At 57.5% G+C, this 226,045-nt stretch carries 217 protein-coding genes, 5 tRNA genes, 1 other RNA gene and 1 pseudogene (2 of these 224 only partly in view); 104 read left to right on the top strand and 120 right to left on the bottom strand.

What is annotated here, in order from left to right; genetic code table 11:
* The 3 genes in view from ACR0BT_RS09925 to selD are tightly spaced (at most 7 nt apart) and all read left to right on the top strand, a layout consistent with a single transcriptional unit that may run on beyond the window.
* Window positions 1-203, top strand: the 3' portion of a protein-coding gene (locus ACR0BT_RS09925; protein WP_170563653.1) for a K+/H+ antiporter subunit F. It extends 67 nt beyond the left edge of the window; the window shows 203 of its 270 coding nt (coding positions 68-270); its start codon lies beyond the left edge, outside the window; it ends in the stop codon at window positions 201-203.
* A 7-nt stretch (window positions 204-210) separates the two neighbouring features.
* Complete coding sequence (locus tag ACR0BT_RS09930; protein ID WP_170401276.1) at window positions 211-597, top strand: Na+/H+ antiporter subunit G; 387 nt, start codon at window positions 211-213, stop codon at window positions 595-597.
* Between the two features lie 5 nt (window positions 598-602).
* Window positions 603-2,762 (top strand): selenide, water dikinase SelD, encoded by a 2,160-nt coding sequence (selD, locus tag ACR0BT_RS09935; RefSeq protein WP_480763058.1) that lies wholly within the window; start codon window positions 603-605, stop codon window positions 2,760-2,762.
* Here the strand turns inward: selD and mnmH are convergent.
* Window positions 2,753-3,805: a tRNA 2-selenouridine(34) synthase MnmH gene (gene mnmH / locus ACR0BT_RS09940; protein ID WP_170420915.1), complete on the bottom strand. Its 1,053-nt coding sequence runs from the start codon at window positions 3,803-3,805 to the stop codon at window positions 2,753-2,755. The two genes, selD and mnmH, sit on opposite strands and share 10 nt — an antisense overlap.
* Before the next feature lie 151 nt (window positions 3,806-3,956).
* On the opposite strand from mnmH, the gene ACR0BT_RS09945 reads away from it, so the two are divergent.
* Window positions 3,957-5,609 (top strand): tetratricopeptide repeat-containing sulfotransferase family protein, encoded by a 1,653-nt coding sequence (locus tag ACR0BT_RS09945; RefSeq protein ID WP_480763059.1) that lies wholly within the window; start codon window positions 3,957-3,959, stop codon window positions 5,607-5,609.
* Window positions 5,610-5,662: 53 nt separating this feature from the next.
* Here ACR0BT_RS09945 and ACR0BT_RS09950 read toward each other — a convergent pair whose 3' ends face one another.
* On the bottom strand, window positions 5,663-7,240 hold the full coding sequence (locus ACR0BT_RS09950; protein WP_170625323.1) for a bifunctional metallophosphatase/5'-nucleotidase: 1,578 nt from the start codon (window positions 7,238-7,240) through the stop codon (window positions 5,663-5,665).
* Between the two features lie 108 nt (window positions 7,241-7,348).
* Here ACR0BT_RS09950 and ACR0BT_RS09955 point away from each other — a divergent pair, with 108 nt between their 5' ends.
* From ACR0BT_RS09955 to arsC, 4 genes are read left to right on the top strand one after another with little or no spacing between them, the layout of a single operon-like run.
* Window positions 7,349-7,687, top strand: a complete 339-nt coding sequence (locus ACR0BT_RS09955) for a DUF952 domain-containing protein (RefSeq protein ID WP_480763060.1) — start codon at window positions 7,349-7,351, stop codon at window positions 7,685-7,687.
* A complete protein-coding gene (locus tag ACR0BT_RS09960) occupies window positions 7,684-8,115 on the top strand; it encodes a DUF1330 domain-containing protein (protein ID WP_480734524.1) in 432 nt (143 codons plus the stop codon). The genes ACR0BT_RS09955 and ACR0BT_RS09960 overlap by 4 nt, the downstream gene beginning before the upstream one ends.
* The gene (locus tag ACR0BT_RS09965; RefSeq protein WP_480761099.1) at window positions 8,112-9,170 is read left to right on the top strand and encodes a quinone-dependent dihydroorotate dehydrogenase; all 1,059 of its coding nucleotides are present in this window, start codon (window positions 8,112-8,114) and stop codon (window positions 9,168-9,170) included. The genes ACR0BT_RS09960 and ACR0BT_RS09965 overlap by 4 nt, the downstream gene beginning before the upstream one ends.
* Window positions 9,167-9,508 (top strand): arsenate reductase (glutaredoxin), encoded by a 342-nt coding sequence (arsC, locus tag ACR0BT_RS09970; protein ID WP_170662049.1) that lies wholly within the window; start codon window positions 9,167-9,169, stop codon window positions 9,506-9,508. Before ACR0BT_RS09965 ends, arsC begins: the two co-directional genes overlap by 4 nt.
* Here the strand turns inward: arsC and ACR0BT_RS09975 are convergent.
* From ACR0BT_RS09975 to ACR0BT_RS09985, 3 genes are read right to left on the bottom strand one after another with little or no spacing between them, the layout of a single operon-like run.
* The gene (locus ACR0BT_RS09975; protein WP_480763061.1) at window positions 9,505-10,821 is read right to left on the bottom strand and encodes an MATE family efflux transporter; all 1,317 of its coding nucleotides are present in this window, start codon (window positions 10,819-10,821) and stop codon (window positions 9,505-9,507) included. The genes arsC and ACR0BT_RS09975 overlap by 4 nt on opposite strands.
* A gap of 2 nt (window positions 10,822-10,823) precedes the next feature.
* On the bottom strand, window positions 10,824-11,342 hold the full coding sequence (locus ACR0BT_RS09980; protein WP_170625319.1) for a PaaI family thioesterase: 519 nt from the start codon (window positions 11,340-11,342) through the stop codon (window positions 10,824-10,826).
* A gap of 1 nt (window position 11,343) precedes the next feature.
* Window positions 11,344-11,763 (bottom strand): PaaI family thioesterase, encoded by a 420-nt coding sequence (locus ACR0BT_RS09985; protein ID WP_010438901.1) that lies wholly within the window; start codon window positions 11,761-11,763, stop codon window positions 11,344-11,346.
* A 117-nt stretch (window positions 11,764-11,880) separates the two neighbouring features.
* Here ACR0BT_RS09985 and ACR0BT_RS09990 point away from each other — a divergent pair, with 117 nt between their 5' ends.
* The 8 genes from ACR0BT_RS09990 (at window position 11,881) to ACR0BT_RS10025 (ending at window position 19,485) form a co-directional block, all read left to right on the top strand.
* Window positions 11,881-12,249, top strand: coding sequence for a MerR family transcriptional regulator (locus tag ACR0BT_RS09990; protein WP_170391912.1), 369 nt, complete (start codon window positions 11,881-11,883; stop codon window positions 12,247-12,249).
* Between the two features lie 172 nt (window positions 12,250-12,421).
* Window positions 12,422-12,823, top strand: coding sequence for a MerR family transcriptional regulator (locus ACR0BT_RS09995; protein WP_039536426.1), 402 nt, complete (start codon window positions 12,422-12,424; stop codon window positions 12,821-12,823).
* A 38-nt stretch (window positions 12,824-12,861) separates the two neighbouring features.
* The gene (locus tag ACR0BT_RS10000; RefSeq protein ID WP_480763062.1) at window positions 12,862-14,643 is read left to right on the top strand and encodes an acyl-CoA dehydrogenase C-terminal domain-containing protein; all 1,782 of its coding nucleotides are present in this window, start codon (window positions 12,862-12,864) and stop codon (window positions 14,641-14,643) included.
* A 53-nt stretch (window positions 14,644-14,696) separates the two neighbouring features.
* Complete coding sequence (locus tag ACR0BT_RS10005; RefSeq protein WP_170391916.1) at window positions 14,697-14,909, top strand: hypothetical protein; 213 nt, start codon at window positions 14,697-14,699, stop codon at window positions 14,907-14,909.
* A gap of 31 nt (window positions 14,910-14,940) precedes the next feature.
* Window positions 14,941-15,579, top strand: a complete 639-nt coding sequence (locus tag ACR0BT_RS10010; RefSeq protein ID WP_480734532.1) for a glutathione S-transferase family protein — start codon at window positions 14,941-14,943, stop codon at window positions 15,577-15,579.
* A 12-nt stretch (window positions 15,580-15,591) separates the two neighbouring features.
* Window positions 15,592-16,803, top strand: a complete 1,212-nt coding sequence (locus tag ACR0BT_RS10015) for an acetyl-CoA C-acetyltransferase (RefSeq protein ID WP_480763063.1) — start codon at window positions 15,592-15,594, stop codon at window positions 16,801-16,803.
* Window positions 16,803-17,291, top strand: coding sequence for a cupin domain-containing protein (locus ACR0BT_RS10020; protein ID WP_480763064.1), 489 nt, complete (start codon window positions 16,803-16,805; stop codon window positions 17,289-17,291). Before ACR0BT_RS10015 ends, ACR0BT_RS10020 begins: the two co-directional genes overlap by 1 nt.
* Window positions 17,284-19,485, top strand: a complete 2,202-nt coding sequence (locus ACR0BT_RS10025; protein WP_480763065.1) for a 3-hydroxyacyl-CoA dehydrogenase NAD-binding domain-containing protein — start codon at window positions 17,284-17,286, stop codon at window positions 19,483-19,485. The genes ACR0BT_RS10020 and ACR0BT_RS10025 overlap by 8 nt, the downstream gene beginning before the upstream one ends.
* A 53-nt stretch (window positions 19,486-19,538) precedes the next feature.
* Here ACR0BT_RS10025 and ACR0BT_RS10030 read toward each other — a convergent pair whose 3' ends face one another.
* Window positions 19,539-20,315, bottom strand: coding sequence for a Hint domain-containing protein (locus ACR0BT_RS10030; RefSeq protein ID WP_480763066.1), 777 nt, complete (start codon window positions 20,313-20,315; stop codon window positions 19,539-19,541).
* Between the two features lie 209 nt (window positions 20,316-20,524).
* Entirely contained in the window at window positions 20,525-21,463 is a 939-nt protein-coding gene (locus tag ACR0BT_RS10035) for a DMT family transporter (RefSeq protein ID WP_480763067.1), read from the bottom strand.
* A gap of 147 nt (window positions 21,464-21,610) precedes the next feature.
* On the opposite strand from ACR0BT_RS10035, the gene ACR0BT_RS10040 reads away from it, so the two are divergent.
* A complete protein-coding gene (locus ACR0BT_RS10040) occupies window positions 21,611-22,624 on the top strand; it encodes a hypothetical protein (protein ID WP_170401308.1) in 1,014 nt (337 codons plus the stop codon).
* 3 nt (window positions 22,625-22,627) lie between these two features.
* Here the strand turns inward: ACR0BT_RS10040 and upp are convergent, their stop codons facing one another.
* The 7 genes from upp to ACR0BT_RS10075 all read right to left on the bottom strand — a co-directional run bounded on the left by upp (window position 22,628) and on the right by ACR0BT_RS10075 (window position 29,027).
* Complete coding sequence (gene upp, locus ACR0BT_RS10045) at window positions 22,628-23,260, bottom strand: uracil phosphoribosyltransferase (protein ID WP_170391930.1); 633 nt, start codon at window positions 23,258-23,260, stop codon at window positions 22,628-22,630.
* Complete coding sequence (locus ACR0BT_RS10050) at window positions 23,257-24,243, bottom strand: adenosine deaminase (RefSeq protein ID WP_480763068.1); 987 nt, start codon at window positions 24,241-24,243, stop codon at window positions 23,257-23,259. The genes upp and ACR0BT_RS10050 overlap by 4 nt, the downstream gene beginning before the upstream one ends.
* A complete protein-coding gene (locus tag ACR0BT_RS10055; protein WP_480763069.1) occupies window positions 24,240-25,451 on the bottom strand; it encodes a phosphopentomutase in 1,212 nt (403 codons plus the stop codon). Before ACR0BT_RS10055 ends, ACR0BT_RS10050 begins: the two co-directional genes overlap by 4 nt.
* Entirely contained in the window at window positions 25,448-26,755 is a 1,308-nt protein-coding gene (locus ACR0BT_RS10060; protein WP_480763239.1) for a thymidine phosphorylase, read from the bottom strand. The genes ACR0BT_RS10055 and ACR0BT_RS10060 overlap by 4 nt, the downstream gene beginning before the upstream one ends.
* Window positions 26,756-26,759: 4 nt before the next feature.
* On the bottom strand, window positions 26,760-27,152 hold the full coding sequence (locus ACR0BT_RS10065; protein ID WP_170391936.1) for a cytidine deaminase: 393 nt from the start codon (window positions 27,150-27,152) through the stop codon (window positions 26,760-26,762).
* Window positions 27,153-27,256: 104 nt separating this feature from the next.
* A complete protein-coding gene (locus ACR0BT_RS10070; protein WP_480763070.1) occupies window positions 27,257-28,360 on the bottom strand; it encodes a cupin domain-containing protein in 1,104 nt (367 codons plus the stop codon).
* Complete coding sequence (locus ACR0BT_RS10075) at window positions 28,323-29,027, bottom strand: hypothetical protein (RefSeq protein WP_480763071.1); 705 nt, start codon at window positions 29,025-29,027, stop codon at window positions 28,323-28,325. The genes ACR0BT_RS10070 and ACR0BT_RS10075 overlap by 38 nt, the downstream gene beginning before the upstream one ends.
* 196 nt (window positions 29,028-29,223) lie before the next feature.
* Here ACR0BT_RS10075 and ACR0BT_RS10080 point away from each other — a divergent pair, with 196 nt between their 5' ends.
* The 3 genes from ACR0BT_RS10080 (at window position 29,224) to ACR0BT_RS10090 (ending at window position 35,294) form a co-directional block, all read left to right on the top strand.
* Window positions 29,224-31,497, top strand: a complete 2,274-nt coding sequence (locus tag ACR0BT_RS10080) for an NADP-dependent malic enzyme (RefSeq protein ID WP_170401318.1) — start codon at window positions 29,224-29,226, stop codon at window positions 31,495-31,497.
* 287 nt (window positions 31,498-31,784) lie between these two features.
* Window positions 31,785-33,674 (top strand): propionate-CoA ligase PrpE, encoded by a 1,890-nt coding sequence (gene prpE / locus ACR0BT_RS10085; protein ID WP_170391944.1) that lies wholly within the window; start codon window positions 31,785-31,787, stop codon window positions 33,672-33,674.
* A gap of 180 nt (window positions 33,675-33,854) precedes the next feature.
* Entirely contained in the window at window positions 33,855-35,294 is a 1,440-nt protein-coding gene (locus ACR0BT_RS10090; protein ID WP_480763072.1) for an amidase family protein, read from the top strand.
* 271 nt (window positions 35,295-35,565) lie between these two features.
* Here the strand turns inward: ACR0BT_RS10090 and ACR0BT_RS10095 are convergent, their stop codons facing one another.
* Window positions 35,566-36,327, bottom strand: a complete 762-nt coding sequence (locus ACR0BT_RS10095) for an NAD kinase (protein ID WP_170391948.1) — start codon at window positions 36,325-36,327, stop codon at window positions 35,566-35,568.
* 168 nt (window positions 36,328-36,495) lie between these two features.
* On the opposite strand from ACR0BT_RS10095, the gene glyA reads away from it, so the two are divergent.
* Entirely contained in the window at window positions 36,496-37,791 is a 1,296-nt protein-coding gene (gene glyA, locus ACR0BT_RS10100; RefSeq protein ID WP_170594798.1) for a serine hydroxymethyltransferase, read from the top strand.
* A gap of 69 nt (window positions 37,792-37,860) precedes the next feature.
* Here glyA and ACR0BT_RS10105 read toward each other — a convergent pair whose 3' ends face one another.
* Complete coding sequence (locus tag ACR0BT_RS10105; RefSeq protein WP_170391953.1) at window positions 37,861-38,235, bottom strand: hypothetical protein; 375 nt, start codon at window positions 38,233-38,235, stop codon at window positions 37,861-37,863.
* Between the two features lie 89 nt (window positions 38,236-38,324).
* Between ACR0BT_RS10105 and ACR0BT_RS10110 the strand changes: the two genes are divergently transcribed.
* On the top strand, window positions 38,325-39,083 hold the full coding sequence (locus tag ACR0BT_RS10110; RefSeq protein WP_170732899.1) for an alpha/beta fold hydrolase: 759 nt from the start codon (window positions 38,325-38,327) through the stop codon (window positions 39,081-39,083).
* Here the strand turns inward: ACR0BT_RS10110 and ACR0BT_RS10115 are convergent, their stop codons facing one another.
* The 6 genes from ACR0BT_RS10115 to ACR0BT_RS10140 all read right to left on the bottom strand — a co-directional run bounded on the left by ACR0BT_RS10115 (window position 39,084) and on the right by ACR0BT_RS10140 (window position 48,027).
* Window positions 39,084-39,269, bottom strand: coding sequence for a hypothetical protein (locus tag ACR0BT_RS10115; RefSeq protein ID WP_170391965.1), 186 nt, complete (start codon window positions 39,267-39,269; stop codon window positions 39,084-39,086).
* A gap of 83 nt (window positions 39,270-39,352) precedes the next feature.
* The gene (locus ACR0BT_RS10120) at window positions 39,353-39,745 is read right to left on the bottom strand and encodes a rhodanese-like domain-containing protein (protein WP_170420870.1); all 393 of its coding nucleotides are present in this window, start codon (window positions 39,743-39,745) and stop codon (window positions 39,353-39,355) included.
* Window positions 39,746-39,817: 72 nt separating this feature from the next.
* Window positions 39,818-41,158 (bottom strand): HlyD family type I secretion periplasmic adaptor subunit, encoded by a 1,341-nt coding sequence (locus tag ACR0BT_RS10125; protein WP_170391969.1) that lies wholly within the window; start codon window positions 41,156-41,158, stop codon window positions 39,818-39,820.
* 3 nt (window positions 41,159-41,161) lie between these two features.
* Entirely contained in the window at window positions 41,162-43,468 is a 2,307-nt protein-coding gene (locus tag ACR0BT_RS10130) for a type I secretion system permease/ATPase (RefSeq protein WP_480614725.1), read from the bottom strand.
* Window positions 43,469-43,504: 36 nt separating this feature from the next.
* Window positions 43,505-45,451 carry a type I secretion protein gene (locus ACR0BT_RS10135; RefSeq protein ID WP_480763073.1) on the bottom strand — a complete coding sequence of 649 codons (1,947 nt, stop codon included), beginning with the start codon at window positions 45,449-45,451 and terminating at the stop codon, window positions 43,505-43,507.
* 128 nt (window positions 45,452-45,579) lie between these two features.
* A complete protein-coding gene (locus ACR0BT_RS10140; RefSeq protein ID WP_480763074.1) occupies window positions 45,580-48,027 on the bottom strand; it encodes a beta strand repeat-containing protein in 2,448 nt (815 codons plus the stop codon).
* 613 nt (window positions 48,028-48,640) lie between these two features.
* Between ACR0BT_RS10140 and ACR0BT_RS10145 the strand changes: the two genes are divergently transcribed.
* The 4 genes and pseudogenes from ACR0BT_RS10145 to ACR0BT_RS10160 all read left to right on the top strand — a co-directional run bounded on the left by ACR0BT_RS10145 (window position 48,641) and on the right by ACR0BT_RS10160 (window position 51,207).
* On the top strand, window positions 48,641-49,402 hold the full coding sequence (locus ACR0BT_RS10145; RefSeq protein WP_170420864.1) for a response regulator transcription factor: 762 nt from the start codon (window positions 48,641-48,643) through the stop codon (window positions 49,400-49,402).
* Window positions 49,395-49,892: a hypothetical protein gene (locus ACR0BT_RS10150; RefSeq protein ID WP_170391988.1), complete on the top strand. Its 498-nt coding sequence runs from the start codon at window positions 49,395-49,397 to the stop codon at window positions 49,890-49,892. The genes ACR0BT_RS10145 and ACR0BT_RS10150 overlap by 8 nt, the downstream gene beginning before the upstream one ends.
* A gap of 217 nt (window positions 49,893-50,109) precedes the next feature.
* Window positions 50,110-50,253, top strand: a pseudogene (locus ACR0BT_RS10155) (Arm DNA-binding domain-containing protein); the annotation flags it as partial.
* An 18-nt stretch (window positions 50,254-50,271) separates the two neighbouring features.
* Complete coding sequence (locus ACR0BT_RS10160; RefSeq protein ID WP_480763240.1) at window positions 50,272-51,207, top strand: tyrosine-type recombinase/integrase; 936 nt, start codon at window positions 50,272-50,274, stop codon at window positions 51,205-51,207.
* Between the two features lie 48 nt (window positions 51,208-51,255).
* Here the strand turns inward: ACR0BT_RS10160 and ACR0BT_RS10165 are convergent, their stop codons facing one another.
* Window positions 51,256-51,531, bottom strand: coding sequence for a hypothetical protein (locus ACR0BT_RS10165; RefSeq protein WP_480763075.1), 276 nt, complete (start codon window positions 51,529-51,531; stop codon window positions 51,256-51,258).
* Between the two features lie 246 nt (window positions 51,532-51,777).
* On the opposite strand from ACR0BT_RS10165, the gene ACR0BT_RS10170 reads away from it, so the two are divergent.
* Together ACR0BT_RS10170 and wecB are read left to right on the top strand one after the other, a co-directional pair.
* Complete coding sequence (locus tag ACR0BT_RS10170) at window positions 51,778-52,809, top strand: glycosyltransferase family protein (RefSeq protein WP_170625304.1); 1,032 nt, start codon at window positions 51,778-51,780, stop codon at window positions 52,807-52,809.
* A gap of 63 nt (window positions 52,810-52,872) precedes the next feature.
* Entirely contained in the window at window positions 52,873-53,943 is a 1,071-nt protein-coding gene (wecB, locus tag ACR0BT_RS10175) for a non-hydrolyzing UDP-N-acetylglucosamine 2-epimerase (RefSeq protein WP_480763076.1), read from the top strand.
* A 165-nt stretch (window positions 53,944-54,108) separates the two neighbouring features.
* Here the strand turns inward: wecB and ACR0BT_RS10180 are convergent, their stop codons facing one another.
* From ACR0BT_RS10180 to ACR0BT_RS10190, 3 genes are read right to left on the bottom strand one after another with little or no spacing between them, the layout of a single operon-like run.
* Window positions 54,109-54,384, bottom strand: coding sequence for a phage fiber-tail adaptor protein (locus ACR0BT_RS10180; protein WP_170625302.1), 276 nt, complete (start codon window positions 54,382-54,384; stop codon window positions 54,109-54,111).
* Between the two features lie 14 nt (window positions 54,385-54,398).
* Window positions 54,399-55,679 carry a DUF4082 domain-containing protein gene (locus tag ACR0BT_RS10185; protein WP_480763077.1) on the bottom strand — a complete coding sequence of 427 codons (1,281 nt, stop codon included), beginning with the start codon at window positions 55,677-55,679 and terminating at the stop codon, window positions 54,399-54,401.
* Between the two features lie 39 nt (window positions 55,680-55,718).
* Complete coding sequence (locus tag ACR0BT_RS10190) at window positions 55,719-56,228, bottom strand: hypothetical protein (protein WP_480763078.1); 510 nt, start codon at window positions 56,226-56,228, stop codon at window positions 55,719-55,721.
* On the opposite strand from ACR0BT_RS10190, the gene ACR0BT_RS10195 reads away from it, so the two are divergent.
* A complete protein-coding gene (locus ACR0BT_RS10195; RefSeq protein WP_170625299.1) occupies window positions 56,227-56,469 on the top strand; it encodes a hypothetical protein in 243 nt (80 codons plus the stop codon). The genes ACR0BT_RS10190 and ACR0BT_RS10195 overlap by 2 nt on opposite strands.
* A 49-nt stretch (window positions 56,470-56,518) precedes the next feature.
* On the top strand, window positions 56,519-57,025 hold the full coding sequence (locus tag ACR0BT_RS10200; protein ID WP_480763079.1) for a hypothetical protein: 507 nt from the start codon (window positions 56,519-56,521) through the stop codon (window positions 57,023-57,025).
* Between the two features lie 22 nt (window positions 57,026-57,047).
* On the opposite strand, the gene ACR0BT_RS10205 is transcribed toward ACR0BT_RS10200, so the two are convergent.
* Window positions 57,048-57,133 (bottom strand) — tRNA-Leu (locus tag ACR0BT_RS10205).
* A gap of 455 nt (window positions 57,134-57,588) precedes the next feature.
* Between ACR0BT_RS10205 and ACR0BT_RS10210 the strand changes: the two genes are divergently transcribed.
* The 8 genes from ACR0BT_RS10210 to ACR0BT_RS10245 all read left to right on the top strand — a co-directional run bounded on the left by ACR0BT_RS10210 (window position 57,589) and on the right by ACR0BT_RS10245 (window position 66,853).
* Complete coding sequence (locus ACR0BT_RS10210) at window positions 57,589-58,632, top strand: pyridoxal-phosphate dependent enzyme (RefSeq protein WP_480763080.1); 1,044 nt, start codon at window positions 57,589-57,591, stop codon at window positions 58,630-58,632.
* Window positions 58,629-59,774, top strand: coding sequence for a M24 family metallopeptidase (locus ACR0BT_RS10215; protein WP_480763081.1), 1,146 nt, complete (start codon window positions 58,629-58,631; stop codon window positions 59,772-59,774). Before ACR0BT_RS10210 ends, ACR0BT_RS10215 begins: the two co-directional genes overlap by 4 nt.
* Complete coding sequence (locus ACR0BT_RS10220) at window positions 59,771-60,484, top strand: aspartate racemase/maleate isomerase family protein (RefSeq protein ID WP_170512240.1); 714 nt, start codon at window positions 59,771-59,773, stop codon at window positions 60,482-60,484. The genes ACR0BT_RS10215 and ACR0BT_RS10220 overlap by 4 nt, the downstream gene beginning before the upstream one ends.
* Before the next feature lie 132 nt (window positions 60,485-60,616).
* On the top strand, window positions 60,617-61,717 hold the full coding sequence (locus ACR0BT_RS10225) for an ABC transporter ATP-binding protein (protein ID WP_170401347.1): 1,101 nt from the start codon (window positions 60,617-60,619) through the stop codon (window positions 61,715-61,717).
* Window positions 61,718-61,818: 101 nt separating this feature from the next.
* The gene (locus ACR0BT_RS10230; RefSeq protein ID WP_170391999.1) at window positions 61,819-62,910 is read left to right on the top strand and encodes an extracellular solute-binding protein; all 1,092 of its coding nucleotides are present in this window, start codon (window positions 61,819-61,821) and stop codon (window positions 62,908-62,910) included.
* Window positions 62,911-62,980: 70 nt separating this feature from the next.
* Window positions 62,981-64,255: an ABC transporter permease gene (locus ACR0BT_RS10235; RefSeq protein WP_170512242.1), complete on the top strand. Its 1,275-nt coding sequence runs from the start codon at window positions 62,981-62,983 to the stop codon at window positions 64,253-64,255.
* A 5-nt stretch (window positions 64,256-64,260) separates the two neighbouring features.
* Window positions 64,261-65,472: an ABC transporter permease gene (locus tag ACR0BT_RS10240; protein WP_170662011.1), complete on the top strand. Its 1,212-nt coding sequence runs from the start codon at window positions 64,261-64,263 to the stop codon at window positions 65,470-65,472.
* 160 nt (window positions 65,473-65,632) lie between these two features.
* On the top strand, window positions 65,633-66,853 hold the full coding sequence (locus ACR0BT_RS10245) for an aminopeptidase P family protein (RefSeq protein WP_170692788.1): 1,221 nt from the start codon (window positions 65,633-65,635) through the stop codon (window positions 66,851-66,853).
* A gap of 30 nt (window positions 66,854-66,883) precedes the next feature.
* Here ACR0BT_RS10245 and speB read toward each other — a convergent pair whose 3' ends face one another.
* Window positions 66,884-67,855, bottom strand: a complete 972-nt coding sequence (speB, locus tag ACR0BT_RS10250; protein WP_480763083.1) for an agmatinase — start codon at window positions 67,853-67,855, stop codon at window positions 66,884-66,886.
* 190 nt (window positions 67,856-68,045) lie between these two features.
* Here speB and ACR0BT_RS10255 point away from each other — a divergent pair, with 190 nt between their 5' ends.
* Window positions 68,046-69,416, top strand: a complete 1,371-nt coding sequence (locus ACR0BT_RS10255) for a DUF3179 domain-containing protein (protein WP_170420850.1) — start codon at window positions 68,046-68,048, stop codon at window positions 69,414-69,416.
* On the opposite strand, the gene ACR0BT_RS10260 is transcribed toward ACR0BT_RS10255, so the two are convergent.
* The 18 genes from ACR0BT_RS10260 to ACR0BT_RS10345 form a co-directional block, all read right to left on the bottom strand.
* Window positions 69,417-71,102: a chloride channel protein gene (locus tag ACR0BT_RS10260; protein ID WP_170392011.1), complete on the bottom strand. Its 1,686-nt coding sequence runs from the start codon at window positions 71,100-71,102 to the stop codon at window positions 69,417-69,419.
* A gap of 92 nt (window positions 71,103-71,194) precedes the next feature.
* A complete protein-coding gene (gene recN / locus ACR0BT_RS10265; RefSeq protein WP_480763084.1) occupies window positions 71,195-72,844 on the bottom strand; it encodes a DNA repair protein RecN in 1,650 nt (549 codons plus the stop codon).
* A 36-nt stretch (window positions 72,845-72,880) separates the two neighbouring features.
* Entirely contained in the window at window positions 72,881-73,744 is an 864-nt protein-coding gene (locus tag ACR0BT_RS10270) for an outer membrane protein assembly factor BamD (RefSeq protein ID WP_170392015.1), read from the bottom strand.
* Between the two features lie 126 nt (window positions 73,745-73,870).
* Window positions 73,871-74,791, bottom strand: coding sequence for a UDP-3-O-acyl-N-acetylglucosamine deacetylase (lpxC, locus tag ACR0BT_RS10275; RefSeq protein WP_170392017.1), 921 nt, complete (start codon window positions 74,789-74,791; stop codon window positions 73,871-73,873).
* 214 nt (window positions 74,792-75,005) lie between these two features.
* Window positions 75,006-76,607: a cell division protein FtsZ gene (ftsZ, locus tag ACR0BT_RS10280; RefSeq protein ID WP_170635976.1), complete on the bottom strand. Its 1,602-nt coding sequence runs from the start codon at window positions 76,605-76,607 to the stop codon at window positions 75,006-75,008.
* A gap of 348 nt (window positions 76,608-76,955) precedes the next feature.
* Window positions 76,956-77,375, bottom strand: a complete 420-nt coding sequence (locus tag ACR0BT_RS10285) for a hypothetical protein (protein ID WP_480763085.1) — start codon at window positions 77,373-77,375, stop codon at window positions 76,956-76,958.
* Window positions 77,362-78,696, bottom strand: a complete 1,335-nt coding sequence (ftsA, locus tag ACR0BT_RS10290) for a cell division protein FtsA (RefSeq protein WP_170392023.1) — start codon at window positions 78,694-78,696, stop codon at window positions 77,362-77,364. Before ftsA ends, ACR0BT_RS10285 begins: the two co-directional genes overlap by 14 nt.
* An 8-nt stretch (window positions 78,697-78,704) precedes the next feature.
* Complete coding sequence (locus ACR0BT_RS10295; protein ID WP_480763086.1) at window positions 78,705-79,709, bottom strand: cell division protein FtsQ/DivIB; 1,005 nt, start codon at window positions 79,707-79,709, stop codon at window positions 78,705-78,707.
* Window positions 79,697-80,614 (bottom strand): D-alanine--D-alanine ligase, encoded by a 918-nt coding sequence (locus tag ACR0BT_RS10300; RefSeq protein WP_170392026.1) that lies wholly within the window; start codon window positions 80,612-80,614, stop codon window positions 79,697-79,699. Before ACR0BT_RS10300 ends, ACR0BT_RS10295 begins: the two co-directional genes overlap by 13 nt.
* Window positions 80,615-80,722: 108 nt before the next feature.
* Window positions 80,723-81,649 (bottom strand): UDP-N-acetylmuramate dehydrogenase, encoded by a 927-nt coding sequence (gene murB / locus ACR0BT_RS10305; RefSeq protein WP_170392028.1) that lies wholly within the window; start codon window positions 81,647-81,649, stop codon window positions 80,723-80,725.
* The gene (locus ACR0BT_RS10310; protein WP_170401372.1) at window positions 81,646-81,939 is read right to left on the bottom strand and encodes a hypothetical protein; all 294 of its coding nucleotides are present in this window, start codon (window positions 81,937-81,939) and stop codon (window positions 81,646-81,648) included. Before ACR0BT_RS10310 ends, murB begins: the two co-directional genes overlap by 4 nt.
* A 23-nt stretch (window positions 81,940-81,962) precedes the next feature.
* Window positions 81,963-82,229: a DUF2484 family protein gene (locus ACR0BT_RS10315; protein WP_170392032.1), complete on the bottom strand. Its 267-nt coding sequence runs from the start codon at window positions 82,227-82,229 to the stop codon at window positions 81,963-81,965.
* Window positions 82,226-82,474 (bottom strand): DUF2484 family protein, encoded by a 249-nt coding sequence (locus ACR0BT_RS10320; RefSeq protein ID WP_170661993.1) that lies wholly within the window; start codon window positions 82,472-82,474, stop codon window positions 82,226-82,228. Before ACR0BT_RS10320 ends, ACR0BT_RS10315 begins: the two co-directional genes overlap by 4 nt.
* 83 nt (window positions 82,475-82,557) lie before the next feature.
* Window positions 82,558-82,809, bottom strand: a complete 252-nt coding sequence (locus tag ACR0BT_RS10325; RefSeq protein WP_480763087.1) for a hypothetical protein — start codon at window positions 82,807-82,809, stop codon at window positions 82,558-82,560.
* On the bottom strand, window positions 82,806-84,206 hold the full coding sequence (gene murC, locus ACR0BT_RS10330) for a UDP-N-acetylmuramate--L-alanine ligase (RefSeq protein ID WP_170661991.1): 1,401 nt from the start codon (window positions 84,204-84,206) through the stop codon (window positions 82,806-82,808). Before murC ends, ACR0BT_RS10325 begins: the two co-directional genes overlap by 4 nt.
* Complete coding sequence (locus ACR0BT_RS10335; RefSeq protein ID WP_480763088.1) at window positions 84,203-85,300, bottom strand: UDP-N-acetylglucosamine--N-acetylmuramyl-(pentapeptide) pyrophosphoryl-undecaprenol N-acetylglucosamine transferase; 1,098 nt, start codon at window positions 85,298-85,300, stop codon at window positions 84,203-84,205. The genes murC and ACR0BT_RS10335 overlap by 4 nt, the downstream gene beginning before the upstream one ends.
* The gene (gene ftsW, locus ACR0BT_RS10340) at window positions 85,300-86,463 is read right to left on the bottom strand and encodes a putative lipid II flippase FtsW (protein WP_170392040.1); all 1,164 of its coding nucleotides are present in this window, start codon (window positions 86,461-86,463) and stop codon (window positions 85,300-85,302) included. The genes ACR0BT_RS10335 and ftsW overlap by 1 nt, the downstream gene beginning before the upstream one ends.
* 252 nt (window positions 86,464-86,715) lie before the next feature.
* Window positions 86,716-87,051 carry a cupin domain-containing protein gene (locus tag ACR0BT_RS10345; protein WP_170392042.1) on the bottom strand — a complete coding sequence of 112 codons (336 nt, stop codon included), beginning with the start codon at window positions 87,049-87,051 and terminating at the stop codon, window positions 86,716-86,718.
* A 194-nt stretch (window positions 87,052-87,245) separates the two neighbouring features.
* On the opposite strand from ACR0BT_RS10345, the gene ACR0BT_RS10350 reads away from it, so the two are divergent.
* The gene (locus ACR0BT_RS10350) at window positions 87,246-88,424 is read left to right on the top strand and encodes a BaiN/RdsA family NAD(P)/FAD-dependent oxidoreductase (RefSeq protein ID WP_170563769.1); all 1,179 of its coding nucleotides are present in this window, start codon (window positions 87,246-87,248) and stop codon (window positions 88,422-88,424) included.
* Here ACR0BT_RS10350 and ACR0BT_RS10355 read toward each other — a convergent pair.
* From ACR0BT_RS10355 to mraZ, 10 genes are all read right to left on the bottom strand, one after another.
* Window positions 88,421-88,801: a glycine zipper family protein gene (locus ACR0BT_RS10355; protein ID WP_170392045.1), complete on the bottom strand. Its 381-nt coding sequence runs from the start codon at window positions 88,799-88,801 to the stop codon at window positions 88,421-88,423. The two genes, ACR0BT_RS10350 and ACR0BT_RS10355, sit on opposite strands and share 4 nt — an antisense overlap.
* A 106-nt stretch (window positions 88,802-88,907) precedes the next feature.
* The gene (gene murD, locus ACR0BT_RS10360; protein WP_170610004.1) at window positions 88,908-90,302 is read right to left on the bottom strand and encodes a UDP-N-acetylmuramoyl-L-alanine--D-glutamate ligase; all 1,395 of its coding nucleotides are present in this window, start codon (window positions 90,300-90,302) and stop codon (window positions 88,908-88,910) included.
* A 13-nt stretch (window positions 90,303-90,315) separates the two neighbouring features.
* A complete protein-coding gene (locus ACR0BT_RS10365; protein WP_480763089.1) occupies window positions 90,316-90,846 on the bottom strand; it encodes an AAA family ATPase in 531 nt (176 codons plus the stop codon).
* Window positions 90,843-91,925: a phospho-N-acetylmuramoyl-pentapeptide-transferase gene (gene mraY, locus ACR0BT_RS10370; protein WP_480614766.1), complete on the bottom strand. Its 1,083-nt coding sequence runs from the start codon at window positions 91,923-91,925 to the stop codon at window positions 90,843-90,845. The genes ACR0BT_RS10365 and mraY overlap by 4 nt, the downstream gene beginning before the upstream one ends.
* A complete protein-coding gene (locus ACR0BT_RS10375) occupies window positions 91,925-93,343 on the bottom strand; it encodes a UDP-N-acetylmuramoyl-tripeptide--D-alanyl-D-alanine ligase (protein WP_480763090.1) in 1,419 nt (472 codons plus the stop codon). The genes mraY and ACR0BT_RS10375 overlap by 1 nt, the downstream gene beginning before the upstream one ends.
* Window positions 93,340-94,821: a UDP-N-acetylmuramoyl-L-alanyl-D-glutamate--2,6-diaminopimelate ligase gene (locus tag ACR0BT_RS10380; protein ID WP_480763091.1), complete on the bottom strand. Its 1,482-nt coding sequence runs from the start codon at window positions 94,819-94,821 to the stop codon at window positions 93,340-93,342. Before ACR0BT_RS10380 ends, ACR0BT_RS10375 begins: the two co-directional genes overlap by 4 nt.
* 22 nt (window positions 94,822-94,843) lie before the next feature.
* Window positions 94,844-96,631, bottom strand: coding sequence for a peptidoglycan D,D-transpeptidase FtsI family protein (locus ACR0BT_RS10385; RefSeq protein ID WP_170392055.1), 1,788 nt, complete (start codon window positions 96,629-96,631; stop codon window positions 94,844-94,846).
* Entirely contained in the window at window positions 96,628-96,996 is a 369-nt protein-coding gene (gene ftsL, locus ACR0BT_RS10390) for a cell division protein FtsL (RefSeq protein ID WP_170392057.1), read from the bottom strand. Before ftsL ends, ACR0BT_RS10385 begins: the two co-directional genes overlap by 4 nt.
* Complete coding sequence (rsmH, locus tag ACR0BT_RS10395) at window positions 96,993-97,985, bottom strand: 16S rRNA (cytosine(1402)-N(4))-methyltransferase RsmH (RefSeq protein ID WP_480615123.1); 993 nt, start codon at window positions 97,983-97,985, stop codon at window positions 96,993-96,995. The genes ftsL and rsmH overlap by 4 nt, the downstream gene beginning before the upstream one ends.
* A 4-nt stretch (window positions 97,986-97,989) precedes the next feature.
* Window positions 97,990-98,457: a division/cell wall cluster transcriptional repressor MraZ gene (gene mraZ / locus ACR0BT_RS10400; RefSeq protein WP_480439182.1), complete on the bottom strand. Its 468-nt coding sequence runs from the start codon at window positions 98,455-98,457 to the stop codon at window positions 97,990-97,992.
* Window positions 98,458-99,393: 936 nt separating this feature from the next.
* Between mraZ and ACR0BT_RS10405 the strand changes: the two genes are divergently transcribed.
* Window positions 99,394-99,618 (top strand): DUF1127 domain-containing protein, encoded by a 225-nt coding sequence (locus ACR0BT_RS10405; RefSeq protein ID WP_170392061.1) that lies wholly within the window; start codon window positions 99,394-99,396, stop codon window positions 99,616-99,618.
* Window positions 99,619-99,992: 374 nt separating this feature from the next.
* Window positions 99,993-100,283, top strand: a complete 291-nt coding sequence (locus ACR0BT_RS10410) for a DUF1330 domain-containing protein (protein ID WP_170392063.1) — start codon at window positions 99,993-99,995, stop codon at window positions 100,281-100,283.
* A gap of 3 nt (window positions 100,284-100,286) precedes the next feature.
* Here ACR0BT_RS10410 and ACR0BT_RS10415 read toward each other — a convergent pair whose 3' ends face one another.
* Window positions 100,287-102,683: an ATP-dependent helicase gene (locus ACR0BT_RS10415; protein WP_480763092.1), complete on the bottom strand. Its 2,397-nt coding sequence runs from the start codon at window positions 102,681-102,683 to the stop codon at window positions 100,287-100,289.
* Window positions 102,684-102,976: 293 nt separating this feature from the next.
* Here ACR0BT_RS10415 and ACR0BT_RS10420 point away from each other — a divergent pair, with 293 nt between their 5' ends.
* Window positions 102,977-106,414, top strand: coding sequence for a pyruvate carboxylase (locus ACR0BT_RS10420; protein ID WP_480763093.1), 3,438 nt, complete (start codon window positions 102,977-102,979; stop codon window positions 106,412-106,414).
* A gap of 71 nt (window positions 106,415-106,485) precedes the next feature.
* Window positions 106,486-106,869 (top strand): MAPEG family protein, encoded by a 384-nt coding sequence (locus ACR0BT_RS10425; protein ID WP_170625277.1) that lies wholly within the window; start codon window positions 106,486-106,488, stop codon window positions 106,867-106,869.
* A gap of 9 nt (window positions 106,870-106,878) precedes the next feature.
* Here the strand turns inward: ACR0BT_RS10425 and ACR0BT_RS10430 are convergent, their stop codons facing one another.
* A complete protein-coding gene (locus ACR0BT_RS10430; RefSeq protein ID WP_170625276.1) occupies window positions 106,879-107,031 on the bottom strand; it encodes a hypothetical protein in 153 nt (50 codons plus the stop codon).
* Window positions 107,032-107,180: 149 nt separating this feature from the next.
* Between ACR0BT_RS10430 and ACR0BT_RS10435 the strand changes: the two genes are divergently transcribed.
* The 3 genes from ACR0BT_RS10435 to ACR0BT_RS10445 all read left to right on the top strand — a co-directional run bounded on the left by ACR0BT_RS10435 (window position 107,181) and on the right by ACR0BT_RS10445 (window position 108,315).
* Window positions 107,181-107,255: transfer RNA gene (locus ACR0BT_RS10435), tRNA-Gly, on the top strand.
* Between the two features lie 33 nt (window positions 107,256-107,288).
* Window positions 107,289-107,363, top strand: a tRNA-Gly gene (locus ACR0BT_RS10440).
* A gap of 85 nt (window positions 107,364-107,448) precedes the next feature.
* Window positions 107,449-108,315 (top strand): GNAT family N-acetyltransferase, encoded by an 867-nt coding sequence (locus ACR0BT_RS10445; RefSeq protein ID WP_480763094.1) that lies wholly within the window; start codon window positions 107,449-107,451, stop codon window positions 108,313-108,315.
* Here the strand turns inward: ACR0BT_RS10445 and ACR0BT_RS10450 are convergent.
* Window positions 108,312-108,551, bottom strand: coding sequence for an Lrp/AsnC family transcriptional regulator (locus ACR0BT_RS10450; protein WP_170325761.1), 240 nt, complete (start codon window positions 108,549-108,551; stop codon window positions 108,312-108,314). The genes ACR0BT_RS10445 and ACR0BT_RS10450 overlap by 4 nt on opposite strands.
* Before the next feature lie 153 nt (window positions 108,552-108,704).
* Between ACR0BT_RS10450 and hisB the strand changes: the two genes are divergently transcribed.
* Both hisB and hisH read left to right on the top strand, forming a co-directional pair.
* Window positions 108,705-109,292, top strand: coding sequence for an imidazoleglycerol-phosphate dehydratase HisB (gene hisB, locus ACR0BT_RS10455; RefSeq protein ID WP_480763096.1), 588 nt, complete (start codon window positions 108,705-108,707; stop codon window positions 109,290-109,292).
* A complete protein-coding gene (gene hisH / locus ACR0BT_RS10460) occupies window positions 109,293-109,931 on the top strand; it encodes an imidazole glycerol phosphate synthase subunit HisH (protein ID WP_170401427.1) in 639 nt (212 codons plus the stop codon). It abuts the gene before it with no gap.
* 3 nt (window positions 109,932-109,934) lie between these two features.
* On the opposite strand, the gene ACR0BT_RS10465 is transcribed toward hisH, so the two are convergent.
* Window positions 109,935-110,336: a DUF2147 domain-containing protein gene (locus ACR0BT_RS10465; protein WP_170563813.1), complete on the bottom strand. Its 402-nt coding sequence runs from the start codon at window positions 110,334-110,336 to the stop codon at window positions 109,935-109,937.
* Between the two features lie 134 nt (window positions 110,337-110,470).
* Between ACR0BT_RS10465 and hisA the strand changes: the two genes are divergently transcribed.
* Window positions 110,471-111,190 (top strand): 1-(5-phosphoribosyl)-5-[(5-phosphoribosylamino)methylideneamino]imidazole-4-carboxamide isomerase, encoded by a 720-nt coding sequence (gene hisA / locus ACR0BT_RS10470; RefSeq protein WP_170401433.1) that lies wholly within the window; start codon window positions 110,471-110,473, stop codon window positions 111,188-111,190.
* Between the two features lies 1 nt (window position 111,191).
* On the opposite strand, the gene ACR0BT_RS10475 is transcribed toward hisA, so the two are convergent.
* Window positions 111,192-111,638, bottom strand: a complete 447-nt coding sequence (locus ACR0BT_RS10475) for a DUF302 domain-containing protein (protein WP_480763097.1) — start codon at window positions 111,636-111,638, stop codon at window positions 111,192-111,194.
* Between the two features lie 120 nt (window positions 111,639-111,758).
* Between ACR0BT_RS10475 and hisF the strand changes: the two genes are divergently transcribed.
* The 3 genes from hisF to ACR0BT_RS10490 all read left to right on the top strand — a co-directional run bounded on the left by hisF (window position 111,759) and on the right by ACR0BT_RS10490 (window position 113,452).
* On the top strand, window positions 111,759-112,520 hold the full coding sequence (hisF, locus tag ACR0BT_RS10480; protein WP_170420800.1) for an imidazole glycerol phosphate synthase subunit HisF: 762 nt from the start codon (window positions 111,759-111,761) through the stop codon (window positions 112,518-112,520).
* Entirely contained in the window at window positions 112,517-112,834 is a 318-nt protein-coding gene (locus tag ACR0BT_RS10485; RefSeq protein ID WP_223116789.1) for a phosphoribosyl-ATP diphosphatase, read from the top strand. Before hisF ends, ACR0BT_RS10485 begins: the two co-directional genes overlap by 4 nt.
* A gap of 69 nt (window positions 112,835-112,903) precedes the next feature.
* A complete protein-coding gene (locus tag ACR0BT_RS10490) occupies window positions 112,904-113,452 on the top strand; it encodes a hypothetical protein (RefSeq protein ID WP_480586685.1) in 549 nt (182 codons plus the stop codon).
* Window positions 113,453-113,505: 53 nt separating this feature from the next.
* On the opposite strand, the gene ACR0BT_RS10495 is transcribed toward ACR0BT_RS10490, so the two are convergent.
* From ACR0BT_RS10495 to rlmB, 5 genes are all read right to left on the bottom strand, one after another.
* The gene (locus ACR0BT_RS10495) at window positions 113,506-113,922 is read right to left on the bottom strand and encodes a VOC family protein (RefSeq protein WP_170392087.1); all 417 of its coding nucleotides are present in this window, start codon (window positions 113,920-113,922) and stop codon (window positions 113,506-113,508) included.
* 120 nt (window positions 113,923-114,042) lie between these two features.
* Window positions 114,043-114,513 carry a CoA-binding protein gene (locus ACR0BT_RS10500; RefSeq protein WP_480763098.1) on the bottom strand — a complete coding sequence of 157 codons (471 nt, stop codon included), beginning with the start codon at window positions 114,511-114,513 and terminating at the stop codon, window positions 114,043-114,045.
* 291 nt (window positions 114,514-114,804) lie between these two features.
* Complete coding sequence (locus ACR0BT_RS10505; RefSeq protein WP_170735482.1) at window positions 114,805-115,176, bottom strand: YHS domain-containing (seleno)protein; 372 nt, start codon at window positions 115,174-115,176, stop codon at window positions 114,805-114,807.
* Window positions 115,177-115,351: 175 nt separating this feature from the next.
* On the bottom strand, window positions 115,352-115,627 hold the full coding sequence (locus ACR0BT_RS10510) for a hypothetical protein (protein WP_255612144.1): 276 nt from the start codon (window positions 115,625-115,627) through the stop codon (window positions 115,352-115,354).
* A 12-nt stretch (window positions 115,628-115,639) separates the two neighbouring features.
* Window positions 115,640-116,413 carry a 23S rRNA (guanosine(2251)-2'-O)-methyltransferase RlmB gene (gene rlmB / locus ACR0BT_RS10515; RefSeq protein ID WP_170392093.1) on the bottom strand — a complete coding sequence of 258 codons (774 nt, stop codon included), beginning with the start codon at window positions 116,411-116,413 and terminating at the stop codon, window positions 115,640-115,642.
* A 116-nt stretch (window positions 116,414-116,529) separates the two neighbouring features.
* On the opposite strand from rlmB, the gene ACR0BT_RS10520 reads away from it, so the two are divergent.
* Window positions 116,530-116,613, top strand: a tRNA-Tyr gene (locus ACR0BT_RS10520).
* An 86-nt stretch (window positions 116,614-116,699) separates the two neighbouring features.
* Here ACR0BT_RS10520 and ACR0BT_RS10525 read toward each other — a convergent pair.
* The 6 genes from ACR0BT_RS10525 to ACR0BT_RS10550 all read right to left on the bottom strand — a co-directional run bounded on the left by ACR0BT_RS10525 (window position 116,700) and on the right by ACR0BT_RS10550 (window position 123,781).
* Complete coding sequence (locus tag ACR0BT_RS10525) at window positions 116,700-118,172, bottom strand: ArnT family glycosyltransferase (protein WP_480763099.1); 1,473 nt, start codon at window positions 118,170-118,172, stop codon at window positions 116,700-116,702.
* 158 nt (window positions 118,173-118,330) lie between these two features.
* A complete protein-coding gene (locus tag ACR0BT_RS10530; RefSeq protein ID WP_170735506.1) occupies window positions 118,331-118,867 on the bottom strand; it encodes a DUF2478 domain-containing protein in 537 nt (178 codons plus the stop codon).
* Window positions 118,868-118,939: 72 nt separating this feature from the next.
* Window positions 118,940-119,605 (bottom strand): NnrU family protein, encoded by a 666-nt coding sequence (locus tag ACR0BT_RS10535; protein WP_480763100.1) that lies wholly within the window; start codon window positions 119,603-119,605, stop codon window positions 118,940-118,942.
* Between the two features lie 105 nt (window positions 119,606-119,710).
* On the bottom strand, window positions 119,711-121,774 hold the full coding sequence (locus ACR0BT_RS10540) for an ABC transporter permease (RefSeq protein ID WP_480763101.1): 2,064 nt from the start codon (window positions 121,772-121,774) through the stop codon (window positions 119,711-119,713).
* Complete coding sequence (locus ACR0BT_RS10545) at window positions 121,771-122,820, bottom strand: betaine/proline/choline family ABC transporter ATP-binding protein (protein WP_170401466.1); 1,050 nt, start codon at window positions 122,818-122,820, stop codon at window positions 121,771-121,773. The genes ACR0BT_RS10540 and ACR0BT_RS10545 overlap by 4 nt, the downstream gene beginning before the upstream one ends.
* Window positions 122,821-122,830: 10 nt before the next feature.
* Window positions 122,831-123,781 (bottom strand): ABC transporter substrate-binding protein, encoded by a 951-nt coding sequence (locus ACR0BT_RS10550; protein ID WP_170392106.1) that lies wholly within the window; start codon window positions 123,779-123,781, stop codon window positions 122,831-122,833.
* Window positions 123,782-124,115: 334 nt separating this feature from the next.
* On the opposite strand from ACR0BT_RS10550, the gene ACR0BT_RS10555 reads away from it, so the two are divergent.
* A complete protein-coding gene (locus tag ACR0BT_RS10555) occupies window positions 124,116-124,778 on the top strand; it encodes a DNA-3-methyladenine glycosylase I (protein ID WP_170512305.1) in 663 nt (220 codons plus the stop codon).
* Between the two features lie 42 nt (window positions 124,779-124,820).
* A complete protein-coding gene (locus ACR0BT_RS10560) occupies window positions 124,821-125,507 on the top strand; it encodes a hypothetical protein (RefSeq protein ID WP_480763103.1) in 687 nt (228 codons plus the stop codon).
* A 5-nt stretch (window positions 125,508-125,512) separates the two neighbouring features.
* Here ACR0BT_RS10560 and ACR0BT_RS10565 read toward each other — a convergent pair whose 3' ends face one another.
* Window positions 125,513-125,920, bottom strand: coding sequence for a c-type cytochrome (locus ACR0BT_RS10565; RefSeq protein ID WP_170392112.1), 408 nt, complete (start codon window positions 125,918-125,920; stop codon window positions 125,513-125,515).
* 97 nt (window positions 125,921-126,017) lie between these two features.
* Between ACR0BT_RS10565 and ACR0BT_RS10570 the strand changes: the two genes are divergently transcribed.
* Window positions 126,018-126,455, top strand: a complete 438-nt coding sequence (locus ACR0BT_RS10570; protein WP_170609410.1) for a DMT family transporter — start codon at window positions 126,018-126,020, stop codon at window positions 126,453-126,455.
* Here ACR0BT_RS10570 and ACR0BT_RS10575 read toward each other — a convergent pair.
* Both ACR0BT_RS10575 and ACR0BT_RS10580 read right to left on the bottom strand, forming a co-directional pair.
* Window positions 126,439-127,125, bottom strand: coding sequence for an ABC transporter ATP-binding protein (locus ACR0BT_RS10575; protein WP_480763104.1), 687 nt, complete (start codon window positions 127,123-127,125; stop codon window positions 126,439-126,441). The genes ACR0BT_RS10570 and ACR0BT_RS10575 overlap by 17 nt on opposite strands.
* Window positions 127,118-128,404, bottom strand: coding sequence for a lipoprotein-releasing ABC transporter permease subunit (locus ACR0BT_RS10580; RefSeq protein WP_480763105.1), 1,287 nt, complete (start codon window positions 128,402-128,404; stop codon window positions 127,118-127,120). Before ACR0BT_RS10580 ends, ACR0BT_RS10575 begins: the two co-directional genes overlap by 8 nt.
* 392 nt (window positions 128,405-128,796) lie before the next feature.
* On the opposite strand from ACR0BT_RS10580, the gene ACR0BT_RS10585 reads away from it, so the two are divergent.
* On the top strand, window positions 128,797-129,153 hold the full coding sequence (locus tag ACR0BT_RS10585) for a hypothetical protein (RefSeq protein ID WP_170563856.1): 357 nt from the start codon (window positions 128,797-128,799) through the stop codon (window positions 129,151-129,153).
* 30 nt (window positions 129,154-129,183) lie between these two features.
* Here ACR0BT_RS10585 and proS read toward each other — a convergent pair whose 3' ends face one another.
* Window positions 129,184-130,524, bottom strand: coding sequence for a proline--tRNA ligase (gene proS / locus ACR0BT_RS10590; protein ID WP_170818770.1), 1,341 nt, complete (start codon window positions 130,522-130,524; stop codon window positions 129,184-129,186).
* Window positions 130,525-130,656: 132 nt separating this feature from the next.
* On the opposite strand from proS, the gene ACR0BT_RS10595 reads away from it, so the two are divergent.
* From ACR0BT_RS10595 to ACR0BT_RS10615, 5 genes are all read left to right on the top strand, one after another.
* On the top strand, window positions 130,657-132,054 hold the full coding sequence (locus tag ACR0BT_RS10595; protein ID WP_480763106.1) for an FAD-dependent oxidoreductase: 1,398 nt from the start codon (window positions 130,657-130,659) through the stop codon (window positions 132,052-132,054).
* On the top strand, window positions 132,054-133,028 hold the full coding sequence (locus ACR0BT_RS10600) for an isopenicillin N synthase family dioxygenase (protein WP_480763107.1): 975 nt from the start codon (window positions 132,054-132,056) through the stop codon (window positions 133,026-133,028). The genes ACR0BT_RS10595 and ACR0BT_RS10600 overlap by 1 nt, the downstream gene beginning before the upstream one ends.
* A gap of 90 nt (window positions 133,029-133,118) precedes the next feature.
* Window positions 133,119-134,192, top strand: coding sequence for an AI-2E family transporter (locus ACR0BT_RS10605; protein WP_170392915.1), 1,074 nt, complete (start codon window positions 133,119-133,121; stop codon window positions 134,190-134,192).
* Window positions 134,193-134,882: an HdaA/DnaA family protein gene (locus ACR0BT_RS10610; RefSeq protein WP_170392125.1), complete on the top strand. Its 690-nt coding sequence runs from the start codon at window positions 134,193-134,195 to the stop codon at window positions 134,880-134,882. It abuts the gene before it with no gap.
* A 50-nt stretch (window positions 134,883-134,932) separates the two neighbouring features.
* Window positions 134,933-136,477, top strand: coding sequence for a Ppx/GppA family phosphatase (locus ACR0BT_RS10615; RefSeq protein WP_170401504.1), 1,545 nt, complete (start codon window positions 134,933-134,935; stop codon window positions 136,475-136,477).
* On the opposite strand, the gene ACR0BT_RS10620 is transcribed toward ACR0BT_RS10615, so the two are convergent.
* The 7 genes from ACR0BT_RS10620 to ACR0BT_RS10650 form a co-directional block, all read right to left on the bottom strand.
* The gene (locus tag ACR0BT_RS10620; RefSeq protein WP_170512319.1) at window positions 136,478-136,849 is read right to left on the bottom strand and encodes a hypothetical protein; all 372 of its coding nucleotides are present in this window, start codon (window positions 136,847-136,849) and stop codon (window positions 136,478-136,480) included.
* 37 nt (window positions 136,850-136,886) lie between these two features.
* Complete coding sequence (locus ACR0BT_RS10625) at window positions 136,887-137,879, bottom strand: endonuclease/exonuclease/phosphatase family protein (protein ID WP_480763108.1); 993 nt, start codon at window positions 137,877-137,879, stop codon at window positions 136,887-136,889.
* Between the two features lie 3 nt (window positions 137,880-137,882).
* Window positions 137,883-138,563, bottom strand: a complete 681-nt coding sequence (locus ACR0BT_RS10630; RefSeq protein WP_170392133.1) for a molecular chaperone DjiA — start codon at window positions 138,561-138,563, stop codon at window positions 137,883-137,885.
* Between the two features lie 9 nt (window positions 138,564-138,572).
* Complete coding sequence (locus tag ACR0BT_RS10635; RefSeq protein ID WP_170647971.1) at window positions 138,573-139,097, bottom strand: GNAT family N-acetyltransferase; 525 nt, start codon at window positions 139,095-139,097, stop codon at window positions 138,573-138,575.
* A complete protein-coding gene (locus tag ACR0BT_RS10640; protein WP_170401518.1) occupies window positions 139,094-139,696 on the bottom strand; it encodes a VOC family protein in 603 nt (200 codons plus the stop codon). Before ACR0BT_RS10640 ends, ACR0BT_RS10635 begins: the two co-directional genes overlap by 4 nt.
* Window positions 139,697-139,805: 109 nt before the next feature.
* The gene (scpA, locus tag ACR0BT_RS10645; protein WP_170392139.1) at window positions 139,806-141,932 is read right to left on the bottom strand and encodes a methylmalonyl-CoA mutase; all 2,127 of its coding nucleotides are present in this window, start codon (window positions 141,930-141,932) and stop codon (window positions 139,806-139,808) included.
* Window positions 141,929-142,744, bottom strand: coding sequence for a hypothetical protein (locus ACR0BT_RS10650; protein ID WP_170392141.1), 816 nt, complete (start codon window positions 142,742-142,744; stop codon window positions 141,929-141,931). Before ACR0BT_RS10650 ends, scpA begins: the two co-directional genes overlap by 4 nt.
* A 170-nt stretch (window positions 142,745-142,914) precedes the next feature.
* Here ACR0BT_RS10650 and ACR0BT_RS10655 point away from each other — a divergent pair, with 170 nt between their 5' ends.
* Window positions 142,915-143,361, top strand: coding sequence for a DUF4174 domain-containing protein (locus ACR0BT_RS10655; protein WP_170392143.1), 447 nt, complete (start codon window positions 142,915-142,917; stop codon window positions 143,359-143,361).
* 76 nt (window positions 143,362-143,437) lie between these two features.
* Here ACR0BT_RS10655 and ACR0BT_RS10660 read toward each other — a convergent pair whose 3' ends face one another.
* Together ACR0BT_RS10660 and ACR0BT_RS10665 are read right to left on the bottom strand one after the other, a co-directional pair.
* Window positions 143,438-145,483 carry an ATP-binding protein gene (locus ACR0BT_RS10660; protein ID WP_480763109.1) on the bottom strand — a complete coding sequence of 682 codons (2,046 nt, stop codon included), beginning with the start codon at window positions 145,481-145,483 and terminating at the stop codon, window positions 143,438-143,440.
* 117 nt (window positions 145,484-145,600) lie between these two features.
* Window positions 145,601-145,804 carry a hypothetical protein gene (locus ACR0BT_RS10665; protein WP_170392147.1) on the bottom strand — a complete coding sequence of 68 codons (204 nt, stop codon included), beginning with the start codon at window positions 145,802-145,804 and terminating at the stop codon, window positions 145,601-145,603.
* A gap of 650 nt (window positions 145,805-146,454) precedes the next feature.
* On the opposite strand from ACR0BT_RS10665, the gene ACR0BT_RS10670 reads away from it, so the two are divergent.
* Window positions 146,455-147,606 (top strand): DcaP family trimeric outer membrane transporter, encoded by a 1,152-nt coding sequence (locus tag ACR0BT_RS10670; protein WP_480763110.1) that lies wholly within the window; start codon window positions 146,455-146,457, stop codon window positions 147,604-147,606.
* 86 nt (window positions 147,607-147,692) lie between these two features.
* Here the strand turns inward: ACR0BT_RS10670 and ACR0BT_RS10675 are convergent, their stop codons facing one another.
* The 3 genes from ACR0BT_RS10675 to ACR0BT_RS10685 form a co-directional block, all read right to left on the bottom strand.
* Entirely contained in the window at window positions 147,693-148,046 is a 354-nt protein-coding gene (locus ACR0BT_RS10675) for a hypothetical protein (RefSeq protein ID WP_170392151.1), read from the bottom strand.
* Window positions 148,047-148,182: 136 nt separating this feature from the next.
* On the bottom strand, window positions 148,183-148,662 hold the full coding sequence (locus ACR0BT_RS10680) for a DUF6497 family protein (RefSeq protein WP_480763111.1): 480 nt from the start codon (window positions 148,660-148,662) through the stop codon (window positions 148,183-148,185).
* A 28-nt stretch (window positions 148,663-148,690) separates the two neighbouring features.
* On the bottom strand, window positions 148,691-150,223 hold the full coding sequence (locus ACR0BT_RS10685; RefSeq protein ID WP_170563888.1) for an acyl-CoA carboxylase subunit beta: 1,533 nt from the start codon (window positions 150,221-150,223) through the stop codon (window positions 148,691-148,693).
* A 181-nt stretch (window positions 150,224-150,404) separates the two neighbouring features.
* On the opposite strand from ACR0BT_RS10685, the gene ACR0BT_RS10690 reads away from it, so the two are divergent.
* Window positions 150,405-151,610, top strand: coding sequence for a multidrug effflux MFS transporter (locus tag ACR0BT_RS10690; protein ID WP_170563891.1), 1,206 nt, complete (start codon window positions 150,405-150,407; stop codon window positions 151,608-151,610).
* A gap of 64 nt (window positions 151,611-151,674) precedes the next feature.
* Window positions 151,675-153,075, top strand: a complete 1,401-nt coding sequence (locus ACR0BT_RS10695; RefSeq protein WP_170392156.1) for a helix-turn-helix transcriptional regulator — start codon at window positions 151,675-151,677, stop codon at window positions 153,073-153,075.
* Between the two features lie 56 nt (window positions 153,076-153,131).
* Here the strand turns inward: ACR0BT_RS10695 and ACR0BT_RS10700 are convergent, their stop codons facing one another.
* The 6 genes from ACR0BT_RS10700 to ACR0BT_RS10725 all read right to left on the bottom strand — a co-directional run bounded on the left by ACR0BT_RS10700 (window position 153,132) and on the right by ACR0BT_RS10725 (window position 158,959).
* Window positions 153,132-153,371 carry an HP1242/YdcH family protein gene (locus ACR0BT_RS10700; protein WP_170392158.1) on the bottom strand — a complete coding sequence of 80 codons (240 nt, stop codon included), beginning with the start codon at window positions 153,369-153,371 and terminating at the stop codon, window positions 153,132-153,134.
* Window positions 153,372-153,504: 133 nt separating this feature from the next.
* Window positions 153,505-155,163: a choline dehydrogenase gene (gene betA, locus ACR0BT_RS10705; RefSeq protein WP_170647960.1), complete on the bottom strand. Its 1,659-nt coding sequence runs from the start codon at window positions 155,161-155,163 to the stop codon at window positions 153,505-153,507.
* A gap of 88 nt (window positions 155,164-155,251) precedes the next feature.
* Window positions 155,252-156,760: a choline-sulfatase gene (betC, locus tag ACR0BT_RS10710; RefSeq protein ID WP_480763112.1), complete on the bottom strand. Its 1,509-nt coding sequence runs from the start codon at window positions 156,758-156,760 to the stop codon at window positions 155,252-155,254.
* Window positions 156,757-157,329: a choline-binding transcriptional repressor BetI gene (betI, locus tag ACR0BT_RS10715; protein WP_170392164.1), complete on the bottom strand. Its 573-nt coding sequence runs from the start codon at window positions 157,327-157,329 to the stop codon at window positions 156,757-156,759. The genes betC and betI overlap by 4 nt, the downstream gene beginning before the upstream one ends.
* 57 nt (window positions 157,330-157,386) lie before the next feature.
* Window positions 157,387-158,319: a DMT family transporter gene (locus tag ACR0BT_RS10720; RefSeq protein WP_170392166.1), complete on the bottom strand. Its 933-nt coding sequence runs from the start codon at window positions 158,317-158,319 to the stop codon at window positions 157,387-157,389.
* 40 nt (window positions 158,320-158,359) lie between these two features.
* Complete coding sequence (locus tag ACR0BT_RS10725; RefSeq protein WP_170512381.1) at window positions 158,360-158,959, bottom strand: LysE/ArgO family amino acid transporter; 600 nt, start codon at window positions 158,957-158,959, stop codon at window positions 158,360-158,362.
* An 84-nt stretch (window positions 158,960-159,043) separates the two neighbouring features.
* Here ACR0BT_RS10725 and ACR0BT_RS10730 point away from each other — a divergent pair, with 84 nt between their 5' ends.
* Window positions 159,044-159,937: a LysR family transcriptional regulator ArgP gene (locus ACR0BT_RS10730; protein WP_170563906.1), complete on the top strand. Its 894-nt coding sequence runs from the start codon at window positions 159,044-159,046 to the stop codon at window positions 159,935-159,937.
* On the opposite strand, the gene ACR0BT_RS10735 is transcribed toward ACR0BT_RS10730, so the two are convergent.
* Window positions 159,934-161,208: an MFS transporter gene (locus tag ACR0BT_RS10735; RefSeq protein ID WP_170563908.1), complete on the bottom strand. Its 1,275-nt coding sequence runs from the start codon at window positions 161,206-161,208 to the stop codon at window positions 159,934-159,936. The two genes, ACR0BT_RS10730 and ACR0BT_RS10735, sit on opposite strands and share 4 nt — an antisense overlap.
* Before the next feature lie 172 nt (window positions 161,209-161,380).
* Window positions 161,381-162,121: a YebC/PmpR family DNA-binding transcriptional regulator gene (locus tag ACR0BT_RS10740; RefSeq protein WP_170392173.1), complete on the bottom strand. Its 741-nt coding sequence runs from the start codon at window positions 162,119-162,121 to the stop codon at window positions 161,381-161,383.
* Between the two features lie 110 nt (window positions 162,122-162,231).
* On the opposite strand from ACR0BT_RS10740, the gene ACR0BT_RS10745 reads away from it, so the two are divergent.
* The 4 genes from ACR0BT_RS10745 to ACR0BT_RS10760 all read left to right on the top strand — a co-directional run bounded on the left by ACR0BT_RS10745 (window position 162,232) and on the right by ACR0BT_RS10760 (window position 167,358).
* Window positions 162,232-164,004: an SLC13 family permease gene (locus ACR0BT_RS10745; protein ID WP_170401548.1), complete on the top strand. Its 1,773-nt coding sequence runs from the start codon at window positions 162,232-162,234 to the stop codon at window positions 164,002-164,004.
* Window positions 164,005-164,020: 16 nt separating this feature from the next.
* The gene (locus ACR0BT_RS10750; RefSeq protein ID WP_170636012.1) at window positions 164,021-164,755 is read left to right on the top strand and encodes a glutamine amidotransferase; all 735 of its coding nucleotides are present in this window, start codon (window positions 164,021-164,023) and stop codon (window positions 164,753-164,755) included.
* A 72-nt stretch (window positions 164,756-164,827) separates the two neighbouring features.
* Window positions 164,828-165,685: a bile acid:sodium symporter family protein gene (locus ACR0BT_RS10755; RefSeq protein WP_170512356.1), complete on the top strand. Its 858-nt coding sequence runs from the start codon at window positions 164,828-164,830 to the stop codon at window positions 165,683-165,685.
* 11 nt (window positions 165,686-165,696) lie between these two features.
* The gene (locus tag ACR0BT_RS10760) at window positions 165,697-167,358 is read left to right on the top strand and encodes an FAD-binding dehydrogenase (RefSeq protein ID WP_480761205.1); all 1,662 of its coding nucleotides are present in this window, start codon (window positions 165,697-165,699) and stop codon (window positions 167,356-167,358) included.
* Here ACR0BT_RS10760 and ACR0BT_RS10765 read toward each other — a convergent pair whose 3' ends face one another.
* The 5 genes from ACR0BT_RS10765 to mgtE form a co-directional block, all read right to left on the bottom strand.
* On the bottom strand, window positions 167,359-168,105 hold the full coding sequence (locus ACR0BT_RS10765) for a YbaY family lipoprotein (RefSeq protein ID WP_480763114.1): 747 nt from the start codon (window positions 168,103-168,105) through the stop codon (window positions 167,359-167,361).
* A 96-nt stretch (window positions 168,106-168,201) separates the two neighbouring features.
* Window positions 168,202-169,980 (bottom strand): SLC13 family permease, encoded by a 1,779-nt coding sequence (locus tag ACR0BT_RS10770; RefSeq protein WP_480763115.1) that lies wholly within the window; start codon window positions 169,978-169,980, stop codon window positions 168,202-168,204.
* Between the two features lie 91 nt (window positions 169,981-170,071).
* Window positions 170,072-170,884 carry a TIGR00282 family metallophosphoesterase gene (locus ACR0BT_RS10775; protein ID WP_170594671.1) on the bottom strand — a complete coding sequence of 271 codons (813 nt, stop codon included), beginning with the start codon at window positions 170,882-170,884 and terminating at the stop codon, window positions 170,072-170,074.
* Window positions 170,885-170,996: 112 nt separating this feature from the next.
* On the bottom strand, window positions 170,997-171,563 hold the full coding sequence (locus ACR0BT_RS10780; RefSeq protein WP_480752410.1) for a 5-formyltetrahydrofolate cyclo-ligase: 567 nt from the start codon (window positions 171,561-171,563) through the stop codon (window positions 170,997-170,999).
* Window positions 171,560-172,954, bottom strand: a complete 1,395-nt coding sequence (gene mgtE, locus ACR0BT_RS10785; RefSeq protein ID WP_170401569.1) for a magnesium transporter — start codon at window positions 172,952-172,954, stop codon at window positions 171,560-171,562. The genes ACR0BT_RS10780 and mgtE overlap by 4 nt, the downstream gene beginning before the upstream one ends.
* A gap of 138 nt (window positions 172,955-173,092) precedes the next feature.
* Here mgtE and guaD point away from each other — a divergent pair, with 138 nt between their 5' ends.
* Window positions 173,093-174,385: a guanine deaminase gene (guaD, locus tag ACR0BT_RS10790; RefSeq protein WP_480763116.1), complete on the top strand. Its 1,293-nt coding sequence runs from the start codon at window positions 173,093-173,095 to the stop codon at window positions 174,383-174,385.
* Between the two features lie 62 nt (window positions 174,386-174,447).
* Here the strand turns inward: guaD and ACR0BT_RS10795 are convergent, their stop codons facing one another.
* The 3 genes from ACR0BT_RS10795 to ACR0BT_RS10805 all read right to left on the bottom strand — a co-directional run bounded on the left by ACR0BT_RS10795 (window position 174,448) and on the right by ACR0BT_RS10805 (window position 177,104).
* On the bottom strand, window positions 174,448-175,782 hold the full coding sequence (locus ACR0BT_RS10795; protein ID WP_480763117.1) for an 8-oxoguanine deaminase: 1,335 nt from the start codon (window positions 175,780-175,782) through the stop codon (window positions 174,448-174,450).
* 114 nt (window positions 175,783-175,896) lie between these two features.
* Window positions 175,897-176,688 (bottom strand): histidinol-phosphatase, encoded by a 792-nt coding sequence (gene hisN, locus ACR0BT_RS10800; RefSeq protein WP_170401576.1) that lies wholly within the window; start codon window positions 176,686-176,688, stop codon window positions 175,897-175,899.
* A gap of 44 nt (window positions 176,689-176,732) precedes the next feature.
* Entirely contained in the window at window positions 176,733-177,104 is a 372-nt protein-coding gene (locus tag ACR0BT_RS10805; protein ID WP_480763118.1) for a helix-turn-helix domain-containing protein, read from the bottom strand.
* A 338-nt stretch (window positions 177,105-177,442) separates the two neighbouring features.
* Between ACR0BT_RS10805 and ACR0BT_RS10810 the strand changes: the two genes are divergently transcribed.
* Complete coding sequence (locus tag ACR0BT_RS10810) at window positions 177,443-178,411, top strand: NADPH:quinone oxidoreductase family protein (protein WP_480763119.1); 969 nt, start codon at window positions 177,443-177,445, stop codon at window positions 178,409-178,411.
* Here ACR0BT_RS10810 and ACR0BT_RS10815 read toward each other — a convergent pair.
* Window positions 178,395-179,273, bottom strand: a complete 879-nt coding sequence (locus tag ACR0BT_RS10815) for a LysR family transcriptional regulator (protein ID WP_170392200.1) — start codon at window positions 179,271-179,273, stop codon at window positions 178,395-178,397. The genes ACR0BT_RS10810 and ACR0BT_RS10815 overlap by 17 nt on opposite strands.
* A 127-nt stretch (window positions 179,274-179,400) precedes the next feature.
* On the opposite strand from ACR0BT_RS10815, the gene ACR0BT_RS10820 reads away from it, so the two are divergent.
* The 8 genes from ACR0BT_RS10820 (at window position 179,401) to ACR0BT_RS10855 (ending at window position 188,310) form a co-directional block, all read left to right on the top strand.
* The gene (locus ACR0BT_RS10820) at window positions 179,401-179,619 is read left to right on the top strand and encodes a DUF1127 domain-containing protein (protein ID WP_480763120.1); all 219 of its coding nucleotides are present in this window, start codon (window positions 179,401-179,403) and stop codon (window positions 179,617-179,619) included.
* Between the two features lie 195 nt (window positions 179,620-179,814).
* Window positions 179,815-180,552 carry a Bax inhibitor-1/YccA family protein gene (locus ACR0BT_RS10825; protein WP_010441904.1) on the top strand — a complete coding sequence of 246 codons (738 nt, stop codon included), beginning with the start codon at window positions 179,815-179,817 and terminating at the stop codon, window positions 180,550-180,552.
* Between the two features lie 442 nt (window positions 180,553-180,994).
* A complete protein-coding gene (locus tag ACR0BT_RS10830) occupies window positions 180,995-182,152 on the top strand; it encodes a LacI family DNA-binding transcriptional regulator (RefSeq protein WP_480763241.1) in 1,158 nt (385 codons plus the stop codon).
* On the top strand, window positions 182,149-183,504 hold the full coding sequence (locus ACR0BT_RS10835) for an extracellular solute-binding protein (protein WP_170392204.1): 1,356 nt from the start codon (window positions 182,149-182,151) through the stop codon (window positions 183,502-183,504). Before ACR0BT_RS10830 ends, ACR0BT_RS10835 begins: the two co-directional genes overlap by 4 nt.
* Before the next feature lie 57 nt (window positions 183,505-183,561).
* Window positions 183,562-184,794 (top strand): carbohydrate ABC transporter permease, encoded by a 1,233-nt coding sequence (locus ACR0BT_RS10840; RefSeq protein WP_480436218.1) that lies wholly within the window; start codon window positions 183,562-183,564, stop codon window positions 184,792-184,794.
* Window positions 184,794-186,002, top strand: coding sequence for a carbohydrate ABC transporter permease (locus ACR0BT_RS10845; protein WP_170512414.1), 1,209 nt, complete (start codon window positions 184,794-184,796; stop codon window positions 186,000-186,002). Before ACR0BT_RS10840 ends, ACR0BT_RS10845 begins: the two co-directional genes overlap by 1 nt.
* A 5-nt stretch (window positions 186,003-186,007) precedes the next feature.
* The gene (locus tag ACR0BT_RS10850) at window positions 186,008-187,255 is read left to right on the top strand and encodes an MGH1-like glycoside hydrolase domain-containing protein (RefSeq protein WP_480763121.1); all 1,248 of its coding nucleotides are present in this window, start codon (window positions 186,008-186,010) and stop codon (window positions 187,253-187,255) included.
* Entirely contained in the window at window positions 187,255-188,310 is a 1,056-nt protein-coding gene (locus ACR0BT_RS10855) for an ABC transporter ATP-binding protein (protein WP_170392212.1), read from the top strand. The genes ACR0BT_RS10850 and ACR0BT_RS10855 overlap by 1 nt, the downstream gene beginning before the upstream one ends.
* 294 nt (window positions 188,311-188,604) lie before the next feature.
* Here ACR0BT_RS10855 and ACR0BT_RS10860 read toward each other — a convergent pair whose 3' ends face one another.
* Together ACR0BT_RS10860 and rpmG are read right to left on the bottom strand one after the other, a co-directional pair.
* Window positions 188,605-189,096: a hypothetical protein gene (locus ACR0BT_RS10860; RefSeq protein ID WP_480537015.1), complete on the bottom strand. Its 492-nt coding sequence runs from the start codon at window positions 189,094-189,096 to the stop codon at window positions 188,605-188,607.
* A gap of 222 nt (window positions 189,097-189,318) precedes the next feature.
* On the bottom strand, window positions 189,319-189,486 hold the full coding sequence (gene rpmG, locus ACR0BT_RS10865) for a 50S ribosomal protein L33 (RefSeq protein WP_010441901.1): 168 nt from the start codon (window positions 189,484-189,486) through the stop codon (window positions 189,319-189,321).
* 380 nt (window positions 189,487-189,866) lie between these two features.
* Here rpmG and ACR0BT_RS10870 point away from each other — a divergent pair, with 380 nt between their 5' ends.
* Window positions 189,867-190,199 (top strand): GYD domain-containing protein, encoded by a 333-nt coding sequence (locus ACR0BT_RS10870; protein WP_170392216.1) that lies wholly within the window; start codon window positions 189,867-189,869, stop codon window positions 190,197-190,199.
* A gap of 6 nt (window positions 190,200-190,205) precedes the next feature.
* On the opposite strand, the gene rnpB is transcribed toward ACR0BT_RS10870, so the two are convergent.
* The 5 genes from rnpB to gatC form a co-directional block, all read right to left on the bottom strand.
* An RNA gene (gene rnpB / locus ACR0BT_RS10875) (RNase P RNA component class A) lies at window positions 190,206-190,599 on the bottom strand.
* A 124-nt stretch (window positions 190,600-190,723) separates the two neighbouring features.
* Window positions 190,724-191,395 carry an N-acetylmuramoyl-L-alanine amidase gene (locus ACR0BT_RS10880; RefSeq protein WP_480763122.1) on the bottom strand — a complete coding sequence of 224 codons (672 nt, stop codon included), beginning with the start codon at window positions 191,393-191,395 and terminating at the stop codon, window positions 190,724-190,726.
* Window positions 191,379-192,083: an excalibur calcium-binding domain-containing protein gene (locus ACR0BT_RS10885; protein ID WP_170512388.1), complete on the bottom strand. Its 705-nt coding sequence runs from the start codon at window positions 192,081-192,083 to the stop codon at window positions 191,379-191,381. Before ACR0BT_RS10885 ends, ACR0BT_RS10880 begins: the two co-directional genes overlap by 17 nt.
* Before the next feature lie 41 nt (window positions 192,084-192,124).
* Entirely contained in the window at window positions 192,125-193,612 is a 1,488-nt protein-coding gene (gene gatA, locus ACR0BT_RS10890; protein WP_480567266.1) for an Asp-tRNA(Asn)/Glu-tRNA(Gln) amidotransferase subunit GatA, read from the bottom strand.
* A gap of 3 nt (window positions 193,613-193,615) precedes the next feature.
* The gene (gene gatC / locus ACR0BT_RS10895; RefSeq protein WP_170392224.1) at window positions 193,616-193,903 is read right to left on the bottom strand and encodes an Asp-tRNA(Asn)/Glu-tRNA(Gln) amidotransferase subunit GatC; all 288 of its coding nucleotides are present in this window, start codon (window positions 193,901-193,903) and stop codon (window positions 193,616-193,618) included.
* A 224-nt stretch (window positions 193,904-194,127) separates the two neighbouring features.
* Between gatC and ACR0BT_RS10900 the strand changes: the two genes are divergently transcribed.
* Both ACR0BT_RS10900 and ACR0BT_RS10905 read left to right on the top strand, forming a co-directional pair.
* Window positions 194,128-194,286 carry a hypothetical protein gene (locus tag ACR0BT_RS10900; protein ID WP_170401611.1) on the top strand — a complete coding sequence of 53 codons (159 nt, stop codon included), beginning with the start codon at window positions 194,128-194,130 and terminating at the stop codon, window positions 194,284-194,286.
* A 154-nt stretch (window positions 194,287-194,440) separates the two neighbouring features.
* The gene (locus ACR0BT_RS10905; protein WP_170732966.1) at window positions 194,441-195,004 is read left to right on the top strand and encodes a DUF4202 domain-containing protein; all 564 of its coding nucleotides are present in this window, start codon (window positions 194,441-194,443) and stop codon (window positions 195,002-195,004) included.
* A 30-nt stretch (window positions 195,005-195,034) separates the two neighbouring features.
* Here the strand turns inward: ACR0BT_RS10905 and ACR0BT_RS10910 are convergent, their stop codons facing one another.
* Window positions 195,035-195,718, bottom strand: coding sequence for a ceramidase domain-containing protein (locus ACR0BT_RS10910; RefSeq protein WP_223116813.1), 684 nt, complete (start codon window positions 195,716-195,718; stop codon window positions 195,035-195,037).
* A gap of 57 nt (window positions 195,719-195,775) precedes the next feature.
* Between ACR0BT_RS10910 and ACR0BT_RS10915 the strand changes: the two genes are divergently transcribed.
* Together ACR0BT_RS10915 and ACR0BT_RS10920 are read left to right on the top strand one after the other, a co-directional pair.
* Window positions 195,776-196,468, top strand: a complete 693-nt coding sequence (locus tag ACR0BT_RS10915; protein ID WP_170392232.1) for a metal-dependent hydrolase — start codon at window positions 195,776-195,778, stop codon at window positions 196,466-196,468.
* Complete coding sequence (locus ACR0BT_RS10920; RefSeq protein WP_170563974.1) at window positions 196,468-197,634, top strand: M24 family metallopeptidase; 1,167 nt, start codon at window positions 196,468-196,470, stop codon at window positions 197,632-197,634. Before ACR0BT_RS10915 ends, ACR0BT_RS10920 begins: the two co-directional genes overlap by 1 nt.
* Here the strand turns inward: ACR0BT_RS10920 and ACR0BT_RS10925 are convergent.
* A complete protein-coding gene (locus ACR0BT_RS10925; RefSeq protein ID WP_170594657.1) occupies window positions 197,631-198,083 on the bottom strand; it encodes a nucleoside deaminase in 453 nt (150 codons plus the stop codon). The two genes, ACR0BT_RS10920 and ACR0BT_RS10925, sit on opposite strands and share 4 nt — an antisense overlap.
* Before the next feature lie 61 nt (window positions 198,084-198,144).
* On the opposite strand from ACR0BT_RS10925, the gene ACR0BT_RS10930 reads away from it, so the two are divergent.
* The 14 genes from ACR0BT_RS10930 (at window position 198,145) to ACR0BT_RS10995 (ending at window position 213,175) form a co-directional block, all read left to right on the top strand.
* On the top strand, window positions 198,145-198,960 hold the full coding sequence (locus ACR0BT_RS10930; protein WP_480763123.1) for a pseudouridine synthase: 816 nt from the start codon (window positions 198,145-198,147) through the stop codon (window positions 198,958-198,960).
* Between the two features lie 175 nt (window positions 198,961-199,135).
* Window positions 199,136-200,050 carry a 5-bromo-4-chloroindolyl phosphate hydrolysis family protein gene (locus ACR0BT_RS10935; RefSeq protein WP_480763124.1) on the top strand — a complete coding sequence of 305 codons (915 nt, stop codon included), beginning with the start codon at window positions 199,136-199,138 and terminating at the stop codon, window positions 200,048-200,050.
* A 29-nt stretch (window positions 200,051-200,079) separates the two neighbouring features.
* A complete protein-coding gene (locus ACR0BT_RS10940) occupies window positions 200,080-201,270 on the top strand; it encodes a toxic anion resistance protein (protein ID WP_170420695.1) in 1,191 nt (396 codons plus the stop codon).
* Entirely contained in the window at window positions 201,270-202,241 is a 972-nt protein-coding gene (locus tag ACR0BT_RS10945; protein ID WP_480763125.1) for a DUF2927 domain-containing protein, read from the top strand. Before ACR0BT_RS10940 ends, ACR0BT_RS10945 begins: the two co-directional genes overlap by 1 nt.
* Window positions 202,242-202,263: 22 nt before the next feature.
* Complete coding sequence (locus ACR0BT_RS10950) at window positions 202,264-203,412, top strand: SPFH domain-containing protein (protein WP_480763126.1); 1,149 nt, start codon at window positions 202,264-202,266, stop codon at window positions 203,410-203,412.
* Window positions 203,413-203,447: 35 nt separating this feature from the next.
* Entirely contained in the window at window positions 203,448-204,539 is a 1,092-nt protein-coding gene (locus tag ACR0BT_RS10955) for a TFIIB-type zinc finger domain-containing protein (RefSeq protein WP_170392249.1), read from the top strand.
* A 63-nt stretch (window positions 204,540-204,602) separates the two neighbouring features.
* Window positions 204,603-205,271: a nitroreductase gene (locus ACR0BT_RS10960; RefSeq protein WP_480763127.1), complete on the top strand. Its 669-nt coding sequence runs from the start codon at window positions 204,603-204,605 to the stop codon at window positions 205,269-205,271.
* Between the two features lie 22 nt (window positions 205,272-205,293).
* Complete coding sequence (dtd, locus tag ACR0BT_RS10965) at window positions 205,294-205,731, top strand: D-aminoacyl-tRNA deacylase (protein ID WP_170512407.1); 438 nt, start codon at window positions 205,294-205,296, stop codon at window positions 205,729-205,731.
* Window positions 205,731-206,834 (top strand): glycerate kinase type-2 family protein, encoded by a 1,104-nt coding sequence (locus tag ACR0BT_RS10970; protein ID WP_480763128.1) that lies wholly within the window; start codon window positions 205,731-205,733, stop codon window positions 206,832-206,834. Before dtd ends, ACR0BT_RS10970 begins: the two co-directional genes overlap by 1 nt.
* Window positions 206,835-207,168: 334 nt before the next feature.
* Complete coding sequence (locus tag ACR0BT_RS10975) at window positions 207,169-208,755, top strand: ABC transporter substrate-binding protein (protein WP_170392257.1); 1,587 nt, start codon at window positions 207,169-207,171, stop codon at window positions 208,753-208,755.
* Window positions 208,756-208,770: 15 nt separating this feature from the next.
* Window positions 208,771-209,727, top strand: a complete 957-nt coding sequence (locus ACR0BT_RS10980; protein ID WP_170392259.1) for an ABC transporter permease — start codon at window positions 208,771-208,773, stop codon at window positions 209,725-209,727.
* Window positions 209,727-210,542 (top strand): ABC transporter permease, encoded by an 816-nt coding sequence (locus tag ACR0BT_RS10985; protein ID WP_480763242.1) that lies wholly within the window; start codon window positions 209,727-209,729, stop codon window positions 210,540-210,542. The genes ACR0BT_RS10980 and ACR0BT_RS10985 overlap by 1 nt, the downstream gene beginning before the upstream one ends.
* Complete coding sequence (locus ACR0BT_RS10990) at window positions 210,539-212,176, top strand: ABC transporter ATP-binding protein (protein WP_480763129.1); 1,638 nt, start codon at window positions 210,539-210,541, stop codon at window positions 212,174-212,176. The genes ACR0BT_RS10985 and ACR0BT_RS10990 overlap by 4 nt, the downstream gene beginning before the upstream one ends.
* A gap of 162 nt (window positions 212,177-212,338) precedes the next feature.
* Window positions 212,339-213,175: an alkaline phosphatase family protein gene (locus tag ACR0BT_RS10995; RefSeq protein ID WP_480763130.1), complete on the top strand. Its 837-nt coding sequence runs from the start codon at window positions 212,339-212,341 to the stop codon at window positions 213,173-213,175.
* A 10-nt stretch (window positions 213,176-213,185) separates the two neighbouring features.
* Here ACR0BT_RS10995 and ACR0BT_RS11000 read toward each other — a convergent pair whose 3' ends face one another.
* From ACR0BT_RS11000 to ACR0BT_RS11015, 4 genes are all read right to left on the bottom strand, one after another.
* Window positions 213,186-214,109 (bottom strand): alpha/beta hydrolase, encoded by a 924-nt coding sequence (locus ACR0BT_RS11000; protein ID WP_480763131.1) that lies wholly within the window; start codon window positions 214,107-214,109, stop codon window positions 213,186-213,188.
* A gap of 12 nt (window positions 214,110-214,121) precedes the next feature.
* Window positions 214,122-216,011, bottom strand: coding sequence for an acyl-CoA synthetase (locus ACR0BT_RS11005; RefSeq protein WP_480562409.1), 1,890 nt, complete (start codon window positions 216,009-216,011; stop codon window positions 214,122-214,124).
* A gap of 160 nt (window positions 216,012-216,171) precedes the next feature.
* A complete protein-coding gene (locus tag ACR0BT_RS11010; RefSeq protein ID WP_170392269.1) occupies window positions 216,172-217,992 on the bottom strand; it encodes an ABC transporter transmembrane domain-containing protein in 1,821 nt (606 codons plus the stop codon).
* Between the two features lie 156 nt (window positions 217,993-218,148).
* A tRNA-Gly gene (locus ACR0BT_RS11015) sits at window positions 218,149-218,222 on the bottom strand.
* Window positions 218,223-218,357: 135 nt separating this feature from the next.
* On the opposite strand from ACR0BT_RS11015, the gene ACR0BT_RS11020 reads away from it, so the two are divergent.
* Together ACR0BT_RS11020 and ACR0BT_RS11025 are read left to right on the top strand one after the other, a co-directional pair.
* On the top strand, window positions 218,358-219,890 hold the full coding sequence (locus tag ACR0BT_RS11020) for a hypothetical protein (RefSeq protein WP_170818802.1): 1,533 nt from the start codon (window positions 218,358-218,360) through the stop codon (window positions 219,888-219,890).
* A 142-nt stretch (window positions 219,891-220,032) separates the two neighbouring features.
* Complete coding sequence (locus ACR0BT_RS11025) at window positions 220,033-221,922, top strand: PhoX family protein (protein ID WP_480763132.1); 1,890 nt, start codon at window positions 220,033-220,035, stop codon at window positions 221,920-221,922.
* Between the two features lie 61 nt (window positions 221,923-221,983).
* Here the strand turns inward: ACR0BT_RS11025 and ACR0BT_RS11030 are convergent, their stop codons facing one another.
* Window positions 221,984-222,544 carry a tetratricopeptide repeat protein gene (locus ACR0BT_RS11030; RefSeq protein ID WP_170401669.1) on the bottom strand — a complete coding sequence of 187 codons (561 nt, stop codon included), beginning with the start codon at window positions 222,542-222,544 and terminating at the stop codon, window positions 221,984-221,986.
* A gap of 40 nt (window positions 222,545-222,584) precedes the next feature.
* On the bottom strand, window positions 222,585-223,061 hold the full coding sequence (locus ACR0BT_RS11035; RefSeq protein WP_170392279.1) for an Lrp/AsnC family transcriptional regulator: 477 nt from the start codon (window positions 223,059-223,061) through the stop codon (window positions 222,585-222,587).
* Between the two features lie 103 nt (window positions 223,062-223,164).
* On the opposite strand from ACR0BT_RS11035, the gene putA reads away from it, so the two are divergent.
* Window positions 223,165-226,045 carry the 5' portion of a bifunctional proline dehydrogenase/L-glutamate gamma-semialdehyde dehydrogenase PutA gene (putA, locus tag ACR0BT_RS11040; RefSeq protein WP_480763133.1) on the top strand. The gene runs 518 nt beyond the window's last position, so the window shows 2,881 of its 3,399 coding nt (coding positions 1-2,881); it begins with the start codon at window positions 223,165-223,167; its stop codon lies beyond the right edge, outside the window.

Below are 226,045 nucleotides of genomic sequence, written 5' to 3' on the forward strand. Positions count from 1 at the left end.
GTATCATTACAGCCGACGGTGTCAGTACCCGTGTTCTGGCCCTAGATACAATGGTGATCAACACCATCGCTCTGCTTATCCTTTACGGCTTGAGTATCGAGACCGAAATCTTCTTTGAATCCGCCATGATCATCGCCATGCTCGGCTTTGTCTCAACCGTGGCTTATGCGCGCTTTATGCTGCGTGGCAATATCATCGAATGAGCGTGGCATGACCTTTATCTTCGAACTGCTCATCGCATTCTTCCTGATCGTATCGGGCATTTTCGGCTTTGTCGGATCATTCGGCATGATCAAGCTGAAAGACCCCATGTCCCGCCTACACGCACCCACCAAGGCAACTACGCTGGGCGTGGGCGGCGTCCTGCTAGCCTCGATCGCGCATTCGGTTTTGCTTGAGGGCAAACTGTCGATGCACGAGTTGTTGATCACGCTCTTTCTGTTCCTGACGGCTCCGATCACGGCCCTTTTCATTGCCAAATGGCACATTCATCGCCATGAAAAGCCCAGCGATCTGCCAGACGCAGGCGAGGATGAGCTTTGGGCCACCCACGCGGTCGAACAGGTCGAGGACGTCCCGGACCACAGTACGAACTGAGACCCATGCACACACCTCTGCTGCCCCTAACCCGCGATCTGGTTCTGATAGGCGGAGGACACACGCACGCGCTGCTACTGCGGAAATGGGGCATGAAACCGCTGTCCGGCGCGCGGGTTACGGTGATAAACCCCGGTCCTACCGCACCCTATTCGGGCATGTTGCCAGGATTTGTCGCGGGTCACTATCAGCGGTGGGAGCTTGATATTGATTTGGTGCGTCTGGCCCGCTTTGCCGGTGCGCGGGTGATACTGGGCGCAGTTGAAGGTATCGACCCGGACACACGCCAAATCCATGTGCCCGGACGCCCGCCGGTGGCGTTTGATGTGGCCTCGGTCAATGTCGGGATCACCTCGGATATGCCAGCATTGCCGGGATTCGCCGAGCATGCCGTTCCGGCCAAGCCGCTCGGCCTCTTCGCCGCGCAGTGGCAAAGCTATCTTTCAGGGACGGGCCGCGCCTCGGTCGCCGTGATCGGTGGTGGCGTTGCGGGAGTAGAGCTAGTCATGGCGATGGCCCATGCACTGCGTTCCAAAGGACGTGAAGCGCAGGTTACGTTGATCGACAGTGCAACAGCCCTGACAGCGACTGTCCCGAAGGCATCCGCTACCATCCGGCAGGCGATGGCGCACCTGGGGATCGAAGTTCTGGAAAACGCATCAATCCAGAAGATTTCTGCGGGCGAAATCGAGCTAACGGACGGTCGCCAGATACCGGCCGATTTCATCACCGGTGCTGCAGGCGCGCGGCCCTATGAGTGGATATCCAATACCGGCCTCGCGCTGCATGACGGTTTCATCAAAGTGAACGCGTCCCTGCAATCCAGCGATCCGGCGATTTTCGCCGCGGGAGATTGCGCCCATCTGTCCGAGAACCCGCGCCCCAAGGCAGGGGTCTACGCAGTGCGCGAGGCACCAATATTGTATGACAATTTGCGCGCCGCGCTAGGGTCTGGGAATATGCGGCGTTACGTGCCGCAGAAGGATTACCTGAAACTCATCTCTCTGGGTGGAAAATCCGCACTGGCCGAGCGATTGGGAACATCATTCAGCGGGCCGCTCATGTGGCAATGGAAAAACCATATCGATCAGAAGTTCATGTACCGGTTCCGTGAACTGCCCCAAATGCCCACCACCGCATTGCCCCGTCATCACGCAGCAGGGCTGCAAGAGGCGTTGGGAGAAAAACCAATGTGCGGCGGGTGTGGTGCAAAGGTGGGTCGAGGCGCTTTGCAGGCCGCATTGCAGGAGTTGCCGCAACTCGACAGGCCCGACATTACACCCCTGCCCGGTGACGATGCGGCGGTGCTGCTAACCGGTGGCACGCGACAGGCTATGACATCGGATCACTTACGCAGCTTCACCAACGATCCCGCCTTGATGACGCGTATCGCCGCTGTCCACGCGCTTGGTGATATCTGGGCAATGGGCGCTCGTCCGCAGGCTGCGACAGCAACGATCATCCTGCCGCGCATGTCAGCTGAGTTGCAGCAGCGCACAATGGCTGAGATCATGCATATTGCCAGCGACGTCATGCGCCAAGCCGGGGCTGAGATCGTCGGCGGCCATAGCTCAATGGGTGACGAAATGACCATCGGGTTCACTCTGACCGGGCTCTGTGATGCTGAACCGATCACGCTGGGTGGCGCAAAACCTAATGACGCTTTGATCCTGACAAAGCCGTTGGGCAGCGGTGTTTTGATGGCGGCCGAAATGGCGGGCAAGGCGGAAGGCGCCTGGGTCGCGGCAGCTTTCGCGCAAATGATACAGCCGCAGGGTGAGGCGTCCCGCATCCTGAAAAATGCCCATGCGATGACGGATGTCACCGGTTTTGGTCTGGCGGGTCACCTGCAAGGGGTATGCGAAGCATCTGGCTGCGGGGCAACCCTGTCTTTGGACGCGATTCCAGCTCTGGAAGGTGCGGCAGAGCTCAGTGATCAGGGCATTCGATCTACAATCTACACCGACAACCGTGCCATCGCCCCAGGCCTTCCGACCGGCGGCAAGGCGGATTTATTATTCGATCCTCAGACTGCGGGAGGTCTCTTGGCGGCCGTCGATGCCAACGAAGCCGAGCAAGTATGCTCGGAACTACGCGCCGCCGGTTACCCTGCCGCCCTGATTGGTCACATCGACGCTACATCGGGCCTGCGTGTTCAAAGCTGATCCAGAACATTCTTGATCCGAGCCACCGTCGCCGACAGCCCGGTATCATCAAGTGACGGTGCCTCAATCTGCGCGATCACTTCGGCACGCTGCGCCTTACGCGATTTGGCATAGGCCGGGTCGTAATGCTGTTCCATCAATGCCTGTGTCAGTCCACGCTTGTCGCCGGCATTGATCAATTCCAGCCAACCATCCACAACCTCATGACCGCGATGAATGCGCAGTGGAGACAATCGATCACGTAGCCGTTCGCTATCCGACAGGATGTCATCGTAGGCAGACACCAGATACGCGGTGCGCGCAGCAATCGGTGCTGTGATCTGGATGCGAGGTGCAGAACACAAGGCCGACCACAGGCTGGGCGGGAGGATCAGGTTTCCGATCTTGGATGATTCTGCTTCAACAACCACCGGACGCGCTGCATCCAGCTCGCCCAAGGAAGCGGCGAGCGCGGATTCGAAGGCTTTCTGACTGGGTTGCCCACCCGGCATTTCGCCCAACAATGAGCCTCGGTGATTGGCCAACCCTTCAAGGTCCAGCACTTGCGCGCCTTGCGCCTTTAGATGGCCCAACAGGTCTGTCTTGGCCGTCCCGGTATAACCATCCAGCGCGACTAATCGATATGGCAACACTTCATCATAGAGGAACTGCTTTACCAGTCGGCGATAGCTGCGATAGCCGCCTTCAACCACCTCGGCGCGCCAGCCGATTTGTTGCAACATCCAGGTAAATGATCCTGATCGCTGCCCGCCACGCCAGCAATAGACCAGCGGTTTCCAGTCGCCCTCATGATGGCTCAGGTGATCCTCGATATGGCCTGCCGCGTTGCGAAACACCAGCGCAGCACCCAGCTTGCGGGCCAGAAACGGGCTTTGCTGGACGTAGATAGTACCGACCCGTGCCCGTTCTTCATTGTTCAGAACCGGCAGATTGATAGCGCCCGGCATATGGTCTTCGGCGAACTCAGCCGGGCTACGCACGTCGATAATCGTATCAAACGTGTGGTTGTAGAATTGCTGCAGGCTGGAGACTTTCAAAACCATATCAACGGTCTATCCCGCATGGTGCCGGAAGAAAACCCAAGCCGCTTTTGAAGGTACCAGACCATAATACGGAACAGCCATTGCAAACCATCTTCGCTTGGGTAATGAACCATCGATACTGGTTTCTTATTGGCATGGGACGTGCGCACAAATGGCACAGCAGACCGCAAATTCCCTCAAGAGCAAAGCATTGGCCGATCTGGAGACAGGGAAGTTGCCGCAGGCCTTGAAAAAAGCGCAGCTTGGCATCAAGAAACACCCCAAGGATGCCGACTACCAAGCAATCGCAGGCTTTGTCCTGACCGAGATGAAGCGGTACAAGCAATCCATTCCACACTTTGCTGAAGCATCGCGAATGAAACCGGACGATGCTCAATTTGTCGAAAACCTCGCCAACGCGTTAATGCAGACAGGTCAAATTCCGCGTGCGCTGTCTTATGCCGAGCAGAAGCTTGAACGCTTCCCGAATAACAAAGAACTGGTCCGCGTCATTGATGAAATTCAACTCAAGGGACAGAATTGGCGCCTGATCATCGACCATACGACGAAAAAACTGGAAAAAGACCCTGACAATGCAGATTTGCTTTGGTTGCGGGCCCGCGCCTACGGAGAGGTCGGGTTCTCCGATCACAGCTCTCAGGACATTGCCCGCGCTTATGGGATCGCACCTGAAAATGAAAAAATCGCATTGTCAAAAGCCGTAGACTTGTATCAATCGGGCGACAAAGAGTGCTCAAAAACCATTTTGCGCGCTGTACTCGAGAGAAACAAGTTTTGCGCGGCGGCGCTCTACCAAATGTCTCTAATGGTGGACAATGACCATGCCGAGAGCCTTGCGCGTGCTGTCGACACCGCAATTTCAGAAAGTGATCACGCCAACTCGGTGCTTGAATTCGCAAAGGCGCACTTGATCTCCAAACGTGATGGGCTGTTTTCGGCGCTCCCCCACTTTGCGCGGGCCAATGCCATTCAACACAACGTGAATCCGTATGACTGCACGCAAGAAGAGAAACGGTTCAAAGAAATCAGCACTTTTTTTCCCCTGAATGTACCCCCTGCGACTGCAGGCGTAAGCGATGGACCCAAGCCGATATTCGTGGTCGGACAGCCACGATCAGGCACGACACTGATGGAAATGATGCTTAGTTCGGCACCGGATATCGCCGGCTGCGGAGAGCTGACGATTGCAGGTGAATTATCCCAGAAGGTCAGAGAGAGCGGCAAACCATTTGACGCAGACGCAGCTGCTGAATGTGCAGCAGAGTTTCGCAGGCTGATGCCACCCTTACCCGAAAGTTCGACTGCATTCGTTGACAAGATGCCACATAACTATCAGCGGCTCGGCTTCATAATGTCAGCGTTCCCGAATGCCCGCGTGATCAACATGTTGCGCGATCCAAGGGATGTGGGGCTATCAAAATGGATCAGGCGTTTTCACTCACCGGGTATGCGCTATGCATCCAATCTTGAATCGATTGCCCACTCGGCCAACCTGTACCGGTGCTATCTTTCTCATTGGGAAAAGCTGTTCGGTGATCGTATTCTGACGGTTCGATATGAGGACCTGGTAGTCGACCCCAAAACCTGTATCCAGCAAGTCGCCGCCTTCTGCGGAATCGACTGGGATGAGCGGATGATGACCCCTGAGAAAAATACCCGGAAAGTCCGCACCGCCAGCACCGATCAGGTGCGCAAGAAAATCTCAACCGGGTCAATTGGTGGCTGGCAAGAGGTTGCGGATCAAATTCAGCCGATGTTGGATGGGCTGGATCAGGCGTTGTGGCCCGAATACAGGTTCGATTGACCAAAAAAAGGCCACCCCGAGAGACGGCCTTTTTTTTTGCTTCTCCGGTCACATCACTTCTGTTTGATGCGCCCGTCCAGATAAGGCTGATACGGGGCGTTCTCGGCTAGATATTCCGCCGTAACATCCGCCAGATCAGGCCCGAAATCATAGGCGTTCTTGTCATCACCTGAGAACACAGAGTAACCATCGCCGCCATTGCGGACATAGTTGTTTGTCACCACCAGATATGTCGCAGCTGGATCAATAGCTTCGAAACCGCCATCCTTGGCGACCATGACCTCAACAATCCGGCCCTCATTCGGGGCAACCGATGGATCCCAGGTAAATGTCATTCCTGCAACCTGAGGGAAGCGGCCTTTGACCTCTTCAACTTGGCTCACCCCATTTTCAAGCGCATCGATCACACCCTGACCGCTGATCTCGAAGGTCGAGAGCGTGTTCTGGAACGGCAGAACTGTCAGCACCTCACCCATGGTCACCTCACCCGGATCGATCGAGGCGCGCAGCCCACCCGAGTTCGCAATCGCAATCTGGGCGCCCTGATCGGCAACCCGCGCCAGCATGGCATCCGCAACAAGATTGCCCATCTCACATTCCTGCACGCGACAAACGGACCGGTCGCCTTCAATCGAAGCTGACGCTTCCGCGACAACCTTGTTGCGAATTTCATCCAGCGGTACGGCCAGCTCGGCGATGCGGTCCAGCGCGGCCTGATCCTCGGTCACCGCATTATCCATGATCAGCGGCTCACCCTCTGCGGATACAACATTTCCGTCATCATCGAATGTCACATTCAATTCACCCAGAAACTTGCCATAGGCATAGGCCTGAACGATCTGCACCCCGTTTACGACGGTCGGGTACGGCCCGGCGGCCTTGTCGGATGTGTTCGAAAGATATGTGTTCGAATGCCCACCCACGATCACGTCAACGCCCGTGGTCTCCTGCGCCACGCGCTGATCTACGCCATAGCCTGAGTGGCTGAGAACGATGATCTTGTTCACACCTTCGCCGGTCAGCTTGTCGACCTCAGCCTGAACGGCAGGAACTGGATCAGAGAAGGTGATGTTTGGACCGGGTGACGCGATATCGTGCGTGTCTTCCGGCGTCAGTCCGATCAGACCGATCTTTTCGCCGCCCACTTCGATCACAGCCGATTTCTTGATCTTGTCGGTCAGCAGTTCCTCATCCGCATAATCGGCGTTGGACATCAGCACCGGGAAATCGACCGAGTCGATGAAGCCGCGCAGCACCTCAGGGCCATCGTCGAATTCATGGTTGCCCACAGTCATGGCGTCATAGCCCAGCTTGTTCATGAACTCAGCCGCAACCTTACCCTTGTAGTAGGTATAGAACAGCGAGCCCTGGAACTGGTCGCCCCCATCAACGAGGATCGAGTTATCGGCCCGTCCGCGGGCCTCTTCGACTGCCGTCACAAGGCGTGCCGATCCACCAAAGCACTTGCCTTCGGCATTGTCTTCGTCGCCACAGGCGCTGTCGTACTTGTTGATCGGTTCAAAGCGCGAGTGGAAATCGTTTGTATGCAGAATCGTAAGCTTGTATTCGGCAGCCGCCATACCGGCGCTGAGTGCCAATACCGCAGCCGAAGCCAGAAAACGGGTGAACATCGTGAAACTCCCTATGATTGTTTTGCGCGATGGTGCGCGTTGCGTGGCGAAGAGTCAAAGGGGGAAATCCGGCTTGATTCTACCCGTCGTGCGGGGCATCAGGACTTCATGCTGATTTACAAGATCTTCCGCGCCGATGAATGGGCAAACCTGCAAGCACAAGGGGCTTCGGATGGTGCACCGATTGATGTTTCGGATGGATATGTTCATTTCTCAACCGCAGAACAGGCCGCTGAAACCGCTGCCAAGCATTTTGCCGGGGTCGAGGGCCTGACCCTCTTGGCCTGTGATAGCCAAGCAATGGGCGATAATCTGAAATGGGAGGTTTCGCGTGGTGGCGCATTGTTCCCCCATCTCTACCGCCAGATTCGAATGTCGGATGTGGTCTGGTCGCGCGATCTGCCCTTTGATGGTCAAACCCACCGGTTCCCGGAGGGGATGGAATGACCCGCTTCATCGACCCGGATCGGGAACAGTTTGAGGCATTCAAAGACCTCAACCGTGACCATCCGATCGAGATGCTCAACCTGGTGAAGTTCCGCGACACAGCACAGTATCCGTCGGATCATCCGCTGGCCAATGCTGGGTTGACCGGAGCGCAAGCCTACCGCAAATACGGGGCAGAGACTGCCCCAATCATCGCCCGCATAGGCGCAACGATCCTTTGGCGCGGTACGTTTCAGACTACGCTTATCGGGCCGCAGGTTGAAGAATGGGACGAAGTGTTTATCGCCCGCTATCCCACCGCCCATGCGTTTCTTGAGATGGTAACCGACCCAGCTTATCGCGCTGCCGTGATGCACCGGCAAGCCGCCGTTGAAACCTCGCGCCTGATCCGCTGCGCACCGACAGAGGGTGGAGATTCCTTCGGATGAAACTGACCGAAAAACTTGGGCTCGCTGCGCTGCACCGTCTTGACCCGGAAACCGCGCATGGGCTTTCGATCAAGGCCCTGACCTCGGGGCTTGCACCGACGCCTGGGCCGGTCACATCGGACCGGCTGAAGACCCGAGTCGCGGGTCTGGATTTGCCCAACCCCGTCGGACTGGCCGCAGGGTTTGACAAAAATGGCGAAGCACTGTTGCCGCTTTCACGCGCCGGGTTCGGGTTTATCGAAGTCGGGGCGGTGACACCCCGTCCGCAGCCCGGCAATCCTAAACCGCGCTTGTTCCGCCTGACCGAAGATCGCGCCGCCATCAACCGCTTTGGCTTCAACAACGAGGGAATGGAGGTCATGGCCGCGCGTCTGGCGCAGCGTCCAAAGGACGCGGTGATCGGTTTGAACCTTGGGGCCAACAAAGACAGTGATGATCGGCCCGGAGACTTCGCAAAAGTGCTTGCCCATTGCGCTGCGCATTTGGACTTTGCCACCGTCAACGTGTCCTCGCCCAATACCGAAAAGCTGCGAGATTTGCAGGGCAAAGCGGCGCTAACTGCGTTGCTGAGCGGTGTGATCGAAACCCGAAACGCCCTGCCCCGCCCGATCCCGATCTTCCTGAAGATCGCCCCGGATCTAACTGAGCACGAATTGCAGGATATCGCCGCTGTCGCCCGTGAAACCGGCGTGGACGCGGTGATCGCCACCAACACCACGCTGTCGCGCGATGGCCTGCGCAGTGCGCACAAGGATCAGGCCGGAGGCCTGTCCGGCGCGCCGTTATTCGAGAAATCGACGCGGGTGCTGGCGCAGCTCAGCCAGTTGACGGGCGCAGATATCCCGCTGATCGGGGTCGGCGGCATCAGTACGGCAGAACAGGCCTATGCCAAGATCTGCGCCGGAGCGTCCGCAGTGCAGTTCTACACGGCGATGGTCTATGGCGGGATTTCCCTGGCCGCTGACATCGCACAGGGGTTGGACACGCTGCTGGAGAGGGACGGCTTCGATTCGGTCGCGCAAGCGGTGGGCAGCAAACGAGAGGACTGGCTATGATCAAATACTGGCACAATCCGCGCTGTTCCAAGTCCCGCGCGGGGTTGGCGTTGCTGCAGGAAAACGGCGCAGATCCTGAGGTGCGCAAATACCTCGAAGACGCGCCCTCGGCCGATGAAATCCGGACGGTTCTGGCCAAGCTGAATATCCCGGCGATCAGCATGATGCGCACCGGAGAGAAAACGTTCAAAGAGCTTGGTCTGGCCAAGACCTCGCCCGATGAGGAGCTTGTTCAGGCCATGGCCGAACACCCGATCCTGATCGAACGTCCGCTGGCCATCGCGGGCGACAAAGCCGCTATCGGACGCCCGCCCGAGAACCTGCTGGACTTGCTTTAGGCGATCTGTGCCTCAAGTCGTGGATAGCGCCAACCAAGCGTAAGGCCCCGTGCGATGTTCAACACCATCAGCGCGACCCAAAGCCCATGATTGCCCATCGTTGGCACCAGCACGAACAACGCAACCACGTACAGCGCGACTGACTGGATCATCGCGTTGCGCATATCGCGGGTCCAGGTGGCGCCGATATAGATACCGTCGAACATCCAGCTTGCCACTCCGATGATCGGTGCCAGAGCAGCCCAGAGCAGATACTCGCGTGCCGTCATACGAACTTCAGGCGATGTCGACATCAGATCGATCAGCGCGGGCCCTGCCAGGTAAAACACCAGCCCAAGCCCGATGGCCCCGCCAACGCCCCATTGAGACGCCATAACCGACGCGCGCCGGACCTTCCGGCGGTCGCGAGCACCGACGGCTCCTCCGACAAGAGCTTCAGCCGAGAAAGCAAATCCGTCCAAAGCGAACGCGGTGATTTCGAGAAACTGCAATAACACCTGATTGGCCGCCAAATTCACGTCGCCCAGATCGGAACCGACAAACAAAAACGTGGTGAAAGCCCCGGTCAATAGAACCGAGCGCACCATGATATCGCCATTCACCTGCATCATCCGGCGCAGCCGTGCGGCATCAAAAATACGCGGCCAATCCCGCCACTGCTTGCCGCCAAACGCATCACCACAAAGCCACAAACCCAGGGCAAGACCCGTCCACTCGGCAATCAATGTCGCGATGGCAACGCCCTCGACACCCCAGCCCAGGCCAAGCACAAACCATAGATCCAGCGCTATATTCAGCCCATTCATCCATATCTGCAGGATGAATACACCTCGCGTGCGTTCGACTGCGATCAGCCAGCCTGTCACCGCATAAAGGGCAATCGTGGCCGGAGCGCCCCAGATGCGAATCTCCAGATAGGCGCGCGTCAGAGACTCGACTTCGGCGCTGGCGGGCGACAGTGCAAAAGCTCCAAGGAATACCCAAACCTGCGCGGCAATGAAAACCAATCCTGCTGTTCCGCCCAGCAGCAAGCCTCGCATGAGCAACGCTCCGGTTTCTGCAGTGTCACCTGCACCGCGCGCCTGTGCCGCCAGCCCGGTGGTGCCCATCCGCAGAAAGCCGAATATCCAGTAGATCGCCGACAGGATCACCGCACCCATACCCACAGCCCCGATGGGGGCGGCCTGCCCCATCTGACCGACAACGCCGGTATCCACTGCCCCGAGGATCGGTACGGTCGCGTTCGACAGCACGATCGGCAACGCGATTTTCAAAACGCGCCGATGGGTAATGGGCGCTGAGGCGTCCTCCATCCTTAGTCTTTCGATGTCGGAGATTGCGGCATCAGGAAGTGCCCCGTACCTTGCGCAAAGAGTTTGGTGTGATTGTCTTGCCAGGCTTCGACCCGGACAGACGCATAACGTCGACCCGAGCGGTTGATGAAAGCGCGCGCATAGGCGTCTCGCGGCAGGCCCGACCGCAGGTAGTCGACCGTGAAGTCGATGGTTTTGGGAAAGCGGATATTCACGTCAGTCAAGATATCTTCCGCATCGATCTCACCGCTTTCAATCCTGGGAAACATATGTTCCCAACTCAGCGTGATTACGGCAGTGACTTCCAGAAACGCCGCTGTCACCCCACCGTGGATAGCGGGTAGAAAAGGATTACCGATCAACTTCTCATCGAAATTAAGAACGCCTGTCAGTTCGTCCCCCCGCCGGTCGAATGTTATATTGAGGAACTGTACATACGGCACACCTTCGACCAGCGCGGTCAGAGCGGCATCACGGCGTTGCTTGACCACCTGCATGGGTTCGGGGCGAGGTCTTGCCATCTTAGCGACCCTCCACGGTGAAGGCACCTGAAGCGGTGGCAACGGGACGGTCGCTGTCATCATCCGTCGCCGTAGCCCGCACAAAAGCCACGTTGCGCGTGATGTGATAGCAGGTCGCGCGGGTCCGGATACTTTGACCCGGCGTTGCGGCCCGCATGTAATCAATACGCAGATCTATGGTGGCGGTTCCTCCCGGGGCCGAGGGGTGGCTCATCACTGCGGCACCGCAACAGGTATCCAGCATGGCCGAAACAGCCCCGCCATGGATCACGCCAGTCCGAGGATCGCCGATCAGTTGCTCGTTATAGGGCATCGAGATTTCAGCCTCACCCTCTCCGATATGGGTCAGATCAAGCCCCAAGGCCTTGGCGTGCGGAATCGCCTCGATGAACTGGCGCGCTAAAACTGTCTTATCGACCATGGGGTTGGGTCCTGTCCTTGTACCTGCCCCTTTATGGGCCTGCGTTTACACCAAGGGCAAGCCCACCTGTTGCGCTTGCCGCAACGACGCCCTAGGTTGCTGCCAAGGAGACCCGGAATGTCCGACACCCGTTTGTCATTCAAAGAAATGTGCGCCGAGTTCGACGTGACCCCACGCACCCTGCGCTATTACGAATACATCGAATTGCTGCAGCCTGACCGTGAAGGCAGGTCGCGGTTTTACGGGCCTCGTGAATGCGCCCGGATGAAACTGATCATGCGTGGTCGAAAGTTTGGATTTCCTTTGGAAGAGATTCGTCAGTGGCTGCTGATCTACGAAGATCAGGGCAATCAGGCGCAGATGGCGACCTTTATCGAGATGGCCGATCGTCAAATGGAAGAGCTGCGCCAGCAGCGCGCGCAGTTGGATGAAGCAATGGATGCGCTTCAGCAATTGCGCGATCAGACCGTCGGCCTGCTGAAATAGCCCCTTCCCCTACGGCAAGAAAATTGCCGAAACCCCTGCTTACGCGACTGGATGTTACGTCAACTATTTTGTGACGCAGCGTCCGCATTACGTAAACGTCACTTGTGTGTTGTAAAACGCTCATCGACTGCGCAACTCAGATTGCATGACGCCAGTGATGAGAGTTTGAACCATGACCGAAGATCTGCTGACCATCCGCGAAATGTGCGAGACATATGATGTCACGCCCCGCACATTGCGGTTCTACGAGGCCAAAGAGCTTTTGTTTCCGATCCGCGAGGGCCAAAAGCGCTTGTTCACCAAACGGGATCGTGCACGCCTAAAACTGATCCTGCGCGGCAAGCGCTTTGGCTTCAGCCTCGAAGAGATCCGCCAGCTTCTGGACCTGTACCACGTGGGTGACCAGCAGCTGACCCAGATGTCCCGCACTTATGAAATCGCGTGCGAGCGCCTTGCTGACATGGAATCGCGCCGCGAAGAGCTGACGCAGGCCATTGACGAACTAAAAGAGCAGTTGCGCTGGGGCGAAAAGGTTATCGCCTCGATGAAACAGGAAAAGAAGGCCGCCGAATAAGCCCGGCCTTTCGGACATATGAATTAAGGGAGCTTCACATGCCCGTCTATAACGCGCCAACCAAAGATACGCAGTTCATCCTGCACGATGTTCTGAAAGTCTCGCAGTCGGATATCCCCGGCTATGATGAACTGGAGGCCGAGTTTACCGGCGCGGTTCTGGAAGAAGCGGGCAAAGTTGCCACCAATGTGTTGCACCCACTGAACGTGGTTGGTGACATCGAAGGGTGCCGGTTGGAAAACGGGATTGTGTACACCCCTACTGGTTTCAAAGACGCCTTCGAGCAGATGAAGGAAGGTGGCTGGACAGGTCTCGACATGCCGGAAGAGTATGGCGGCCAGAACATGCCCTATGTGATGGGCACTGCGGTGGGTGAGATGTTCTCGGGCGCGAACCAGGCGTTTGTGATGTATCAGGGCCTGACCCACGGCGCGGCCTCGGCGATCCTCGCTCATGGTTCGGATGAGCAAAAGAACACGTACCTGCCCAACATGGTCAGCTGCGAATGGACCGGCACCATGAACCTGACCGAACCGCATTGCGGTACCGATCTGGGCCTGATGCGCACCAAGGCGGAACCTCGGGGCGACGGCAGCTACAAGATTTCCGGTCAGAAAATCTTTATCTCGGCGGGCGATCACGACATGGCCGACAACATCATTCACCTGGTGCTGGCCAAAATTCCAGGCGGACCCGAGGGCATCAAAGGTGTGTCGCTGTTTATTGTCCCGAAGTTTATCGTGAACGAAGACGGTACTCCGGGCGAGCGTAATGGTGTTTCGGTCGGCAAGATCGAAGAAAAGATGGGCATCCACGGCAATTCAACCTGCGTCATGAACTATGACGAGGCCACCGGCTGGCTGCTGGGCGACGAGCACAAAGGCATGCGCGCCATGTTTACGATGATGAACGAAGCGCGTCTGGGTGTGGGCATGCAAGGCCTGTCCCAGGCCGAGGCAGCGTATCAAAACGCCGTCGAATACGCCAAAGACCGCCTGCAGGGCCGCGACGTAACAGGTGTGAAGAACCCGGATGGCCCGGCCGATCCGCTGATCGTGCACCCTGACATCCGTCGCAACCTGATGGATCAGAAAAGCTTCACCGAGGGCGCACGTGCGTTCATCCTGTGGGGCGCGACCATGATCGACAAGGCGCACCGCTCGGGTGACAAGGATGCCGACGGGCTGATCTCGCTGCTGACACCGGTCATCAAGGGCTTCCTGACGGATGAAGGTTACGACATGACCGTTCAGGCGCAGCAGGTCTATGGCGGCCATGGCTACATCGAAGAATGGGGCATGTCGCAATACACCCGCGACGCCCGCATCGCGATGATCTACGAAGGGGCAAACGGCGTTCAGGCGTTGGATCTTGTTGGCCGGAAGCTGGCGCAGGATGGCGGCAAGCATGTCATGGCGTTCTTTGAGATGGTTAAAACCTTCTGCAAGGAAAATGCCGGCAAGGATGAAGCTTATGACAAAGCGTTCATCGAACCGCTGAAGGCCGCGTCCAAGGACCTGCAGGCCGCTGGCATGTATTTCATGCAGGAAGGCATGAAGAACCCTAACAACGCGCTGTCCGGTTCGTATGACTTTATGCACATGTTTGGTCATGTTTGCCTGGGCCTGATGTGGGCTCAGATGGCGAAAGCCGCTCGCGAAGCGCTGGATGGTGGCGCCTCGGACAAAGAGTTCTACGAGACCAAGATCAATACCGGTCGCTTCTACATGGCCCGTCGCCTGCCCGCGACAGCCATGCATTTGGCGCGCATCCAAACCGGAGCGGACACGGTAATGGCGCTGGACGCAGCGAACTTCTGATCTCAGTGTGGGCTCGGGCGTCGTAGCCCGAACCCACCCTCGGAGGAGACAAGATGCCAAAACGCTTTCGCCTGACCCGCCGCTTTCCCGTCGCCATGACCGAGGATGGCTATCGCAAACTCCGCGGTTTCGCGCGAGAGGCGGGATTGGATGAAGGTGAGGCTTTGTCGTTCCTGTTCGAGAATTTCAATAGCGTGATTGATCACGAGAACCTGACGCACAGATTGCGCATCTTCAACTCCGAGCTGGACGCAAGAAAGCGCTGAACGCGCAATACGCCTTGGGAGGGGCGCCCAAATGACCATCAAACTGCATTGCTTCGGTGAAAGCGGAAACAGCTACAAAGCCGCTCTGGCGCTTGAGATGTCAGGTCTGGAGTGGGAAGCGGTCTTTGTCGACTTTTTCAACGGCGCAACGCGCACCCCTGAATTCCGGGCCGAAGTGAACGAAATGGGCGAAGCACCCGTACTGGTCGATGGCGATTTTCGCACCAGTCAGTCTGGGGCAATCCAGGCCTATGTCACCGAGAAGTCCGGCAAATTCGGCGGCAAGGATCGTGATGAGAACTACGAGATTTTCCGATGGGTTCTGTGGGACAATCACAAGCTTAGCTCAATGGCTGGGCTGACCCGTTTCCTGATTAACTTCCTGCCCGAAAAGCACCGCAACCCGGATGTGATCGCGTTCAATCAGGGTCGCCTCAAGGCTGCTTATCAGACACTGAACGCCCATCTTGAAGGCCGCGACTGGATCGTTGGTGACGGCGTGACCAATGCTGATATCAGCTGCTGCGGCTACCTCTATTATCCCGAACCATTTGGCTTTGATCGCGCCGACTGGCCCAACATCGATGCCTGGCTGACGCGCCTTTGCGAACAGCCCGGTTGGAAACACCCCTACGACCTGATGCCCGGCAACCCGTCGGATCGAGCTTAAGGAGAAGACCCCATGACCGAAGCCTATATCTATGACGCCCTGCGCACTCCGCGCGGCAAGGGCCGCAAGGATGGCAGCCTGCACGAGGTAACCTCGGTGCGCCTGTCCGCCCTGACCCTGAACGCAATGAAAGAGCGCAATAATCTGGAAGGTCACGCCGTTGAAGACGTGATCTGGGGCAACGTCACGCAGGTGATGGAGCAAGGCGGCTGTCTGGCGCGCTCGGCAGTTCTGGCTTCGGATCTAGATGAATCGATCCCCGGTCTGGCGATCAACCGTTTCTGCGCCTCGGGCATGGAAGCTGTGAACTTGGCGGCAAACCAGGTCAAAGGCGGCGCTGGAGAAGCCTATATCGCAGGCGGTGTCGAGATGATGGGCCGCGTGGCCATGGGTAGCGACGGTGCGGCGATTGCCGTTGACCCGTCGTTGGCGATGGAAACCTATTTTGTGCCGCAAGGTATCTCGGCTGACATAATCGCAACTGAATATGAGTTCAGCCGCGATGATGCGGATGCTCTGGCCGTTGAATCCCAAAAACGCGCAGCAGCGGCTTGGGAAGACAACCGGTTTGAAAAGTCGGTGATCACCATCAAAGATCAGAACGGTCTGACCATTCTGGACCGCGACGAGTACATGCGTCCCGGCACAGACATGCAGTCGCTTGGCGCGCTGAACCCGTCTTTCGCAATGATGGGTGAGCAGATGCCGGGCTTCGACAAGGTGGCGATGATCAAATACCCGCATCTTGAGCGGATCAACCACATACACCACGCGGGCAACAGTTCGGGCATCGTGGACGGTGCGGCCGCTGTGCTGATCGGCAATAAGGAGTTCGGCGAGAAATACGGCCTTAAGCCGCGCGCGCGCATCAAGGCAACTGCCAAGATCGGCACTGATCCGACCATAATGCTGACCGGTCCGGTTCCGGTGACTGAGAAAATTCTGGCCGACAACGGAATGAAAATCGGCGATCTTGACCTTTTCGAAGTGAACGAAGCCTTCGCCTCGGTCGTGCTGCGCTTCCAGCAGGCGTTCGATGTTGATCCGGCGCTGGTTAACGTCAACGGCGGCTCGATCGCGATGGGTCACCCGCTGGGTGCAACCGGCGCGATGATTATCGGTACGCTGCTGGACGAGTTGGAGCGTCAGGACAAGGAAACCGGTCTGGCCACACTCTGCATCGCATCCGGTATGGGTGCGGCAACAATTATCGAGCGCGTCTGATGCCCAAACTGGATCTTTCTCAGATACCGTTCAAAGGCGGTTCATCTTATCCCGGCAAGTTAGCCGAGGCCACCGCGGGTCGTTTTGTCCAGCGCGTCGGAGATGCAGGCAGGCTGACCCAATACGGGGTCAACATCGTACGTTTGGAGCCCTCGGGGCTATCCTCGCTGCGCCATTACCACATGGAGCAGGACGAATTTGCCATCATGCTCAGCGGCAAATGCATGCTGATCGATGATGATGGCGAGCATGAGATGCTGCCCGGTGACTGCGCCGCTTGGCCTGCAGGTGAGACCAATGGCCATCACCTTGTGAACAAAACCGACGCGCCCGCAACCTTTCTGGTGGTGGGCACCCGGACCCCGACAGAGACCGGCTATTACAGCGATATAGACATGATGGTGAAAGATGATGAGAACGGATTCTCTTTCACTCGCAAGGATGGCAGCCCGCTGACGGCTGACCAGATTGGAGATGACAATGACTGATTTCACCCTCAGCAAAGACGCCGATGGCGTCGCCTTCATCACCTGGGACGTTCCCGGCAAATCCATGAACGTCCTGTCGCGCGAGGCCTTCACTCTGGTCGGTGATCTGATCGATCAGGCGCTGGCGGATGATGAGATCAAGGGCATCGTTATCACCAGTGGAAAAGAAGGGTCGTTTGCAGGCGGCATGGACTTGAGCACGCTCGCCACGATCCGACAGGAGGCCGGCGACGAACCCGCGCAGGCACTGTTCGATTTCGTCATGAGTGGCCATAACATCCTACGTCGGCTGGAACTGGCAGGCATGGACCCCAAGTCCAAAAAAGGCGGCAAGCCGGTCGCCTGTGCAATCAACGGCACCTGCGCAGGGATCGGGACCGAGATCGCATTGGCCTGTCATCACCGTGTGATGACCAGCAATCCGAAATCCAAGATCGGCCTGCCTGAGATTCTGCTGGGTATCTTCCCTGGTGGAGGCGGCACCATGCGCTACAGCCGTATGGTCGGCGCAATGGCGGCGGCACCCGTCTTGCTTGAGGGCAAGATGATGGACCCGAAGAAGGCCAAAGGCGCGCAATTGATCGACGCGGTGGCGGATGATCCGGTTGCGGCAGCCAAGGAATGGGTACTGAACGCCAAGGAAGCCGATCTGGTAAAGCCGTGGGATGCCAAGGGCTACAAGATGCCCGGCGGCGCTCCCTACCACCCCGCCGGTTTCATGACCTTCGTGGGCGCAAGCGCCATGGTGAACGGCAAGACCCAAGGTGCCTTCCCGGCAGCCAAGGCTCTACTGAGTTCGATATATGAAGGCGCGCTGGTTGACTTCGACACCGCCTTGAAGATTGAGGCGCGCTGGTTCACCAATGTGCTCATGAACCCGTCCTCGTCGGCGATGATCCGGTCGCTGTTTCTGAACAAGGAGGCGCTGGAGAAAGGCGCAGTGCGGCCCAAGGACGTGCCCGATCAGCGGGTCAAGAAGATCGGCGTTCTGGGTGCCGGCATGATGGGGGCTGGTATCGCGCTAGTCTCGGCACAGGCCGGGATGGAGGTCGTTCTGATCGACCGCGATCAGGCGGCTGCCGACAAAGGCAAAGCCTATAGCGAAAGCTACATGGATAAAGGGATCAAGCGCGGCAAAGCGACGGCTGAGAAGAAAGAAGCCCTGTTGGACCGCATTACCGCCACGCCCGATCTGGAGCACCTGAAAGGCTGCGACCTGATCATCGAAGCCGTGTTCGAAGACCCCGGCGTCAAGGCTGAAATGACCAAGAAGGTCGAGGCGATCATCCCCGAGGATTGCATCTTTGCGTCGAACACCTCGACCCTACCGATCACAGATCTGGCCAGGGCCAGCGTACGGCCCGAGCAATTCATTGGCATCCACTTCTTCTCACCGGTCGAGAAGATGTTCTTGGTCGAGATCATCAAAGGCAAGGAGACCGGCGATCGTGCTGTCGCCAAGGCGCTGGACTATGTGCGCCAAATCCGCAAGACACCGATCGTGGTCAATGACGCGCGCTTCTTCTACGCCAACCGCTGCATTATTCCGTACATCAACGAAGGTCTGCGGATGATCACTGAAGGCGTCAGCCCTGTTCTGATCGACAATGCGGCGCGTCAGTTGGGCTTCCCCGTAGGACCCATTCAGCTGAACGACGAAACCTCGATTGACCTGGGGGCCAAGATCGCCCGCGCTACTAAGGCAGCTATGGGCAACGCTTACCCGGAAAATCCGGGCGATGATCTGATCTTTTGGATGGAAGAACAAGGTCGTCTGGGTCGCAAGGCCAATGCAGGATTCTTCGACTATGACGACAAGGGCAAACGCGTCGAGTATTGGAAGGGCCTGCAGGACAAATACCCACATGCCGCAAACCAGCCCGACCTGATCGAAGTGCAGGAACGTCTGATGTTCGCACAGGTTCTGGAAGCCGTCCGTGCGCTAGAAGAGGGTGTTCTGGAGGACATCCGCGAGGGCGACGTGGGTGCGATACTTGGCTGGGGCTTTGCGCCGTGGTCCGGTGGCCCGCTCAGCTGGTTGGACATCATTGGTACGCCCTACGCCGCCGAACGCTGCGATCAACTGACCGAAGCCTATGGTGAGCGCTTTGCCTGCCCGCCGTTGCTGCGCGAGATGGCGGAAAAAGGTCAGAGCTTCTATGGCCGCTTCAACCCCGAAGCACAGGCCGCCTGAACAGACAAAGCAGGCGCATGAACCCATGCGCCTGCTTTATTCTTATACACGTACTATTGCAGCTGCCATTCAGGCCGCAGGAACAGCGCAGGCATATTGGGCCGCCCCGGTCGCCCGGGTCGACGTACGCCCAACGCAGGCCGGATCGGGAAAATCGGTTCTTGTGGAATGGGTGCAGGTAACGCGGCCAACGGGTTGGTCAAAGCCGAAAGGTTCCCTTTGCCGGTCACGGCCTCGATCAGAAGATCGGCGTGTTCAGCATCTGCGACTTCATAAAACTCCGGGTTTCGACTTGACCCGGTATTCATGCGACCGGACGGGCAATAAGCCTGAAATCCGCCCTCGATAAAAACCAGCTCATCCTCGTCAAAGAATAATGACGTGACATCGAAGGACTGCGCAGGCGTGCTGGACTCAATACGCCCCACCCCGCTGAGCGTTCGAGCTGGAATGATCGAAACCCCCTCGATTCCAACACCAAGCTTGCCTTGATCCAACGCCATACCTTGTTCCGGCATCAGCCAAACAGGACGCCCATTATAAGCTGCTCGGGATGGCACAAGAACCGGCAAATGCTCGGGCCTGCGCTCGTCTCCCGCCACCACGATCCGGTCAACGCAAACGCGCCTCAATTCTTTGAACCCATGGTCCCGTGTCCGCACCAGATCGCCTGCAACCAGTCTTTCGACCCGTTTCCAGCCCCCTGTTGTGGACACTTTGGTTCCGTACAGCAATCCCCCACGACGCGCTGATGCGGCCTGCCCCACAAAGGCCTGTCGGCCTTTAACTTCACGTTTCGAATACCCCGAAACACTCACTAACTCTAACACGTGCCGTCCCCCTGTTGGCACCTTCAAACAACTCAGAAGGTCTTAGAGTTGTGCCTCAATTGGACTTAGTTTTGCCACATTTGAAGCCAAATTAGGTCAGTTTCGCCGCAATTTACTGGTTTTGAATAAACAAATCAGTATTCCGAACGGGCTTTGATATGCATTTCGAAACGATACTAAGAGGGATACAAGCCGAATCCATTCCGTTCTTACTGCGCCGCCTGCTGTAGCGAGGATATCCGCCGCTCCCGCCACCCAAGCAGCACTCCGGCAGAGGCGATCATGCCAATGCCGATGATTTGCATCTGCCCGACGGACTGCCCAAACGCCACCCAGGCAAAGAGCGGGCCAAATATCATGACCGAGTATTCAAAGACTGCGACATATGATGGCTCACCCAGTTGATAGGCTTTGATCAGCATGAAAACGGCAATTGTTGAGCCCACGGCCTGAACCACAACCCAAGGCAACGCGTCTTGCATCGGCCAAACCCAACCGCGTATCGCGAAGCCATCCGGCCCGACTGGCACGCCAACCGGAAACAGGGCAAGCCAGATCAGTCCGATCGCCCCCGCAAGCCCCAGTGTGACAACCATCGCCGCCAGCAGCGCAACAGTGCTTTCGTCGGAACAGTGGGTGCGCGTTACAACAGCGCTGAGTGCGTAAAAGAAGCCACCAGCGACTGGCAGTAGCGTCTTTACGTCAAATGATGTCGGGTCCGGCTGCAATACGCACAGAATTCCCGAAAACCCCAATAAAACAGCCACGATCCGCCAGGGACCTATGCGCTGCTTCAACAAAAGGGCCGAAATCAACAGCACGAATATCGGCGATGTGAATAACCCGGCAAGCGCCTGAGCGATGGGCATCAATGCCAGCGCGCTGAAATAGAAAAGCATTGCCAGCGTTATCAACACGCTGCGCACCGCGACGATACCAATCCGCCGGGGCCTCAAGGTGCCCATACCCAATATCGACAACACCGCGATCAGCGGCAGCATCAGTAAGGCGCGACTTAGGTGAAACTGCCATAGCCCCACGCTCTCGGCCACGCGGATCACGAAATTGTCGATCACGCCGATAATGGACATGGCCGCAACCATCAGCAACGACGCCATGATTGAATGGGTTTGTTGTTGTGACTGCATCCGCGCCTCTGCCCTTAATCAGCCCGTTCTGGCCGAAACTTACCCGGCACACTCAGCACATTTCACAAACACTGCGCAACAGGTTTGCGCCGCTGGTTTTCGCCATGCTAAGCTTGGCGCAAAATAATATTCGAGCAGCATTACCCGATGACCGCACTCAAACAGTACCAGCGGATCGAAGCCACCGGTCTGTGGCGTCCCTCGCCCGATGAGCAACGGCGCGAAGTAGTCGTATCGATTGGTGAAGCCACTCTGACGATTTCTGACTTCAATGACAGCGCGCTGACCCATTGGTCGCTGGCGGCGCTAGAGCGACAAAACCCCGGAACCTACCCTGCAATATTCAATCCCGACGGCGATCCCGGCGAAACACTGGAGCTTGCAGAATCTGAAACCACAATGATCGAAGCAATTGACCGGCTGCAGCGCGCCATCGACCGTGCCAGACCACATCCCGGACGGCTGCGTTGGCTCAGCGTTGCAGGGGTTGTTCTGGCGGTCTTGGCAGTGCTTTTGTTTTGGCTACCCAGAGCACTGCAGCGCCATGTTGTTTCGGTAGTGCCAGAGGTCAAGCAACAAGAAATCGGCGATGCAATCCTGCAGCGGATCGAAAGGGTGTCAGGCAAGGCTTGCTCTTCGCCTGATGCGCAAGCGTCGCTGGATCAGCTGGCGCGCCGCACCGGTGTCCGCCAAATCGTGATCCTTCCAGCAGGTCTGCCTGACAGCCTGAGCCTGCCGGGTGGAACCGTACTGCTAAACCGGGCACTGGTCGAAGATCACGAAGACCCAGCCGTTGCCGCCGGATACATCATAGCCGCGCGCGCGCGGGCAACTCAGCAGGAACCGCTGGACGATCTGTTGGACCGTACAGGCCCGAGTGCCGCATTTCGGTTGCTGACCACCGGCGAATTGACGCCCGAGATCGTGGACACCTACACTGAGCAGGTTCTATCCGGTCCACAGCCGCAGCTAAGCGATGACGTGCTGCTCGCGGTTTTTGCACAGACCGCACTGCCCTCGACCCCATACGCCTATGCGCTTGATATCACAGGCGAGTCCGTGCTTGGATTGATAGAAGCCGATCCGATGGCGGGTCGTACTTTGGAACAGGTACTGCCCGACCGCGATTGGGTCCGGCTACAGAATATTTGCGGGCAATAGCACCTATTTGGTCCCGAACATCCGGTCGCCAGCGTCACCTAGTCCAGGCATAATGTAACCCTTTGAGTTCAGCTCACGATCCAGCGCGGCCGTGACGATTTTGACATCTGGGTGCGCCTCTTTCATGCGCGCGACGCCCTCGGGGGCAGCCAGCAGGCATAGAAAGCGGATATCTTTCGCCCCCTGCTCTTTCAGCAAATCAATGGCCGCAGCCGAGCTGTTGCCGGTTGCCAGCATCGGATCAACAGCAATGACCAAACGGTCCGTCAAACCCTCGGGAGCTTTGAAATAGTATTGGACCGGCTTCAGCGTCTCTTCATCCCGATAAAGCCCCACGAACCCCACTCGGGCAGAGGGAATAAGCTCCAGCACGCCGTCCAGCATCCCATTTCCGGCCCGCAGGATCGATACCAGCGCCAATTTCTTGCCCGCCAGAATGGGAGCGTCCATTTCTTCCATCGGGGTTTCGATATGGCGGGTGGTCAGCGGCATCTCGCGGGTGACCTCATAAGCCAGCAAAAGCGTGATTTCGCGCAGCAACTGCCGGAACACAGCGGTTGAGGTGCCTTTGTCCCGCATGAGCGTCAATTTGTGCTGCACCAGTGGGTGGTCGACGACGGTCAGGTGATCGCTCATGATGTCTCCAGTCTTTTCTTGACCCGCGCGCGGGTCTCTTCATCGCAAAAGGCCGCGTTCAGGGCTGTTTCATTCAGGGCAGCAAAATCTTCGGCTTGCCAGCCGAACGCTGCATTCAGCATCTCATATTCGCGCCGCATCGTGGTATGAAAAAACGGCGGATCGTCAGTGGATACCGTGACGTTGACGCCTGCATCACGCAATTTCGCGATGGGATGGGCGGCAAAATCAGGAAACAGGCCCAGTACCACGTTTGAACCCGGGCAGACCTCAAGCGTTATGCCCCGGTCAACTAACTCGTACACAAGATCCGGGTCTTCGATGGCGCGAACGCCATGGCCTATGCGCTCGACCCCCAAATCACGGACAGCATCCCGAACACTCTCTGGACCGCCAAATTCACCGGCATGGGTCGTCAATCGCAACCCAGCCTCGCGCGCGCAGTCAAAGGCCCATTTGAAATCGCCCTGCGTTCCGACGGATTCGTTGCCGCCCATACCAAATCCGGTAATCCAGTCACCTGCAGTTTCAGCCGCACAATGGGCGCTGGCCTTGGCTTGCTCGGGTCCAAAATGGCGCACGCAAGTGATGACACCACGCAGGGTGATCCCGAATTTGCGCTCGGCCTCGTCTGCGGCGTCCTGAATCGCAGTCAGGTAATCCTTCCATGCATGCAAATCGCCACCGCCGCAGAAATCCGGGCTAAGGAATGTTTCGGAATACACCACACCATTCGCGGCGCTCTCTTCCAGAATGGCCAGCGTCAGGCGGCGGAAATCTTCAGGCGTTTTCAGCACCTCGCACGCAGCCTCATAAACGCTAAGGAAATGGGTAAAGTCGCGGAAATCATAAGAGCCGTCGGGTTTGAATATCCCGCTCAGGTCCACTCGTTTCTCATGGGCCAGTTGGCGTATGAAGCTAGGCGGAGCGGCGCCTTCATGGTGCAAATGTAATTCGATCTTAGGCAGGTCAGCGACTGTCATATAAAAGTCCTTCCCGGCCCTTGCACCGGTATGTTCAGGTGGTGCGCGATACTGGCGGCGATATCGGCAAAGTTCACGGGACCGATCTCGCCCGTGCCCTGCCCTGCGATCAGCACGGGCACTTGTTCACGGGTGTGGTCAGTGCCGCTCCAACTGGGGTCGTTGCCGTGGTCTGCGGTCAATAGCATCAGATCACCGGGGCGCAGTTTTTGTAGGATCGCGCCAATTTCACGATCGAACCATTCCAGCGCACGGGCATAGCCGCTGATATCGCGCCGATGGCCATACAGACTGTCGAACTCGACAAAGTTTGCAAATGTCAGACTGCCCTCTTCCGCCTCATCAACGAGGTCCGAAAGGTGGTGCATCAACTCTGCGTCCGAACCCTTTCGCAGCGTGTCGATCCCCTGCATTGAAAATATATCGCCAATCTTGCCCACCGCATGCACACGGCGACCGGCATCCTGTGCCCAATTCGTAAGAACGGGTTCAGGTGGAACGATGGCAAAATCCTTGCGGTTGGTTGTACGGGTGAACCCCTTTTCGGGCGTTCCGACAAACGGCCGGGCGATAACGCGGCCCACTTTCATCTCGTGCAATCGCGGCGCAAGGGTGCGGCACATATCCAGCAGGCGGTCGAGCCCAAAGCTGTCTTCATGGGCGGCAATCTGGAATACGCTATCGGCAGACGTGTAGCAGATCGGCCAGCCGGTACGTATATGCTCGGCCCCCAGTTCTGAGATGATCGTCGTCCCCGAAGCATGGCAGTCGCCTAATATTCCGTCGGTCCCCGCTGCCTCGGCGGCAGCCTTGCTTAGCGTTTCGGGAAACGCTGGCTGGCGATCCGGGAAATAACGCCAGTCCCATGGCACAGGTAAACCCGCCAGTTCCCAATGCCCTGAGGGCGTATCCTTTCCCGGAGAATATTCACGTGCGCAACCCCACAAGCCCGTCGGCGCGGCCTCAAGGCCCGGCGTCGGTGCGCCCGAGGCCAGACGGGTCGCCGCCCCAAGCCCCATGGCATCCAGGTTGGGCAGTTGCAACGGTCCTCTCCGCCCTTCTTCCGCACGCCCCTCGGCACAAGCTTGTGCTATGTGGGCCAATGTATTCGCGCCTGTATCGGGTTTGGTGCCGTTGTAAAACTGATCGGCATCCGGCGCGCCGCCGATACCCACCGAGTCCATCACCACAAGGAAAGCGCGGCTCATGCGCAGATCCTTTCATGGATTTGCGGCGGTTGCGCGACCGGTTCGTCACTCAGCGAAATAGCATCCAGTACCACCGCCGCAGCCCTTTGCGCCGCATCTTCCCGCCCCGCATGAACAACCGCCAAAGGAGCGCCTTTGGTCACCTTATCTCCGACCCTCAGAATGCCCGACAAGCCAACCGCCGGATCTAACTCATCGCTCTCGATCTGGCGCCCACCGCCTAGGGCCACGACTGCGAGGCCCAGCGCCTCGCCATCAATAGACGAGACATATCCGCCATGCGGAGCATGAACTTCCCGGATCACATTGGCCTCCGGCAAAAACCGATCCCATGTGTCAACGAAATGCACCGGTCCACCCACGGCAGCCATCATGCGTCCGAACCGTTCGGCTGCACGACCATCGCGGATCACTTGGGCTATACTGGCGTTTCCTTCCTCTGCCGTAGCGCACATACCGGCATCCGCCATGAGAACGCCCCCCAACTCGGCCGAGATTTCCGCCAAAGGCGATCCCTGCCCGCTGGTTAGCGCCTTCATCACCTCAGCCACCTCCAGCGCGTTGCCCAGCGAGGACGCAAGGGGCTGACTCATGTCGGTGATCACGGCGGAAGTCCGGCAACCAGCGGCATTAGCTGTTTCGGTCAAGGCCTGCGCCAAATTGCGTGCCTCATCGAGTGTCTTCATGAACGCGCCGCTGCCCACCTTAACGTCCAGAACCAACGCATCCGGGCTAGCCGCCAGCTTCTTGGACAGGATTGATGCCGTAATCAGGTCAAGGCTCTCCACCGTCGCCGTCACATCGCGCACCGCATACAGCCGCTTGTCCGCAGGGGCGATCTGGCCCGTTGCCCCCACGATGGCTGCCCCGGTGTCTTTCAGCACTTGCGTCAGTCGCGCCTGCCCGATCTGAGTGGTCACTCCCGGTATGGCCTCGAGCTTGTCCAGAGTGCCCCCGGTATGGCCCAGACCACGCCCCGAGATCATCGGCACATACGCCCCGCATTCCGCCAAAGCCGGGGCAAGCAGCAGGCTGACGCAATCGCCGACCCCACCGGTCGAATGCTTATCGACCACCGGCCCGTCCAAATCCCACATCAGCACCTCGCCGCTGTCGCGCATGGCAACAGTCAGATCAGCCCGCCCATTGGCCCCCAGACCGCCCATACAGACAGCCATCGCAAAGGCCCCGGCCTGCGCGTCACTGACGCCACCATCGGCCAGGCCTTGCGCGAACCACATTAGTTCGTCACCAGTTGGCACCTCCTGACGGCGAAGTTTGGCGATGATCGAGCGCGCATCCATGAAGTCAGACATCCTCCATATGCGACGCGTCGAACGCACCGGGCAATAGATCGGCAATCGTGGTTTTGGTTTCCAGACCATCAACCGTTGCCATCGTAACGACCACATCCCCGTTGCCGAATTCGGCCAGTTTCTGACGGCATCCACCACATGGGGGCACCGGCTGCGGGCTGCTGGCGACCACGTAGACCTCGGTCAGTTCTTTTTCACCAGCGGCGACCATTGCCGCGATTGCCCCGGCCTCGGCGCACGTACCTTCGGGGTAAGCAATATTTTCGACATTGCAGCCAAAATAGATCACACCTGAACTGGACCGGATCGCCGCCCCGACCTTGAAATTCGAATAAGGCGCGTGGGCATTTTCCCGAACGGCCAAAGCTGCATCTTTCAAAGACATGGCGAATCCCAATTTTTGATCATCTGGTCAGAATATCATACCCTACTGGAAAGCGACGGGGGAATTGAAGCCCCCTTGACGCCATTATCCACTTCTTCTTGGACCTAACCCAACGTCGTATTGAAGGTCCCCGGTAAAGTCACCTCAAGCAGTTCCACATCCTGCGAGGGGTCTGACAGCCGTGTTCGCATTCCCGGCGGGATGACGAAGGCATCGCCTTGTTCCAACCGATAGGGCTCGCGCCCTTCACCCTCAAGCGTCACCTCGCCGGTCATCACGAAGGTAAAGTGTATGTCGGTGTCGTGGCTGGCCCATTGAGGGTTACCCTCGCCCCGGCGCACGACCTGAACGCCCGCCACGCCTTTGGTATTCTCGGCAATCGTCGTGTCACGACAGATGTAACCGGGCAAACGGAATGGCACCCAGTCGGAATCTTTCGCCTGATTGTAAACGAACCGCTGCCCATCCCATTCCCGATCCGGACGGAAATGCGGGGTGGGCAGTTCCATCTCATGATCAATCTCCGTGACATGCTCGGCTGGGACACCAATCTCGATCACCTGAACGTTGTCTGACGCTTCCAGCACGCGGTGACGGATTTCAGGCGGCTGAATAAAGCAATCGCCTGCCGTCAGGCGCATCTTGTCGCCCTGATCTTCGTAGACCACATCGACCCAGCCGTGGATGCAGAAGATCAGCTGAAATCCGACTTTGTGGAAATGCACCATATCGGGCACAGGACCACCATCTGGGATACGTATATGGCTGGCGATAATCGATCCGCCCAGCCGGTCCGGCACGAGATCGCGATAGTGCATCCCTGCCCGTCCAATGATCCACGGCGCCTGATCCTTGAGCCTACGGACTACAAAAGAGTGGACCGTATCCGGCATGACCAGCGGCGGGTTCAACTCGTCAATCTCGATCCGGGTGCCGTTTGGGGCTACAAGACTTCGTTGACCTTCTGCAAAACCATCTGGATCGGATGTCAGAATGCGCAACGTTCCCGCCGCTTCAGCTGCATCTTTCTCGATCCGCAAGCGCAGACCGTGACCAGAGAACACGGCAACCCGAGGGTCATCTGCCGGATAGATCATATCCATCCGCATCCCCAGTACCTTGGTATAAAACGGGATATCGTTGCGCAGTTCCTGCGTCGGCAGTCGGATTTCAGCGCGCGTGAGGGAGTCGCCGGTATTGCTGGTCATTCTGTTTCTCTTCGGATTTTGGTTTTGGCCATCCGATCAGAACAGCAGCCAAAATGCCAATCGAAAAGTACATCTCCAGCGTTTCTTCCATCACGAACAAACGTGTAGCCATCGCAACCGAAAGGTATTCGTCGAACAATCCGCTGATTTCCTCAAGAAGCTGAGCCAGCACCGCAACACTTCCGGCCAGGAAAAAAATCATCAAAAAAGGCGCGCGGATCTTAAGTGCCTTAATTCCGTTCGGTATCCCATGCCAGAGCAAACCACCAATGACGATCGCAGCCAAAGCGATCCTTACTGCAGTCACATCAAGCAATAAATCAATCCAGTTTAGCACCACAAAAGGCGCGCTGCCTTCTGTGTACACCTCCGCCTCCAATTCGCGCTCGGCCAACAGCAGGCAGACCAATCCGATATACAGCCGCGAGATGCCTCGGAAACGCGTCAACGCGACCAAACCGGCAGCCAGTAACGCAGTGGCCGATATCGTCTCAATCAACCCACCTTCCTGGATGAAAGCCGCAGCCGCTTCGGGCCAAATCATAACCACAAAAAGAAATGAAACCGCCGAAACAAGCACAACAAAGAAGACATTCCGATTGGCACCAATCCTGATTGAAGGGTTGGCAAATTGCGCACTAGCACAAGCTTTGTCTTCATGACGCATGATAAGGTCCGCCGCTTCTGGTGTCCGTCAGGTTCCCCGGAATTGGCTGTACATAAAAACGATGCAGCAACTCTCAACCAACGTTTCGTTAACGTATCCGTGAGGCCTGTCTCTGACTGCGGTCCGAGGCGACATAGCCAAGCGCTGAGAAATAGTTTAACCATCAAACGAATATTGGAACGGAGTTGTATTACCGATGTCTGACACACCGAACCTGAGACAGGCCGCGCTTGACTATCATGCGCATCCAAAGCCCGGAAAGCTTGAGATCAAGGCAACCAAACCAATGGCAAATGGTCGGGACCTTGCGCGGGCATATTCGCCAGGCGTCGCCGAAGCCAGTCTTGAGATAAAGGACAACGCCGCCAACGCTGAGAAATACACGGCCCGCGGCAATCTTGTTGCAGTTGTGTCAAACGGCACCGCAGTTCTGGGCCTTGGGAATATAGGCGCATTGGCCTCGAAACCGGTGATGGAAGGCAAGGCCGTCCTGTTCAAAAAGTTCGCAGGCATCGATTGCTTTGATATCGAGGTGGATCAGCCTGACCCAGAAAAGCTGGCAGATATCGTCTGTGCTCTGGAGCCCACATTTGGCGCGATCAACCTTGAAGATATCAAGGCACCGGATTGTTTTATTGTCGAAAAACTGTGCCGGGAACGGATGAACATCCCGGTGTTTCATGACGATCAGCACGGCACGGCAATCGTTGTTGGTGCCGCAGCGAAGAACGCCCTGTATGTGGCAGGAAAGAGCTTCGAGGATATCAAAGTAGTTTCGACCGGCGGCGGTGCTGCCGGGATCGCCTGCCTCAGCATGTTGGTGAAGCTCGGCGTCAAACGCGAGAATATCTGGCTCTGTGACATTCACGGGCTGGTCTATGAAGGCCGCGCCGAGGATATGAACCCGCACAAGGATCAGTTCGCGCAGAAAACCGATCTGCGCACTCTGGATGATGTGATCGGAGGTGCCGATCTGTTTCTGGGGCTGAGCGGACCAAATGTGCTCAAGCCTGAGATGGTCGAGAAGATGGCCAAGACCCCGATCATCTTTGCGCTGGCCAACCCAACTCCGGAAATCCTGCCACAGGCGGCGCGCGAAGTTGCCCCTGACGCGATCATTGCGACCGGTCGCAGCGACTTTCCGAACCAAGTGAACAACGTGTTGTGCTTCCCGTTTATCTTCCGAGGTGCCCTGGACGTGGGCGCGACTGAAATCAACGACGAGATGCAGATCGCCTGCGTCGACGGCATCGCCGACATGGCCCGCGCGACGACCAGCGCCGAAGCCGCGGCGGCCTATAAGGGTGAGCAGCTGACTTTTGGTCCAGATTACCTGATCCCAAAACCCTTTGACCCGCGCCTAGTGGGGGTCGTTTCGTCATCGGTTGCACAGGCTGCTATGAAGAGCGGGGTCGCAAAACGACCCATTGATGACCTCGAAGCCTATAAAGAGCGCCTGAACCAGACCGTGTTCAAATCTGCACTGTTGATGCGGCCAGTGTTCGAAGCCGCAGCCGTCGCATCGCGTAGAATTGTCTTCGCAGAAGGGGAGGACGAGCGTGTTTTAAGGGCTGCGCAAGCGATATTGGAAGAAACCACGGAAACCCCGATCCTGATCGGGCGACCGGACGTGATCAGCGCACGTTGCGAAAGGCTAGGCCTGACAGTACGACCGGGGCAGGATTTTCAAATCGTGAACCCTCAGGACGATCCCCGTTACTACGATTATTGGAATTCGTACCATCAAATAATGCAGCGTCGGGGGGTCACTCCGGATCTGGCCAAGGCCATCATGCGCACCAACAACACCGCCATTGCAGCAATCATGGTGCATCGCGGTGAGGCGGACAGCATGATCTGTGGCACTTTTGGTGAGTATCGCTGGCATCTTAACTATGTCGAACAGGTTCTGGATGATGGCGATTTGCGCCCTCATGGCGCGCTTTCGCTGATGATTCTGGAAGATGGCCCTCTGTTCATTGCAGACACGCATGTAAGACAATTGCCGACACCAGAAGAACTTGCCGAATCCACCATTGGAGCTGCTCGTCACGTGCGGCGGTTCGGGTTGGAACCCAAGATCGCATTTTGTTCGCAATCGCAATTCGGCAATCAGGCCGAGGGATCAGGCAAGCGGCTGCGGGCTGCGCTTGAGATTCTCGATTCCGAGCCACGCGACTTCAGCTATGAAGGCGAGATGAACCTTGATCTGGCTTTGGATCCTGAATTGCGTGCACGTATCTTCCCGAACTCGCGTTTGGAAGGCTCTGCAAATGTCCTGATCTTCGCCCATGCGGATGCGGCAAGCGGTGTGCGCAATATCTTGAAGATGAAAGCGGACGGGCTTGAGGTAGGTCCAATCCTCATGGGAATGGGAAACAAGGCGCATATCGTAACGCCCTCGATTACGGCCAGGGGACTGCTGAACATGGCGGCCATCGCAGGTACGCCAGTCGCGCACTACGGATAAGCCCAGCGCCTATATCATTACGTATACATGACCGGGCACCAGATTAGGTGCCCGGTTTGATTCTGTTAGCGCCAGAACATTTGCAGCAATAAATTTGCAGATTTGCAAATCTTTGCGTGTGACACTCAGAAATCTGCTCAGATCAGAGGATTTGCAAAAATTTGCAAGCCAAACTGCAAGGTTCTGCAAAGATTTTGCGATAAACTGACGCGCCGTTATGCGCATCGCTTGCTCGAAACATCCACGATGCCTAACACATAGCTCAAGGAATTTGGGAGGAGGCCATCATGGCATATCAGGACGTCTACGAGAGCTGGAAGAACGACCCCGAAGCATTCTGGATGGATGCAGCCAAGGGGATCGATTGGGTTCAAGCGCCCAGCAAAGCTCTGTTTGACGACAATGCGCCTCTTTACGAATGGTTCAGTGATGCCAAGGTAAATACGTGCTGGAACGCGGTTGATCGCCATGTGGAAAATGGTCGTGGTGAGCAAACCGCGATCATCTATGACAGCCCCATTACTCATACCAAACGCGAAATCTCATACGTCGAGTTACGCAATCGGGTTGCTAATCTGGCCGGCGCACTTCGTGCAAAAGGTATTGAGAAAGGTGACCGCGTCATCATCTACATGCCTATGATCCCCGAAGCGCTGGAGGCAATGCTGGCTTGCGCCCGACTAGGAGCAGTGCATTCAGTGGTATTCGGCGGTTTTGCCAGCAACGAACTGGCCGTACGTATCGACGATGCGAAACCCAAGGCGATCATCGCTGCCTCATGCGGGATGGAGCCGGGACGCGTTGTGCACTACAAACCTCTGCTGGATGGCGCGATCGATCTGGCCACCCACAAACCCGAGTTTTGCGTAATATTCCAGCGCGAGCAGGAAGTCGCACAACTAATCGAGGGGCGCGACGTCAACTGGCACGGTTTCCAATACGGTACGGAGCCCGCAGAATGTGTACCAGTCAGCGGCAATGATCCAGCCTATATCCTCTATACATCCGGCACCACTGGTGCGCCCAAAGGCGTCGTGCGCCCGACTGCCGGCCATCTGGTCGCACTGAACTGGACGATGAAAAACATCTACAATGTCGATCCTGGAGATGTGTTCTGGGCGGCTTCGGATGTCGGCTGGGTCGTTGGCCATTCCTATATCTGTTATGCCCCGCTGATCCACGGCAACACGACGATTGTTTTTGAGGGCAAGCCCGTCGGAACACCTGACGCCGGAACTTTCTGGCGCGTGATATCCGAACACAAGGTCAAAAGCTTCTTCACCGCCCCAACCGCCATTCGTGCCGTAAAACGCGAAGACCCAAGCGCAGAATTGATGGCGAATTACGATCTATCCTGCCTTAAGGCTCTGTATCTTGCAGGAGAGAGGGCTGACCCAGATACGATCATCTGGGCGCAGGATGCGCTGAAAGTTCCGGTCATCGACCATTGGTGGCAAACCGAAACTGGCTGGACCATCGCTGGCAACCCGCTCGGAATCGAAGAGCTTCCGGTCAAGCTGGGATCACCTGCCAAGCCTATGCCGGGCTATGACGTTCAGATTCTGGACGAAGGCGGCCATCCTATGAGACCGGGCGAGTTGGGCGCGATCGCAGTCAAGCTTCCGCTTCCGCCAGGCACATTGCCAAACCTGTGGAATGCTGAGGCGCGCTTCAGAAAATCCTACCTTGAGCATTTTCCCGGCTATTACGAAACCGGTGATGCGGGCATGATCGACGAAGATGGGTATCTCTATATCATGGCCCGTACCGATGACGTGATCAACGTCGCCGGGCACCGACTTTCGACGGGCGGGATGGAAGAGGTGTTGGCCGCTCACCCCGATGTGGCAGAATGCGCTGTGATTGGGGTATCTGATCAACTGAAAGGCCAGATGCCTGTCGGTTTCCTGTGCCTGAATGCCGGATCCGATCGGAATCACGCGGAGGTGGTAACCGATGTGGTCCAGATGGTTCGTGACAAAATCGGCCCAGTCGCTGCGTTCAAGAAAGCCGTAGTGGTGGATCGTCTGCCCAAGACACGCTCGGGCAAGATCCTGCGTGGTACGATGGTGTCGATCGCGGATGGCAAGGCGTATAAAATGCCTGCCACAATCGATGACCCAGCAATTCTGGACGAGATCACGGTGGCCCTGCAAACTATCGGCTACGCGCAGTAATTTCACGGTACGATCAAGCGGAGCGCCTTACGGCGCAACCGATTTGCGCTGTCGCGCGTGTGCGAGGCTCTGCCTCGCGCTCCGAGATATTCTTGGCCAGATGAAGGTTGGATCCGTTTTGCGATTGCGGGGCTTGTCATTGGGTCCTCCTCACCTCAGTTTGAGGTGAGGAGGACGAGCATGACACAGGGCGATATCTGGCGTTTTGATGCAACAGAATTGGCTGCGCTGACCCAAGCTGGCGAGTTGAGCGCAGAAGAGGTGATCAGTGATGCATTGGAGCGGATGCATCAGGTAAATCCCTCGCTGAATGCTGTCGTGGACGATCTGGGCACAGAAGCGTTAGAGCGTGCATCTGCGCTTGATCAGGCGCGCCGCAATGGTGCCTCGGTTGGACCGCTGCACGGGGTACCCGTGACCATCAAAGTGAATGTCGACCAGAAGAACCATGCCACCACAAATGGTGTGGTTGCCTTGAAGGATGTCATTGCCCCTGATGACGCACCGGTGGTTTCAAACTTGCATAAGGCGGGGGCCATTGTCATCGGGCGGACCAATACGCCCGAATTCTCGTTCCGCGCTGACACGGATAATCCACTTCATGGGCGCACGCACAATCCTTGGGGCCGCCATATCTCGCCCGGTGGGTCGTCCGGGGGCGCGGGGGCTGCGGTCATGGCGGGCATCGGTGCCCTGGCTCATGGCAACGATATCGGAGGCAGTCTGCGCTTTCCGGCAGCGGCCAATGGTGCGGTTACAGTGAAACCGGGGCTGGGCCGCGTACCGGCCTGGAACCCCAGCCAGAAGGTGGAACGCGGGATGCTGGCACAATCGATGTCGGTACAGGGCTTGATCACAAGAAGCGCAAAGGACCTGCACCTTTCGATGCCCAGCCTGATCGCCCCGGACGCCCGCGACCCCTTCCATGTGCCAATGCCTTGGCGCGGCGCGGGGCCGGACGTCCCAATCAAAGTTGCGTTCACCAAAAATACGTTCGAATACGCTTTGCACCCCGAAGTGGACAAAGCGCTAAGTACTGCTCGAGAGGCGCTGGTAGATGCCGGATATATAGTTGAAGACATTGATCCGCCGGATGTGTTCGAATGCGGGCGCATCGGCTATCGCGCGCTGATGGGTGAAGTGCTGACGTTGATGAAAAACGATATCGAGGCAGCCGGGTCTCAAACCATTCGCGATATTTTCGAGGTTTATTTTCAGGAGTTTCCTCCGATCGTAGGCGACGATCTGATTCAGGCGTTGGCGCAACGCAGCCATTATGCGCGCCAATGGTCGCTATTCATGCAGGAATATCCTTTGGTCCTGTCTCCTTTCCTGCCGCAACCGTTCTTCAGACCCGATCGTGATACCGAAGGTGCCGAAGGCGTTCATGAGGTGTTAGGATGCGCGGTCTATTCTTATGCGATGAATTTCCTCGGGCTGCCCGCCGCCAGCGTTCCCGCACGCTTGGCCGAATTGCCGAATGGGCCGCAACCGATCAATGTTCAGATTGCTGCTCGACGCTGGCGTGAGGATATGGCGGTGGATGCAGCGGTCGCGATCGAAGCGCGTGTGGGGCAGATGGCTCCGATTCTGTGGGATCGAATGAGCACGCAAACCTGAGACATCTTCACTCAGGCCTCACAAATGAAATAGACCCCGGGATTTTGTCCCGGGGTCCGCATACTAAAATATGCCCGGATTAAGATGACGAGCGTAGCACCACCCACCCTCGCCAGCGCGAAAACTGCGCAACCATTCGAAAACACCTTTAGATGGCCACTCACTTCCACCTCGGCGTGTTCTCCGGGCAACTTGAAGTTAACAAACCCTTATCGCGTTGCATGTGAACTGGTTCACACAAGCGGTGGAAAAATGATCAACACGCTGAGATTTAAGTAAATTGTTCGGAGATCAATCGTTCTTCCAGGCCGTGGCCAGGGTCAAATAGAATACGATGCTGGATCGCAATCTCAGACCTGATCTCGACCCAATCGATATCCGGAAACGATATGGAATCGGCCGCAACGATAACCGGGCGTTTGTCAGCCTCGATCACATCGAATCTGACTTTCGCAACTTTCGGCAGCAAGGCGCCACGCCACCGCCGGGGGCGAAACGCGGCGATTGGCGTCAATGCCAGAACGTCCGCGCCAATGGGTACAATGGGTCCGTGAGCGGAATAGTTATATGCGGTTGAACCCGCCGGCGTGGCAAGCAATGCACCATCACACACGAGTTCGGCCATACGTACCCGCCCATCGACGCTGATCCGCAGCCGCGCTGCCTGCGGCCCCGCGCGAAGCAGCGAAATCTCGTTGATTGCAAGTGCTTGGTGCTTTTGGCCCGCCTGGTCCATTGCAGTCATCGCCAGTGGATTGATGACTTCTTCCTCTGCCTCTGCTAGCCGGGCCATCAGATCAACTTCGGCATATTCGTTCATCAGAAACCCGATGGTACCGCGATTCATTCCGTAAACCGGCTTGTCCAAGTGCTGGACGCCCTGCAACGTCTGAAGCATGAAGCCATCACCACCCAGCGCCACCACAACATCTGCGTCTCTCGGCGCTGCATTTCCGTAGCGCGCCACAAGCGCATCCCGGGCGGTCTGCGCAACCTTGGCATCGCTGGCCAGAAAGGCGATTCTCTTTGTCATGTTTTATAGTTTCCAGTGCTGCACATTTGGTTCCGAAACAAACATACCTTTCCGCAATAGGCCAGACTTGACGCCATAGAGGGCCATTTCGTCGCTTTACAACCTTTCTGACACACGTCGTTTCCGATAGGAAATCCGCCAGATACACCCCAGCCATGCGGAGCGCACATGAACGCCAATCTTCGTGACAACGGATTTTTCACCCAGTCCCTCGCGGATCGTGACCCCGAGCTGTTCGGCTCGATCACATCTGAATTGGGCCGCCAGCGCGACGAGATCGAACTGATCGCCTCGGAGAACATCGTCTCTGCCGCCGTGATGGAGGCGCAGGGCTCGGTCATGACCAACAAGTATGCCGAAGGTTATCCGGGCCGCCGGTACTATGGCGGTTGTCAGTTCGTCGACATTGCCGAGAACCTGGCTATCGACCGTGCCAAGCATTTGTTTGGGTGTGAGTTTGCCAACGTCCAACCGAATTCGGGATCGCAGGCGAACCAAGGTGTATTTCAGGCGCTGATCAAGCCCGGTGACACCATTCTAGGAATGTCGCTGGATGCAGGTGGTCACCTGACCCATGGTGCGGCGCCGAACCAGTCGGGCAAGTGGTTCAACGCGGTACATTATGGCGTGCGCAAGCAGGACAACCTGATCGACTATGATCAGATTGAAGCGCTGGCAAAGGAACATAACCCCAAGCTGATCATCGCCGGAGGCTCGGCCATCCCGCGCGTCATCGATTTTGCCCGCATGCGTGAAATCGCCGACATGGTCGGCGCCTATCTGCATGTGGACATGGCCCATATCGCCGGTCTGGTTGCCGCAGGCGCGCACCCTTCGCCCTTCCCGCATGCGCATGTGGCCACCACCACCACGCATAAAACCCTGCGCGGCCCGCGCGGCGGCATGATCCTGACCAATGATGAAGCGATTGCCAAAAAGGTAAACTCGGCGATCTTCCCGGGCATTCAGGGTGGCCCGCTGATGCATGTGATTGCTGGCAAGGCCGTTGCCTTTGGCGAGGCACTGCGTCCTGAGTTCAAGGACTATATCAAGCAGGTCGTTGTGAATGCGCAGGCCCTTTCAGATCAGCTGATCAAGGGTGGCCTGGACACTGTGACCCACGGCACCGATACCCATGTGGTTCTTGTCGACCTGCGCCCCAAAGGCGTTAAAGGCAACGCAACCGAGAAAGCTTTGGGCCGGGCACATATCACCTGCAACAAGAACGGTGTGCCGTTCGACCCCGAAAAGCCGACGATCACCAGCGGTATCCGTCTGGGCTCGCCCGCCGGAACCACCCGCGGTTTTGGTGAGGCCGAGTTCCGCCAGATCGCAGACTGGATCATCGAAGTGGTCGACGGTCTGGCCGCAAATGGCGAAGACGGAAACGGTGCGGTCGAAGCCAAAGTTAAAGCCGAAGTCGCCGAACTTTGCGCGCGCTACCCGCTTTATCCGAATCTCTGATCCAATACGGATCTTAGAACAGAAAACGGCGCCCTGATCGGCGCCGTTTTTCTTTGAGGCGTGCAGCGGTCAGATATACCCGCGCCATCGTAGTACGAACACAGCCAACGCCGCCAACACGATCAGGCCCAACGCAAGCGAACCAAGAAAGCTCAGGAACCATCCCCAACGTCGATCTGCCAGATTGATCGCGTTCAGGTGGCCTTGCACCTCGTCCGACGCTTTTTCGAGCCGGGGCATATCCAAAACCATCCGCAGTTTGGGATGCTCGGCCATCTGCTCGGCCTCTGCCAGAACCAAGGCCTGTTTATAGACCTTGCGCGGCAAACGCCGCTTTGCGCGCCGGACCGAGGCAATCAGGGTCTTGTCTTTCACGCCAAGCTTTTTACGCAGCAACCGAATGGTCTCTGCGATCCGGGTCTGGATATCGATTTCCTGCGTCATTGGCGCCTCCTGACGGGACAATGTAGCCGCGCGTCACACCGGCGACAATGGGGCTGGTTGTTCCGCGCGGTGACGCGTATCACAGAAGCATGCTGAATACGATCATCCATGGCGACCCGACCGATCATCCGCCCCTGCTGATAGCGCATGGCCTCTATGGTTCGGCGCGCAACTGGGGAGTCATTGCGCGGCGACTGTCGGACGAAAGACAGGTGATCGCCGTCGATATGCGCAATCACGCCTACAGCTTTTGGGATGCTCAGCATGGCTACCCGGATTTGGCGCATGATCTGGCAAAGGTCATCGACAGCGTTGGCGGCATCGCCGATATCGTCGGGCATTCCATGGGTGGAAAAGCTTCGATGGTGCTGGCGCTGGAATATGGCGATCTGGTGCGCAAGCTGGTCGTCGCTGACATCGCACCAGTGGCATACAGCCACAGCCAGATTCAATTCATCGAGGCAATGCGGGCGGTCGATATGTCCCGCGTTCAGCGTCGTTCAGATGCCGAAGCACAGCTGGCCGATCTGGGCGTCGAAAAGGCGCTGCAGAGCTTTTTTACGCAGTCTTTGGATGTTGAGGGAGGCCGCTGGCGGCTGAACCTGGATGTACTGGCCAGCGAAATGCCAAAGATCATGGGCTTCCCCGAGATCTCGACCCATTGGGACGGCCCTGCTCTGTTCCTGTCCGGTGCAGCATCAGATTATGTACTGCCCGAACACCGAGAGCAGATTCGCACCCTGTTTCCTGCAGCTCGCTTCGCCAAAATTCCCGGTGCGGGGCACTGGCTGCACGCCGAGAAACCCCGCGAATTCGAAGCTGCAGTCAGGACCTTCTTGAACGCTTAATCAAGCGCCTTGATACAGGCGTTTTGCCACCAGCCACGACACCGGCGCGGCAACAACTGCCCCTGCTGCTGCGGCGGAAACGATGGCCATCCAGGTCACCATTCCAACCGCTAGGACCGCAATCACGGCAGAACCCGCGATGGCTGTGGCGATCAAGGAATAAAGCGTGGCTGCTAGGCGTATCATGGCCAGTATCCTGTGTTTAAGCTTCTGGCCTTTACATTACAGCAACGGAATATGTGTGACTTTGATTTGGGTCAGATATGTAGCTACATCCCTCGATCCATGGGCCCGGTCGCCTCACCACCGCCATTCACCCAATCCGCAAACCCGCCCAGATTATAGACGTGTAAATACCCCATATCCTTAAGCAGTTTCCCAGCCAGCGCCGCCCTGCCACCCGATGCACAATGCAGGATGATCACCCGGTCCTTGCGCAGTTCCGCGTCATGGGAAGGCAGCTCGGGATCGGCCCGAAACTCCAACATCCCGCGCGGGATATGATGCGAGCCGACCGCGCGCCCTGTCCTTTCAAGTTCAGGCGCATCGCGAATATCCAACAACAGGGCACCCTGCCCGATCAGTTCTTTGGCCCGGCTGGCATCGATACGCTCAACCACCGCGTTTGCAGCTTGCATCATGTCTTTGACCGTCAATGGCATTTGCGCCCCTCCAGGAAATGAATCCGTGAAAGGCTAACATGCAGAAAATTGAAGGTGTAGACATTCAGACCCTTAATGTTCGCGGAACGCACGCGACATACTGTCAACCACCGGCTTGGCGATATAGGCCGCAAAGGTGCGTTCCTCGGTCTGGATCATGATCTCGGCGGGCATTCCGGGTGTCGGCACGAAGCCCCGCACGCGACCCATCTCTTCCGTGGTCAGAGAAATGCGCGCCAGATAGACCTCTTGCGGCATACCGGCAGAATCCTCGACAAGCGAGTCAGCCGAGACGTAATAGACCTCGCCCTCAAGCACTGGGGTTGTCCGTTGATTGAGCGCGACTAGGCGCACCGTCGCGATCTGCCCGGTGACCACGCTGTCGATCTCGGTACGCGGGATCTGCGCTTCGATGATCAATGGCGCATCGGCGGGCAGAATCTCAGCAATCTGTTCGCCAGTTTCGATCACCCCGCCCGGCGTGTGGTGATGAAGTCGCACCACTGTGCCTGTCACCGGTGCACGCACAACGGCACGGGCCAGAACGCTACGGGCCTGACGGGCTTTTTCACGCACACTTTCAAGATCGGCTTCAATAACGCCCAACTCGTCCAGCGCAGCCTCGCGGTAGGCTGAGCGGGTGCGCAGAATCTGCTCTTCATACTTCAGCAGCATCTGGTTTACCTCAGCCGTTTCTGCGCGCAAACGCGCCAGTTGACCTTCGGCTTCGGCCTGCACCCGGCGGATCGTATTCAGATCACCTTTGCGCACTAATCCTTTTTCAAACAACGAATATTTGGTCTCGTATTCTTCCTCGAGAATCTCTGATCGCCTTTCCATGCTGACCAATTGTGCTTCAAATCCTGACGCACGAATTTTCAACGCCTCCATGTTGCGCTGCAGCAAAGCAATATCGTTCAGCAGTGTCTTGCGCGATACATCAAAGCTGAGTTTCTGATTGTCGAGGATCGTCATGACCTCGACGTCGTCCGATGCTTCGATCAATCCGGGCGAAAACACGAGGGTTTCCTGTTCGCTATGCTCAGCCAGCAACCGTTCGGTCATGGCCTGAAGGCGAAGTTTGCGAATGAACAATTCGCGTTCACTCGCCTCGGCCGAGGTCTGATCCAAAGTCATCATGATCTGTCCGGCTTGAACAGATTCACCTTCCGAGACCAGAATGTTCTCGATGATACCGCCTTCCAAATGCTGCACGATCTTGTTGCGGCCGGTCGCGACAAAGCTGCCTTGCGCGATGACTGCAGCGGCCAGAGGTGCACGGAAGGACCAGACGCCAAAGCCGCCAAAACAGACAATAAGCATGATAAAGCCAATCACGATGAATTTGGTGATCGAGCGCGGAACCTCAGAGTACCAAAGACCGCCTTCATCGGTGCGTGCCACGTCGTTCATCGCTTAATCCCCCTTGCCCTGTATTTCGGGCGGTTGCTGGCGCGGCCCGTTGAGCTGTTCCAGCACCTGTTCGCGCTGCCCGAACAGCGCCACGCGCCCATCGGTCAGCAGCATGATCTTGTCGACAACATTCAACAGAGTCGGCTTTTGCGTAATCACCACAACGGTGATCTTGCTTTCCTTTGCTTGCTGAATTGCGCGCGCAAGCGCCTTGTCACCTGCCACGTCGAGGTTCGAGTTCGGCTCATCCAGAACAACCAAACGCGGGTTGCCGAAGAAGGCACGCGCCAAAGCAATACGCTGCTTCTGGCCACCTGAGAGAGGTGAGCCGTCCGCAGCAACCACCGTCTCATACCCCTGCGGCAGTGTAGCGATCATGTTGTGCACGTCGGCCAAAACGGCGGCATCGTGGATCTGCTCATCCGTGGCATCGGCACGCATCCGGCCAATATTGTCTTTGATGCTGCCGGGGAACAGCTGTACGTCTTGCGGCAGATAGCCAATATTTTCGCCAAACTGGCGGGGATCCCAGTTGCGGATATCCATCAGGTCCAGCCGCACACTGCCTGAGGTCGGCAGGATCGAACCCACCAGCGTTTTACCAAGTGTCGTTTTGCCTGCGCCTGAATTCCCGATGATCGCCAGAGTTTCACCTGGGTTCAGCGCAAAGGTAATCCCGTTCAGAACCACCCGCTTGGTGCCGCCTGGGACATACAGCAGGCGTTCGACATCCAACCGCCCCTCAGGCCGTGGTAGGCGCAGTTTTTCATATTGCAGGGCCGAGTTCGACAGCAGAGCCTTGATCCGCCCAAAAGCGCCGCGCGTAAGCAGGAAGGTATTCCAACCCTCGATTGATCCTTCGATCGGCGCGAAAGCCCGCCCCGCGATGATCGAGGCGGCGATGACCATACCGCCGGTAATTTCGCCCTGCAGCGCAAGAAATGCGCCCCAGCCCAGAATGCCGATCTGCGTCAAAAGACGGACGGCACGTGAAATGGCCGCGAAGATCACGTTACGATCCTGCGCCTTGACCTGCCATGTCAACGATTGTGCGGTGTCACGCCCCCAGATGCGCACTGCCTCGGGGATCATCGCCAAAGCGTTGATGATCTGACTGTTGCGCGACATTGAATCCAGATGCTGGTTCGCCATTGATTGCGCCTGATTGGCCTTGGCAAAGGGCTTGGCGGTCATTTTCTGGTTGATCAGCGCGATGATCATCAGAATCACGGCCGTCGTCACCACAATCATCCCAAGTTGCGGATGCACCAGAAAGATCATCAGGATGAACAGCGGTGCAAATGGTACATCCAGAAATGAGATCAGAGTGCCCGAGACCAGAAAGCCCCGCACCTGTTGCAGATCCCCAAGTGTCTGATATTCGCGTCCGTTGCCGTGCAGCGAGGCATGGGCCGCAGCGCTAAGAACCGGGGCCCCAAGACGGGCGGCGACCTCGACCGCTGTACGCATCAGCATGAACCGACGAACGGCATCAAATGCGGCTTGAAAAATGACTGCTCCGGCAACGATTGCCGTCAGCATGATCAACGTATCCAGCGAGCGACTAGTCAGAACCCGGTCACTGATCTGAAACAGGTAGATCGGGATCGCTAGGATCAGGACGTTGGTCGCGCAGGTCAGTACCAGCACGAAGGCCAGATTGCGCCAAATCGCGCGCAGTGAGGTACGCAGCGTCTTCTGGAAATCTTCAGGCGGCGTGCGTTTGTGGAATGTTTGGGGTGGCCCCTTGCCATCGCCACCACCCGTCCCCGGGCGCAGCAAGGGTTGGTTGGCCTTGGCCTCGATCGTGGTGCCCATGCGGTCTTTACCATCCGACGGCGCAGAGGGGGTCATGCGTGCAGTCGATTGGTCGGCGGTTTCACAATCGGGGGCTTCGGTATCGGCCACCCCAGTGTCGCCACCCGCAGGATCCTTATCTTGCGCGGGCCGCGACGACGCGCGCCGAAGGGGAGAACCAGCGCGCGGTTGTGATGTTTGATCCAACTGCTCTGCCTGGGTCTGCCCCGGATTATCCGGTTGTGTCGTCGCCTGAGGCGCTTCTGATTGCCGCGATCGTTTCGCGGGCCCGGCAACCGGGGTGTCACTTGCTTCCGGGGTCTCTGGTTTGCTTTCGGGTTCCGCCAGTTGCATATCACTTGTCAAACGCAGGCGGGACGCTGTTTTTGCAAGTTTACTTTCATTTGGTTTTGCTACCCGATTTCGGGGTTCCAGGGTCAATGGGCCTCCGCCTCCGTGCCGGTCCAATGGACTTGCAAAACGGGTGCGGCGCGACGAAAAAACGATCGACATAAACTAACCTTCCGGTCACTCGTAAATCAGGAAATATTAGGCCAGCATGGTCTGCAGGCCATCGGAGGAATTCGCCATTTCGCTTGGCGTGAGATCGTTACCGTTAGGCCCAATGCCATTGTCGTGACCTGGCATACCCGCCTCTTCCATGATGGCGGCGATTGCCTCGTTGGTCATCTCGGCGATGTCCTCATTCGTGGGCATGTCAAGCAGGCTTGCCTGATGCAGTAGCAGGTCAGAAAATGCCCCATCCTGAGCCATAACAACCGAATCCACGCCGGCCTTGGTTACATTGGCGGCGTTCAGCATCGCATTGCTGCCTGCCAGAACCTCGGTCTCGTCCGCGTGGGGACCATTCAGATATACGTCATCCTGATCGGCAAGCATCGTCGATTGCTCGGCCACGTTGACCTGAACCAGCGATCCATCGATCTTGAGGACCCGCATCTGCTCCATGCCAGCAAACATCGGATCGTTCATTAGCGCCTCTTCCAGCGCTGCCATGTCGTCCTCGCCCATGGTCATGGCGTCGGCCATGGAGTCGTGCATCGCCTGATACGTATCTTCGCCTTCTTTCTTGAGAGAAACCTCGTTCATAACCAGGTTTTCGTCCGATCCATCGATGGGTCCGGGCAATCCGCCCATCACCACATCGTCATCCAATAATACGTGCGTCTGGACAAACGCATCGACCGATATCATGTCGCCTTCGATCATGATCAGGTCATAATAACTGCCAAGTTGAAGAATATTGGTGACATCAATCAACTCGTTGTCACCCAACGCATACAGCGTGGTCGTCGCGCTAATCTCGGCATCAATATGATCGATATCCGTTGCATCGATGTCCTGCTTGACAAAATTTGCAACGATCAGATCGGTCGTAATCCAATCAACATGCACATATGCCGGGGCATCGTCTCCACTTGAGCCTTTCTTAAGCCAAGGGGCTGAGTTGCCTTCGACCTCGATCGTCGACGAGTGCACCACATTGGTGCCCGAGCCGCCATTCGTGCCTTTGTCTGTGTCAGATACAACGGCGACCTGGCTCACCATGGCCAGTTCGATTGCTTTTCCACCGACCGCAATATAAGGCGCATCGACCCAGGCCACAGTTGCGTTCATCTCGTTGATCGCAAGGTTGCCGCCTGCGATCACCGTGTGACCTTCGGCAAATTCGTCTTCCTCGTCCTGAGCCCATTCGGCGGGCATCATATCGGGCGTTTCGTCTTCTTCTTCCTCGTCCGGTCTATGATGCGCAGGCAGAAGATCTTCCCATTCCGGGGCTTCGTCCACATACTCACCATTGACGATCACGCCCATCGCGTCTTCGCCGTGGAACTGATAAACAACCGCGCCTTCAACTTCGACATTGATTGGGGCCAACATCGCTTCGGCCAAAGACTCGACGTATTCAACCGACAAGTAGTCCGAGATCGAGAACGAGGGCACGGCAAACGCGTGCATCGATGCTGCGACCTGCGCAGCCGCCTCGGCCAATGCGATCAACTGATCGACATCGCGGAAATCTCCCTCGCCGACAACGTCATTGTCGCGCAGGAAAATCGTCTGGAACGTGTAGGTTACAGCAGACCCGATAAGCTCTGTCACAATCTCCAGCTGCTGCTCGATCACAAACGTTGCACCTAGGCCGGTTGTCGCTTCGGGTAACGGCGGACCGTCTGAGAGTGGTGGTTCAAGTACAACGACCGTTTCAAATTCAAGGCCGTCGGTTGGGGGTGGAAGTTCAGGAGTGGCGGGGGGGGTGTCAAACCGATAGGAAAGCGGACCATATTTGCCTGGGTCCAATTCAAGATCTGCCTTGATCCGGATCTTTGCGGGTTCTTCCAGTTCGTCAAGTTCCGCCTTGCGCCGCATGGCGGTGAACTCTTCGTACTGATCCCTCAACCGGGCTTTTTCAATCGTAAGATCAAAAGATCCAATAAAGTGTGCAATCTTTTCGGTAACACTATCGAATGACATTTCGATGATCCCTTACCCCCTTGCCGACTAAAATTTCCGGTTCGGGATTTGCTGGGCCGAGGCCACATTACGCGGCCCCGGCGATTTCATTGAACGGGGGCCGATAATGCGGCTCCCGCGAATTGGTCTTAGACCTCGGTGTCGTCGCTCGAATAAGTCGAGGTCATCGAACCGCCAACCATGGTCGTATCGACCGAGTTACCAAGCACGTTGGCACCCTGTACGATCGATTGGTTGAACGCGTTCGTATCGACGACTGCCGCTGCGGATGCATAAGACTCGCCGTTGACGATACCATCGCCACCATTATCCGAGCCCCAGGTACCGCCATTACCGCCAGCACCACCGGCACCCGAATATGCACCGGATGCTTCACCACCGGTGTTCATTGCACCTGTGGTTGCACCACCAGTAGACGAGCCCATGACGTCGCCGCTGGTACCGCCAGTCGATGCCGCTGCACCACCGGCACCGCCGTCACCTGACATCGCAGTACCTGTTGCATCACCTGAAGCCATCGAGTCCGCATCATTATCGGACGAAGCATCTCCACCGTATCCGGCAATCGCTTCGGCAAGGCTTTCGGCATAACCATCGTTGGCTGAATCGGCCCATGCTTCAGAGTCACCGCCGTTTCCGGCTTCGTTGGTTGCGTCAGCTGAACCAGCACCGCTTCCGGCCGAGCTTGCCTCGGGGTTGGCCGTACCGCCAGCGCCACCAGTACCTTCGGCCGATGCCATTCCATCGCCGCTGGCGTCTGCTGATCCATTACTTGTGTTGGTACCACCATTACCACCAGAACCGTCAACGTCCTGATCATTGTCGGCAGAGCCATCGATATCACCAGGTGACTGCGTGATTACAGGGCCGGCAGCATCTTGGTCACCAACACCTTGCGCATCCGCATCCGTGTCAACGTAGCCGCCGCCTGCACCACCGGTTCCTGTACCGCCAGCACCCGGTCCGCCAGTACCTGTGCCGCCAGTACCAGTACCTCCAGTACCCGTACCACCATTACCTGTACCGCCAGTACCCGTACCGCCGGTACCTGCACCACCAGTGCCACCGTCTCCGCCGGTACCGTTCGAGTTACCAGCAGCTGCAGCTTCTTCGTCTCCGTCAGGATCTTCCTCTTCCACAAGGAGTACCGGGAATGGGAAGGCTTCTTCTACCGAGCCGGAATCTCCGCCGGTACCGTCGCCACCGTTGGCATTGCCACCGGAGCCTTCGCCGCCAGTGCCTTCACCGCCAGAGCCTTCACCGCCAGAGCCTTCACCGCCTGAGCCTTCGCCGCCGGAACCTTCACCACCGGAACCTTCACCACCGGAACCGCTACCGCCATCGGCATCGTTCCAGCCCATCGCGCCAGCGCCAGCCAGACCCAAACCAATATTGCCTCCAGAGGAAGACTCGTTGGCTTCGTTGGTTCCGTCGCTAGAGTTGTCTGCCGAACCATCGTTATCGGCATCACCAGCGCCACCATCGGCACCGTCGTTGGAAGCATCGGTGCCTGCCAGACCAAGGCCAGCAGCTAATGCCCCTGATGTATTGTCACCACCGTCTGCATCGCCATCGGCGTTCGCTCCGGACAAACCAAGACCAAGACCAAGGCCAATCGATCCGGCATTACCACCGTTACCACCAGTCGAGTCACTATCGGAACTCGCTTCACCGTGGTTGTCGGCATTAGACTCGCTGTCTGCTGCGCCGCCTTCGCCGCCGGTGCTGTCACCGTCTGCGCTGGCACTCGAATGACCAAGACCCAGGCTTGCATTATAGGTATCACCCGAAGATGCGCCATCTCCACCTGTCGCAGCGCTATCAGCATTTCCTGAATGACCACCAAAGGCCAGCGAATGGCTGCCGTTGGTGTCGCCATAGGCTTCACCACCATAGCTCATGCCGCCATCGCCAGAGGAGCCACCGTCGTTGTTTACGTCGATACCGTCTTCGGCATAGGCTTCACCGCCGTTGGCGTCACCGCTTTGTGTGAAATCACCTGAATTCACGACACTTGCGGTACCCAGACTGTCATTGTCTTCCAGGCTGGCAAACTGCTGGTTGATTGACGCGAAATCATTTCCGGGCCCGTCTTGCGAGATATCAATGTTGACGTCGTCGCCTGGATCGTAATTTACATCGTCACCGGCAGTAATAACGTCGCCGACATCACCTTCAACGTCCTCAATATCAACGTCGACTTTGTCATCGTCGCGCGGAATCCACTCTCCGCCGCCGAAGTCAATATCTACGGTCGCGGTATTGGTGTTGCTGTCGTCACCGCCATTGGTCTGTGAGTTGCTGTCGTTACCGCCATTGGTGTTGCTGTCGTTACCACCATTGGTGTTGCTGTCATTACCACCATTGGTGTTGCTGTCGTTACCACCGTTGGTGTTGCTGTCGTTACCACCGTTGGTGTTGCTGTCGTCGCCCTGCTGTTGTTGCTGCTGCTGTTGCTGTTGGTTCAAATCTTCAACAGCCATCTCTTCTTCTTCCAGCTGCGGTTCGTCTACAACAGGATCCTGATCGTCGATAACTTCTTGGACATCGGTGATTGGAGCTAATCTGCGTTCCATAATAAGTTCCACTTTTACTGAAGCACCAGACCGCCATTCATCTACAAAGCGGTAACAGGCGCGGTTTGAAACAGACTTTGCGCGCAACGTGTCAATCTGGACACTCGCGCGGCCGTGAAGGTCTTCTGTTTGGTTTGCCCCCCTTTCTCGGCTAAGCCGATTCCATGACCACGGAGAATTCGCAGAAATACGCGGACCGCAGGCACGTCAGGTCTAAGATCACTTCACAAATTGAAGCTTGGGCATGGTTGCAGCGATAAGGGGATGTGCATAGCTGGCCGAAAGGGCTATTTTCCGTAATTAGCTGTTTAATATATATATTTTTCGAAATCTGGCGTATTTCGCACCAAATTTGCCTCAGAAACAATCATGCGCAAACATATAGGATTATTAACCCTGAAATTTCATAAAGTTACGCTAAAACTATATACGAAAAACCTGATCAAAGGTTCTAGTACGCGGTATTGCGGAACCCGCCTTTGGTTGCTGAAACACGTACTTTCAGCTATGATAAGGTACTATTTGAGTTCAAAGTTACTGTTTCGCGCCATCCAGTTCTGTACCCGATTTAAAGTTTCAGAGGGTGGCGTTTGTATTAGTGGGGGGAAGATCAATGAATATTTCATTGCAAGAAGACGCCCGTGATCAGATTGAATATCCCGAAGAGCTGTCGATCATTTTTATCGGCAAGGAACTGTTCTACTCGAACCAAACCCTGAGAAGTGTTCAAAGCGAATTCGGCGTTCGTGCGTCAAGATATGAAAGCCTTGACGACCTGCTGGCCGAGAGTGGGAACTCTGTTCCCTCCGAGCGCATCATTGTTGTGGATCAGATGATGCTCGAAGATCTGTTGGCGCGGCCCGCTGATTACTCCCAGCTCGCCGAGACAGGATGTCTGGCCTTCGCCTATCGCAAGAAAAGTCCGGCCCGGGTTCTGTTCGAACGCTGGGATCGTACCCGTTTCGGCAGTGTCGGGTATTTGCCAATGAACGTGGCGCCGGATGTTTGGCGCGCAATACTGCGCCTTCTGATGCACGAAGAGCTGCACCTGCCCTGCTTTCTGGCCGACAGCATGACCGCAACACAAAGTGCGCCAGGCACACCTATCGAAAAACAGCCTGCAACCAGAACCCGGTCGCCTGACAAACTGTTGCGATACTCAAAGCTGACGCGCCGCGAAAAGCAAGTCCTGAGGCTGGTATCGCAAGGCAAGAGCAACAAGACCATTGCGTCGAATCTGGGCATCACCGAACACACCGTCAAACTGCATATGCACAATGTCTCGGGCAAGATCGATGTGAGCAACCGGACTGAAGCTGCGCATTTCTACTTTGAGGTCGCGCCGAACGAAGCGCGCAACGCGCCCGTTGGATGAGGCATTCGAAACCCGGTTCGACCGGCTCATTCTGTTGGTGGGTCGGCTCAACTATATGTGGACAAACACGGAAAGCCTGCTGATCCACCTGATCGCAGGTCTGACCGGGGCCAATAAAGATGTTGCGGTCATCATATTCCTGACGCTTAACACCACACGTGCCCGTATCGATCTGGTCGAACGTCTCGCCAAGATGGAGGGTCGCCCCCCTGAAATCCGCGATCCGATTCTCGAACACACCCAGCGGTTGTCGCGCCTGTCCTCTATTCGAAACAAGTACAATCACTGCATCTATTCTTTCGATCAGGAAAGCGGAAATCCAAAGACCATCCTGATGCGCATTGCTGATCGCAAGACCGACATCAAACTTGGTCGTGAAGACACAGTTGACGACAAAGCAATGAAAGAAATCGAGGATGTTGTCACTCAGCTCTCGAATGCCAACAGGGATATCTGGAAATTGATCACCCAGCTGGGTTTCCCTGTCTGAGATGGTACTGGTGCGGGCGGTGGGAACAAAACCACCATACAGCGGCGTTGACCTGCAGCCATAGAATCACCCATCTTCCCAATAACCTATGTGCCGACTGTCTAAGCGCGTCTAAATGAGAACACGCGCAGCAAACGGCAAAGTTGGGGACCAATTGGGGGACCAGAATTAAAAATGCGCTGACGCAGGTTCAGATCAAAATGCAGGCGACGGGAAATTGCAGGACGGCGGGGGCCTGATCTTCAGGAAGAAAAACGAAACCGGTAAATGGATATACCGCTATTCTCATCTCGGTAAACGCCGCGAAATGGGACTCGGAAATTGGCCAACGGTATCGCTTTCAGAAGCGCGAAAGACCCGAGACCAATGGGCATCCATATTGGCCAGCGGACAAGATCCGATTGAGACCCGACGCCAACAGCAAGCCGAGGAAGTCGCACAGCGCGATCAGGATGACTCAACATTCTCGGAACTGGTGGATCTGGTGTTCGAAGCCCGCAAAGACAGCTTACGAGGCCAAGGCACTCGGGGACGCTGGCGAAGCCCTCTGGACCTTTACGCAATACCCGGCTTTGGGAAAAAGGCAGGCTCAAAGGTCAGTAAGTGGGATGTGGTGGAATGCCTTCGCCCGATTTGGCGAGACAAGTACCCAACAGCCAAGAAGACCATCGAGCGAATTAGGATCGTCTTGCGCTCTGCCAAGCTTATGAGGTTCCCTACGGATCCCGATCTGGTTAATGCGGCACAGGAGATGCTGGGTGTGGTCAAGCATGTCGCTCAGCCTATGCGCTCGGTTCCATGGCAAAAGATACCAGAACTATATGGCAAGCTCGGTGATACGACAGCTGGGCGCTGCAATCAGTGGATTATCTTAACCCTCATTCGAATGGATGCCGCTAAACGTGCGTCCGTTGAAGAGATAGAGGGTAATATCTGGACGATTCCGAGCGAACACATCAAAGGGCAAGAGGGAAAGGCCTCAGATTTTCGCGTCCCTCTGCCCGCCCAAGCAATCCAGTTTGTCCAGGATGCTAAGGAACTCAAGCATAGCTATCTGTTCCCCGGCCTCAACCCAAAGAAACCAATCACTGACGCGGCGGTTGAAAAGTGCCTGCGCGAGATGAAGGCTGGCGGAACGCCTCACGGATTCAGGACAAGCTTTCGAACTGGGTGCAAGAAACGCAGGCTTGCTCGTGGGAGGTCTCTGAAACCATCCTTGGGCATACTATCGGCGGCAAAACAGAGCACGCCTATGCTCGATCAGACCTATTGGACCTGCGCCTCGCCGCCATGCAGAAGTGGGCTGATTTCGTGACCGGCACCGAGAGTATTGTCGTTCCCCTGCGTGGGGCCCAATAGCCCCCTACTTCTGCTCCGGCCACTCCGGCAGTTTCTCGGACGCCGGCACATCGTGCTTCTCCAGCCATTCCCTGATCGCCGCCCAGTAATCCTGCGGCTTGGCCGCGTACCTGCGTGACCTCAGATCAGCGACGGATACCTCATGCCCACGGAACCACTGAGTCCTGAGCTTCAGGCCGTGGTTCTTCGCCCAGGCACGCAGGGTAGTCTGCCAGTCATCTACATGACGGGGTTCAAATTCTATGTGGAAGTCATGCGGGATTCGGTGAGGCCAGGTCATAGGGAACAACTAGCGAACTCGGAAAACTTGTCCAAGTCGGTTTTGCCTCGTACCGTCTCCCCATTTGCAGTCTGTACTCCAACACGCTTCCTGCTGATGCCAAGCGCTAAGCGAAGACCTTGTTCCCTACCTCCTCAGTTGTACAATCAGGTGGACTAACAAACTACGGCGAGTTAACAGTCGACGCGTTCATCTTGGTTTCGCCCACCCGGTTAGAAATGATGATTGCAAGATAGGGAATGAATTGTGAAAAAGCCAACTCTGTATGCGTTGCTGACGAACAAAGAGAGTTTACTTGTAGAGCATGGAGATAGCATTAATGAGATAAGATCGCTCAGAATACTATCTGAAAAGTTTGACGTTTATTACAACAATTTTCCTCTAGAATCTCAAACTGATGCTGGCAAGCAAGCTAGTGTTGGCCCAAATAGAGAATATGATTTTTATTACATTCGAAATAATCCATCGGTTTTTGAAAGCATAAAAGATCAAAAAGTTTTATCGTTTGCCTACCCATACTCTCAATCTGTTTTTAAGGACTCACATGCGCTGGTCGTTCTAAATGAAAACTGGAAGAGGCATTTACTGGGTATCGGCGTTGATAGCGAAAGAAAAATTCAAAATGTCTATGAGGGAGAAAGACCAAAAATTCGCGCTCCGATCATTGTTGTAGGGCAATCAAAGGACGATCATATGGCGAATGCGGTTGCATCCTCGAAAGCGTCGTTCAATCTAAAGGTCAAGACAACAAATGCACGCTTCATTTTTGGTTACTACGGGAACCTAAGTAAGAGTCTCTACCCATATAAAGCCTTTGCGGCGATTGAGAGACTTGCGTCTGAGCGTCCCAAAATTGATACAATAATTGCTCTCGCGGGTAGGTTCAGGAGAGATTCACAAATATCGTTTAATCGTGGCCTACTTATTGGACAGTTACCATATGATCTAATGCCCGCACTACATGATTTGACTTTAGCAAATCTAACAAACGAGTCTGAGTTAAATCACTGTTTAGGCAACCAAAAGGTTATTGATTCTATCTGCCGAGGTGTTCCGATCATGTGCCAGAAACTGGACACGTTCGTCGAAATGCTCGGTGAGGATTATCCGTGCCTATACGAGAGTGAAAACGATGCTTATGAAATTGCTCGCAAGCTTGTGTTGGACGAGGATTTTCGAGAACATACTCGTGAAGTTAGCATAACACGCTCTAAGTGGTTTGACAAAAAAGCAGTTATCGAGCGCTTCCTTGCACAGCCAGAACTCGGTTTGTTGTGATTGGTTTCGCGTACCAGTATTTGCTGCGCGGAATTAATTTTGTCGAAAGGATCATGGAGACAAATGGCCAAAATACTTACTGTCGTGGGTGCACGCCCACAATTTGTTAAATCCGCTGCGCTATCTCGTGCGCTTTCTAAAAGGCCCTCTTCGACAGAGATATTGGTTCACACAGGACAGCACTTCGATTTCCAAATGTCGGATGTTTTCTTCAGGGAACTAGAAATTCCCAAACCGAACCACTTTCTGGGTATTGGTGGAGGCACCCATGGCGCGATGACGGGAAGACAATTGGAGGCAATAGAAACGGTATTGCTGAAAGAGAAACCTGACGTTGTTGTGGTATTCGGCGATACAAACTCTACGTTGGCTGCTTCATTGGCGGCTGTAAAACTCCATATTCCAATTGCGCATGTGGAGGCGGGGCTTCGGAGCTTCAATAGAAAGATGCCCGAAGAAATCAACCGGATTTTGACAGATCACGCGTCCGACATTTTGTTTGCATCAACTGAAATAGGTCAGAAAAATTTGGAGTCTGAGGGAATTCAGGAGAACAAGGTGCATAACGTTGGCGACATAATGTTTGACGTTTCAAAGCATTATCGGAAGCAAGCTCGAAAACCTGACTGGTTTGACACCTTAGCTAGCACTGAGACAGGGTTCGTGTTGGCAACTCTTCATAGGGCGGAAAATGTGGACGACCCTAAAAAACTCAGCGATGCCCTCGAGGGTCTTGGGAAATCAACTTGCCCCGTTATTTTGCCACTTCATCCTAGAACCAAGTCAAGGATGTCAGAGTACGGAATCTCTACCAACGATACGATAAAGTTGGTTGATCCAGTTGGATACCTAGAGATGATTTGGTTGCAAATGAACTGCAAACTATTCGCAACGGACTCTGGAGGTATGCAAAAGGAGGCATACTTTTTCAAAAAACCGTGTTTGACGCTTCGAGAAGAGACTGAATGGGAAGAGTTAGTCGATAGCGGCTGGAACAACCTAGTGGGCACCGACCCGGAGAAAATCACGAAATATTTGGAAAGTTCAACTCCACCAAAAACAGATACAAACTTTTATGGCGACGGTACTACTGCAGAGAAGATCGCTGATATTTTGTCTGAACTCGTTAATTGAGCCCTGTAGCCTTTCGATCCCCCAGAACGCAAAAAGCCCGCCAGCGCGAAGCTGATGGGCCATTCTTTGGACAATCCCCTATTGGCAGTGGCGGGGAGAATTTAGGCTAGAGCCCTTTCCTATATGTGTGAAACGTGCCTGAGACCCCCGGCACCGGGGATCTGGTTACATGTCCTGGATGACGAAAATGGCTTTGCGGTTGAACTCGCGGCCAGCACTTGTGATCGCTAAACAATCTACTTTCACCTGTTGACCTAAGGTGCCACCGGATAGCCAAACTGTGACGCCAGTGGTTGTTCGACTTTCGCTATCCAGCGTTAGTGCGCCATCGATCTCAATTGTATGATTTGCGATCGTGTCACCATCAGCCGCCATGTCATCGGAGAAATCGAATAGGTAATCCAGCACGTCTTGCGGGTCTTTCGTGAAGGATTGGGGCATGTCGTTAACCTCTATTATTCTGCTTTCTGCAGGAATAGAATACACGCGACTTTCAGCCTGCACCGCGTAAGTGCGCTCTGCTGGTAGAGTATAGACAGGGACGCCATCCGTTGTGTTCTGGCCGGATGCACTGGAAGTGCCCGCAGACGAACCCGCACCCTCTGTCGCGCTTTCACCCTCACCGGATGCGGTTCCTGCGCCATCTGATGAGCCGTCTGCAGATGCAGTTGCTTCACCCTGACCAGCTGCAGTTGATGAGCCAGAGGATTGACCGACGTTCTCGGTTGCATCGCTGCCAACACCCGTCGCAGTGGATGACCCTGCAGAACTGCCGTCGCCCTCTGCTGTGGCTTCACCATCGCCGGAAGCGCTTGATGAGCCATTAGACGTGCCCGCGCCCTCCGCGGTTGCCTCACCCTCACCCGTGGCGGTGGATGTCCCGCTAGACTGCCCATCATTTGATCCGGCGCTCTGGCCTTGGCCTGTGGCTGTAGAAGTGCCGTCGGATGATCCTGCACCCTCGGATGTCGCCTCACCGTCGCCAGATGCACCAGCCCCCCCGCAGCGGACCCGTCAGCCTCGGCTGTCGCACCACCTTCACCGGCACCAGTCGAAGTGCCATCTGACGCACCATCTGCGCTCGAAGTTGCTTCGCCATCTCCCGAGGCCGCGGAAGCGCCATCGGACGATCCGTCAGCGCCTACAACCGCGCCACCGTCACCTGATGCAGTGCCTTGGCCGTCTGAGCTTCCATCCGCCTCGGCAGTGCTTTCCCCTGCCCCGGTTGCAGTGCTTGAGCCGTCAGATGTTCCGTCGCCTTCTTCGGTGCAGCCGCCGCCGCTTTCCTCGAAGACAACATCCGTCCAATAGCTGGCACTGAAAAAAACGTTACTTGGAAAGGTGCCGATAGCGGTCGCGTATATACCGTTTGGTGTTGGCTCGCCATTTGCAGGAGCAACCAGATTGCCATCGGAACTTGTCATTGATGTTGTGAAGTAGTTGGACGTATTCGGATAGTTGCCTTGCGCGCCATAGCTAACGACGAATACATCGCCCGCATTAGCATTGACCGGGCTTGACAGCGTTCCTTCCTGCCAGCCGTTTTCACCAACACCTGATGTAACATCGACGGTGGCTAGTTCCGTTCCGCCATCAGTCCAGAGGCGAAGCGTCCTGATATCCGTGTCATCGTCATCATTAACGTGTCGCCAATACCGAAGCGCCGTGATTTGACCAGCCACAACAGTTTCAAACCGAGTTCCCAGCTCGTACGGGTTTGGATCGATACTGTTCATAGCGGGGCATCGCCGGGTCCAAAGATACTCGAGGGCATATTACCCTCCTACAGCTTCGAACGCCTCGATCAGTGCGTTGAGTTGCGACGATGACCGCAGAGGCGCGACAACCGTTTCCGATAGCTCGGACCTCTGAACAGGGCGCGGATAGGCAAGATCACCCTCGCCAACAATTGTATAGGCATAGATGTCAGAAGCGTTGATACCGGCAAACCATGACCCAAAGAAAGCATAGAAGTCAGCGGCCCGCGATACGAAGGTTGCCGCGCCAGAACTCAGAGCTTCCGGCGTTTTAACCGGCATTGAAAACAGCAGCATGACCTGCCCAACCGTGTCGGCATCGTGGGCAATCTCCGCTTGTGCTTCAATCATCGCGCGACGAACGCTGCTGAGAGCGCCATGAATGGTGCTCAGGACCAGGTGTGTGTCCAAATCACGTGTGGAATCCCGTACTTGTTTCAGGTTGTGGGTGACCGCCTTTACAGCCTTGGTCAGGGCGGAAATCGTTTCTACCGGATTGCCCGGTTCAAATGCTTGGACAGGCGGCATGGCAACCTCACATCGTCAAAGGGAAAGAAAGGCTGCGCCAGGACAGCGCGACCGAGGGATCAGTCTTCGGGTGGTCTACCGCGTTGTGTCACCGTTAACGAATGCTTCACTCGCCACATTCAAAAGCCCGTTGGATGTGCTAGAAACTATGCTTGATGAAAGCACGGGCGAAGAGATCGACATAGACCGCTACTGGAACGTCGAACCAGTATACGTTTCTGAGGTCGTCGGTGCGCAGTGAGGCCACCCGTAAAGCATGGTTCAAGAAGGCTGAGCGAGTCCACCGTGAGGTGAAAGATCTGACAGGCCTAGAACAGGCTGAGGCATTCAAAGACAAATTTGAGGCGATAGCTGACCAGGACGCCCGAGCCGCGGTGCAGATGCAAGTGTGGTATTGGCTTGGGCGTGGGAAGGAACCTGTTGCTTCGCAAGAGTGGCTTACAACGAACCACATACTCGCGGCGACGTTTATTGCGGTCTTCCTGATAGGCTGGGTCGAGCTCGGGGTTTCCGCAATCTGGTCCGGCACTGCAGCGCTTGCGACGACCGTTGCCGTGCGGATCGTCTTCCGAATTTTCGATCGAGGGTTTATGTTCCGGAGGCTCTTTACCGCATGTGTGAGCTCAGGACTATTTCTGATTGTTCCAGCACAGTTTGCATTTGCCTTTGAAACGCCCTTTGGACCGGTCTCTTGGGGCGGGGCTCCTGGCGGCGCGCTAGTGTTGATCTGGACGATGTGCACCATCCTGACCATCTGCGGGGCAGCCTGGGAGCGCAACGCTTCCAACAGGACATAGCCCGCTACAGTTTTGACCAATTTGGTACCCGCGGCCGGACTCGAACCGGCACGGCCTTCCGGCCCAGAGATTTTAAGTCTCTTGTGTCTACCATTCCACCACGCGGGCGAGCGTGTCGGGCCTATTTCGGGCCTGGAAATCTCCATACGACCACAAGGCTATGAATACAATGCGCTTTACGGGCGGAAGCGAAGGATTTTAATTCTCTTGTGTCTACCATTCCACCACGCGGGCAAGCGTGTCGGGTCTATTTCGGGCCTGGAAATCTCCATACGGCCACAAGGCTATGAATACAATGCGCTTTGCGGGCGGAAGCGAAGGATTATAAGTCCGATATGTCTACCATTCCATCACGCCCGCACATCATCGTCGAAGTTTTGTCTCACCGCGCCGATGTCGTGTGCAGACACTTACAACCAACCAAAACGATTGAAAAGATACTCATTCATCAGATCCAGGGATGCATGCAGAACACGAACACAATCCTGCTGAATCAAGGCCGAGCTTGACAGCCTTCGGCCAATTCGTTCACGTCGGCGCAACACAAGATCAAGGAGCGAGCGATGAAACTAGTCAGTAACCCGTTTCGAGGTGGTTCTAAGCTTTCGGATCAGGCCCCTTATCCCTCCGTAGAGACAGATGGGTTGGGCCGGCATCGATCCTTCTGTCCTGACTTTGTCGAAACGCCCCTCGTGAATGCATCGGCGCTGGCACCCGTCGCGAATCTCTGGGTTAAAGATGAGCGAAGCCGTATGGGCCTGGGATCGTTCAAAGCGCTGGGTGCGGCTTATGTGATCGCCTGCGAAGCGAATGACATCTCGGTCACGCCAGATGGTAACACGCTCAAAGGGCGCACTTATGTTACGGCAAGCGCGGGCAATCACGGGATGAGCATGGCCGCGGGCGCGCGCACTTTCGGAGCTGATGCAGTTGTTTACATCGCAGAAACAGTTCCAGAAAGCTTTGCAGATCGCCTGCGCGCTCAAAACGCACAAGTGGTCCGGGCGGGTGCGGATTACGCCGCCAGCATGGAAGCAGCCAGTCAAGCGGCGCAGGTCAATGGCTGGACTTTACTCTCGGACAGTTCCTGGGAGGGGTATACTGAACTACCGTACTTGCTGATGGAAGGGTATCTGCAAATGGCGGTCGAAGCCGCCGAGCAATGTACTGAGGCACCAACGCACGTTCTTTTGCAAGCCGGTGTTGGCGGCATGGCCGGAGCCGTCGCTGCCTATGCGCGGGTCGTTTGGGGAGATGCTCCGCAGATCATTGTTGTCGAGCCAACCTCTGCCCCGGCGCTGCAGGCCAGTATCGAAGCGGGGCATTGTGTGTTTGCTGACGGGCCCGACAGCATCATGGGGCGACTGGATTGCAAAGAGCCCTCGCTGATCGCCTTGAACGGCTTGGCCCGAGATGCCGATCTGTTTGTGACAATCGAGGATGACACTGTCGAAGCACAGCTTCCGGCTATGGCGAAGGCCGGGTTGGAAACCAGCGCTTCGGGCGGTGCTGGCATTGCGGCCGTTCTGAACGACGCGATCCGTAGTGAACTGGGTATTGGACCGAATTCCAAAGTGCTCTGCATCTTGAGCGAGCAACCTGCATGAGAGGTTTCGCACCAGAGGAATTCGCGACCCGCGTTGCACGCGCCCAGCATCGGATGCAAGAAACCGGTCTATCGGCCCTGTTGCTTACGACTGAGCCCCAGCTTCGCTATTTCACCGGTTATCTCACCCGTTTCTGGGAAAGCCCAACGCGGCCTTGGTTTCTGATCGTTCCGATTTCTGGCAAGCCGGTTGCAGTAATCCCATCCATCGGTGCTGCATTGATGGCACAGACATGGATCGACGACATTCGAACCTGGAGTGCACCCGACCTTGAAGATGATGGGGTATCCCTGCTGGCCGATACACTGAGAGAGTTGACGCCTGAAAACGCCTCAATCGGCTGCCCCGACGGGCATGAGACCCATGTAAGGATGCCACTGGCCGATCTAAGGCATCTCGAATCCGCAATTGGAGCGCGCCAAATTACGGGTGACCATGGCATCCTGCGGGCGCTGCGGATGGTGAAATCTGACGCCGAGATCGCAAAGATTCGAACTGCCTGTCAGATTGGTGCCCACGCCTTTGCACGAGTGCCCGAGATTGCCTCAGCAGGGACACCGTTGGATCAGATATTTAGAAACTTTCAGAGACTCTGCCTTGAAGAGGGTGCCGACTGGGTGCCCTATCTGGCCGGAGGGGCCGAGCAAGGCGGGTACTCGGATGTAATCTCACCCGCGACACAGACCCCGCTTCGTATAGGCGATGTGCTGATGCTCGACACCGGCCTCGTCCACGATGGCTATTTTTGCGACTATGATCGCAATTGGTCCGTCGGCCCAGCGAGCAAGACGGTACGCGATGCACATGCCAGATTGGTCGAGGCTTCGGATGCAGCGTTTGATCAAGCCCGCCCAGGCGTGACGGCTTCTCAGCTTTTTCATACGATGAACACATTACTTACCGATGGCAGCGCGGGTACCGATGCCGGGAGACTGGGCCACGGGTTAGGAATGTCGTTGACCGAATGGCCTTCGCTTATTCCCGATGATCATACTGAACTGCAACCGGGAATGGTTTTGACGCTTGAACCGGGTATTGCGGTCGATGGCAAAATTCTCGTGCACGAAGAAAACATACTGATCACCGAAGGCGCGCCCGAATTCCTCAGCCCCCGGATAGGACCGGAGATTGCCGAGATATGAGCACGTTGCCGTACACACTGGATCCTGACGATCCCTCGGCTGTACCAATGGGGCTGATCGTTTTACAGACTGACGAGACAATCGAACCTGAGTTTCGCAGCCTTTTTACCGATGACAAAAGCCCGCTTTATGTCAGCCGCATTCCCAGCGGGGCTGAGGTCAACACCGACACTCTGGCGCAAATGGAAACCGACTTGCCCGCCGCGGCTGATCTGTTGCCAAAGGCGCGGCCATATCGAGTTGTTGGCTATGGATGTACGTCAGCCAGTTCGGTAATCGGATCGGATCGGGTTGAGCAGATGGTCATGCAGACCTGTAATACAGCGACCGTCACCAACCCGTTGCGGGCAGCCTCCGCCTGCGCGAGACATTTGGGCGTCTCAAAATTTGCACTGCTGTCGCCCTACATCGAAGAAGTAAACACTCCGTTGCGACGCGCGTTTGCAGAACAAGGCATCGCGATGGATGTGTTTGGCACTTTCGGCGAATCCGAAGAAGCCAAAGTTGTGCGCATCTCGACCGATTCCGTGGTCGATGCCGCCGTGCGACTGGGAAGAGATTCAACAGTCGACGCCGTATTCCTAAGTTGTACGAACCTTCGGACACTGACGGCTATCCCAAGGATCGAGGCGCAGATCGGCAAGCCTGTCCTGTCAAGCAACCAGAGTTTGGCCTGGCATATGAAACAACTGAACGTGTCGCAAAATTAGGCAAATGCGGCGTTTACGCGACTCCAATTGCTTTACGGGCTTGCGACCATTTGTTAGCCTCGTCATCAATGCACGAGAAGATCAATGAGGCCCGGACCAACCGGGTAATCATTTGACGCAACAGGGGGTCTTGTGACCGACACAAATAGCGACGCCGCGTTTGTTGAATTTCAACGCGTTCAAAAGTCTTATGATGGCGAGAACCTCGTCGTCAAAGATCTCAACCTGGCAATGCCAAAGGGCGAATTCCTGACCATGCTCGGGCCGTCCGGATCAGGTAAGACAACCTGCCTGATGATGCTTGCTGGATTCGAAACCGCCACCCATGGCGAGATTCTTCTGGATGGAAAACCCATCAACAATATCCCTCCGCACAAACGTGGCATCGGGATGGTGTTCCAGAACTACGCTCTGTTCCCGCATATGACTGTAGCCGAGAACCTTTCGTTCCCGCTGGAAGTCCGCAAGCTGGGCAAGTCCGAGCGCGAGGAGAAGGTCAAGCGCGCGCTGGACATGGTGCAGATGGGTGCCTTCGGCAATCGTCGCCCCGCGCAGTTGTCGGGTGGTCAGCAGCAACGGATCGCACTGGCACGTGCGCTGGTGTTCGAGCCCGAACTGGTGTTGATGGACGAACCGCTGGGTGCGTTGGACAAACAACTACGCGAGCATATGCAGTTCGAAATCACCCGTCTGGCGCATGAACTGGGCATTACCACCGTCTACGTGACCCACGACCAGACCGAGGCATTGACCATGTCCGACCGTGTTGCGGTGTTTGACGATGGCCGCATTCAGCAACTGGCCCCGCCGGATCAGCTGTATGAAGAACCCGACAACAGTTTCGTGGCGCAATTCATCGGTGAAAACAATACCCTGGAAGGTGTTGTTAAATCCATCGATGGAGATACCTGCCTTGTGCAATTGGATGACGGCTCGGAAATCGATGCGGTGCCGATCAACGTGCACAATCCGGGCGAACGTACCAAGGTCTCGATCCGGCCCGAGCGCGTAGAATTCAATAAAGACCGACTGCATGCCGATGCACATACGCTGAAAGCAACGGTCAAGGAATTCATCTATATGGGCGACGTGTTCCGCTTCCGCATGTCGGTGGCGGGCAATGACGAGTTCATCGTCAAAACACGGAATGCCCCCGACGCCATCCGTCTGAATCCCGGACAGGAAATCGAGATCGGCTGGCTTGCAAAGGATTGTCGTGCGCTCGACGCATAGACCAAGCCGCGCGGTACAAACGTGGCTTACCGAGGGACCAGCTGGCGAAAACCCGTGCGTCAGCTGACCAAACAACAAACGGGAAGTACTGGGAGTAACACATGAAAACTACCAAAACACTGCTGACAGCAGCTGCTATTGCGACAGCGGCTGGCGGCGTTTCCGCCGAAGAGATGACCATCGTCTCGTGGGGCGGCGCCTATTCCAAATCGCAGCTCAAGGCTTATCACGAGCCCTATTCGGAGAAGACCGGCGTCACCATCCTGAACGATGACAGCTCGAACGAGGCCGTCGCCAAACTGCGCGCGATGAACGAAGCGGGCAACATCACATGGGACGTGGTTGATGTGGTTGCGGCGGACGCAATCCGCCTCTGCGACGAAGGTCTAGCACTTGAGATCGATTTCGACACTCAACTGGCCCCTGCCCCCGATGGCACGCCTGCCTCCGAAGATTTCGGTGACCTTCTGGTCAGCGACTGCTTTATCCCGCAGATCGTCTATTCAACCACTTTCGGTTATCGCACAGATCTGGTCGGTGATACTCCGCCAACCGACATCTGCGCAGTATTCGATCTTGAAGCCTATCCCGGCAAGCGCTCGCTGGAAAAGCGCCCGATCAACAACATGGAATGGGCGCTGCTGTGTGACGGCGTCGCAAAAGACGACGTCTACGACGTTCTGGCCACTGCTGAAGGTCAGGACCAGGCCTTGGCCAAATTGGATACCATCAAGGACAGTGTCGTCTGGTGGTCTGCCGGTGCCGACACGCCACAATTGCTAGCCGATGGTGAAGTTGTCATGGGTTCGACCTATAACGGCCGCCTGTTCAGCGTGATCGAAGAACAAAAGCAGCCGGTAGCGATGCTGTGGGATGCTCAGGTATTCGATCTTGATGGCTGGATCATTCCGGCTGGCCTGAGCGAAGAGCGTCAACAGCGCGCGCTGGACTACATCATGTTCGCAACTGACACGCAGCGTCTGGCAGATCAGGCCAAGTACATCTCGTACGGCCCGGCTCGTGCCTCCTCTGCACCGCTGGTAGGTCAGCACGCCGATCTGGGCATCGACATGGCACCACACATGCCGACCGATCCGGAAAACGCCAAGAACACGTTCCTGTACAACTACGAGTTCTGGGCGGATTACCGCGACGATATCGACGCCAAATTCCAGGCTTGGCTGGCGCAATAAGCGTCTGATTTCCTGAGATTGTCGGGGGCGGCCTATCGCCCCCGACCCCAAAAATACCCAAGGGGTAACGATGACTGACGCCACCCAAAATACTGGTCCCATGCTGGCCGCGGACGGCACGCCACTCAAGCAATCGCTGGCCCGGTCACTGCGACGGCAAAAGCTGCGGGCCCTGATGCTGGTCGCCCCACTGCTGCTGTTCGTTATGTTCTCGTTCATCGTGCCTATTGCGGCGATGCTGTTCCGATCTGTGGAAAACAGCATCGTACAAGAGACACTGCCCCTGACGGTTGAAGCATTGCAAAGCTGGGATGAAACCAGCAGCGAGTTGCCCGACGAAGCCGTTTATGACGCCTTTGTCCGCGATATGGTCGTGGCCGTCGATAACAAGACACACACCCGGCTGGGTTCGCGTCTGAACTACGAAGAGACAGGCATGTCTTCGATGTTCCGCCGCTCGGGTCGGAAAATGGGTAAGCTGGACCCCGAAACCGATGGGCCGTTCAAAGACCAGGTCATCGAGATTCACGACGGCTGGGGTGAACCGCAGACTTGGGCGGTTATCAAGACGCATTCGCCCGCTGTCACCAATGGCTATTTTCTGAACGCTGTGGACATGCGCCGCACGCCCGAGGGCGCGCAGGCGCAGCCCGAGGACAAGCAGATCCTGATCAAGCTGTTCGGGCGCACTTTGTTCATGTCGCTGGTGATCACCGCGTCCTGTATCCTGCTGGCCTATCCGGTCAGTTATTTGCTGGCGACACTTCCGATGCGGGTGTCGAACCTGCTGATGATCCTCGTGTTGTTGCCCTTCTGGACGTCATTGTTGGTGCGAACCTCGGCGTGGAAGGTGATGTTGCAGCAACAGGGCGTGATCAATGAAACATTGGTCTGGCTGGGACTGGTCGCCGACGACGCCAGGCTGGTGATCATCAACAACCAGATCGGCACGATCATAGCTATGACGCATATCCTGCTGCCGTTCATGATCCTGCCAATGTATTCGGTGATGCAGACCATACCGCCCTCGTACACCCGCGCCGCAAAATCCATGGGCGCGACCAACTGGACGACATTCTGGCGCATCTACTTCCCGCAATCCATTCCTGGCATTGGCGCGGGCTCAATCCTCGTGTTCATTCTGGCGATCGGCTACTACATCACGCCTGAAATCGTTGGCGGCACCAAAGGTGTCTTTATTTCGAACCGGATTGCCTATCACATCTCGTCCTCACTGAACTGGGGGCTGGCCGCGGCATTGGGAACGATCCTTCTGGGCGTCGTACTGCTGCTCTACTGGTGCTACGACAAGATTGTCGGCATTGATAACGTGAAGCTGGGATAATCGACATGGCCGCACTTACTCCGATATCCCGCAAACCTTTGTCCATGGTTTTGCCAAGCGTTGCGCTGGCAGGCGCCTTCGCCGGTATCTTTGTCGGCGCGGGCAATGGCTCGGTCTTCCTCGGCATCATTGGCGGTGCAGCCTTGATCGCCGCTGTGGCCTGGGTCTACATCACGACACTCAAGAACGAAAAACTGGCACGATGGATCAATATCCTTGGCTTTGGCATCGTCGGTTTTCTGTTCTCTGGTCCAATGGGCGGCGTTCTGGGCCTGTTGGGTGGATGGTTCTTCGTCTGGTTTATCTTTTGGCTGTACGAAGGTCGATATCGCCAAAAACTGTTGCCCTATCTGACCGCGAAACAAGTGTTCTATCACTACTTGTTCCGGGTGATCTGCGGCGCGATCTTCGTGTTCCTGATCACCCCGATCCTCGTGGTTTTGCCGCTCTCGTTCAACGCGCAGGATTTCTTTACCTTCACGCCAGAAATGCTGCGGCTCGACCCGGAAGGGTACTCGCTAAAGCACTACCGCGATTTCTTCACCAACAATGAATGGCAGCGCAGCTTCAAGAACTCGCTCATCATTGCGCCGATTGCGACGATCATCTCGGTCTCGCTGGGCACGCTGGCGGCCATTGGCCTCAGCCAGAGCCACGTTCCAGGCCGCCGCGCCATCATGGGCATCCTGATCTCGCCAATGATCGTGCCGCTGATCATTTCAGCCACAGGCATGTTCTTCTTCTACAGCGATATCGGCCGCTTCATGGAGGGAACACTGGGCATGAACAAGAATTTTGTGGGCTATGTGAAAGTGATCCTCGCTCACGCCGTTCTGGGTATTCCATTCGTCATCATCACCGTGACCGCAACGCTAGTGGGCTTTGACCGCTCGCTGACGCGGGCGGCTGCGAATATGGGCGCGGGTCCGGTGCGGACATTCTTCAAGATTCAGATGCCCTTGATCCTGCCGGGTGTGATCTCAGGCGGCCTGTTTGCCTTCATCACCTCATTCGACGAGGTGGTCGTGGTACTGTTTGTCGGCTCGGCTAGCCAAAAAACGCTGCCATGGCAGATGTTCACCGGCCTGCGCGAACAGATCAGCCCGACCATTCTGGCGGTGGCCACGATCCTCGTGGTGATCTCGATTGCGCTGCTGACCACGGTCGAGCTGCTGCGCCGCCGGTCCGAGCGCCTGCGGGGCCTTTCCCCCGCTTGACGCAGGCCTAGGTCTGATCTAACGATTCACCTGTTCATCCCAGCCGCGATGGCGTCGCGGACGCACTGGGATGATCGGCTCTCGGACCCCGAGACCGCCTGTCCTGAACGCCGGGACAAGTGGCCGGGTTTGCCGCCCGGCAATGATGAGAGACCAAGTCATGACAGACACAACAAAACGCCCTGAATTCTTCACCTGCCACAATGGCGACAAAGCGCCCCTGCCGTTCAGCAAGGGCGAATACGACCGCCGCCTTGGCGCCCTGCGCGCAATCATGGCCAAGCATGACATCCCCGCAGTCCTGCTGACCTCGATGCAGAACATCGCCTATTATTCCGGCTTTCTGTACTGCTCATTCGGCCGCCCCTACGGCTGCGTGGTAACACAGGACGCTTGCACCACTGTCTCGGCAAACATCGACGCGGGCCAACCGTGGCGGCGCTCGGTTGAGGACAACGTCATCTACACCGACTGGAAGCGCGACAATTACTGGCGCGCAGTGGCCAGCCTGATCGGCGGGGCCAAACGGATCGGGATCGAAGGCGACCACATGACATTGGCGGCGCGCAACACGGCGCTGGACATGCTGGGCGGACCGGAACTGATCGATATCGCACCTGACACGATGTTTGCCCGCATGGTGAAATCCGCAGAAGAGATCGAGCTGATCAAAGGCGGCGCGCGCACCGCTGACGTGGGTGGGGCCGCCATTCACGCAGCTATCCGTGAAGGCGCCACCGAGATCGAGATCGCCATGGCTGGACGCGACGCGATGGAAGAGGAAATCGCCCGCGCCTACCCGGATGCCGAATACCGCGACACATGGGTCTGGTTCCAGTCGGCGCTTAACACCGACGGCGCACATAACCCGGTGACTAAACGCGCGCTGCAAAAGGGCGATATCCTGTCGCTGAACACCTTCCCGATGATCTCGGGCTATTACACCGCGCTGGAACGCACCCTGTTCCTGGGCGAGCCCGACGCAGACAGCCTGCGCCTGTGGAAGGCCAACGTTGCCGCGCATGAGCTGGGCCTGAGCCTGATCAAACCCGGCGCGACCTGTTCGGGCATCACGGCTGAGATCAACCGCTTCTTCGCGGATGAGGGCCTGCTGCAATACCGTTCGTTCGGGTATGGCCATTCCTTTGGTATCCTCAGCCACTACTACGGGCGCGAGGCGGGTCTGGAGCTGCGCGAAGATATCGACACGGTGCTGGAACCCGGCATGGTCGTCTCGATCGAGCCGATGCTGTGGATTCCCGAAGGCCAACCCGGCGCGGGCGGCTATCGTGAACACGACATCCTTGTGGTTGGTGAAGACGGCGCCGAGAACATCACCGGCTTCCCCTATGGTCCCGGCCACAACATCATCGGGGCATAAGAAAACGGGTGGGGCTGATGGCCCCACCTACTACCGCTGGTTGCGTTCGTGAAAGATGAAGCCGAGAAAGTTCAGCAACAGCTGCGCTGCCAGAATCTGGGTGCTCTCGGTCGGGTCATACGCAGGCGCGACCTCGACCAGATCGATGCCCACAACATCCCCGCGTTTGGCCAGACCCTGTAGAATTTCCAGTACATCGTAGTAGAGAAACCCGCCATGGCTGGGCGTACCTGTGCCCGCCGCGATTGAAGGGCAAAAAGCGTCGATATCTATCGTTACGTAATACCGTGCCCCCTGCGGGATACGCGCCAGCACTGCCTCGGCCCCCAGTTTGCGCACCTGCCGCACCGACAGGATATCCGAGCCCCGCGCGCGGGCGTCCTCGTAGCCCTCTTTCGCAGTGGATGAGACATTGCGGATGCCCAACTGCGTCATGCCCGAGACATAGTCTTTCTCAATCGCCCGCCGCATCGGGTTGCCATGTCCGGCGGTCACTCCGTGGCGTTCATCGACAAAATCCAGATGCGCGTCGATCTGCACCACATGGATCGGGCCGTTCTGCGCGCAATCCTCGGCGAAGGCATTGATACAGGGGATGTTGATCGAATGGTCCCCGCCAATAGTCACCGGCAAGGCCCCTGCTTTCAGGATCTTGCCCACCCCCAAGGCGATATTCGCATGGCTCTCGTCGGTCTTGGTATGGATAATATCCGCATCCCCCAGATCAACGATCCGCACGGAGCCATCCAGATAGGTTGCGTCATCTTCGTGATCATAAGCCCCGGCGTGGCCGAAACTGAACAGGGTCGAGGCTTCGCGCACGGCCCGAGGTCCAAACCGCGCCCCCGGTCGCCATTGGGTCCCGAAATCGAAGGGCGCGCCGAGAACGGCGATATCCGCCTCTATCTCATCCCAATTCTCAACATATGGAGATTTGGCGAAGGTTGAGATGCCGACAAAAGGCAGGTTTAGTCGCCCCGCCTTATAACCATGGTCTTGCATGGGTATTTCCTTTTTCATTGCCACTGTCACGTTCGATGACATCAATCGCAGCAGCATCTTGTGCTCAGGATGGACCAATGTCGAGATGCCCGGCGTGCAGCTTCAGTATTTCGAGCCACTCACGCGAGTGTTGCGTGTATGTGATCTGCTTTGCAGGCAAGATCGAATATGAACCCGATCGGAGGATGCCATGTCGATTCCACGTCGCAGCTTTGTCGGCCTGTTGGGGGCAAGCGCTGTAGCCCCTCGCGCTCTTTGGGCGCAGGATGACCCTGTCTACGATGCCGTACGTTCAACTTTGTATGGCAGTCGGACCGATTTCGAAGCCGGGATGGCGTTCCTGACCGAGCGCGGCAACCCGGACGTTGTGCCCGCGCTTTTGACGGCGATGCGCTATGGCAGAAGGCGAGAGCGAGACATTGCCAAAGTCATGGAAGCGTTGAGCGGCGCGCGCCACGGCACAGACTGGTTCGAATGGATGCTATGGCAAGAACGGAACGCTCAGATTGTACCTCATCCATCTTTGATACCGTTCAAACGCGAAGTTCTTTTGGGCATCGATCAGAACTTCGACGTTTTCCTGAAACCCGAATATTTGCAACGCGACAAGATGAAGATTCGGCTGGAAGAGATCAGTTGGGGTGGTGTGCTCAAGGACGGTATCCCTTCGCTGGACAATCCCAAGCTGATCCCGGCGGCGCGGGCGGACTACATGAAAGACGACGATCTGGTCTTTGGCGTCTCGATCAACGGCGATGTACGCGCTTATCCGCTGCGCATCATGGGCTGGCACGAGATGTTCAACGAGGTGATCGGAGGCGTTCCGGTAGCACTGGCCTATTGTACGCTGTGCGGATCGGGGATTTTGTTTGAAACGCAGGTCGAGGGGCGGCGGAAGCCGTTTGTATTTGGCTCGTCCGGGTTCCTGTATCGGTCGAACAAATTGATGTTCGACCGTGAGACGCATTCGTTATGGAACCAGTACACAGGTAAGCCCGTGGTCGGACCGCTGGTCAACAGTGGGATCGAGCTGAAGCAGCGTCCTGTGGTGATCACCCGCTGGGACAGCTGGAAGGCGTCGCATCCGGATACGCAGGTGCTGTCGCTCAGCACCGGTCATCGGCGCAACTATGGCTCGGGCGTTGTGTATCGCGATTACTTTGCCTCACCCGATCTGATGTTCCCGGCCTTGGTCGATCAAAGTCGGCATCGCCAGAAGGACTACGTGTTCGCCGTGCGCCAGTTCGGCGCGGCGCGGGCGTGGCCGTTGGACGCGTTCAAGGGCAAGCCGGTGATCAACGATGCGATTGGCGGGCGGGCACTGATGCTGATGGGCGACCCGGACAAGCGCAGCGTGCGCGCTTACGAGCGTGGGTCGCGCCAGTTCCGCGCGACCACCGATGGCGGGCTGCTGGACGAAACGGGCAACAAGTGGCGCGTCACCGAAGAGGCACTGATTGGCCCGGATGGCGCAGAGTTGCCGCGCGTCGCGGGACATATCTCGTATTGGTTTGCCTGGGACAATTATCTGGGCGACGCAGCCAGCGTTTACGGACGCTGATCAAGAATGTTCCTCGGCCGCTGTGGCGGCCAGCGCGCGGTTGTAAGCTTTCAGCGCGTCGATGTGATAGAGCGCGCCAACGGGGTTTTCACAGCCGTCCTTGTCGATGATCACCACCGGGATGCAAGGGATGTCATCGCGGTCGAAATATGGCATCGCGGCCTCAAGCGTGGCGCTGGCCTTGACGCATAGGCCTTGTTCGATCAATGCCTGCGCGTCTTCCTTGGAGATCGAACGCGCGTCCCCCAGCGGGCGCATCACCGCGCCTGCCCGCAACATTGCCAGCAGGTACGCCTGCGGCCCGGCGGCCAAGTGCACATTGCGTCGTTCCAGCTGGGTCAGGAAGAAGGACCGGTCCACAAGGCGCGAGGCCAGCGCAGTGGACATCGAGACCGAAACCATCACGGCGAGGCCGATCTGCCAGTCTCCGGTCAATTCAAACACGATGAGCGTGGTTGAGATTGGTGCGCCCAGCACCGCGGCAGCCACCGCGCCCATCCCGGCAAAGGCATAGAGCGTATGGGTGCCTGACACATCTGGCAGTAATCCGGTGGCGATCAGGCCGAAGGCCAACCCGGTCAGCGCTCCGATCATCAATGAAGGGGAAAACACACCACCACCCATGCGACCGCCCATGGTAATCGCCACTGCGACGGTCTTGATGACCGCGAACAGGATCGCGGTCGTCAGCACGAGGTCCCCGGTCAAAGCACGGATCGTGGTTTCGTATCCCACGCCGATGATGTGCGGAAACCAGACCGCCAACAGGCCGAGCATCGCGCCCGAAACACCGGGGCGCAGCCAGCGAGGCAGAGACAAGCGGTTTTGGATATGCGTGCCGATATCCTCGGCGAAGAAGATCGATCGCATCAGCAGTAGCGAAACCAGCCCGCAAATCAGGCCTAGGATCAGGAAGGCGGGCAGCTCGACATAGAATTGCAACGACCCGGGCGTATCCAGCGTGAATTCGGTCACGTCACCATAAGCCAGCCGGTTGATCACGGTCCCCGCGACCGAGGCGATGACAATGGGCGCAAAGGCATGAACGGCGAAGTGGCGCAGCACAACCTCAAGCGCAAACAAGGCCCCGGCGATGGGGGCGTTGAAACTGGCCGAAACAGCAGCGGCCACAGCACAACCCAATAGGTCGCGCCCGGTGATGCCGTCGGCGTGGATACGGTCGCTGACCCAAGTCGAGATGACCCCGGCCATATGCACAACAGGTCCTTCCCGCCCCGTGGATCCGCCAGAGCTGAGCGTGATCAGCGAAGCGAAAAAAGATGCAATACCGGCCTTCTTTTCGACCCGTCCATCAGTGATGGCCGCACCCTCGATCACATCAGCTACCGAACGCACACGGCCATCATCGGTGTACCTGTTCAGGATGATCCCGACGACCAACCCGCCGACCACAGGTGTAAGGAAAATCCAGAGCCAATGCAGCTTCTCAGCATGGCTGTGCAGGAACAGGATATCTTCGGTGTTGTAGAGATAAGCCTGCAACGACGAGATCGCCATCCGGAATCCCAGCGCCATGAAGCCTGCAGCGATCCCGATGACCAGAGCAATAAACCAGAACTGAATCTGGCTGGGGCCACGATGAAGCATTACCCGCCATGCATCCCGCAGCGCCGAGAGGGCTTGATTGAGCTGATTGCGCAGCACGGTGCGGGTCGATTGGGTCATTGGCCCTCGTTGGGGTGGTCGCCTGACCCTTAGTAAGCCACGCGCGCGCCTTAGAAAAGTCGGTTCACGACAAGATGCTCACAGAATGCGCGTCATGCATCCAACAGGGCACGGGCAGCGGCACGTGCCTCATCCGTAATGGTGTCGCCTGCGACCATCCGGGCGATTTCGTCGACGCGGTCGGGGTCGGCCAGCGGGATCACGGTGGACAGGGTCTGATCGCCGGTGACCTGTTTCTGCACCCGCCAGTGATGCGCCGCCCGTGCGGCCACTTGCGGCGAGTGGGTGACGACCAGCACCTGCCCGCCCTGCGCGAGTGCGGCCAGACGGCGGCCCACCGCGTCCGCCGTGGCACCGCCGACACCGCGGTCAATCTCGTCAAAGATCATCGTGCGGGCACTGTCTTCGCCCGTTAGGCAGACCTTAAGCGCCAGCAGAAAGCGGCTGAGTTCGCCGCCCGAGGCGATTTTGTTGAGCGGCCCTGACGGCGCCCCCGGGTTGGTGGCGACGGTGAAGGCCACCGCGTCGGTGCCTTCGGGGCCTGCGTCGGTCGCGGTGATCTCGGTCCGGAACACGGCGCGTTCCATTTTCAGGGGCGCGAGTTCAGCCATTACTGCGGTGTCCAACGCACTGGCGGCCTTACGGCGCGTTTCGCCGAGTGCGGTGGCCGCGTTGTCATACGCAGCTTGTGCCGCGTCCACAGCAGCGCGTTTGTTTCTGAGGTCGGCGTCACTTGCATCCAGCCGGTTCAGGCGGTCGCGCAAGGTATCGGCGAAGGTGCCCAGATCATCGGGGGCCACATCGTGTTTCCGTGCCAGCGCGCGAATGGCAAAGAGGCGTTCCTCGGCCTGTTCCAGTTCCGCTGGGTTAAAATCGAGCGCTTGCAGACAAGCGTTGACCCCATCCTGCGCCTCGCCCAGTTCGATCAGGGCGCGACCCAGCGCTGCAATGGGGCCTTCCAACTGGCCACCCGCATTGTCCGACACGCCTTCCAGCCAGCGCACGGCATCGGCCATCGCGCCCTCGGCCCCGTCGCCGTCCAGCAAGGCAAAGGCACGGGCCACGTCATCGCGAATCCGCTCGGCCCCTTGCATCATGCGGCGGCGGGCGTCGAGATCTGCATCCTCGCCCGGCTGCGGGTCAAGCTGATCCAACTCGGCAACGGAATGACGCAGGAACTCTTCTTCGGCACGCATAGCGTCCAGCGCTGCCTCAGTCTGCGCCAGAGCTTTGCGGGCGATGGACATCTGGCCCCATGCGGCACGCACGGCGGCCAACTGATCCCCTGCCCCGGCATAGGCATCCAGCATTGCGCGATGCCCGCGTGGATTCAGCAGGCCTCGGTCATCATGTTGGCCGTGCAGTTCGATCAGAGTATCCGACAGCGCCCGTAACACTTCGCCCGAACAACGGCGGTCATTGACCCATGCAGTCTTACGTCCCTCGGCGGTGTTGACGCGGCGCAGGATCAGCTCCTCGCCACCGGGCAGACCCGCCTCGGCCAGAATCGAATGGGCAGGGTGATCGTCAGGCAGTTCAAACTCGGCCACAACTTCGCCCTGCGCGGCCCCCTGACGAACCAGCTCGGCGCGCCCGCGCCAGCCCAGCACAAAGCCCAGCGAATCCAGCAAGATCGACTTACCCGCGCCGGTTTCACCGGTCAAAGCATTCAAGCCCGGCTGAAACGTCAGCTCCAGCCGGTCGATGATCAGCATGTCGCGGATATCAAGGGCGCGCAGCATCGGGTCTTTAGCGTCCCAAGCCTTTAGCCATGGCCGTTACAACCACTCACCCTTGACGGTCTGGCGATAGATCGTGCTGAGCCAATTGTTACCTCGGCTCTTTAGATCGAGACCACGCGACGTCAGCAACGTGTACCCCGCGTCGTACCATTCTGAGGACTGATAGTTGTAACCCAGAATCGCACCCGCGGTCTGCGCCTCGTCCACCAGTCCCAGCGCCAGATACGCCTCGATCAGGCGATAGAGCGCCTCGGCGGTATGAGATGTGGTCTGAAAATCCTCGACCACCACGCGGAATCGATTGATCGCCGCAGTGAAGTGATCCTGACGCAGATAATAGCGCCCGATTTCCATCTCTTTGCCAGCCAGATGGTCGAAGGCAAGGTCGAATTTCAGTACGGCAGATGTGGCATACTCACTGTCTGGGTAGACTTCGATCACCGTGCGCAGCGCCTGCAGTGCCTGAAAGGTCAGCCCCTGATCACGACCCACTTCGTCGATCTGATCATAGTAGCTGAGCGCCAGAAGATACTGGGCATAGGCGGCGTCTTCGTCAGTGGGATAGAAATCGATATAGCGCTGCGCGGCGGCGCGGCTTTCTTCATAGTTCTGGTCCGAATGGAATGAGAACGCCTGCATGATCAGCGCACGTTTCGCCCAATCGGAATAAGGATAAAGCCGCTCTACTTCAGAGAAATACCAAGCCGCGTCGTCCGAGCGATTCTGCGACAGCTCGTATTCACCGCGGGTGTAAATCTGTTCAGGCGTGAAACCTTCGAGGTTTTGGCTGCGGTCTGCCCCACGGTTACCAAACAGACCTCCGGCATTGCCACATGCCGTCAAAGTTGCTGCCAGAAGAAGCGCACCTGCGATTCTGACTGCCGCTTTGCTGCCAACCATTCCGCCCATCCTTGTCGTCTACTTAGCGGGAATTACCCCTGATCGGGCCTCGGTCTAGCACATAAAATTCCAGTGCAAAACGCCTTATCCACCCTCATGGCGCAAATGTCGTCAGAGTTGATCAGATCACGCAACCTGCGGGATTTCGCTTCGCACAAGGCCCTGGCCGGGCAGACGCGCGGCTTGTTCAGGGGTACAAAGGATCGGACGCACAGCGCCCGGTGTTTCGAACAGTTTGCGCAGCAATGTGTTGGTCATCGAATGCCCCGACTTCTCGCCGACAAAGCGCCCCAGAATCGGACCGCCTGCAAGATAGAGATCACCCAGAGCGTCCAGCATTTTGTGGCGCACCGCTTCATCCGTGTGACGGAAGCCACCCGGGGTCAGGACTTCGTCGCCCTGTACGACTACCGCATTGTCCAATGTGCCGCCCAAGGCCAATCCGTTTTCACGCATCGCTTCAACATCTGTGCGGCGGCAAAACGTGCGACTGTCGCAGAGTTCACGCGCAAACGAACCATTGCGCATGTCCAAAACCTTTGTCTGGCTGCCAATGGCGTCATCTTCGAAATCAATGTGGAACTCGATCTCCAGACCTTCCGCAGGCGCGATCGATGCCTTTGCGCCTTCGCGTTCAACTGAGATGGGTTTAAGCACCTCATAAGCCAGTACCGGACTGGCCTGACGACGAACGCCTTTGGCCATGATGCCCTGAACAAAGGCCACGGACGAGCCATCCATGATCGGGACTTCGGGACCGTCGATTTCAATCAGTGCATTATGCACACCACATCCGGCAAGTGCCGCCATGATGTGTTCCACAGTCGATACCGACACATTCGCATCGTTAACCAATCGTGTGCAAAGAGGCGTCCGCTCAACAACATCATAGATAGCGGGGATCAACGCATTGCCCAGCTCGATATCAGTCCGTTTGAACCAGATTCCATGACCTGCCGCTGCAGGCTTCAGAACCATCGTCGCAGGCTTGCCGCTATGCAGCCCAGTGCCCACAAACGTGACTGAAGATTTGAGCGTATGTTGCAATGTGAGCCTCGGTGAGTTGTGTCCAGCCTATCAGGGGCTGTGTTGCACCCTCAACTAAGGAAGGGGGCGTTAAGGCTCAACTCACCTTTTGCAACCGAATGAAACATGAATGTGACACATCGGCAAATCCCTGCTTACACCAGCTCAACACTTTGTGTTTCCACAAAAAAGGGCCGCGCGATGGCGGCCCTTCGGGATGATTTTGTTACCGCGATCAGTTGGCCTGACGCCTTAGGAAGGCGGGAATTTCGATGCGCTCCTGATCAGGATCGGCTTCATCCTGAACAGGTGCCGTTGCGTCAACCGACCGCATCGCAGGCTGTTGGCGTACCGGTTGAGCGGGCGTATCGGCCGCATGGCCGGTCATCCGGTCAATCAATCGGTTGAAGCCAAAACGCGGGCGATCCTCGGTCGCTTGCTGCGGCTGAGGAGCCGGTTCGCGAGGCGCCTCAGGCGTCGGACGAAGCCGGTTAGAAGGTACTTTCTGAACTGCGGCCTGCAACCGCTGCATCGCTTCCGGAGACGGTGTGCCGGGGGTCTGGGCACGCGGTGCGACGTAGGAGTCGACTGTCTCTTCGACTTCGGGTTGCGGTTCGAACTGCGCGACCTGAGGCTGATAGGCGGGCGGGGGCAGCCCGTCATCGTCCTTCTCGGCAGCGGGTTGTTCGTCTTGCCAGCCCTCGTTGAACTCGACATCTTCGATGGACTCGAAGAGCGTGGGCGCAATGTTGTCCTCAGCCGGGGCCTCATCTGCAGCGATTTGTTCAGGCGTGGAGTCTTCTGCCGAAACCGTGCGTGTCAGCGGAGCCGACATCGAACGGCGGGCGACCGGTACATCTTCGCTTTTCTCGCTGGCATCGATACCGGTGGCAACGACTGAAACGCGCATTCCGCCTTCCATCTCGGTGTCGAGGGTCGAACCGACAATGATATTGGCCTCCGGGTCCACTTCCTCGCGGATGCGGTTGGCGGCCTCGTCCAGTTCGAACAGGGTCAGGTCGTGCGCACCGGTGATGTTGATTAGCACACCCTTGGCACCCTTGAGGCTGATTTCGTCCAACAGCGGGTTGGCAATGGCCTTCTCGGCTGCCTGAATGGCGCGATCTTCACCGGTCGCTTCGCCTGTGCCCATCATCGCCTTGCCCATCTCGTCCATCACGGCTCGAACGTCGGCGAAGTCGAGGTTGATCAGACCCGGACGCACCATCAGGTCGGTTACGCCTTTGACGCCCTGATACAGGACATCGTCGGCCATCGAGAACGCCTCGGTAAACGTTGTCTTTTCGTTGGCCAGACGGAACAGGTTCTGGTTCGGAATGATGATCAGCGTATCAACGACTTTCTGCAGCGCATCAACGCCGTCTTCGGCCTGACGCATACGCTTGGCGCCTTCGAACTGGAAGGGCTTGGTGACAACCCCAACGGTCAGAACACCCAACTCCCGCGCTGCCTGCGCGATGATCGGGGCTGCGCCGGTGCCTGTGCCGCCACCCATGCCGGCAGTGATAAAGCACATATGCGCACCCGCTAGGTGATCGACGATCTGTTCGATGCTTTCTTCAGCTGCTGCAGCACCCACGGTCGGACGCGCACCTGCACCTAACCCTTCGGTGACTTTGACGCCCAGCTGCACCCGCGCCGACGAACGGCTTTGCTGCAGCGCCTGTGCGTCTGTGTTGGCGACGACAAATTCAACGCCGTCCAGCTGTTTTTCAATCATGTTGTCGACAGCATTGCCCCCAGCGCCGCCAACGCCAAATACGGTAATCCGAGGCTTGAGTTCGTCGTGCCCGGGCATCGAAAGATTTAATGTCATGCTCTGTCCGCCTGTTTTTTATGTTGCCGCAAAATGCGGTTTTTCTGACCTATCCACAGTCGATTTTACTGTGTCATTTCGGAAACGTCACCAGAAAAATCGCACGAATCCACAAAATATGGAGGAAATAAGGCAGCAAACAGCGGCATTTCGCTGTTACCGCGACATGTTGCGGCGAAAGGCTCATGCGCCACTACACACGGAAAGACCCCACCCGCCTTGAGGGGATGCGAAAACTTTTAGTCACTCGTTTGGTCGCGGAAAACTGCTCAATGTCCTGCCGCTGAGCCTCTGCCGGGCCTTGAACCTTATTTTGCGGTAATTTGGCAGTTGCCGCAACTGATTTCTTTAGCCTACCGGGGCACTTGGGCAATTCAGGCCATCTTCAGAGATGCTACGGACCTCTTGCGTTTCGCTGCCGACGAAGCGCGCCAGCCGCACCATCAGCCGGTCATTGTACAGGTAGGGCCACCAGCAGACTGGCAGGCCATCGGGCGCATCATCGTACAGAAAACAGATCTGGCCATTTGGCGTGGTGATCTGGCCATAGACACAGCCCCGCCCCTCCATCCGCCAGACCGAGAGAGTCGGGCTGAGGAATTCCTCGGTCCCGACCAACATACCGCTTCGGATTTCATGGAAGGTGATCGTTTTGCCAACGACGGCGCTCAGAAACGCCTCTGGCGTAATCAGGGTTTGAGCCGGGGCCGCAGCGGGCCCAAGGGCCACGCCAACGGCTGCACCACGCAGGGCATTACCAATTGTCACGGAACCAGCGCACGGCGCGCTTGAACGGGCGCGCGGCATAGGTGTCGACCGGGATCTCAAAATCCCACCATTCGTCCTGAGGATGCGCCGCAAACAGGCTAAGCCCCACTGCCGAAGAAAAACCGGGCCCGGTCGCGGATTGCGGCAGGCCATGAACGCGCAGCGGGCGGCCTAAACGAACACGCTGACCCAGAATCCGGCTGGCAAGCCCGTCTAGCCCCATGATCTGGCTGCCACCACCAGTCAGAACGATCTGCTGGCTTGGCAGGTGGTCGAAACCGGCAGCGTCCAGACGAGTACGCACCTCTTCGAGAATCTCCTCGACGCGGGGGCGCATGATGCCGATCAACTCGGCACGGCTGACGGTACGGCGGTCATGCTCCCAATCGCCAGTATCGCCACCGATGTCGATCAGGTCGCGATCATCGGCTCCGGTCGCGTGAACGCCGCCGTTAAAGGTCTTGATCCGTTCGGCCACCGCTGCGGGCACGCCGAGGCCCATCGAAATGTCGCTGGTCACGTGATCCCCGCCCATGCGCACGCAATCGGCATAGATCATGTGTTTCTTCATGAAGATCGAGATGCTGGTGGTGCCGCCGCCCAGATCGATACAGGCCGCGCCCAACTCCTGTTCGTCCTCGACCAATGCGGAAATGCCCGAGACATAGGCCGAGTTCGCAATCCCCGCCAGCTCCAGATCGCAGCGCTTGATACAGCGGACGATGTTCTGGATCGCCACCGCATCGACGGTTAGCATGTGCATATCCACTGCAAGGCTCTGCCCCAACTGCCCACGCGGATCGATTAGTCCCGAGCGGTTGTCGAGCGCGAAATTCACCGGTTGCGCATGCAGTACCTCGCGCCCTTCGCCGTAATCGGGCACATCGCAGGCGTTCAGGACACGACCGACCTCGGCTTCGGTAACTAGTTGCCCTTCCAGATCGACCTGTGCATCCAGCCCGTACGAGCGCGGGTTCGCCCCTGAGAAGGATGCAATCACGTGATCCACGCGGATATCGGCCATCTTCTGCGCCGCCTGCAGTGCGGTGCGGATGGCGCGTTCGGTTTCTTGCATCGCAGTGACTTCGCCGAACTGCACCCCGCGCGAGCGGGTGGTCGCAGCGCCAATGACGCGGAACCCGGTCTGACCGGCCATCGAGCCGATCGAGTTATCCTCGGACAACCGCCCCGTCCCGTCGAAGCGCAATACAAGGCAAGCGATTTTGGAGCTGCCCACATCCAGAATGGCGACGACGCCGCGTTGCATCGCCTGCCGGCGCATCTGCCGCATAGCCCTTTGGGACTGATAAAGATCGGTCATCATGGTCGTTACTGCCCGCTACTCACATCTACTTTTGTGTTCCACCAGTCTTCGCTGGCCGTTTTGTTCATTCGGATGGTCGGTCGCTGCCCCAGTCGCATGTCGACCACGGCCACGTCACGTTCCAGAAGGTCCTGCACCTCGTTCACCGCCAACACGCGTTCCAGTGCGCGGGCCGGGCGTCCGGTCGGCAGCATGATGCGCTGGTTGCGATCCAGCACCAGATCCCAGCGCCGTTCGCCAACGCGCACCAAACCGCGCACGCGGTCGCCCAAGCTGCGGGCAGTGGTCAGGATTTGCAGCGCCTCGGGGACATGTTTGTTCGCGCCCTTCCCTGCGATCAGTGGCAGGGCTGCGTGATCGGCGCGTGCTGAAACACGGTCAACATGGGCTCCGGTTTCATCCAATAGCTCGATCCCGTCTCGGGTGCGCCAGACGATGACCGGCTGGCGTTCGACCACATCAACCTGAAGAATCCCGCCGGCGCGAATGCGTACGGTTGCCGATTTCACCGGGTCAAGCCCGGTGATGGTGTCGCGGATCAACTCCACATCCAGATCCCACGAGCTGAGCGGGAAATCGAGCGGCACGATCTCGCGGATATCCTCAGACAGTGCGGTTCCTGCCCCGTCGATGGCCATCAGGTTGACCATGAATTCGGGGCGCTCCTGGATCGAGGTCTTGATGTCGGCGATATAGGTGCTGACCGCCTCACGACGTTCTTCGGCGGCAAAGAAGCCACCCACCAAACCAACGACGATCAGAACCGGCAGGCCAATTTTTAGCCCGCGCCGGATGCCGGGGGTGAGCATCCAGCGCTGAAAGCGGTAGCTGAGGCGCGAGGGCGCGGGGTCCGCGTTGCGCGCGCGGCCAAAAAGACGCGCCCCGCGCAAATGCAGCTTAGGTTCGGTTTTGGGCTCGGGCCTTGGCGCGGCGGTGAAATCGGCATCCGGCCCCGCCAACGGTTTGGTCCGGTGAATCACCGGCGCGCGGGTGGCGGTCAGCGGTCGCATGAGGCGTCCTCCACCATCCAGGCGCAGAGCTGGCCGAAACTGATGCCAAGATGCTCGGCCTGTTCGGGCACCAGCGAAGTCGGCGTCATGCCGGGCTGGGTGTTGGTTTCCAGCAGGAACAGCCCGTCGGCACCCTTGCTGTCATCCCAGCGGAAATCGGTGCGGGACACGCCGCGACACCCCAGCGCATTATGCGCCTTAACCGCATAGTCCATGCAGCGGTCAAAGATATCCTGCGGGATCTCGGCGGGCAGCACATGCCACGAGCCGCCGGGCTTGTACTTGGCATCATAATCGTACCAACCGCCATCGGTCATGATCTCGGTCACCGTCAGGGCGCGATCGCCCATCACGGTCACGGTCAGTTCACGGCCCGCGACGTATTTCTCGACCATCACCTGATCAGGCATCGCCTCGTCCAGTTGCGGCGGGCCGTTGGCATTTTCATGCACGATATAGATGCCGACGCTAGAACCTTCGTTGTTGGGCTTAGCCACATAGGGCGGCTCCATCACATGGACCTCGACCACCTCGACCTTGGGAACGATCAGGCTGGGTACGATAGGTAATCCTTGGGCGGCGTAGACCTCTTTGCTGCGTTGCTTGTCCATCGCAAGGGCCGAAGCCAGCACGCCGGAATGCGTGTAAGGAATGCGCATCCATTCCAGTAGCCCCTGCACACAGCCATCCTCGCCCCAGCGTCCATGCAGGGCGTTGAACACCACATCGGGTTGGATATCGGTAAGGCGAGCAGCAAGGTCCGGACCTGCGTCCAGTTCGACCACTTCAAAGCCTTCACCCACAAGAGCGGCTGCGCATTCGCGCCCAGAGCTGAGAGACACCTCGCGTTCCGCCGAGGGGCCGCCCATCAACACCGCCACTTTGGGGTTTGTCCTGCTCGACATACCCAATGTGCGCCTCAATGTCCCCGGACCTTATGTGGTGGTCCGTACTGCGTTTATGCCTTTGATCCGTCGTCCTAATTTGCCTGTTATGGTCTGACGGTCGGGGCTTTATTCTTTCAGCGGATCACCGACCCGCATGATTTCCCACTCTAGCGTGATGCCGCTTGTTTCGTAAACCTTTTTTCGCACCTCTTCACCCAGACCTTCCAGGTCCGCGGCGGTCGCATCGCCCGTGTTGATCAAGAAATTCGAGTGCTTGGGGCTCATCTGCGCACCACCTTTGGTGGCCCCGCGCATACCCGCGTCATCGATCACTTTCCACGCCTTGAGGTCATGCACGTCGTCCGCGCGCCCAGTCGACGAGAACCCGGCTGGATTACGGAAGGTCGACCCGGCGCTGCGGTCCTTGGTGGGTTGAGTTTCGTCGCGCTTTTTTAGCTGCGCCTCCATGCGAGCGTGCAGCTCAGCTGGATCGCCCGAGGGGCCTTGAAACGTCGCCGAGATCAGCACCGCGCCTTCGGGCAGGTCGGACTGGCGATAGCGGAAGCTGAAGTCTTGCGGGGTCAGTTCCACGATCTCTCCGGCGCGGGTGACTACGGTAGCCTTTTGCAGCACATCCGCCGTATAGCTGCCGTAACAGCCCGCGTTCATGCGCACGGCCCCGCCAATCGACCCGGGTATCGTGCGCAGGAAAGTCAGGTCCACACCTCCATCCGCTGCTTTACGCGCCACATGCGCATCCAGCGCGGCGGCACCCGCGCTGACGGTATTGCCGTCGACCGAGATACCATTGAACCCGCGCCCCAATCGGATCACCACCGCCCGCAGACCACCATCACGGACGATCAGATTGGATCCGACACCCATAGGAAAGATGGGAACATCCGCAGGCAGATCACGCAGAAACGACTGAAGGTCTTCGGTATCGGCGGGTTGAAACAGATAATCCGCTGGTCCGCCGACGCGCAGCCAGGTGAGTTCGGAAAGAGAACGCGCCGCGGACAGGCGGCCACGGACGTCGGGCAGTTCGCTCATGCGCCTTCCCGCGATGCAAGGCTGCGCCCGCCTACTCCACCCATGATCACCGCAAACAGGAAGGGCAGGACCGCACCGGTCAGCCAGACGAAGGGCCCGAACGCCTGTTCTTCTTCTCCTGTTCCGACACCGGCCAGCACTATGATCAGTACCAGACCAAGGGCCGAGGTCAGCCCGATCAGCCACAGCAGTGCCTTGAGGCCGATCCAGCGCGCGGCGACAAAACCCGCAAGCGTCCCGAGGATCAGGGTAATCAGCGGCAAATAGGCGAAAGTGGCGATGTCGACCATGGGGGCCTCCTGAAAATGGCCAGTTACTTGTTCGCCGCCTTCATGCCCTGCATTTTCGCCTTTGTCCAACGGGTGAGGTAAATCACCGGCCAACGCAGAACTGACATACCTGCCGCCAGAACCAGCAGCCCGATCCATGGACCATTTTCATAGGTGACATAGCCTAGGATAGGGACGCCAACGGCGATCAGGAAATAGGCGCGCCGCCAATGGTTGTCCTTGCTGGGCAACATCGCCAACACGTTGGCGACAACACCCCACAGACCGGCAAGCGCAATCGACCAGTTCATTCCGACACCTCTTTACCCGTCCACTTACGCCAATAGAAGCGAATCGGGTTTCGGTACATCGAGACGAAACCGGCAATAGCCAACACTCCGACGAACCAGCCATAGTCAAAGCTCAGCCATAGGATCAGCGCGGGCGCGCTGGCGAATAGCACTACACCCGGTGGGAATTGCAGACGCATGGGCAGCGTCGCCACGATGGTGGAAGCGAAGACCCAAATCACTGCAAAGAGCACCGAGTACTGCATTCAAACCCTTCCTTTACCGGTGGCGTTTGGGGCCAGACCACATTCACAAAGTCGAACCACCCGACTTATGTAGAGTAAAATCCTCATGGCCTCCTGTCCGACTTTGGACCTCTTGCCCAGCGACCCAGCAGGAACCCAATCAATAGTACCGGCGCAGAATAGATCAGCAAAAGTGAAGATAACCTCAGTGTAACTTCCTCGATGGATTGGGTGAGAAAAAACTCATACCCCAGCCAAACCAAAAACAGCAGAGCCAAAGATCCTGAAATCCAATTCGGCAACACACCGAAACACGCTCCCACAAGAAGCAAGATAATCAGGATGAGAAACATCATTGATTACATAGCCGCTCGGGCAACCCATTGGCCCAAGTGCTGATCGTACCTGCACCGAGGCAGACTACCATATCGCCCGGGCGGGCCTGTTCACGGACAAGGCGGGCGAGGTCTTCTTCGTTCAAGATCGCGCGCGCGTGGCGGTGGCCGTGGCGAATCAGGCCCTGCACAAGATCGTCACGGCTGGCACCTTCGATCGGATCTTCGCCTGCGGCAAAGACCTCGGCAATAGCGACCACGTCGGCGTCGTTGAAGCAGGTGCAGAAATCGTCGAACAGGTCGGACAGGCGGGAATAGCGGTGAGGTTGGTGGACGGCGATAACGCGGCCCTCGGTGGCCTGACGTGCGGCCTTGAGAACGGCGGCGATTTCGACCGGATGGTGGCCGTAATCGTCGATGATGGTGACGCCGTCAATTTCTCCAACCTTCGTGAAGCGGCGATTGACGCCGCCGAAATTGGCCAGCGCGTCGCGAATTTCCGAAGCTTTCATGCCCAGATGACGGGCTACGGCCACAGCGGAAAGCGCATTCGAGACGTTGTGATCGCCGGGCATCGGCAGGGTACAGCCCTCAATCACCTTGTCTTCGTGGCGCAAATGGATGTCGAAATGGGCAACGCCGCCCTTATAGGTCAGGTTTTCGGCCCGCACATCGGCCTGTGCGTTGAAACCATAGGTGCGCACGCGGCGGTCGGAGATGCGGCCAACCAGCGCCTGAACCTCGGCATGGTCGGTGCAGCAGACGGCAAGCCCGTAGAAGGGCAGGTTTGAGACGAATTCGTGGAAGCCGTCGCGGAGTTGGTCGAAATCGCCCCAATGCTCCATATGCTCGGGGTCGATATTGGTGACGATGGCGATGGTGGCGGGCAGGCGGTTGAAGGAACCGTCGGATTCGTCCGCCTCGACCACCATCCATTCGCCCTGCCCCATGCGCGCGTTTGAGCCATAGGCGTGGATGATGCCGCCATTGATGACGGTGGGATCGAAATCGCCCGCGACCATCAGCTCGGCCATCATAGTGGTAGTGGTGGTCTTGCCATGGGTTCCGGCAATGGCAATGTTCGAGCGCAAGCGCATAAGTTCGGCCAGCATGTCGGCGCGGCGGACAACCGGCAGGCCCTGCGCACGGGCCTGATCCAATTCCGGGTTGCCCGGTTTGATCGCGGTCGAAACCACGACCACGGCGGCGTTTTGCAGGTTCTCGGCCCGCTGGCCTTCGAAAATCTCCGCCCCCAGCGTTGCCAGACGGTCAGTGATCTTTGACGCCTTCAGGTCCGAGCCCTGCACCCGGTAGCCAAGGTTCAAAAGCACCTCTGCGATACCCGACATCCCGATCCCACCGATGCCCACGAAGTGGATCGGTCCAACGTCCTGCGGCAGTTTGGTTGCTGGATTCATGAGGTCTCCTTCTGCGCCAGTTGTTCGACGAGGGTCACCAGACGCTCGGTTGCGTCCGGAGCCCCGACGGACAGCGCTGCATGGGCCATTTTCTGTGCGGCTTCGGGGTTGGTGAGAACCGAGGTCATTTGCTCGGTAAGCGCGGGAACGTCAAGGGCGTTTTCGGGAATCATGATTGCCCCCCCTGCCTGAACCAACCCACGCGCATTGGCTGTTTGATGATCTCCGGCAGCCGTGGCAAGCGGGATCAAAATCGACGGACGGCCAATCACGGAAATGTCGGCGATACTGGAGGCACCTGACCGGCTGACAACCAGCTGCGCGTCGGACATACGGCGAGGTACGTCGTCAAAGAAAGGCTGTACATCGGCGCGTATGCCGTGATCGGCGTAAAAGGCCTTGACCCGTTCACCATCCTCATCGCGGGCCTGATGCGAGACGCGGATATACCCGCGCAGATATTCAGGCAGCGCAGCGATGGCCCCCGGCACCACGTCACTGAGGATACGTGCGCCCTGTGAGCCGCCCATCACGAGGACGGACATCGGGTACTCCCCAGGCGGGATATAGGGGGCAGCAGCGCGTTCAAGAACGGAGGCGCGAACCGGGTTACCAGTGTGTATGCCCTTGGACCCTTCAGGCAGATCGGTGGGCCAGACACCACAGGCCACTTGAGCCACACGGGTGGCAAACAGTTGGTTTACCCGGCCCAGAACGCCATTTTGTTCATGGATCATACGCGGCAGCTTCAGCAGGATGGCCGCGCCCAGCGCCGGTATCGACGGATAGCCGCCAAAGCCCACCACCACATCCGGCTTGTCACGCATCATCTGCGCAGCCATGCTAGTGACTCCAGCAGCAATCTTGGGTCCAACCAACATCTTGGCCGCTAATCCGCCTCGGGCGAAGGTGGCCGAGGATGCCTCGACAATCTCGACGTCTGCAGGGAACGCGCCGGTATAGCGCGCTCCGCGCGGGTCGGTGGACAGGCGCACACGCCAGCCTTTCTGCAGCATCGCCTCGGCCAACGCCTGCGCGGGGAACATGTGGCCCCCGGTGCCACCTGCTGCGATTAGTAGATAAGGTTTGCCCATCAGCCTCGTCCGCGCAGAATGTCGCCCAGCTCGCCCTGCGGGCGGGTTCGGGTGAAGGCCAGCAACATGCCAACCGCGATGCCGCCTGCAATCAGGGACGATCCGCCATAACTGACAAACGGCAGCGTCATGCCCTTGGCGGGCAGAAGACGCACGGCGACGCCCATGTTGATCATAGCCTGCACGCCAAACATGCAGGCCAGACCAGTGCCAGCCAGACGGATGAACATGTCGCGTTCGCGCATCAGCCGCAGCAGCGAACGCACAACGATCAGCGAGTACAGCGCGATGATAATCAGCACCAAAATCAGCCCGTATTCTTCGGCCGCGACCGCGATGATGAAATCCGTATGCGCATCAGGCAGAGACCACTTGACCTGCCCCTCACCCACGCCGACGCCGAACAGACCGCCTTCGCGGATAGCATTGGTGGCATACCCAAGCTGGGTGGTCGGATCGAGTTCCTGATTAAGGAAACCATCGATACGACGGGCAAAGTGCTCGGAATTGGAATAGGCAAACATGCCACCCAGAACGACCGCCCCGGCCATGCCGACCAGCAATAGCATCGGGGCTCCGGCAACAAAATACATCACACCCCAACCAAAAAGGATAAGGCAGGCCTGCCCGAAATCGGGCTGCATCACCAGCATTGCCACGATGGACATACACAGTGCAAAGGACCACAACCGCCCCGGCGGGCCGTTGATTTCCTGTGATGCGGCCAACAGCCATGCGGCCACCACGACAAAACCGGGCTTAAGGAACTCGGATGGCTGCAACGAGGCAAAACCCAGCGAATACCAGCGCACCGCGCCTTTGCCAAAGTCTGTACCGAAGACCGGCAAGAAGGCCAGCGCCACGAACGAGGCCAGAAAGCCCAGAATCGCCAGCCGCCGCACCAGTGTCGGCGACATCATTGAGGTCAGCAGCATCGCGACCAGCGCCAGCCCGCCAAAGATCGCCTGACGTTCTACATAGTGGAAAGGATCGAACCCGTTACGCCCCGCCAGTGGCGGCGACGAGGCCAGCCCAAGCAAAAGCCCGATGACAAACAGGATCAGAACGCAGGACATCGTCCAGCGATCAATCGTTCGCCACCACTTCGGAAGAATCGGTTCTCCGCGCTGGTCCTGGACCGCGCCATACACCATCTCAGTCATGAGATACCGCCACTATCTGCCTCGTTAACGTCCCGTTTTCGGGATCTGATTGAGAGTCTACAGGGATTTTTACATTTGGGCTAGCAGAATGACAGGCAGAACTGGAATTCCGGAACGATGAGCCGCCGTTGACAAACGCGCATGCATTCAAGCAGCGCATGCTGCCTGTTCTGATCGACGGCCCGTTGAGGCTCGGTTTGAGTTCATCCAAATATCAACCGCGCCCAACGTCATTGTTCAAAAAGTAAATCGTCAGTCTTTGATGGGGTATCTGTCAGGCTCTTCAAACACATCGATCACTCGGGAACCCGCCTTGATGCGCCCGCCATGCTCCACTCCGGCTGGGATAGAATAGCTGTCGCCGGGCAGATAAACTTTCGTCTCTCCGCCAATGGTGAGTTCAATTTCTCCTTCCACCACCGTACCCCATTGGGCACCATGTGAATGTAGTGGGAGTTCCATTTCTTTAAGAAAAGTAAAAAAGGCGACCAAACCAGCATCAGATCGAATGACTGCCGTCTGCACGACGTCTTCGGGAAATGGCACGTCTAGTCTTGGAAAGTCTGTAATGAAGTTTGGAAAGCGCATATTTTTATCCCTTTAAATGGATCTAACCGGCAAGCATTAGCACAGAGCCTAGCATGTCAGAATGCACTACGAGTAAAAATCCACATACCATATGGCACAAACCCATGTGCTGCTGAGAAATTCCGTGGGCCAAACCCACACCGTTTTTGGTCTGCGCTCTTGCCATCGCTCACAATCCACGCCATGCGCAGCATATGGATTTCGAGACGATCATCCTCGGTGCTGGCGCGGCCGGCATGATGTGCGCAGCCCATTGCGGTGGCCAGGCTCTGGTGATCGACCATGCAAAAGCTCCCGGAGAAAAAATCCGCATCTCGGGTGGTGGACGATGCAATTTCACCAATATGTATGCGGGACCGGGCAATTTCCTGTCTCAGAATCCGCATTTCAGCAAATCAGCGCTGGCGCGATATACACAGTGGGACTTCATCGAGCTGGTCGATCGCCATGGCATTGCATGGCATGAAAAAACGCTTGGGCAATTGTTCTGCGACGGGTCTTCGAAACAGATCGTCCAGATGCTGCTGAATGAAATGGTCAAGGCCGAGGCCGAGCTCTGGGTGCAGACGTCGCTGCGCAACTTGCGCAAAACCGAAAGCGGTTTCGCTTTGGATGTCGAACGCGATGGCAAGCACATCCCTCTGACCTGTCGCAATCTGGTTCTGGCCACGGGTGGCAAATCGATCCCCAAAATGGGCGCAACGGGGTTGGCCTATGACATCGCGCAGCAATTCGGGCTGCAGATAACCGAGACACGGGCGGCGCTGGTGCCGTTCACCTTCTCGGACGGTCGGTTCAAGGATCTGTCCGGCGTCTCCCTGCCCGCTCGACTATCAAACGAGCGCAGCAGTTTCGACGAGGCTTTGTTGTTCACCCATCGCGGGTTGAGCGGTCCTTCGGTGCTGCAATTGTCTTCGTACTGGCGCGAGGGTGAGGCAATATGGGTCAACCTGATCCCCGATTTGCCTTTATTCGATCTGCTTCGCGATCAGCGGCAGGCTGTTGGGCGCAAGGCGCTGACCACCGAATTGGCACGCCACCTGCCCACGCGTCTGGTGGAATACCTCGCACACCATATCCCGATGAAGGGCAATCTTGCGGATCAGTCCGACACGGCGCTGTCGGAACTGATCGCCGCATTGTCCAACTGGCGGCTTACGCCGTCGGGCACCGAGGGCTATCGCACCGCCGAGGTCACCCTGGGCGGGATCGACACTGACGGGCTGTCGTCCAAAACGATGGAGGCCAGGGATGTCCCCGGCCTCTATGTCATTGGTGAAGCGGTGGATGTCACCGGCTGGCTTGGCGGTTACAACTTCCAATGGGCGTGGTCCTCGGGCCACGCCGCCGGAAGTGCCATCGCAAGCCGTTAGCCTACGACGTTGTAACCCCGTCCGCGCATACAGTTGCGCACGATGACTTCCTTGTTCTGGTTCTTGTTGATCACGTCAGCGCCTGCACCAACCAACGCACCGGCAACGGCGGCGCGACCCAGGTTGTCGCTGCTGTCCTGAACGATGCCGGTGACGGCTGCAGCACCTGCAGCGCCGATTGCGGCATTACCTGCGGTCGATCCGTCAACGCTGGCCTGCGAGGCTGCAAGTTGCTGGCACTGATACAGGTCCGAGTTGTAGTTAGGGCCTACCGGGCCATCGATCACGGGCTGATAGTTGGCCCCGGTATTGGTGCAAGCCGCAGCAGCCAGCAGCGCTGGAACGACCAGAAGAAGTTTACGGTTTGGCATATTCATGACCTCGTGTTGAATTTCCTGAAGGCAAAAACCAATGCAGGCAGTGCGTCAAGCAGATAGGCCCACAGCTTCGCCGAACCGGCGATCTATTGCAAACGCATTGCTTTCAGAGGCGTTTTTTAACCTGAACCACGAAGTCATCGCCACGTTGTTCGAAGTTGTCATACTGGTCGAAACTGGCCGCAGCAGGTGCCAATAGAACGGTTTCACCGGGCTGCGCATCGGCCATGGCCTGCATAACCGCCGCTTCCATAGTGGTGCAGACTTGCGCATCGGCCTGCAACTGCATTGCAAAGCTAGCCGCCTCACGCCCGATGACGTAGGCCTTGATTACGTGGTCCCCTGCCCCGTTCAGCGCCTCAAGCCCGCCTTCTTTCTCAAGCCCGCCACAGATCCAACGTATCTTCTTGAACGCGCTCAAGGCTTTGAGCGCGCTATCTACGTTGGTGGCTTTCGAGTCATTCACATAGGTCACGCCGTCCGCCTCGGCGATGATCTGACTGCGGTGCGGCAGACCCGGGAAGCTGTGCAGCGCGTCTTCGATCACGCGCGGAGCAAGGCCCAGCGAACGGCAGGCGGCATAGGCGGCGCAGGCGTTCTGGTGATTATGCGCACCGGGCAGGCCCTTGATCTCACGCAGGTCGATCGATCCGGCCTGACGGCCCTTGCGGTATTCCGACAGGAAACCCTTGCGGGCAAAGACCTGCCAACCCGACCCGGTCAGCTTGCGCGCCACCGAGACGCGGATCACCCGGTCATCCGACGGCCCCTCGGCCAGTTGCCCGGCCAGAAACGCGCCCTCGGCCTCATCTATCCCGATCACGGCGCGGTCTGGGCCTCCTTCGGCGAACAGGCGACGTTTGGCGGCAAAGTAACCACCCATTCCACCATGTCGATCCAAGTGATCAGGTGAAAGATTGGTGAAAACCGCCACATCCGGCGTCAGTGCGCGGGCCAGTTCGGTCTGGTAGCTCGATAGCTCCAGTACCACGACCGATCCATCGCCACCTGGGTCGATGTCCAGCACGCCGCGCCCAATGTTACCCGCCAGTTGCGAGTCGCGCCCGGCCTCGGTCAGGATATGTTGGATCAACGCAGCGGTGGTTGATTTGCCATTCGATCCCGTCACCGCGATGACGCGCGGTGGGATGTCGTAGTTGTTCCATTCAGGGCCTGCGAAAGAGCGAAAGAACAGACCTATATCATTGTCGACCGGAACTCCGGCTTCCAATGCAGCGGCCACAACCGAGTTCGGCGCGGGGTAGAGATGAGGGATGCCGGGCGAGACAATTAGTGCGGCAATATCGTCAAACGCCCCGTGGCGGCGCAGATCGACACACGAGAATCCCTCGACCTCTGCCGCTTCACGCGCGGCGGGGTTGTCATCCCAGCAGATCGGCTCAGCCCTGCCAGCGCGCAGCGCTCGTGCGGTGGTCAGACCCGACCGACCTAACCCCAAAACCGCTACTTTCTGCCCTGAAAACCCTTTGACCGGGATCATTGCCATACACCTTCTATCCGAGCCGTTCTTCCAGCCAATCCGCCCGCCAAGCGACTGGCCCTTTTGGAACGTTTTCTATTACGAACCCATAGTCTGGTAACCGGTCGCACAAAGCATCGTATTCCGCAATAGCTGCGGCCAAGTTGTGCCGCCGGTCATCATCCTGTTCGAATATCTCAGGCCAAGGAGGAAAGAGAAACACGCATGAGTCGTAGCCCAAGTGCAGTATCTGTTCACGCACTTTGGTCTCCAACGGTGTACCGGTTCGATCAAACCAAATCAGCGCGTCCAATGCCGAACGATCAAATAGCACAAGATCATCTTTGGCATTGCTGAAGTCAGATATCGCAAGTTCAATGATCCTGCGGCAGAATACCTCGGAGTTGACCCAAGGCAGAGCGCGACCACCACCTTGTCTTTCCTCGGCAATGACACGACGACCCGGCTCGGAAACTGTTGAATATCCGCGTCGGGCCATCTCCTCCAGCAGTGTTGATTTGCCACCACCGGAGCATCCAGAAAGCACGATGCAACGTGGGCTCATCTGACTTTCAGCGTCGCCAGCCCGATCATCGCTAAGATCAGTGAAATGATCCAGAACCGGATCACGATGGTGGGTTCAGCCCAGCCCTTTTTCTCATAATGGTGATGGATCGGTGCCATCAGGAACACGCGCTTTCCGGTCCGTTTGAAATAAAGGACCTGGATGATCACACTTAAAGCTTCAACCACGAACAGCCCGCCCACGACTGCCAATACCAACTCGTGTTTGGTAGCCACGGCGATCGCGCCCAGCGCACCGCCCAGAGCCAGTGATCCGGTATCACCCATGAAAACCGCCGCCGGAGGGGCGTTGTACCACAGGAATCCCAGCCCCGCACCAAACAGCGCTGAAGTGAAGATGAAGATTTCACCGGTGCCAGGCACATAGTGAACATCAAGATACTCGGTGAAGTCGACCCGCCCAACCGCATAGGCAATCACACCAAGGGTCGAGGCCGCGATCATCGCGGGCATGATCGCCAGCCCGTCCAGACCATCTGTCAGGTTCACCGCGTTGGCCGCACCCACAATGACGATCACCGCAAAAGGGATATAGAAAAGGCCAAGATTGATCAGCGTATCCTTGAACACCGGCAGAGCCAGCTGGTTTTGCAAATCGGTGGGATGGTGCAGCGTCGCCCAGAGTGACGCCAGCACGGCAATGATGATTCCCAGCGCCAACCGCATCTTACCGGAAACGCCCTTGGTGTTCTGCTTTGAGACCTTGGCATAATCGTCCGCAAAGCCGATGGCCGCATAGGCCAGCGTCACGAACAGTACCATCCAGACATATGGATTGTCCCAGCGCGCCCAGATCAGGGTCGAGGTGACCAGCGCACCCACGATCAGCAGCCCGCCCATGGTAGGGGTTCCAGCCTTGGACAGATGCGCCTCGGGGCCGTCATCGCGGATCGGTTGACCTTTGCCTTGCCGTTTGCGCAATACGTTGATCAAGGGTTTTCCGAACAAAAACCCAAAGATCAGCGCAGTCAGAAAGGCGCCCCCTGCCCGGAAGGTGATATAGCGGAAGAGGTTCCAGAAATCCCCTCCGTCCGACAGGGCGGTTAACCAATAGAGCATTACAAAACCTTTCTTACAATACGGCGGCTCTCTGGCGCGCTGCCATGCCCCATTTGCCGCAGACCGTCAACGATCTGTGCCAGAGCCATGCTGAGAGAGCCTTTGGCCATCACTACATCGCCGCTACGGATCAATTCCGGCAGATGGGCGGCCAACTCATCGCTGGTTTCCGTCCACAACCCGCGCTTGCCCTCGGGCAGAGCCTGATGCAGCGCTTGCATCAACGGGCCGATGCAATGAACCTGATCGACATGCGCCATCGCAGGCACCTCGGCCATGGCGGCGTGCATCGCCTGCTCTTGCGCACCAAGCTCTTTCATGTCGCCCAGAAACGCGATCTTGCGTTTGCCCGCCGACGTAGACAGCACGTCGAGAGCGGCCTCCATCGAGGTTGGATTGGCGTTGTAGCTGTCATCGAGCAGTTCAATCTGCCCGCCATCTGGCAGCGCGATCACCTCGCGCACACCGCGCCCTTTGACCGGAGACCAGCCGCGCAGACCGGCAATCGCCTGATCCAGATCGACCCCCAGCGCGACACAGGCCGCCAGAGCGCCCAGCGCATTCATAGCAAAGTGAGTTCCCGCGGATTGGACATCGAATGTGATGTCTGCGCCGCCGACAATACCGTGTCCCCGCACCGAGTCAGGGCCTTGGAGCACGTTGGTAAGGGCATAGTCCCGCGCCTTGTGGCCAAATTCGACGATCCTTGCACCATGCGCAGCGGCGCAGTCGCGCAAGATGCCCGCGTGTTCGATATCGGCGTTGACGATAGCGGTGCCGCCCTCGGCCAGCCCGTCGAAGATCGCAGCTTTTTCAAATGCAATACCCGCAACCGAGTCGAAGGCTTCGAGGTGGACGGCGGCTACTGTGGTCACCAGCCCCACATGCGGTTGCGCCTGACGCGCCAGCGGAGCGATTTCGCCCGGATGATTCATGCCGATCTCGATCACCGCGAACTCGGTGTCGCGCGGCATTCGCGCCAGCGTCAAAGGCACGCCCCAATGGTTATTGTAGCTGGCGACGCTGGCATGAGTTTTGCCTTGCGTCTCCAGAATGCTGGCCAGCATTTCCTTGGTCGAGGTCTTACCCACGCTGCCAGTCACCCCCACCACGCGCGCACCTGTCCGGGCGCGAGCCGCCTGCCCCAACGCCTCTAGACCCGTCTGCACATCGTCGACGATCAACAGCGGTGCATCTTCGGGCACGCCTTCGGGAATATGCGACACAAGCGCTGCGCCTGCGCCTTTTTCAAGCGCTTGGGCGACGAAATCATGGCCGTCGCGGGCAGCCTTCAACGCAACGAACAGGTCACCCGGCTGCAGGGTGCGCGTGTCGATGGAGACGCCGTTCACCTGCCAATCGGTGGTGGCGCGCCCGTTGGTGGCCTCTGCGGCCTCGGCTGCGGTCCAGAGCGTCATGCGACCCTCCCGTCCAGCGCGGCAACGCTGATACTGGCCTGTTCCACATCGTCAAAGGGCAGGACCTGATCTCCGACGATCTGGCCGGTTTCGTGTCCCTTGCCCGCAATCAGCAAAGCGTCGCCCGGTTGCAGCGCGTCGATGCCGCGCAGGATGGCCTCGGCCCGGTCCCCGACTTCCGTGGCTTCGGGTGCGCCCAACATGACAGCACCGCGGATGGTGGCCGGGTCTTCGCTGCGTGGGTTGTCATCGGTAACAAAGACCAGATCGGCGTTTTCAGCAGCGGCCCGCCCCATCAATGGGCGTTTAGTGGCGTCTCGGTCACCGCCTGCACCAACAATGGCGATCAGACGTCCCATGACATGCGGGCGCATCGCCTTCAATGCAGTGGCCACGGCATCCGGTGTATGCGCGTAATCGACAAACACCGCCGCGCCGTTGTCGCGGGTGGCAGCCAGCTGCATCCGTCCGCGCACGGTGATCAGGTGCGGCAAGGTTTCGAACACGCGGTCGGGGTCCTCGCCCGCCGCGATGACCAATCCGCAAGCCAGCAAAACGTTCTCGGCCTGAAAGCCGCCGATCAGATTCAGGCGGGTTTGATAGGCCTTGCCTTTCCATGAAAAGCGCAAATCCTGCCCGGTCGCGTCAAAGCGTTGATTCAGAAGACAAAGATCAGAACCCTCAGGGCCCACGGTGATGATATTCTGGCCGCGTGCCTCGGCGATCTTGCGCATCTCGGCACCCTTGGGATCACCAAGGTTGACCACAGCGACCCCGTCTTCGGGCAGCACACGATCAAACAGACCCGCCTTGGCTGCGAAATAGGCCTCGAACGTGTCGTGATAGTCCAGATGATCCTGCGTGAAATTCGAGAACCCGGCAGCGGTCAGATGCACCCCGTCCAAGCGACGCTGTTCAAGCCCGTGCGAGGAGGCCTCCATCGCCGCATGGGTCACGCCATTTTCGGCAGCCTCGGCAAGACAGCGGTGCAGAGTGATCGGCTCGGGTGTGGTATGGGCCAGCGGCGCAGTCCATGCGCCCTCGACCCCAGTGGTGCCCAGGTTGACGGCGGCAAGTCCAAGCTCGGTCCAGATCTGGCGGACGAAACTGGCGACCGAGGTTTTTCCATTGGTGCCGGTGACCGCCACGATGGTCTGCGGTTGCGCGCCAAACCATAGGGCGGCGGCCCCTGCCAGTGCCTGACGGGGGTCTTCCGTGACGATCAGCGCAGCATCGGATGCGGCCAGTTCGTCGGTGGCGATCTCGGCCCCTTTCGCGTCCGTCAGGATCGCGGCGGCCCCCATGCGCAAGGCGTATTGGATGAAGTCTCCACCATGGATTCGGGTGCCGGGAAGGGCTGCAAAGAGGAAACCGTCTTTGACCTCGCGGCTGTCGACAGCCAGACCGGTGATTTCGGGATTGGCCCCTCCCCGTGCGGTCAGGGCCAGTTCGCTGAGTTTCTTTGACCGATTGCCCATGACCCACCTTTCGCTGGACAGCCTAATTTGAGGTCAGCGTTATAGCAGCGCGCGCCTCAGGCTCAAGCCGGGGTCTGAGACCCAATAGCGGCGCCACCCGTCCAATCAGTTCGGCAGCAACGGGAACGGCAGTCCAACCCGCCGTGCGGCGCTTTTCGCCATAGGCCACGATGGACGGTTCATCCAGCGTGACGATTAGCACATATTTCGGATCATAAGCCGGGAAGATGGTGGCGAAGGTGGCAATCACCTTGTCCTCATAGTACCCGCCACGCGGCTTGGGTTTATCGGCAGTACCGGTTTTTCCCGCCACGTCGTACCCTTTGACATCACCAAAGCTGGCGGTGCCATCCGTGACCACTTTGCGTAGCATATTTTGCGCCTGCTTGGCGGTGTTTTCGGACATCACGCGAGGGCCGTATTGCGGGCCATTGCGGCGCAGGATCGTGGGGCTGACATAGTACCCGCCATTGGCAATCGCTGCGTAACCAGCGGCCAGATGCATGGGGCTGGTCGAAAGGCCGTGGCCATAAGAAATCGTCACGGTGCTCAACTCACCCCATTTCTTGGGCTTGAGCGGTTGCCCGCCCTTGGCCTCGACAATCTCGAATGGGGTTGGGTCGAACATGCCCAGCGCGTTCAGAAAATCCTGTTGCCGGTCGGCCCCGATTTGCAAGGCCAGCCGCCCGGTGCCTCGGTTCGAGCTGTACTTGATTACATCCGAGACACTGATCTCACCATAATTCTTGCCGTTAAACTCGCCAATCGGGAAGCGCCCGATTTTCATTGGGCCGGAAGTGTCAATGATGGTGTTGGAGTTCACCAGACCTAGCTGCACCGCCTGCGCGGCGGTGAAGATTTTGAACACCGAACCCAGCTCATAGACACCCTGTACATAGCGATTGAACAGCGGGCTGTCCGAGGGATCGAAGCCCGAGGTCGGTGGGCGCGGACGGTCATTGGGGTCAAAAGACGGCAACGACGCGGCCGAGACGACCTCGCCCGTATGGGCGTTCATCAGAACCGCCGAGGCTCCTTTGGCGTTCATGATCTTCATGCCGCCATAAAGCACCTGTTCCACCGCCGCTTGAACGGTCAGATCCAGCGACAGTTGCAGCGGCTTGTTGCCGTTGGCCGGGTCGCGCAGATAGCCGTCGAACTGTTTTTCGACGCCAGCTACGCCGATCACCTCGGCTGCGCTGACACCTTCGCGGCCAAAGCCCGAGCCGCCCAGAATATGCGCCGCGAGTCTGCCATTGGGATATAGCCGCATTTCGCGCGGGCCGAACAGGATGCCGGGATCACCGATGTCATGCACCGCCTGCTTCTGCTCGGGCGAGATGCGCTTCTTGATCCACAGGAATTTTCGCTTACCGGTGAAGTCTTTGACCAAACGCTCTTTTTCCAGATCAGGGAAAATAGCGACCAGTTGCTCGGCTGCGGCGATCGGGTCAATCATCAGCGGTGGCTGCGCATAGACAGAATAGGTGTCCAGATTGGTCGCCAGAATACGGCCTTCGCGATCCACGATATTGGCGCGTTGCATGGCGATGGAGGCCCCCGGCGCACTTGCCAATGGTTCTTGCGCCTCGGATGTCGCCAGAACGCCCATACGAAAGCCTACGACCGAAAAGGCGCAAAAGAAGAAAAGACCCAACACCAACAGGCGGCCCTCGGCGCGCGCACGGGCGCGGTCTTTCATGTCTTCGTGGCGTTTGCGGATGTTCTCTCTCTCAATCGCCTTGGGGTTTTCACCCTTTGCACGGGCGTCGAGGATACGGGCCAGAGGGCGAAGTGGTGTACGGGTCATGGAACCTGCACCTCGATCAGTGCCTGAATGTCAGTGACGTCCTGTATTTCAAGCGGGTCGACGATGGGCAGATCCGGGTCCTCGCCATAGGAAATCTGATCGGCGCGACCAAACTGCTCAGCCCGCAGAGGCAGCAAGCTGAGACGTTCGAAATTCAAGTCCGCCAGCTCACGCAAACGATCAGGCCGGTTTAGATAGGCCCATTCGGCATTCAGCACGGCGAGTCGCGCCTGCGCCATACCGATCTGGCCTTGCAGCGACTGCGTTTCCTTCAGCACCTGCTGCGTGCGGTAGTTCTCTTGATAAGCCCAAAGCGCCAACCCGAATACGGACAGTGCAGTCAACACGTACAGAATACTCTTCATCTTGCCCTTCCCCCCAATTGCGGCATGCCGATGGCCCGGGCCTCAATTTCCCCTGCCGGGGCATCCGTTCTTATCGCGACACGCAATTTTGCCGAGCGTGCACGTGGGTTTTCTTCAAGTTCCTGCTCATCCGGCCCAACGGCCTTGCGGGTCTTGAGTGTAAATTGCGGCTTCTCCTGCTCCATCTCAGGCGCATAACGGTTGGCGCGTCCGGTTTTGCCCGCGCGCGATTGGAAGAACCGCTTCACCATCCGGTCTTCTATGGAATGGAAAGTCACAACGGCCAGTTGCCCGCCCGGCTTCAAAGCGCGCTCGGCGGCCATAAGCCCCTGAAACAGTTCTTCGTATTCTGCGTTCACCGCGATCCGAAGCCCCTGAAAACTGCGCGTCGCCGGGTGCGATTGGCCCGGTTTGGGGCGCGGCAGGCAGGATTCGATGATTTCGACCAGCCGCAGAGTTGTTGTGATCGGTTCTTCGGCCCGCGCCTTGACGATGGCCTTTGCTATACGACGACTGGCGCGTTCCTCACCGAAATGGAACAGGATGTCGGCCAATTGCGTCTCGGTTGCCGTATTCACCAGATCAGCTGCGCTTTCACCATCTTGGCTCATCCGCATGTCCAACGGACCGTCTTTCATGAAGGAAAAACCGCGTTCAGCCTGATCCAACTGCATGGATGAGACACCAAGGTCCAGCACCACGCCATCCAGGTCCTGTGCATAATCATCCATGCGAGAGAACACGCCCTGCTGCATCACCAGCCGGTCACCATATTCCCCAGCCCAGTCAGCGGCCATTTCAAATGCCAGTGGGTCGCGATCGACGCCAATGACTTTCTCGGCCCCGGCCTCCAGCAATGCACGAGTATAGCCGCCTGCGCCGAATGTGCCGTCCAGCCAGGCACCGGATACCGGCGCCACAGCGGCCAGCAACGGGCGCAGCAGTACGGGGATATGAGGTTTGTTCGACGAGGTCTGAGCGCCGGCCATGCCGTCACCCATCCCCGATGCCATCGAGATACTGCATCGGATCGAAGTCATCTGGCAGATCGTCCAGCCATTCCTCGGTGGTGGCCAGTTCTTCGGCCTCGTATGTCTCGGGCTTCCAGATCTGGAAGGTATCACCGGCGGCGATAAAGAACGCCTCGTTTTCAAGGTCGATCTTGTTGCGCAGCTTTGCGGGCAGCACCAAACGACCCGTTTCGTCCACATTGGTCGGGAAGGACTGACCATGGAACATCCGCTGAAGCATCCGACGCTGCATCGAGCCACGTGGCAGCGCATCGATCTTGGCATCCACCTCGTCGATCGCTTCCATGGTGTAACATTCAAGGTATTTGCGGCGGTGGTCGCCATAGACAATCACGAGTTCAGGATTGTCACCGGGTTGCCAGCTGGGGTCCGAGGCCTCAAGCACACGACGAAACGAGGCCGGGATCGAGACCCTGCCCTTCGTATCCACCTTATGCTGGCTTTCGCCTCTAAACCTGCGCGCCAAGACGACTGTCCCTTTCGCTTGCGCCCCACCTCAAAATTCACGTTCCCCCCGGAAGTAAAACGGCGGGTTGATCTGCTGCCACTGATCAACCCGCCGCATTGACCCGCTTTGCGGGATGTCCAGCTGCGCGCGCCACCTGGGGGGATGTCTGCTCGCCCGCGCGCCGGATCTGTTAAGTGATGAAAGCGAGATGCCTGTATGAAACCTGTTTTTGTATTTTTGGTTCGGGGTCGTTTGGCGCCCCTTAACTGTCCTCGCCCTCATCGGGTACACAAGGGATGCCATGGGAATTCATGGAAATCAATAGGAAATTTGCATATGGAGGCCTGATGCAGGCTTCAGATCAAGACTAATACAATCGAAACTCGGATCAAATATGCCACAAATTGTGCTCCTAATGCTCACTAACACTAAATATGTAAGAATTGATGCGTAAATTATCCCTCCCATGAATTCCCAATAATTATTAGAATTATGCATTATTTGGCGCAGACACCCATGAATGACAGCCGAAGAGGACGAATCGCGGTCCCTTTAAAGGCCATTCCCATAGGCGACCCATGCTTTCCCATAGCACCTTCACCCCAGGCGCCGGACCTGCGGTGAGAAGATTTGCCCCCTCCTGAGTTGACACAACATGCCCAAACAAACGCCAATTCCGCTCAATAGATGAGCGGTCACCATCACAGGGTCTGGACACACGAAACGTCAACCACACGCGAAAACCAGTATTTTAAAGGCAATTATTGGGGCGTACCGGATTATCCTGCCAATCCATGCATTTGCTGCATAGCAGCATTGACGACGCGAACTATTGTGCAATCGCAGCATTTGCCTATCTTCAGTCTCAAGCAAACGCCGGACGATGCCGGCAACAGTAAGAATGAACGGATCATGAAGATGGCAGTCGCAAGCACACAAACAGCTCTGAAAGGCACACCGGCAAATGGAATCTCAACGCTGGTTGAGACCGTGAAAACCCGGGTTGCTCGTTATCGCCTGTACCGTCAGACAGTCAACGAATTGTCGGGGCTGTCAGATCGGGAATTGGCTGATCTGGGCTTGCACCGCTCGATGATCCGCCGGCTGGCCCAACAGGCCACCGAAGAGCAGATCGCGCGGTAAGCGCATCAAGAACACCGAGATCAGGTCCGTCCTCCTCCCTTTCGGACCTGTATTTCAGCGGCAGCGTCTCTCCTCCTCCCTGACGTTGCCGCACCTAATACCGGCCCTGACCGCCGGAACCTGATACATCGGGGCTCTCCTCCTCCCTGCCTCGATGTTGAAAGCGCGCGGCGACGTCTTCCTCCTCCCTGACGTCGCCGCGTCTTCCTCATACCGGGATCAAACCCGGGTTCGGATACATCGGGGCTTCCTCCTCCCTGCCCTGATGTAGAAAAGAACGGCGGTTCCCCTCCTCCTCCCTGGGAACCGCCGTTTTTCGTTTTTTGCGCACAAGATGTAGGCTGGGGTCGTGAACGCTTTGTCAGGTGTCTCCCATGGCCGCTTATTTCATCGCCCAGATTTCCATTCATGACCCGGATGGGTACCAGAAATACCTCGAAGGATTCATGCCGATCTTTGACCGGCATGGCGGAAGGCTTCTGACCGTATCCTCAAAACCCGTTGAAGTGATCGAAGGCAGTTGGGAAGAAGATGGTATCGTCCTGATGGAGTTTCCGGATATGGCTGCCGCAAACGCGTGGAAGGACGATCCGGACTATGTCGAATTAGCCAAGATCAGGCAAAAAACGGCGAGGGCGAATCTTGTGCTGGTCGAAGGGTTGTGAGCGTCAGAACGGCACGTCATCCTTGTTGGTCAGAAAGCGCGAGACCACTTTCTTCTTCCCCGCCTTGTCAAAATCGACCTCGACTTTATCACCTTCGATGCCGATCACTGCGCCATAGCCGAATTTCTGGTGAAACACTCGCTCGCCCAGCGTAAAGCTGGCCACGGCTGTCGCATCAATCACAGTATTCCGGCTTTCCTTTGGCTGAGACATGCCATATTGCCCCTGCCGCGCCTGCATCCGCTTCCAGCCCGGAGAGTTATAGACATTCGCCTCGGCTGCGCGGGTTTCGATCCCGGCTGCCTGCTGACCACCCCCATAGAGCCCCGGAGGTGTCAGCACTTCCACATGATCTTCGGGCAACTCATCAATGAACCGGGACGGCATCGAATTCTGCCATTGTCCGAACACCCGTCGGTTGGCTGCAAAGGAAATCGTACAGACTTCTTCTGCACGGGTAATACCAACATAGGCTAGCCTTCGTTCTTCTTCGAGGCCTTTGATACCGGATTCGTCCATCGAACGCTGAGAAGGGAACAATCCATCCTCCCACCCCGGAAGGAAAACCGCGGGAAACTCCAGCCCCTTGGCCGCGTGCAGCGTCATGATCGAGACTTTGGCCCCGTCGCTGTCCTGCTCGTTATCCATCACCAGACTGACATGCTCCAGAAACCCTTGCAGGTTTTCGAAATTGTCCAGCTGATTGACCAGTTCTTTTAGGTTTTCCAGCCGCCCCGGCGCCTCGGGCGTCTTTTCGTTCTGCCAATGCGCGGTATAGCCGGATTCGTCCAAGACGATCTGCGCCAGCTCGATATGCGAATGCTCGGGCGCGCCGTATCGGATCGGTGAAACACCGTCATCAATCACCGTATCATCGTCCACCTCGATCCGAGGCCCGCGCGTCATTGCATTCCACCGCGCCAACCCGTCGATCAGTTCGCGCAGCGCCTTGCCACCCTTGCCCTTGATCAGGCTGTTATCGACCGCGATCCGCGCCCCTTCGACCAAAGACACGCCATTCTCGCGCGCCACCACCTGAATCGTTTGCTGCGCCTTGTCGCCGAGGCCGCGTTTGGGTGTGTTCACGATCCGCTCGAAGGCCAGATCATCCTCGGGGCTGACCACCAGCCGGAAATAGGCCATGGCATCACGGATCTCCATCCGCTCGTAGAATCGCGGCCCTCCGATCACTTTGTAGGGCAGACCAATGGTCAGAAACCGATCCTCAAACGCCCGCATCTGGTGCGAAGCGCGTACGAGGATCGCGATCTCATCAAGGTTCACCGGCCGCACACCGCGCGTGCCACCTTGCATCGCGTCGATCTCTTCCCCGATCCAACGCGCTTCTTCCTCGCCATCCCAATGGCCGATCAGACGGACCTTTTCACCCTCTTCGCGATCGGTCCAAAGCTCTTTGCCCAAGCGGCTTTCATTGCCACGAATGACGTTGGACGCAGCGGCCAGAATATGCGGGGTCGAGCGGTAGTTCTGTTCCAGCCGGACCACAAAGGCGCCAGGGAAGTCCTTTTCGAACCGCAGAATGTTGCCCACCTCGGCTCCGCGCCAGCCATAGATCGACTGATCGTCATCGCCGACGCAACAGATGTTCTTGTGGCCCCCTGCAAGCAGACGAAGCCAGAGATATTGGGCGACGTTGGTATCCTGATACTCGTCCACAAGGATGTAACGGAACCAGCGCTGGTATTGCTCCAGCACGTCCGGGTGGGTTTGGAAAATCGTGACCATGTGCAGCAACAGGTCGCCGAAATCCACCGCATTCAGCTCGCGTAGGCGGGTCTGGTATTGGGCATAAAGCTCGATGCCCTTGTGATTATAGGCCCCCGCATCCGCAGCAGGCACCTTGTCGGGCGTCAGCGCTCGGTTTTTCCAGTCATCGATGATCCCGGCCAGCATCCGAGCGGGCCAGCGCTTGTCGTCAATGTTGGCGGCTTGAGTCAGCTGTTTCAGCAGCCGTTTCTGATCGTCAGTGTCCAAAATTGTGAAGTTCGATTTCAGATCGACCAGTTCCGCATGGCGACGCAGCAGCTTGACGCAAATTGCGTGGAAGGTGCCAAGCCACGGCATCCCCTCAGCGGGTCGGCCCAGCATCCGCCCTACCCGCTCTTTCATCTCTCGCGCGGCCTTATTGGTGAAGGTCACCGCCAGAATCTCATTCTCGCGCACCCTATGTGTCCTGAGCAGATGGGTGATCCGAGCGGTCAGAGCTTTTGTTTTGCCCGTGCCCGCACCAGCCAACATCAGCACCGGACCATCCAGCCGCTCAACCGCTTCGCGCTGCGCCGGGTTGAGATCGTTGAGGTACTCAGCCGAGGTCGCAGGCATCGCCCGCGCCGACAGCGATGCGCCTTCGAAGGCGTCCAATTCGTCAAAACTGCTCATGGCTCTAAACTACGTCGGATGGGCGCGGAGGGAAAGGGTTTGTTCACGGCTTGTTCGCTCAAATCAAATAGAATCATCCCTCCAAAGGGCGCAGCGAAGATATTCGGGGAAACGGGCATAATCTGCTCTTTTCTACGGGGGATTGATGCCGCAATGCAGCATGTGCAATAAGTTTGCGCAAAAGGGCGGCGTTTGCGAGCGTTAACATGCCGGTTCTACCCAGAACTACATATGTACGTGGCCGTATTGTCCGCCTATGCACAAGGCCACAGCCATTAAGACCGGGACCTGAAATGACAGACTTCAAGAAAATCCTGATTGCCAATCGCGGCGAGATTGCCATCCGTGTGATGCGGGCAGCCAACGAGATGGGCAAGCGCACCGTCGCGGTCTTCGCCGAGGAGGACAAGTTGGGCCTGCACCGGTTCAAGGCGGATGAGGCCTATCGCATTGGCGCAGATCTGGGACCGGTTGCGGCGTATCTGTCGATTGACGAGATCATCCGGGTGGCCAAAGAAAGCGGCGCAGATGCGATCCACCCCGGTTACGGTTTGCTGTCCGAAAACCCGGATTTCGTGGATGCCTGCGTTCAGAACGGCATCACCTTCATCGGACCCAAGGCCGAGACCATGCGCGCGCTTGGCGACAAGGCCAGCGCTCGGAAAGTGGCGATTGCCGCCGACGTTCCGGTTATCCCGGCGACCGAGGTGTTGGGCGACGACATGGTAGCCATCAAGGCCGAGGCAGCCGAGATCGGCTATCCGCTGATGCTGAAAGCGTCTTGGGGCGGTGGCGGACGCGGGATGCGCCCGATCCTGTCCGAGGATGAACTGGAAGAGAAAGTGCTGGAAGGCCGCCGCGAAGCCGAGGCCGCCTTTGGCAACGGTGAGGGCTATCTGGAAAAGATGATCACCCGTGCCCGCCATGTTGAGGTGCAGATTCTCGGCGATAAGCACGGTGAGATATACCACCTCTATGAACGCGATTGTTCGGTCCAGCGCCGCAACCAGAAGGTCGTGGAACGCGCGCCTGCCCCGTACCTGACCGAAGAACAGCGCGCCGAAATCTGCGAGCTGGGCCGCCGTATCTGCGCCCATGTGAACTATGAATGCGCGGGCACAGTCGAGTTCCTGATGGATATGAACACCGGCAAGTTCTATTTCATCGAAGTGAACCCGCGCGTGCAGGTGGAACACACCGTCACCGAGGAAGTCACCGGCATCGACATCGTGCAGGCTCAGATCCTGATTGCCGAGGGCAAGACGCTGGCCGAGGCCACCGGCAAAGCCAGCCAGGACGATATCCGCCTGAACGGCCACGCGTTGCAGACCCGCGTGACAACCGAGGACCCGCTGAACAACTTCATCCCCGATTATGGCCGCATCACCGCCTATCGCTCGGCCACCGGCATGGGCATCCGTCTGGATGGCGGCACCGCTTATGCAGGCGGTGTGATCACGCGGTATTACGATTCGCTGCTGACCAAGGTGACCGCTTGGGCCCCAACGCCAGAAAAGGCGATTGCGCGGATGGACCGTGCGCTGCGGGAATTCCGTGTGCGCGGTGTTTCCACCAACATCGCATTTGTCGAAAACCTGCTAAAGCACCCGACTTTCCTGTCGAATGAATACACCACCAAGTTCATCGATGAGACACCGGACCTGTTCCAGTTCAAGAAGCGCCGCGACCGGGGCACCAAGGTTCTGAACTATATCGCCGACATCACTGTGAACGGGCATCCCGAAACCAAGGACCGCCCGATGCCGCGCCCCGACCTGAAAGAGGCCAGGCCCCCCGCGCCCAAGGCCGAACCGCAGATGGGCACCCGCAACCTGCTGGAGCAAAAAGGCCCGCAGGCGGTTGCTGACTGGATGAAAGCGCAGCGTCAACTGCTGATCACCGACACCACCATGCGCGACGGGCACCAGTCGCTGCTGGCAACCCGGATGCGCTCGATCGATATGATCAAAGTAGCACCCAGCTATGCTGCGAACTTGCCGCAGCTATTCAGCGTCGAATGCTGGGGCGGTGCAACTTTCGATGTCGCCTATCGCTTCCTGCAGGAATGCCCTTGGCAGCGCCTGCGTGATCTGCGTGAGGCGATGCCAAACCTGATGACCCAGATGCTGCTGCGCGGGGCGAACGGGGTTGGCTATACCAACTATCCCGATAACGTGGTGCAGGAGTTTGTGCGTCAGGCGGCCAAGGGTGTCGACGTGTTCCGCGTGTTCGATTCGCTGAACTGGGTCGAGAACATGCGCGTCGCCATGGATGCTGTGATCGAAAACAACAAGATCTGTGAAGGCACCGTTTGCTATACCGGCGATATTCTGGACCCGGACCGTGCTAAGTATGACCTCAAATACTATGTCGGAATGGCCAAGGAACTGCGTGACGCTGGCGCACATGTGCTGGGCCTGAAGGATATGGCCGGACTGCTGAAACCGGCCTCCGCCAAGATCCTGATCCGGGCGCTGAAGGAAGAGGTCGGGCTGCCGATCCACTTCCACACCCATGACACCGCAGGCATTGCAAGTGCCACCATTCTGGCCGCCTCCGAGGCCGGTGTGGACGCGGTGGATTGCGCGATGGACAGTTTCAGCGGCAACACCTCTCAGGCAACGCTCGGCACCGTGGTCGAGGCGTTGCGCCATACCGAGCGAGACACCGGGCTGGACATCAAGGCCATCCGTGAGATCAGCGACTATTTCGAGGCAGTGCGTGGCCAATACGCGGCCTTCGAGTCCAGCCTGCAGGCCCCGGCCTCCGAGGTATATCTGCACGAAATGCCTGGTGGTCAGTTTACCAACCTCAAGGCACAGGCGCGTTCGCTTGGACTCGAAGAACGCTGGCACGAGGTTGCTCAGATGTATGCGGACGTGAACCAGATGTTCGGCGATATCGTCAAGGTGACGCCGTCGTCCAAGGTGGTCGGTGACATGGCGCTGATGATGGTCAGCCAGAACATGACCCGCGCGCAGGTCGAAGACCCGAACACTGATGTCGCCTTCCCCGACTCGGTGGTGGACATGATGCGCGGCAATCTGGGTCAGCCTCCGGGCGGGTTCCCCGATACCATCATCCAGAAGGTCCTGAAGGACGAGGCCCCCAACACCGAACGCCCCGGCAAGCATGTCGAAGCGGTCGATCTCGAGGCCACCCGCGCCGATTTGTCCAAACAGCTTGAGGGCAAAGAGATCGATGACGAGGACCTGAATGGATATCTGATGTATCCCAAGGTGTTCCTCGACTATATGGGCCGTCACCGCACTTATGGCCCGGTCCGTACTCTCCCCACGCGTACCTTCTTTTACGGCATGGAGCCGGGCGAGGAGATCACCGCCGAGATCGATCCAGGCAAGACGCTGGAGATTCGCTGTCAGGCCATCGGCGAGACGGACGAGAATGGCGAGGTTCGCGTGTTCTTCGAACTCAACGGTCAGCCCCGCGTGATCCGCGTGCCGAACCGTTTGGTGAAAGCATCAACCGCTCAGCGGCCAAAGGCCGAAGTTGGTAACCCCAACCATATCGGCGCGCCAATGCCGGGTGTCGTTGCAACTGTTGCCGCTGTCACAGGTCAAGAAGTCAAAGAAGGCGATCTGCTGCTGACCATCGAAGCGATGAAGATGGAAACAGGTATCCACGCCGAGCGCGACGCGGTGGTCAAGGCCGTTCACGTCCAGCCCGGAGGTCAAATCGACGCCAAGGATCTGCTGGTCGAACTGGAATAACCGGTTTAGCCTTCTAAGCTAATAAGGGCCGTTCGGGGAACCGGGCGGCCCTTTCAACATCAGGAGGCCGCATGCTGACCATCACCCCGATCTACGCCGCGTTGATCGCATTTCTGTACGTCGCACTCAGCGTGAATGTCATTCGGCAACGCCGGGTGGGCAAAATATCGGTCGGGGATCATGGCGACAAGGCCATGATCAAGGCAATGCGAACGCATGCGAACTGCGCCGAATACGCTCCCTTTGCTTTGCTGCTTATCGCCATGGTCGAACTGCAAGATGCTGGCGACTGGCTTGTGAACCTGCTGGGGATGTTACTTTTGGCGGGCAGGCTTCTGCACGCTTATGGTTTTGGCAAGACCCCACAGGTCATCATCCTGCGCCAGATCGGAATGGGTCTGACCTTCACTGCAATTCTGATTGCCGCGATCGCGAACCTCGCATTGGCTGTTTGAGCGCGCGATTTAGCCCGTCCAAACCTGCGTTTCGATCAAAGGAGCATGCGGGAGGCTAGGCTGCGCCTCTGCCAGTGTTTCATCGCTCTGACTGTAGATCACGGTGGTAAGAACAATCAGCGCCGCCAATGCCGCCATCTTAATATCTGCAATATCTTTCATTTCCTCTGCCCAATCCCTTATTTCGTTCACTGCTATATCTCTTGAACACCGCAGCCCCGAATTTCCGTCGAAAGATTTTTTGCTGTTTTTTGTGTTTTTCCGCTTGCAGCCTCGTGTGGGAATTTATACATCCCTCCTCACTCAACGGCGCGGGCGTAGCTCAGGGGTAGAGCATAACCTTGCCAAGGTTAGGGTCGGGCGTTCGAATCGCCTCGCCCGCTCCATTGAGAGGTCTACGGACCATATAAGTATCTGATGCGGGCGTAGCTCAGGGGTAGAGCATAACCTTGCCAAGGTTAGGGTCGGGCGTTCGAATCGCCTCGCCCGCTCCAGATACCAAACTCTCCGAACATGCTGGTTCTTTCGCGATTGCTACGGCATCTTTGCTGCACATGAAATTACGACGGAGATGCGGATATGCCCGATTACGTCATTCGCGCCTTAACAGCAGACGAACTTCAAACCGCTGTAGATTGGGCGGGACAGGAAGGCTGGAACCCCGGGCTGCACGACGCGGTCTGTTTTCGCAGTTCGGACCCCGAAGGATTCAAGGGCGGTTTCCTGGACGGCCAGATGATCGCGTCCGCATCCGCCGTGAACTACGATGATGCCTACGCATTTCTTGGCTTCTACATCGTGCGTCCCGAGTTTCGCGGCTCGGGATACGGATTGCAGGTCGCCGAAGCGGTCAAGGCACATTGCCAGGATCGTAACATGGGCATGGATGGTGTGGTCGAACAGCAGGACAACTATCGGAAATTCGGTTTTGAACTGGCGTATGACAATTATCGATTCGCGGGCACCGTCGGCGGCATCCTGGATGCCCTGGGTCGCGTGGAGGACACTCGGGTTCGTCCAATCAACGCACTAACCGATGATCTAAAGTCGTATGACCGAGGCCTGTTCCCCGCCGCGCGCGACACGTTCTTGCGCGGCTGGTTGGAGGCACCCAGCCACGTTTCGCGGGTGTTTGAGGAAAATGGGCGGATCAAAGGCTATGCAACGTTGCGGCGCTGCCTGAGCGGGCACAAGGTCGGGCCTCTGTTTGCCAACAATCCACAAATCGCGCAGGCGCTTTTGGTTTCCCTTCTGACGACGCTACCCGCCGATCAGGCAAAGGCCGAGGTATTCATCGACAAGCCTAATCCAAACGCACAAGCCATGGAATTGGCCAAACAGTTGGGGCTGACCAAGGTATTTGAAACGGGGCGCATGTATTCCAGTCACGCGCCAGACATCGACCTTGACCGGATATATGGCATCACGACGTTTGAACTGGGCTAGAACGCCTTGAACGTCATCGTGGTCAGCGAGCGTTCGATATTGGGAATCACCAGCAGGTTTTCGTTGATGAAATGGCCCACATCCTCGGTTTCGGGGATGTAGAGCTTCAGCAGCAGGTCGTATTCGCCGCTTGTGGAATACAATTCGGAATGGATTTCACGCAGCGCGATCTCTTCGGCGACTTTGTAAGTGGTGCCGGGTTTACAACGGATCTGGATGAAAACGCAGGTGGACATGGGCCGGGCCTTGTTGGTTCGTGTTGCCCGCAGGCTGGCACGGGCCGCGCCCAGGTGCAATCCCCTGCAACAGTTTGCAGCGAAGGCTTAAAGCGGTCTGGATAGGCCGTTCATCCGCGTCTATAAGCGCCCTGTAGCAAAAGGAATTCGCCCATGCGCAGCGCTAAGATCAGTCGTCAGACCGCCGAAACCGAGATTTCGGTCGAGGTCAATCTGGACGGCACCGGCCAGTATGACAACCAGACCGGTGTCGGGTTCTTTGATCACATGCTGGACCAGTTGGCGCGCCATTCGCTGATCGACATGACGATCCGGGCCAAGGGTGATTATCACATCGACGACCACCACACGGTCGAGGATACCGGAATCGCGCTGGGTCAGGCGCTGACGCAGGCGCTAGGGGACAAGAAGGGTATTCGCCGCTATGGCGAGTGCCATCTGCCCATGGATGACGCACAAGTACGCTGTGCGCTGGACTTGTCGGCTCGTCCGTTCCTGATCTGGAATGTGGACCTGCCGACGCAAAAGATCGGCACGTTCGACACCGAGCTGGTGCGCGAGTTCTTTCAGGCGCTCAGCACCCATGGCGGGATCACCCTGCATATTGATCAGTTGCATGGCTTGAACAGCCACCACATTGCCGAGGCCGCCTTCAAGGCCGTTGCCCGTGCTTTGCGCGATGCGGTCGAAACCGACCCACGCAAGGCGGATGCGATTCCCTCGACTAAGGGCGCGCTGTAGATGCTGACAGCCATCATTGACTACGAGAGCGGTAACCTGCACTCGGCGGAGAAGGCGTTTCAACGGATGGCCCGCGAACTGGATGCGGGCGAGGTCGTCGTGACATCGGATGCAGATGTTGTCGCGCGGGCTGATCGATTGGTTCTGCCCGGTGATGGCGCTTTCCCGGCATGCGCCGCCGAGTTGCGCGGCCACAAAGGCATCTATGACGCTATGGTAGAAGCCGTCGAGCAGAAAGGCCGCCCGTTTCTGGGCATCTGCGTCGGAATGCAGCTGATGGCGACCAAGGGCCATGAATATGCTGAGACCGACGGTCTGGGCTGGGTCGCAGGTGATGTTGTGAAGATCGAGCCCTCGGACAGCGCGCTCAAGGTGCCACATATGGGCTGGAACGATCTGATTCTGGAAAGCGACCATCCGGTCTTTGACGGGATAAAATCAGGCGATCACGCCTATTTTGTGCACTCCTACCACTTCCGGGTGATGGATCCGGCGCAACGGCTGGCCTATGTGGACTACGGGCAAGAGGTCACGGCCGTGATTGGCCGCGACACTATGGTTGGGATGCAGTTTCACCCTGAGAAAAGTCAAGACGTTGGCCTGCGGATGATCGGCAATTTCCTGACCTGGAAGCCCTGAGGTTTACTGAACCCGTGTCCAGACCTGACCCCGGCAGACCAGACCCCCAACGGCACATCCCTTAACGGTCAGTTTGTTCTGGCTGTCCAGCGTCATTTTCGAGCTATAGGTTTTGTCGCGATCCGGGGCCCAGATTTTGCCGTCGTCATAGCTGCCGTTGCCCTCGGGGATCATGTCCCAGATGATCTGCTTGCCAAGGTTTTCGTACTCCAGCTGTTGGTTGCCTTGGGCATCAAATGCGCTGTCGATAGTTCCGCAGATGGCGCTGCCACATTCCGAAATCGACACATGCAAATAGCCGCCCGTGTCACCCGGAGCGGTCTTCCACAGCCCGTCTACCGGATCGGCTGCAAAGGCGGTGGTGGCCATCGCAGCGAAGACCGCTGCAAGAGAATATGTCTTCATGGTTATCTCCCTGTCTTTCCGGTCAGTCTGACCTGCCGTTCGGCACCGGGCAAGAATGACTTAGCGTCGCGTTGCGCCCCTGCCCTGCCTGTGCGATATCCCGCGCGTGTAACAGTGATATAGGGCCGCCCGACATGATCCTCTACCCCGCCATCGATCTGAAAGACGGCAACGCCGTGCGCCTGCTGCGTGGTGAAATGGATAAGGCGACGGTCTTTAACGAAGACCCTGCTGCGCAGGCCCGCGCCTTTGTCGAGGCTGGTTGCGAGTGGCTGCATCTGGTTGATCTGAACGGTGCTTTTGCCGGGGAGCCTGTTAATGCGGCACCCGTTGAGGCAATTCTGAAAGCCTGTGATGTGCCCGCTCAGCTGGGTGGTGGTATCCGGGACATGGCCACAATCGAGACCTGGATCGAAAAAGGTCTGGCGCGGGTGATTCTGGGCACCGTTGCAGTCGAAAACCCAGATCTGGTGCGCGAAGCTGCCAAAGCCTTCCCGGGCAAGGTAGCCGTCGGTATAGATGCACGAAACGGCATGGTTGCCACCAAGGGCTGGGCCGAAGAGACCGACGTACAGGTCACCGATCTGGCGCACAGTTTCGAGGACGCTGGCGTGGCAGCGATCATATATACAGACATCAACCGCGACGGTGCGATGCAGGGTCCGAATATCGAAGCCACGGCGGCGCTCGCGCAGGCGGTTTCGATTCCGGTAATTGCCTCGGGCGGTGTCAGCTCGCTGGACGACCTGATCGCTCTGCGTGATTGTGGCGTCGAGTTGAACGGCGCGATCTCTGGCCGCGCGCTCTATGATGGCGCGATTGACCTAAAAGAGGCCATTCGCGCCCTGAACTGAGTTATTGAGCAGCGGCGGCGGTCAGTTTCGCCAAAGCGCCGCGCATCTTTTCGATGATGGGGGATTTCTCTACTTCGTCGAGCTCGTCCATCGTCTCTTTCGGATCTTCATAAGCCAGCCAGACCTGTCCGTTTGCGTCTTCGTAGGCCTGCACCTTCAGCGGCAAGAACAGCCCCGCGCGCGGGTCGATCTGCATGGCGGGAGTGCCCAGAGCCGGGTTGCCGAAAATCAGCACCTGATTGGCCAGGATCGGCGTTCCGACCTTTTCCGCCCCCGCCGCGTGATCCACGCGGGCAAACACGGTGGCGCCCGCATTACCCACGGCGGCTTCCAGCGCGTCCAGCGCCTCGGCCACGGATTTGTTGGTTTCCACTTTGATGATGTCGTCAGCCATGGCGGACAGGGCGCCTCCGAATGTGAGAATTGAAGCCAAAAGAAGTTGTCGCATCTGGGTAATCCTTTTCATAAATTTCACCCCTAATTTCCATGGCTTCGCGACAGATCACAATCACAAGTCTGGCATCGGCGGGGCTTTGCCGGTACAGGTGCCCCGAGCAAAGGAAAGCCCATGCTGAAAACCCGCATCATTCCCTGTTTGGATGTCGCCGATGGCCGTGTGGTCAAAGGTGTGAATTTCGTTGGCCTGCGCGATGCTGGTGACCCCGTGGAATCGGCCAAGGCATACGACGCTGCCGGAGCGGATGAGATCTGCTTTCTGGACATCCATGCGACGCATGAGAACCGCGGCACGATGTTCGATGTGGTCCAACGCACGGCAGAGCAGTGCTTTGTGCCTCTGACTGTAGGTGGTGGCGTGCGCACCAAAGATGACGTGCGGGCCCTGTTGCTGGCGGGGGCTGATAAGGTCAGCTTTAACTCGGCCGCCGTCGCGAATCCGGACGTCATCGCCGAAGCAGCGGACCAGTTCGGCAGCCAGTGCATTGTCTGCGCCATTGACGCCAAGACGGTCAGCCCCGGCAAGTGGGAGATTTTCACCCATGGCGGACGCAAACCAACAGGCATCGACGCCGTTGAATTTGCCAAAACCGTCGTTTCAAAGGGCGCAGGTGAAATCCTGCTAACCTCGATGGATCGCGATGGCACCAAGGCCGGGTTCAACCTGCCCCTGACCCGAGCGATCAGTGACGCGGTGGAAGTGCCGGTCATCGCCAGCGGGGGCGTAGGCAATCTGGACCATCTTGTCGAAGGTGTGACCAAAGGTGGGGCCAGCGCGGTGCTTGCCGCCTCGATCTTCCATTTCGGCGAATACACCATCCACGAGGCCAAAGAGCATATGGCCGCCGCTGGCATTCCGATGAGGCTGACATGAGCATTCTGCACGATCTGGCGGCTACGATAGAGGCCCGTAAAGGGGCAGATCCAGACAGCAGCTGGACCGCCAAGCTGTTGGCCAAAGGCCCCGAGAAATGTGCCGAGAAATTCGGCGAAGAAGCCATTGAGGCAATCATCGAAGCCGCCAAAGGGGACAGGGAAAAACTGACCTCCGAGGCGGCTGATGTGCTTTATCACCTGCTAGTGATGCTGGCTGCGCGCGATGTTGCGCTGGATGATGTGCTCGGCGAACTGGCCCGTCGACAGGGCACCAGCGGCATCACGGAAAAGGCATCCCGACCAAAAGACTAAGCGGGTTTCGTGCGATGACCCGGCCCGCTATACTGCGGCTTCGGGTGCATTGAGGCAAAGGACGCGCAGATGATCAGAGCTTTGGTGTTCGCGGCAGCGCTTGCCACCCTCGCCGCCTGTGCCACCCCTCCCCCGTCTTCCGGAGATGAGGTCCAGCGGCTGGCGGCTGAAATCCAAAGCCTCGGCCCCGATATCGACCCGGAAGAGGCCACCCGCGCCGCCCGCATCGCCTATGCCTATACTGCGCAACTGGCGCAGGAATACGAGATCACCGACCCTCCGCTTATCCACAACGCCAAGGTCAACAAAGGTCTGCGTCCGCGTGGTCTGTGCTGGCACTGGGCTGAAGATATTGAGCGGCGACTGGATCAGGAGCAGTTCCGCACTCTGGAAATGCACCGCGCCATCGCCAACGCGGATAACCCGTTCCGCATCGACCACAGCACTGCCATTATCAGCCGCAAGGGAGAGAGCATGTACGAAGGCGTTGTCTTGGATCCCTGGCGCTATGGCGGAGTGCTATTCTGGTCGCCCCTGGTTGAGGACACCCGTTACGAGTGGGTTCCACGCGAAGTGGTTCTGGAAAAGCGGCGACAGGAACAAACATCCAGCCCGTGAGACTGAGCTTCTGCGGGCAGTGATCGAAGCGCCATAGCGACCCGACGAAAGCGTTACCCGTCGCGCCCCGGCTCGTTTGGATTGCTGGAAAACAGCGCGATTTTGTTGCCCTGAGGATCGCGCAGATAGCCGACATAGAAATTCGGACCATACGAGGCGCGAAAGCCCGGCTGGCCTTCGTCAGACCCGCCTGCGGCAAGCGCAGCGGCGTGAAGGTCGCGAACCTGCTGTTGGGTGCGCGCCTCAAACGCCACCATGGACCCGTTGCCAGCCGAAGCCGCGCCTCCATCAAAGGGTGATTTTACATAGAACTCGGGCTGAACCGGGGATTGCCCCGGCGGCACTGGCAGCGCATAGCTCAAGTCTCCGTGATACCGCTCCAACGCATAACCAAGGGCGGGCAGGAACGCCGAATAAAACCGCTCGGCACGCGTGATATCGTCAACACCAACAGTCACATAAGCAATCATTCCGCATGGTCCTGTCTTATTGGTTTGCTGAATGGGTATAGGTCAATTGGACCTCCCCCTCAACAAATGCACTATTTCTGTTCAATTCAGGCCGGGACGTAGACACAAACGTCAGGGCCGTCACAGCTTGGACGAAATCACTCCAGTCGCAAACCCACCCATACGCAGTTCGCCAAACAAGCGCTGATATTCGATCTTGGGGCAGCGGTTCATGACTACGTCGATATCGCGGGCCTGCGCTTTAGCAGCGGCCTCGGCATGTTCAACTCCGATCTGCATCCAGATGGTGCGCAAGTCGGGAAACGCATCCAGCGCCTCGTCGACAATGGGTGGCACGGCCTCGGAGCGGCGAAAGATGTCAACCATATCGACGGGCTCGGGAATATCGGACAGCGAAGCTTGCACCGTCTGGCCAAACAGCATCTTGCCTGCATGGCCCGGATTGACCGGAATCACCCGATATCCCTTGAGCGACAGATAACGCGCCACGTAATAGCTGGGCCGCACCGGGTTCATTGAAACCCCAACCACCGCAACCACTTTGGTGCGCCTAAGGATTTGGGACAGAACATCGTCGGAGTAGTCATTCATGAGCACACCATAAGCAAGCGCATGCAAAGAAAAAAGCGCCCAGGAAACTCCTGAGCGCCAGTTGTTGGAACGAGGGACAGTGAAATGACCCGCGGCAGTTCCATTCCGCGGTCACTGTGACATTTAAGCATGAGTTTTCTAAAAAAAAGAGGTCGCGCGCATTTTTGTGATGACACATCACAAAAGGCGGAATGCCGCCGAATGGGACCGTGCGCATTTCCTTCGGCGATCATGGTCAGAACGGCTCGTTACATAAGCCGCGCGCCGATCTTAAGCCAAGAGCAATAGGTTTTATTGGTAAAGAACCGCAGGCCAATGCCCCTCGGCCTCGCGGATGTAATTGGTGACATCGCGTTCCCAGATACGTTCGATCGCTTCCGAGTGGGTCAGATATAACCGCCCATCCACAATCTGCCATGCCTTGGGATCGGTACTGCTTAGCAGACCTTTCGCCATCGCATAGGCGCAGTAACCACCAAACTGCGGGGCATAGGCGCGCGGATTGCGTTCAAATCGATCGCGATTTTCCTCTGACGCAAACCGCCAAATCGCACCCTTCCACATCAGCGCTATGTCGGGCTGACCCAACTCTGGTGCTCCAGCCTTGAAATAAGAAACCGCATCATAGCCTGAGACCGCCATCCCATCGTCCACGTAGAACATGGGCATTTCTTGCGCACCGACGACAGAGGCAAACGGGGTACAAGAGAGACTGATCAAGAAGGAACGTCGAGACAACATAGGTGATTCACTGGATTGCGGTTAGAGGGCTTCAAGATGCATATTTCAAACCGTATCTGAAACCCCCATGACGCCGATGTGAACGGGCGTGCGGTTGTTAATCGAAAACGTCTTCGATCACGTCCCAGGCTTCGTCCAACACCTTTGAGAACAGACCCCGCTTTTTCTTCTTTTTGTATTTTTTGTGCTTCTGTGCCGGCTGGTAACTTTTGATCGGCCGATCTGCCAGTTTGGCTTTTGGCACCATCTTGAGATTATGCAGGGGTGCGCCGCAGCTTGCGCAACTCAGCTCGTGCTGTTGCTTTCCCCGAAGAACCAATGCGGCACGGGTACCGCAATAGCAGCAGGTGGCAATTTTATGTGGAGTGGATATGGGGGCCTCCTGTCATCTGGGTTTGGATGCATATAGTGCGATAGCCGCGGCATTTGAGACGTTTAGAGAACCAAATCCCCCCGCCGCGTCAATTTTTACCAATTGATCGACGGTTTCTTTGGTTTTCTGCCGCAACCCAGGCCCCTCGGCCCCAAGCACCAGCGCCACCGGGCGATCACGCTTGTCGCCCAGCGTGGCTTCTATCGTCTGTTCGGCCTCACCATCCAGACCCAGGACTAAATACCCCATGTTCTGCAACTCGATGATCGTATCGGCCAAATTGCGCACGCGTAGATAGGGTTGTCGTTCCAACGCGCCGCTGGCGGTTTTTGCCAAAGCGCCGGTCTCGGGCGCTGAATGGTGGCGGGTGCCAATGACGGCGCTGGCGCCCAGCACTTCTGCCGAGCGTAGAATCGCCCCGACGTTATGTGGGTCTGTCACCCGGTCCAGCAGCAGCACACGTGGGTTTTCCTGCCCAATACAGTTCTCGGCAAGCCCACCCCATTCCAGCGGCTTGACCTCAAGTGCCGCGCCCTGATGAACCGATCCCGGATCAATCGGTGCGGTGAATTTTCGCGGATCAACCATCTCGGGTACAATCTCCGCAAATTCAATAGCTTCCAGCAGTTTGTCGCGGGCATTGCGCGTCACAATCAGGCGCAGCTTCTGCCGTTTCGGGTTCATCAGCGCGTCGCGCACGGCGTGTAGACCGAACAGCCAGACGGTTTCTGCCGCAGCCGCTTTGCGCGCCTGTTCCTTCTCAACGACCCACTTTGGTTTCTTCATGATACGGGCCTCCGGGCCGGGAATTCGGTTTCCTGCGTCAAAGCGGTATTTTCCTGTTGACGCCCTTTAGACGCGCTAGTAATCACGCCTCCACGTCAGGTGCAACGCCTGACAGTGGGCGACAGGCCGCAAGGTGTGGCAGGGGACTGTAACTCCCTCGCGGAGACGCACGCCTGGTTCGATTCCAGGGTCGCCCACCACTTACTCACCGATAAATTTGGCCCATTCGTTCAGGCCGATATCTGTTTGATTGCACCGCGCGCTGTCAGTTGCCATGGTCCCCGCGCTATTGCGACACAGGTCCAAATGACAGCGTCATCTCTTCGTTGTTGTCAAAGCGGTATGGCGCAACCAAGGTTTTCACCTGTGCTGGGTCGACGTCCTTCGGGACATTTCGAGCCGATTCCCAAACCCGAAGAGCAGCATTTGGCGCGCGCGGGTCCCGATCGCTGTAAACAGGATGATCGGGCGCAAAATAGGCCATGTTTCCGGAAATCCAATTGTCAGCAACAATTGCATTTTCGGGCGCTGTTTGCGCGATTATCTCAGAGGTCAAAGTAGCGAAAGGGGCCGCGCGTTTGGCATCCCCTGCCAGATTGTGATGCAGCATCGCCAGTCCAATAAACACCGCCAGAACGGCGCTGACCTGGGCAAATCGCCTTACGCCTTTACGACCTGCACTCGGTAACAACCACAAACACAGCACGGGGCCGGCATAAATCAATATCGGTTGCAGCCAGCGATCCTTTACGTTGGTGCTTCCGCTCACAATCACTACAGCCGCCATAAGTAACAACGCCCAGACCAGAGTACGCGTCATCAATCGCCTCAGATCATCGCCTTTGGCGGCCACCCCTTGTCTGAGGTAGACCAACCAGAGAACACCCAGGACGATTAGCAAGAGCGATACAAACCCAGCCGACGCCAAGGCCAACTCAACCAAGCCTTGCAGCGCGATCAATGTGGTTGGGCCATCGCTGCTCATGTCCAACTTGCGCGCGCTTGCAAATGCGTGTTCGGGATTGTTCAGAACCCATAGCATCGGTGGTGTGACAAGCAATGCGGCGACACCCAACGAAAGCAGCAGTCGAGGCGACCAGAGAGGCTTGCGCGTCTCAGATGCACTGAAAGCCGCCAGCAACATGGCCAGCAGCGCGATCGCATAGTTGTATTTTGACAAACTTCCCATTGCCACGACTACGCCCAGCAAGACGAATCCCCAAGTCGTCGGTTTGCGAATTAGCCCCCAAATCACCGCGAAGGTCAGAACCGAGCAGAGATTGGCCAGAACGGTATGCGTCAGCGCGCGTTGCGCCTCCCAACTAAACTGATAGAGCATCAGAAGTGACAGGACCGACAGCCCTGCCCACAGTGGCGCATGACGGGTTCGTATGGTCAGGTACAGCGCGACAACCGTCGCCAGCAGCATCCCGTTTTTCAGCAGTGACAGCCCTAATATGCCGGGACCGGTTATCTGAAAGATGCCCCATTGCAGCCAGGCATAAAGTGGCAGTTGCGGGCCGTAGCCCCATTCCAAGCGGCGCGCATCAAGAAGTATCTCAGCCTCATCCAGACCAAGCGCGCCGCCGGTTGCAACTCGCAATACGACATGAAGCAGAAAGTAAGCCGTGACTATGCTTAACCAGAAGCGATCTGTCGACATCAACCCATCGAGACGGGATTGCTTCGCTGCCGGGTCATCGACCCCGCAAGCGGCTTCCAGAGATCGCTCATCTGAGACGCACTGATCTTCGATCATGGATAAGCCCATTTCGTCGGCACTCGCCCAGGATACCTGGCCGCCGGATTGCAACTTTGACCGAAGCTAGACCCGATGTGTGGGCTCAAGTCCACCATTTTTGCGGCAGTTGGGCGCGTGAAACAATGCGCGCAGCTCAGCAGATGGATGCCTGGGCTTCAGCCGCCAGATGCCGCGGCGGGTTGAACGTCAGTTTGGGATATTTTGTCAAACCACTCAGTCAGGCTGCTGACATCGGGGCCAAGCGACTCGGCTATGCCGCCGGCGAATTCCTGAAACTTTTCAATGTTCAATTTATTGACGCCCACCAAGACGGGAATCTCACGCTCTAGTGCGTCGGCGATAATTGGGCGAAAGCCCCGCCCGTCCGCCTCGTGCTTTCCGAACTTGTTGATGATCAGCAATTGAGGGCCATCCTCAAGCGACCGCGTCACGAGGCCGACGGCCCGTTCCAATTCAGCCGGATCCAGACGGCAACCCCGAGCGTTCTTGCCAAGAGATTGTGAGATGCGAATGGTTTCCCCGGTCGGCAAGACTTTCAGATCCATATCGCATTTATATCCGTCGGCACATTCGGTGTTGGTCTGCACAACCCCGGCAATCGGTGTTCCGGCCTGCACAAGACCATCCGCAAATTCGCTAAGCAGGCGATCGGTTGCGCCGCGATCGGTTGTCGTAACATAGGCCAGATGCATTTTTTGGACCTCAAAGTTCAATTGGTGACGTTTCAGATAGCACGCGTCGGCTTGTCCGACCACCTTCATCCATCAAGGCAACGGAGAAAGCCCGATCACCGATGCGTGCAGGTGGAGGAGAACCGCGTAAGAAGCCAAAGCAGTCAACCAGACCCAAAGTCTGGGCCAAGGGCGGGGCGCGCTGAGTGACAGGCGCGCCGTATTGCGGGAAAGGCGTACCCATTCCGTCCCCAAATTGCGCGCGGTGCGGTGATCAATGAGCGCCATGCCCATCACCGCAAAGCCAGCAAACAAGCCGAACAAGATGACATGCGACAGGCTTCCATTGACCAACAGATGTGCCAAAGCCCATAGCATCAACGCAACAAGGATCGGATGACGAGTCATGCGCAGGATTCCTGGGTTTTCGGGATCGAACGGACGGTGCCCCAACCCTCCGAACGAAAATGGATTCTGGATCGACAGGCCCGCAATGGCCAACCAGCAGACTATAGGCATGACCAGCAAAGGCACCCAGCGAAAGATCGGAAGCGGCGGGATCACTTCGACATAGGGTGCATTTGCGGCGGCGATGATCAACCAGGCCAAAACTGCTAGCGAAATCATTGAATAGCTGGCGAAATATGCGCGCTTTCCCATCGTGCCGATCAGCCAGCCGCGCACTGCGGGGCGCGCTGGAATCATGTGGCTAAGAAGGAATGTGGCAAGTGCTGCGAGGAAGAGGCCCCAACCAGTCATCGTAATCTCCGAACGTGTTGCGCCCGGTTTAGGCCGTGACAGCGCGCTGGTCTTTGTCCGAAATCAAGTGAGGGCAAAGGGGCGGTTACCCGCCCCTGCCCTGTCTTACAGGCCCAGTGCCTTTCGGCGTTCCTCGGCAAAACCCTGCACCATACGATCAGCGATCAGTGCTAAAATTGCCATGGCGGCACCGGCCGAGATGCCAAGCCCCACATCCGCCTGCCCCAGCGCCAGATAAATCGACTGGCCCAGACCGGTTGTCCCGATCAGTGCCGCTATCACCAGCATGGCGAAGGCATAGAGGATGGTCTGGTTCAGCCCCAGTAGGATGGTCGGTGCGGCATAGGGCGCGCGGACGTCGCGCATGATCTGCCACTCGGTCGCGCCGCTGGAGATTGCGGCTTCCATCATTTCCTCGGGTGTGTTGACCAGCCCGTGTCGCGTGTAGCGGATCATCGGGACGATGGCGTAGGCGCAGATCGCCAGGAAGGCCGAGAACTCACCGATCTGAAACACCATCAGAACCGGGATCAGGAACACAAACAGTGGGATCGTCTGCAGCATATCACAGATCGGGCGAACCACTTTCCAGACCGGCCCCCAAACTGCGCTGGCAAGACCGATCAGCCCTCCGACTACTGCGCAGGAAAACACTGCGGCACCGCTGAGGTAGAGCGACAGGAGTGCCCGCTCCCACAGGCCTGAAACGAGGATGGTACACAGCAGCCCAACCGACAGCGCCGCAAGACGCAAGCCACCCGCGACCCAACCCAGCGCAGCCGCGCCCGTCAGGACAAACGGCCAAGGCAGGTTTGATATGCCGGTTTCCAGCATTCCGATCAGGATAAGAACGATCAGTCCACCGGTCAGATGCCCGCGCCATGTCATCAGCAGAGCGATAGCCGCACCAGCGGCGAACAGACCCCAGCTCATGCTCGGGGTCCACTGGAACCCCCAGGTGAACGGTAGTACAGCCTGGTCCAGACCGATCCGCAAGGGCAACAACACATAGAACAGAGAATTGTTCTTGAGTGCGTCCAGCCAAGGCCCGTTAGCCTGCGTAAATGAGGTCAGGCCGGTGTCAATCGCCTCGGCCATCGGGTCCAGAACTGTAAGGTCAGACGGGTTCGGCAACCGGGACCAGAAGGCAGCGGTAAACAGCACTGCAAAGCCCAGCATCGCCCAGACAACGCGGCTGTCATATCGCTTGCGCTCGGTCGCCAAAGTGCCGCTCATCCGGTCGATGATCACTGCGAAGACAACGATGACCAAACCGGCCATGAGGGATTCACCGAACTGCGCCTTGCGCATGGTTAACAGAACTTCCCAGCCGATGTCGTTGAAGCCGCCGATGACGGCGGCGATGATCACCATCGACAGCGCGGCCATGAGGCATTGGTTCACACCAACCATGATCTGAGTCGTGGCAGCAGGAATTTCGACCTGAAAGAGCTGCTGCCAGCGCGTCCCACCGGACATGATCGCAGCTTCTTTGATTTCGGGCTCTACCCGTTCCAGCCCCAGCATAACGTTGCGAGCCATAGGTGGCGCGGCGTAGATGGCCGAGGCGATCAGGCCAACCACCGGACCGAAGCCAAACAGAAGCAGCAGCGGCGTCAGATAGGCAAAGGTCGGCACCGTCTGCATGATATCGAGCACGGCCTGAACAAAGGCCTTCACACGTGGCACTTCATTGGCAAGAATACCGATAGCCCCGCCCATAATCAGCGCCACGGGGACAGATACGGCGACAAGGGCAAGCGTATTCATGCTCTCGGCCCAATAGCCTGAAGCCAGAACGAAGCTGAGGCCAAAGAACCCCAGCGCCGCCATCGGCAGACCGCCCAGATACCAACCCAGCGCAGTGACGACCCCAATCAAGATCGGCCAGGGCGTGCTGCCAAGCACGTAGTTTGCAGCATTCATCGGATAAGTCATCAGGTCCGAAAACAACCGCATCGCCGGTTTAATGCCATTCAGAAACCAGTCGAGAAACGCACCAACCCATTGCGTTGCAGGCAGTTCCCATTCTTTGGGCCATGTGACCAGCCATGGGGCGACGCCTTCCAGCGCAAGGCAAACCGCGCCAACGACAAGGGTAATCAGCGCGGCCTGCGTCCCAGCCGTCAGGCGGGCCTGCCGCGCGGGGATATCCGTCACAGCGGTCATGCTTCATCCACCTGCAAAGCTGCGGCGAGATCGGACGGATGAACCGTACCGACAATATTGCCGTCTGCATCACGGACAGGAACGGGTTCATACAGCTCCATGCAATGCGCGAGCGCCGCGTCGAGCGTCATGGATGTGGTCAGGCCCGGATCATCCGGCCCACGCTCAGCATCATCACGCATGACCGAAGCAACCTTAGCATGCTGGCCTTTGGCGACGTCCTTAGAAAATTCGCGCACGTAGTCGTCTACCGGACGCAGCACGATATCCGTCGGCGTGCCGATCTGAACGATCTTGCCATCGCGCATGATGGCGATGCGGTCGGCCAGTTTCAGCGCCTCTTGAATGTCGTGAGTGATAAAGACAATGGATTTTTTCAACGTCGCCTGGATGCGTAGGAATTCATCCTGCAGCTGGCGGCGGATCAAAGGATCAAGGGCCGAGAACGGCTCGTCCAGAAACCAGATATCGGGATTCACCGCAAGGCTGCGCGCGATCCCCACGCGTTGGCGTTGACCACCCGAAAGCTGCCGGGGAAAGCTATCTTCGCGGCCTTCCAGGCCGACCAGCGAGATTACTTCCTGCGCACGCGCCAAACGTTCCTTTTTGCCGACGCCTTGCACACGTAGCGGATAAGCCACGTTTTCAGCCACGGTCATATGAGGGAACAGGCCAAAATGCTGGAAAACCATGCCCAGCTTCTTGCGCCTTAATTCAGTCAGGGTTTTCTTCGATGCACCGATGACATTCTCGCCATCCACACGGATCTCGCCGCCCGTACCGGGCAGAAGTTGCGAAATGCAACGAATCAGCGTCGATTTGCCCGAGCCGGACAAACCCATGATGACAAAAAGCTCGCCTTCTTTGACCTCGAAATTGGCATCCTGAACAGCAGGGATAAACCCCAGTTCGCGCAAATCGGCGGCGGCTTTGTCAGCGTCACTCCCTGACCGAGACAGCGCGTCGGTCAGAGCTTTGTCGGCACCTTGGCCAAACACCTGCCAGAGATTCTGGCAGGCGATGGCTGGCGTATTCGCTTCAGTCACTTAAGCGGACTCACTGCGTTGCCGCGTCAACGACGGGGCGCCATTTGTCTTCATTCTCGGCCATCCATGCCGCGACGACTTCTTCGACCGCGCCACCATCTACGTCGATCGCCCCCATCATTGGCTGCTGGTCTTCGACCGAAAGCTGATAGTTAGTCAGGATTTCATAGGCAGCGGGCCACTTGTCTGCCATGCCGCTCCAACCGGCCTTGAAGATACGTGACGGCGAGAAATCGCAATCATTCACTGCGTTGGGGTTCGGGCCCCAAGACGGATCGTTAAAGCACGCCTCTTCGCCTGCAGGCAGTTCGACAAACTGTACGTCATATGCCGACATCGCCCAATGTGGCTGCCAGAAGGTGATCAGCAACGGCGACTTGCGCTCGGTCGAGGCGCGCAATTCGGCGATCAAAGCGCCCTCGGAACCCGCGGGGACCGCTTTGAACGGCAATTCAAGACCGGTCATACGATCCGCGCCGGGCGTACCCCAATCCGCTGGGTAATCGACCAGACGGCCACCGGGCAGAGTTTCAGCCGTAGCAAAAACTTGCGCACACTCTTTCAGCGCTTCCCACGCAGGCAGGCCCGGGCAGAGCTCCGCCACATGTGCCGGGTAGGCAATGCCTTCCTTGGCATCAAGCCCCAGATCGCCGATTTCAACAACGGTGCCTTCGTCGATCTTCTTGGCATATTCGTCGGACACGTTGGACGACCAGATTTCCAATGTCGCGTCAATGTCCCCATCGGCCAACGCCTGGAACTGATTCATCATCCCGGCGGTCACGTATTCTACGTTATAACCGGCGGCCTTCAGCATCTCACCTGCCACATGGGTGGTCACATGTTGACCGGTCCATTCGTTGATCGCCAGCTTGATCGGTTCATCGACCGCGCCCATATCTGCGGCATGGGCCGCCCCGGCCACTGCGATAGCCAAAAAGCTCACGCTTAGCTTTTTCATAACAACAACTCCCTGTTTTTTACGTTTGCCCCATGGCGATATCGAGCCCGCCCAGGATCATTTGTGGTCACAGCACATTTCGCAACATGCACAAGTTTAGCCGAAAAAGGAAAGGGAACAGTTGTTCCGGGTCCGACGCGCTTCATCAAGCGTGAAAACACAACCCATCCCTGCTGCTCCACTCGGCAATACACACACTTAACACCGTCAGTTCGGAACCGTCAAAGATATTGATTGACTAGTCAATATAAAACACGCGCTTCATCTCAAGATCTGATTTGCCTTGTCAAATCTTCTTAATAAGGCAGCATCTGGATAAGGGAGGGTCTGGGAGATGCGTCACTTTGAAAAGATCTACCAGATATCGGCTGATCGCCACGGCGGCCCCGCCGAACTGGAAAGCAAGCTAAGCAAGCCTAAACCAATCGCCGAATTGGTGGCGATGTCAGATGATCGCTGGTTATCGATTATTACGAAAACCGTGTTCCAGGCAGGGTTTAACTGGAAAGTGATCGAATCGAAGTGGGACGGATTCGAAACGGCATTTGACGGCTTCGACATTGGACGCTGCGCATTCATGGATGACGAGAAATTCGACGCACTGCTGCAGGACACCCGCATTGTCCGCAACGGAACTAAGATTGCCACAGTGCGCGACAATGCCGCGTTTCTGCTAGAACTCCGCGCGGAAGGTGGCGTCGGGCAAATTCTGGGCGGGTGGCCATCACAGGATTATGTCGGCTTGCTACAGATGCTCGCCAAGCGCGGATCGCGGCTTGGCGGTGCTTCGGCGCAGTATGCTATGCGATTTGCCGGTCGGGACAGCTTTATTCTGTCTCAAGATGTAACAGCTCGTCTGATCGCTGAGGGCGTTATCGACAAACCTGCAACCTCCAAAAAAGCAATGGCCGCGGTGCAGGCCGCGTTCAATACATGGATGGGACAATCCGGGCGATCGCTGACGGAAATCAGCCGGGTTCTGGCGATGAGCCTTTGAAAACGACTTGCAGCGCCGAGCTGCCGCATTAGGCTTAATGCCATGATCCGTCCCCTGTTGATTTTATTGCTGTTTCTATTTGTGGCCTGTGGTCGACCTCTAACCGATCACGAGCGCGCATTTGTCAGTAAAATCCACGGAGACACATTGAATCTGGATCGTGTGCGATTGGTAGAGGGTGCCCCCGTCGCAGCGGTTACATTTACCCGCAAAGCCCGCCCTCGGGTTGCCTGCCGTGAACGGATCTTACCACCTGTCAAAGAGGAAACCGTGACCGGCAAACCCGCGGGCGTTGCGTTGTTCAACCATGTATATTTCACGAAGGACTGGTATCTGGACGACTACATGAGCCAGTACCCCGATCAGGTGAACCTGATCGGGGCAATGTTGCTTGCGCATGAATTAACCCATGTCTGGCAGTGGCAAAATCGCAAGACAACTGGTTATCACCCGTTCCGCGCTGCAGCAGAGCATGGCCGGAAGGACGATCCTTACCTGTTCGACCTTGATACTTCGCCCGATTTTCTGGCCTATGGTTACGAACAGCAGGGCGCCATCGTCGAGGAATATGTTTGCTGCCGGGCGCTCGACCCCGACGCACCTCGAACCAAGCGTCTGCACGATATGCTAAGCGCCCAATTCGAAGTCTCGAAATTGCCCGGTAACAGGCGCGAAAGCTCCGTCCTGATACCCTGGGCGGGCGCAGAGATTAATGGCATCTGTCGCTGAGCTTTTTAGTTCACTTGCAGGGTCTTCAGGTAAGCCACTAGATCCACGATTGGCTTGCTGGTCAGGATTGGCTGCCCTTCCGGCGTTTTGATCGCGGTGTCGTTACCTTCGAAATAGGGGCCATAAACCGGCATCGGGCTGCCATGGCTGACCAAAGGTTCGCGCCCGTCAATCCGCGCCACGACGCGCGCTGTCGGAAATACACCATTTGCATCGGCCAGCGTTCTCAGGTTTGTCGGCTGGATCACCAGCACCCCGGCCATTGGCCCATGCCCCGTTGCATCCAGTCCATGACAGGTAGCGCAATAGTGCTGATACAGCTCGGCCCCGGTCTCCACGTCCTGAGCTGAAGAGGCCTGTGGTATCATGGTAAGTACAGTCAGCGCGCCCGCGCCAAGTATTGATCGGATCATCACTTTTCTCCCTCCTGCCTTGCAATTCGAGACTTGCCGGGAGGTCGCGCTGACGCAATGATCCAGATCAACGAAATAGGCGCAGGGACAAAAGGCAATGACACAATACGCAGCCATCATGCTGGCCGCCGGGATCGGCGTACCCATCCTCGCCGCGCTGAACGCCGCATTAGGCAAGTTGATCGGCTCACCAAATGCGGCCGCCGTCATTCTGTTTGCGATCGCCTTTGTCGCTTCAGCACTGGCGCTTTTGGTGCTCGGTGGATCCGATGCCTTCGCCAAAGTCGCACAAGCCCCCAAGCATCTGCTTCTGGGCGGCGTATTAATCGCCTTCTATGTGCTTTCAATCACCCATGTGGCCCCACATTTTGGCGTGGGCAATGCGGTGTTTTTCGTCTTGCTCGGCCAGTTGATCAGCACAGCTGCGATTGACCATTTCGGTCTGTTCGGCGCTCAGGTTACGCCGCTGACATTCATGCGGGCAGGAGGCATTGCAGTAATGGCAATCGGGGTCGCCATCACTCAGCTGGCCTGAGCACGCCCCCCTCCAGCTGCAACATCCGGTCCATCCGCGCCGCCAGATCAAGGTTATGCGTCGCGATCAGCGCCGAAAGCCCTTCATCCCGCACCAGCGCCATGAGGGCCGCGAACACCTGATCCGAGGTATCGGGGTCCAGATTGCCGGTCGGCTCATCCGCCAGCAGCACACGTGGCTGATTTGCCAGTGCCCGGCAGAAGGCCACGCGCTGTTGCTCTCCGCCCGACAAGGCTGCTGGCCGGTGATCTGCGCGCGGAGCGACGCCAACGCGATCAAGCAACTGCATCGCACGGGCTTGCGCTGCTTTCTCAGAAGCACCGTTTGCCAGTTGCGGCAACACGATGTTCTCCAGCGCCGTAAACTCAGGCAACAGATGGTGGAACTGATAGACGAAGCCAACATCGCGCCGACGGATCGCTGTGCGCGTGCGATCCCCTTTGCCCGTCGCGCCCTGCCCCGCGACTTCGACTTCGCCGGTATCCGGGATATCCAGCAGGCCCGCGATATGCAGTAGGGTCGACTTGCCCGCCCCGGATGGCGCAACCAATGCCACAGCCTCACCCGCGCGCAGCTCCAGATCGGCACCGCGCAGAACCTGCACCTCTCCCGGGGTGCCTTGCAGATAGGTCTTGGTCAGACCGCTGAGCCTTAAAGTCACATCATTCATAGCGCAGGGCCTCAACCGGGTTCAGCCGCGCTGCGCGACGAGCCGGGAAATAGGTGACAAGGAAAGACAGGCCAAGTGACAGACCCACCGCTTTCAAGACGTCAGACAGGTGTAATTCGGCGGGCAAGGCGTAGATGCCGCGAATGGACGGGTCCCAGACGCCGCCACCCATGACGTAGTTCACGAAGGAAAAAATCGGATCGATATAGATGGCGAAAAGGCAGCCCAGAATGACCCCCATGGCGGTTCCGATGATGCCAGTAAAGGCCCCGCAAATGAAAAACACCCGCAGCACCGACCCTTCGCTAAGGCCAATGGTCCGCAGAATACCGATGTCGCGCCCTTTGTTCTTCACCAGCATGATCAACCCCGAGACGATGTTCATTGCTGCAATCAGCACGAGGATCGACAGTATGATGAACATCACATTGTCTTCGACCTCCAGCGCCCGCAGGAATCCTCCAGAGGCATCCTGCCAAGTCCAGATCTGGCTGCGCTCACCTGCGGCCTCAATGATCGGAATCAGGATCGGGATCAGCTCTTCGGGGCGCTCGACCATCACTTCGATCTCGTCCGCCACGCCTTCACGGTTGAAAAATCTTTGCGCCTCGGCAAACGGCATGTAGACGCGCGTGCGGTCGATGTCATAGCGCCCGGCAGAAAAGACATAGACTACCTCATAAGCGTTCACGCGGGGAGATGTGCCAAATGCGGTTTTGACACCGTTGGGCGAGGTCAGTTTGACCCGATCCCCCACCGTCGCCCCGATGGCCCGCGCCACGCCCGAGCCGATGGCGATGCCGTCCGGGAACCGTGACAGGTCACCATAGGCCTCTTCGCTTTCTGCAATACCGGGCAACCCGGCCAGATCTTCGGGACGAATGCCAAAGACCTGCACGCCTGAACTGCGGTCCGCATTGGTGATCAGCACCTGCCCTTTGACAAGCGGTGCTGCCCGTTCGACCCCCGGCACCTGCGCGATCCGCTCGGCCATTCCATCGAAATCCGTGATGGTGCGGTCTAGCCGCCCCTGCGCATCGATTTCTCCGGCGGAATACACCGTGACATGTGCGTTGGCCCCAAGAATAGTGCCCACGAATTCTGACCGGAATCCGGACCGAACAGCCAGCGTCGCGATCAGAGCGAACACAGCGAGCGTAATCCCGATCAGCGAGATCCAGGTCATCACGCTAACGCCCCCTTCGGCCCTACGGGCACGGAGGTATCGCCAGGCGATTTTCCATTCGAAAGGGGCAAAGGGCGGGGGAGATTTGGCCATTCCTGCCTCGGGTTCAGATTTTTCGCGACCCTTTCGACATTTCGCCGGATGGTCAAGCCAGTTATCGTGCGGACACCGGTTCGGCGTTACTGCGCCCGATTAAGGGGCGAAAAGAACAGTTTGAAACGAATCATTTGCCCCAAGCGCCAACTCATCAGCGGCAGCACGAGAAATCACTGGCCGCAAATTATACCAATGGTTGTGAACCCCTTCACAGACAAGGGCTTATTGTTTCAGTTATGAAGTCAATGTGAGATATCAGCACCCGACTGAGTCACAATCGCAACATTCAGGTGCGAAATATTGTTTCACAAATTGATTAGTGTGAGAAACTTTGTCACCCTATTTGTGTGGGGGACACATTTTAAGAGTTTAAGGGCGGAGGCACGCTCATGGGTATTCAAGAACATATGGAAGGTACGGGCCCGATTACTGCCCGTTCAGCAGCAACAGAACTGGATTGCGAAAGCGCCGCATTGTTGCGGGCAGCGATCAGGCCAGTTTTCACAAGCGCAGCAAGCTGGGCCGGTTTGGCCGACATACTGCGGGACAAAGGCTATCGCCTTGCTTTCCGGCAGGGGCGGCTGTGCATCACGGATCGCACCACTGACGAACGCGTCTGTGGATTGCGGTTTCTGGGCTTCGAACTGGCGGAACTTGTACGCCGCTTTGGTCGCCCGATCGTGGTCGCACGCGGCAGCGAAGCGGACGGCGATTTCCTGACCGCACGTCCGACCTCAGCTTCCTGAGCTAAACCGCCGAAGGTTGCACCGCCTTGTTCAGGCGATGCCCTCATAGATTTCTGCGATCTTGGTGACGGCCGCTTCGGGGCTGAGTTCCTCACTTTCGCCGGTACGGCGGCTGGTGAGTTCGACCACACCGTTCTTCAGACCACGCGGGCCCACTGTGATGCGCCACGGCAGACCGATCAGGTCCATGGTGGCAAACTTGCCTCCTGCCCGTTCATTCCGATCATCATAAAGCGGCTCAAGCCCCAACGCAGTCAACGCGCTGTAGAGTTTATCGCACGCCGCGTCCGCCTCTTCATCACCTTGCTTCAAGTTCACAATGCCGCAATGGAATGGAGTCACGCCTTCGGGCCAAATGATGCCCTTATCGTCATGGCTGGCTTCGATGATCGCACCGATCAGGCGGCTAACGCCGATGCCGTGGCTGCCCATATGCACCGGAACCGGCTTGCCATCGGGGCCTTGCACAGTCGCTCCAAGAGCTTCGGAATACTGGGTGCCAAAATAAAAGATCTGCCCCACTTCGATACCACGCGCCACGCGGCGGCGGTTTTCGGGGATTTGGTCAAACAGGGCTTCGTCGTGGGTTTCGTCCGTTCGGGCGTATTTAGAAGTGAACTCTTCGAGGATCGCCTGACACTGTTCGCGGCTATCATAGTCGATCTCACGATCGCCGAAGGTCAGATCTGTGACCGCGCTGTCATAAAAGACCTCGGATTCGCCAGTATCGGCCAGTACGAGGAACTCATGCGTGTAGTCACCGCCGATAGGTCCAGAATCAGCGCGCATCGGGATGGCTTGCAGACCCATCCGCTCATAAGTACGCAGATAGCTGACCAAGTGGCGGTTATAGGCGTGCAGCGCGTCTTCTTTGGTCAGATCGAAATTGTATCCGTCCTTCATGTAGAACTCGCGCCCCCGCATCACGCCGAAACGTGGGCGGATTTCATCGCGGAACTTCCACTGAATCTGATAGAGCGTCAGCGGCAGGTCTTTGTAGCTGCTCACGTGGCCGCGGAAGATGTCGGTCACCAGTTCCTCGGCGGTCGGCGTGTACAGCATATCGCGACCGTGGCGGTCCTGCATGCGCAACATTTCCTGGCCATAATCGTCATAACGACCGGATTCGCGCCACAGGTCGGCTGATTGCAGAATCGGCATCTGGATCGCGATGTGCCCAGCCCGCGCCTGCTCTTCATGCACAATGTTCTCCAGCTTGCGCAGAACTTTGAAGCCCAATGGCAACCAGGAATAGATCCCGGCGGCGGCCTGTTTGATCATCCCGGCACGCAGCATCAGCCGGTGGCTGACGATCTGAGCCTCCGAGGGGTTTTCCTTGAGAACGGGCAGAAAGTAACGGCTGAGGCGCATAACGTAACCTTACGGGTGAGAATTTCGCTGCAAGGTGATTATTCCAAAGCCTAGCCGGGGGCAATCGCACATCGGTGTTTTGCGACCCATGCGCAGTCGGTTTTTTGATTGACCGCAACGCCGGGGTTTTCAATGTTGGCGCAAACGTTAAACCGCGAGGCAGCAATGCAAACAATCACCGAACCCGCCCGCCAGATCCCCGTTGTTCATCAGACAGACGTATTGGTTGTGGGCTCGGGCCCCGCTGGATTGTCAGCAGCGCTGGCTGCCGCACGCGCTGGGGCCGAAGTTTCCTTGATGGATAGATTCGGTTGCATGGGTGGAAATATTACGGCAGTCGGCGTCGAAGGTTTTGCCTGGTATCGCCACGAACAAACTGTCGAGGCCGGAGGCATCGGCATGGAGTTCGAAACCCGCGCCAAAGAGATGGGTGCAGCAGTGCCTGAAAGCCAATCGCTCAGCTACGAACTGGACAGCGAGGGCTTCAAGCTGGTGGCCGACAAGCTGGTTGAAGAGGCTGGCGTCCATCCGATGTTGCACCGGCAATTCGTCGCCCCGATCATGGAGGGGGATCGCATCACTGGGGTGATTACCGAATCCAAAGCGGGGCGTGAGGCGATCTTGGCCAAGGTTGTCATCGACGCCACAGGGGATGCAGATGTAGCGCATCGCGCGGGCGCCCCGACGCACAAGACGCCACGCGAGGACATGATGGCGGCCTCAGTGATGTTCCATCTGGCCGGTGTCGACAAACGGGCCTTTATGGAAGGTGTCAAAGCCGACCCGCAGACCTACAAAGACTGGGGTGGCGGTGGCGAATGGAATATCGAAACCTCGGGCAAAGAGGACGACATGTTCTCGCCCTTCGTCAAGAAACCCTTCCAGCAGGCGATTGATGAGGGCCTGATACCGGCTCATTTGAACACGATCGCAGGGACCTGGGGGGCGATGCACGATACCGGAGAACTGACCTATATGAACCTGATTCATATGGACCAGATCGATGGAACCGACCCCGACAGCCTGACCTTTGGTGAAATCGAAGGCCGCCGACAGGCGATGCTGGCCATTGATGCCCTCCGCCGTTTCATGCCGGGGTGCGAAAACGCACGTCTACGCAATTTCGGAATGACCATAGGCATTCGGGATACGCGCAAGATCGATGCTGTCTACAACATGACCGAAAATGACGCGCGTCATCAGGGCCGGTTCGAGGATTCCATCGGTATCTACCCTGAATTCATCGATGGCTACGGCATTCTGATCTTGCCGACCACGGGGCGATATATGCAGATTCCGTATCGCTCGATGCTGCCCAAAGGGATCAAGGGCCTGTTGGTTGCGGGCCGGTCCCATGGCGCGGATCGGGTCGCTCACGCCGCGACGCGCAACATGTCCTGCTGCGCGGTGATGGGTCAGGGCGCAGGGATCGCTGCGGCGTTATCCTTGAAAAGCAATCAAGATCTCGACAGCATGAACCTTGTTCCTGTGCATCAGGAACTGGAACGACAAGGCGTGAGAATTAACTGATGGAGCGTATTCCAACCATAGATATCAGCCCGCTGACTGATCCTTCTGGTCCGCTGTATCAGGCAACGGTCGCGCAGATCATGGATGCCTGCACCAGCATCGGGTTTCTATCGATCACAGGGACAGGCATCGCGCCTGAGCACATCGAGCAGGTGCGCGAGTGTGTCAGTGCGATCTTTGATATCGACGAGGCCCGAAAATGGGATCAGGCCATCACCCGCGAAAACTATCGTGGGTACATTCCGATGGGGTTCTTCACGCCCAATGACGGCTCGGGCGCGGCGGATAAGTACGAAGGTTACAAGCTGCATTTCGAAGCAGCCGAAGATGCGCCGATCCGGGTTGAATGCGCACTTTACGGCCCGAATATCTGGCCCCGAGAAGTGCCCCAGGCCCGCGCGGTAATACTGGATTACTGGCTACAGCTTGATGGCGTGACAGATCTTTTGCTGGGTGCATTGGAAGTGGGGTTAAAAATCCCGCCCAACACACTACGCGACGCCTTCCGCGACCCGATGACCAACATGACCCTGCTACACTATCCGCCACAATCCCCGGATGAGCTTGGCTATGGAATTCATCCGCATAAGGACACCGACGCGCTGACAATAATCGCTCCCGATCCGGTCGGAGGACTTGAGGTGCAGACCCGCACCGGCGGCTGGATCACACCGGACTGCCCGCCCGGCGGCTTCGTGGTCAATATCGGCGACATGCTGGAACTGTGGTCGGGCGGGCGGTTGAAATCGACCCCGCATCGCGTGGTTAATCGATCCGGGCGTGAACGCTATTCCTTCCCTTATTTCGCCGTTCCGCGCCACGATGTGGTGGTTGCGCCACTGCTGCCTGCCCTGTCCGGCTTTGATCGCCCGAAGGTACATTGCGGACACTGGTCGGCGGAAATCTGGCGCACCAACTGGCCTGATGAAATGGCCACAGGTGAGACACCGGAACTGGGTACTCTGACAGACTAGGGTATAAAAATCGCGCGCCATGAACCGCTTGCATCGCCGGGCGTCATGGGCCAAGAACACGGCAATGCTGTGCGAACGAGGGATTGCGCCATGGCCTTGCCGGTGAAGGATCAGCTTAGATACTGGGGCATTGCCGCCGCTGTTTTCGTGCTGCTTTTGTACCTGTTGGGCGATGTCTTGCTGCCCTTTGTGATCGGTGGTGCGATTGCATATTTCCTTGATCCCGTTGCGGACCGCCTGGAAACACTCGGCCTTTCGCGCATGGCTGCGACCGGGATCATTACCGTTGTCGGCGTGTTTGGTTTTGTTTTGATGATTCTTATGGTTGTGCCCGCGTTGATCACACAGCTACTGGATCTGATTGATGTTTTGCCAAGCCTTTTTAAAGAACTGCGTGCCTTTATTGAGAAACAATTCCCGGCTTTGCTCGATCGCGAATCAAATACCCACCAGATGCTGGTGTCATTTGGCGAGACGCTGAAATCAAAAACCGGCGATGTGCTGCAAACCGTTCTGGCCTCATTGGGTTCAGCGATAAATGTCGTCGTCCTGTTGGTTATCGTACCGGTTGTCGCGGTTTATCTGCTGATGGATTGGGATCGCATGATCACCCGGATCGGAGAGCTCTTGCCCCGTGATCACGCCCCCACGATCAAACGACTTGCTGGTGAAATCGACGCCGTTCTTGCCTCATTCGTGCGTGGAATGGGTACCGTCTGCCTGATCCTCGGCACCTACTATGCTGTCGCATTGATGCTGGTCGGTCTGCAATTCGGCCTGATCGTCGGCTTCATTGCAGGACTGGTAACCTTCATCCCCTATTTGGGCGCCCTGATCGGAGGCACCCTAGCCATAGGCCTGGCCCTGTTTCAGTTCTGGGGGGATTGGGCACATATCGGTTTGGTCGCCGGTATTTTTGCTATCGGACAGGTGACCGAGGGCAACTTCCTGACGCCCAAACTCGTCGGTAGTTCGGTGGGCCTGCACCCGGTCTGGCTGCTGCTGGCCTTGTCGGTCTTCGGCGCGCTGTTCGGCTTTGTCGGAATGCTGATCGCAGTACCTGTAGCGGCTGCCTTGGGCGTGCTGGCACGGTTTGCGACCGAGCAGTATCTGCACAGCCGCCTATATACCGGGCTTGAAGGGCTCAATCAGGAAGACGAATAAATGGCCATGCAGCTCAGCTTTGATCTGCCGTCCAAGACTGCCTTGGGCCGCGAAGACTTTTTCGTCTCGCCTGCTAATGCGCTAGCTGTTGCGATGATCTCTGCCACCTCATGGCCTGGCAACAAACTGGTGCTGAGCGGCCCTGCAGGATCGGGCAAGACCCATCTGGCGCATGTCTGGGCCGGCGAGACCGGCGGTCGAATCGTACAAGCCGCCGCGCTTCGATATGACGACGTGCCGGACCTGGCGCGCGGTCCGGTGGCGGTCGAAGATGTGCCAGTAATCGCGGCGGACGTCGAGCAGCAGAAAACTCTGTTCCATTTGCACAATCTGGTTCTGGCCGAGGGCCACGCCTTGCTGATGACCGGGCGCACGACGCCGAAACTGTGGCATCTGCCGCTGGCCGATCTGCAAAGCCGGGCCGAAGGTGCGCATCATGTGTCGCTTGAAGGGCCGGACGATGCGTTGCTGGGCGCAGTGCTGGCGAAGCTATTCACCGACCGGCAGCTCAATCCGGGGCCTGATGTCATAGCCTATCTGGTCAAGCACATGAATCGCAGCTTTGAAACCGCCGCCCGCGTCGTCGAACAGCTGGACGAAATTGCGCTGACCGAAAAACGCGACATCACCCGTGCGCTGGCGGTGCGTCTATTGAACACAGAAGCCGAACAATCGGATGCCTGCAATTGACCGGACAAGGGTGATCTCGCATCCTGTCGCGCAAAAGACCTGGGGACACCATGACCAAGATTGCCGAGACTGATTTCCCGGATCACGGGCTGTTCGGAAGGCCGCTGTTCGAAGATCCGGGCGCCCGTGCACTTTCCCGGGTCGGGGTTGTCGATATCGGATCGAACTCGGTCCGGATGGTGATTTTTGACGGTGCGGCGCGCTCACCGGCCTATTTCTACAATGAAAAGGTGATGTGCGAACTGGGCGCCGGCCTGTCAGAGACCGGCCGACTGAACCCTGAAGGTCGCAAACGGGCGCTGGCTGCCTTGCACAGGTTTCAGCATCTTGCCAGAGACCTCGGCCTGCCCGCCCTGCACGCGGTCGCCACCGCTGCGGTGCGCGAGGCCAGCGATGGACCGGATTTCTGCGCGCAGGCAAAAGCCGAAACCGGCCTGATCATCAACGTTGTCGATGGCGAGGAAGAAGCACGGCTCTCAGCTCAGGGCGTGCTGCTGGGTTGGCCCGGAGCTTATGGGCTGATCTGCGACATCGGTGGCTCGTCCGTCGAACTCGCTGAGATCGGAGGCGGCAAGGTCGGACGTCGCATGACTTCGCCCCTGGGGCCGCTCAAGCTGCGCGATATCAAAGGCGGTCGCCGGGCGCGTAAGGAGCATATCAAGAAGACGCTGGAAGAGATGCGCGACCGGATGGGCCCTCAACGTGATCGGCTGTTTCTGGTCGGCGGCAGCTGGCGCGCCTTTGCCCGGCTAGATATGCTGCGCCGAGGCTATCCGCTGAACGTGCTGCACGAATACCGCATGACACAAAGTCAGGTACGCGAGACCATCAAGTTCATCGAACAGAATGATCCTGATGAATTGCGCGCATTGGCCGGTGTGTCGGGCTCGCGTATGGCATTGATCCCCTATGCAATGGATGTGCTTTCCCGCCTGATCCGCACGTTCAAACCCAAGGACATAGCGATTTCTAGCTACGGCATCCGCGAAGGATTGCTGTATGAACAGATGCCGCAACGCCTGCGCGACCGGGATCCTTTGATCGAAGCCTGCCGGTTTGCCGAAGCGAAAGACGCGCGCTTGCCCGGTTTCGGCAAACACCTGTTCGATTTTGTCATGCCCTTGTTCCGTTCCGCGCCGGAACCGATGCTGCGCCTGATCAAGGCAGCTTGTCTGCTGCATGACGTCAGTTGGCGTGCGCATCCAGATTACCGGGCCGAGGCCTGTTTCGAATATGTCACCCGCGCCAACATGAGCGGGATCAAACACTCCGAGCGGATCTTTATCGGGCTCGCTTTGCAACACCGATATCGCAACAAACGCGAAGGGAGCCGCTTTACCGAGCTTTACGAACTGCTCGACGAACGCGGCCAGGAACAAGCCGAAATCCTGGGCAAAGCACTACGGTTCGGAGCGATGCTTTGGATGCAGCACGACGCAGCCATGGGCAAGATGCGTTACTATCCCAAAAAACAAAAGCTCGAACTGCGTCTGCCCAAATCGGCAGGCGCATTGTTCAACGAAGTCGCCGAGGCCCGTTTTAACTCGTTGGCCGGCGCGCTGAAATCAGAACCCAAAGTGATCATTCGCGGATAATCAGATATCGGTATAACCGTTAGAAGTCTCTTCTTCCGGCACAACTTCTTCGGGCTGATCTTTGGGCTTCTTGCGGATGATAATGTCGCCGTTTGGTAACATCTCGGGCGATTCATACGCGCTCCAATCCTGCACCTGAGCAGCCAACTCAGCCAGCGCCGGACCCATTTCCCGCATGAAAGACTGCAAAGCCGGACCAAATTGGTCCGCAAATCCACGCAGGTCTTCGATCGTGGGCTCCATCTCTTGCCGCAAGCCTTCCAGAAACAACTCGGCACCCCGCTCCATCAGCGACTTACCCGAATCGTCCTGTGCTTGGGCAGGCAGGGCCAAGGCGGTACAAATAGCGCTGATCAGCATGAGACGTAGCATAGCTTGAATATAAGCGAGCGTGCCGAGTGTTGAAAGGTCAGAGGTCGATATCCAACGTCACCGGGAAGTGGTCGGATGCGGTTAGCAAGGCATCCCTCAGCTCGGGGTTGCCCCAGCAGGCGGCATCGCGAAACGGATGCCAGATGCGCCAGTTCGGGTGGTGGGCGCGCAAATCCTCGCTAATCATTATGTAGTCCAACAACGCCTCAAGATACCGTCCCTCATTAGGCCGCGCAAATCGTGCAGTTGCGGGGACAGAACCGGGGCGCAGTTCCAATGCCCTTGCTGCATGAGGATCATAGAGCCCCGCCTGCAACAATATCTCGACCGACGATCGACCGAAGAGGTGTTCGAACTCATCCAGCCCGGGTCCGTCATTGAGATCGCCCAGCAAAATCACCGGCTCTTGCTCCGTCAAATGATGTCGGACCCGTCGACCCAGCCATACCGCCTGCGCCAACTGCTTACGGCGATTGGCAATCGAAATTCGTATCATCTTATCCCGCGATGCAGCGCCATGGGGCGCTTTGGACTTCAGATGCGCCCCGATCAGTCGAAACTCCTGCCCTGAGGTTGTTTGGATCGCCAATTCCATCGGAGGCTTTGAAAACCGAACAAGATCCTCGGTCGCATCCACATCCAGGTCGATCCGGAACTCGGCATCGAAACGCGGCGCGTTCTCAGCCTCCCTTGCGTCGTGTTTGGCTGTAAGAATTTCGGGATCATAAAGCAGGGCCAATTCCTGATGTGTATCATTGGGAAATCCCATGATTGCATGGCTTGTACGCAGACCGAACGCCTCGGCAAATCGCTGCAAGGCACGGACGGTATTCTGAGACTTGCCTGTGTTGGGGGCTTCGACGATCAGCATCGCATCGGCATCAATCGCTGTCAGCACCTTTGCGATCGCCTCAACCTGCCGGGCCTTGGTCACATCGTGACGCCCTGACCAGCTGTCATCGACAATCAGGCTGTCATTGCGATCAAACAGGTTGGCGAACCATTCGATATTGTAGGTCGCCAACCGCACGGATCAGACCCGGGCGCCGTTGATTTCATCCCAGGCGCGGTTGATGTCAATCATCTTTTTCTCGGCCAGCCGCACCGCCTCTTCCGGAACGCCGCGTGCCAACATCGCATCGGGATGAGTTTCTCGCACCAGTTGCCGCCAAACCTTGCGAATTTCGGTCAGAGGAGCGTCGCGGGGAACGCCCAGAACCGTATAGGGGTCTTTCGGCGCATCCGGTACGAAACGCGCGCGCAGGGCCATGAACTGAGCGTCGGTCTGGCCGAAAATGCGGCTGACTTCTTCCAAAAACTCGTTTTCGTTCGGATGGTAGAACCCGTCCGCCATGGCAATGTGAAACAGCCCTTCCATCAAATCGCACAGGGTGGTGCTATCTTCGGCGAACATGCGGGCAATCCGGCGGGCATAGTCCTGATATCCAGCAACGTCTGTCCGTGCCATGTCAAAGACCTTGGCCGCCCCGTCTTCATCTTCGGGCGCGATCTGGAACACTTCACGAAAAGCCGTCACCTCATCCCGCGTCACCTGACCGTCGGCCTTGGCCATCTTGGCGCCAAGCGCCACGACGGCAATCGCAAAGGCCACCGAACGTTCTGGCGGCGTGCGCAGTTTCTCAAACACCGCAGTCAGGCTTTCGCCCTGGGCAAGCGCGTTCAGCGCGTCGGCTATTCTGGACCAGATCGACATGGGCGCACCCTAGCGTGCCTTGTCACGACTGTCAGGTGCGACAGATGACTGCGGGCCGAGTATTTTCTGCATCAGGACAAGATCCAGCCGCTGCCCCCATTTGAACCCCACTTCAGGCATGCGTCCCACCTTCTTGAAGCCAATTGCCTTATGGAAGGCGATGGCTGCGGGGTTGGCCGATGAAATGCCCGCCACCAAGACATGCACGTTATCCTCCCGCGCGATGGCTTCAAGAGCCTCCATCAACGAACGGCCAACATTCTGGCCTCTGGCTTCGGGTGCCAACTGTATCGAATGTTCGCGGCACTGCGCATATCCCGGTCCCGAGCGGAAAGTGCCATAGGTCGCAAACCCCTCGACGGCACCACTGCGCTCGGCGACCAAGAAGGCGGGGCTTCTGGTTTCGATCTCTGCCACCACGCTTTCAACGCTGCGTTCATCGGTGGTGAAAGTGACCAGCGTATCACGGATAATCACGTTTGCTATCGCCGCAATCGCGGATGCATCGTGGGCTCTGGCCTGCCGGATGTTCATTCCAGCACGCGCAACCCGTGCGGTGTTTCGATTTCAGCGCGCAATGCAGCCGGGCCGCTGTCAAACGCGACATACTCCAACGCCCCCAGACCTTTGGCTAAGTCGATTGCATCCGGATGGCACACTATAAGGCGGCGTAACCGGCAGCCACTGTCCTGAAGCATTTGTGCCGGATGCAGATCACCCTTCCACTCGATAAGCGCCGGAAAGAGGTTGTCAAATGGCAGACGTCCATTTGGGGGGACTGCCATACGCCAGCGCAGCGCGCCTCGGTTCAGATCGATAGGTTGTCCGACGCCGTCAGGGAAAACGGTCAGTGACGCTTCGATATCCGGAACCCGGCAAATCCAGTTGGTCAGGCGGGGTGATCCGGTGAACCGGTCCAGATCGAACCAGCGCGTCCTTTGCGGTTTGGAGGCTTCGGGGTCGATCGCAATCGCCTCCAGATAGAGCCCATCCCGCAAGCCCAAAAGTCGATTATACGTCCCGAATTTTTCATGCTTGCCGCCGTCCTGAAGCCGTACGCCCAGCGCCTGTTCGATATGGTCAGAAGCTTCTTCAAGCGTTTCGCCCGCAACAGCCAGATGATCCAGTAACATGAAGACGCCTCCTGATGACAAACGACCAGACCATTTGGGTCTGGTCGCATGTTTTCCGCAAAGGGGCGAAATCACAAGATTTTTCGTACGAAAAATCTTGGCGCTGGCGTCAAGTTTTGGCTTCGCCGATCAAACGCAAGATGTCTTGTGCCGCTTCAGGGATGTTCGTTCCCGGACCAAAGATCGCCTTCACACCGTGATCGTAAAGGAACTGGTAATCCTGTTGCGGAATGACCCCACCGCAGATGACTATGATGTCTTCAGCCCCTGCCTTTTTCAGTTCCTCAACCAACTGAGGCGCCAATGTCTTATGCCCCGCAGCCTGCGAAGAGATCCCGATCACATGCACATCATTGTCCACCGCGTCCTGTGCGGCTTCTGCAGGTGTCTGGAACAGAGGGCCGACATCTACGTCAAACCCGATATCAGCAAAAGCAGTGGCGATCACCTTGGCCCCTCGATCGTGGCCGTCTTGCCCCATCTTGACCACCAGCAGACGCGGGCGACGCCCCTCGGCCTTGGCGAATTCTTCTATGGAATTCTGAATCGCGGCAAAACCTTCGTCACCCTCGTAGGCCGCACCGTAAACACCGGCCAGGGTCTTCACTTCGGCACGGTGGCGACCGAACTCTTTCTCCATTGCCATGCTGATCTCTCCTACGGATGCGCGGGCTCGGGCGGCCTCGACGGCGGCGGCCAGCAGGTTGCCTCCCTCGCGGGCGGTTGTTGTCAGGGCGTCCAGCGCCTGTTGGCAAGCCGCCTCGTCGCGCGTTGCACGGATACGCTCCAGCCGCGCGACCTGAGCTTCACGCACGGCCACGTTATCGACGTCCAGAATATCGATCGGGTCTTCTTGCTCTTTGCGATACTTGTTGACACCAACGATGACCTCTTCACCCCGGTCGATCATGGCCTGACGGCGCGCAGCGCTTTCCTCGATCCGCAGCTTGGGCATGCCACTAGCAACGGCCTTGGTCATACCGCCCATTTCCTCGACCTCTTCCATTAGAGCCCAGGCTTTTTCGACCAGCTCGTTGGTCAGGCTTTCGACGTAGTAAGAGCCCGCCAGCGGATCGACCACATCGGTCACGCCGGTTTCCTCTTGCAACACCAGCTGCGTGTTTCGCGCGATACGTGCCGAGAAATCGGTTGGCAGCGCGATCGCCTCGTCCAGTGCGTTGGTATGCAGTGACTGTGTGCCGCCCAGAACCGCGCTCATGGCCTCATAGGCGGTGCGGACCACGTTGTTATAGGGGTCCTGTTCCTGCAGCGACACGCCCGAGGTCTGGCAATGAGTTCGTAGCATTTTCGACCGTTCGGATTTCGCCCCGAACTCGGTCATTACCCGATGCCAAAGGGTGCGCGCGGCGCGCAGTTTCGCGATCTCCATGAAGAAATTCATGCCGATGGCAAAGAAGAACGACAGACGACCCGCGAACTTATCCACGTCCATGCCTGATTCCGTCGCGGCGCGCACATATTCGCGCCCGTCGGCCAGCGTATAAGCCAGTTCCTGCACCAGGTTCGCCCCGGCCTCTTGCATGTGATAGCCCGAGATCGAGATCGAGTTGAACTTGGGCATCTCATTCGAAGTGTAATCGATGATGTCCGAGATGATCTTCATCGAAGGCTCGGGCGGGTAGATATAGGTGTTACGCACCATAAACTCTTTCAGAATGTCGTTCTGAATGGTGCCCGAGAGCACGGCCTTGTCATGCCCCTGCTCTTCACCTGCAACGATGAAGCTGGCCAGAACCGGGATCACTGCCCCGTTCATCGTCATTGAGACTGAAACCTTGTCCAGCGGGATACCGTCGAACAGGATTTTCATATCCTCAACGCTGTCGATGGCCACACCGGCCTTGCCGACATCGCCCACCACACGGGGATGGTCACTGTCATACCCCCGGTGAGTCGCCAGATCGAAGGCGACCGAGACACCTTGCTGGCCGGCTGCCAGATTGCGGCGGTAAAATGCATTCGATTCTTCAGCCGTCGAGAAGCCTGCATATTGACGGATCGTCCAAGGGCGCCCTGCATACATCGTCGCCTTTACGCCGCGCGTAAACGGACCGAAGCCCGGAAGCGAGCCCATATGCGGCAGATCAGCCGTGTCTTCCTGAGTATAAAGCGGTTTGACGTCGATGCCTTCCAGCGTCACTTTGGTCAGATCGCCCAAAGGTCGGCCGCGCAGCTCTTTTTCAGCCAGCACCTGCCAGTCGTTGGTGTCGGTCATGTCGATTTCCTCTGTTCAATTCTGGTTTCGGCGGGGGCGACCCCGCGTGCATTGCTATCTGTCCGGCAGATCAGTTCAGCCCTCCCATCGGCGCCCGAGGCAAGCCATTCCAGATCATCGGCATAATCAGCCCAAAGCTGCATCGCATGTTCAGCGGTCAGACCATGGGGCGTGGGTTTGGGCGCAGCATTCAACGCAAGGCCATCGCTGAATTCGGGCGCGGTGCGACCCGTCAGCGCCTGAAGCTGCGCCTGTTGATGACCCGCAAATTCCTCAAACGGCAAAACGAGCAATGGGACGCCCGGGAAGGCGTGGCTAATATCGGTGATGACGTCTCGCCAGCTCCGCTTGCTTTGCGCGATGCGGGTCCACTTTGTGGGCTCTATTGGGGCGCTACCACGTTTGAACTTATAGGCGGCCACGGAAGACCAATACATATCCAACGCGCGGATATTCAAAGCAATTTTGGTGACTCTTCCATCAAATGCCCTTGCCAAAAGCTGCCCACGTTCCTGCATACCTGGATAGAGCGAGGCAAAGGCAATATTGCGCTCCATTGAGCCCACGAAATTCTCTTGGCTGACCAATAGCTGCGTCGCGCCGTCTTTCTGACATACGTCCAGCTCGCGGCGTAATCCATCACAGACCTCAGGCGTCAATTTGTTCAAGCTGTTGAGGCCATTGGAGCGTGTTCGCTCCGGCCCCCAATACGCCAGACCTTGATCTGCAAGGACCTGCACGTTCCGGCTCAGATAGTTCTGGAAACTGGTGCTTGCACATCGATGTGCACCGCAATGCAGGATCACTTCCATCGGCCTACTCTCCCCACGCGAAGGCCGCGGGAACGGCGCATTTTGTAGGCAAATTGATAAATACGCATGGGTGGGTGCGGCGTCCACGAAGCAAATTTTTGGTGATCACACGCATTTCGTCAGTCGCATTCGCCCCAGCAGAGGCTATATTCATCACAACAGGAGGCCTCATGACACGCACGCTTGCCTTTGTTTTCTCGGCACTATTCCCGTTGGCCGCCTTGGCCGCCGACGCGACTGCCCCTGCGGATGACAGCTTTGTTCGTCCAGTAGCTGACAGCGATCTAAGCGATTTTCTCTGGACGCATCGCCCGATCGTCGTTTTTGCCGATACCCCGGCAGACCCAAGATTCCAGCAACAGATTGACATGTTACTCGAAGGCGAGGACGCAATGCGGGATCGCGACGTGATCGTCTTGACCGATACTGATCCGGCGGCGCGATCATCGATCCGATCAAAACTGCGACCGCGTGGTTTCCAGATGGTATTTGTCGACAAGGATGGTGTCGTCAAACTGCGCAAACCCAGCCCATGGAGCGTGCGTGAGATTGGCCGATCCATTGACAAGACGCCTTTGCGCGAACGCGAAATCCGCGAACGACGTGAGGGCGGCTGAGCACCTGCGACATGCCTCAATATCCCGGCGGAAGCCGCTGGGAACCTTGAGAGATATGTCGCAGGTGTCCGCATCATCACTCGAACTCGATGATCACATCATCAACGGCCAGACTGTCGCCGGGGCCCGCGTTGATCTTGGAGACAACGCCTTTTTTCTCAGCGCGCAGGATGTTCTCCATCTTCATCGCCTCAACGGTACAAAGTGCCTGACCTTCCTGCACCTCCTGACCTACTTCCACATCAATCTTCACGATCAAGCCCGGCATTGGGCAGAGCAGCATTTTCGATGTATCAGGCGGCAGCTTCTCGGGCATCAGGCGGGCCAGTTCGGCCTGACGCGGAGTGCGCACATGTACCTTGAGGTCAGCCCCTCGGTTTCGGATACGGAACCCGCCCGATATCTTTCCAACCTTCAAGACCAACGGGCTGCCATCCACGTCCAACACCGCAAGTTGGTCACCCGGCGTCCAGTCAGAGGACACACGCAGAGCTGACCCGTCTTTGAATTTGACAGTCGCGCCCTGTTTGTCAGCCTTAACCTTGACGCTGAAATCCTGCCCTTGCAGAGCGACATTCCAACGTTTGCCGACCTTCCGTTCATGGTTGTCCATCCGGCCCGATACGCGGGTGCGACGGATTTCGGCAACCCGGTGCATGGCAGCGCACGAGGCTGCGATGCGACGCACATCCTCTTCGGGAAGGTCGACGCCTTCGAACCCGTCCGGATACTCCTCGGCGATGAAAGCGGTCGTCATGTCACCACTTACAAATTTCGGGTGATCCATGACCGCTGACAGGAATGGCAAGTTGTGACCGATGCCTTCGACTTCGAAACTGTCCAGCGCCACGCGCATCGCCTCAATCGCCTGTTCGCGGGTCGGTGCCCAGGTACACAGCTTGGCGATCATCGGGTCGTAATACATGCTGATCTCGCCGCCCTCATAGACGCCGGTATCGTTACGCACAGCGCTATCCCCTTTAGGCGCATCACCTTGCCATTTGTCATTCACAAGCAGCGGGCCGGCTGCGACCTCCTGCGGCGGGCGATAACGGGTAAGGCGGCCAATCGAGGGCAAGAAGCCACGATACGGGTCCTCTGCATAAAGACGGTTTTCAATCGCCCAGCCTGTCAGGGTGACGTCATCCTGCGTGATCGACAGTTTTTCACCAGCGGCCACACGGATCATCTGCTCCACCAGATCAACACCGGTGATCAGTTCGGTCACCGGGTGTTCCACTTGCAGGCGCGTGTTCATTTCGAGGAAATAAAAGTTCTTTTCCCCATCCACGATGAATTCCACCGTACCGGCACTGGCATAGTCTACCGCTTTGGCAAGCGCGACCGCCTGTTCGCCCATCGCCTTGCGGGTTTCAGGGTCAAGGAACGGCGATGGCGCCTCTTCCACAACCTTCTGGTTCCGGCGCTGGATCGAGCATTCGCGTTCCCCGAGATAGATGCCATTGCCGTGACTGTCACAGAGCACCTGAATCTCGATGTGGCGCGGCTGAGTCACAAATTTCTCGATGAAAATCCGGTCGTCGCCGAAGGAGTTCGCGGCCTCGTTCTTGGATGACTGGAAACCTTCCCGCGCCTCTTCGTCATTCCACGCAATCCGCATGCCCTTGCCACCGCCGCCAGCGCTGGCCTTGATCATCACCGGATAGCCAATGTCGTTCGAAATCTTCACTGCCTCATCGGCGTCTTCGATCAGGCCCATGTAACCGGGCACCGTCGAAACACCGGCCTCCTGCGCGATCTTCTTCGAGGTGATCTTGTCCCCCATGCTTTCGATCGCACCGACCGGGGGGCCGACAAAGGCGACGCCTTCGGCATCCAGCGCCTCGGCGAATTTGGAGTTCTCGGACAGAAAGCCATAACCGGGATGGACCGCCTGCGCGCCGCTTTTACGGATGGCATCCATCACCTTGTCGATGACGATGTATGACTGGTTGGCGGGCGGTGGGCCGATATGCACGGCCTCATCCGCCATTGAAACATGCAGGGCGTTCTTGTCAGCATCTGAATAGATGGCAACCGTGCCAATGCCCATCTTGCGGGCGGTCTTGATGACCCGGCAGGCAATCTCGCCCCGGTTTGCGATCAGGATCTTGTTGAACATGGAACGTCCTTTGGCTTGATGTTCTGGAAACGCAAAACGCCGCCGCGGGGCGTTGACCCCACGACGGCGTGATGCGCAATGACGGACGGGACTTTTCCAGCCCCGTTAAATTCAGCTTTAGTTACAGTTGTTCTGGGTCTTGCAGTAAAGCACGTTGCCCGCAGCCCCGACTGCCGCCCCAAGCAGCGGATCTGCACTGAGGACCGCCGCCCCCAGAGCCCCCGCACCGCCGCCAAGGATCGCCTGTTCGCCGGTCGAGCCACCGCAGGCCGCCAAACCCGCGCAGGTTGCCAACGCAAGGGAAATTCGTTTGATTCGCATGGTTTCTGCCCTTCTAGATTTTTTGCAGTCTTTGAGAGCAGATGCCGATTTCGCGCCTTGTTATGCAATAACACGGACCTCAAACTTGCGAATTGCGCAGGTTTTTGCCGCTTTTTGTCCAATCCTGACAAAAAGAAAACCGCGGACAGAACTCTGTGGGGAACACAAGCCTGCCCGCGGAAGGAAGGGGTACGGAATAGTAGGTGCTTGTGCGACGCAGGCAAAGTAGAGCCGCACGGCCCAATCACTGTGCACAGCACAATTCTGGCCGCCAACCAGTTATTGTTTCCATCTGAGATTCCGGCTGAAACCTGCCCATCCAGCGCGGCACCACGCAGATTTGCGCCGACGTCGTAATCGCCCGGACAGCGACGACTACGTCTGAAATCCGTCACGTTCCTGTTACAAATCGAAGACTTGTAGCGAGGCAGTGCGCGAGGCACCTCACGCAACATCACTACAAACTCACGCAAAAATCCTTCCGGTGACAGTAACTTAGATTCCGGTTTCTCCGCAGCGTGAAACGTCACATGTCTACCGACACTTTTGCTTGAAAAATTGAGAGCATCTTCTCTCAACTTGGTGATTTCCCAAGAATTCAGTTGCGTGGAACGGTGCCCCTGCACACTCGCACACAAGGAACTATCCATATGATAACAAAGGGTAAAACTGCTAGCCTGCTTGCTGCCAGCGCGCTTTCCGTGACCGGTATGCAAGCCTTGGCGCAAGATGCACAAACTCAGGCTGAACTGGATGCACTGCGCGCCCGGGTCGAAGCGCTGGAATCCTCCAATCCCGGGTCTGGCACTGGGGATCTGCAGATCGGCAACACCACTCTGGACGTCTACGGTTATGTCAAAGCCGACTTCTTCTATGACTTCGAATACGATCAGGGCGACACCGCATTCGTAAACGTGATTGGTGAACCCTCGGCCGAGACAGATGGTACGTTTGGCGCCACAGTCCGTCAGTCTCGTATCGGGCTGCGCACCAGCACGCCTTCGGGAATCGGTGACATTCAGGGCCAGATCGAAGTCGATGCCTTCGGCTCGGACGGAACCGCCGAATTCCGAATTCGTCATGCCAATATCCGAATTGGGGAACAATGGCTGATCGGACAATACTGGACCAATTTCCAACCTCTGGACACCTACCCGACCTCGGTGGAATTTAACGGGCCGGTCGGGATCGCTTTCGCGCGCGTTCCGCAGGTGCGCTACACCAACAATATCGGATCGAATACCACCTTCGCCGTTTCCGTTGAAGAAAACGTCGGCGGCTCGGATTCGGATGATCCTGTGCTGACTGGTTCGGTCGAATACAACGATGGCAAATACATCGCTCGTGCCTCGGCGCTCTACGGCAAGGCGCAATCCGGCGACGTCGAGGTCGATCAGACCGGTTTCTCTTTGTCGGGCTCGATCCGACCGTGGGAAGGTGGGTTGTTCCAGGTCAACTATGTCAGCGGCGAGGCACTTGGCCCCTACCTGATCGGCTTGGGCGACGCAGTCGTCGGGGGTCAGGCCAACGATGTTGATGGCTACACCATCGAATTCCGTCAGGACCTGAGTTCCAAATGGAACGTCGGCATCGCCTATGGCAAGGAAGACTACGACCTGCCTACATCGACCGGTACTTTGTCGTTCACCGAGCTTGAGACGATCCACGTCAATGCCTTTTACAAGGCGACAGACAACCTGACGCTCAGCGCCGAATACATCTATGGCGAGCGGAACGACACAATTTCCGGCGACACATTCGACGGCAATCGTGTCCAGTTGGCCGCGCAACTCAACTTCTGATGAAAACAGCCTACCCTGCCCGTTAGCGGGCAGGGTTCCACTGTCACTGATCATCTGAGTGTTATGTGCGGCAGCCCCGGTCACAATCAGCGCACTCCGTCGAACACGTCAGGGAAAGATTGGCGCGCGGCGTCCAGATTGATCACCAGCAGAGCATCATAGCTTGCAGGATCAAACGGGTCTTCGGCGGCGACAACCTCGCGCCCGAACAGCCAACTTAGACGGCCCGCGTCCAGATTGCCCCGCTCAAAGGGCTGATCACCAAAATGCGCCCACAACGCCTCGATAAACGCGACATCTGCGCGCTTGTCGGCGGGTTTGCGATCGCGAAAGCGTTCTCGCTGGGTCAGCGGCGTAACGCCCTTGGGATTGGCCCGCCGAATGGTGAACTGGAAGTCTGTTCCGGGCAAACGTCCGGGGAAACCGCGATGTTTCAGCATTGCGAAACCTCAACGGACAAGTTCCAGATATGGCAGGCCATCGGACATGCCTGCGGGATTGAAGTGATCATGCGAACCTCCAGAGCTGTATCACTGTATCGGGACACTCTGAGACCGTGACATTTTTGGTTCATGGTCAGAGCCCCTCCCAGATACACCGGGATTGATCCAGCCGGTAGGCTTCGAAGAACTGCGTTGCGTCAGGTTCGGAGGTGCCGAACGCCACCGGTCTGTCCGAAAACGAAATCACGATCCGGGCAGGCTGCAATTCGTGCTGGGCCACGTAAGGCACCGCCAGTGTTTCACACAAATGCTCCATGTCGACTACGGCGACATCATATGTGATACGACCTGCGGTCGATCCGATCTTGGGTGCAATGAATCGAAACCGCACCCAAAGCTCACCCGGATTGGTGTCCAGAAGCACATCGCTAAGCTCGACCGGTTGACCCGATGGCACGGGCAGCAGGTTTGAGGCCAGCGCCGAACCTACTCCGACCAGCAACGTAAAAAACCCGGCGCATCCCCGGATCCGCCAGCGGCGGCTTCCTTCCTCCGGGGGAGCGTGCAGAGTGGTTGCAACCTGCACGGTCTTATGTCCGGTCAATCGGGGCATTTACGGCTCGGGCCTCCTCGGCGGGCATTTACAGCGGGATATTGTCGTGCTTTTTCCAAGGGTTCTTCAGTTGCTTGCCGCGCAGGCTCGCAAATGCACGTGATACACGGCGGCGGGTCGATTGTGGCATGATCACCTCGTCGATAAAGCCGCGCTCGGCCGCGACGAAGGGATTTGCGAACCGGTCCTCGTAGTCCTGAGTGTGTTTCGCAATCTTGTCGGCGTCGCCCAGATCGGCGCGGTGGATGATTTCGGTCGCGCCCTTTGCGCCCATCACCGCGATCTCAGCCGTGGGCCACGCATAGTTGAAGTCGCCGCGCAGGTGTTTGGAGGCCATAACATCATACGCGCCACCGTAGGCCTTACGCGTGATTACGGTGACCTTTGGCACGGTCGCTTCGCCATAAGCAAATAGCAGTTTCGCGCCGTGCTTGATCACGCCGCCATACTCCTGCGAAGTGCCCGGCAGAAAGCCCGGAACATCAACAAGCGTCAGGATCGGGATTTCAAAGCAATCACAGAACCGCACGAACCGGGCCGCTTTTCGGGAACTATCGATGTCCAAACATCCTGCCAATACCATGGGTTGGTTGGCCACGACGCCCACGGTCTGCCCTTCAAGCCGGATAAAACCGGTGATGATGTTCTTAGCGTAGTCTTCCTGAATCTCGTAAAAATCACCCTCATCCGCCACTTTGGTGATCAGTTCCTTCATGTCGTACGGCGTGTTCGGATTGTCCGGGATCAGCGTATCCAGCGATGTCTCGACCCGGTCAGGGCTGTCAAAAAACGGGCGAACTGGCGGTTTCTCGCGATTGTTGAGCGGAAGGAAGTCGACAAGACGGCGCACCTCGGCCAGCGCCTCCACATCGTTTTCAAACGCGCCATCAGCGACCGACGACTTTTTGGTGTGGGTCGAAGCCCCTCCCAGTTCCTCCGCCGTCACGACCTCATTGGTGACGGTCTTCACAACGTCTGGGCCGGTCACGAACATGTACGAGGTGTCTTTGACCATGAAGATGAAGTCGGTCATTGCAGGACTGTAAACCGCACCACCTGCGCACGGCCCCATAATCACGCTGATCTGCGGAACAACGCCTGAGGCCATGATATTACGCTGGAACACCTCAGCATATCCGGCCAATGAAGCGACGCCCTCCTGAATCCGCGCGCCGCCCGAGTCGTTGATCCCGATCACCGGCGCTCCGTTTTGAACTGCCATGTCCATGATCTTGCAAATCTTCTGCGCATGGGTTTCTGACAGCGAGCCGCCGAATACGGTGAAGTCCTGGCTGAAGACGTAGACCATTCGACCATTGATCGTACCCCAGCCTGTGACCACCCCATCACCAGCAGGCTTTTGTTTCTCCATCCCGAAATCAGTGCAGCGATGGCTGACAAACATGTCAAACTCTTCAAAGCTGCCTTCGTCTACCAGCAACTCGATCCGTTCGCGTGCCGTCAGCTTTCCGCGGGCGTGTTGCGAGTCGATGCGTTTTTGCCCGCCACCCAATCGCGCGTTGTTGCGACGGCCTTCGAGCTCGGAAAGGATGTCTTTCATGTCGGTAGTCTCCCAAGAGAATTTGCGCGACCATAACGAGTTGGGATCGGCGGCCAAAGAAGTTTTCGGCAAATTTGCAAATATTTGGCAACACTATTTGAGATAACTGCAAATTTGTTAATTAACACAACAAGCCAAACTGCCGATGGCATTTCGCGCGATCAGGGTCTAAAGGTAAACCATGCAGTTCAGTTCACCCTCTGTCAGCCGCACGCCCCCCACGCTTGCAACACTCGTTTTGTTGTCAGGATTGTCGGCGCTGAGCATGAATCTGTATCTGCCCAGCCTTCCCTTTATGGCGACGTATTTTCAGACTGATTACAAGGTGATGCAGCTTTCGATCGCGCTTTATCTTCTGGTCAACGCGGCACTGCAAATCTTAATAGGACCCATCGCCGATAAGGCCGGACGTCGGCCTGTACTGCTGTGGGGACTCGCCCTTTTTTTGCTGGCAACGCTCGGGTGTATATACGCCCCAAATGTCGAAACCTTTCTGGCCTTCAGAATGTTTCAGGCCGTCATTGTCGTTGGTATTGTCTTAAGCCGTGCGGCTGTGCGGGACATGTACGAACAGGACCAGGCTGCTTCGATGCTCGGATATGTCACCATGGGGATGGCAGTCGTCCCGATGATCGGCCCTGCTGTCGGCGGACTTCTCGAAGAAACTTTTGGCTGGAAAGCCAATTTCTGGCTACCCTTTGCCCTTGCGGCACTAGCGCTGGCGCTGACCTACCAAGATTTTGGCGAAACCGCCGCCGCAAGCGGCAAAACACTGATGCAGCAATTTCGCGAATACCCTGAACTGCTGAAATCGCCCCGCTTCTGGGGCTATTCCCTGTCCTCGGCGTTCTCTTCAGGTGCGTTCTTTGCCTATCTCGGGGGCGCACCCTTTATCGGGACCGAAGTGTTCGGCATGACAGCCGCCGAGGTCGGCATCTACTTTGGTGCGCCTGCGATTGGCTATTTCTTCGGTAACTTCATCAGCGGTCGATTCTCGGTTCGCTTCGGTGTCAACCGAATGGTGCGCTGGGGATGCTGGCTGAATGCAATTGGCGTGGCCCTATCAGCTTTGTTGTTCCTAGTGGATTTGGGAACGGCTCTCAGCTTCTTCGGCCTGATGACCTTCGTCGGGTTGGGCAACGGCATGGCGATCCCAAATGCAACCGCCGGATCGCTTTCGGTCCGCCCGCATCTTGCGGCTACAGCCTCTGGTTTGAGCGGTGCGATCATGTTGGGCGGCGGCGCGGCACTCAGCGCATTGGCAGGCGCATTGCTGACGCATGAGACAGGCGCGATGCCTCTGCTTTGGCTGATGCTGGCAACCGCCGCCCTGGCAATCTGCGCGATCAGCGTTGTTATCTGGCGCGAACGGCAATTGGGTCTGTAGACGGCTTGCGCGACAGGGTTTGCAAAGTTAGCCTGCAGATTCAGTAAAGCTGCAAAGAACCGCCATGGCCACTCAGAAACTATACGCTGGCGCCAAGCTGCGCGAAATGCGCACACGCCTGACCCTCACGCAGAAGGATTTCGCCGCAAAACTGGGCGTTTCACTGCCCTATTTGAACCAGATGGAGAATAACAACCGGCCGATTTCGACGACCGTTGTTCTGGCACTAGCGCAAGAGTTTGGTATGGATGTGACCGAACTCAGCACAGGGGATAGCGAACGATTGGTTTCGGATATGCGCGAAGCACTGGCCGATCCGGTGTTCGCCGAAACGGCGCCCCCTCTGGCTGATCTCAGGCTCACCGCTTCAAATGCGCCCGCGCTTGCACGCGCGTTCATCGAGTTACACCGCGCCTATCGCCAGACCCATGAACGCCTCGCCTCGCTCGACGAGGCATTGGGCCGCGAGGATGCCCGTATTCAGGCCAGCCCATGGGAAGAGGTGCGCGATTTCTTTCACTACTGCGACAATTATATTGACGCCGTTGACCGCGCCGCCGAACGCTTCGCCAGCCGTGCCGATGAAACCAGCGATATTCGGCAAGTCGCCCTGAACAGCCTGTCAGAACGCGGCATTCACGTCACTTTCGCCGACACAGAAACCTTACGCAGCTACAATGCTGGTGACAAAACCCTGCGCCTTTCCTCGCGCGCCGCACCACAAACGCAGGTCTTCCAACTGCTGCTGCAGGTGGCGTTGATCAGTCAGGATAAGCTGCTTGAAGCAACGCTAGATTTCGCCCGTTTCCAAAGCGATGAGGCCCGAGCCATCGCCAAGATTGGCCTCGCCAACTATTTTGCCGGGGCTTCGCTGATGCCTTACGGCGCTTTCCTATCCGCAGCGCAGGACTATCGGCACGATTTGGAGCTGCTCAGCAACCGGTTCGGGGCGTCGATTGAACAGGTGGCGCACCGCCTGTCCACGCTACAGCGCCCCGGTGCAAAAGGAATTCCCTTCTTCTTCGTCCGCGTGGATCAGGCGGGCACAATCACTAAACGACATTCAGCCACGCGGCTTCAATTCGCCCGCTTCGGCGGTGCCTGCCCACTCTGGAATGTCCACCGGGCATTCGAGACCCCGGGTCATTTCCTGCAACAGCTAGCCGAGACACCGGATGGCGTCCGCTATATCTCATTGGCTCGTGATGTTTCAAAATCCGGAGGCTCGTTCGGTGCTCCTGTCCGCCGCTACGCCATCGCCTTGGGATGTGAGGTTCGTCATGCCGAAGCATTGGTCTACGCCGATAATCTCGACATAAACAATGCGAGCGCCTACGAGCCCATCGGCATATCCTGTCGCATATGCGAGCGCCAAACCTGCCACCAAAGATCAGTCCCACCGTTAGAGCGCCGCCTGACCATCGACGCCCATAGCCGCGGCACCCTGCCTTATGAGGTCACCTGATCTTCGCCTGGCCATATACATCCTGCGAGTCCGGGGGCAGAGCCCCCGCCTAATCCTCAGCTTTTTGACAAGATCGCCCAGATCTCGTCTTTGAGCGCCGCGCGTTTCTTGCGCAAATCAACCTCGGCCAATTCCTCCATCGGTTCGACGTTGGTTTCAGCCCGATGCACGGTGCGGTTGACCTCATGATACTCATCCGCAAGTCGGGCAAAATGCGCATCCGTTTGCTTGAGCTGGCTCATCACTTCGAGCTTGTCGGGGAACTCTTCAGCCAGTTCATGCGGGGTATGAGACATCCAGTTGGCTCCTTGTTTCAGCGTTACATCCCAAGGCTAAACATGACTGTCGCACTCCGCTTTGACGCCGATCAAATTTCGAGCGCAATCAATCAGCTTTCAGGATAAATGCACGCCGTGGGTATTGGATGTGTCAGCGCTGTGCCGTTGCCCATCTCGGACTTATCCAGGGCTGGTCGTTCGCTTTGGGCAGAGGGTCTTTCTGCAGCAAATGGTCCGACATCTTTTCACCCACCATGATCGACGGCGCGTTCAGATTGCCATTGGTGATTTGCGGGAAAATCGAGCTATCGGCGACGCGCAATCCATCCACCCCAATCACACGCCCCTGCGGGTCGACAACGGCATCCTTGTCATCCGCACGGCCCATACGGCAAGTCCCGCAAGGGTGATAGGCGCTTTCGGCATGCTCGGCGATAAAGGCATCTAGCTCTTCGTCCGACTGAACCTCCGCCCCCGGTTGGATCTCTTTACCGGCAAAGGGTTTGAACGCCTGCTGTCCAAAGATCTCTCGGGTCAAGCGAATGCAGGTTCTGAAGTCTTCCCAATCCGCGTCATGGCTCATGTAGTTGAAGCGGATCACCGGCGCGTCCTCGGCTTTGGCGGATCGCAGAGTCACAGCGCCGCGCGAGGGCGACCGCATTGGCCCCACATGCGCCTGGAATCCGTGCCCTTCGGCTGCCGCCTGCCCATCATAGCGAACCGCCATCGGCAGAAAATGATATTGTATGTCAGGATATTCCACACCCGGTTTCGAACGCACAAAGGCGGCGCTTTCAAACTGGTTCGATGCGCCAAGGCCTGTTTTGGTAAACAGCCATTGCGCTCCGATCATCCCCTTACTGATCAGGTTCCAATGCTTGTATAGCGTGATCGGTTGTATCGAGGCCTGTTGGATATAAAGTTCTAGGTGATCCTGCAGATTGGCGCCGACGCCAGGGCGGTCGGCGACCACTTTGATACCGTGCTCAGCCAGGTGCGCCGCGGGTCCAACCCCCGAAAGCATCAGCAACTTAGGCGAATTGATAGACGAAGCCGCCAATACAACCTCGCGCCGCGCTGTGATCACTTCCCGTTTGCCACCCCGTATCAATTCGACCCCGGATGCGCGCCCGGATTCAATAATCACGCGCGCCGCAAGACCCCGGATGATTTCGCAGTTTTGCCGCTTGAGCGCTGGCCTAAGGTACGCATTCGCCGCCGACCAGCGCCGTCCTTTCCAGACGGTCTGCTCCATCGGCCCAAAACCTTCTTGTTTCTCACCGTTATAGTCGCCAGTGACCTCATATCCAGCCTGCTGACCTGCATCGACGAACGCCTTAAACAGTGGATTTTCACGAGGCCCTCGCGACACGTGCAGAGGTCCATCCGTGCCTCTCCAAGTGTGATCACCGCCATGGCCACCATCATGCCAGGTTTCCATGCGTTTGTAGTACGGCAGCACATCTGCGTAAGACCATCCATCTGCACCCATCTCGGCCCAGGTGTCAAAATCTCGAGCGTGACCGCGCACATAGACCATGCCATTGATCGAAGACGACCCTCCGATCACCTTGCCTCTGGGGCAAGCAAGTTGACGATTGTTCAGATGCGGTTCGGGCTCGGATTTGTAGCCCCAGTCATATCGCGACATATTCATCGGATAGCTTAGGGCGGCAGGCATCTGGATGAAGGGTCCGGCGTCAGTGCCGCCATGCTCGATCACCAGAACCGAAGCTCCGGCCTCACTCAGACGGTAAGCCATCGCGCAACCAGCAGAACCGGCGCCAACAATGACAAAATCTGCTTCCATATTCGTGTCTCCGTTCACCTTCGGGGCAAGATTTTTCGACGAAAAATCTCCGCACTTCCGACGGGTGCAATTTCAAAAATGTAAAGGATTACTCGCCACGCGGATAACGCTGGCTATCCTCGACATCGTTCAGGTCCATATGATTGCGCATGTACCGTTCAGACGCTTTCTGAAGAGGCTGGTAATCCCAAGGATAATAGCCACCCTGCCGTAATGCCTCGTAAACCACCCAGCGCCGGGCTTGGCTGGCCCTCACATCGGCATCAAAGCGATCCAAATCCCATCGCGCCTCGGATTTAGCACGCAGTGTTTGCAAGGTGCCTGCATGTTCGGGCAGGCCAGCGAGATTTTCCATCTCATGCGGATCAGCCTCGAGATCGAACAGTTGATCGGGGTCCAATGTACAGCGATTGTATTTCCACTTGCCATAACGCAAAGAGACTAAAGGAGCGTATGAGGCCTCGGCGGCATATTCCATTGCAACCGGCGCGGTTCGGTCTGTGCCCTTTGCCAACGGAACAAGGTCCTCACCATCCGTCCAAGGTGAGATTTCAGCCATATCGACGCCCGCCAACGTACCAAGCGTCGGTGTCACGTCGATCGTCGAAACTGGTGTATCGATGCGACCAACTGGAAGATCGGAGGCAGAAATCATGAGCGGCACGCGGGAAGAGCCCTCGAAGAAAGTCATCTTGAACCATAACCCGCGCTCACCCAGCATGTCGCCGTGGTCGGACACGAACAGTATGATCGCCTCTTGCCGCGTCGTTTCCAGAACCTCCAGTATCTCACCGATCTTGTCATCCAGATATGAGATATTGGCGAAATAGGCGCGACGGGATTTGCGAATATCCTCGGTCGTTATGTCGAAGCTGCGCCAGTCATTGGCATCGAAAATACGTTTGGAATGCGGGTCCTGATTGTCATATCCCAGATCCGCGATCTGTGGCTCAAGATGCTCACAATCTTCATACAGATCCCAGTACTTGCGTCGCGCCACGTAAGGATCGTGTGGGTGCGTGAAGCTGACGGTCACACACCAGGGGCGATCATCCTTGCCGCGTGCAAGGTCATATAGCTTGGCCTTGGCGTTATAAGCGACCTCGTCATCATATTCCATCTGGTTGGAAATCTCGGCAATGCCTGCCCCAGTGACCGAGCCCATATTGTGATACCACCAGTCGATGCGCTCACCGGGTTTACGATAGTCCGGCGTCCAACCGAAATCTGCCGGGTAGATATCAGTAGTCAGACGATCTTCGAACCCGTGCAACTGGTCTGGGCCAACAAAGTGCATCTTGCCGGACAAGCAGGTGTAATATCCTGCACGACGAAGGTGGTGGGAATAGGTCGGGATATCGCTGCTGAACTCGGCGGCGTTGTCATAGACGCCAGTGCGCGATGGCAGTTGACCCGACATAAAGCTCGCACGTCCCGGAGCACAGAGCGGCGAGGCAGTGTATGCATTTGCGAAGCGCGTTGATCTTGCCGCCAGCTTCTTCAGGTTCGGCGCATGCAACCATTCAGCAGGACCGTCGGGGAAGAGGGTCCCGTTGAGCTGATCCACCATCAGGATCAGAATATTCGGCTTTGTCATTTTTCGGCCTCTAGGAAAACTCTTAGTACCCGCAGCGCATGGGTGACTGCCCGCTGCGGCTCTTGTGGGGAATTCAGTGCAGAGTGGATGTACAACCCATCGATCAGCGCGATCATACCTTCGGCAGCCTCGCTCGGGTCACTCATATGTGGGCGCAACGCATGGATCAGGTTCGAGCGGATGCGTGCCTGATAGATTTGCCAGAGCCTCAGCGCATCATCGTTGGTTTGCGCCAAAACATAAAAAGTCATCCAAGCTGCGATAACATCCGGTGTGAAACATGATGGCGCGAAACAGGCACGAATGATGGCCTGTGCGCGCTCTTCCGGATCTGCCGTGCTGAGTTGTGCGCGCGCTTCAGATCCAAAATCCGTCAGGATACGCCGCATCGCGGCTAGGAATATCTGTTCTTTGCCCCCAAAGTAATGATGCGCCAATGCACTGGACATCCCTGCGCGTTTGGCGATCTGGCTAACGGTGACATCAAGGGATTTTTGCGCGCCAAGCTCGGCGATCGTCGCCTTGACGATCGCGTCCCGCCGGATCGGCTCCATTCCGAGTTTTGGCATCTTCGCCTCTTCGCCATACCTGAGTGCAAGGAAGGCTAAGCGGTTTTTATTGACTCGTCAATCAATAACGGTTCTTGGTTTCGCCGGTGGGGTCTCAGAACCTTGCGGCGGTGTGCCGCCACGGCTCAGCACGGCTTCACGCCAGGTGATGAAGCTGACGGCAGCCAGGATCAGAGTGCCTCCTGCAATTACCCAGATGTCGATGCGTTCATGGAAGGCCAAAGCGCCGAGCAAAGTGGCCCAGATCAGCTGCAGGAACGTCACCGGCTGGGTCACGGCCACCGGGGCAGCCTGCAATGCAAGCGTCATGAAATAGTGCCCCGCAGTCGCAAAGCTGGCGACGATGAAAAGTATACCAAGATCGCGCAGGCTGGGCGGCTCCCAAACCGCGACGGCGAAAGGGATAAGCGCGATGGTGACCCATATCGAAAGATGGGCAACAACCGCTGAGGGACGGATATCACGGACCATGACTTTGGCCAGCAGATAGGAACCACCAAGCGCAAGTGCAGCCCCCAGCATCGCTATGTGACCGGGCAATATCTCGCGAAAGCCCGGGCGTAGGATGATCACTACTCCAATCACAGCAACACCAATCGCGGCGATACGACGAAAAGCTAGCTTTTCACCCAAGAACAGTGCCGCACCCACCGTGACGTAGATAGGTGTCATGTAATTCATCGCGGTCACCTCGGCGAGGGGGATGCGCGTCATCGCAAAAAACCAAAGCATGACGGCGATGGCGTGGACCATTCCGCGTAGTCCAAACAGCGTAAGATTGCGCGGGGTCAATGGAGTTCCGAGGATCGCCCGGATTGCGGGCAAAAGAAACACCAGACCCAGGACATAGCGCAAGAATGCCGCTTGAATGGGGTTCATGCTGGTTCCCAGCACCTTCACCAGCGCATTCATGCCCACAAAGGACAGCCCGGCCGCAAGCATCCAAAACATGCCAACAAGCGGGCGGTGCTGATCATTAGGTGAGGTCATACAAACGGTTGAACACCGAATTCGGATCCGGGACAACCCTTCACATGATAACAAGTTTCAACGCGATCATAAGCATCACGATTCCGATGATAAAATCAAGAATCTGCCATGCGCGCGGGCGGGCAAAAATCGGTGAAAGCACTCTGGCACCGTAGCCGAGCGAAAAGAAGAAAACGAAACTCGAAGTCATCGCCCCTATCGCAAACCCCATGCGATCTGAATATTGGGCCGATATCGACCCGATCAATACGACCGTATCCAGATATACATGGGGGTTGAGCCAAGTGAAGGCCAGCACGGTCAGCATGGCCGCACGCAGGCTGGTGCGCTGCCCTGTTGCGGTATCCATCACCGCCCCACCTTGCCAGGCAGACCAAAAACTACGTAGGGCGTACCAAATCAGAAACACTGCCCCACCATAGCGCATCACCGTTTCAAACCACGGCGCGGCCTGAGCCAGGGTGCCGAACCCTGCAACACCCGCCCCGATCAGTATCGCGTCAGACACTGCGCAGGTCAGGCACAGTGCAAAGACATGCTCGCGCCGCAGGCCTTGGCGCAGAACAAAGGCGTTCTGAGCGCCTATCGCCAATATAAGGCTAAAACTCAGGGCAAACCCCGCAATCATTGATGGGAACATGCAGCCTCCTGTCGATGCTCGTTGACTACATGGCCGGTATGAATCTATCAAATTAATGATGATTACCCAGATTAAGTAACTCTAATGCTCCTCGATCCTCATCAGCTATCAGCATTGGCGGCGATCTTGCGACACGGCAGCTTTGAGGCCGCAGCCGCAGAGCTATCCGTCACCCCGTCGGCTATTTCGCAGAGGATCAAGGCGTTGGAGGATCGTGTTGGTGCGGCCCTTATTCATCGCGGCACCCCATGCATCGGCACTCCGGCGGGTCTGCGGATCGCCCGTCATGCCGAAGATATCGGCCTGTTGGAGGCAAAGCTGGCGCGAGAGCTGACTTTGGATCAGCGTGAAGGTCCGGTACGGGTTCGCGTCGCGCTACCGGCTGACAGTCTGGCCACGTGGTTTATCGACGCGATGGCGCGCGCCGAAGACATACTGTTCGACCTTGTAATTGACGATCAGGACCATTCGGCTGACTGGCTGCGGCGTGGCGACGTAAGTGCGGCGATAACGGTGGGTGGTCAAAACATTACCGGATGCGATGCCATTGCGTTGGGCACTTTGCGCTATTTGCCGACCGCGAGCCCTGGCTTCATGCAGCGGTGGTTTTCTGATGGGGTTTCCGCCAATTCCCTGGCACAGGCCCCCTGCTTGACCTTCAACCGTAAAGATAATCTGCAGAAATCCTGGATATATGCCCAGACAGGCAGCCGTCTTTCGCCACCGTCTCACTTTCTGCCGTCCACAAACGCCTTTGTTGACGCGGCAATCGCCGGTTTAGGATGGGGTATGAACCCCGAAAGCCTTGTAAGAAGAGCGATCGCAAACGGGCAGATTTGTGAAGTAATCCCCGATGCGCCGCTCGATATCGAACTGACCTGGCAGATCGGGCGCGTCCTTGCCCCCGCCCTTGCACCCTTGACCCAAGCGGTACGCCGCGCGGCAACGCAGCAACTGATCGCACCGGCGGCACATTAGGCCTGCGACTCTGAAGCCTTTTGCGGTTTCGCGATGCGATAACAGCTAAATGCCGCCCAGATGCTGGCCAGCACGATAAACACGATGGCTGCGGCAACCTCGTGCATATGTGCAACCGCAGCCAAAATTGCAGACAGTGCAACGGCAGCGAGTCTGCAGATGGATTTGATGGCTGCTGCGCCCTGAATACGTTGTTCCTTGGGCGCAACGTCTAAAAAATAAAGCTGGCGCGCACTGGAAATTCCAGTTGTCGCCACCGAGACGACAAACAGGGCAATGGCGTGCAAGTGAACTTCGTGATCGATACCGGCATAGTGGAACGCCAACAAAACGATCCCTGTCACTGCGACCAACAAGTTGCCCGCGACCATCACGGTACGGTGTGATTTCATGTTCACCAGTTGCCACAAGGGTGCCGAGACCAGATAGCCGGACGCGGATGAGATGATCATGGCCGTCAAACCCTTGGCCGAGTTGTGATGTGCCTCGGCAGCGATGAGCGCAAAAAACGGAACCGACAGCGACACGACAACCAAAGGAAGCCGCAGAGCCATATAGCGCCGGAACCATGGCTGTTCGAACATACTTACGATGCCGGCGATGATGTTCTGCAGCGATTGACGCCCTGCACCTTTGGGTTTTCCATTACCGGACTCATCGGGGGCGATCTCGGCCATGCCGAGAATGCATAATGCTGAAAACAAGAAAAACACGACCGAGGCCGCAATCACCGCGGAATGCCGCGAGAATGGCGGGTACTCTTTCGTGATCTCGTGTATCAGCAACACCAAGCCGATGGCACAAAGACCTCCCGCGCCCAATTGGAGATAACGGATAACCATCCGGGATTTCGATTTCAGATGATCGCCCAACAGGTCAGACAGCATCAGGGATTGGCTTTCTTCAATAAGCCCAATCATGAAAAAGGCGATCACAAAGGCAATGGCCGTCAATGAAACACTGCCGGTGGCCGCGATCAAAAGGGCCATCAGAAGGCAACCACCAATTCCGATCTCGGTCAGGGCAATCCCGCGTTTCTTCCGCGCCTGCGCAGCAATGGAGCGGGCGAAAAACACGTCCGAGATCATGCTGCCAACCATGCGGATCGACACCAATGCACCGGCAAGGAACATCGGTAACTCCAGCGAGACCGCAAGGAATGGCAATACGATAGACGGGCTGCCCAAAGTCCACGCCACCTGGGAAAGGATACTTTGGCTAGCCAGAACCGGGACATTTCGTCGGGCCGGATCAGTCGATTTACTCGCCATTTGCGATGCTCTGCATGATGTGCCTACGGTTGCCTTTCAGGTCCTTCAGCCTCAATGATCTGAGTTTAATCGCAAGAGGCTTCAGGACCAAGGCTTGTGTAAAACGCGCAGCTGCAACAGAAAAACCCGGCCGCTGGGCCGGGTTTGGTTCATCTGGCGTGTGTCCGATACATCAGAGCTGCGCCATAACCTCGTCGGTCGCTTCGAAGTTAGTGGTCACGCGCTGAACGTCGTCGTCGTCTTCCAATGCATCCACCAATTTCATCAGCTTTTGCATGTCTTCCAGACCCAACTCGGTCGTCGTTGTCGGCTTCCAGACCAGCTTGGTGGATTCGGATTCGCCCAGCGCCTCTTCCAGCGCGTTTGACACATCGTTCAGATCCGTATCTGCGCACCAGATGATGTGACCGTCATCCGAGCTTTCGACATCCTCTGCCCCGGCCTCGATCGCGGCTTCGAAAATCGTATCCGCATCGCCTGCGTCTGCCTGATACACAACTTCGCCCTTGCGGTCGAACATGAACCCGACCGAGCCGGTTTCACCCAAGTTTCCACCATTCTTCGAAAAGGTCGAACGAACAGTCGAGGCGGTACGGTTCCGATTATCGGTCATCGTTTCAACAATCACGGCCACACCGTTGGGACCATAGCCCTCATACCGGATTTCTTCGTATTCATCGCCCTCGCCTGCTACGGACTTCTTGATCGCACGGTCGATCACGTCCTTGGGCACCGAATTCGACTTGGCCTCTTTCACCGCCAGACGCAGGCGCGGGTTCTTGTCGGGATCGGGGTCGCCCATCTTGGCGGCGACCGTGATCTCTTTCGACAGCTTGGAAAACAGTTTGGACCGCGCGGCGTCCTGACGTCCCTTGCGGTGTTGGATATTGGCCCATTTGGAGTGGCCTGCCATGGTGCGTCCTCGTCATCGTGATTGCGTGTTTGGCGCTCATATAGACGTTTGCGGGGCAAAGGATCAAGAGAGCGGCTTGCCCTGTCTTCGCCCGTGACTATGGTGGCGGTATGACGACAGATCAGATCATTCTTTTTTCCCTTTTCATCGCCGTTTTCGGAATGCTGCTCTGGGGGCGGTTCCGCTATGACCTTGTAGCATTCACCGCCTTGATGATCGCGGTCACGCTGGGTGTGGTGCCCGTTGACAATGCCTTTGCCGGGTTCGGGCACCCGGCCACGATCATCGTGGCGTTGGTGCTGGTGGTTTCTGCCGGTCTGGTGCGCTCGGGTGCAGTGTTCATGATCACGCGCACACTGGTCGACGCATCGCGCGGATTGGGCGCGCATATCGCGCTAATGGGCGGCATCGGGGCGATCCTATCGGCCTTCATGAACAACGTCGCGGCGCTGGCGCTACTGATGCCAGTCGATATCCAGACCGCGCGCAAAGCGGGGCGCCCGGTCGGCCTTAGCCTGATGCCGCTCAGCTTTGCGACGATCCTGGGAGGGATGGCCACGCTGATTGGTACGCCGCCAAATATCATCATCGCCTCGATCAGGGCTGAAACACTGGGCGAACCGTTTCACATGTTCGATTTCGCACCGGTGGGCGGATTGGCTGCAATTGCGGGGCTGGCGTTCGTCGCGCTGATCGGCTGGCGCCTCATTCCCAATCGCGGCGCGCAGGAAGAAACCTCGGAAGTTTTGGCCGAATACATCGCCGAACTGACGATCCCGCCTGAATCGCCCCATATCGGGAAACGGGTCAGTGAGCTTTATGAGGCCGCCGAGAAATCTGACGTCGCTATCATCGGCCTGATCCGGGACGGAAAGCGACGCTATGGTCGATCAACCCACGCAACCCTGCATGAAGGCGATGCGCTTGTTCTGGAAGCACGCCCCGAAGCGCTGGATGAGTTCCGCGCCGCGCTCAATCTGGATTTCTCGGACGCCCGTCGGCAGGAGGTTTTGACTGCCGAAGGCGAAGGGCTGGAAGTGGTTGAAGTCGTTGTCCCCGAAAGCGCGCGCATCACTGGGCGAACTGCGCAGGCGTTAGGACTGGCCTGGCGACAGAGTACAGTCCTGATGGGCATTTCACGCCAAGGGCGCCGGATCACCAGTCAGGTTCGCAAAACCGAGGTCGAGCCCGGCGACATCTTATTGCTGCTGTGCCCGCGCGACCGAGCACCCGATGTCACCGAGTGGCTCGGCTGCCTGCCCTTGGCCGAGCGCGGCTTGAATGTAACCGCGAATGAGAAAGCCTGGCTTGCCATCGGCCTGTTTGCCGCAGCCGTGTTGGCGGCCAGTATCGGGCTGATCTATCTGCCGATCGCACTGGGGTTCGTGGTCGTCGCCTATGTGCTGACCAAGATCATGCCGATTGCGGATATCTACAACCACATCGAATGGCCGGTGGTTGTATTGCTGGGGTCAATGATCCCATTGGGCAGCGCGCTTGAAACCTCGGGCGGAACCGAGTTGATCGCCAACGCCTTGATTCAGCTGACCAACGGCCTGCCCGCCTGGGCAATCCTGACCGTACTGATGGTCGTGACGATGACCCTGTCCGATGTGTTGAACAACACAGCCACCGCCATTGTCGCCGCCCCGGTTGGCATTCAGATGGCGCGCACGCTTGAGGTGTCGCCAGATCCGTTTCTGATGACGGTGGCCGTTGCGGCGTCTGCCGCGTTTCTGACGCCCATTGGGCACAAGAACAATACGCTGGTGCTTGGTCCCGGAGGATACCGTTTTGGTGATTACTGGCGCATGGGGCTGCCGCTGGAAATCCTGATCATCGCGGTCTCGATCCCCGCGATCCTTGTGTTCTGGCCGCTTTGATGGCTAAAGGCTGCCTATGAAACGCTTTCTGATCCTGCAACTGCGCCCGGAAACCGATGCATCGGATGCCGAATATGCCTCGATACTGGACAAAACCGGGCTGAGCCCTGCGCAAACTCATCGCATCCGGCTGGATTGCGAAGACCTGCCCGAAGGGCTGGATGTCGTCGATTACGCTGGTGTCATCGTGGGTGGGGGTCCCGGCTGCGTCAGTGACGATCCGACCACCAAATCCGCGCTGGATGCAAAGATCGAAGGCGCGATCATGAGACTGATGCCCCAGATCACTGCGAAAGATCACCCGTTCATGGGCTGCTGCTATGGCTTGGGTATTCTCGCCGTACATTTGGGCGGAGATGTCAGCAAACGGCAATTTGGCGAACCGGTCGGACCGTCCGACTGCCGTCTGACAGAGGATGGCGCCCAAGACCCCTTGACCGAAGGCCTAAAGCCGAAATTCGAAGCGTTTGTGGGACATAAGGAAGCCGTACAGTTACTGCCGGATGGCTGCGTTCATCTGGTAGCGTCTGACCCCTGCCCGTTTCAGATGATCCGCTGGGGGCAGAATGTCTATGCCACCCAGTTCCACCCCGAAGCGGACGCCAAAGATTTTGAGCAGCGGATTAACATCTACAAGGACCACGGCTATTTTCCGCCGGAGGATGCGCAAAGCTTGATCGATATGTGCCATGCCGCAGACGTTACGGAGCCGGGTGAAATCCTGCGCCGGTTTGCTCAACGCTACGGGTGACCCAACGGCGTTGTTGCCTGATCTACGACCCCTCGCATAGGCTGGCCCGAATGACTTTGGGAGGAGTTGTTCTTGGACCTGCTTATCAACGTTGGCCTGCCCATTTCGCTGGCCATTATCATGTTGTCACTGGGGATCGGGCTAGAAGCCGCCGATTTCCGCCGGGTTTTGGCGCGGGGGTACCCCTTCGCCATTGGCGCCATCAGTCAAGTTGTGCTGATACCATTGGCTGCCTTCGCGACGGTCACTCTGTTCGGACTGCCCGCTGAAATCGCCGTGGGTGTCATGCTTTTAAGCTTTTGCCCCGGTGGGGTCACCAGCAACATCCTAGCAAAGTTTGCCAAGGGTGATGTGGCGCTGTCGGTCAGCCTGACAGCGGTGATCAGCCTGCTGTCCATCGTGACCGTCCCCATTCTGGCCGCATGGTCCATAGATCATTTCATGGGCGAGGCCGCACCCAAAGTTTCGATCAGCGCATTAGCCACCGCGCTGTTCCTGATCACGACCCTACCAGTCGCCATTGGTGTCGCCATACGTCACTTTGCAAGGGGGTTCGCCATTCGGGTCGACGGCCCGCTTTCGACGCTCGCATCGATACTGTTCGTGCTGATCGTCGCGGCGGCACTGGCCGGAAACTGGCAGTTCTTCATCCAAAACCTCAGCTCGATTGGGGCAGCTCTGATCGCGTTGAACGTTGCGCTGTTGCTGATCGGTCTGGGGCTGGCGCGCATCGCCAATCTGACATGGAGTGAGGCGAAAACGATCTCGGTCGAGACTGGCATTCAGAATTCGGCGATGGGAATTACGCTGGCAGCTTTGATCACCGGCACCACGACCGGCTTCAGCCCACTTGCCGTTCCCGCCGCCGTTTATGGTATCACGATGTATGTGGTCGTAACCCCCTTCATCCTTTGGTTCCGCAGCCGCTGACAGGACATTCGATGACCAATAACACCGCAGATGCGATCGTGATCGGAGGCGGCCTTGCGGGCCTCTCGGCGGCGGCCGAATTGGGCGACCGGGGCAAGCGGGTGATCGTGCTGGATCAGGAGCCCGAGCATTTTCTGGGTGGACAGGCGTTTTGGAGCCTCGGCGGCCTGTTCATGGTCGACACCCTCGAGCAACGTCGCATGGGCATCCGCGACAGCCACGATCTGGCGCTGCGCGACTGGATGGGCAGCGCGCAGTTTGACCGCGACGAAGACAACTGGCCCCGCAAATGGGCTGAAGCCTATGTCGAGTTCGCCGCAGGTGAAATGCGTCCCTGGCTGCATGACATGGGGCTGCGCTGGTTTCCCGTCGTGGGCTGGGCCGAACGCGGAGGGTCTTATGCGGACGGCCATGGCAACTCGGTCCCGCGCTTTCACATCACTTGGGGAACCGGCCCAGGTGTACTTGAGCATTTTATTCGCCGCGTCCGCGCGCATGTCGACGTCGGGTTGATCCAATTGAAGTTCCGCCACCAAGTCAGCCACATCATTATGCAAAATGGTTCTGCCAAAGGCGTGTCAGGGGAAGTCCTGGCCGATGACGGCATTCAAAGAGGTGGCAAGACCAACCGGGACGAAGTAGGCGAATTCGAAGTCTATGCCCCTTCGGTTATTGTCACCTCTGGTGGGATCGGTGGGAATTTTGAGATGGTGAGACAGAACTGGCCCCGCGACCGGCTGGGTGAACCGCCCAAAGATATGGTGGCAGGCGTTCCGTTTCATGTCGATGGCCGCATGATCCCGATCAGCGAGAAAGCTGGCGGACATGTCATCAACGGCGACAGAATGTGGCATTACACCGAAGGGGTGCGCAATTGGGATCCGATCTGGCCCGCGCACGGTATACGTATTCTACCCGGCCCAAGTTCGATGTGGTTCGATGCGCGCGGCAATCGCCTGCAACCCCCTTGCCTGCCGGGGTTCGATACGCTGGGAACGCTGAAAGAGATCCTGAAAACCGGATATGAATACAGCTGGTTTGTTCTGACCCAGAAGATCATCAAAAAGGAATTTGCGCTATCGGGGTCCGAGCAGAACCCGGATTTCACTTCGGGCAGCTGGAAAGAGGTGATCCGTCAGCGCATCCTGTCTGGCACCAAGGCGACTGGCCCGGTCGAGGCGTTCAAGGAAAAGGGCGAGGATTTCGTCGTCGCCAACACGCTGACTGAATTGGTCAGCGGCATGAACCAATTAGGCGGAGGTCTGATAGACGAGACGCATTTGCGCACCCAGATCGAGGCACGGGATTCTCAGGTCGACAATCCGTTTTCCAAAGACGCCCAGATGATGGCCATCCTTGCCGCACGCAATTATCGGGGCGACAAGCTGATCCGGACGGCCAAACCGCACAAGTTCCTCGATCCATCAAACGGCCCGTTGATCGCGGTCAAGCTGCACGTACTGACCCGCAAGACACTGGGCGGGCTGCAGACCAATCTGGACAGTCAGATGATCGGCGCCAATGGACAAATCGTCCCCGGCTTGTTTGCAGCCGGAGAGGTCGCGGGCTTTGGCGGCGGCGGCTATCACGGGTACAACGCGCTAGAGGGCACGTTTCTGGGCGGTTGCATCTTCTCGGGTCGCAACGCAGGAAGGTCCCGCGCAGTGGCCTGATTACCGGGTGCGCACGAATTTCAGTATCGGCTCACCTGCAGCATCGAGCAAAACCATGCTGTCGCCGGCAACGGCATAGTTCGTCACGTTTTGCAGGGCAGCAAAGAACTGATCCTCGACCTCGTCCAGTTCTGGCGGGCACGCCATTAAAGTCGCGGCCATATTGTCTGGAAACTCAAGGCTGTTGCCGGTGATCTCGGCTTGCCCGGAAAACCGGTTGCAACCGCCCGTGCCACCGAACGCACCACCTTGGGCGAAGGAAAGCTGGGGCGGCCGTTTTGTATCGAGCACGGTTCCACCGATACCGATGGCTGTCCACTCGGTCCCTTCCAGGGTCGCGGGGCTCTGAGCACCGGCCTGCACCAGCACAAGATCAGCCGAATTGCCTTCGCCGTTGGTCAGCACGGGATGGACCGTATCCGTCGTAAACAACAGCTCACCCCCGCGATAGATCGACCCGCGTACTGCATAGGTCATACCCTCGCGGATCAGCGCGTCATCAAAAGTCAGCTCAAATTCCGAGGGCACTCCGTTCAACGCATAGCGTTGCGCCGCCAGCGTGACCGCTGCCGCATCGGCCCGAGAGATATCCTGCAATTCGACAAATAGCGTCGCATCCGGTGGCAGGGCGATCCGTTCACGGTAGGTTGCCGTGCCAGTGACTGTTCCTGCCGAGCTTTGGCTGCCCAGCAAGGCCAATACGATTGCTCCGGCCACAATGGCCTGCCCGAGTTTTGGAAAAGGCATGATCCCATCCTTTCACATTCATCTTAGGCAAAAAGATTGTGACGATATCGACATTTACAAGGCCCGAAACACCAGGTCGGCGAATCCGTGCCAGTGTCAGAGCGGCCAGATGAACGGAATAAGAAGCGACGCCAGCAGACCCACAGTCAGGTTCAGCGGCACACCAACTTTCAGAAAATCGGTGAATCTGTACCCACCCGGGCCATACACCATCATGTTGGTCTGATAGCCAATCGGCGTCGCAAAGGATGCCGATGCCGCCACCATCACCGCGACCACCAGCGGGCGCGGATCAATTCCTACAGCCTGAGCCAGAGAGATCGCGATAGGAGTGACCACCACCGCCACGGCGTTGTTCGAAACCAATTCGGTTAGCACCGAGGTCAACAGATATACGGCCCATATGATCAAGAAAGGTGGCAACATGCCCAGCGCCGGTGCGACCGCTTCGACAATCAGTGTAACCGCGCCCGATTTATCGAGCGCAGCCCCAATTGCGAGCATGGAGAAGATCAGGGCCAGCAATCGGCCTTCGACAAATGAGAACGCCTCATCCGCGTCGATACATCGGGTCAGCAGAACCACGGCAACGGCGATGATCGACAACAGCAAAATCGGTGCCACGCCCAACCCCGCCAGGGCGACGATCCCGACCAGCGCACCGATGGCTATGGGCGCATGGCTGCGGCGAAACGCTCGTGCCGAAGGTTGCGTAACATCGACCAAATCCATATCGGCGGCCAGCTTCTGGATATCCGCAGGCGAGCCCTCTAACAGCAGCGTATCCCCGACACGCACGGTCAAAGCATCCAACTGACGCCCGATATTCTGGTTCCTGCGATGAACCGCCAGGACGTAGACACCATATCGGCGACGTAACCGCATCGCACCAAGCGTTCGACCGACCATACGGCAGCCCGGCGTGATCAGAACCTCAACTGTCTTGGTCTCAACGGCTGAGACCTGATCCACGCGCTTGAGTTCCTTGTTGCTTTGAAGACTCAGCAATTCGGTCATCTCGGTGCGCAAAACTACCCTGTCGCCCACTTTCAGCGTCACCCCCTTGAGGTTCCGCCGCAGCGAGTCATCGCCTCGGATGACGTCGATCAGGCGCACACCGGGGCGCTTGAACAACTGAACGCCGGTCACTTCGCGGTCGATCAGATTGCTGTCGGGTGGGATAACCGCCTCAGTAAAAAACTTCATCTTGGACCGGTCGCTGAGCATCTCGGCCATGCTGTCACGCTCGGGTAGCAGTCGTGGCGCAATGAAGCGCAGGTACACCATACCGTAGATCACCAGCGCGATGCCCAGCGGGGTAACCTCGAAGATTGAAAACGCCGTCATACCCTGTGCGCGGGCCACACCATCGACCAACAGGTTAGTCGAGGTGCCAATCAGCGTCAGCGTACCCCCAAGGATCGCTGCATAGCTGAGCGGGATCAACAATTTGGACGCCGAAACGTTCAGCGTGCGGGCGATCTGGATAAAGACCGGGATCATTACAACGACAACCGGTGTGTTCGACACCACCGCCGAAGCAACGACGACAAACGCCATCAATAACCCGATGGCAAACCGAGGGTTCACCTGCGCCTGCTTCTGCGCGAGCGAGGTGAACGCGTCAAGCGCTCCGGTGCGCACCAAGGCACCCATGATGATGAACATCGCGCCGATGGTCCACGGCGCGGGATTCGAAAGGACTGCAAGCGCACTTTGATAGGGCAGGATACCGGTTGCCAGCATCAGGGCCGCCCCGCCGATGGCGACAACTTCGGTCGGATAGACCTCGCGCAGAAACATGATGAACATGCCCGCTACGATCATCAGCGCCAGAATTGCGCTGCCCATCTCTGTCAGTTGAAGGAATTGCATTCTTGGTATTCTGTCCGAACCCTGATCTGGCATACGCGCCTAATAGGTAGTTTCACGTATTGCGTGCGGCGGGGCAAGTCTGACGTGCTTTTCAGGGTGTAGACTGCTGCAACCGCCCGCCAACACGAATCATCTGCACGGATTTTGCGCTTCCATCGCGGTCATCGGTTTCGACAAAAACTCCGCTCAAGGTCGCCTCACCGGTCGCAGGCGTAAACCGCGCCTTGGGCATCCCGGTTATGAACCGGCGCATCGGTTCCTGCTTGTCCATTCCGATGACCGAGTCATAGTCGCCGCACATCCCGGCATCGGTCAGGTATCCTGTACCGCCCGGCAATACCTGCGCATCTGCCGTTGGAACGTGCGTATGCGTCCCAACCACAAGACTCGCGCGTTTGTCGCAATAATGGCCCATCGCCATTTTCTCGGACGTTGCCTCGCAATGCATGTCGACGATGATCGCCTGCGCCTGGCCGCCGCGTGGGTGCGATTTCAGGATCGGTTCAATGGCCGAAAAGGGATCGTCAAAGGGGCGTTTCATGAAGACCTGCCCTAACACCTGCACCACCAAAACCTTGCGACCGCCCGGCGCGGTGAACAGTCGATGCCCCCGCCCCGGTGCCCCTTTGGCATAATTCAACGGACGCACGATGCGAGGTTCTTTCTCAATAAACTGCAGCATGTCTTTCTGGTCGAAAGCATGATCGCCCAAGGTGATACAATCGGCCCCCGCGTCCAAAAGCAACTTGGCGTGATCCCCGCTCAGCCCCATTCCGTTCGAGGCGTTCTCGCCGTTGACAACGACAAAATCCAGCCGCCATTCGTCACGCAGACGTGGCAAATGCTGTTGGATGGCGGCGCGACCCGAGCGCCCCATGACGTCACCAAGAAACAAAATCCTCATGATTGCGGTCCTAGGGGCTGGAAGTGGCAATAACAAGGCAGAAGCAAACAATCACTCAGCCTGAAGGCTGCCAATGTAAAGGAAATCGCGATCGCGCATAGCGAGGGATAACTTAGAAAGTTAGCACCCGGCTTTCAGTAATCACCATATCGAGTGGTTGATCAGTCGGCTCCAGCGGCAGGTGTTCGGCTTCCTGCGCATCAAAAGCAAATCCTATGGCAAGCGTCGGGCGCTTGGCGCGCAACCCTTCAAGCGTGCGATCATAGAAGCCGCCGCCATACCCCAAGCGGCCACCCTGCGCATCAAAGGCAACCAGTGGCACGATCAGGATCTCCGGGTCGAAATAGTCATCGATCTCGGGCACTTTCGCGCCGAAGGGTCCATCTTTCAGCATGCCCTCAGGCGTCCATCGAGAGAAGCGCAACGCCTGCCCTGCGGCCTGAATGACAGGCACGCCCACTGGGCCATATGCAGAAGCCTCGGCCATTGCAGGCAGCGGGTCGATTTCGGTGCGGATCGGCATATAGCCAGACATGGAAACACCGCGATGACCCGCCAGAACCTCGGACAAGCGCCCGGCCGCGCCCGGGATGCGCATATCAAACGCTACCTTGCGTCGCGCGAATGCCGCCTTGCGCGCTGCGGCCTTGATTTCGGTCAGATCGGTTGTCTCGTTCACAGTAGTACCACGCTGGCAAGCCCCAGAAAGATGAAGAACCCCATGACATCCGTTGTCGTGGTCACAAAGGTTCCTGACGCCAGCGCCGGGTCAACACCCAGACGGTCCAGCACTACCGGTACTACCGTACCAGCAAAGCCCGCGATGATCATGTTCACGACCAGCGCAGATCCGATCACGACACCCAGCAGCGGGGAGTCGAACCACATCATCCCGACGGTTCCCAACACGATAGCGAAACACAGCCCGTTGAGCATTCCCACCAGCAGTTCTCGCCGGATCACGCGCCCTACGTTCGAGCCGGTCAGGTCGCGTGTTGCCAACGCCCGCACCGCAACGGTAAGCGATTGGGTCCCGGCATTGCCCCCCATCGAAGCGACGATCGGCATCAGTATCGCGAGCGCCACCAGTTGATCAATCGCGGCCTCAAACTGAGAAATCACCAGCGATCCGCAAATCGCCGTAACCAGATTGACACCAAGCCAAGGCAAGCGCCGCCTACTGGTTGCCGCTACACTATCGGACAGAGAGCTTTCGTCCGAGACGCCCGCAAGACGCAGCATATCCTCTTCGTATTCTTCGTCCAGGACCACCATCGCATCGTCGATGGTGATGACACCGACCAAACGACCGTCGCCATCCACGACGGGAGCCGAAATCAGGTGATACTGATTGAACGCATAGGCCACGTCCTCTTCATCCTGTTCGACGGGTATGGTGTGGAATTCATCTTCGGCAATGTCCTGCAGCGGCACCTCGCGCCGGGTTGCCATCAACTTGCCCAGCGTGACCTGAGCAACCGGTTTCAATCGCGGGTCAACAAGTATGACATGATAGAACTGTTCCGGCAAATCGTCGGTGGCACGCATGAAATCGATGGCCTGCCCCACGGTCCAGTGATCGGGCGCCATGACCACCTCGCGCTGCATAAGGCGGCCAGCAGAGTTTTCTGGATAAGATAGGGCTTGCTCTGCCGCGACGCGTTCGGAGTCTTCAAGCGCGCCCAGGATGGTTTCTTGCTGCGGCTCTTCAAGGTCTTCCAGAAGGTCAACAACGTCATCACTTTCCATATCCCGAACGGCTTCGGCCAGAACGTCCGGTTTCAGGACATTGATCACTTCTTCCCGAACTGACTCGTCGAGCTCCGACAGGATATCCCCGTCGAACTCCTTGTCATACAGCCGGATCAGGCGCGCACGGTCGTAAGGATTGATCTGTTCCAGAAGGTCAGCGATATCGGCCGCGTGTAGCGGCTCCATCAGCTCAATCAGCTTGGCACGATCTTCGACATCAACCGCATAAAGGATGGCCGCAACGGTTCGCGGGTCCAGCGCATAGGCATCCTCATCGCGGGGCTGATCGGGTCTGGCTTCGTCGTTGCCTGTCGTCATGCGCTGCCCCTCTTTCTTGTCGATTGCCCCTAGATAGAAGAAGCAGCTACCGGAAAACAATGACAATGGTCCAATTTACCCGCATCTTTCGCGCCCCTATGCTGGTTGGCGGTCCAAAATAGGCGGAGAACAGAACAAATGGCGCAAAAGACGCTTCTGAAGGGACGTGTGCTTAGCTTCAACGGATCACCGTTCGAAGGTGAGCCCACCGATGCGACCAAAATTCACCAAGCCGTCCTGATCGAAGATGGCCGCATCGCGGCACTGGGCCAGGCGTCCGACCTGTCTGACGCGCATCCCGACGCCAATGCTAAGGATTATGGCGATCAGCTGATCATGGCGGGATTTGTGGATTCTCATGTCCACTATCCGCAGACGGCAATGATCGCGAGCTGGGGAAAGCGGCTGATCGATTGGCTGAACAGCTACACGTTCCCTGAAGAGATGAAGTTTGACGACCCCGCCTATGCCGCTGAAATTGCAAACAGATATCTAGACCTAACCGCAGCCCATGGCACCACAACCATGTGCAGCTTTTGCACCATTCATCCAGAGAGTGTTGATGCCTTCTTTACCGCCGCGCAGGCGCGTGGGCAGCGGGTCGTCGCGGGTAAAACCTGCATGGATCGCAATGCGCCTGAGGGGCTGCGAGATACTGCACAAACCGGATACGACCAGTCCAAAGCTCTGCTTGAAAAGTGGCATGGGGTTGATCGCATATCTTACGCCATCACTCCACGATTTTCGCCGACATCGACGCCAGAACAGCTGGAGGCGATGGGCGCGCTTTGGGCCGAGCATCCCGACTGCCTGATGCAAACCCATCTGAGCGAACAGACCGATGAGATCGAATGGGTCCGATCCCTGTTCCCCGACGCGCGCGACTATCTGGACACCTATGAGCAGTTTGGGCTGCTGGGTGGAAATGGCCTTTACGGGCACGTGATCCATCTGGAAGAGCGGGAGCGCGATCGTCTGCGCGAGGTAGATGCAGCTCTGATCCACTGCCCCACATCAAACACGTTTATCGGCTCTGGCCTGTTTGACATGAATGGTCTGATCCACTCAGGGCACCGCGTGGGCTTGGCCACCGACACCGGAGGCGGCTCAAGTTTTTCAATGCTGCGCACAATGGCTGCGGCCTATGAGATTGGTCAATTGCGAGGCCATCCCTTGCACCCCTCGCAATTGCTTTGGCTTGGAACGGTGGGATCGGCTCGTACCCTGCGGATGGATGACCGTATTGGAAACATCGCCGTGGGCATGGAGGCCGATCTGGCGGTGCTGAACCTCGCATCGACGCCCGCTATCGCCCAGCGCGAAGCTCATGCTGATGATCTTTGGGAAGCGGTGTTCCCGACCATTATGATGGGTGATGACCGTGCCGTAACCGATACCTGGATCGCCGGACGAGCTGTTTCTGGTCGATAGGAATGGGCCTATGGCCCATGCCTCCGGCGGAGGTATTTTTAGCCAGATGAAGAGCGGATCCGCTATTCTGCCAGCGCGCGTGCCAGACGATTCTGGGTTTCTATGACCCTTGGCAGGTCGATCGTGGCGATCTGACTGTTACGAACAATCTGGCGTCCCTCGACAAAGAGGTGTTTGACACGCGTTGGTCCGGCCAGAAGGAGCGCAGCGGGGTCCCAACTGCCTGCACTTTCAATTCCTTGCACGTCCCAAATGGCAATATCAGCTCGTTTACCGGGCATAAGCCGGCCGCAATCGGGCCGATTCAACACATCCGCCCCGCCTCGGGTGGCGATCTCAAGCGCCTCACGGGCCGACATGGCGTCAGCGCCGTTTGCGACTCGTTGCAGTAGCATGGACTGGCGCGCCTCGGCCATCAGATTGCCGCTGTCGTTGCTGGCTGATCCATCCACACCCAACCCGACTGGCACGCCTTGATCACGCATTTTTCGGACTGGCGCGATACCTGAACCAAGACGACAATTGGAACATGGACAGTGCGCAACGCCGGTTCGGCTACGTGCAAACAGGTCAATCTCGGCGCCATCCAGCTTGACACAATGAGCGTGCCAGACATCCGAACCGGTCCAGCCCAATTCTTCGGCGTATTGGCCGGGTCTACAGCCGAACTGATCTTGAGAATAGGCTATATCCTCATCGTTCTCCGCCAGATGGGTGTGCAGCATCACACCTTTGTCGCGCGCTAACAGCGCGGCATCGCGCATCAGGTCCCGACTAACCGAGAACGGCGAACATGGCGCCAAACCAACGCGACACATCGAACCCTCAGATGGGTCGTGATAGGCATCTACTACGCGGATCATATCCTCCAGAATAGCCTGCTCGGATTCGACCAAAGCATCAGGAGGCAGTCCACCATCACTTTCGCCAATGCTCATAGCCCCACGCGTGGGATGAAAACGCAGCCCCAGCTCTGACGCTGCATGGATCGTATGTTCAAGCCGCGCGCCATTGGGATATAGGTAAAGGTGGTCAGAGCTAAGCGAGCAGCCGGACAGTGCCATCTCGGCCAATCCGATCTGGGCAGATATAAACATCTCGTCAGGACCAAAGCGGGACCAGATGGGATAGAGCGTTCGCAACCAACCAAACAGCAAAGCGTCCTGCCCGCCGGGAACCGCGCGGGTGAGCGTTTGGTAGAGATGGTGATGGGTGTTCACCAGACCGGGGGTCACAACACACCCAGTGGCATCATGTATTTCGCCATCGCTCGTAAGGCGGTGGCCAATCTGGGCTATCTTACCATCCCGAACCAGCAGATCAGCGCCTGCAAGCTCTTGCCGATCATCATCCATCGTCAGGATCATATCGGCGTTACGGATCAGAAATTCTGTCATTTTCGCACTCCCGCATACTGCCCGTCTCATGCATGGAGTGATGGGCTGGTGGAAAACGGGCGTAAGAACCAGCCGTGATCAGTTTAAAGTCGCAAAGAAGGGTCGGCAACCCGTTTAGTATTGCTTCAGAATTTCTAGCGCTGCCGCATGAATCTCAGTATTGGCTGCAGCGAGCGCACGCCCACCATTGTGAGCCGGATTACCCTGCCAATCCGTCACAATACCACCCGCGGCCTCGATCACCGCGATTGGGGCCTGGATATCGTAGGAATTCAATCCAGCCTCGACCACAAGATCAGTTTGACCTGCAGCGAGCAACGCGTAGGCATAACAATCCATCCCATAGCGTGTCAGCTTCGTTTTCTGAGAAACCGCCTTGAAGGCGGCGGCCTCGACCGCGCTGCCAACCTCCGGGAAGGTGGTGAAGATGATCGCCTGGTCCAGAGATCGAGTGTCACGCGTCCCAAGTTCGGTGCGTCCCAAAGGGCCTTTGACAAAGGCGTGCTCTTTATCTCCGATAAAACGTTCGCCGATATAGGGCTGATCGATCACACCTAGCTTCGGTCCAGTCTCATCGCTTAGGGCGATCAGAACACCCCATGTGGGCGTACCACTTATGAAACCGCGCGTGCCATCAATTGGGTCCAGCACCCAAACTCGTCCGCTTGTTCCCTCGGAATGACCGAACTCTTCCCCCAGGATACCGTCCTCAGGCCGGTGATCAGCCAGCACCCTACGCATTGCTTTTTCTGCTTCGCGATCAGCGGCTGTCACCGGATCAAAACCGGCATCGAGTTTGTTGTCTGTCTTCAGGTTAGATTGGCGGAAAAACGGAAGAATGGCCGCCCGCGCAGCGTCGGCCATTTCTTCGGCAATCTCTAGATCGCTTCGTAGGGTGTTTTGCATTGCTTACCCGTGCGCCCCACACCCCGCGAAGTCAAGCGCTTGTATCAGGCGACGTCGCTCAGCACGCGTGCCAGTTCAAACAGGCGGCGACGCTGGTTTTCCGGGATCGCATAATACGAGCGAACAAGATCAAGCGCTTCTTTGTCACCCATCAAATCCGCAGGAACCGATTTCTTGTCTGCATCCGACTTCTGAGCCTCTTCAAGACCCTCGAAGAAAAAGCTGACGGGAACATCCAACGCTTCGGCAATGTCCCACAAACGCGATGCGCTTACCCGGTTGGCCCCTGTTTCGTATTTTTGGATTTGTTGAAACTTGATACCAACTTGCTGCGCCAACTGCTGCTGAGTCATGCCAATCAGCCAGCGGCGATGCCGGACGCGTTTGCCCACATGGACATCGACGTGATGGGTCATTGGTAGTCTCCTTTACACAAACACCTGTCCGGGAAACCGCGACAGCAGCCATCGCCGCTTAGTTAGCGGGTCGCTGCTTAAGAACTCCCTAATTCGGATCGTGCCCCCCGAACAGCACCATAGTACAATATTGCCGCAATCCGCTATTTTTTCAAGCTGGTTGAATCAGAGAATTCGAACAGTGGTTTGTGGTTGTACGGCCGACATAGAGATTAATAGTTTCTAAATGGGAAACAGTTGATCCACCCCGTTCAGTTTAACGCTGTGAAGATTGCGAATGGAATTGACAAATGGCCAAGCCAGGCAGCCTATGGCGGCAAAAAGAGCGGAGACCAGTTATGCAGGCATTTCGTATCGAGACAAAAGGGGCACCCGCGCAGCTGTGCGAAACACAAGAGGCACCCTTGGAACATAACCAGGTCCGTATCGCAATCCGCGCCTGCGGCCTGAACTTTGCAGACCTTCTGATGCAGAAAGGCACGTATCAAGATACCCCCGAAGCGCCGTATACACTGGGCATGGAGATCGCGGGGATTGTCACCGAAATTGGAAACAATGTCGCGCATTTGAAACTGGGTGATCGCGTTGCGGTTTATTCCGGCCAGGGTGGGTTGGCCGAATCAGGCGTTTTTGATGCAGACCGGGCTATTCCCCTTCCAGATTCCACCAGTTTCGAAGACGCCGCCGCGATCCAGATCGCCTATGGCACAAGCCACATTGCTCTGGCACACCGGGCGCGCTTGCAACCGGGTGAGACACTGCTGGTCACCGGGGCCGCCGGTGGCGTCGGGTTAACCGCGGTTGAAATCGGCAAGTTGATGGGTGCGACGGTGATCGCCCAGGCGCGCGGTCAGGACAAATTGGCCGTGGCGCAAAACGCTGGTGCAGATCATCTGATTGACGCCAGCGAAGACCTGCGCGACCGCGTTCTCGCTCTGGGTGGTGCTGACGTGGTCTACGATGCGATTGGTGGAGATGTCTTCAAGGCCGCCTTCCGCGCGACCAACCCGGAAGGCCGCTTGTTACCGATCGGATTTGCCGGAGGTGAGGTGCCACAGGTTCCAGCCAATCATCTTTTGGTCAAGAACCTGACCGTGATCGGCGTATACATCGGCGGCTATCTGAATTTCAGACCCGAGATCGTGCGCGACAGCTTCAGCACCTTGTTCCGCTGGCACTCAGAGGGCCGGATAAAGCCTCATATCAGCCACGTCCTGCCCTTGCAGGACGCAGCAAAAGGTTTGGAACTGCTGCGCGATCGCAAATCCACCGGCAAAGTGGTGATCCGCGTCAACTCGCCACTTTAAGCGGCTGCGCCGTTGGATGATTGAAATTTTGGCGCAGTAGGTTCGCAAGCTCTGATACGTATTCCTCACGTACCCGCTCGGCACCATAAAGGTTTATGAACTGCACGGGCAAATCCGGCAGCACCCCGGCATGGTCAATCAGTTCCTGATGGCTGGGCTGGGTGCCTTCCAGCAAAACTCCCACAGCCAGATCAGCGCTGACGGTGGCTTCAACGGTGCGGTCGGAATCGCTGTCGATGCTCATATCCCATTCGATTCCCGCATCATCCAGCGCCGCTGTCGCGACTGGGCGAAAAATGCAATTCCGGCAAAACCCCAGCCGCAAAGGCTTTTGGCGCCAGGCAGATCCGTTCAGCGCGCCAACCCAACGCAAAGGCATATGGTGCAGGGTTTCGGCGCCCTCGCCCGCGCCCGATTCCGTAGTCACAATCAGATCGAAGCTTCCGCGTGCGAACTCTTCTTTCAAGTGCCGCGTGTTGGACGTTACCAAGTTCACGCTGACCCGAGGAAAGCTGGCATTGAAACGCTTCAACACGCGCGGGATGAACGGATGAACGACGTCATGCGGTACGCCTAGCACGACCTCGCCCTCAAACGCCTGATCCGTCAGCCGCCCGATCACCTCATCATTCAACGCAATCATCCGCCGCGCATAAGCCAGCAACTGCTCTCCGGACGCCGTTAGCGCGATGGTTCGGCCGGATCGATCCAGTAATTCCAGGCCCAAAAGCTCTTCCAGCCGCTTGAGCTGCATAGAAACCGCAGATTGCGTGAGGTGAAGAAATCCAGCGGCACGCGTCACGCCACCATGATCAGCAACAGCTACGAAAGACCGCAATGTAGTGATGTCCAGATTTCGCATGTTCAAGATTCCTTATGAGACTCGTCATAAACATTCATTTCCAAAATATGTCAGACTACTCCATATAGATCAAGGAAATTGATTGAAGCGCTAGGTTTCATCAAACAATCAGGAAAGGGCAATGATCATGACCCATATAGCCATCTCAACTCATCGTCGCATCAAGCGTAAGGTGATTGGTGCTCGGATACTTGACCTGTTTAACCTCGCTCGTCAGCGGCGCGCCCTCGCCCAGCTTGATGATGATGCACTGAATGACATCGGCGTTTCACGCAAAGACGCGCGTAACGAAGCAGAGCGCCCGTTCTGGGACGCGCCCGACAGCTGGCACAAACATCTGTATTAATTCGAAAATACCGGCGGCTTGAGGGATTTGGCGACCAAGCCGCCGGTTTTTTGACGACAGTTGCAAAAATTGCCGACAGTTTTGCTGAGTTTCAGGCTTAAAACCCTTGAAACGAGGGCCACACTCTCCGATATTTAGCGGGAAACCGGCTCGCATCCGTGGGCTGCGAACAGAATATTGAAGGGAGACCCCTATATGGCACAATTCGACACGATCCGGACGGCGTCCGGCGCGCGCGCTGCCGAGATAGACGAGGGCCTGCGCGCCCATATGAACAAAGTCTACGGCACGATGTCCGTAGGCATGCTGATCACATTTGCCGTGGCATGGGCCGTGGGCTCGAGCCCGCAGCTGCTGTCGATCTTCCGTGATCCGGTCACGCTGAGCCCCAATATCCTGGGCTGGATTGTGATGTTTGCACCTTTGGCGATGGTGTTTGGCTTTGGCGCCGCCATCAACCGCCTCTCGGCGTCCGGCGCACAGCTGTTCTTTTATGCATTTGCAGCCGTGATGGGCCTGTCGCTGAGCTGGATTTTCGTAGCATTCACCGGCATCTCGATCGCGCAGGTATTCCTGGTGACTTCGATCGCGTTTGCAGGTCTTTCGCTGTACGGTTATGTGACCAAGAAAGACCTGTCCGGCATGGGCACCTTCCTGATGATGGGTGTGATTGGCCTGATCGTCGCGATGGTTATCAACATCTTCCTGCAGTCGCCTGCGATCATGTTCGCAGTGTCGATCCTGGGTGTGCTGATCTTTGCCGGCCTGACCGCCTATGACACGCAGAAGATTAAAACCACCTATCTGCAGATGGCTCATGCGGGCGATCAGGAATGGCTTGGCAAAGCGGCAATCATGGGTGCATTGAACCTGTATCTGGACTTCATCAACATGTTCATGTTCCTGCTGCAACTACTGGGCAACAGAGAATAAAACTGCTTCCAACAGAATACAGAAAGCCCCGCTTAGCACTCCGCTAAGCGGGGCTTTTTTTATGTTGCTCTTCAAAAGCCCATACCAAGCCTTGGTGACTTCGCATGATGTTCCGACTAGTTTATTTTGCCTCCACAAATTTTACACGCCCTCATAGCCGGATAGTCGCCCGTATTTACGCATAGTCCTCATGCTCAATTCACCGATTCCCATCAAAGCTCCGCGAACAATGATCAGCCAGCAGTTACTGTAGCAGTCGGCAGTCAACCATGTTGGCGCAACCCTAATTTTGCACCACTCTGAAAGCCGCGTTTGCAAGTTTGCATATGCGTTCATCAGTGCCTTTCGCCATTGGAACGTTCGTGTACTTGGTCGATCCAATCAAAGAATTTCATAATTTTGATTGCCGAAACCGGTTTCGGAGAAAACAAATAGAAGAATGATGACGAATCCAAGTCTCCAGCAACCGCAGTCTCGCCCCCGGAGTCATTCTGGCCCCGGCAGGGTAAAACTGGATCAATTGGCCGATCATCTTGGGCTTTCTAAGAGCACGGTGTCCCGCGCCCTGAATGGATATACCGACATCTCGGAATCCACGAGAAAGCGCGTTGAAACCACGGCGCGAAAGATGGGCTATCGCCCACTCAGCCATGCGCAGGCGATACGAACCGGGCGGGTGCGCGCCATTGCCATGGTCATCAACAGCGAAGAACCAGACCGGCATAACCCATTTCTTCAGGACTTTCTGGCCGGAGCATGCGAAGCGGCGAGCGCATCCGACTGGACGATGACGATTTCTACGGCGAAGTCCGAAAAAGATATGCTTGATGTATTGGGGCGGCTTGTCGAAGAGCGCAAAGCCGATGGATTCATTCTGCCCCGGACCGAGGTCGACGATGCGAGGGTGAAATACCTGCAAGAGTTGAAGGTTCCCTTCATCATGTATGGCCGCACGGGGTATGGGCAGGCGGACTGGCAGGATGAGACATCCTGGTTCGACATTTCGGGTGAATCTGCAACCCGTGATGCGGTCGGTCGGCTCGTCGATTTTGGCCATACGCGTATCGGCTATGTCGGTAGCGATCCGAAATTCAACTACAGCCATCTGCGCCGTGACGGATATCTCGAAGGTCTCAAGATCGCGGGCTTGCCTGCCGATCCTGAGTTGATCCGGGAAGGTGCTCGTACGCGCGACGAGGGCGCGGTTGAGGCACGCGCGCTTTTGACGCTGAATCACCCACCTACTGCAATAGTGTTTGCAACAGATCTTGCTGCGCTGGGGTGTTACTCGGTCTGTGCAGAACTGGGCCTCGAGGTTGGGCACGATGTATCGATTTTGGGATATGACGGCATCCCTGAATGCCAATATGTCAGCCCTGGTCTTACCACGTTCAGCGTCGATTCTAAGCGGGCCGGAGAACGCCTTGCGACGATGCTGATCAGTCAGACTCGCGGTGAAGCGCCCGCAGATCTGCGTGAGATTGGTGAGGCCGTTCTGATCGAACGCAGTTCCGACGGGCCACCAAGCGTTACAGCCGAGGAATTGGCCCGAAAAATTCAACTTTCAAAAGATCATAACCGGGGAGGAAACCGACTATGAAACTTGCACCTTTAGCATCGCGAATGATGCTTGGAACATCGCTTGCGCTAGTATTGGCGGCGACGTCAGCTCAGGCGGATACGATCCGCTTCTGGACCACCGAAGAACAGCCCGAGCGGCTGGCCAAGCAACAGGAAATGGCTGACCAGTTCAAGGCTGAAACCGGCACTACGGTCGAGGTTATCCCGGTCACCGAAAGTGATCTGGGTACACGCGCCACAGCAGCATTTGCCGCCGGAGACCTGCCAGATGTGGTCTATCATCCGCTGCAATATGCCCTGCCATGGGCTGAAGCGGGCATTCTGGACACCGAAGCCGCCACCGAAGTGATCGAAGAACTGGGCGCCGACACCTTCGCCCCCGGCGCGCTTGGTATGGCGGCGTTCAATGACGAAACCGCGTCGGTACCGGTCGATGGATGGACCCAAATGGTTGTCTACCGCAAAGACCTGTTTGATGAAGCGGGCCTTGAGGCCCCGAACTCATTCGCCAACGTCGTCGCTGCGCTGGAGCAGTTGCACAACCCGCCCGAGATGTACGGTTTCGTTGCTGCAACCAAAGTTGATGAAAACTTCATGAGTCAGGTTTTGGAGCATGTGTTCCTAGCCAATGGCGTGACCCCCGTTGGCGCGGACGGATTCCAGCCGCTGGATGAAGCCAAGACCATAGAGGTATTGGATTTCTACAAGGCGATCTCGAAAGCCTCGCCCCCGGGTGAGCTATTCTGGAAACAATCGCGCGAGCTGTATTTTGATGGCAAAGCAGCGATGATCATCTGGTCGCCCTTCATCCTTGACGAACTGGCCGGTCTGCGCGACAGCGCCCCGCCGACGATCAACGATGATCCGACCTCGCGCGATCTGGCCTCGAAGACCGGTATCGTCACTAACTTCTCGGGCCCATCGAACCCGGATGGCGCGGCTTGGGGTGACGTTCGTTACTTTGGCATCACCAACGACGCCGACACCGACGCGGCGATGGAGTTCGTGAAATTCGCCATGGACGACGGCTATACTCAAACACTGGCCATCGCACCCGAGGGCAAGTTCCCGGTCCGTCGCGGTAATGCTGACAACCCGACCGCGTTCTCGGAAGCATGGGCAGAGCTGCCTGTTGGCGTGGACCGCAAAGCCCCGTTGGGCGAGCTGTATGATCAGGCGATGATCGATGAGATCGTCGGCGGTCTGGACGTGGCGCAGCGCTGGGGCGTTGCTGAAGGCCAGCTGGCTTTGGCGTCCAAAATGATCAACAGCCAGGCAATTAACCGGGTCGTGCGCCAATATATCGACGATGAAATCGATGCCGCCGCTGCAGTGGCCGCAATGAACGACGAGCTCGCGAAGGTTCAGTAACCTTGTGACACATGCAGCGGCGATTACGCCGCTGCACCCAACCCTTCGAGGTATCCCATGTCTTCGGCCACCCCACCGACCGGAACCGGGGCGCTAGCCAAACGCGAGGCGCGTCTGGCCTGGACGCTGCTGGCTCCGACAGTGATCAGTGTATCGCTTGTGGTGATCCTGCCCTTGCTGGCGATCTTTTGGATCAGCTTCAAGCCCTTCACCCTGTCTGACCTTCGTCCGCCTGCACCTGTGGTGCGTGAAAGCTTGCGCGGATCTGGCGAGGATCTGCGGATTGAATACCGCGTCCGCAACTCAAGTCAGGACATCGCCGTTGTCGGCGTCACCCTGACAGATGTTTTACCGGACGGCGTGACGGCGCGTGAGATTGCAAGTCCCTGCGTTCTGGACGGGCAAAACCTGTTCTGCGATTTCGGCACACTGGAAGGCGGTCAACGCGAACGCATCCGTATTCCGGTCACCTTGGACGGAGATCCGGACGCTTTCGAAGAGCTGCTCGAAGGATCAGAGCCCGGCGTGACCGGGAGCGGACCCAGCGTCCTGACCAACCTTGAATTCAGTCTGGAAAACTACGCCCGTGTCTTTGATGGAGACGAGTTCTGGGGCGTGCTGTGGGTCACGTTGTTCTACACCGTGGTCGGCACCATTGGAGCTTTGGTGATGGGCCTGTTTGCAGCCTTGTTACTGAATAAAAGCTTCAAGGGACAAGGGTTCATACGCGGCCTCTATCTGTTCCCCTATGTGGCGCCAGTCATCGCTGTGGCCTTCACATGGGTCACCTTGTTCGACCCGTTCTCAGGTTCTGCCAACGCATTATTGGTGCAGATGGGACTAAGCAGTGAACCGATCAACTTCTTCGGGGAACGCCCTTTGGCGCTGATCATGGTGACAGTTTTCGAGATCTGGCGCTATTTCCCGCTGTCCTTCCTGTTCATTCTGGCGCGGATGCAATCCATCGACTCTAGCATGTATGAAGCAGCGGATATGGATGGAGCCTCACCATTCCAGAAGTTCTGGCTGCTGAGCATCCCGCAACTGCTGGGCATCCTGTCGGTACTATTCCTGCTGCGCTTCATTTGGACGTTCAACAAGTTCGACGACATCTTCCTGCTGACCGGCGGCAATGCCGGCACCCGTACTCTGACTGTAAATGTCTATGAACAGGCCTTTGCGGTTTCGAACATCGGCGCAGGCGCAGCGGTGGCCGTTGTGATCCTGATGTGCCTGATTGCCTTCAGCTTCGTCTTCTTCCGCTTCATCAGCCGTGAGGAGGGTTTGTGATGCGCAAAGGGTATATAACCGCCCCGATTCTAGGCGCGCTCTGGCTGGTGGTGATCGCCACTACTGTCGCCATCACCATGTCATTCTCGACCGGGGCTGCGTTCCGGCCACAGGTCTTGCTCTGCTTGATATGGGGGGCTGTTGCCGGTCTGGTGTATGTCCGCTTCCCGGCGCAACGCGCACCGGCCCGACTGGGTGTTTCCGCCTTGTTAGGCCTGTCTTGCCTGACCGGAGTCGGGCCTGTCCTGATCGGCTCTGACACATCCCTGCAGGCAATACTGGTCACCGTCGTGGCGATGGCAGTCGTGATGCACCTATCCGTTGCCGCAATCCTGAAAGAGACTCCGTTCGGCGAGCTCACCCGTCATGAGTACGAAGAGGCCGTGATCCGGTTCTGTACGGGCTTTGGCTACATCTTCTTTACCGCGATCGTGATCATCCCGTTCTATGTGATGGTGATGACCAGCCTGAAGTCGCAACAGGCCCTGTTGCAGAACCCGCTGGATTTCTCGGTAGATCTGTCACAAGGCACCGCGCTGTTTCGCAGCTATACCGAGCTGTTTCGCGATTTCAACTTCGGCACCTATCTTTGGACCTCGCTCTACGTCTCGGTCCTGACGGTCTTTATCACCCTGCTGTTCAGCGTCCCCGGAGCCTATGCCGTCGCGCGGTTCCGTTTCTCGGGGCAAAAGGCGTTCTCACGCTCGATCCTGCTGATCTACATGGTGCCGATGATCGTTCTGGCGCTGCCGATCTATATCGCGTTCTCGCTGACTGGCTTGCGCAACTCGATCCTTGGCATCGTGATGATCTACCCGGTCACGACGATCCCTGTCGCGCTGTACATGCTGCAAGGTTATTTCCGTGGCTTGCCGACTGAGGTGGAAGAGGCCGGTCTCATGGATGGGCTTTCGCGGCTGGCAGTGATTTGGAAGATTACGCTGCCGCTTAGCCTGCCTGCGCTGGCGTCGGTCTCGCTCTACGTCTTCATGATCGCTTGGAACGAGTTCCTGCTGGCCTTCATGCTGCTGGACGACCCTTCGAAATTTACCCTGACCCGAGGCGTCACGATGCTGAATTCCTCGGAAATTCCCCGACAACACCTGATGGCGGGTGCGGTGATCGCCACTGTTCCGATCATGGCGCTGTTTTTGGGACTTGAACGTTTCATGACCAAAGGCCTGACAGCCGGGTCTGTCAAAGGATGACTGAGATGAACCAACATACCAACCCTGATCGCGAGGCGCGCAACATCCTGGTTGCCAATGATCGCGGCGGCTACACCATCCCGACCGAAGGGCTTTACCCCTATCAATGGAATTGGGACAGCGCGATTGCGGCGCTTGGTTTTGCCGAGTTCGACATTGATCGAGCCTGGGTGGAACTTGAAACACTGTTCTCGGGCCAGTGGGATGATGGAATGGTGCCGCATATCCTGTTCCACAAACAGGATGACGGATATTACCCCGGCCCGGATGTCTGGGGTGGCCACGGGCCGATCCCGTCCTCTGGCATCATTCAGCCCCCGGTGGCTGCAACTGTGGCGCGGAAGATCTGGGAAAAAGATGGCGATGCAGGCGCGGACCGCGTTCGCGCGCTCTTCCCATCTCTGCTGGGGTGGCATCGCTGGATCATGAGATGGCGACTCGACGAACACGGCGCGGTCTGCACCACGCATCCGTGGGAAGCTGGTCGCGACAATGCACCGGACTGGGACAAGGCAATGGAGGGCGTAGATCCTACAGGTGTCGGAGACTACCAGCGCCGTGACACAAGCCACGTCAACAGTGCAGACCGACCCACCAAATACGACTATGACCGCTATATCAAATTGGTTCAGATCGGCTGTCAGGCCGACTGGGATCAACAGAAGTTGCTGAGCCTGAATCCCTTCCGAGTCGCAGATCCGACGATGACATTTATCACTCTGCGCGCCGCACGCGATCTGCAGGAGATCAGCGAAAGGCTTGGAATTGATGCGGATGGGTTAAGTAGCGACATTCAAAGGCTCGAAGCGGGCGCGCGATCTTTGTGGAACGAAACGCTGAGCTCGTTCGACTCGCGTGATGCGCTGACTGGTGATTGGGCCGGAAGCATCTCTAACGCGTCGTATCTTTGCTGGTTTGGGGGGCTTGATTCACAGCACATGCTGGAGCGCCTGCAGGCGACGCTTGCAAAAGTACCCTTTCCAGTTCCCAGCTATGACCCCGCGATGCCCAACTTCGACCAACGCAGGTACTGGAGGGGTCCCACTTGGGGGTTCATGAATATGCTGATCGGGTTTGGATTAGCGGATATGGGGCACCTCGAAGAAGCCGAGGCACTGCGCCAGAAAACGTCGCAGCTGATCGCAACGAACGGCTTCGCTGAATACTACGATCCACTGACCGGCAGCCCTGCCGGAGGGAATTCATTCACCTGGACAGCCGCAGTTTGGCTGCATTGGGCAGGGAGGAACTAATGGGCAGCATCGAACTAAAATCCGTCGAAAAGTGGTTTGGCTCGGCCCAGGTCATCAAAGGCGTTGACCTAATGATTGATGAAGGTGAATTCATCGTCTTCGTCGGTCCATCGGGCTGTGGAAAATCCACCCTGCTTCGCATGATCGGTGGGCTTGAAGATATCTCGCGCGGATCGCTACTAATCAACGGCAATGATGTCACGGATCACCCACCCTCCAAGCGGGGTCTGACGATGGTGTTCCAGTCCTATGCGCTTTATCCCCACTTGACAGTCGCCGAAAATATGGGGTTCTCACTTAAGGTCGCGGGTGTTCCGAAGGCCGAGATAGCAGAGCAGGTCAATAAAGCCGCCGAGGTTCTCAAGCTGGGACCTTTTCTGGAACGTCGCCCCAAGGACCTGTCCGGTGGACAGCGGCAGCGCGTTGCAATTGGTCGTTCTATCGTGCGCGACCCGACGGCGTTTCTGTTCGATGAACCGCTCTCGAATCTTGATGCAGCGCTTCGTGTCGAAATGCGTTACGAAATCGCGAAACTTCATCAGAACCTAAAGCGCACAATGATCTACGTGACGCACGATCAGGTTGAAGCGATGACATTGGCCGACCGCATCGTCGTGCTTGAGTACGGCAAGATCGCGCAAGTCGGCACACCCCGCGAACTTTACGAACGCCCTGCCAATCTGTTTGTCGCACAGTTCATTGGCAGCCCCAAAATGAACATATTGCCGTGCACGACTCAGAACGATGGCTACACTCTGGAACATGGCAGAGGCGGCGACTTCGCGCGCTCGGGTGTAGCAAGCAAACTCGGCATTCGCCCCGAACACATCGATGTTGTATCATCGGGCGATGGGCAATGTGATGGCATCATCGAGGTGATTGAGTATCTGGGGGCAGATACCTTCCTGATCGTGGATTGCGGCGCAGAAGAGAAGGTTACCGTGCGCCTGAATGGGGACACCGCTCTAAAGCCTGGGGCAAAGATCGGCCTGCATTTTCCCACCGACAAACTTCATTTCTTTGACGAGAATGGGCAGGCATTGGTAGAGCAATGAACGTTGCTTCCTATCAGTTGAGGTTAAACAGTTCTGCTGATCGGGTCTGAGTTTCACCACTGATTATTCTTTGGCGGTGGGGCGAAATAGAGAACACGCATAGCGCTTGCTTGGATGCCTACGGATGGCGGGGGCCTCTGAACTCGCGTGATCATCGCCCGGTGTGTCACATGGATTGAATGACCGCTGCTGGGTTTGGGCCCTTGTTCAGCGCCTCGTAAGACTTGCAGAAACACTGAAACTAGAAAGCCCCCGCCAATGGCGGGGGCTTTTACTTAGATTGTGTAAGCTAAATTAACGGCAATTCAGTGGCACTGCAAAACCCGAACTGCGCTCAGACGAACCCTTGCGGTATACATCACCTGCGGGCAAGCATCCGGTAAAGCGTTCCGTTTGAGCGCCAAAGGCCGAGCCCACCGATGTATCAACTTTGGTGGAGTTGTTTTCCGTACGCAGGACGCCGAACAACTGACCGTTTACACTGACATTGCTCAGGTACAGATTGGTATCACTGCCAGTGAGTTGAACTGAATTCGCATCTGAGCGACCGCCATTATCGATAGCGACACCCGCGATCTTTTCAAGCTCGGCTTTGTCCGATGTAACCTGGACCGTTGGCAGCTTGGCTAGTTCCGCCGGGATGTTGGTTTCTGGCGGCAAAAAGGCTACGGCGCCTTTTACATCCGACACTGTGCGCGGTTCACCATCAATCCCGGTGAAACCAACACCTTCGCGGTTAAAGGGGTCTTCGCAGGCTGACAATGTCAGAACAGCAAGAGCGGGCAACAAGATTTTTTTCATGGCGGTCAACATTTTGGAAAGGGTTGCTGAAGCGTAGCGGCAGGGGATTAGAAAAAGCAAGCCGCTGAGATTCAGAACACCCAAACCTCTGATGCGCCCCTGCAACGCCCCTGCTTGGTTTAGGCCGACCAAGAGATACCCCAAAACAACACAAAAAAGGACCCTGCATGGCAGAGTCCTTCTTCAAAAAGTATGTCAGAGGGCAGATTACTTGATCTTGCCTTCTTTGTACTCGACATGTTTCCGAGCGACCGGATCGTATTTACGAATGGTCATTTTCTCGGTCATGGTGCGCGCGTTCTTCTTGGTCACGTAGAAGTGGCCCGTGCCCGCGGTCGAGTTCAGACGGATCTTGATTGTCGTCGGCTTCGCCATGGTTATCTCCTGCGTCCGAAAAGGCAGGGGCCTTTCGGTTGAATCCTTATGAGCGTGCGCTTTTAACCGCTCATGCGCCCAAGTCAACCGGATTCGCCGCGTTGGGGGAACAATTCCTGACACGGCTTCAAGAGCAGTCGATTTGGAACGCTCACGATTCTGTGATAGTGTCGCCGGAACCTTCGAAGCCCGTTTTGCGGACTTAGGTAATACCGGGCCGGATGTAAATTCCGGCAGACAACACCGCTCACAACTATAGCAACGCCCGGCTGTCTATTTGGCCGGGTCTTTTCCGGTTTGCGCGCAATCCTGCACGCGACACGGCCAAGGAGTCGGCCGCTTTTAGCGCTCCGAATAAACTGCAACCAAGGGAGAGAAATATGCCTGTTTTCATTACCTATGCGTCTTATTCGCAAGATGGGGTCAAAGGAATGTTGGCAAAACCGGAAGATCGCACCGGTCCCGTCAAGGCCTTGCTTGAGAAAGCAGGCGGCAGACTGATCTCGTTTTATATAACCACCGGAGGCAATGATGTCGTCGTTATCAGCGAACTGCCTGAAGGCAGTGATGCTGTGGCAATTGGCATGGCCGTCGCGGGCACGGGTGCGGTTTCGAGGATCGAGACCGTTCGCGCATGGTCGGCGCAGGAATTTGTTGCCGTCGCCGAAAAAGCTGCAGCACTTGGCGGCACCTACACACCTCCGGGCGGGTGACAGGATATGCGCGGAGGGCCTGTAAGCCGGATCCTGTTCCAGGGTTGCCCCCTTCGATGACCATTCCTCTAGGCCGTGCATTGCTGCGCGGCTCGAGCTGCCAACCCGGTCCCTCTCGGCCAAGGCGTGCCTAGCGGCGGTATCGGTTTGCACCGACCGGCCCGCGCGGGGACCCTATTCGGCATTGCTCCCGGTGGGGCTTGCCGTGCCGCCACTGTTGCCAGCGGCGCGGTGGGCTCTTACCCCACCGTTTCACCCTTGCCACACGTGTGTGGCGGTCTGATTTCTGTGGCGCTTTCCGTCGGGTTTCCCCGCCCGGGCGTTACCCGGCACCGTTGCCTTGTGGAGTCCGGACTTTCCTCTCGGGCCTTACGACCCCAGCGGCCATCCGGCCCTCCGCGCGTGGGTTGGGTAGGCTCTGTGCGCGGTGGCGTCAAGGGTGGTTGGCACGTTAAAGGGGCCAGCCCCTTCTTGGCCTACGGCCAATTCATCCCCGAGATATTTTTGGCCAGATGAAGGGCGGATCAGGTCGATTTTGGGAGCGGACAGAGGGCTATGAGATCATCGGGGTGCAAGGGGCCTGAGGCCCACGGGCGATAGCGCAGGCGTGTGGAATTTAGGAGCGTCTTCTCGTCGCTTGTCGCTGTGTAGCCCCGGTTCTGCGCCAGCTCGCGGAAGTTGACGTTCGGTTCGAGGGCAGTACCACGCCGAGCGGCAAGGCGCTGGTGTTCCAGCCTTTGCCAGTCGAACCGAGGGCCGGGGTCGGACTTGCGGCCCGGTGCCATGTCGGAATGCCCGATCACACCCTCTGGCGCGATGGTCCAACGCTGCATGAGTTCGGGCAAAAGCTGTTCCAATACACGCATTTGGGGTTCGGCAAACGGGTGATCTCCGCCATTGTCCAGCTCGATCCCGATCGAGCGGGAGTTTATGTCGGCTTGCCCTTGCCACTCCCCTGCCCCGGCGTGCCAAGCGCGATCTTCCTCTCGGACAAGCTGCCAGAGCGCACCGTCGCGACCGATCAGGTAGTGGGCGGAGACCTCGGGACCCGGATCGCAGAGACGTTCAAGCGCGGCAGCAGCGCTCTCCATTGCAGTGTAGTGCAGCACGATCAGCTCGGGTGACAGCCCATCCCGGCGGGGGCCGAAATTGGGCGATGGGTGCCAGATGGGGGAGAGCTTAGTTGTTGACGGCACTGCGGAACGGGCTGGGGTCCCAGCCGCAGGCGTAACCGTCGCCATCCGGATCCAGCCCTTTGCGGTCACGCTGGGGGCCTCCATTCGACAGAAACTCAATCTGCGCCTGATCAGGAGAGGCGAACTGAGCGCAGTTGCGCTGTGCCTTGGCCTGCAGGTTAAATCCGGCTCGGCTGTACAACTGGGTACCGATGGGGTTCGAAGTGCTCAGGGCGTATTGCACGATATTGGGTTGCCCGTCAGAGCCACGCTCGGGCACGGCAGTAGGGGCGACGACCTCGTAAGACTGCCGATTCTGTTCGATACGAGCGGCGTCGGCATCGATACTGCGACGGTTTGAGACAGCCTCAAAATCCTGTTCATCAGAGATACTTGGGTTGTTTGTTGCAGTCAGAGGCGCGACGCGCGTCTCTTGACCCGACGTATTCGCCAAGGCAATGGCCGTCTGGTTGGCGATGTCAGAGGCGTCGCCTGTTGGTACGGCACCTACAGCCCCCTGCGCCGAGAGCGGCTGCTCTGAAACCGCCTCGGGTGGCGCAAGCGGATTACCGGCCAGACCCTGCCCGGCCAGTTCGGCCTCGCGCTGCGCCTGATATTCCGGCGTATTGAAACCGGTACCCGAAACAGGGGTAACGGTATCACATGCCGCGATCAGCCCAAGGGCCGGGATCAGAAGCAATTTGCGCATTTGACTGCTCCGGTTCTTTATTGCCGTGTCAGGTTTGAGGATTACCACCATTTTCCGGGCTTGGCCACAAACCCAGCCGCGCTCTCTAGCGCGTAGGCGGTGTTGAGCAGATCGCCTTCCTCCCACGGACGGCCGATCAGCTGCAGACCCAACGGAAGGCCCTGTTTGTCCAGACCGGCAGGCACCGAAATACCGGGCAGGCCAGCGAGGTTCACTGTCACGGTGAACACATCGTTCAGGTACATCTGAACAGGATCAGCCTCGGTCATCTCGCCCAGACCGAACGAGGCCGACGGCGTTGCCGGGGTCAGGATCGCATCAACGCCTGCGGCAAAGACATGTTCGAAGTCCTTCTTGATCAGGGTGCGGACCTTGCGGGCGCGGTTGTAGTAGGCGTCATAGAAGCCTGCAGACAGCACGTAGGTGCCGATCATCACCCGGCGCTGGACCTCATGACCGAAGCCTTCGGCGCGGGTCTTTTCGTACATCTCGGTGATGCCATCGCCTTGAGCCAACTGCGCTCGGCGGCCATACCGGACACCGTCATAGCGGGCGAGGTTCGACGACGCCTCGGCAGGAGCAATCACGTAATAGGCAGGCAGCGCGTATTTAGTATGCGGCAGCGAGATATCGACAATTTCGGCGCCTGCGTCTTTCAGCATAGCGGTGCCATCGGCCCAAAGCTTTTCAATCTCGGCAGGCATGCCGTCCATGCGGTATTCCTTCGGGATACCGATTTTCTTGCCTTTGATATCGCCGGTCAACATCGCCTCGAAGTTTGGCACGGCCAGCTCGGCGCTGGTGGAATCCTTGGGGTCATGACCGCACATGGTTTCCAGCATGATCGCTGCGTCACGGACGTTCTTGGTCATCGGTCCCGCCTGATCCAACGAAGACGCAAAGGCCACAATACCCCAACGCGAGCAACGGCCATAGGTGGGTTTGATGCCGGTGATGCCGACAAAGGCAGCAGGCTGGCGGATCGAACCGCCGGTATCGGTACCGGTCGCGGCCAGACACAGGTCAGCCGAGACAGCCGAGGCTGAGCCACCGGACGAGCCGCCGGGTGTCAGCTGTGCATCGTCATTGCCGCGCCGCCACGGGCTGACCGCATTGCCGTAAACGGATGTTTCATTAGACGAACCCATCGCGAACTCGTCCATGTTCAGCTTGCCCAGCATCACAGCACCAGCATCCGCCAATTGTTGCGACACGGTGGATTCGTATTCGGGCTTGAACCCCTCGAGAATTTTCGAGGCCGCTTGCGAGGGCACGCCCTTAGTGCAAAACAGGTCCTTGATACCGATCGGCAGGCCGCACATCGAGGGCGCGTCGCCGCCTTTGATCCGCTCATCCGCCGCCTTGGCGCGCTCCAGCGCGATCTCGGGCGTTTTGTGGACAAAGGCGTTGAGCGCGTCGGCGTCGTCAATCGCCTTGAGGCAAGCCTCGGTCAGTTCAACGGACGTGACATCTTTGGCACGCAGCGCGTCGCGGGCCTCGGCCAGGCCCAATTTGTTCAGTTCGCTCATGACTTACTCCACAACTTTTGGAACAGCGAAGAACCCTTCGCGCGCATCGGGGGCGTTGGATAGGACCTTGTCCTGCTGGTTTCCATCGGTGACCACGTCCTGACGACGCTTCAGGCGCATCGGCTCGACCGAGACCATCGGCTCGACGCCTTCGACATCCACTTCGTTCAGTTGCTCGATAAACCCGAGGATATTGTTGAACTCGGACGCCAGCGCAGGCAGCGCATCATCCTCGACCTTGATCCGGGCCAGTTTGGCCACCTTGGCGGCGGTGCTTTGGTCAATCGACATCGGAAACCCTCATCTACGTTAGGGGGCGTTTACCTGCCTGCCGCAACACTCGCAAGAGCGACAGGCGGCAGACGGGGATTCAAACCCAATATCGCCAGCTGCCATGCATATTTGAATGGCTGATATTCAAATAAGTAAACCGATTAGTTCAGTTTTGCCATTGAAAAAATGAACCGAACAGTTCACCTCAATATCGTGACGCAACGAGAAATCGGAGACACCTCATGAAAACCCTTCTTCCCGCCTTCATATTGTCCGCTCTGGTTCTGACCTCGCCCGCCCTGGCTTTGGGTATCGATATGAACAATCTGACCCGAAACCTTAGCTTCCCCGCGCCTGTTTCGGAGCCCGTGACGAGGGACCACACCCAGGCAGGCAAATAACCCTGACCTGCGCGCCGGATCGGTACGCCCCCTCCCGATCCGGCGCTTTTTACAATTGACTGCTGCACCCATTCCAACAACTCGTTAGCATGGTCTTGGATCAAACGCCGAACCACCCGTCAGGTGCAGTTCAGGCGAGCTAACGGAGCAGAGAATGAGCACACGCAAGCAAACCGTTCTGGACGCAATTGACGCAGCAAATGCGCAAGACCCTAATATAGAGGACGGCCAGCCGGTCGAGCTGCTTTATGGCCAACGCATGAGCACCGAGCTGGATCGGCTATTTCCCGATGCGTCGGATGCTTTACAGATCGCCGCACGTGGTCAGCATGTCGAACGCTGGAAGCTAAAGCGCACTGAATACCCCGAAGGACGTGCAGGGTATCTGGCCTGGAGGAAGGCGCAAGGCGTATATCACGCTGACGTTGTGCAAGGATTCATGGAACAGGCTGAATATGGTGCGGACGATATAGAAGCCGTCGGGCAAATGCTGCGCAAACAGGGGATCAAGCGCAATGCCGAGGTACAGGCGCTTGAGGACGTGATCTGTTTCGTTTTTCTGAAATGGTACTTTGAACCTTTTGCCGCCAAGCACTCCGCCGAAAAAATCCAGCGCATTGTTAAAAAAACGGCTTTCAAGATGTCAGCCGAAGGCCGCGCGCGCGTATTGGCTGAATTTGATCTGCCCGAGGCTTTGGCTGCTGCGTTCAGGGACTAACCAATCAGGATGATGCTTCGGTGGTTCTGATCAATGTCCTGATCCTGCAGCCACCGCAGCTCCGGCAGGTGGATTTCGGATCGCCCGCAGATAAACCTCAATCATCCAGCCCAGCATAACTGCATTCAGAATGTGCCACATAAAATGCGTCCCCGTTGGCAGATACCCGCAAATTGGAGTGTCCAGTGATCGAAAGGTGATCGAGGTGATCAGGACAGTTGCTCCTATTGTCAGCCCACACGCAGTGTCCGGGGCTTTCCGGCGCAACAGGACCGCATAAATCAGAATCAATAGAGGAACTGGGGCGTATGCCGCCGAGCCACCAAGCCCAGGCACCAACTGGAATAGCGGGATCGTCAGCGCCACGTATGGAAAGAACAGCGCGGTCAAACCCAGCGCGTATCTGTTGCTCAGCCGCCAGACATCGCGATTCACTGCGTAGATGTAAACGAGGATGTACAGCAGAATTGGCGTCACATCCAAGATCGCCGCCCAAACCTGCGCATGGGTATGGAACAGATAGCTGCCAATTCCGATCATCGCCAATATGACAACCAAAGCCATCGCCAAAGGTGCGCCCCGCCCGCGCGCCCTTTGCCACATCACAAATGCAGCAATAAGAAAGGCCGCATTGGTAATCGCGTTTATCGGCTCGGCCCAATACGCGGGTGAGAGCCTCTCACAATATCCATCAACATACTGCGTCCAATCCATAGATTTTTACATAGCCGATGCTAGGCTAACTCCAAGCGGAAAATGGGAGGATTCTCTATGGATATCATTTGGCTGGGACATGGCAGCTTTCGCATCGAAACAGCAGGACAAGTTCTATTGATCGATCCCTGGCTGACGGGCAACCCGTCTTTGCCCGAAGATCAGCATGACGCAGCCGTTGCGGGCGCGACGCATATCCTGCTGACTCATACTCATTTCGATCATGTCGTCGATGTGCTGCCGCTGGCCAAACATCTAAACGTGCCCGTGGTCGGGCAATACGACCTGATGGGCTACTGGGCCGAGGCTGAAGGTATTGAAACGGTCGGATTCAACAAAGGTGGCACTGTTGACCTAAACGGTGTCAAATTAACGATGGTGCCTGCCTCGCACAGCTCGACCTTCTCGACGCCTGATGGTCTGCGCACGGGTGGAACCGAGGTCGGCTATATGATCGCGTCCGAGGACCGTATGCTCTATTTCTCGGGCGATACCGACATTATGGCCGACATGGAGTGGATGGGTGATTATTACAAACCCGATATCGGCATCCTTTCGGCAGGCGGCCACTTTACCATGGACATGAAGGGCACTGCCTATGCTGCCAAGCGGTATTTCAATTTCAAGACAGTGATCCCGTGCCATTACAAGACCTTTCCGATTCTCGCGCAATCGGCTCAGGAATTGGCTGACGGGTTACCCGGTGTCGATGTAATCGAGCCCGAGGTCATGCAGGCGATTTCTCTCTGATGCCCGCGTCTGATTTCAGCGCGCAGGAATACGCTGACCGCATTCACAAGACCCGTTCTGCGATGGATCAACAGGGTATCGAGACCTTGTTGATCACGGACCCATCGAACATGGCGTGGCTCACCGGTTATGACGGTTGGAGCTTTTACGTACCGCAGATGGTCATCCTGCCCGCCAGCGGATCGCCCCTTTGGTGGGGCAGAACGCAGGACAAAGCGGGGGCCGCGCAGACCACCTGGCTGGACCCGAGGGACCTGCTGGACTGGCCCGAAGAGCATGTGCAACACCCGGACCACCATCCGGTCGACGCGCTCGTCCTTGCGTTGCGGGATCGCGGCTGGACCTCTGGTATCGGCGTGGAGATGGATAACTATTATTACTCAGCCGCCAGTCACCGCATCCTCGAACGCGCCTTCGGTGCATTGATTGATGCCACAGGGCTTGTGAATTGGAAGCGCGCCGTAAAAAGCGATGCCGAGATCGTAATGATGCGCAAGGCGGGTCAGCTGACCGCACATATGCACGGTGTTCTGCGTGACGCATATCAGGAAGGAATGCCCAAAAACCAACTTGTCGCCGAAGTGCAGGCGGCAGGCATCGCCGGACTGCCCGGCCTAGCCGGAGATTACCCTGCTATCGTGCCGATTGCACCCTCCGGTCGTGAGGCTTCTGCTTCGCACATTACTTGGAACGACCGACCTCTGGCGCGGGATGAGGCGACCTATTTCGAAATCTCCGGCTGCTATCGACGCTATCACTGCCCCGCCAGTCGCAGCCTGTTTCTGGGTGATCCCCCGGATGATATCCGCCGGGCCGAAGCCGCCGTTCTAACCGCTATCGACGACACAATGACCGCCGCACGCCCTGGCATCACCTGCGAAGAGGTCGCGGCTTGTGTCTATGACAGTTTCGCCCGCGCGGGGTATGTCAAAGCCAACCGCACCGGCTATCCCATCGGGCTCAGCTATCCGCCCGACTGGGGCGAGCGCACCATGAGCCTGCGACCCGGTGACACGACGGAATTGCAAGAGAATATGACCTTTCACCTAATGCCCGGCCTCTGGACCCCAGACTGGGGACTGGCGATTACCGAAAGCTTTGTGGTGACGTCAGATGGGGGCAAGCCTCTGGCTGATATCCCACGTGAGATGGTCGTAAAAACTTAACCGCGCTGCGTCGCGAAGAAGCGTTTCAGCAGCGCGGCAGCCTCTTCGGCGGCAATGCCGTCATAGACCTCGGGTCGATGGTGGGCCTGTGGGTGTGAAAACACGCGCGCGCCATGCGCGACACCGCCAGATTTCGGATCGGAAGCGCCGTAGTAGATGCGCCGGATGCGGGCTGCGGCCAGCGCTGCGGCGCACATGGCACAAGGCTCAAGGGTTACGTAAAGGTCATGATCGGGTAAACGCTCGGACCCGGCCGCGGTACATGCGGCGCGCAGAGCCAGAATCTCAGCATGGGCAGTGGGGTCATTCAACTCGCGGGTGCGGTTCCCATCTGCGGCCACCACCTGCCCGTCGGGCGCGACGATCACCGCGCCGACCGGCACTTCACCTCGGTCTGCTGCCGCCTGTGCCTGTTCCAGCGCCTGTTTCATGTGGGATCTGAACTTCATGCCTCTGACTGCCTCAGAAACCCGTCTTTCGCAAGCCGCCGGGATGGGTTATGGCCGGAGGATGACCAATACCCCTCCTCCCGGCGACCGGATCGCCAAAGTGCTGGCCCGCGCCGGTGTCGCCTCGCGCCGCGAAGCTGAACGCATGATCGAAGCCGGACGTGTGACCGTGAATGGCAAGGCGATCAACAGCCCTGCGCTGAACGTAACCGCCAAGGACAGGATTACCGTCGATGGCAAACCGGTCTCCGAACCCGAGCCCTCGCGCCTGTGGCTCTATCACAAGCCGCCAGGTCTGGTGACGACGGCGCGTGACGAAAAAGGTCGCAAGACGATTTTCGACGACATGCCCGAGGACATGCCCCGGGTCATGAGCGTCGGGCGGCTCGATCTGAACTCGGAAGGATTGCTGCTGCTGACTAATGATGGCGGCATCAAGCGCAAGCTGGAACTGCCCTCAACTGGATGGCTACGCAAATACCGGGTGCGGGTAAATGGACGCCCCAAAGACGAAGATTTCGAACCGCTGCGCAAAGGCCTGGTAATCGATGGTGAGCGGTTTCAGCCCATGACCGTGACACTGGACCGGCAACAGGGCGCGAACGCTTGGCTGACCATCGGCCTGCGCGAAGGCAAAAATCGCGAAATCCGCCGCGCTATCGAAGATATCGGTTATGTGGTGAACAGGCTTTTGCGGGTTTCTTACGGCCCATTCCAACTGGGCAACCTGAAACCCGGCGAGGTTGAAGAAATCCGCCGCCGTGTCATGCGCGACCAACTGGGGCTGGATGCTGAGGATAGCGGAAAACCCCCGGCCAAACGCCCTGCTCGACCGCAGCGCAAAAGACCAGAAATCGGCAAGAAACCTCGCAAGTGACGCGGGTTATTCAACCTTCCCCCTAGCGCCAAGCCCTCGTATCGCCTAAATTTTCCCTGATGGTCACAGTTGGGGGGCGCCATGTCCGGGACCGGAGTACAAAAATTGGCCTATGCGGCCCTGTTGGTGCTGTTGTTCGGCGTCTGCACCGGTCTGTTGGGGGGCCTGTAGCGAAATGGCCAAACGGTACGGCGGCAAATTCAGCCCAGAAGGCGATGTTTCCTCGCAGGATCAGCCATCGCGTGGCCAATTCGATGGTGCCCGTGTCGAACCGGCAGGTGCACGCGCGAACATCCTGTTTGTCCCGGCGATACCACTGGTGTTTCTGTCTCTGAACGATGGCGCGATCGGAATGACCATAGGCCTGGTTGCGGCAGGGCTACTGACCGCTGCCGCGTTTCTGCTGCGCGAAGGTTTAAGGGCCGAATCCGCTTACAACGCCCGCCGCACCGCACGCAGACCTGCGTTTCCCCGCAAGATATTTTCCAGCGTTCTGACCGGTTTGGGGGCGGCGCTAGCCTCATACCGGACCGAATTTCTGGACGCCGAAACAGCATCACAGGTAAGCCTGCTGGCCCCCATCCTGTTTGGCGCCGCTGCAACGGTTCTACATTCGGTTTCCTTCGGCCTCGACCCAATGAAGGACAAAGGAATGGAGGGTGTCGACACCTTCCAGCAGGACCGTGTCGCACGCGTGGTCGAGGACGCCGAAACTCATCTGACCCAAATGACAGATGCAATAAAACGCGCAGGTGACCGCCGGATCGAAGCGCGGGTCGAACGCTTTCAGGATACAGCCCGCGATCTGTTTCGCACGGTCGAGGAAGACCCGCGCGATCTGGCTGGTGCCCGAAAATACCTGACGGTTTATTTGCGGGGCGCGCGCGATGCGACGGTGAAGTTTTCGGACGTCTATGCACGGACGCGTGATGCGCAGGCGTTGGCGGACTATTCGGCGTTGCTGGACGATCTTGAACAGAATTTCGCGGCGCGGACGCGAAAGATGCTATTGGATGACCGCAGTGATCTGACGGTTGAAATTGATGTGCTGCGCGACCGGCTGCAGCGCGAAGGCGTCCGGTTGGACTGACCGGCTTTTATGTAAGCGAGGATTACCCCATGTCCGATGAGATTAAAAACAAGGCAGTCGAGGCTGAAACGCTGGTGCAGGAAGTCACCGCCGTAGCCCTCCCCGAGCCGCAGGCCGAGATTGTCCCGTTGGAAGAGGCCGACGAACCAGTTGGTGCCGAGATCCGCAAGCGGATGGGTGAGATCGACATGGGCGACACAAACTCGATCGTCTCGTTCGGATCATCCGCACAGGCGGAATTGCAAGAGATCAGTCAGGCCATGCTGGCCGACGTGCGCAACAAGGATGTGGGCCCGGCGGGTGACAGCCTTCGCAATATCGTAACAACGATCCGGGGGTTTTCAGTCAGCGAACTGGATGTGCGTCGCGAACGCAGTTGGTGGGAAAAACTGCTGGGCCGTGCTGCGCCCTTCGCCAAATTCACAGCGCAGTATGAGGACGTTCAAAGCCAGATCGACCGGATTACTGATGATCTTCTGGGGCATGAGCATACACTGCTGAAAGATATCAAGTCTTTGGATCTGCTGTACGAAAAAACGCTGGAGTTCTACGACGAACTCGCACTGTACATCGCAGCGGGAGAGGAGAAGCTGACCGAGCTGGACAGCCATGACATTCCTGAAAAAGAGACCGAGGTTCAGGCCGCGCCCGAAGACCAACAGGTGATGAAAGCGCAGGAATTGCGCGACTTGCGTGCCGCGCGCGATGATCTGGAACGCCGGGTCCACGACCTGAAGCTTACCCGTCAGGTGACGATGCAATCGCTGCCCTCCATCCGTCTGGTGCAGGAAAATGACAAGTCGCTGGTGACCAAGATCAATTCGACCCTCGTCAACACAGTACCGCTCTGGGAAACCCAGCTGGCACAAGCTGTCACCATACAGCGCAGTGCCGAGGCCGCCGCTGCCGTACGTGATGCCAATGATCTGACCAATGAATTGCTGACCTCGAACGCCGCCAACTTGCGCGAATCCAACAAAATGATCCGCGAAGAGATGGAGCGTGGCGTCTTCGATATCGAAGCCGTCAAACAAGCCAATGCAGACCTGATCGGCACCATCAACGAAAGCCTCGCCATTGCAGACGAAGGCAAGGCCAAACGCGCCGCAGCCGAGGAAGAACTGAAGAAGATGGAGGCCGAATTGCGCGACACGCTCGCCTCGGCCAAGGCGCGACAGGACGGGATCGGCGACAATGCCGGAACGGCTGTTCCCGGATAATGGAAACAGCGGGCGTGCGGCCATTTCATCGCGCTAAGATTGCAGTATTGGGCTTGTCGCTGCTGGCATTTGCTGGCTGCGATGAGGCATTGACGACGACGATCGCTCCTGAACCTCAACCTGCCCAGCCGCAAGGCCTGAGCAATGCATATCAAGCGCCCTCACCCGCGAGCCTTGATCTCGCGCGATACTATGAAAGCGTACAAAACAACTTGCTGACGCGCGGGTTGCTGAGAACCGATGGCGGTGGCCCTGATACGCCCTATGATGCCGATGATCTGGCCCGGAACTTTGAGACCATAGCGTTTTATAATGAATATCCGGGGCAAGGCGTTGCCAGCGGAAGCAGCCGCACCAGCCGACAGCTTAGTCGCTGGTCGTCGCCGGTTCGCATAAAGCCCGAGTTTGGTCCATCGGTTGCACCTGAAGTCCGCCAGCAAGAGACCGCCCGAATTGACGCCTACGCCAACCGCTTGTCGCGGCTCACTGGACACCCGGTCTCAACCACCACCCGGAATGCAAATTTCCACGTCTTCGTGGCGGGTGAAGATGATACCGCTTATGTGCAAGCCCGGCTGCGACAACTGATCCCGGGCATAGGGCAGGCACAACTTGACCTCTTCGACAAACTGCCGCGCTCTTTCTATTGCTTTGTATTCGCTTCGGCGTCGAACAGCGCGCCACAGACATATACCCGGGCTGTTGCCCTGATCCGGGCGGAACATCCCGATCTGGTGCGCCTGAGTTGCGTCCACGAAGAGATCGCTCAGGGATTGGGGCTGCCGAATGACAGCCCGTCTGCCCGGCCATCAATCTTCAACGATGACGACGAGTTCGCCCTGCTCACAAGCCATGATGAAAAACTACTAACCATTCTATACGACCCGCGCCTCAAGCCAGGCATGACAGCTGACGAAGCGCGGCCAGTGGTCCGTATCATTGCACGCGAATTGATGGGGCAGTCGCTCTGACCCCGAAGACAGGAGAAATCCAATGGGAATTTTTGATTTTCTGACCGGTGAATTCATAGATGTCATCCACTGGGTCGACGATACCCGCGACACCATGGTCTGGCGGTTCGAGCGTGAAGGACACGAGATCAAATACGGCGCCAAGCTGACCGTGCGCGAAGGTCAAGCGGCGGTCTTTGTGCATGAGGGGCAGTTGGCGGATGTCTTCACCCCAGGTCTCTACATGCTTGAGACAAACAACATGCCGATCATGACGACGCTGCAGCATTGGGATCACGGCTTTCAGTCTCCGTTCAAGTCTGAAATTTACTTCGTTAACACGACCCGGTTCAATGACCTGAAATGGGGCACCAAGAACCCGATCATGCTGCGCGATCCCGAGTTTGGGCCAACACGCATCCGGGCCTTCGGCACCTATACAGTGCGGGTCAAGGACCCGGCGAAATTCCTAGTAGAGATCGTAGGCACCGATGGTGAATTCACCATGGACGAGATCAGCTTTCAGATCAGAAACATCATCGTGCAGGAATTCAGCCGCGTCATCGCAGGCTCGGGCATTCCAGTTCTCGATATGGCGGCGAACACTGCCGATCTGGGCAAACTGATTGCCGCCGAGGTGTCACCGGTGCTGGACGGGTATGGTTTGAGCATGCCCGAGTTCTACATCGAGAACATCTCGCTGCCACCAGCGGTCGAGGCCGCGCTGGACAAGCGCACATCGATGGGGTTGGCGGGCGATCTGGGCAAGTTCACGCAGTATTCCGCAGCCGAAGCGATGACGGCAGCTGCAAGCAACCCCGGTCAGGGTGGCGGCATGGGCGCAGGTCTTGGCATGGGAATGGGCATGGCGATGGCGCAGCAGATGTCAAACATGGCAGCGGGTCAGCCGAGCGGCCCTTGGGGCGGTTCCGCCCCCGCTGCCCCGCAAGCCGCAGCGCCTGCGGCACCGCCACCCCCGCCACCCGTCGAGCACGTGTGGCATATCGCGGTGGATGGCCAGACCAGCGGGCCGTTCTCCAAGGCCAAGATGGGTCGTATGGCAACCGATGGTGAAATCACGCGTGATACCCACGTCTGGACCGCCGGTCAGGACGGTTGGAAGAAGGCAGGCGATGTGCAGGAACTGGCACAGCTGTTCACGATCCTGCCTCCGCCGCCTCCGGGCGCGTGATCTGACATTTGGTAACCTGATTTCGAGGTTCTGTCATGGCGAAAGACGAACACCGTTTCCCCTGCGACCAATGCGGGGCGGATTATCGGTTCAATCCCGGTGACGGAACGCTGACTTGCGATCATTGTGGCAACACCAGAACGATCGGTGCTGGCCCATGGGGTGGTGCAAGTCTGCGAGAGCTGGATTTCGACGCCGCCATCGCGGATCGCTTGCCTGACAGCGAGATTGAAGAAACCCGTGTTCTGACCTGTCCGAACTGCGCGGCTCAGGTTGAGTTTGATCCGAACACCCATGCTGCGGAGTGCCCGTTCTGTGCCACTCCGGTAGTGACCGATACAGGCGTTAGCCGCCATATCAAACCCCGCGGAGTGTTGCCCTTTGCACTGGATGAACGCTCGGCCCACAAGGCAATGGGGGATTGGCTGGGCCGACTGTGGTTTGCACCCAACGGGTTGAAGGAATACGCCCGAAAGGGACGCAAGATGCAGGGCATTTATGTCCCGTATTGGACCTTCGACGCTGATACCAAGTCGAGCTATCGTGGGGAACGCGGTGTGGTGTATTACGAAACTCGAACCGTCATGCGCGATGGAAAGCGCGTACAGCAACAGGTCCCCAAAGTGCGCTGGACTCCAAAATCCGGACGGGTCGCACGGTTCTTTGACGATGTTCTGGTGTTGGCGTCTCAATCGCTGCCCAAATCCTATACCGATGCGCTGGAGCCATGGGACCTGCCTGCGCTTGAGCCATACCAGCCAGAATATCTGGCCGGTTTCCGCGCCGAGGCTTACACGGTCGAACTGCGAGAAGGTTATCAAGAGGCCCGCGCACATATGGCACGGGTGATCGAGCGTGACGTGCGCTTCGATATCGGAGGCGATCGTCAGCGCATTCACGCTGTCGACACCGAAGTGCGAGATGTCACATTCAAACACATCCTTTTGCCGGTTTGGATGGCGGCCTACAAATACCGCGGCCAGACCTATCGTTTTGTGGTCAATGGCCGGACTGGCCGCGTTCAGGGTGAGCGTCCCTGGTCCGCAATCAAGATTACGATCGCCGTGGTTCTGGGCCTTCTCGTTGCGGCCGGCGTCGGGTATCTGGTGGCAACTGGACAACAATAACGCTGATAAGCAGAGCACGCTCATGGAACCTACTCCTCGGCATGACTGAAAGGAGATGTTGAATTGCACCTTGACGCTCTGAACGCGCTCTTGGCCGATCGTTTTTCTTGCCGTGCCTATCGCACGGACCTGGTGCCGCGCGAACAGATTGAACAGATCGTCGCCAGTGCTGCGCGTGTTCCAAGCTGGTGCAACGCGCAACCCTGGCAGGTCGTCATCACCAGCGGGGCCGAGACAGACCAGTTTCGGGACGCATTGCAACACGAAGCTTCGCACGTTGCGCCTGCTCCGGACCTACCCTTTCCAACCGGCTATTCCGGTGTTTATCAAGAGCGCCGTCGCGCCTGTGGCTGGGCCCTCTACAAAGCGGTTGGTATCGAAAAAGGTGATCGCAGGGCCTCGGCGCAACAGATGATGGAAAACTATGCTCTGTTCGGCGCCCCACATTGCGCCATACTGTCCAGCCCTGCTGAACTGGGCCCTTACGGCGCGATGGATTGTGGTGGCTTCGTGACCGCATTTTCACTGGCGGCGCAGGCCCTGGGTGTGGCTTGTATCCCGCAGGCAGCGGTAGCGGCACATGGCGCATTTCTTCACCGTTATTTCGGGATATCAGAAGATCGCTTGATTCTGTGCGCGATTTCGTTCGGATATGCGGATATGGATCACCCGGCGAACGCGTTCAGAACGGAACGTGCCGCGCTGGATGAAGTGATCGATTGGCACGAATAGCAATAGAATACAGGACCTGCAGATGCGCGCCTTACTTCAAAGAATTTCCAGTGCCTCGGTCAAAGTCGATGGAACAGTGATCGGGCGATCGGGCCCCGGATTGATGATTCTGGTTTGTGCGATGCAGGGGGATGGAGAGACACAAGCTGATCAATTGGCTGAAAAGATCGCAAAGCTTCGTATCTTCAAGGACGACGCGGGAAAGATGAACCGGTCGATATTGGATATTGAGGGCTCGGCCCTAGTGGTCAGCCAGTTCACCTTGGCAGCTGACACATCGCGTGGAAACAGGCCTGGGTTTTCCGGGGCCGCCCCGGCGGCTGAGGGCGAACACCTCTACGAGGCGTTTGTACACAACCTTTCATCGCGGGGCATTCCGGTTGAGACAGGTGCGTTCGGAGCTGACATGGCGGTAGAGTTGGTCAATGACGGACCAGTCACAATTTGGATGGAAAGCTGATGCAGAGTTCGCAACAGGCACAGGACATTTGGCACGCAGGTGTGGCGGCAGTTGATGGATATCACGCAACACTGGAGGCCACTCGGGCGATAGAAGCCCCAGATCAGATATTGGCCGTTGGAAAAGCCGCCGGGGCCATGGCCCGTGCGGCCGTCGAACGGTTTGGCCCAGTGCCCACTCTGGTGGTTACCAAGGATGGCCATGGCCACGACCTGCCTAAGCATATTGTGGTGATAGAAGCTGCACACCCGGTTCCCGATGCCCGCAGTCTGAAGGGTGGGCAGGCATTGCGCGAAACGGTTGAGGCGATGAAACCCGACAGCAAACTGCTTCTGCTAGTTTCGGGAGGGGCTTCTTCGCTTGCCGAGGACCTCGTGGCAGGTGCGACATTGGATGATCTTGAGGCCCTCAACCAAAGACTGCTGAGTGAAGGTCTCGACATCGGTGCAATGAACACGGAACGGCGCAAGCTGTCCCGGATCAAGGGCGGCGGTTTGTTGTCGGCATTCTCGGGGAAAAGCGTGACCGTTCTGGCGATCTCGGACGTCCCGGGCGATGATCTGGGTGTTATTGGCTCCGGTATCGGGTCATTGCCCGACGAACCGGAGTTTTCTGCCCACACCGCTATAATCGCATCAAATGCACACGCGCGCGACGCCGCAGCATTTGCGGCTGAGAACTCAGGCATCAAGGTCCTCGACAACGAAGAAGCGATGCACGATGACTATCTCTCGGTTGCAGCTAAATTAGGAGATCGGCTGCGAAATATGCCCAAGGGCGCCATGGTATTTGGCGGCGAACCAACCGTGGTCCTACCTGATGCGCCAGGGCGCGGTGGGCGTAATCAGGCCCTTGCTCTGGCACTTGCGCGCGAAATCGCAGGGCAATCTGATTTGACCGTCATCGTCGGAGGAACAGATGGCACCGACGGGCCAACAGATGCAGCAGGCGCCATCGTTACCGGTGACACTTGGTCTGATAAGGCGCAAGCGTATCTGGACAATGCAGATAGCGGCAGTTTCCTCGACAAGGCGGGGGCGCTGTTGGTCACGGGACCCACAGGAACAAACGTAATGGATCTGATTGTTGCAATAAAAAACTGATCCTAGACCCTGACTCCGCCCATCCGAAAAACCCACCAGATAGAATCACTTAAAGGCCGGAATGGCGTTTGATCTGTGGAACGAAAGTTCATGCAAAACTGACCAGGCAACTATCGGATAATTTGTTCAGGTCAGAGTAAGTAGTTAGGAATAAGGGGTTTTGGATTTCCAAAGGCTCATAACAAGATCATCTGGCGCGATCAAAGGCGGAACCTCCCCATTATTTCAAGAGATTTGCACTTGCCCGCTGCCCTGAATTGCACCTAAGTTGACTCATGCGTCAATAAAAAGCCCACCAACGGGCTGAACATCCTATCAACTGGGAGAAATCTGGATGAACGAACAACTCACTCACATGTCAAAGCAGGTCACAGCTGGAAAGCTGACCCGCCGTGAATTCATGGGTAAAGCAGCGGCACTGGGTGTCTCGGCCGCAATGGCAAGCACTATGTTTGCCGATGCTGCACGTGCCGCTGGTCCGAAAAAGGGCGGCGATCTGAAATTCGGTTTGCAGGGTGGTGAATCAACCAACTCACTTGATCCGGCAACCTACGCAAGCTCAGTCCCGTTCCAGAACGGCAAGCAGTTCGGCGACCAACTGGTCGAAGTGGCGCCCGACGGAACCATCGAACCGCGCCTTGCTGAAAGCGTCGAAGGAAGTGCAGACGCCAAAGTTTGGACGTTCAAGCTGCGTCAAGGGGTCGAGTTCCACAACGGCAAGACCATGACCAGCGAAGACGTGCTGAAAACTATGCAGCGCCACTCGAACGAAGATTCCAAATCAGGTGCCTTGGGCATCATGAAAGGCATCGAGTCGATGAAGGCCGATGGAGACAATTTCCAGGTCACACTGACCGAGCCGAACGCCGACCTGCCGTATCTGATGGCCGACTATCACCTCATCATTCAGCCCGATGGCGGCATGGATAATCCTGCGGCAGGTATCGGCACCGGCCCGTACAAACTAGAAGTGGACGAACCCGGCGTCCGTCACTTGTTCACCAAGAACGAAAACCACTGGAACAGCGATTTCGGCAATTTTGACAGCGTAGAAGTTGTTGTGATCAACGATGCGACGGCACGGACCGCTGCACTGCAGTCCGGACAGGTCCACGCCGTCAACCGCGTTGAACCCAAAGTTGCCGACCTGTTGGGCCGTGCGCCTAACCTGACGGTGCATTCAACCGCTGGTCGCGGTCACTATGTCTTCATCATGCATTGCGACACGGCTCCGTTTGATAACAATGAACTGCGCACCGCACTGAAGTACGCCATCAACCGAGCGGAATTGGTTGACAAAGTTCTGCGCGGCTATGGCTCGATCGGGAATGATATGCCGATCAATTCAGCCTATCCATTGTTTGATGAAACCATCGAACAGCGCGAATTCAGCGTTGAAAAGGCTGCAGAGCACTATAAGAAATCTGGACATGATGGCTCTCCGATTATTTTGCGCGTTGCCGATGGTGCGTTCCCAGGTGCTGTAGATGCTGCTGCTCTGTTCCAGCAGACTGCTGCACAGGCTGGAATTCCGCTTGAAATCAAGCGTGAGCCCAATGATGGCTACTGGTCCGAGGTTTGGAACGTTCAACCCTTCTGTGCGTCTTATTGGGGCGGCCGCCCGGTTCAGGACCAGATGTACTCGACTGCATATCTGTCGACCGCAGACTGGAATGACACGAGGTTTAAGGTTCAGGCGTTTGACGACTTATTGTTTGCAGCAAAGGCGGAACTCGACCCTGAGAAACGCAAAGCCATCTATAGCCAGATGGGTCAAATGGTCCGCAACGAAGGCGGCCTGATCTGCCCGATGTTCAACGACTTTGTCGAAGGCGTCAGCAACCAGTTGGATGGCTGGGAATCTGACCCAACGCAAGAGATGATGAACGGCAACATATCCCGCAAAATGTGGTTCGTCTAAAACGGGCTACGGATAATGCATCCCATCATCAAATTGGTTTCCCAGCGCCTGGCGCTGGGACTCCTTTTGCTGCTCGGCGCTTCGGCCCTGATTTTCGGCCTAACCGAAGCCCTACCTGGAGACGCCGCGCAAGCCGTCCTGGGGCAGTCCGCAACTCCAGAGGCCTTGGCAAACCTACGCGAAGAAATGGGCCTGAACCGCCCTGCCCTTACACGCTATTTCGAGTGGTTGGGCGGCATACTTCAGGGTGACCTGGGTCAATCCCTGACCAACAAACTTGATATCTCCGAGAGTATTGGAAAACGCCTTGGGAACACTCTGTTCCTGGCTTGCGTGGCAGCAATAGTTTCCGTACCGCTTGCAATCTTTCTGGGGCTGCTTGCCGTGCGGTTCCGCAATCGCTGGCCCGACAAACTGATTTCAGCCATCACCCTGACGACGGTTTCGATCCCCGAGTTTCTGATCGGTTATGTGGTGATCTACTATATCTCAGTGAAATTGGGATGGTTCTCGTCGCTTGCGATGATCAATGATTCTATGTCGTTTGGACAAAAGTTGAATGCAATCGCGCTACCTGCCTTTGTTCTGACGCTGGTCGTGCTGGCACAGATGATGCGCATGACGCGCGCGGCCATTCTGAACCTCATGCAATCGGCCTATATCGAAACCGCTGAATTGAAAGGCCTCAGCACATTTCAGGTTATTGCCCGCCATGCCTTTCCCAACGCGATTTCACCGATCGTGAACGTCGTCATGCTGAACCTGGCCTATCTGGTCGTGGGTGTTGTCGTGGTCGAGGTTGTGTTCGTCTATCCAGGTATGGGGCAATACCTTGTGGATGCCGTGACCAAACGTGATGTGCCGGTTGTTCTGGCCTGCGGCGTGGTGTTTGCGGCCGTTTATATCGGTCTGAACATGGTTGCAGATATCGTGTCGATCCTTGCCAACCCAAGACTGAGGCATCCGAAATGATAAAGAACATTCCTCTTTCGGCTCTGATTGGCCTCATCTTCACCGGTGCCTATTTCTTCTTGGCGATCGCCGCTCCGTTGATTGCACCCTATGGAATGGCCGAAGTCGTCGGCGACGTCTGGGAGCCGAGCAGCCCCGAACATCTGCTAGGCACTGACAATATCGGTCGCGATCTGCTGACCCGCATGATCTATGGCGGGCGCACGACAATCTTCATCGCGGCAGCGGCGACGCTGCTCAGCTTTCTGACTGGTACTTCGCTGGGCCTGCTGGCTGCTGTACTGGGCGGATGGGCTGATCAGGCGCTCAGCCGTACGGTGGATCTGATCATGTCAATCCCGACTCTGATCCTGGCACTGGTCATTCTGGCCATCGTTCCGGTGACCGTCCCGATCCTAATTCTTGTTATGGGCTTACTGGATGCCACCCGCCCGTATCGCCTATCGCGATCTGTAGCGGTGGACATCAACGTGATGGACTATGTTGAAGCCGCCAAGCTGCGCGGCGAAGGGCGCGCCTGGATCATCTTCCGGGAAATCCTGCCCAATGCTCTGTCGCCACTTGTTGCCGAATTCGGGCTGCGGTTCATCTTCATGGTTCTGTTCATCTCGACCCTGTCGTTCCTGGGACTGGGCGTCCAGCCACCGCTGGCTGACTGGGGTGGTATCGTGAAGGAAAACAAGGATGGCATCGTCTATGGCATCGGCGCAGCGCTTTATCCCGCTGTGGCCATTGCGACGCTGGCAATCTCGGTCAACCTGGTGGCTGACTGGGTCCTGAACCGTACCACATCGCTGAAAGGAGGCCGGGGATGAGTGATATCCTTCTCAAGGTCCGCGACCTCAAGATCGGCGCGACCGTCTATCCACCGGGCGAAAAACCACATGACATCGAGATCGTACACGGGGTCAGCTTTGACCTCGCGCCAGGCAAGGTGCTGGGTCTGATCGGTGAATCCGGGGCTGGTAAGTCGACGATCGGTCTGGCCTCGATGGCCTATGGCCGGGGCGGCGTGAAGATCACCGGCGGCGAGGTCTGGGTGAACGGGCGTGATATCCTCAAGACCTCTCATGGGGATATCCGCAAGCTGCGCGGTGGTGAGGTCACATATGTGTCCCAATCCGCTGCCGCATCGTTCAACCCCGCAAAGAAGATCATGGATCAGGTGGTCGAAGCTGCCGTCGAACAGAAGAAGTTTTCGCGCAAAGAGGCTGAAGCCCGCGCGCGTGAGCTTTTTGCCAAACTTGGCCTGCCTGACCCTGACAACATCGGTGAACGCTACCCGCACCAGGTTTCGGGCGGACAGCTGCAGCGTTGCATGACGGCGCTGGCGCTATGTCCCGAGCCTGATCTGGTGGTTTTTGACGAACCTACCACGGCACTGGACGTGACCACGCAGATCGACGTGCTGATGGCCATCAAAGAGGCCATTCGCGACTCGGGCGTTGCCGCCTTGTATATCACGCATGATCTGGCGGTTGTGGCTCAGGTGAGCGATGACATCATGGTGCTGCGTATGGGCGATACGGTCGAATACGGAAATACCGACCAGATCATCAACCGCCCGCAGGAAGAGTACACTCAGGCGCTGGTCTCTGTCCGCTCGATCGAGCACGAAGAGAAACAGCCAACTCCTGAACCCGTGCTGAGCGTCGATGGTATCACCGCGCGCTACAAAGGCTTGAATTTCGACGTGCTGCATAATGTCAACGTCGAGCTTCATCCGGGGCAGACACTGGCGGTTGTGGGTGAATCCGGGTCGGGTAAGTCTACGCTGGCGCGGGTCATCACCGGGCTTCTTCCGCCCCGCGATGGTGAGATTACCTTTGCGGGCCGCAAGCTCAGCTCTGATCTGAAAGGCCGCACGCGTGAAGACCTGCGTGAGCTGCAAATGATCTACCAGATGGCCGACGTGGCAATGAACCCGCGTCAGACCGTCGGTACGATTATCGGACGCCCACTCGAGTTCTACTTCAACATGCGCGGTGCCGAGAAACGCAAGCGGATCGTTGAGCTGCTGGATGAGATCGAACTGGGCGAGAAGTTCATCGATCGTTATCCGGCGGAACTGTCAGGTGGTCAAAAACAGCGTGTCTGTATCGCGCGATCGCTGGCAGCCAAGCCAAAGATGATCATCTGTGATGAGGTCACCTCGGCGCTCGACCCGCTGGTCGCGGACGGTATCCTCAAGCTGCTGCTGGATCTGCAAAAGATTGAGGATGTGGCATACCTGTTCATCACCCACGATCTGGCGACAGTCCGTGCGATCAGCGATAGTATCGCGGTGATGTATCAGGGTCGGGTGGTTCGCTACGGTCCCAAGAGTCAGGTGCTAAGCCCTCCGTTCGACGACTATACAGACTTGCTGCTTAGCTCGGTGCCTGAGATGCATCTTGGCTGGCTGGAAGAGGTTGTCGCCCACCGCAAAATGGAGAGCGCGGGGAACTGATCCGCGCCCTTCTCAAAGAAACACCGAAGACCATTCAAATTCCCGGCGCTGTGAACACAAGCAGACGTCGGGATTTTGCTATTTGGGGCGCAAATGCGCAGCCATAGCCGGACGAATCTCATAGGTTCGCCGGAACGAATACTCAGAAACAAGGGCCGGAACATGGACCGCAAACTGCTATTGATCATCCTCGACGGCGTCCCCTGGCGCAACTTTCGTCGACTGTTTGGCAATCTTGAAGGGTGGGTCGACAGCGGTGCTGCCCGGGTTTGGAAACTTCGCTCTGTACTGCCTTCGACCTCTGCCAGTTGCTATGCGTCGATCCATACCGGCGTTACACCGCAAGAGCATGGCTGTACAGGCAACGGCAACGTCTTCCGACTAAGCCACAAGGACGTGTTCAGTCAGGTGCGTGAGGCAGGTGGCATAACCGGCGCGGTCACCCACAGCTATTGGTCTCAATTCTTCAATCGCCACCCATTCGACTACGTCCGCGACGTTGAATATGACGAGCCCGACAGCCTGACCATCAACCATGGTCGATTTCATTCGATGACGGGATACGGCAAAGCGAACCAGATGACGCCCAGTGATGTCGATCTGTTTGCCTCGCTCACCAATCTGTGTCTGCGCTTTGGGCTGGATTATGGCATCCTGCACACTTGCACACTGGACAGCATGGGGCATCGTTTCTTCCACGATTGCACAGAGATGGATCATGCCTGTTTTGTCATGGACGAAATGCTGGCCCCATTCATTCCGCGTTGGCAGCAGTTGGGTTATGACGTCATCGTGACGGCTGATCATGGTCAGGACGAACGCGGCCATCACGGTGGTCGCGGCCCATTACAGCAAGAAACGGCGCTCTACTACTTTGGTGAGGCCCATGGCCCTGATCCGGAGACCGTGATCGACCAGCTTCAGCTAGCCCCAACCATACTTAAGCGTATGGGTGCACCGATGGCCGAGACGATGAAGGCCAAGCCGTTCCTGACCTGAGGCGGGTGGTTCAGTCGTAAGACCAAATCCCCTGGCCCAAAGCCTCGATCGCCACGGAAATTCGCTCAAAACTGTCAGCGGCGCGCCTGACCGATGTTCGGGCGCGCAGATATCCGTGGACCAAACCGGCCTCGTTGATGCAGTGGGCCTGCCCACCTGCGGCTGTGATCCGGTCGCAATAAGCTTGCCCGTCATCGCGCAGCGGATCGCAATCGGCGGTCACCACCACCGTCGGCGGAAGCCTTGAGAAATCATTGTCATGCAACGGTGCATAGGTAGGATCGTTCTGGGGTGTAACACCTTTACACCGAACGGCCTCATAAAACCGGATATCGTCCAATGTCAGCAGCGGGGCATTGGCATGCTCGATATACGACCCTTCTGACTTATCGCCACCCAACCCAGGGTAGATGAGGACCTGCCCCAGCACATTTTCCAACCGCCCCCGGCCATGGTGCGAAACGGCTGCTGCCAGATTGCCACCTGCGCTGTCACCGGCTAGCACGATAGGTTCGCCGTATTCATGAACCGCCCAGTTTGTCGCGGTCCAGCTGTCCCGAAACTGCGCCGGGTGCACATGCTCAGGGCACAACCGATAGTCGACCGAAACGATCCGATAGCCCGTCTGGGCGCAGAGTTCCGCACAGACATCATCGTGGCTATCCAAGCCCCCGACGACGAACCCACCACCATGTATATAGATGACGGTCCGGGTGGGGTCACCGGCACTATAGATGCGAACAGGTACGCCATCGGCGGACCTGTCGCGCACCTCGATGCCAGGTGGGCGCGGCTGGCGGAAGTCCTGACACATCGCGTCATAGACCCGGCGTTGGTCAGCAATGGACATCTCTACTGTATCATCCGGATAGCTCTCGGCTGTGCGCCGGATGAAACCCCAGGTCTCCTCGTCGATCAGACGTTCATAGTCCATTGTTCCTCCGAATTATTCAGACCACTCCCATGGCCGGGTAAACGAACCCAGTACTTTTGAGACATCGTCTTCGGAAGACCCATTCGCGTCAAGCTGCGCGACAAGACCCCTCTTCTTGTCGTCGATTACCGAAACGACCCGCGCTTCAATGCCTGCGGCGTCCAATGCACCGTTGTAGATGCGAGTGATGGCTTGCTTGCGCAGTTCGGGTTTGAAAACCTTGCCAACGGCGGTTTTCGGCAATTCATCCAGAATGGTCATGTGCTTGGGCTGTGCCGCGCGTTCGTGGACGTGGACCTTGCAATAGTCCATCAGCTCCTGTTCAGTGACTGAGGCCCCCTCGACCAGTTCAACAAAGGCGCAAGGCACCTCACCCGAATGCGCATCGGGCTGACCGATAGCCCCAGCGAAGGCGACCGCGTCATGGCCCAGCAAGGCCTCTTCGATTTCTGCAGGGTCGATATTGTGTCCGCCCCGAATGATCAGATCCTTCGCGCGACCGGTGATCCACAGATAGCCGTCCTCATCAAACCGTCCCAGATCGCCCGTGCGCAGGTATTTATCGAAATGATAGAGGTTCGTATTCTTGTCGGTCTCGGTATAAGTATTTCCCGCGTATACGCCGGGGTTCGAGATGCAAATTTCACCGATCTGATCTACGCCGCACTCGGTTGGTCCATCCGGCCCGTCCTGCAGGATTTTGACGTCCGTATAGGGGAATGGGATGCCGATCGAGCCGATCTTCTTTTCCCCATCCACGGGGTTGCATGACACCAGACAAGTGGCCTCGGTCAGGCCGTAGCCCTCGACGATAGTAACGCCAGTCGCTTCTTCAAACCGACGGAACAGTTCGACCGGCAACGGAGCTGATCCCGAAAATGCTGTTTTAACGCTGGATATATCCGCATCCACAGGTCGCTGCATTTTGGCTGAAATCGCTGTCGGCACTGTGATGATGAACGAAACCTTCCAGCGTTCGATCAGTTTCCAGAAATTGTCGAATACGCCATCACCGCGATACCCGGCAGGCGTCGGGAATACCACATGTGCACCAGACGACACCGCCGCCATCACGATGACATGCACCGCAAAGACATGGAACATCGGCAGAGGGCACATGATGACGTCGTTTTCGTCAAAGAGCAGCGTGTTGCCCAACCAGCCATTGTAGATAAGGCCCGAGTATTTGTGCTGCGCTACTTTCGGCATGCCCGTAGTGCCGCCCGTGTGGAAGTAGCACGCCACCCGATCTTCCTGGCTATCCTCAAAGTTCAGCGTTTTAGGCTGCTTGTTCAGCTCATCAAGGAAGTTCTTGTAATCCGCATGGGCCAGCTTTTCTTTATCACCCATCTTTGGGCGCAAGAACGGTACAAGCCAGGATTTGGGCGGCGTCAGATAGCGATTCAGGTCGATCTCAAGGATCGTGTTGACACCCGGAGCGTGACGCACAGCCTCTTCAACCTTTTGGGCCACATCGGTTTTGGGAAAGGATTTCAGGGTGACGACAACCTTGGCCTTGGTCTCACGCAGGATCGCCGCGATCTGCTCTGGCTCCAGCAACGGGTTGATCGGGTTCACGATCCCGGCCACCGCACCGCCCATCATGGTGACCAGCGTCTCGTTGCAGTTGGGCAGCACATAGGCCACCACATCGTTTTCTCCGATGCCAAGGGAACGGAATAGGTTGGCGGCCTGATTGACTTTGCCCAGCAGCTCGGACCATGTCAGCGTCTCGGCCTTGTCGCTCGGGCCGGACAACAACTGAAAGCTGATCGCTTTATGGTTCGGGAACTTGCCCGCCGTCCGCGACAACAGTTGATGGAAGGTGACGGGTACGTCCCGATCTTCCCACGCCATCTCCTGCTCGATGCGCGCCTTGTCTTCCAATCCCACAAAGGCCATGTGGCTCCTCCCCTGATCTGTCTCCCGTGTCGCGCACAGGCTTGTTTGTCACCTCCAAGATGGAAGCAAAACACACCATGCGCAAGCAAGGGCTTAGCGATCAGGTCCGGGAATATGTAGAATGACGCTACGGCGAAACGAGATGTGCCGGAGCGTCACTTTATTCTGCAGCCACCCCGTCGGTGAACTGCAAGCGTGCGAGGCGGGCATACAAACCGTCCTGCGCCACCAGATCGTTATGGGTACCCTGCGCCACAATGCGCCCGGCTTCCAGCACGACAATCCGGTCTGCCTTCTTAACGGTCGCCAGACGGTGCGCCACGATCAGAGTGGTGCGCCCTGCCCTCATGTTATCAACCGCACCCTGCACCGCACGTTCGCTTTCTGCGTCCAAAGCCGAGGTCGCCTCGTCCAGCAGCAGCACCGGTGCGTCGCGCAGGATGGCACGTGCGATGGCGATACGTTGCTTCTGACCACCCGACAGCATTACGCCCCGTTCGCCCACAAAGCTGTCATACCCTTCGGGCAAAGCCGAGATGAACTCATGCGCGGCGGCGGCTCGGGCGGCGGACTCGACTTCGGCATCTGAGGCGTCCAGACGGCCAAAGCGGATATTCTCGCGCGCCGAAGCGGCAAAGATCACGGGGTCTTGCGGGACCAGCGCGATGTGCTGACGGAAGTCGTCACGGTTCAACTCGCGCAGGTCGAGCCCATCAAGACTGACCTGTCCCGCATCGGGATCATAGAACCGCTGAATCATCTGGATGACTGTTGTCTTGCCCGCACCAGACGGGCCGACAAAGGCCACTGTCTCCCCGGGTTTGATTTGAAGTGACAAGTGATCCAGCGCAACGACGTCCGGGCGCGCGGGATAGTGGAATGTCACATCGTCAAAACGTATCTCTCCGCGTACGGGTACAGGCAAATCCTTGGCCTGCGACGGATCATTGACGGTATCCTCAGCGTTCAGCAGCTCGACCAAACGCTCCGTCGCACCTGCAGCGCGCTGCAACTCGCTCCAGATTTCGGACAACGCCGCGACTGAACCCGCCATGATGATCGAATAGATCACAAACTGGATCAACACGCCCTCGGTCATAACCCCGTTACGCACATCATTCGCACCCATCCACAGCACGCCAACGATGCCCGAGAAGACGAGAAAGATCACAATGACGGTCAGAATCGCACGGGTCTGGATCCGACGCAGAGAAACTTCGTACGAAGTTTCTGTCATCTCTCCGAACTGCGTCCTGCTGGCGTCCTCGTGAGTAAAAGCCTGCACGGTTTGCACCGCACCCAACGCCTCGCCGGCATTTCCAGAGGACGCCGCAATCCAGTCCTGATTTTCCCGGCTGATCACCCGTAACCTGCGGCCCAGTACCAATATTGGCACAACCACCAGCGGAATCAGTAGCAACACCATCCCAGTCAGCTTAGCCGATGTCAGCAGCATCAGCACCAGTCCGCCGACGAACATCAAAAGATTGCGGAGCGCGATGGACACAGACGATCCCAGCACCGACTGGATCAGCGTTGTGTCGGTGGTGATACGGCTCAGAACTTCGCCGGTCATGATGCGCTCGTAAAACTCGGGGCTCATCCCGATCACGCGGTCAAAAACCGCCTTTCGGATATCGGCCACCACACGTTCACCCAACCGGGTCACCAAAGCATAGCGAATACCCGTACCCACGGCGAGAATCCCGGCTATACCGAGGGCGGCCAGAAAGTACCATTCAAGCAAATCACCATCTTCGATGCGGAAATTGTCGACCACACGCCGCACAGCCAAGGGCAATGTCAGCGTCATGCTGGCCGTCAGGATCAACGCCAGTGTCGCGCCGATCATCAGCAGTCGATAGGGCTTCATAAACGGCCACAATGACCGCAGCACGCCAATTTTTTTGGACCTAGCCCGTTCATCGTAGGCGCCGGGCGCTTGTGCATTTGCTGGATTGGCGGAGCGTGTTCTTGCCATATCTGGCCCTTGTATTCTGGTCGCAGCCTTTATCAGGCGTCAATCAACGTTTCATGGCGGCGTGGGACAATGGGGTCAAGCTTTGGGCGCAATTCGGGGCACGATCCGGGCCTTTTGACGCATTCGACCGGAATGTTAGAGATGGAGGGGCTGAGTTGGAGCGGGTAGACGGAATCGAACCGACATAGCCTGCTTGGAAGGCAGGGGCTTTACCATTAAGCTATACCCGCTCAGTGCTTGCGCTGATTATTTTATGTACCAACCATCGTCAAGCGCGAAGTTGTGTTTTCAGCCTCAGATACGGCGCACGACATCAATGACACGATCTTCAAGAAATTTTCAGATGGGCGGCAAAAAGGGAAGTCGTGGCAATTCAATGGTCGTTAATTAGCGATGGAAAACAGATCTGGGTCACCACCAAACGCAAGGGAAGTAACTTGATTCCGGCATCTAACTCACACTGGAGAAAAACACTATGTGTGCTTATCCCAGCCTTAGTGTTCACTTGCCTGATCGTGTTGACACTCTCGCAGCAGTCGCCCGTATGGATGCCTTTGGATGATGCCTATATAACAATCGGAAACGTGGATCTGTTTCTTTCGGGGCGCTCAGATCTTTACGGCAATGATGGTCCGACCGGCGCAAGTAGCTTGGTTCATTTTCTCGTGCTGGCCTTTTTATCGCAATTCACCACTACACCAGAGGCCAGCTTGGCCTTGAGCGTTCTAAGCGCCGGCGCATATATGATTGGGTTATGGTTGTTACTGTGTTCCGTGTCAGGCTCTCGGATTGTTGCAGCATCTGGGTCGATTGCGGGTCTCTTATTAGGATTCGCGTGGCTCCACCTTATGAATGGCCTAGAGACTGGTATGGCAATGGCAGCCATCACTTGGGCCTTTTTTCTACGCCAAACCAATCGCCACGTCGCGCTATCGATATTGATTGGCATAATGCCTTTTATCAGACCGGAGTTTTACGTTCTTTCTGCTCTCTTGTTCATTTCTATCATCGTCGTGAAGCCGATCAACTACGCGTACTGCGTCAAGATTTTTTTCATTTCCGCATCCGCCTACATAATCTTGGCACTTGTGAGCGTTCTGATTCTAGGCAGTGTTTGGCCTGATACCGCCGGCGCGAAAGAGGCTTTTTTTGCAGAGAAAGGTGAAGTTTTCTCTAGTCGACTGATGGTCGCTCTGCGCGCCGTGGTCGAGACCAATCTGCTTGTGGTTTTCTCGGGCTTGGTCTTCGCACCATTCCTTAGGGGAGGCTGGGTTGCCTTAGCTTTTTTCGGAATTTTTGTGCTCTCATCAGCTCTGAAACTACCGGGTGCTCTGTATCACAACGATTTCCGCTACCTGTATCCGTTGCTACCAATTGCAATTGCATCTTGGACAGCGGTCCTGACGGCGCGTCAAGTTTCTTCGGCCCCGGTCTTTGTGATCGGTGCCCTCCTGTCGGTATACGCTTTTGCGACAAGCAGTTGGCCAGTCTACACCATACAATGGAAATCGGGTAGCGAAGAGCGTCTTATTACAGCGGAATGGATGACTGAGAATTTACCGTCGAATTCTGTAGTAGGTGTTCACGACGCAGGCTTTATACCCTGGAAGATCGCCTCAACAGTCTCGAATCAAAACATTCGGTTCGTTGATCTTGTCGGCTTGAAGTCGCCTTCCGCGATCAAATTTCACGAGGAATTCACTGCCCCCTCGAATGGTAAAGAACGATGGCGAGCATTTGATGTGTTGGGGCGGGAACGTAAGATTGATTACATCATTGTTCTGGATCGACCGTTTTGGCGACGTATCGAAGACAGTTTCAAGACTGCGGGCTGGGATATCAATCTTATTTTCGCCAACGAGGGCGGATATCAAGTGTTCTCAGCCAACCCAAATTGAGCGGAGCAATTGAAAACTACCTGTTTTGAACTGATGTTTTCGAAATGGAGAATAACTCAACCTGCGGTTTGAAAACAAACTGTCATGTTACGTGAATATACGCTGTTCACCAAAACCCAATTCAGACAGCCAGGAGCTATCCATGACAGACGTCGATCTCACCACCCTTTCCGCCGACGATTGGGATGAGTTGCACTTCCCCCGCCCGGATGAACACGACTTCGACCGCGTGGTTGAAAGCGCTATCTCGCGACGGGGTTTCCTGTCAGGAGTTGTGGCATTTGGGTCGGGCGCTGCGGCGATGGGCGCTGGTTTGTTGGGCTCAACTTCAGCACAGGCGGTCGATGCGCAACGCTTTGCCTTCACGCCGATTCCCGCTCAGACCGATGGGACAGTCCACGTTCCGGAAGGTTATGAGTGGAAGATGCTAATGCGCTGGGGCGATCCGCTGTTTTCCGAGGCCGATGGATACGATTTGACCGATGGCGGTAAGGTTGAAAACTCGGACAAGGTTTTTGGCGAGAATACGGATGGGATGGAGACATTCTCGTTCCGGGGTCACGAGCTGATTGCGATCAACCACGAGCACCCGAACCGCAAGATCAACCTGCCTGCCGCGCAGGAAGGTGTTCCAACCAGTGCCGATGACGTTCTGAAGTTGCAGAACATCCAGGGCGTGACCGTAATGGAGATCAAGGAAGGCCCTGCGGGCTGGGCGGTCGTTAAGGACAGCCCCTTCAACCGCCGGATACACCACAACACTCCGATGAAGATCGTCGGCCCCGCCGCTGGTCATGACCTACTGAAGACCGAAGCCGATCCGACAGGAACCGCGTCGCTGGGCACCATGAACAACTGTGGTTCCGGCAAGACACCGTGGGGCACCTACCTGACCTGCGAAGAAAATTTCAACGGCTACTTTGGTTCCTCTGACGAAAACGCCAGCTATGACCAGAAGGTCGCAGACGGCATGAAACGCTACGGCATCAAGGCCGAAAGCTGGAATGGCTACGAGCTGTTTGATCCCCGCTTCGACACCTCGAAAAACCCCAATGAGCCGCACCGCGCAGGCTGGATCGTTGAAATCGACCCGACCAAACCCGACAGCACTCCGGTCAAGCACACCGGCCTTGGTCGCTTCAAGCATGAAAATGCTGAGGTCGCGCTGGCTGCGGACGGTCGTGTCGTGGTCTATATGGGCGACGATGAACGTGGCGAGTATCTTTACAGGTTCGTCTCGAACGCGGCCTATGCGCCCGGTGTCGACACTCAGGGCTTGTTGAATGACGGCACGCTATATGTCGCCAAGTTCAATGACGACATGAGCGGCGAATGGCTGCCGCTGACGCCGGAAACAACCGGCATGGACGCGGCCGAAATTCTGATCTTTACCCGTATGGCCGCATCGGCTGCGGGCGGCACCACAATGGACCGCCCGGAATGGGTGGCCTCAAGCCCTGTTGCGGTCGAGGCATATTGCTGCCTGACCAACAACAAGAACCGTGGAGTTAAGCCAAATGCTGGGGGTGATGACACTGCAGTCAACGGCCCTAACCCGCGCGAGGCCAACAAATACGGCCAGATCGTGCGCTGGCGTCCAGCGGATGAAGATCACGCGGCCACTGGCTTTGATTGGGATCTCTATGTCATGGCCGGAAACCCAACTGTTCATTCGGATAACCGTGGCGGATCGGCAAATGTGAACGAAGGCAACCTGTTCAACTCACCCGACGGCATGGCCATCGATTCGACCGGTCTGGTCTGGATTCAGACAGACGGGAATGATGACAACGAGGAAGAATTCGCAGGAAACGGCAATAACCAGATGCTAGTTGGCGATCCCGTGACCGGGGAGATTGTGCGCTTCATGACCGGCCCGAATGGCTGTGAAGTCACCGGTCTGGCCTGGTCGACCGACCTGCGCACCATGTTTGTTGGCATCCAGCATCCGGGCAGCAATTGGCCCGATGGCGGTACGCCGCGTTCGTCGGTGATTGCGATCAAACGCACCGACAACGGGCTGGTCGGCTAATCAAGCCCTTGCATCAAAAGCGCCCCTGAACTTCGGTTCCGGGGCGCTTTTTCGTCTCAATTCAAATATCCTCACCCGGTGGATCAAGCAGCCCGCCCGGCGCAAGCAAGGCACGTTCTGAAAGCCACGGGTTCAGTTCGAGTGCATGGTTCAGCGCCGTACGCGCTTCGTCCAGCCGCTTGAGACCCAACAGCGATAATGCCCGCCCGCTAAGCGCCGCTACATGGTTCGGGGACAGCTCAATGGCTCGATCCAGATCGATCAGGGCCGCACCGTAATCCTGCTGCAAATAGTTGACGAATGCCCGCTGATTGTACCCCTCGGCATAATCCGGGCAATAAGCGACCAGAGCGTCAAACTCGGCCAGCGCACCGGTCAAATCCCAAGACTCGCGCAGAGACATCCCGCGATCCAACAGGGTTTGAGATCGGGCGTCCGGCGCATCGGTCCAGAGTTGCCACATCCGTCCCGAAATGCCCCGCGCCTCGCGCTCAGACGACGCGGTTTGGGCTTGCGCAATCAGGGCGTCGACGCCAGAAATATGATCCGGCGCAACCGGGCAATCTGCAGAAGCCTGAGCGGCAGAACCAGCGAGTATGGCAACGATAAGTACGTTTTTCATCCTCTCTAACCTGATCCATCAGGCGTTTAGGTCAACTGCTTTATAGCGGAGCCAGCAACCCGGTTTCTTTCACCGCCTCCATCGCAACGAAGGTGGAGGTGTTGGCAACATGCGGCAGGGATGAGATTTTCTCGGCTAGCACCGTGCGGTATTCCGTCATCGATCGGGTCCGGATTTTAAGCAGATAGTCAAAGTTGGACGCGATCATATGAGCCTGTTCAATCTCAGCAACTCTGCGCACCGCTGAATTGAACTCGGCCAGTGCTTTTTCACGAGTATCTGTGAGACGCACCTCGACAAAGGCCACATGATCAAGGCCCAGACGGATCGGGTCCAACATGGCGCGATAGCCTGTGATGATCCCGTCAGCCTCAAGCCGTTTGAGCCGCGCCTGTGTCGGCGATTTTGACAAGCCGATCCTGCGCGCAAGGTCCGTCACTGAGATGCGGCCATCTTCAGCTAATGCCGTAAGGATCGCACGGTCAAAGCGATCAAGGCTGGACAAGTCGTTTTGCATAATCAGGCTCCTATATTTCAGTCAATTCGACCAGAATTCGAGGAAATTCGGTCCATTCTCCTGACTATAGGCGGTTATATTAGGCAAAAGCCCCGGAGTACACATGTCACACAGCCTACGCACCAAAATCGACACTCAGACTTATGCCGACCAGTCCACTGTACTGGACGCGCTGATCTCTCAGGCCAAGCTGTCAGAGGCCGACCGAACGGCCATTTGTGAGGCTGCAGCACAGCTGGTGCGCGACATCCGCTCAAGCACGTCGCCTGGCATGATGGAAGTGTTTCTGGCTGAATACGGCCTATCCACAGATGAAGGCGTTGCGCTTATGTGTTTGGCCGAGGCGCTGTTGCGTGTGCCAGATGCGGATACCATTGACGCACTGATCGAAGACAAGATCGCCCCGTCAGACTGGGGAAAGCATCTGGGACAATCATCCTCGTCACTGGTGAACGCGTCGACATGGGCGTTGATGCTGACAGGCCGGGTCCTGGACGAAGACAAATCCTCGCCCGTCGGCGCGCTGCGCGGGGCCATCAAACGGCTGGGTGAACCGGTGATCCGCACCGCCGTTGGTCGTGCGATGAAAGAAATGGGGCGTCAGTTCGTTTTGGGCGAAACCATTCAATCCGCCATGAAGCGCGCCAAAGGCATGGAAGATAAGGGCTATACCTATTCGTACGACATGCTGGGCGAGGCGGCACGGACCGAGGCCGATGCTGCCCGCTATCACCTGTCTTACTCGCGCGCGATCGCCGCTATTGCCGAGGCCTGCACCCATAAAGACATTCGCGAAAATCCAGGCATCTCGGTCAAGCTGTCGGCCCTGCACCCCCGTTATGAGCTGGCACAGGAACAACGGGTGATGGACGAACTGGTGCCCCGGCTGCGCGCGCTGGCTTTGCTGGCCAAGGCAGCGGGCATGGGGCTGAACGTTGACGCGGAAGAGGCAGATCGCCTGTCGCTCTCGCTGCAGGTGATCGAAGAAGTTATGGCAGAGCCTGCACTGGCCGGTTGGGACGGGTTCGGCATCGTCGTGCAAGCCTACGGCCCACGCGCCGGGTTGGTACTGGATACGCTCTATGAGATGGCCCAGCGGCACGACCGCAAGCTGATGGTGCGGCTGGTAAAGGGCGCTTATTGGGATACCGAGATCAAGCGCGCGCAAGTCGAGGGCGTCGATGGTTTTCCGGTCTTCACCGATAAGGCGGCGACGGATGTGTCCTATATCGCCAACGCCCGCAAACTGCTGGGAATGACCGACCGTATCTATCCGCAATTTGCCACGCATAACGCCCATACGGTCAGCGCCATCCTACATATGGCGGACGGCCAGCCATTCGAATTCCAGCGCCTGCACGGGATGGGTGAGACCCTGCATCAGATCGTGCGCAACAAGCGGACCTCGCGCTGCCGTATCTATGCTCCGGTCGGCGCGCATCGGGATCTGTTGGCCTATCTGGTACGTCGCCTTCTGGAAAACGGGGCAAATTCCTCGTTCGTCAATCAGATCGTTGATGAGGAAGTCGCCCCAGAAACCGTTGCCGCAGATCCGTTCGTGGCCGTTCAAACACCTGGCAAACCGCTGCCAACCGGGCCTGAGTTGTTCGCACCGGAACGCCCAAACTCGAAAGGCTTTGATCTGCACCATACGCCGACGCTGGACCAGATTGACATCGCACGCGACGCCTTCCGCGCCCATCATTGGTACGCCCGACCCTTATTGTCGGATGATGCACAGCCTTTGGCAGACACTCCCGTGATCAATCCTGCGCAACCGCAGGATCGCCCCGGTTCGGTTGCTGCGGCCAGCCCCGAAGACGTGGAACTGGCGTTGGCCAGCGCTTGCCCATGGCAGGCCTCAGCCGAGAAGCGCGCTGACATTCTAAATAAAGCAGCCGATCTCTACGAAGCGCATTTTGGAGAGCTGTTTGCCCTGCTCGCCCGCGAAGCCGGAAAATCTGTGCCCGATGCAGTTGCCGAGCTGCGCGAAGCGGTTGATTTCCTGCGCTACTACGCCGCCAATATTCCTGCCGCCAAACCCGCCGGAATATTCACCTGCATCAGCCCGTGGAACTTCCCTCTGGCGATCTTCACCGGGCAGATATCGGCTGCGTTGGCCACTGGCAATGCCGTGCTGGCGGCACCTGCCCCGCAAACGCCACTGATCGCCCATCGCGCAGTTCAGCTGATGCACGAAGCAGGTGTTCCACGCGATGCGCTGCAACTGCTTCCGGGTGGGCCGAAAGTGGGCGCGGCGTTGACGTCGGATGAACGCGTCTCGGGCGTGGCCTTTACCGGCTCGACCGCGACCGCGTTGAAAATCCGATCCGCCATGGCACAGCATATGCGTCCGGGCACGCCATTGATCGCCGAGACCGGCGGCCTGAACGCGATGATCGTAGACAGCACCGCGTTGCCGGAACAAGCCGTGCAGTCGATTATCGAAAGCGCGTTCCAATCGGCAGGCCAGCGATGCTCGGCCCTGCGCTGCCTCTATCTGCAAGAGGAAATTGCCGATGACGTTCTGACCATGCTGCAAGGGGCGATGGACGCTTTGCAGGTGGATGATCCCTGGCTGATCTCGACCGATTGTGGTCCGGTCATTGACGCGCAAGCCCGGCAAACCATCGCGGACCACGTGGCTCGCGCTCGTGCCGAAGGACGGGTGCTGAAAGAGATGACAACGCCTCCCGAGGGTACATTCATCGCACCGGCACTGATCGAAATACCCGGCATCTCGGCGCTAGAGCGCGAGGTGTTCGGCCCGGTGCTGCACGTCGCCCGGTTCAAGGCACAAGAGATCGACAAGGTCATCGCGGATATCAATGCCACGGGCTACGGCCTGACCTTCGGCCTGCACACGCGTATCGACGACCGGGTGCAGCATGTGACCGAGGCGATCCATGCCGGTAATATCTACGTCAACCGCAACCAGATCGGCGCGATCGTCGGTTCGCAACCCTTCGGCGGCGAAGGTCTGT

Source organism: Ruegeria sp. CJ6, from assembly GCF_056536665.1.

Excerpts from the sequence above, each read along its gene's own strand:
- ACR0BT_RS09930 (WP_170401276.1), top strand. The coding sequence starts at position 211 with ATGACCTTTATCTTCGAACTGCTCATCGCATTCTTCCTGATCGTATCG.
- selD (WP_480763058.1), top strand. The coding sequence starts at position 603 with ATGCACACACCTCTGCTGCCCCTAACCCGCGATCTGGTTCTGATAGGC.
- mnmH (WP_170420915.1), bottom strand. The coding sequence starts at position 3,805 with ATGGTTTTGAAAGTCTCCAGCCTGCAGCAATTCTACAACCACACGTTT.
- ACR0BT_RS09945 (WP_480763059.1), top strand. The coding sequence starts at position 3,957 with ATGGCACAGCAGACCGCAAATTCCCTCAAGAGCAAAGCATTGGCCGAT.
- ACR0BT_RS09950 (WP_170625323.1), bottom strand. The coding sequence starts at position 7,240 with ATGTTCACCCGTTTTCTGGCTTCGGCTGCGGTATTGGCACTCAGCGCC.
- ACR0BT_RS09955 (WP_480763060.1), top strand. The coding sequence starts at position 7,349 with ATGCTGATTTACAAGATCTTCCGCGCCGATGAATGGGCAAACCTGCAA.
- ACR0BT_RS09960 (WP_480734524.1), top strand. The coding sequence starts at position 7,684 with ATGACCCGCTTCATCGACCCGGATCGGGAACAGTTTGAGGCATTCAAA.
- ACR0BT_RS09965 (WP_480761099.1), top strand. The coding sequence starts at position 8,112 with ATGAAACTGACCGAAAAACTTGGGCTCGCTGCGCTGCACCGTCTTGAC.
- arsC (WP_170662049.1), top strand. The coding sequence starts at position 9,167 with ATGATCAAATACTGGCACAATCCGCGCTGTTCCAAGTCCCGCGCGGGG.
- ACR0BT_RS09975 (WP_480763061.1), bottom strand. The coding sequence starts at position 10,821 with ATGGAGGACGCCTCAGCGCCCATTACCCATCGGCGCGTTTTGAAAATC.
- ACR0BT_RS09980 (WP_170625319.1), bottom strand. The coding sequence starts at position 11,342 with ATGGCAAGACCTCGCCCCGAACCCATGCAGGTGGTCAAGCAACGCCGT.
- ACR0BT_RS09985 (WP_010438901.1), bottom strand. The coding sequence starts at position 11,763 with ATGGTCGATAAGACAGTTTTAGCGCGCCAGTTCATCGAGGCGATTCCG.
- ACR0BT_RS09990 (WP_170391912.1), top strand. The coding sequence starts at position 11,881 with ATGTCCGACACCCGTTTGTCATTCAAAGAAATGTGCGCCGAGTTCGAC.
- ACR0BT_RS09995 (WP_039536426.1), top strand. The coding sequence starts at position 12,422 with ATGACCGAAGATCTGCTGACCATCCGCGAAATGTGCGAGACATATGAT.
- ACR0BT_RS10000 (WP_480763062.1), top strand. The coding sequence starts at position 12,862 with ATGCCCGTCTATAACGCGCCAACCAAAGATACGCAGTTCATCCTGCAC.
- ACR0BT_RS10005 (WP_170391916.1), top strand. The coding sequence starts at position 14,697 with ATGCCAAAACGCTTTCGCCTGACCCGCCGCTTTCCCGTCGCCATGACC.
- ACR0BT_RS10010 (WP_480734532.1), top strand. The coding sequence starts at position 14,941 with ATGACCATCAAACTGCATTGCTTCGGTGAAAGCGGAAACAGCTACAAA.
- ACR0BT_RS10015 (WP_480763063.1), top strand. The coding sequence starts at position 15,592 with ATGACCGAAGCCTATATCTATGACGCCCTGCGCACTCCGCGCGGCAAG.
- ACR0BT_RS10020 (WP_480763064.1), top strand. The coding sequence starts at position 16,803 with ATGCCCAAACTGGATCTTTCTCAGATACCGTTCAAAGGCGGTTCATCT.
- ACR0BT_RS10025 (WP_480763065.1), top strand. The coding sequence starts at position 17,284 with ATGACTGATTTCACCCTCAGCAAAGACGCCGATGGCGTCGCCTTCATC.
- ACR0BT_RS10035 (WP_480763067.1), bottom strand. The coding sequence starts at position 21,463 with ATGCAGTCACAACAACAAACCCATTCAATCATGGCGTCGTTGCTGATG.
- ACR0BT_RS10040 (WP_170401308.1), top strand. The coding sequence starts at position 21,611 with ATGACCGCACTCAAACAGTACCAGCGGATCGAAGCCACCGGTCTGTGG.
- upp (WP_170391930.1), bottom strand. The coding sequence starts at position 23,260 with ATGAGCGATCACCTGACCGTCGTCGACCACCCACTGGTGCAGCACAAA.
- ACR0BT_RS10050 (WP_480763068.1), bottom strand. The coding sequence starts at position 24,243 with ATGACAGTCGCTGACCTGCCTAAGATCGAATTACATTTGCACCATGAA.
- ACR0BT_RS10055 (WP_480763069.1), bottom strand. The coding sequence starts at position 25,451 with ATGAGCCGCGCTTTCCTTGTGGTGATGGACTCGGTGGGTATCGGCGGC.
- ACR0BT_RS10060 (WP_480763239.1), bottom strand. The coding sequence starts at position 26,755 with ATGGATGCGCGCTCGATCATCGCCAAACTTCGCCGTCAGGAGGTGCCA.
- ACR0BT_RS10065 (WP_170391936.1), bottom strand. The coding sequence starts at position 27,152 with ATGTCTTTGAAAGATGCAGCTTTGGCCGTTCGGGAAAATGCCCACGCG.
- ACR0BT_RS10070 (WP_480763070.1), bottom strand. The coding sequence starts at position 28,360 with ATGACCAGCAATACCGGCGACTCCCTCACGCGCGCTGAAATCCGACTG.
- ACR0BT_RS10075 (WP_480763071.1), bottom strand. The coding sequence starts at position 29,027 with ATGCGTCATGAAGACAAAGCTTGTGCTAGTGCGCAATTTGCCAACCCT.
- ACR0BT_RS10080 (WP_170401318.1), top strand. The coding sequence starts at position 29,224 with ATGTCTGACACACCGAACCTGAGACAGGCCGCGCTTGACTATCATGCG.
- prpE (WP_170391944.1), top strand. The coding sequence starts at position 31,785 with ATGGCATATCAGGACGTCTACGAGAGCTGGAAGAACGACCCCGAAGCA.
- ACR0BT_RS10090 (WP_480763072.1), top strand. The coding sequence starts at position 33,855 with ATGACACAGGGCGATATCTGGCGTTTTGATGCAACAGAATTGGCTGCG.
- ACR0BT_RS10095 (WP_170391948.1), bottom strand. The coding sequence starts at position 36,327 with ATGACAAAGAGAATCGCCTTTCTGGCCAGCGATGCCAAGGTTGCGCAG.
- glyA (WP_170594798.1), top strand. The coding sequence starts at position 36,496 with ATGAACGCCAATCTTCGTGACAACGGATTTTTCACCCAGTCCCTCGCG.
- ACR0BT_RS10105 (WP_170391953.1), bottom strand. The coding sequence starts at position 38,235 with ATGACGCAGGAAATCGATATCCAGACCCGGATCGCAGAGACCATTCGG.
- ACR0BT_RS10110 (WP_170732899.1), top strand. The coding sequence starts at position 38,325 with ATGCTGAATACGATCATCCATGGCGACCCGACCGATCATCCGCCCCTG.
- ACR0BT_RS10115 (WP_170391965.1), bottom strand. The coding sequence starts at position 39,269 with ATGATACGCCTAGCAGCCACGCTTTATTCCTTGATCGCCACAGCCATC.
- ACR0BT_RS10120 (WP_170420870.1), bottom strand. The coding sequence starts at position 39,745 with ATGCCATTGACGGTCAAAGACATGATGCAAGCTGCAAACGCGGTGGTT.
- ACR0BT_RS10125 (WP_170391969.1), bottom strand. The coding sequence starts at position 41,158 with ATGAACGACGTGGCACGCACCGATGAAGGCGGTCTTTGGTACTCTGAG.
- ACR0BT_RS10130 (WP_480614725.1), bottom strand. The coding sequence starts at position 43,468 with ATGTCGATCGTTTTTTCGTCGCGCCGCACCCGTTTTGCAAGTCCATTG.
- ACR0BT_RS10135 (WP_480763073.1), bottom strand. The coding sequence starts at position 45,451 with ATGTCATTCGATAGTGTTACCGAAAAGATTGCACACTTTATTGGATCT.
- ACR0BT_RS10140 (WP_480763074.1), bottom strand. The coding sequence starts at position 48,027 with ATGGAACGCAGATTAGCTCCAATCACCGATGTCCAAGAAGTTATCGAC.
- ACR0BT_RS10145 (WP_170420864.1), top strand. The coding sequence starts at position 48,641 with ATGAATATTTCATTGCAAGAAGACGCCCGTGATCAGATTGAATATCCC.
- ACR0BT_RS10165 (WP_480763075.1), bottom strand. The coding sequence starts at position 51,531 with ATGACCTGGCCTCACCGAATCCCGCATGACTTCCACATAGAATTTGAA.
- wecB (WP_480763076.1), top strand. The coding sequence starts at position 52,873 with ATGGCCAAAATACTTACTGTCGTGGGTGCACGCCCACAATTTGTTAAA.
- ACR0BT_RS10180 (WP_170625302.1), bottom strand. The coding sequence starts at position 54,384 with ATGCCCCAATCCTTCACGAAAGACCCGCAAGACGTGCTGGATTACCTA.
- ACR0BT_RS10185 (WP_480763077.1), bottom strand. The coding sequence starts at position 55,679 with ATGAACAGTATCGATCCAAACCCGTACGAGCTGGGAACTCGGTTTGAA.
- ACR0BT_RS10195 (WP_170625299.1), top strand. The coding sequence starts at position 56,227 with ATGGCAACCTCACATCGTCAAAGGGAAAGAAAGGCTGCGCCAGGACAG.
- ACR0BT_RS10190 (WP_480763078.1), bottom strand. The coding sequence starts at position 56,228 with ATGCCGCCTGTCCAAGCATTTGAACCGGGCAATCCGGTAGAAACGATT.
- ACR0BT_RS10210 (WP_480763080.1), top strand. The coding sequence starts at position 57,589 with ATGAAACTAGTCAGTAACCCGTTTCGAGGTGGTTCTAAGCTTTCGGAT.
- ACR0BT_RS10215 (WP_480763081.1), top strand. The coding sequence starts at position 58,629 with ATGAGAGGTTTCGCACCAGAGGAATTCGCGACCCGCGTTGCACGCGCC.
- ACR0BT_RS10220 (WP_170512240.1), top strand. The coding sequence starts at position 59,771 with ATGAGCACGTTGCCGTACACACTGGATCCTGACGATCCCTCGGCTGTA.
- ACR0BT_RS10230 (WP_170391999.1), top strand. The coding sequence starts at position 61,819 with ATGAAAACTACCAAAACACTGCTGACAGCAGCTGCTATTGCGACAGCG.
- ACR0BT_RS10235 (WP_170512242.1), top strand. The coding sequence starts at position 62,981 with ATGACTGACGCCACCCAAAATACTGGTCCCATGCTGGCCGCGGACGGC.
- ACR0BT_RS10240 (WP_170662011.1), top strand. The coding sequence starts at position 64,261 with ATGGCCGCACTTACTCCGATATCCCGCAAACCTTTGTCCATGGTTTTG.
- ACR0BT_RS10245 (WP_170692788.1), top strand. The coding sequence starts at position 65,633 with ATGACAGACACAACAAAACGCCCTGAATTCTTCACCTGCCACAATGGC.
- speB (WP_480763083.1), bottom strand. The coding sequence starts at position 67,855 with ATGCAAGACCATGGTTATAAGGCGGGGCGACTAAACCTGCCTTTTGTC.
- ACR0BT_RS10255 (WP_170420850.1), top strand. The coding sequence starts at position 68,046 with ATGTCGATTCCACGTCGCAGCTTTGTCGGCCTGTTGGGGGCAAGCGCT.
- ACR0BT_RS10260 (WP_170392011.1), bottom strand. The coding sequence starts at position 71,102 with ATGACCCAATCGACCCGCACCGTGCTGCGCAATCAGCTCAATCAAGCC.
- recN (WP_480763084.1), bottom strand. The coding sequence starts at position 72,844 with ATGCTGCGCGCCCTTGATATCCGCGACATGCTGATCATCGACCGGCTG.
- ACR0BT_RS10270 (WP_170392015.1), bottom strand. The coding sequence starts at position 73,744 with ATGGTTGGCAGCAAAGCGGCAGTCAGAATCGCAGGTGCGCTTCTTCTG.
- ftsZ (WP_170635976.1), bottom strand. The coding sequence starts at position 76,607 with ATGACATTAAATCTTTCGATGCCCGGGCACGACGAACTCAAGCCTCGG.
- ftsA (WP_170392023.1), bottom strand. The coding sequence starts at position 78,696 with ATGACCGATCTTTATCAGTCCCAAAGGGCTATGCGGCAGATGCGCCGG.
- ACR0BT_RS10295 (WP_480763086.1), bottom strand. The coding sequence starts at position 79,709 with ATGCGACCGCTGACCGCCACCCGCGCGCCGGTGATTCACCGGACCAAA.
- ACR0BT_RS10300 (WP_170392026.1), bottom strand. The coding sequence starts at position 80,614 with ATGTCGAGCAGGACAAACCCCAAAGTGGCGGTGTTGATGGGCGGCCCC.
- murB (WP_170392028.1), bottom strand. The coding sequence starts at position 81,649 with ATGAGCGAACTGCCCGACGTCCGTGGCCGCCTGTCCGCGGCGCGTTCT.
- ACR0BT_RS10310 (WP_170401372.1), bottom strand. The coding sequence starts at position 81,939 with ATGGTCGACATCGCCACTTTCGCCTATTTGCCGCTGATTACCCTGATC.
- ACR0BT_RS10315 (WP_170392032.1), bottom strand. The coding sequence starts at position 82,229 with ATGAACTGGTCGATTGCGCTTGCCGGTCTGTGGGGTGTTGTCGCCAAC.
- ACR0BT_RS10320 (WP_170661993.1), bottom strand. The coding sequence starts at position 82,474 with ATGCAGTACTCGGTGCTCTTTGCAGTGATTTGGGTCTTCGCTTCCACC.
- ACR0BT_RS10325 (WP_480763087.1), bottom strand. The coding sequence starts at position 82,809 with ATGATGTTTCTCATCCTGATTATCTTGCTTCTTGTGGGAGCGTGTTTC.
- murC (WP_170661991.1), bottom strand. The coding sequence starts at position 84,206 with ATGAATCCAGCAACCAAACTGCCGCAGGACGTTGGACCGATCCACTTC.
- ACR0BT_RS10335 (WP_480763088.1), bottom strand. The coding sequence starts at position 85,300 with ATGGGCAAACCTTATCTACTAATCGCAGCAGGTGGCACCGGGGGCCAC.
- ftsW (WP_170392040.1), bottom strand. The coding sequence starts at position 86,463 with ATGACTGAGATGGTGTATGGCGCGGTCCAGGACCAGCGCGGAGAACCG.
- ACR0BT_RS10345 (WP_170392042.1), bottom strand. The coding sequence starts at position 87,051 with ATGCGCTTTCCAAACTTCATTACAGACTTTCCAAGACTAGACGTGCCA.
- ACR0BT_RS10350 (WP_170563769.1), top strand. The coding sequence starts at position 87,246 with ATGGATTTCGAGACGATCATCCTCGGTGCTGGCGCGGCCGGCATGATG.
- ACR0BT_RS10355 (WP_170392045.1), bottom strand. The coding sequence starts at position 88,801 with ATGAATATGCCAAACCGTAAACTTCTTCTGGTCGTTCCAGCGCTGCTG.
- murD (WP_170610004.1), bottom strand. The coding sequence starts at position 90,302 with ATGATCCCGGTCAAAGGGTTTTCAGGGCAGAAAGTAGCGGTTTTGGGG.
- ACR0BT_RS10365 (WP_480763089.1), bottom strand. The coding sequence starts at position 90,846 with ATGAGCCCACGTTGCATCGTGCTTTCTGGATGCTCCGGTGGTGGCAAA.
- mraY (WP_480614766.1), bottom strand. The coding sequence starts at position 91,925 with ATGCTCTATTGGTTAACCGCCCTGTCGGACGGAGGGGATTTCTGGAAC.
- ACR0BT_RS10375 (WP_480763090.1), bottom strand. The coding sequence starts at position 93,343 with ATGACGCTCTGGACCGCAGCCGAGGCCGCAGAGGCCACCAACGGGCGC.
- ACR0BT_RS10380 (WP_480763091.1), bottom strand. The coding sequence starts at position 94,821 with ATGGGCAATCGGTCAAAGAAACTCAGCGAACTGGCCCTGACCGCACGG.
- ACR0BT_RS10385 (WP_170392055.1), bottom strand. The coding sequence starts at position 96,631 with ATGACCCGTACACCACTTCGCCCTCTGGCCCGTATCCTCGACGCCCGT.
- ftsL (WP_170392057.1), bottom strand. The coding sequence starts at position 96,996 with ATGAAGAGTATTCTGTACGTGTTGACTGCACTGTCCGTATTCGGGTTG.
- rsmH (WP_480615123.1), bottom strand. The coding sequence starts at position 97,985 with ATGGCCGGCGCTCAGACCTCGTCGAACAAACCTCATATCCCCGTACTG.
- ACR0BT_RS10405 (WP_170392061.1), top strand. The coding sequence starts at position 99,394 with ATGGCAGTCGCAAGCACACAAACAGCTCTGAAAGGCACACCGGCAAAT.
- ACR0BT_RS10410 (WP_170392063.1), top strand. The coding sequence starts at position 99,993 with ATGGCCGCTTATTTCATCGCCCAGATTTCCATTCATGACCCGGATGGG.
- ACR0BT_RS10415 (WP_480763092.1), bottom strand. The coding sequence starts at position 102,683 with ATGAGCAGTTTTGACGAATTGGACGCCTTCGAAGGCGCATCGCTGTCG.
- ACR0BT_RS10420 (WP_480763093.1), top strand. The coding sequence starts at position 102,977 with ATGACAGACTTCAAGAAAATCCTGATTGCCAATCGCGGCGAGATTGCC.
- ACR0BT_RS10425 (WP_170625277.1), top strand. The coding sequence starts at position 106,486 with ATGCTGACCATCACCCCGATCTACGCCGCGTTGATCGCATTTCTGTAC.
- ACR0BT_RS10430 (WP_170625276.1), bottom strand. The coding sequence starts at position 107,031 with ATGAAAGATATTGCAGATATTAAGATGGCGGCATTGGCGGCGCTGATT.
- ACR0BT_RS10445 (WP_480763094.1), top strand. The coding sequence starts at position 107,449 with ATGCCCGATTACGTCATTCGCGCCTTAACAGCAGACGAACTTCAAACC.
- ACR0BT_RS10450 (WP_170325761.1), bottom strand. The coding sequence starts at position 108,551 with ATGTCCACCTGCGTTTTCATCCAGATCCGTTGTAAACCCGGCACCACT.
- hisB (WP_480763096.1), top strand. The coding sequence starts at position 108,705 with ATGCGCAGCGCTAAGATCAGTCGTCAGACCGCCGAAACCGAGATTTCG.
- hisH (WP_170401427.1), top strand. The coding sequence starts at position 109,293 with ATGCTGACAGCCATCATTGACTACGAGAGCGGTAACCTGCACTCGGCG.
- ACR0BT_RS10465 (WP_170563813.1), bottom strand. The coding sequence starts at position 110,336 with ATGAAGACATATTCTCTTGCAGCGGTCTTCGCTGCGATGGCCACCACC.
- hisA (WP_170401433.1), top strand. The coding sequence starts at position 110,471 with ATGATCCTCTACCCCGCCATCGATCTGAAAGACGGCAACGCCGTGCGC.
- ACR0BT_RS10475 (WP_480763097.1), bottom strand. The coding sequence starts at position 111,638 with ATGCGACAACTTCTTTTGGCTTCAATTCTCACATTCGGAGGCGCCCTG.
- hisF (WP_170420800.1), top strand. The coding sequence starts at position 111,759 with ATGCTGAAAACCCGCATCATTCCCTGTTTGGATGTCGCCGATGGCCGT.
- ACR0BT_RS10485 (WP_223116789.1), top strand. The coding sequence starts at position 112,517 with ATGAGCATTCTGCACGATCTGGCGGCTACGATAGAGGCCCGTAAAGGG.
- ACR0BT_RS10490 (WP_480586685.1), top strand. The coding sequence starts at position 112,904 with ATGATCAGAGCTTTGGTGTTCGCGGCAGCGCTTGCCACCCTCGCCGCC.
- ACR0BT_RS10495 (WP_170392087.1), bottom strand. The coding sequence starts at position 113,922 with ATGATTGCTTATGTGACTGTTGGTGTTGACGATATCACGCGTGCCGAG.
- ACR0BT_RS10500 (WP_480763098.1), bottom strand. The coding sequence starts at position 114,513 with ATGAATGACTACTCCGACGATGTTCTGTCCCAAATCCTTAGGCGCACC.
- ACR0BT_RS10505 (WP_170735482.1), bottom strand. The coding sequence starts at position 115,176 with ATGTTCTACGTGGACGATGGGATGGCGGTCTCAGGCTATGATGCGGTT.
- rlmB (WP_170392093.1), bottom strand. The coding sequence starts at position 116,413 with ATGAAGAAACCAAAGTGGGTCGTTGAGAAGGAACAGGCGCGCAAAGCG.
- ACR0BT_RS10525 (WP_480763099.1), bottom strand. The coding sequence starts at position 118,172 with ATGATCGAAGATCAGTGCGTCTCAGATGAGCGATCTCTGGAAGCCGCT.
- ACR0BT_RS10530 (WP_170735506.1), bottom strand. The coding sequence starts at position 118,867 with ATGCATCTGGCCTATGTTACGACAACCGATCGCGGCGCAACCGATCGC.
- ACR0BT_RS10535 (WP_480763100.1), bottom strand. The coding sequence starts at position 119,605 with ATGACTGGTTGGGGCCTCTTCCTCGCAGCACTTGCCACATTCCTTCTT.
- ACR0BT_RS10540 (WP_480763101.1), bottom strand. The coding sequence starts at position 121,774 with ATGACCGCTGTGACGGATATCCCCGCGCGGCAGGCCCGCCTGACGGCT.
- ACR0BT_RS10550 (WP_170392106.1), bottom strand. The coding sequence starts at position 123,781 with ATGAAAAAGCTAAGCGTGAGCTTTTTGGCTATCGCAGTGGCCGGGGCG.
- ACR0BT_RS10555 (WP_170512305.1), top strand. The coding sequence starts at position 124,116 with ATGCGTCACTTTGAAAAGATCTACCAGATATCGGCTGATCGCCACGGC.
- ACR0BT_RS10560 (WP_480763103.1), top strand. The coding sequence starts at position 124,821 with ATGATCCGTCCCCTGTTGATTTTATTGCTGTTTCTATTTGTGGCCTGT.
- ACR0BT_RS10565 (WP_170392112.1), bottom strand. The coding sequence starts at position 125,920 with ATGATCCGATCAATACTTGGCGCGGGCGCGCTGACTGTACTTACCATG.
- ACR0BT_RS10570 (WP_170609410.1), top strand. The coding sequence starts at position 126,018 with ATGACACAATACGCAGCCATCATGCTGGCCGCCGGGATCGGCGTACCC.
- ACR0BT_RS10575 (WP_480763104.1), bottom strand. The coding sequence starts at position 127,125 with ATGAATGATGTGACTTTAAGGCTCAGCGGTCTGACCAAGACCTATCTG.
- ACR0BT_RS10580 (WP_480763105.1), bottom strand. The coding sequence starts at position 128,404 with ATGGCCAAATCTCCCCCGCCCTTTGCCCCTTTCGAATGGAAAATCGCC.
- ACR0BT_RS10585 (WP_170563856.1), top strand. The coding sequence starts at position 128,797 with ATGGGTATTCAAGAACATATGGAAGGTACGGGCCCGATTACTGCCCGT.
- proS (WP_170818770.1), bottom strand. The coding sequence starts at position 130,524 with ATGCGCCTCAGCCGTTACTTTCTGCCCGTTCTCAAGGAAAACCCCTCG.
- ACR0BT_RS10595 (WP_480763106.1), top strand. The coding sequence starts at position 130,657 with ATGTTGGCGCAAACGTTAAACCGCGAGGCAGCAATGCAAACAATCACC.
- ACR0BT_RS10600 (WP_480763107.1), top strand. The coding sequence starts at position 132,054 with ATGGAGCGTATTCCAACCATAGATATCAGCCCGCTGACTGATCCTTCT.
- ACR0BT_RS10605 (WP_170392915.1), top strand. The coding sequence starts at position 133,119 with ATGGCCTTGCCGGTGAAGGATCAGCTTAGATACTGGGGCATTGCCGCC.
- ACR0BT_RS10610 (WP_170392125.1), top strand. The coding sequence starts at position 134,193 with ATGGCCATGCAGCTCAGCTTTGATCTGCCGTCCAAGACTGCCTTGGGC.
- ACR0BT_RS10615 (WP_170401504.1), top strand. The coding sequence starts at position 134,933 with ATGACCAAGATTGCCGAGACTGATTTCCCGGATCACGGGCTGTTCGGA.
- ACR0BT_RS10620 (WP_170512319.1), bottom strand. The coding sequence starts at position 136,849 with ATGCTACGTCTCATGCTGATCAGCGCTATTTGTACCGCCTTGGCCCTG.
- ACR0BT_RS10630 (WP_170392133.1), bottom strand. The coding sequence starts at position 138,563 with ATGTCGATCTGGTCCAGAATAGCCGACGCGCTGAACGCGCTTGCCCAG.
- ACR0BT_RS10635 (WP_170647971.1), bottom strand. The coding sequence starts at position 139,097 with ATGAACATCCGGCAGGCCAGAGCCCACGATGCATCCGCGATTGCGGCG.
- ACR0BT_RS10640 (WP_170401518.1), bottom strand. The coding sequence starts at position 139,696 with ATGTTACTGGATCATCTGGCTGTTGCGGGCGAAACGCTTGAAGAAGCT.
- scpA (WP_170392139.1), bottom strand. The coding sequence starts at position 141,932 with ATGACCGACACCAACGACTGGCAGGTGCTGGCTGAAAAAGAGCTGCGC.
- ACR0BT_RS10650 (WP_170392141.1), bottom strand. The coding sequence starts at position 142,744 with ATGGAAGTGATCCTGCATTGCGGTGCACATCGATGTGCAAGCACCAGT.
- ACR0BT_RS10655 (WP_170392143.1), top strand. The coding sequence starts at position 142,915 with ATGACACGCACGCTTGCCTTTGTTTTCTCGGCACTATTCCCGTTGGCC.
- ACR0BT_RS10660 (WP_480763109.1), bottom strand. The coding sequence starts at position 145,483 with ATGTTCAACAAGATCCTGATCGCAAACCGGGGCGAGATTGCCTGCCGG.
- ACR0BT_RS10665 (WP_170392147.1), bottom strand. The coding sequence starts at position 145,804 with ATGCGAATCAAACGAATTTCCCTTGCGTTGGCAACCTGCGCGGGTTTG.
- ACR0BT_RS10670 (WP_480763110.1), top strand. The coding sequence starts at position 146,455 with ATGATAACAAAGGGTAAAACTGCTAGCCTGCTTGCTGCCAGCGCGCTT.
- ACR0BT_RS10675 (WP_170392151.1), bottom strand. The coding sequence starts at position 148,046 with ATGCTGAAACATCGCGGTTTCCCCGGACGTTTGCCCGGAACAGACTTC.
- ACR0BT_RS10680 (WP_480763111.1), bottom strand. The coding sequence starts at position 148,662 with ATGCCCCGATTGACCGGACATAAGACCGTGCAGGTTGCAACCACTCTG.
- ACR0BT_RS10685 (WP_170563888.1), bottom strand. The coding sequence starts at position 150,223 with ATGAAAGACATCCTTTCCGAGCTCGAAGGCCGTCGCAACAACGCGCGA.
- ACR0BT_RS10690 (WP_170563891.1), top strand. The coding sequence starts at position 150,405 with ATGCAGTTCAGTTCACCCTCTGTCAGCCGCACGCCCCCCACGCTTGCA.
- ACR0BT_RS10695 (WP_170392156.1), top strand. The coding sequence starts at position 151,675 with ATGGCCACTCAGAAACTATACGCTGGCGCCAAGCTGCGCGAAATGCGC.
- ACR0BT_RS10700 (WP_170392158.1), bottom strand. The coding sequence starts at position 153,371 with ATGTCTCATACCCCGCATGAACTGGCTGAAGAGTTCCCCGACAAGCTC.
- betA (WP_170647960.1), bottom strand. The coding sequence starts at position 155,163 with ATGGAAGCAGATTTTGTCATTGTTGGCGCCGGTTCTGCTGGTTGCGCG.
- betC (WP_480763112.1), bottom strand. The coding sequence starts at position 156,760 with ATGACAAAGCCGAATATTCTGATCCTGATGGTGGATCAGCTCAACGGG.
- betI (WP_170392164.1), bottom strand. The coding sequence starts at position 157,329 with ATGCCAAAACTCGGAATGGAGCCGATCCGGCGGGACGCGATCGTCAAG.
- ACR0BT_RS10720 (WP_170392166.1), bottom strand. The coding sequence starts at position 158,319 with ATGACCTCACCTAATGATCAGCACCGCCCGCTTGTTGGCATGTTTTGG.
- ACR0BT_RS10725 (WP_170512381.1), bottom strand. The coding sequence starts at position 158,959 with ATGTTCCCATCAATGATTGCGGGGTTTGCCCTGAGTTTTAGCCTTATA.
- ACR0BT_RS10730 (WP_170563906.1), top strand. The coding sequence starts at position 159,044 with ATGCTCCTCGATCCTCATCAGCTATCAGCATTGGCGGCGATCTTGCGA.
- ACR0BT_RS10735 (WP_170563908.1), bottom strand. The coding sequence starts at position 161,208 with ATGGCGAGTAAATCGACTGATCCGGCCCGACGAAATGTCCCGGTTCTG.
- ACR0BT_RS10740 (WP_170392173.1), bottom strand. The coding sequence starts at position 162,121 with ATGGCAGGCCACTCCAAATGGGCCAATATCCAACACCGCAAGGGACGT.
- ACR0BT_RS10745 (WP_170401548.1), top strand. The coding sequence starts at position 162,232 with ATGACGACAGATCAGATCATTCTTTTTTCCCTTTTCATCGCCGTTTTC.
- ACR0BT_RS10750 (WP_170636012.1), top strand. The coding sequence starts at position 164,021 with ATGAAACGCTTTCTGATCCTGCAACTGCGCCCGGAAACCGATGCATCG.
- ACR0BT_RS10760 (WP_480761205.1), top strand. The coding sequence starts at position 165,697 with ATGACCAATAACACCGCAGATGCGATCGTGATCGGAGGCGGCCTTGCG.
- ACR0BT_RS10765 (WP_480763114.1), bottom strand. The coding sequence starts at position 168,105 with ATGCCTTTTCCAAAACTCGGGCAGGCCATTGTGGCCGGAGCAATCGTA.
- ACR0BT_RS10770 (WP_480763115.1), bottom strand. The coding sequence starts at position 169,980 with ATGCAATTCCTTCAACTGACAGAGATGGGCAGCGCAATTCTGGCGCTG.
- ACR0BT_RS10775 (WP_170594671.1), bottom strand. The coding sequence starts at position 170,884 with ATGAGGATTTTGTTTCTTGGTGACGTCATGGGGCGCTCGGGTCGCGCC.
- mgtE (WP_170401569.1), bottom strand. The coding sequence starts at position 172,954 with ATGACGACAGGCAACGACGAAGCCAGACCCGATCAGCCCCGCGATGAG.
- guaD (WP_480763116.1), top strand. The coding sequence starts at position 173,093 with ATGGCGCAAAAGACGCTTCTGAAGGGACGTGTGCTTAGCTTCAACGGA.
- ACR0BT_RS10795 (WP_480763117.1), bottom strand. The coding sequence starts at position 175,782 with ATGACAGAATTTCTGATCCGTAACGCCGATATGATCCTGACGATGGAT.
- hisN (WP_170401576.1), bottom strand. The coding sequence starts at position 176,688 with ATGCAAAACACCCTACGAAGCGATCTAGAGATTGCCGAAGAAATGGCC.
- ACR0BT_RS10805 (WP_480763118.1), bottom strand. The coding sequence starts at position 177,104 with ATGACCCATCACGTCGATGTCCATGTGGGCAAACGCGTCCGGCATCGC.
- ACR0BT_RS10810 (WP_480763119.1), top strand. The coding sequence starts at position 177,443 with ATGCAGGCATTTCGTATCGAGACAAAAGGGGCACCCGCGCAGCTGTGC.
- ACR0BT_RS10815 (WP_170392200.1), bottom strand. The coding sequence starts at position 179,273 with ATGCGAAATCTGGACATCACTACATTGCGGTCTTTCGTAGCTGTTGCT.
- ACR0BT_RS10820 (WP_480763120.1), top strand. The coding sequence starts at position 179,401 with ATGACCCATATAGCCATCTCAACTCATCGTCGCATCAAGCGTAAGGTG.
- ACR0BT_RS10825 (WP_010441904.1), top strand. The coding sequence starts at position 179,815 with ATGGCACAATTCGACACGATCCGGACGGCGTCCGGCGCGCGCGCTGCC.
- ACR0BT_RS10830 (WP_480763241.1), top strand. The coding sequence starts at position 180,995 with ATGACGAATCCAAGTCTCCAGCAACCGCAGTCTCGCCCCCGGAGTCAT.
- ACR0BT_RS10835 (WP_170392204.1), top strand. The coding sequence starts at position 182,149 with ATGAAACTTGCACCTTTAGCATCGCGAATGATGCTTGGAACATCGCTT.
- ACR0BT_RS10840 (WP_480436218.1), top strand. The coding sequence starts at position 183,562 with ATGTCTTCGGCCACCCCACCGACCGGAACCGGGGCGCTAGCCAAACGC.
- ACR0BT_RS10845 (WP_170512414.1), top strand. The coding sequence starts at position 184,794 with ATGCGCAAAGGGTATATAACCGCCCCGATTCTAGGCGCGCTCTGGCTG.
- ACR0BT_RS10850 (WP_480763121.1), top strand. The coding sequence starts at position 186,008 with ATGAACCAACATACCAACCCTGATCGCGAGGCGCGCAACATCCTGGTT.
- ACR0BT_RS10855 (WP_170392212.1), top strand. The coding sequence starts at position 187,255 with ATGGGCAGCATCGAACTAAAATCCGTCGAAAAGTGGTTTGGCTCGGCC.
- rpmG (WP_010441901.1), bottom strand. The coding sequence starts at position 189,486 with ATGGCGAAGCCGACGACAATCAAGATCCGTCTGAACTCGACCGCGGGC.
- ACR0BT_RS10870 (WP_170392216.1), top strand. The coding sequence starts at position 189,867 with ATGCCTGTTTTCATTACCTATGCGTCTTATTCGCAAGATGGGGTCAAA.
- ACR0BT_RS10885 (WP_170512388.1), bottom strand. The coding sequence starts at position 192,083 with ATGCGCAAATTGCTTCTGATCCCGGCCCTTGGGCTGATCGCGGCATGT.
- gatA (WP_480567266.1), bottom strand. The coding sequence starts at position 193,612 with ATGAGCGAACTGAACAAATTGGGCCTGGCCGAGGCCCGCGACGCGCTG.
- gatC (WP_170392224.1), bottom strand. The coding sequence starts at position 193,903 with ATGTCGATTGACCAAAGCACCGCCGCCAAGGTGGCCAAACTGGCCCGG.
- ACR0BT_RS10900 (WP_170401611.1), top strand. The coding sequence starts at position 194,128 with ATGAAAACCCTTCTTCCCGCCTTCATATTGTCCGCTCTGGTTCTGACC.
- ACR0BT_RS10905 (WP_170732966.1), top strand. The coding sequence starts at position 194,441 with ATGAGCACACGCAAGCAAACCGTTCTGGACGCAATTGACGCAGCAAAT.
- ACR0BT_RS10910 (WP_223116813.1), bottom strand. The coding sequence starts at position 195,718 with ATGGATTGGACGCAGTATGTTGATGGATATTGTGAGAGGCTCTCACCC.
- ACR0BT_RS10915 (WP_170392232.1), top strand. The coding sequence starts at position 195,776 with ATGGATATCATTTGGCTGGGACATGGCAGCTTTCGCATCGAAACAGCA.
- ACR0BT_RS10920 (WP_170563974.1), top strand. The coding sequence starts at position 196,468 with ATGCCCGCGTCTGATTTCAGCGCGCAGGAATACGCTGACCGCATTCAC.
- ACR0BT_RS10925 (WP_170594657.1), bottom strand. The coding sequence starts at position 198,083 with ATGAAGTTCAGATCCCACATGAAACAGGCGCTGGAACAGGCACAGGCG.
- ACR0BT_RS10930 (WP_480763123.1), top strand. The coding sequence starts at position 198,145 with ATGACCAATACCCCTCCTCCCGGCGACCGGATCGCCAAAGTGCTGGCC.
- ACR0BT_RS10935 (WP_480763124.1), top strand. The coding sequence starts at position 199,136 with ATGGCCAAACGGTACGGCGGCAAATTCAGCCCAGAAGGCGATGTTTCC.
- ACR0BT_RS10940 (WP_170420695.1), top strand. The coding sequence starts at position 200,080 with ATGTCCGATGAGATTAAAAACAAGGCAGTCGAGGCTGAAACGCTGGTG.
- ACR0BT_RS10945 (WP_480763125.1), top strand. The coding sequence starts at position 201,270 with ATGGAAACAGCGGGCGTGCGGCCATTTCATCGCGCTAAGATTGCAGTA.
- ACR0BT_RS10950 (WP_480763126.1), top strand. The coding sequence starts at position 202,264 with ATGGGAATTTTTGATTTTCTGACCGGTGAATTCATAGATGTCATCCAC.
- ACR0BT_RS10955 (WP_170392249.1), top strand. The coding sequence starts at position 203,448 with ATGGCGAAAGACGAACACCGTTTCCCCTGCGACCAATGCGGGGCGGAT.
- dtd (WP_170512407.1), top strand. The coding sequence starts at position 205,294 with ATGCGCGCCTTACTTCAAAGAATTTCCAGTGCCTCGGTCAAAGTCGAT.
- ACR0BT_RS10970 (WP_480763128.1), top strand. The coding sequence starts at position 205,731 with ATGCAGAGTTCGCAACAGGCACAGGACATTTGGCACGCAGGTGTGGCG.
- ACR0BT_RS10975 (WP_170392257.1), top strand. The coding sequence starts at position 207,169 with ATGAACGAACAACTCACTCACATGTCAAAGCAGGTCACAGCTGGAAAG.
- ACR0BT_RS10980 (WP_170392259.1), top strand. The coding sequence starts at position 208,771 with ATGCATCCCATCATCAAATTGGTTTCCCAGCGCCTGGCGCTGGGACTC.
- ACR0BT_RS10990 (WP_480763129.1), top strand. The coding sequence starts at position 210,539 with ATGAGTGATATCCTTCTCAAGGTCCGCGACCTCAAGATCGGCGCGACC.
- ACR0BT_RS10995 (WP_480763130.1), top strand. The coding sequence starts at position 212,339 with ATGGACCGCAAACTGCTATTGATCATCCTCGACGGCGTCCCCTGGCGC.
- ACR0BT_RS11000 (WP_480763131.1), bottom strand. The coding sequence starts at position 214,109 with ATGGACTATGAACGTCTGATCGACGAGGAGACCTGGGGTTTCATCCGG.
- ACR0BT_RS11005 (WP_480562409.1), bottom strand. The coding sequence starts at position 216,011 with ATGGCCTTTGTGGGATTGGAAGACAAGGCGCGCATCGAGCAGGAGATG.
- ACR0BT_RS11010 (WP_170392269.1), bottom strand. The coding sequence starts at position 217,992 with ATGGCAAGAACACGCTCCGCCAATCCAGCAAATGCACAAGCGCCCGGC.
- ACR0BT_RS11025 (WP_480763132.1), top strand. The coding sequence starts at position 220,033 with ATGACAGACGTCGATCTCACCACCCTTTCCGCCGACGATTGGGATGAG.
- ACR0BT_RS11030 (WP_170401669.1), bottom strand. The coding sequence starts at position 222,544 with ATGAAAAACGTACTTATCGTTGCCATACTCGCTGGTTCTGCCGCTCAG.
- ACR0BT_RS11035 (WP_170392279.1), bottom strand. The coding sequence starts at position 223,061 with ATGCAAAACGACTTGTCCAGCCTTGATCGCTTTGACCGTGCGATCCTT.